Below are 230,686 nucleotides of genomic sequence, written 5' to 3'. Positions count from 1 at the left end.
TCAAGACTTTGTTTCTAAACAGACTTCAGTATCAGCCGATGAACCCATGAATGGAGCTATCGGCAAAATTTTGGAAGTACAAGACACAGGTGATTTTAGTTTGGCCGGATATCGTGCCACTGTTAATAATGGTGTAGCTACCATAGATTTACGGATTGCGCCTGAGTCTAAGCGACAAATAGCCTCTTTATCTAATTGTGAGCAGTTTGCATTATTTGGCAGTCTCCGCAAAACCCTCACCAGTAACGCTGGTTGGAACATTAAAGATGTCCGCTTTACAGAACAGGGTCAGGAAATTGTATTTTAAAGCAGGGGTGATGGGGAGGATGAGGGGGATAGAGGGAGAATAAATAACCCAATTACCAATTACCAATGCCCCTCAACAAGTAAAGATTTTCTGGTAATTCTGCCCAAATGCAAAATTAGACCATTACCATAAAAAGTGTTTAATTCAGGAGGGTAAACAGATGGATGTTAAGCTAATTTTGGTGGTATTGACCTTTATATTTACCTTTGCGTGCTTGTTTTTTGGTACGAAAAATGGCTTTTATGATTCAGACAACTATCACGGTAACGGTTCTGCACACTAGTCATAGTTAGAGAGGAGAGCATGAGGGATGATCTATCAGTATCCTCTCTTGCTGATGGTGGGCAAGTAGCTAGTGAATTAGAATGTTTGCCCTATAGTGTTCAGCATGAAGATGAAGGTGTTTGTATATTGGTGCGGATGGGTCCACACCGCATTTTGTTAGATTGCGGTTTGCGGGATATTTCACCGCTGATCAGGGATTCATTGCCACCAGCAGATTTAGTCTTGGTGAGTCATGCTCACCCTGATCATGCTGGGAGTTTACTGGTTCTAAATCAGCATTTTCCCCAGTTACCTATTTACGCTAGTGAGGTGACTAGCAAATTATTACCCTTAAATTGGCCAGAACAAGCACTAGAAGAAGTTCCTTCATTTTGTCAGGCTTTGCCGTTGCGATCGCCTATAGAAATAGAAGAAAATCTAGTTGTAGAATTATTTCCCGCCGGTCATCTGCCTGGTGCTGTGGCTATTCTCCTCATCTACCACAGTAAAGACCGTGATTATAAGTTACTTTACACTGGTGATTTTTTCCTTTCTAATTCCCGTTTGGTAGAAGGGTTACGTTTGGAAGAATTACGGGGTTTGAATTTAGATGTCCTCTTGATTGAAGGTAGTTATGGTACATCCCGCCATCCTCACCGTCGTCATCAGGAAAATCAACTAGCAGAAAGAATTAATCGGGCGATCGCCGATCACTCTTCTGTAATTTTACCCACACCAGCCTTAGGCTTGGGTCAGGAATTGTTGATGTTGTTACGTTCCCATCATCATTTCACCGGTCGAGACATAGATATTTGGGTTGATGGTGATGTCGCTATTGGTTGCGATGCCTATTTAGAACTTTTGCCCCATCTTCCCGCCTCTGTGCAAAATTTCGCCCGTCATCAGTCTCTATTTTGGGATGAAAAAGTACGCCCCCACGTCCGACGTTTAAAATTTGAAGATTTAGCCACTTTAGGTAGTTCACCCTGTATAGTTCTTACCGACTCCACAGCAGATTTAGGAAAATATTGCCAACCCCACACAGGATCTTGGCTAATTCTTTTCCCTGACAGAATTGATATTCCAGTTAATTCCGAATATTTAACACCAACCACTATTGACAGCTATCTTTTAGCCCAACATAGTGATGGCCCAGGAACAACCCAACTAATTCACAACCTCCGACCCCAGCACGTTGTTTTTGTACATGGCTCACCAGCTTATTTAGCTGATTTAACTAGCTTAGATGAGTTACAAAATCGTTATCACATCCATTCTCCAGCAGCGGGAATTATTGTAGATTTGCCCATTGGTGACACATTTGTACAACCTTCTGCCCCAGAAACTAATTATGAAGGGGAATTGACGGAACTAGAAACCGTGATTACAATTTCTTTACCCGATGCGATCGCAAATGACCCCCGCTGGCAAAATTTCGCCGACACAGGTTTAATAGAAGCCCGTTGGCAAGGTGAGGAACTGGTATTAAGAGGTTTATCTCAAAGAGAGCTTCTCAATCAAAATAGTCTAGATACAACCCGTCAAAGACATCCCCTCAACTGGTCTGATTTGGAATGCTGTGGTACGTGCAAATACCAAAGGGGGCAACGGTGTTGGAATTCCGCCGCCCCATTGTATAACTTTAAAGTTACTCTTGAAGGTTATTGTCCTGGTTTTGAACGCTTATCTGAGGATGAATCCTAAACCACTCGATTTTGGATTTTAGATTTTAAAATCCAGGTTATCGGTCATAATCTTGGATTTATCACTCAGAATTTATTAATCTGGGTTTAAGTCTGTAAACCGATTACGGATACGTTCTGACTCAGGACAATCTTCTGTCATCAGAGGTTCTACATTTCCTCTGGGTACAGAAGCTAGTTTTTGAGTTATAGATCCGATGCTTTCTAAGCGAATCATCTCTTCCCATGAAGAAACTTCGTCTTCTTCGTCGGTTTCATAGCGCAGGGTCACTAAGTCACCTTCTATATCAATAATGCGGGCTTGCTCTATCCAGCGTTGCTGATCCCGCAAAAAAACACATACCTCCCGCCCGTCGCAACACAGTTGATAAATTTTGCGGTGTAGCATGTACTGCTTCTGCCTTTTTAAACAACGTAGTTAAACCAGTGAAAATTTGGGTCTTACCCAATTGGAAATTGCCTCAACAGGTTAATTTCACGATTTGTAAACTAATTGTGTTTAATAACCCCATTTCACAATGACTTGGTGTTAGCAGTCGAATATCGGGAAATAGTTGCTATAAACCTATAGTTACTGAATGAATTGAAATTAACTTATTTTGGGCTGATGCTTAGATAATGTCTACTTCATAGAAGTTAAACATCTCTGGAGTTGCCCTAACCAGGTTAATATTTGGTGGTGATTCCTTACTACCATCTTGTAATAAATAATACTGCAAAACAGGCGATAATCGCGGTTGTTTTAGTTGCCTACTTGTAGTCATTGGCATTTCTAGGAGGTCTAGGGACTTGGCTATACTGTTAACCCTAATGTATTTGATCTTAACTCATTCTCAGGCTTACTTTAAATAGTTTTCACTCTTGATCAATAACATTAGGTTTAGGACTGGATTTTTGCTTGTCAGTTAAAAACTATGGCAATGATTTGATGGTTGAGAATTTTTTTTATTTTTGAGTTGTTGACAATGATATAGAACAATTGTTTAGTAGTAAAATTTACTAAGCACACCCATGAGTGTACTGCCTCCAGGCTGACATAAAATTCAGGCAGATAATCAGAACTGTTGAAAAACTTAACTAAACCACAGAGACTTAGACAAGGAGGAGAAAGAAAAGACAAGATCAATAGACATCTCCAGAAAAGTACATACCTTCCATAAATTAAATACAAAAGTAGTTTATTAATATATTTTTATCTTGTTATATTATTTTGATGCTGACTGAGTTCAATATAAAGTTTAGTTAAGGTCTAGTGTACATCTATAACTAATGGGTAGACGGAGTGTCTACCCAAAACAAGTTTGTTGAATTCCATTTATGGCAGTCAATTGCAAGCAAAACAGAGGTTTCATTATTTATTTCATTGATTAACTCTTAGTGAGATTTTTCAAGACAGGTAATTCCATCAGACTTTGTGTACAAGCTTCTCGTTTAATTCTACCTGTGCGTATTGCTTCGTATAGGTTATCAAGAGCTTTTATATCTTCTGATTTATAGCACTTGGTTGTTAGCACTTGATGGAGTAAACCCTCTGATTCAACACTAAGATATCCTGTTTGGAAGGCAGATGCTATGAGTGTACGAATCATAGTGATTAGGTTTTAGCTAAGGTTAGGATTTATAACTCTTAGTGTGCAATACCTCAACTGAAAATACATTGATATCAAACATTAAAAGTTAGTGATTGTCATTACAATAAATTTGTGATCTCTATCACGATTATCTAGCAAAAGTCATGTGGAGACAAAGATATACTTCTTGGTGCTAAAAATTTCATAGACAAAAAAAGCACCAAGAAGTTTAAATTGTGGGAATAAAATCCAGGCAATAAATAATACTATGATTATAAGTATCTAGCAAACGCCAAATTTTTAACCCGCCAGTAGTCAGCGGTTTTTATTCATAGTAAAAATTGGCGGAAATCTTCATCTTTTTGACTCAATTCCACCCAATTTAAGTTCAGTGATTTGAATTTTTGTACCAAGCGATCGCAAGCTGGACGTTCAGTAGCATAATGTCCAGCATCAATTAAAATTAATCCTTGATCTCGACTTTCCTGAAACTGATGAAATTTACAATCAGCGGTGAGATAGGCTTGGGCTTTGGTTTTCAGCGCTGCGGAAATAAAACCTGCTCCCGAACCACCTAAAACCGCAACCCGTGCAATTTGTTGTTCTAAGTTAGCAGCGGGAGAAAAAATTAACTTTGGGGGTTGAAGTTGAGATTGAATTTGAGTAAGTAATGCCTGTAATGTCAAAGATGGTTCTAAATTGCCTACCCTGCCATATCCTAAACCTGATTGAGTGGGAACTATGGGAGAAACTGCGTGTAAATTTAATATTTGTGCCAGAACATCGGCCGTACCATCATTTACCTGATCAAAATTAGTATGAGCGCTGTAAATACCGATATTTTGAGTAAAAGCCAATTTCACCATATCCCCCATTGCTTCCCCAGTGCAGAGAGATTTAGGGGGGTTAAAAATCAGGGGATGGTGGGCAAAAATTAGATTTGCCTTGACGGCGATCGCCTCTTTCATCACCGCTAAGGTGGGAGTTAAACAAACTAATACCCGTGCTTCTGCCTGCAAAACACCAGGTTCAACTTGCCAACCGCAATTATCCCAGCTTTCACACCAAGTAGGATTTGCCCATTCTTCAAACCAGGTGATTAAATCAGCAATTTTCATGAGATATTTTAGACGTTACTTTCAGTAATTATACAGTTATGGAAGTAGAAATTGATTGTAACTTAGATGATAACACCCTGTCTAATTAGTAATCATCACTAATTGGTAATTCCTATCTCACCTCTGGGACATATTTTTGATCAAAGCTTGCTTAAACTCTTCCGCCGTTTGAAAAGTAATTTTTGGTTTTTCCACCAAGGCTGAATCTATTACCGCTGCTAGTTTTTTAGGGATAGTTTGATTACGTTTGAGAATAGGTACAGGATCGTTTTGCAAGACTGCTAACCAAGGATCACCAGTAAAATCACGGGGGAAATACCCTGTCAGCATATTATATAAACAAGCGGCAGTTGCCCATACATCAACTTCTGGTAGTGAGTTTTGAAATTCTAGCACTTGCTGACGAGGGATAAAAGCAGGTATACCCATTTGATTACCGGTGAGAGTTTGTCCACTTAACCCTGCTAAATCAAAGGCCTTTGCCAAACCATAATCACCTATTTTCGCCACGATTTTATCATTAATATAGGTAATCAAAATATTATAAGGATTCAAATTTCTGTGAACAAAACCTTTACCTTTTCCTACCGTTCCATCAGGTAATTTAACACGGGGAATTTCTACTTCATGGGCATATATTAAGCCATCAAGAACTTGAATAATTATATCTACGGCAACATCAATTGGTAAACGCCATCCTGAACGTTGCATTAAATCCCAAACATTACCACCTTCACAATAGTCCATTACAAAAAAGAAAGTTTCTTCAGCAAACCCATAATCTAATAAATCAACTATATTATTATGTGCTAAAGATTTGGTATTTTCTGCTTCGTCCAAGAATTGATTTATTCTCTGTTCTTTACCAGTAACTGCGGGTGACATCAATTTTATTACTACAAATTTTCTGAGCTGATTATTTTCTGCTAAAAATACTTCACCTACATTGCCCTTACCCAGAGACTTAACCAAGTTATAACATGAAACTATCTTGAGATTTTCATCACCATTATTAGCTAATTCTAGCAAGCGATTAATAGTATTGGTGTAGTTTATTGTTTCTATTTCAATAACTTGTTTAGCTTGTGAAACCTGTGGTAATTCTTCTGCCTCTATGCCAATTTTAAATAAAATATCCCCTAATTTAATTTCATCACCATCTTGTAAATCGTATTCTGGGAAATTTAACTTTAAACCTTCCTGTGCTGTTTGATTAGGTTTTCTTTGACCAATTTTTTTACCATTGACAAAAGTGCCATTAAGACTCCCTAAATCACGCACACGAATATCTGGAGGATTAATATCCAACAAGCAGTGATATCGAGAAATAGTCATATCTACTTCATTGGCCAATTGTAAATTACAATCATGATTTCTACCAATAATGCAAGTGCTACGGGAGTCAAAATTATATTGTTTTCCAGAGAGTTTACCTTGAGTAATTGTGAGAATAATTTTAGATGACATGGTACTTTCAGGAATTAAGTGGAACTATGAATATATCTTGATAGTTTTTATAAGTGAACACAATTTTAAAAACATTTTGACAATACGATTTAAGCAGTTCAACTGGAAATATGCACTACCAACTCCCGATTATGATTATGTTGGCGATGTTCCCAGATGTAAATACCTTGCCATGTTCCTAAAACTAAGTAACCGTTGTTAATGGGTATGCTTTCAGAAGTATGGGTTAAAACCGTGCGAATATGTCCTGGCATATCATCAGCGCCTTCAGCATCATGGATATAATAATTACCTTCTGGCACTAATTTAGCCATAAAATTAGCTAAGTCTTTGAGTACATCGGGGTCAGCATTTTCTTGAATGACTAAACTAGCCGATGTGTGACGCAAAAATAAGGTACAAAGTCCAGTTTTTACACCAGACTCTGCGACTATAGCCGCAACTTTAGAGGTGATATTCTGAAATGATTTACCAGTGGTAGAAATTCTCAAGAGTTTTTGATAATGTGCCATACTAATTTGAGATTTGAGATTGTGGAGGTGGGAGTTATTTACATTAACTGCAAATAATCTATCACCGCTTTAGCTATGGTTTCGTTACCATTTTTAGCCATTGGTTGTGCTTGCTTTGGTGCTTGGGGTAAGTCATCAATAAAGTCCCAATTGCCATCAAAAAAATCTTGAGGTTGAATAATTTGATGGTGGTTATAGTTTTGAATACCTGTTAACAGTAAAGCAGCTTCGGCAAAGTCATCACGGGGTATGGTAATAATAGGTAGTCCTAAAAGTGTGGCTTCTGCAAAGGTGCTATATCCCGGTTTGGACATGACTTTTCCACAAATGGGCATAAAATCAACGGGACGATATTGACGATTTTTAATTTTAATTAAGTTAGGTAAATCTGGTGCGGAAGCATCAAAAGTAATAAATTGCCAATCAGAAAATTTCCTAATATTTTCATAGGGAATTGCCTGTAGACCTAAACCTCCAAAAGTAAGTAAGATAGTTTTTTCTTGTGGTGCGGTTATTCCCCAAGTTGTGCGAATTTCCTCTGCGGAGAATTTGGGAGAACCGCCAGTTAAACCCACATCTATTATATTGGGAAAAGCTGACATGGGTGCATGAAAAGGCAAACGAAATAAGCGATCGCTCTTAGTGTACCAATCGCTGATCCAATCAGCAATTTCAATAAATTCTCCTCCCCAATCTCTATAAATAAAATCCCAACTGAAGTTACTTGTCATCCAACAGGGAACACTTGCGGCTTGTGCAAAACCTGTTGCCAGAAAAGGAACATCGGCTAAAATGAGGTTAACACGATTTTGGCGAATAAAATTAACTTCTGAAGCAATTAAAGAATTTTGATTTTTCTTAATTTCTTTTAATTTTTGTAAAGTGGCTACTTTATCCATTGTCAAACTATCAGTTTGCACGACTCCTAAATCAAAGGAACGTTGACGGAGGATAAAATCACCAGGAATGTAAGATTCTAATAGCCATCGGGGTGCAGTGGTGACAATGATTAATAGCACTTGTGGATACAATTTTTGAATTTCAGCTGCTATTGATGCGGTGCGGGTAGTGTGACCAAAGCCATGATTTGTAATGGCTAGATATAAGATAGGACGGTTCATATAGGAATTTGGTTTGATTAATAAAATTGTTGGTGTGGTCAGTTATCAAGTCAAGAAGAATTTTATAGTTGTTGGTATTGATGATGTTTGCTCACAAATAAATGCAGATAAATACAGATAAATCTAGATTAATTATTCCTGCATATCCGCCTTTATCTGTGGTGATATTAGAGTCCTAAAAAGCTTTTAATTGTGGCTATTAATTGGTCAATTTCTGATTCTAAAGTTAGGTAATGAACACTCACCCGAATACAATTAGGATTAGCAATTGTCCGAGTTAAAATTTTGTGTGATTCCAAAAATTTGACTAATTCTGCATTAGGTTGATTATTAGTTAATTGAAAAGATACTAAACCACTTTCTGGTGGAGAGTTTTTTAAACATTTAACATGGGGTAATTCTGTTAATTTTTGCCAAAGATATGCACTGTTGTGACAGATTTGTTGATATCTTTCCACTGCTGTTCCCCATTGGTCATGAGTGGCGATCGCTTCCTGCAAACCCATATACAATGATGTAGATAGGGTAGAAACTTCATATCTTCGTCCATCTGGTTGCCAACTGATTGGTTGTCCTTGACTGTTAACAATCAAGCCATTTAAACCAATAAATGTTGGATTTAATAAATCCCTGACTTGGGGGCGCACATACAAACCACCAACACCAGCCGGACCACATAACCATTTATGACCGGTAAAAGCATAGAAATCTACCCCCAATTCTGTTAAATTAAGAGGCAGAACTCCCACTGATTGAGCAGCATCTACCAACAGTAGAGAATTATTCTTTCTGCAAGTATCAGCAATTTCACTAATGGGTAAAACTTGACCTGTATTCCATAAAATATGACTTAAAACTACAAGCCTGGTATGAGGACGTAGATTTTTAGCAATAACAGATACAGGATCACCTGCATTGATAGTTGCCATCATCGGACAGGTAGAAACTTCTACAGAGAATCTACGGCTGATCTCTTGAGCGGTGGCAATGATTCCGGGATGTTCACAATCAGAAAGGAGTAAATGATCACCTGGTTGCCAATTAATCCCCCACATTCCAATGTTACAACCAATGGTGACATTACCTGTCAGCGTAATCGTGTCACTCGGTACATTTAGTGTAGATGCGATCGCTTCCTTGGTTGTCTTCATTTGGGGGGAGATCCAGCCATAGGCTTCAGTACCAAAAGGCCCCAACTCCTGAATATGTGCTTGTGTTTGGATAATAGCATCCATTGCCCCTTGAGGCATTGGGCCCTGTCCCCCATAATTAAAATAAATCTTGTTTGTTAAAGCTGGAAACTGGCTACGATGTTGATGCAACATATTAATTTTAGATTTGAGATTTTGGATTGGGGATTTAAGGTTTAGAATCTTAAATTTGCTCACTAAATAGCAAATCCATGTCAGTTCTATCGCTTCTGTCCTCTGGGTTCTACTCTTTTCCTGCTACAACTTCTATTTTTGATTTGAGTAAGTAAAGCAGATGCAGCACAGGAACATTTTTAATTTTAGATTGCTCAATCCCAAATCCAAAATAAAAACCGAAAATTTTCTGGGTATAACCCCAAAATGTCCTAATTATTGTTAGCTTAAAGGCATGATCATTAATGCTGAACTCCTACTCCAATATCAACGCTGTAAGCGGCGACCTTTTTTAGATACTCATGGTGATTATAACCAGCGAGATGCTCCCCATGAGTTGCTGGTCAAAGTGCAACAGGATAAAATTGCCTACCAAAAAAGTATAATATATAACTTATCGTATACACAACCAGATTTTACTTACGGAAACTGGCAAGAAGGGGGGAAAGCAACTTTAGAACTGATGCAGCAAGGGGTAGAATATATTCATCGTGGAGTATTATTAGCTACTTATGATGAGGAATATACCTTATTGAGTCGCCCAGATTTACTGATCAAACAGCCGGGAAAATCCTGTTTTGGAGATTGGTTTTACATTCCTGTAGATATTCAATTAGGTAAACGCCCTAAACAAGAGTACCAGGTTGTAGCTGCTTTTCATGCGGAAATTTTAGGAGCAGTACAAGAATCACAACTAGAAGCAGCGGGATTAATATTACGCAATAAAGACACGACCTATGTGGTGGATCTAAATAAATGGACACCAGAAATGTTAAGTATTTTAGCGGAGTATATTCAAGTAATTGAGTCCCCAGAACCACCAGAAATATTTATTGCTCGGCAGAAATGTAATCTTTGTCACTGGCATAATCACTGTTATGCGATCGCTCAATCCCAGCAACATCTATCATTGTTACCAGGTGTAACGCCAATTCGCTATACACAACTGCAAGCACTTTCTAAAACCAGTTTAGAAACACTGGCAAATACTCACCCCAGCACTTTAGAAAACTTAATTGGGTTTGATTCTGAAGTAGCATCTAAACTCATAGTACAAGCTCAATCAAAATTAACAAAAACTCCCTTAATACTACCCTACGCTGTAACCGAAGGAATTGTCACATTCACAGATGCCATCGAGTTGTACTTTGATATTGAGGCACAACCAGATTTAAACTTAAATTACCTGTTGGGAGTTTTGGTAGTTAATAGACCAGAAAATACCGAAAAATTTTATTCATTATTAGCAGAAACACCAGAACAAGAAGAATTAATTTGGCAGCAATTTTTAGAATTAGTTAATCAATATCCCCAAGCCCCAATTTATCATTTTTGTAATTACGAAGTTGAGACGATTAAAAAACTAGGAAAACTTTACCGTACACCCTACACATTAATTGATCCCATACTCAATCGCTTTGTAGATGTTTATGAAAAACTCACACAAAATGTAGCTTTACCAATTGAAAGTTATGCACTCAAAGCGATCGCTAAATGGTTAGGATTTGAATGGCGCGATCAAGAAGCCAGTGGTGCTAAATGTATTTACTGGTATGATCAATGGTTAGAAACAGGCGATCGTCACCTCCTAGACACCATTCAACGTTATAACGAAGATGACTGTCGTGCCACGCTCAAAGTTAAAGACTGGCTAGTTAATTTTTTAGATAAAAGATAAAAGATAAAAGATTATAAAAATACATGAAAATCACTAAAATAATTACCAAAAAATATCTAATAATTTACTTAACAATAACCATAATTATCAGCAGTTTATTTATCAATAACTTAGCATCTGCCACAGTAAAAGTAACTGATATAGAATTCATTGGTGCAGCTAGTTTACCCACAGGATTTGATTTTAAAAATACCGAATTGGGAGGATTATCAGGAATTACCTATGATGCCAAAAACGATGTTTATTATGCTATCTCCGACGACAGAGGATACAAAGCACCTGCAAGATTTTATACCCTAAAAATTGACATCAGCCAAGGTAAATTAACTAAAAATAGCATCACACCCTTAGCAGTAACTACCCTATTAAACGAAAATAATCAAAAATTCATGCCTGGTAAAAGTGACACAGAAGGCATAGCTTTAACAAAAAACTCAACATTATTTATTTCCTCCGAAGGAGATATACAGAAATCAATTAACCCTTTCATTACAGAATTTGCCCTGGCTTCTGGAAAAGCTATTAACACCTTACCCATACCCAACAAATTTTTACCAGATTCCCAAAAACCGCAAGGTATTCGTAATAATTTAGGTTTTGAAAGTCTTACCATCTCCCCCAACAATCAATTATTGTTTACCGCAACTGAAAATGCACTGATTCAAGATGGTGCAAAAGCAAAACCAGGTTCAGGGAGTCCATGCCGGATATTACAGTATAATTTAGCTAAAAATCAGCCAGAAAAAGAGTTTCTTTATCAAACAGAACCAGTTACACCTCTTTTCAATTTTACAGGTAGATTTGATAGTGGATTACCTGAATTAATTGCACTAGATAACTATGGCAACCTCCTGAGTTTAGAAAGAAGTTTTACAGGTTTAGGATTTGCGATTTCTTTATTTCAGGTTTCCTTAGAAAATGCCGATGAAATTCAAAACATTAATAGTTTAGCAACTGCCGATATTCAAAACATCCAACCAGTCACCAAAAACAGATTATTAGATTTGCAAACGTTAGATGTGGCCTTAGACAACATTGAAGGTTTTACCCTGGGTTCTAAACTACCTAATGGCAAAACCTCATTAATTTTAGTTAGTGATAATAATTTTAACAGGTTGCAAAGCACACAAATCTTAGCCTTTGCCATCAAAGTGGAATCACCCCTGACACCTCTGATGAGATTATTACGTCTATTACGACTTTCTGCCCCTCAGTAGCAGTCTTTAAGTATATATACGTAAATAAATATTATCAAATAAAATAATTTAAGTATTATTACAGCTACACGAAAAATCAGAAAATATGTTACACAAGATTATGTAGCTTTTACGTGGACAAGTGATGTAATTCAAAAATCATTTGACAGGATAACATCAGCTATAAGTTCCGAAAATCAAAAATTATATACATCAAAATCAATAATATTTATTATAATTTTGCTAAAATATACTGTAATAAGTATCCATATTTATTTAATTTTTAACCCACTATAACCACCAGGATATGAATGAGTATAAATCAGAATTAGACATTTACATTGGACAGTTATTAAATCATCGCTATTTAGTCAGAGATATTCTAGGTTCAGGAGGCATGGGTAGAGTTTACCTCGCAGAAGATGTAGCTAGAGACTGTATGTTAGTAGCTGTAAAAATGCTCTCTTTAAATATCAGAAATAAACAGCTAGCTGAACGTTTCGGGAGAGAAATTTTCATCGGCGCTCAATTAGGTAAAAAAAGCCCACACATTACTCGTGTTTTAACCTATGGCATCACTAATGATAAAACCCCATTTTATGTAATGGAATATTTGCGAGGGAGAAACATTAAACAAGTTTTAAAAAGAGAGAGTTTAAGTATATCTAGATTTTTAAAAGTCTGCCAGCAAATTTGTTTAGGTTTAGATTGCGCTCATCAAGGAGTAGTCTTAAAAGGAAAAATATATCCAATTTTACATAGAGATATAAAACCAGAGAATATATTTCTTGCCAACGATAGTAAACCGACAGAAACAGTCAAAATTCTTGATTTTGGCATTGCTAAATTCCTGACCGAAACTAGTGGGATGACAATGACAGAATCTTTTATAGGTAGTTTACCTTATTCATCGCCAGAGCATATGCAAGGCCAGAAAATATTGGATGTTAGGTCTGATATTTATAGTTTGGGTTTATTGATGTTTGAAATGCTGACAGGTAGACATCCATTCTACACAAATAGCCATTCTTTTAGCACGTGGTGTAAACTACATTGTATTGAAGCTCCACCAACCTTTGAAGAAGTTAATCCCCATATACAAGTTCCCCAGGAATTACAACAATTAGTCATGCGTTGTTTAGCCAAGGACATCCATGATAGACCCAAAAATGTCAAAGAAATTTTAGACGATTTAGTTAAAATCGAAAAACATATTGAAAATAATCATACCTCTAATAGTAAAAAATCTGAGCCTGATACAAGTTTAAAATTAGTACCTTTAACATCTATTTCTGAACAATTATGTTGGCAAAAATACTGGCCTAAAAACAAGCCTATTGCACTAATTTGTTTCCCCCATCTTTTACATACACCTAAAGGCAATATACCAACTTTTTGGGCAATGCTACCCGAAGCAGAGATTGAAAAATTCAAAGATAAAAAACATAGTAATAAATTTATTGGCAAATCAGAAGATTACCCAATAATGTTATGGTTAACAATGTTATATGAAGAGAATACAAATTTGATTAGATGGCTGGCTTATTATTTGGATCTCAAAGATAATCGAGAAGAAAAAATCTTACGTAACCTAGCAGGAATTGGCTACTATCATCTATTACTATTTGCCCATGAATATCCCCATAAATGTAACTATGTCACGACTTTTATGCTTTCAGCTAAACAACGTCAATATATTTCCGATATTATCAATTCCAGTCAAAGAATAGAGCGACTTACCTCTCCTACTCAAGCTAAAATTATGCTGAAACTAGAATATGAAAAATTCAAAGCAGAAGTAAATGAACAGATGAATCTACATACAGTTAACCCTTCATTTTCTTTTAGAAATTGGTTAATAAAATTAGTAACTTTCTGGAAACCCCCATCATAATAGAGTAACTAACCTTAATTAATATCAATTAATTCAATTTTCTCATAGAGGTTATTAGCTAGAGGTTATTATAGTGAACAACAGCCCTCATGCGTCTCCAGAAAATCAGGAGTTGCTGGCCAACCGTTATCAGCTTCAGAAATTAATAGGTAAAGGTGGTATGGGTGAAGTTTTTTTAGCATCTGATGTTTTGCTAGGAGGTACACCAGTTGCCATAAAATTTTTATCCCAAACAGTCAATTCCAAAATAGAAGCTAAATTTAATCGAGAAGCTTTACTCAGTGCTGCATTGAGCCAAAAAAGTATTCATATTGTCAGAGCTTATGACTATGGTGTTAGCCAAAGTGGAAAAGCATATTATGTAATGGAATATCTATCTGGTAGGGTTTTAAAAGACTTAATTCCTACTCCGTTGCCTATTTTTATGAATCTTGCACGTCAGATTTGTTTGGGCTTACAGTGCGCCCATCAAGGTGTAAATATGGAAGGTAAGGTTTATCAGTTAGTCCACAGAGATATTAAACCAGCCAATATTATTGTTATTCCCGATCCTATGTTGGGACAATTAGTAAAAATTCTGGATTTTGGTATTGCCAAATTTTTAAACTCCGCAGCACCAATTAAGACTAAAGGTTTTCATGGAACTTTACCATACTGTTCACCTGAACAATTAGAAGGGTCAGAAGTAGATAGTCGTTCCGATATTTACAGCTTGGGTGTGATGATGTTTGAAATGTTGGCAGGACAAAAACCTTGGCAAGCAGACAATAATTATTTTGGATCTTGGTATAAAATACATCAGTTTGAACAACCCAAGGCGATCACCGAAGTAAATCCTTACATTACAGTACCCCAGCCCCTAAACGAGCTAATTATGGCTTGTTTGGAGAAAAAGCCAGAAAATCGTCCCCAGGATATGGGTCATGTTATCCAAACATTGTCAAAAATAGATATTTCTGATTCAGCCATTCCCCATAACACTCATAACACTGTAGAGCCACAACATACAACTCATCATCCCCTGGTATCTGAAAATTCCGAAAAAATCAGCAATAGTTATGGAAAACTCGTTTGGCCTGAAGGTAAACCCATTCAGGAAATTGTTTTTCCCCAGTTAATAGACACTGGCAAAGCTTCCACAATTTCCCTGTGGCTAATGTTGCCCGCACAAGAAATCAAAAATAGAGCCGATAACAAAATATTCAATCAGTTTACATTTATTACTACTCCTCATCCAATGCTGTTATGGATTACATTGCTTTATCATCCCCAGCTTGGTCCGAGGTGGTTGCCCTGCTACCTAGATATGCAAAATCCTCAAAATCTTCATCTAGTATCGGCTTTAACTACTGATCAGTCTTACCCGTTCTTTTTTTTCACCCTAGAACCTCCCCACAATTGTGTTAAAATTCTTACTAACAGTATTTCTTCTGCACAAAAGCAAAAGCTGAAAACCTGGGTGACACAGAGTCAGCAGTTACCATCCTCATCCCAATCTCAAGCCAGTAAAAAGCTGTTAAAGGAGAAGTACAAACAGATACAAATGCAAATATTGGCACATCTGGAATCCCAGAACCAGTCTGCATAGGAATCAGGGCAGACAGGGGAGGAAAATTAATTTTTTTCTTTCCAATAGTTGACAAATCCAAAATAACAAGTAATAATAGTATAGTTGAGAAAACGCAAGGGACTGTAGTTCAATTGGTTAGAGCACCGCCCTGTCACGGCGGAAGTTGCGGGTTCGAGCCCCGTCAGTCCCGTTCTAAATATAGATAAAATAAGCTGATTACTGAGAAGGTGAATAGCAAACACCAATTTTACCAATCTGGGAGAAATACCTTGACTGGTTGTTTATAGCCCCTCAGCAATTGTTATAGTAATCTTGCTTTTTGAGAGAGAGAATTAACTGTGTCTGTTAGAGTTCGTATTGCTCCTAGTCCTACGGGAAATTTACACATTGGAACAGCTAGAACTGCTGTGTTCAATTATTTGTTCGCTCGTCACCACGATGGGAAATTTATTCTGAGAATTGAAGATACCGATTTAGAGCGATCGCGCCCTGAATACACCGATAATATTCTCAATGGGTTACGCTGGTTAGGCTTAAACTGGGATGAGGGTCCATTTTTTCAGTCTCAGCGTTTGGATCTTTACAGGGAAGCGGTAGAAAAACTGTTAGATCAAGGATTAGCTTACCGCTGCTACACCACATCCGCAGAATTAGACGCGCTCCGAGAATCACAAAAAGCGCGCAACGAAGCACCCAGATATGATAACCGTCACCGTCATCTTACCCCAGAACAAATAGCCGCTTTTGAAGCTGAGGGACGTACTTCTGTCATTCGCTTCAAAATTGACGATGGCCGGGAAATTGTTTGGCATGACTTAGTCCGGGGTACAATGTCCTGGCGTGGTAGTGACCTGGGTGGTGATATGGTCATTGCTCGCGCTTCATCTGACGGAGTTGGTCAACCACTATATAATTTTGTGGTGGTGGTGGATGACATTGATATGCAAATTTCTCATGTCATTCGTGGTGAAGATCATATTGCTAATACAGCTAAACAAATTTTGTTGTATGAAGCTATGGGTGCAAAAATCCCCGAATTTGCCCATACACCCCTAATTTTGAATCAAGAAGGACGCAAACTTTCCAAACGGGATGGTGTAACTTCTATTTCTGATTTCCAGAAAATGGGTTTTACTGCGGCAGGTTTAGTAAATTATATGACCTTGTTGGGATGGTCTGCCCCGGATTCTACTCAGGAAATATTTACCTTAGATGAAGCAGCAAAAGAATTTACCTTTGAACGGGTGAATAAAGCTGGTGCTAAATTTGACTGGGATAAACTGGATTGGATCAATAGTCAATATATCCATAATATGCCAGTGGATCAGCTCACAGATTTACTTATTCCCTTTTGGGAAGAAGCGGGATATAGCTTGACCGATGGTAGGGAGCGTCCTTGGTTAGAGCAGTTGGTAAGTTTAATTGCTGCGAGTTTGACTCGGTTAGTGGATGCTGTACCCATGACTAAAATGTTTTTTACTGAAGCCGTAGAACTCACGGAAGAAGGTAGTCAACAACTGCAACAGGAAGGGGTAAAAGCTGTACTAGAAGCAATTATCACAGCTTTGGAAAATGAACCACAACTTTCCCCAGAGAGCGCTCAGGAAATTATTAAACAGGTGGTAAAAGCGCAGAAGGTGAAGAAAGGTTTAGTTATGCGATCGCTCAGAGCCGCTTTGACTGGGGATGTACATGGACCAGATTTAATCCAATCGTGGTTATTGTTAAATCAGATCGGATTAGATAAACAACGCTTAAATCAAGCTGTTTAGGTAAATTAGGTGACAGGTGACAGGTGACAGGTGACACTTGTCTTCTGTTACTGTCCACCATAACCAATTTAATATGCAAGCTTATAACTCACGTAGCGGTTTAAGCTAACTTTTTCCTCTGCTGCTTCTATGGCTAACCTGCGATGAAGTTCTGGAGTGATCCGAACTTGAAATTTGCCACTGTAACTTTTTTCGGAAATAGGTATTGGTATTTCCTCTCCATTTTGTTCCATATCTACTAATATATCTTTTACCAAATTTGTAATCCCTTCTAGTGCAGTATTACGGTTTTCACTGAGGTAAGATAGACTAGGAAATTCTGCACATAATCCTATAAATTCTTGATCTTCACTTGACCAAGTAATTCTATAAGTATAGTGGTCGTGGTTAACCATCTTCCGTTTCCTCAATTTTCTCAATGGCAGCTAAAACTTGTTTGACTTGGTAAAACTTTGCTTTTCCATTCTTTTCTTGAATGTTAACTCGTGGATCTCCAACCCAAGGTGTTTTATAAACGCAATGACTTGTTCCTTGTTGTCTAGGTTCTCCAAAATAGTGATTACAAACTTTTACTAAATCAGTAAAGTTTACATCTTTAGGATTGTTCCTGATTTGAGCAAGGATTTTTTGGATTTGTCCCATAAGATAGAATTACCACTAATTGTAGTATCATTAATAATACTATGTCAAGCATAAAGCTTTGTTTTTGGAGTTAATGACCAACTACTAATTGCCAGCTTTTGACTTGTCTCCTGTCTGATTAAACATAGGTTTGGGAACTTGAGACATCAGATTTATGTCTTTTAAATTACTTATATAAAAATATAATTACAATGAAAAAAAAATCACTAAATATAACAACAGAATTATCGTTCATGATAGTCACAATGGTGATGACTACAGCAATTCATGGTTTAGTTAATGCTCAAGAAACACCACAGATTTTTGGAGATATTACCATTGATCGGCAATTTTCACCCGATCCATTGACAGTTAGGGGGATGAGTGGTGGTTCAGTTCCTGCAAGTAAAGTCAATGGGGGGAATAAAACCCAAACTGGGACTTGTTCTGGGTTTGTAGATAAAGAGGCGGATCATACTTTAAAACTTCTGAGTAAATTTGACTACCTGAAAGTACAAGTAGAAAGCCCAGCGGATACGACTATCATGATTAAAGGCCCTGGTGGGACTTGGTGTAACGATGATTTGCATGGGAAAAATCCCGGTATTGTGGGGGAATGGTTAAAGGGTAGTTACAAAATTTGGGTAGGTTCTTACGAAAAAGGTAAATATCTTCCCTATACTTTAAAAATTACAGAATCCAAGTAGAAAAAGGGTTTCGGGGTTTTGAGTTGCACCAAAAGCATGGTCAAATGTAGTGACCATGTGATGAAAACCCTGTATTTGTATTAAAATGAGAATTAAGTTAACTTTAGTTAAGATTTTTGATATTCTGGCTGAGTTTGCCCTACGGCCTTGTTCGCATATCGGCAATCTATGAACAGTTATCAGATGTCCAATTAAACAAAATGGATTTATAAACATCCGTTACATAGCAGTTCTATTAACATATAGAGGCAAATTAAAAGATGAAATTTTCATGGAGAATTGTAGCACTCTGGTCAGTGCTGGCCTTGGTAATCGGCTTTTTCTTTTGGCAAGGCACGTTTGCGGGTGGTGCTGGGGACATGAGTCAAAATACAGCCAATACCCGTATGACCTATGGGCGCTTTCTAGAATATTTAGACGCTGATCGTGTGATCAACGTAGATTTGTATGATGGTGGTAGAACTGCAATTATCGAAGCTAACGACCAAGATATTGAAAATCGGGTGCAACGTTGGCGCGTAGATTTACCTATTAATGCTCCTGAGTTGATCAACAAACTCAAAGCACATAATGTCAGTTTTGACGCTCACCCCATCCGCAATGATGGCGCGATTTGGGGTTTGTTGGGTAATCTTTTATTCCCAGTTTTATTGATTACTGGTTTATTCTTTTTGTTCCGGCGCTCTAATAATATGCCTGGTGGACCTGGCCAAGCCATGAACTTTGGTAAGTCTCGCGCTCGTTTCCAAATGGAAGCGAAAACTGGAGTAAAGTTTGATGATGTGGCGGGAATTGAAGAAGCTAAGGAAGAATTAGAAGAAGTTGTGACTTTCTTAAAACAGCCTGAGAAATTTACGGCTGTTGGTGCAAAAATTCCTAAAGGTGTACTATTAATTGGACCACCTGGAACTGGTAAGACCTTATTAGCTAAGGCGATCGCTGGTGAAGCTGGTGTACCTTTCTTTAGTATTTCCGGTTCTGAGTTTGTAGAAATGTTTGTGGGTGTGGGTGCTTCCCGTGTCCGTGATTTGTTCAAAAAAGCTAAGGATAATGCTCCTTGTATCATCTTTATTGATGAAATTGATGCGGTAGGTCGTCAACGGGGTGCTGGTATCGGTGGTGGTAATGATGAACGGGAGCAAACCTTAAACCAACTGTTAACAGAAATGGATGGTTTTGAAGGTAATACTGGCATCATTATTATTGCTGCTACTAACCGTCCAGATGTGCTTGACTCGGCGCTGTTGCGTCCTGGTCGTTTCGATAGACAGGTTTCTGTGGATGCTCCTGATATTAAAGGACGTTTGGAAATTCTCGAAGTCCACGCTCGGAATAAAAAATTAGATGACGGTGTCTCTTTAGAAGCGATCGCTCGTCGTACTCCTGGTTTTACAGGTGCAGATTTAGCTAACCTCCTGAATGAAGCAGCTATCCTTACCGCTAGAAGACGCAAGGACGCAATTACCCTGTTAGAAATTGATGATGCTGTAGACAGAGTAGTTGCAGGGATGGAAGGTACTCCTTTGGTAGACAGCAAGAGTAAGCGGTTAATTGCTTACCATGAAGTTGGCCATGCTTTGGTTGGTACTTTATTGAAAGACCATGATCCTGTTCAAAAAGTTACGCTTATTCCTAGAGGACAAGCACAGGGTTTAACTTGGTTTATGCCTAACGAAGAACAGGGTTTAATTTCCCGTTCTCAACTCAAAGCTAGAATTACTGGTGCTTTGGGTGGTCGTGCTGCTGAAGAGGTAATTTTCGGTGCTGCGGAAGTGACAACTGGTGCTGGTGGAGATCTACAACAGTTATCAGGTATGGCACGACAAATGGTAACACGGTTTGGGATGTCTGATTTAGGGCCTTTGTCTTTGGAAAGTCAACAAGGTGAAGTGTTCTTGGGTCGTGACTGGACTACTCGTTCTGAGTATTCTGATTCTATTGCTGCTCGGATTGATGGTCAAGTCAGAGCGATCGCCGAGGAATGCTACGATAATGCGAAGAGAATTATCCGTGAAAACCGCAGTGTTACAGATCGCTTGGTTGATTTGTTGATTGAGAAGGAAACTATTGACGGTGATGAGTTCCGGCAAATTGTGGCTGAATACACTGAAGTTCCTGAAAAGCAACAGTTTGTTCCTCAACTATAAAACTCATAATTAGATGTTAAATTGATGGGGATGGTGCAAGCTGTCCCTATTTTTTTGTCAGAATCAGGATAGGATTTGCTGCATATTCTCCTTCAAATTCTTTCCAAGGTATTAGGTATTATTTGAGCTAGTATTACCCATCGGTTATCTGCTGCCAGTTTCCCCCCAAAGGATAGTTTAAACTCTTTTGGTCGTTTGTCTTGTTGTTTTTCTTTTTGATACATGATGCAGGTTTATTTGTAGTTTGAGCATTAACTTGATTATGATTAGAATTTAATCTGGTACAGCCAATCCTTTGCGTAATAGCTAGTCCTGATATGATGATGAAGATAGGTTTGATGATTTTAGTTTTGAGTTGATCAATCTGCATGAGTTAATTATTTCCACAAATTCAAGGTATGGAAAATGTGCAGATGTAGATACAAGTTATGAAAAGTTAATTTCTGACTTTCTGCAAGTAAGATAAATTGAAAGTAACCCTGTCATTTTGACTTAGGAGTTAAATAAATGGATATACTCATTGAATCTACAAAAGATTTTGAAAAAGATTTAGAAAAATTCACAGATACAGAGAAGTTTAAAATTATTAAAGAAATGAATCGGAATTTTGAATTAATCTCTTCTGAGAATAATTCTTTTTATGAACATAGCGAACAACTAAGAAATATTAAACTCAACCATGATTATGATTCCACTATATATTGTTTGACAATAAATGATGACAAAAGAATAATTTTAACTATTGATGATGATCCAATTTTTGGGTGTATTTTAATTACCTTATTTAGAATGGTAGATAAAGAAAATGCTCACCAAGCTTATAATGCGGTTGCAGAAATGATTTATCAAGATTTCACGGTAGAAGAAAACCAAGATTTAAAAATTCAGTGTTGTTAATGGCACAAATTAAACCTCTTTTGGATGAATATGGTGTAATTCATGAAGCGATGAAAATTTTACCAGAATATTTGAAAATTGATTTTCTGGAAGCTTTAGCTGAGTTAGAAGATAATGAATGTCACAGAACTAGAACTTTTCCAAAAACAAGATTACATAAGGTAGCTGGTATTAAACAAGCTATCTATCGTGCAGATATTAATAAAATATCAGGGTGGCGGATTCATTTACAATATATTGATGGCAAAATTCATCTCAAAGATATTATTGGTGGACAACATCATGATAATGTGATGCAAGTAATTAAGTTAAAAAAGGATAGATATGATTAAAAAAGGAGTCAGGATTCAGAATATTTGAAATTTGAAATCATAAAATCTGAGTTGAAAAATCTCTATCCTAAAATGCTATCAACGGTAGTCTTAATTTCTGAAAATGCTAAAATATCTAAAATTTCACCACGGTGAAAAGTCTTGATTTCGCTATATCCATTTGCTGTTGGTTGACGATAAACAGTGATTGTTTGTTCTAAAATATCAACTAACCAAACTTCTAAAATACCACTATTTGCATAAAGTGGAATTTTGATATCTCGATCATATTCCAGACTACTATCTGCAACTTCTATTAATAAAAATGTATCCTGTGGTTGAGGATGTCCAGATTCATAAAAGTCTGCACGGGGTTTAAGTAATGCTATATCCGGTTGGGGTTCTGATAGGTTATTTAATAGAATGGGATTTTGAACTCTGATAATTACTTTTGTTCCTAGCAAAATAGCTAGTAAATAATTGAGTCTATCTACACAAGCTGCGTGTTTTCTACCAATTGGTGACATTTCAATAATTTCTCCGTTGATTAATTCAACTCTATCATCTTCTGTTAAAATACCTGCTTGATTCATTTGATGATATTGTGCAACGGTGAAACGTCTGGTTACTAATTGTATAGACATAATTCACTCTCTTGTTTAAGACTATTTCCTAATTATAGCAACTATCCTAATTTAATGAAATATATCCCCGACTTGTTTTATAAATCGGGAATTTGGTTTTACAAATAATCAAAAAATACTTCTGGTACTAATCTTAGTTCTCCTGATTTAAACTTGGCAATTTCTACCCATAAAGCGCGATGTTTTCTTTCTGGGGTTTCGGAAAAGGTTAAACTTTCAATTTGGTAAAATTTAGAATCTGCAAAGTCGCATTGATAAAGTTGGATGATTTCATGTCCTTGTTTACCATTGAAAATAAACAGGTTTTCGATACAACTTAAATAGCGAATGTTGGTTAAATCTGCTTGAATTTCTTCTTGAAATTCTCTTGCTAATGCTATGCGACTGGTTTCACCAAATTCTACACCACCACCTAAAGCACGATAAAATGTTGATTGTTTTGTGGGATCATATCCTTCAGAAACAAATATTCTGTCACCATCCTTAATTAAGGCTAAAACTATGACGCGAATTGTACCTGGGTTGTTCATATTTATTATTAATTGATTAGTTGACTAATTAGTTATCGTAAATTGAGTATGCGCGAGTTTCATCATCTTCAATTAGCCAATCTTCATTTTCACCACCTAAATATAAAGCTTCAATGGTGACGTATTCTTCACTTAATTGAGTGAGTGCATTGAGGAGAATATCTAGGGAGATCGCATCACTTGTTCCTAAGTCAAACCAGCATCTTCCCCATTCTCCTTCATATTCAAATTCTCCCATGTTGTGCATTAAAGCTAACATACTTTTATCATAACCTTTGTCATCATAATTCATGTAGCTAAGGTCTGAACCTGTCTCTTGAACTTGCAAATTTTCAGAATTAAATCCTCCTAATTTACCTAAATAAAACCAGGAGTTAAATACTTCTTCTACATATTGTTTTTCTTGTTGGGAAGGAACGTTACTAAATTTGATCCAGATCCAAACATCAAAGGGGTTAAATTCTCGAAATTGAATGTACATAATTGGTAATGGGTAATTGGATGAAATTATTAGTCTACTGATTAATGACTAATAACTAATGACTAATCATATATTATTTAAGTCTGTTTTTAGCTAAGTTGTGTTCATATTCAATTTGTTTGACTAAACTAGCCGGAAGTTGGGATTTTTTGGTTAATGCTTTCTCAAAATGTGCGATCGCTTCCTTAATTAAATTCTGACTTTTTTCTTTTTTACCCTTTTCATGTAATATCTGGGCTTTGAGATAATAAATTTCTGGGTTGTCAGCAGTTGTTTTTAAAGCCCGATTTACATAATCTAAAGCTTGGGAATATTTTTTTAAATCTCTATAAGCTAAAGCAATACCTCGTTCTACTAAATATTTCGGTGCTGCATTTTTTTCTAGTTTATCAATTGCTTGTTCGGGACTAATTACAGGTAAATTGACGGCTAACATTAAATTCATATAGCCTTTAATTAAGTTGAACTCTGGATCATTAGCATTAATAGCTTCTGCTTTGTCTAAATATTCATAGACTTTTGCTAATTTAGCAAATGCTTGAGATGCACTATTAATACTTCCTCCTCGTAACAAAATTACCGCACCTTCTAAAAAATGACCAACTCCAGTGTATAAATTCCCACGTAATGAATCCCGTGCAATTAATTTTTGTGCAGCTATTAAAGTTTTTTTACTATACTTATCTAAGCTATTTATATCTTGCTTCCCATAAGCTAAGGAAGCTTTCAACGCATAAGCTAAAGGTTCATCTGGTTCATCAGCAATTGATTTTTCCAGATACTCTGCTGCTGCTGGATAATTTCCCTGTTGAAAAATAGCGTTAAATGCTGCTTCAGTGCGATCTCCAATTTTATGGGGTTGACTGCGACGAAAAGGATCACCCGCTAATGATGGATTAATCCACAGGTTTAAAGCTATAGTAGTAACAAAAGTCACCTTAAAAACTACAGAAAATTGTGAAAACATCCTGAATGGGGACATTAAAAACTGTTTAGACATAATAAATACCGAGAATAATTATGGTTGAAATTGTTTTATGTTTTACTTAAAATTCAAAAAAATACCTGTTTGATAATATCTAAACTTATCAAAAATTCTGACTCCCAAATTCTTACCTAACAAATGCTATATCTCAGAAATTTAACTTATCATCCCACCGCTTGTCCCACAGCAATTCTTAAATCTATTAATTTGGAATTACCAACCCAGCAGTTAGGTTTGATTATAGGTCCGAGTGGTTCTGGTAAAAGCACATTATTAGAAATTTTATCAGGATTGGCTGAACCTACATCTGGTGCAGCTTTTTGGAGAGAACAACCGCTAATATCTGAACAATTACAACAATTAGCAGGTATCGTTTTTCAATTTCCAGAAAGGCACTTTTGCGGTGGTACAATCTTAGAAGAATTACGTTTAGGCCATCCCGAATTAGGTACAGAACGAGTTCATAAGGCATTACAGGAAGTAGGATTAGATCATTTATCACTTTCCGCATCACCTCATGCTTTAAGCGGTGGACAGCAGCGACGTTTAGCTTTAGCTGTTCAACTAATTAGACAACCAAATGTACTATTATTAGATGAACCTACGGCTGGTTTGGACTGGTCAATGCGTCGTCAATTAGTCAATTTATTAGGGAAGTTAAAAAAAGATTGGACTTTATTAGTTGTAACACACGATGCTGGAGATATGTTGCCAATAGCAGATAGTTGTTGGACATTAAATCATGGTGTTTTAGAATCTGTTGATCCGAAAAGTCTAGAAAAGAAGTTATCTGAAACTGTTGTGAATTAAAAGATCAGAATTTTTCACGCAGAGTCGCAGAGTCGCAAAGAAGAACGCAAAAAATTGATATGAGTTTAGAAGCTGCATCTACTTTACCCGAAATGATAGAAGTTTGGCAACAAACGCTAAATTGGCAACCTACAAATGAGGAACAAAATCAATTTCAGAAACTCTATGAATTGGTTATTGATGCTAATCGTTATTTGAATTTAACTAGGATTACTGAACCGTCGGAATTTTGGGAAAAACATCTTTGGGATTCTTTGGTGGGGGTTGCACAGAAACAGCAATTTATGGATGGTTTAAATCAAGGTCTATCTGTAATTGATATTGGTACTGGTGCTGGTTTTCCAGGATTACCAATTTCTCTAATTTTTCCCAATTCTCAAGTTACTTTATTAGATTCTACTCGCAAGAAAATAAATTTTATTGACTCTGTTATAGATGGTCTTGGTATTAAAAATGCTCAAACTGTTGTGGGGAGAGTGGAAGAAATTGGACAGGAAATCAAACACCGAGAAAGTTATGATTTAGCTGTTATTCGTGCTGTTGGTAGTGTTTCTGCTTGTGCGGAATATTGTTTACCTTTGGTGAAAAAAGGTGGTTTAGCAGTTATTTATCGGGGAAGTTTTACAGAAGAAGAAAAGCAAAGTTTAGAAAATTCAGTGAATATTTTAGGGGGAAAGGTGGAGTTAATCGAAGAATTTACAACTCCTTTAAGTCATAGTATTCGTCATTGTTTATTTTTACGGAAGGTTAAACACACACCTGTGAGTTTTCCGCGTCCGGTAGGGATACCTAAGCAAAAACCTTTGTAAATTAGGTAATTGGTAATTAGTCATGTTTATAAATCAATTACCAATTATGAATTACGAATTAACCTATTTTACTTGCATCTGCAAACCGTTGATTAATTTCATCCCAGTTAACCACATTCCACCAAGCTGCTAAATAATCAGGTCTACGATTTTGGTATTTCAAATAATAAGCGTGTTCCCAAACATCATTACCAAAAATAGGATATTTACCTTCCATTAAAGGACTATCTTGATTTGCTGTAGTTGTAATTTCTAATTTGCCATTTTGATTGCGAACTAACCAAACCCAACCGCTACCAAAACGACCTCCACCAGCTTGGTTAAACTGTTTTTGAAAATCTGCAAAACTGCCAAAATTATCTTTAATTGCAGTTGCAATTTCTCCAGTCGGTTCACCTCCACCATTAGGTTTCATAATTTTCCAAAACATCGAGTGGTTAACATGGCCACCACCATTATTTCTTATTGTAGTTCTAATATCTGCGGGGACATTATCAAGATTTTGCAGCAGTTCTTCAACAGTTTTGTTTTTTAGTTCTGGATATTTATCCAATGCTTTATTTAAATTATTCACATAGGCCGCATGATGTTTATCATGATGGAACTGCATGGTTTTAGCATCAATGTGGGGTTCTAGTGCATCATAAGCGTAGGGTAAAGGTGGTAGTTCAATAGTTGATGTTCTGGGGGTGGATGTTTCCGCAGCAGCACAACTATCTAAAATAAAAGCACCCGCACTAGCACCCAGTAAAACTAAGAAATGACGACGATTTAAACTCATAAGTCTTTTTGCAGTTGGTAGATTTGCACACTTTTTACTGTTTTAGATCATAACTGCAAAACTGTATTTAGGAATGGTGAGTTTTACCCCTTTACAGTAACACCCACCTCCGAATTAATTCAGAGTCTCATAGTAAAAGTCGTCTAAAGACGACTATTGACAGCTTTTATTCCAGTTGTTTGACTTGGGAAGTTGTTGCAGGTAAATTGATAGGAGAAGGTTCTATTTTTATAACTGAAAGAGGTATGGCAAAAGTTGCAACTAAAATTGCAATAGCTAAAATTATTGCTACGGGTTTACCACCAGATGAAACTAAAATTGTGAAAATATTCTCTGTTGTTTTTGCTGCAACTTCACTCAATTCAACAATTTCTGATTCTGTAATATTGTCAACTATCTTCTCCGCACTGTCTAAAATTTTGCCAGTATTATCTGTTGTTTGTTGAGACATTGTTTGCACTCCTCAGATGTGTGTCTTTTTCTGTGTCTCTATCATGACTTAGCGTATATGCTGAGTAGGTAGGTAGTCGTAGGTAATTATTTATGAAAATTTATGTAGGTAAATGTAGGCTGATGTAGGTTTGTAGGGTAGAATGTCAAATTATTAGCAAAGTGCTAAATCTAACCTACTAACTCAAAATATGCTCAATGGAATCTCAAGACGCTTTAAAATTTATCAATGATGTATTGCGAGAAAACGAAAAACCTGTCTTAGATAATGTGGAAGAATGTCTTTTTTTAGGTATTTGGGAAGGTCTGGAATATCAACAAATTGTCGCTAAACTTAATCTAAGTAATCAATATACAAGAGAATTAGGAAGCAAATTATTTAAGAAATTAAAAGAAGAATTAGGAATTTTAGTTAGTAAAAAAAATTTTCAAAATCCCATTAAACACTTTTATCAAGAATATTCATCTAATTCTCTTCCTATAAAAACTCCTACACCAAATCCAATTCCATCAAATAATCAAAATCCATTTATCCCCACAACTGGAAGAATAGAAAACCCAGAAAAATTATTCGGTAGAGAACAAGAACTAACACAAATATTTGAACTGCTCAATAATTCCAGTAGTGTTGCTATTATAGGTGAACCAGCAATTGGTAAATCATCTTTTTTATATGCAGTGTGTCAACAATCAGAAAAGTTTTTAAAAATACCACGTCAAAATGTTTTTCTAGACATGAATAATATTTATGACCAAGAAGATTTTTATTTTGCTATTTGTGAAAAACTTGATATACCAGAAAGCAAGGGTTACAGATTCACTAGAAACTTGGAAAACAAAAGAGTATTATTAATTTTAGATAATGTCGGTAAACTAAATGGAACAGGATTTACAAGAGATGTGAGAGATCATTTACGGGGTTTAGCTGAAGGTAGCAATGCTTGTTTAAAATTAGTTGTTGCTGCGAATGAACCTTTAAAAACATTATTTAAGGATAGTCAAAGTAATGGTAATACATCACCATTAGAAAATATTTTTCAACAAATAGATATTTTTCCTTGGGATGAAACTGTTATCCATGATTTTATTACCAAGCATTCTCTTCTCTATGGTGAAGAAATGTATATTCTTGCCGAAACTCTGGTAGCATTTAACGACGCTAAAGAATTAAAATCTATTGCTAATCTACAATTACCTATATTTCCCACATCAGGTTTATTACGTCCTCACACTTGGCAAACATTAAATAGATTTCTGCGAGTAATTGAAGACGTAAAAATTATCAATTGCAGTGTCTCCCATGTATCTCGTTCTTCGGCTTTAAATCGCGTATTAGGCGAACTGACAACTATTTTAAATACAGCCGATACTTTACCCACAGCAGAAAAAGGATTAATTATAGATATTGCCGAAAACTGGCGACAACAACTATTACGAATTGCTGGGGAAGTTGGGGAAGTTGTTATTAATAAATCCGTAAATAATCCTTATGTGATAGGTGACCCAGTAATAGGTAATTTATTTATTGGTAGAGAAGATATTATTAGACAATTAGAAGAACTTTGGCTAAGAGGTATTCAAATCCAGTCAGTAGTTATTTATGGTCATAGACGCATGGGTAAAACTTCGATTTTACGCAATGCTGCCAATTCTTTAGATAATCAAGTAAAAGTTGCTGATGTGAATTTATTAAAGTTAGGAGATGTAACCCAAGGTGTGGGAGAAGTATTAATGGCTATTAGTGATGAAATTTCCCAAGTTGTGAATATTCCCACTCCCAATGATGATGATTTATTAAAACTTCCTGAACGGACTTTTAACCGCTATTTTGAAAAAGTAATTAAAAATTTATCCGGTGGTTTAATTATTGCTATAGATGAATTTGAGAAAATTGAAGATTTAATAAAAGAAAAAAAAATTCCTAATAATTTTATGGATTTGTTGAGAGGTTTATTACAAACATCTCCTCAAGTTGCTTTTGCTTTTGCAGGGTTGCACACTTTAGATGAAATGACCGCAGATTACTTTCATCCCTTCTTTGGGAGTGTGATTAATATTCGTGTCGGTTTTCTCAGTCCTGGTGCAACTGGTCAAATTCTTGCTAACCCTGCTATTGAAGATTTTTTATTAGACTATACACCAGCAGCACTAGATAAAATTTATGATTTAACCCACGGTCAACCTTATTTAGTCCGGTTGGTAGGTTTTCATTTAGTGCGACTATATAATGATTTTGTGTTTGAACAAGGAAAAGACCGCGACCATGTTTTTACGGTGGAAGATGTAGAAACAGTTGTGAGTAAACCGGAATTTTTTACCAGATGTAGTAATTATTTTAATGGTGTTTGGGGTCAAGCTGGGGAAAATGATAATACTCAACAAATAATTTTACGTGAACTTGCCCAAAATATAGAAGGATTAACTGTAAATGAATTAGTTGAGTTGACGGGAATAGATGAAAGTCAGTTAAATGCAGCTTTAGAAATTTTAAACCGTCATGATGTGATTGTCGAAAATCAAAGTCGCTGGAGAATCATAGTAGAGTTATTTCGGCGTTGGGTTGAAAAATCACATCCTTAAAGGAGGTTGTCTGAATCAGGATTTCCAGGATGAAAGGATGAACAGGATAAGGATTGAAGTTAGTAAGTAGTAGAAACTAGAGATTTTAATAACAATCTAAACTCAAACTAAATCCTGGTAATATATCTTCCCCTAATAATTCTGTAGGTAAACTTCGTAATTCCACATCTTTTCCTAAACGATAAATTTCCACTTGTTGCTGTTGAGGATTTATCAACCATGCTAATTTTACTCCTGCATCCATATATTCTTGCATTTTAGAATGCAGAGTTTCTAAATTATCTGTTGCTGACCTTAATTCAATCACAAAATCTGGTACAATAGGAGGAAATTTACGTTTTTGTTCTGGTGTCAGTGCTTCCCATCTTTCTTTTTTTATCCAAGCTGCATCAGGTGAACGTTTAGCACCATTTGGTAATTTAAAGATAGTGGAAGAACTAAAGGTGTAACCTAGTTTTGTTTGGCGATTCCAGATGTTTACATCAGTAATTAAATCTGCTTCTCTGTTACCGCTTTCTCCTCCGACTGGTGGCATAATTATTAATTCTCCGGTAGATGTCAGTTCAAATTGTAAATCTTGGTTTTTTTGACATAGTTGATAAAATTGTTCATCGGACAAATCAACTGTGTTTAGGTTGAGTTGGAAAGGAGTAATCACCATAAAAATATCTATTCTTCTGATTAGGATATATTAATATTATGACTTAAACATGATTTTTATACCAGTTATCAATCCTGTTCATCCTTTAATCCTGGAAATCCTGATTCTGACAAATAGGACGGGAAAAACCCGCCCCTCTATTTAACAGTAATTAACCAAAATTAACCAAAATGTTTGATAATTGCCTCAGCAAATTCAGAACATTTCAAAGGTTTTACAGGTGGTTCAATCATCCGCGCTAAGTCATAGGTAACTTCACCATTAGCAATGGCAGTACCTAGGCCCTTCTTAATCAAATCTGCGGCTTCTTGCCATCCCATAAATTCCAACATCATCACAGCCGAAAGAATTACAGAACCGGGGTTAATTTTATCTAGTCCTGCGTGTTTTGGTGCTGTGCCATGAGTAGCTTCAAAAATCGCGCAGGAATCACCAATATTTGCTCCTGGCCCCATGCCTAAACCGCCAACTATCGCCGCAGCAGCATCAGATAAATAGTCACCGTTGAGGTTCATTGTGGCGAGGATAGAATACTCATCTGGACGGGTTTGAATTTGTTGGAAAATACTATCAGCAATGCGATCATTGACCATGATCTTTTCCTTCCATTTCCCATTCCCATGAGTTGTCCAAATGTCATTGAGAACTGTTTCCACTTCTTTGACAATTTGGGCTTTTTTCTCAGCAGTTAAACCATCAAAACCAGGATCGATCATTCTGGCGTTTTCTTCTACGGAAATATTGGGGTTTTTCTCCTTATTTCCTAAGATCCAAGATTCCCTTTCTGTGACTGTTTCATGACGAAATTCACTGGTTGCTAATTCATAACCCCAATCTCTGAAAGCACCTTCTGTGTATTTCATGATGTTACCCTTATGCACCAATGTCACTTGTTGCTTGGCTTTGGGCAATTGTAAAGCGTGCTTGATGGCACGTCTAACTAAACGTTGTGAACCGCTTTTGCTAATGGGCTTAATTCCTATACCTGCGTCGAGGGGAATTTGCTTTTTACCATGTTCTGGGGTAGCGGGAATAAGTTCATTGTTGAGAATAGAAATGAGGCGATCGCCTATTTCACTACCCTGTTTCCATTCAATCCCCAAATAAATATCTTCCGTATTTTCCCGGTAAACAATCACATCCAATTTTTCGGGATTCTTGTGTGGAGAAGGAGTTCCTGCATAATAACGACAAGGACGGACACAGGCATACAAGTCAAAAATTTGCCGTAAAGCCACATTCAAAGAGCGAATCCCACCACCCACAGGAGTAGTCAAAGGGCCTTTGATAGCAATCCCATATTCCTTAATTGCTGTCAGAGTATCCTGGGGTAAATACTGATAAGTACCGTATAAATCACAGGCTTCATCCCCAGCATAAACCTTAAACCAGCTAATCTTCTTTTTACCCTTGTATGCTTGATTGACCGCAGCATCAATTACCTTTTCCGTAGCTGGCCAAATATCTACACCCGTACCATCACCACGAATAAAGGGAATAATGGGATTTTCAGGAACAACAGGTTCACCATTCTTGAAGGTAATTTTTTCGCCAGTCGTTGGGGGGGTAATCTTTTCGTACATAATTCACACATTCCAAATAAAATATCAAGGAGTCAGAAGAGACAGGGAGCAGGAAGCAGGGGAATAAAGGACTAATTTCTCATTTTTCTCCCCCTCACCCCATCTCCCCCTCACCCACTCTCCCCTTTGAGGCGCAGACTATCCCCTGGTTTACCTGGTACATTATTGGTAGCTCAGGCTTGGATTTCAGTTACATCGCCGCTGTTTTCTACAGTCAAAAATAGTAAACTACATTTCGCTATTTGTGCTTCATTTTGTAGAATGCCCAATAGCTGATTCCTTTTCTTTATTCACTGAAACGCTAACAAGAGTAATGGCATGACAGACCCAATGATTGTATCAGGCACTGCTAATGACATAGACTCCCTGCGCCAAAAATTAATCGCTGGGTCACAAAAAGTCCAACAACAAATCATCCCACAGTTAGCTGACTTGGGTAATGAAGGATTAGAGGTGTTGCAGGAATTCCTACTGAAACGTCGTGACACTCCAGCAACTTGGATTGATGGCAAAGCTTACCAAGTAGTCTACAACTCTGATGCACCTACAGCTAAGGAATTTCTAGAAACTAACTTTCCTGAAGGAATTGTACCTCTAAAATCCGACTGCGGGATCAGTTACAATTCTTTGCAACAATCTCTAATCCAGCAAGAATTTCAAGCTGCTGATCTGTTGACTATCCAAAAAATGTGTGCAATGGCAGGATCACAAGCAGTCCAAAGAAAATGGTTGTATTTTACTGAGGTTGAAAATTTTCCTGTTCAAGATTTGCAAACAATTGATCATCTTTGGTTAGTTCACTCAGAAGGTAAATTTGGCTTTTCTGTACAGCGAGAAATTTGGATGGGACTGGGTAGGAACTGGGAAAGCTTATGGCCCAAAATCGGCTGGAAAGACGGTAATAAGTGGACTCGCTACCCTGGAGAGTTTACATGGGATTTAAGCGCCCCTAGAGGTCATTTACCCCTCTCTAATCAACTACGCGGAGTCAGAGTTATGGCTTCTTTATTAGCTCATCCTGCCTGGGGTTAGGTGATGGGGTGATGGGGTGATGGGGAGTTAAGGGAAGAATAATAACAATAACCCAATACCCAATGCAGAATGAATATCTAAAACATCAGAAATGGATGAACCATGCCCTAAAATTGGCTCAGGTAGCTGGTGATGCTGGTGAAGTTCCCGTTGGTGCAGTTGTTATTGATCCATCGGGTAACTTAATTGGTGAAGGGGAAAACAGAAAAGAACGAGACAAAGACCCCACAGCACACGCGGAAGTAATTGCCATTCGGTCAGCAGCACAAAGTTTACAAAGTTGGCGTTTAGACCAATGTAGCCTCTATGTCACCCTTGAACCATGCCCTATGTGTGCTGGGGCTATAGTTCATGCACGTTTAGCCACATTGGTCTATGGAGTGGACGATACCAAAACTGGTGCTATTCGCACTGTTATTAACATCCCCAGTAGCCCTGCCTCTAATCACCGTTTACAAGTGGTCGGAGGTATTCTAGAATCAGCCTGTCGTCAACAATTACAAGATTGGTTTACAACTAGGAGGCATCAGCATAAATAACAGACAGAGATAAAACTGTCCGAAGAGGAAAACACAAAATACTCAAGAAAATTTACGGTGGACATAATCAAGTTTGCGTTACATTTTATCCGTTAATTCTTAGCCACTGTCATGATGGAAACTTACACTGCTTCTACCAAATCTCAATCTCAATTCACCAATACTTGTGTAAATACTACCTATGTAAATACTTCTGTAAATACTAAGGTTGTTTCTAGTAGATCAAAAGTTTCCTCTTGGTTAAGTCCTTTAGTTTATTACTTGGGACGTAAGATAGTTTTACCTACATTTTTTGGGAAAATTAATATTACTGGTCAAGAAAATATTCCCAAAAGTGGACCTATTTTACTTGCACCGACCCATCGTTCTCGTTGGGATTCTTTGCTTTTACCTTATGCTGCTGGTCGCTGTGTTACTGGTCGAGATATGCGCTTTATGGTGACAAGTAGCGAGTGTAAAGGTCTACAAGGCTGGTTTGTCAAACGCATGGGTGGTTTTCCTGTAGATACTCAACGTCCGGCGATCGCCACTTTACGGCATACGGTAGAGTTAATGGTACAGGGAGAAATGTTAGTAATTTATCCCGAAGGTGGAATTTATCGAGATGGCAAAATTCACCCCTTAAAATCCGGTGTTACCCGTTTAGCTTTGACATCTGAATCTATTCATCCAGGGTTAGAAATAAAAATTATTCCTGTTGGTATTAACTACAGTCAACCCTATCCTAACTGGGGTACAGATGTAAATCTTCATATTGGTGAACCAATTAAAGTTAGAGATCATATTAATGGTTCTCTCAAAAAAGACGCTAAAAACCTCACTGCATATTTAACAAATAAATTACAAGAATTAAGCCATAAAAAATCAGAAATTAATGCTCATGATTTGAGGAAAATAACTAATAATTCTCAGATATCTTCTTGATTTACATCTGACTGAGTGATCATATTTTTATACCTACTCATCGCCAAGATTGTTTCTAATTGCCCATCTTTTATTTCCCCATCCTCTGTATTTTGCAATAATACTGTAAATGCACCAGCACCTAATCTATCTTGAGGAAACATCCGATAACAAGGAATATCAGTTAAATGTGATTGATAAGTTGATAAATGCTCAACTTTTACAGCTTTAAACTGAGGGAATTTTTCTAAAAACCATTCACAAACTTGTTCATTCTCTTCTGGTGAATAGGTGCAAGTCATATACAGCAAATAACCTTGAGGGGCGACAACTTGGGCTGAATTAGCAATAATTCTTTTTTGACGATTGGCACTTTTATTAATTGAGGTATGGTGAAAACATCCCGGTGCTTTTCCACCTTTAGCTAATAAAGATTGTCCAGTACAAGGTGCATCAACTATGACCAAATTACTGGATTGAGAAAAACTCTCTGCAAAAATACTAGGATCTCGATTCACTACACAACTAGGTTGAATTTGACAACGTTTCAAATTAGAAATTAACATCCCTAAACGTTTACCAATCACCTCATTACTAATTAATAAATCAGGTTGTAACGCCTTCCATGCAAAGATACTTTTACCTCCTGGTGCAGCGCACATATCAAAAATTAAAGATATTGGTTGATTAATTGTTAACAAGACAGAAGCAGCAAATACAGAAGAAAAATCCAAACAATAAAAATATCCTTGTTGATGCAGAAAATGTTGACCAGGCTTTTCTGAAATGTTTAATCTATCTATAAATTTAGGTTGCCAAAGTGTTGATATTTCTACTACAAAAGGTGAAATTTGGGGACGTTCTTGACACCAAAGAATACAAGGTGAAAAAGGTTGAGGATCAACTAAAGCTGCAATAAACCTTGCTTGTTCATCAGCATTATTAAATAAACGACGGGCAACTTTTAGTAATAAATTTGAAGGCTTTTCCATATTTCCAAATTGAGTAAATTTAGCTACTTAGCACAGTCTAATAACTGTTACAGATAAACAATGCAATTAGGGTATTTGGCTGCATACTGAAAACATAATGACCATCATAGAGATTGCATTTTTAATGCGTGTCCGGCGTTACTTTTGGCTGTTGGCTAGAGGCTGACCATTTTTGACAGTTGTTAAACTCACCCATTACACCGGAGAGGTCATGATCTTAGATAATTTTGCGCGAAAATTACGCCAAGAAGCACAACGTTGGCGGGATGAGGGACTTATTAGTTCTTCTCAATATCAAAACATAGCAGACCGTTATCAATTTAACAAAATAGAGGCTGCTGCCAAAGAAAGTTCTGGGTTAATAGCCATTGCTGGTGGTGGTTTACTGTTAATTTTAGGGATCATTATCTTTGTAGCAGCAAATTGGCAAACATGGTCAAGAGAAATTAAATTTATCTTGTTGATGAGTTGGTTTTTATCAACTGCTATTACTGGTTTTTTGACTTGGAGAGAACCTAGTCTTGCGGCTGCGAGTGGGAAAAAACCACAACAGGGTAAACGACTTTTAGGCGAGGCTTTATTAATTCTCAGTGCCTTAATTTTAGGGGCAACTTTGATGTTAATGGGGCAAATTTTCAACATTAGTGGTTCAGCACCACAGTTATTTTTAGCTTGGGGTTTTGGGGTTTTGGTGATGGCTTATAGCCTATCTCTGAGTTCTTTGGGGGTTTTGGCTATTGTTTTGTTACAAATTGGCTATTGGTTGGGTTTGAGGGAATTTTGGTCTGCTGGTAGTGAATTAAATTGGGCGCGGTTAGCTGTACGACATACACCATTAATTTCTTGGTTATTGTTTGTACCTTTGGCTTATATTTGTCGTTCACGGATTATTTTTGTCTTGGCAGCGATCGCCTTTACTCTATCTCTGCAATACAATCTCAACCCTTTACCGTTATTAACTTTTTCTAATGTCATTCCTTGGGTAGCTTCTTTTGCTTTAGCACTTCCTCCGGCATTATTCTGGAGTTATGATGATTTACTTTTTCCCAATATTAATTATCGGTTATTTCAACCCATAGCCCGTAATTTGTCCTTAGTCTGTTTTGGTGTGGTGTTTTATTTATTATCCTTCCGTTGGCAATGGCAATCTTTTAGTTCTGGTTTTGGTAATTCACCTACCAATTTCTCGAATGTTTTGCAAGCTGTGCCTATAATTGATTTAGGAATTATCAGTGGTTTAGTAGTTTTGCAATGGTTATTTCTCTTTCGTCATCAGAATAATCCTATCCGGAGAGAAGTATTTTTTACGATCACAGTAATTAGTATTTTTCTCGGTTTCATTGTCATTATCCCTTTTTGGCATCAAAGTATTGGTCAAATTACTGAATTGGGAATTTTTATTTTCAATATCCTGTTGATAACTTTAGCTTGGGGATTAATTCAAGAAGGATTGAAGTTAAGTCACAGAACTGCTTTTTGGTCTGGTATGTTATTATTCATCCTCCAAGTCATCAGTCGAGTGCTAGAATATGACACTGATATATTGTTTAGATCATTAGTGTTCGTGTTGTGTGGTTCTGGTTTGATTTCTGCTGGTTTATGGTTTGAACGTCGTTTACAGGAACGTTCTACAGCTAAAAAGTCGTAGATCATCTGTGCATTAGAATTAACAAATATATTAAGTCTCTGCGTTGAATATCCTATGAGTCATTGGTCATTAGTCATTAGAAAAAAACTGATAACTAATAACTGATAACTAACAGTTAACCTATTATTTATTGATCATGGCAAATAATTCACCTGACAAAAATAAAACCTTAACTCCAGAAAAAGAATTTTCTGAAAAGTTAACTTTTCGTGATTACTTAATTGCAACTGAACAAAAAGCAAATCAACCTTTACCGATTTGGCGGCTAATCGCTCCTTTGATGGTACAAATAGGGTTAATTTTAGCAGTTCCCAGTCAAGCAATGTATACAGAAATGACAGGTAAAACTGTAATTTTGCAAACTATACCTGAATATTCTAATAATGTTTTGCAAGGTTCTTCTGTATCCTTTGATTATAATATTTCTCGCACAGATACCTTGAGAAGATTACCAGGATGGAGAGATTGGGTAGACCAAAATTCAATTAGAAATGGCAGAATTAATCAGGGTAGTACCTTGTATTTGGTTTTGCAAGAACAACGAACTTTTAATCGTGCTGTTCCTCCTGCTTGGCGGCCTGTACGTGTAAGTAGCGATCGCCCCATTTATTTACCTAATAACCAGGTGGCGTTAAAGGGTAATTATCAAGATGGTGTAATTAATTATGGTCTGGAAAATTATTATGTCTCCGAAGAACAAAGACAGCAAATTAATAATGATTTGTCCCAAATACAGCAAAACCGCAACGGACGCACAACACCAATTACAGTTAAGGTAAAAGTAGATCCTCAAGGTAATGCTGTACCCACAAGTATGTGGATAGGCGATCGCAATTATCGCTTTTAAGTCAGGAGGGGCGAACGGCCGTTCGCCCGTACATAGGATAATAAAAATAAATTTCTTTCTTATTTCCTATTACTGTCACCTGTAACCTGTAACCTGTAACCTGTAACCTGTAACCTGTCACCTGGTTCAACTGAGGTTAACTCAAAACCCAATGAACCAAAGTTCTGACACCAAAACCAGTAGCACCAGCACCGTTGTAACCATTTTCCTTATCCGCCCAAACAGGCCCGGCAATGTCTAGGTGCGCCCAGGGAGTATCCTTAACAAACTGTTTCAAAAACAAAGATGCAGTAATAGAACCACCATAACGAGGTCCAGTATTTTTCATATCCGCAATACCAGATTTCATCCCCTCAAAATATTTCTCCTCCATCGGCATCCGCCAAAGTTTCTCACCTGCGTTTTCTGAAGCAGTTTGTAATTGGGCAGCTACATCATCATCTGGTGTAAATAAACCAGCAATATTATCACCCAAAGCCACAACACAAGCACCAGTCAGGGTAGCTAAATCAACCATGGCATCCAAACCCAACTTGTCCGCATAAACTAACGCATCAGCCAAGGTTAAACGCCCTTCAGCATCAGTGTTGTTAACTTCGATTGTTTTGCCATTGGATGCGGTTAAGATATCTCCAGGGTGCATAGCCTTACCGCTAATCATGTTTTCGGTAACGGCTGAGATAAAGTGAACTTCCACATCTGGTTTTAACTGCCCAATAGCTTTAGCTGCACCCAAAGTAGCCGCCGCGCCACCCATGTCAATTTTCATGGTTTCAATGCCGCTACCAGCCCCTTTAATATTCAAACCACCAGAGTCAAAGGTTAAACCCTTACCAATAATCGCTAATTTTCGTTTAGGTGTAGTGGTGGGTTTGTAGATAAGATGAATAAATTTAGGTGGTAAGTCAGAAGCTTGGGCAACTCCTAAATATGCCCCCATACCCAATTTTTCGCAATCTTCTTGTTCGAGAATTTGTAATTCTAAACCATGTTCTTTGGCTATAGCTTGGGCGGTTTCTGCCATTGTAATTGGTGTCACCGCATTAGCTGGGGCTGCTACTAACTGTCTAGCTAAAATTACCCCAGAGACAATTTGTTCTGCACGGGTAATAGCTGCTTCTTGTCCTGCTAACCCCAGTAAATCTATAGTTTCGATATCGGGATTTTTATCTTCTGGTTCAGATTTGAAGCGAGTATCTTGGTAAAGTGCTAATTCTGCCCCTTCTGTAATCGCTTGGGCTGTAGCTGCTGGTTCATGATTGTACACAGGTAAGCTAATAGCCAAAGTTTTAGTTTTTTGCTTTTTCGCACTTCGCGCCACTGTAGCCGCAGCACGGCGTAAGCTTTCTAAGCTTAGTGCCTCTGGTTTTCCTAAACCCACTAAAATCACTTTCCGCACAGGATAACTAGCACCGACCCGAATGACAACGGTACTATTCACTTTACCTGTAAATTCTTCTTCAGCAATGATTTCTTGGATAATTCCGCCACTTTTCTCATTCAAAGTCGCTAAATCGCCTGTTAACTCCACTGCATCTTCAAATAAACCAATTGCTAAGGTATCACCACTCCAATCTAATAAAGCTGTGTCGCTGGGTCGAATTGTCATGTTTGTAATGTTCTGTTAACTTTCCTTACTTGTACCAGTATTGCTCAAATTTTCTCCTGTGTGGGGTTTGGAGTGATTTTTATTTATTTTTATTCACCTGTAACCAAATTTCTAAACTTACTAATAGCCACAGTTTCACACCGTATCTTCCCCAGGTATCATTTTTAAAATTTAACCAATTTCGTAATACTTCCTGATTGATATAGGTAGAAATTTCATTATTTCTAGTTAATAATAATTTTCTGGCTTCTTTTTGCCAGTATTTTTTAAAACCTAATTGCACAGGAACCATCATCCCACTTTTAGGACGATTGATAATTGTATCGGGTAAAATATCGCTGACTGCTTTTTTTAAAACTGCTTTTTCTTCTACTCCTGAAAGTTTATATTCTGGAGGAATTTCCATACTTAAATCCACTACCCGCTGATCAAATAATGGTGACAAACCTTGCAAATTTGCAGCTTGGGTTAAGTTATTAACTTTAGTCAGGATATGATCTGCACCTTTAAATTTAATATTCAAAGACATTAATTTATTCAGGTAATTATCTTGAGAATTTAAATCATCAGCAAATATAGATAATTCAGTGTTTAAAGTTTTTAATACTTCTGGTTTTAACAGTTGTGGTAAATCCAGAAAACATTTTTTAAAAGATATTAAATATGCTTGTAGAGAATCTTGGTTATTAATATATCCATACAAACTATTAATTAACATAGCTTGGTTTTTAGGTCCACCAAAACAAGGATCTCCGCCTTCTCCATTCAGAATAGTTTGGACATTTTCTCTAGCTAATTTTCCTAATAAAAAATTTGGTACTGTTAAAGGATCTCCAATTGGATCATCCAGATGTAACATAGTTTGTGGCAGCTTTTCCCACATATCTGGAAAGGTAATTTCTAAAACGTGGTGTTGAGTTTGACAATGTTGGGCAACTAAACCAGAAAATTCTAATTCATTTGGTGTTTCTTCGCCAAAATGAATTGAGTAGGTGTGAACTGGTGCATCATGTAATTTTGCTGCTAATGCTGTGATACAACTAGAGTCTAAACCACCGGAAAGAAACACACCCACAGGTTGATTTTGAGGTAAATATTCTGTAACTACTTGCTCAAGTAAATTATATAATTTTTGACTATAAAATTCTAAAGGTTGATTGATATCTTTAACTTGTTCTTGCAGTTGCCAATAGTGATAAACTTTATCTGATGGCATTTCTATCATTGTCCCAGGACGAATTTCATGGACATTTTGCCACATTGTTCTTTCTCCTGGCACAAATGCACAACATAAATAATCCCGTAATGCTACTATATCTAAATCATTACTGCGATAAGGGTTAAGGGTGGTTAATTTAGGGGCAATCCAGCGAGTTGAACCAGTATTAGTGTAATATAAAGTCCGGCTACCTACGGCATCTCTAATTAAAGATAATATTTGTTTTTCTCGATCCCAAACGACTAACCCAAACATTCCTAATAATAGGGTTAAACATTGGGAGTTATATTTTTCCCACAGATGGGCAATTATTTGTTGATTACTAATATTTTCGTGATCATCAATGGCTAATTTTTGTATTAATTCATCACGATTACTTAACCATATATCCCCAACTACTACAAATCTTTTTTGAGGACTGAGGGCAAATTCTGAGGGTGTGGAAATTATTGCTAATTTTTCATCTTGCCAAATTGCATTTTCTATAGAATTATCTACATTATCTAATTTACCGTAAGCTATATACCAACTGGGATTTATGTCCAGATTAGCAGTTATAGATTCTGGTTTTTTAAAAATGTTCAAAAACATAGATAGCACCAATAATTAACACAATTTTAGTACCCAACGGTTCAGAATATCAAGCTGTTTGTCGTGGTTTAAGTCGTGTGCAGGATTTTCAAACCCAGGTGATAGGAATCCCGATGGGGATGAAATCACTACAGCAATTCTTAGAACAAAATTGTCAACATCTCAATCAACAAAATCAACAAGTTTTTTCGTGGTTCTTTACAGGGGTTGAAAAATCTAGAAACAGCCGCTTACCGTTGAGCAAGTTCTCAAACTCAGGTTTAGATCCCCCACCTTCTCAACAAGCTGGGGATCTAAGAATTACGTGAGCTTAAATTGTCGCTTCTTTGCTTTGAGAATCAAAGAAAATCTCAAAAGCATCTTGGGGTGCTTGTTGCCGTAAGTGCTGAATATAACCATCTGCATCTGATCTAGTACGGAATCTAGCAACAATTATCCGTTTTTGTTGTGCAACCAAACGAGCTATAGTCCAACTATTCAGCCGGTTTCTATAAGAAATTGCCTGATTTTCTGATTTTTTCTCTTGGAAATCTGAGTTTTGTGGCATGATTATATTAACCGTATAAACTTGAGTATTTGGCGTTGGTGTGTCTCTTAGGGGGGATAACACTAGCGCCTTTAATTGTTGATGCCACCTTGTTATTACATAATTTTGTGATTGTCAATACTTAGTGCAACAAAATTGTTTTAACTCAGCAATAAAACCGAGGAAAATTAATTTATTTAGTTAGTTCAGGTACTAACAGTAAATATACTAAAACTTATCTGGTTACTCTGTTAATAAAATCACAAAATTGCTTGTAAAATAGTTACATAACATCCTAGAATCTACTAGGTAACAAATAGGCTAATTCCCATAATTATATGAGATTAATAACATCAATTTTAACACAAGTAGCCACAGAAATGGGAGCTACTGTTTTAATAGAGCCAGAATATCAATTGATTGGACACATCACCTTTAAAAATGGAAAAACCTCAATATTTGATCACAATAAACTAGATATTAATGGTTATGGTGCGGCTAATTTAGCTAAAGATAAAGGGTTTTCTAATTATTTTCTCAACCAACTGGGTTACAAGGTAACAGCAGGACATACTTTTTTTAATGATAAAATCTGTGCAAATATTAGCAACCCTAGAAACATCCATGATGGTTGGAATTATGCCCAAGAATTAGGATTACCTGTAATTGTTAAACCATTAAATTTAAGTCAAGGATGTTTGGTAGCCAAGGTATATAAAAAAGATGAATACTATCAAGTAGCAGAGAAAATTTTAGCAATTCAATCAGGATTAATTGTAGAAAAATTTTATAGCGGTAGCGATTTTAGAATCTTAGCTTTAGATAATGAAATAATTGCCGCTTACCAGAGAATACCTTTATCTATAACTGGTGATGGTAATTCTACTATTAGAGAGTTATTGATCAAAAAACAACAAAAATTAAGGCAAATAAATAAAAAAGTATTAGTTGATTTACAAGATTTTCGGATGTTGCAAAAGTTAAAAACACAAAACCTCACTTTTGATAGTATAGTTGATCAAGATACTGTAGTTTATCTTTTAGATAATGCCAATCTCTCTACAGGTGGTGATGCAGTAGATTTCACTGATCATATTCATCCTGATTTTCAAGAATTGGCAATTAATATCACTAAAAACATGGGATTGAGACTAGCAGGTGTTGATATTCTTACCTCTGATATTACTCAACCTTTGCTAGATTATACCCTCTTAGAAATTAATAGCGCACCCGGTTTAACTTATTATGTTTCCTTGGGTGAAACGCAAATAGAAAGAGTAAAATATTTGTATGCTAAGATTCTGCAAATATTAGAAAATAGCTGATTAGATTGATGAAAATAGCGGGCAAGATGCCCGCACCACAATCTTTAACTGTTAGTTTCAACGACTAACTGCCAAGGTACTTTGTAAACTGTTCACAGTAGTAATAAAATGTTGTGCAACTTTATCTATTTCTTCCACAGTATTAAACCTACCAAGACCAAACCTGACAGAAGCATAAGCTAATTTTTCAGGATGTCCTAATGCTGTTAATACATAGGAAGGTGCAACATGATTAGAAGAACAAGCAGACCCAGAAGATACTGCTACTATCGGTTGTAAACCTAAAGAAAGTGCCGCACCATCCACACCTTCAACACTAATATTCAAATTTCCTGCTAATCTTTTTTGAGGATGTCCATTTAAATAAATTCCCTCAACTTTAGATAACTGTTGCCAAAGTCTTTCCCGCAGTTCTGTTAATCTTTGATTTTCTGTTTCTTGTTCTGCAATGGCAATTTCTACAGCTTTACCAAAGCCAACTATTTGGGGTGTGTATAAAGTTCCAGAACGCATTCCCCTTTCATGGCCTCCCCCATGTTGTTGTGCTGCTAGTTTAACTCTGGGGTTGCGGCGGCGAACATATAAAGCCCCAACACCTTTTGGCCCATAGACTTTATGGGCAGTTAAAGACATTAAATCAATGTTTAATGCTTCTACATCTAAGGGAATTTTACCAATAGCTTGGGCAGCATCTGTGTGGAAGAGAATTTCTTTTTCTCGGCAGATTTTACCGATTTCTGCTAATGGTTGTAAAACGCCTATTTCGTTATTGGCAGCCATCACAGACACTAAAATTGTATCATCACGCAGGGCTTTTTCTAATTGTTCTAAATCAATTAGACCATCTTTGTTAACTGGGAGAATTGTAATTTCAAAACCCAGACCTTTTAAATATTCACAAGGATCTAAAACTGCTTTATGTTCTGTTGCTATGGTGACAATGTGTTGACCTTTAGAAAAGTAAGCTTCAGCTACACCTTTGATGGCTAAATTATTAGCTTCTGTTGCTCCACTGGTAAAAACAATTTCTTCTGGGTTAGCATTAATAGCAGTCGCTAAAATTCCTCTAGTTTGTTTAACTGCTGCTTCTGATTCCCAACCATAAACATGACTAATACTAGCGGCATTGCCAAACTTTTCTGTAAAGTAAGGAATCATAGCATTTAGTACCCGTTCATCTACAGGTGTAGTTGCATGACAGTCAAGGTAGATAGGACGATTAGACATAGATTAATTTGGAGATTTCACCTATTTATTGATTTCTATTGCAGGTGCTTTATATAAGTAGTTTGATGTAAAAAAGTTTTCTGATGATTAAAAAACTAAGCTCAGTAAGTAAATTGAACTATAGATGTAATGATACTTCTATTATAAAGTGTGAATGCTAATGTTATTTTATGAACATTCAAAGTTCAGATAAAGTTTATATTTATTAACAATTTATTAACAATCTGTACATAAACGAGTTTGTATGACCATACAGAAATTCATCAAAACCAGAGTTGGAATTATTTACGGAGTACCATTTTCTGATAAGATTATAAACTCGACTCCTTTAACATAAATTGACGTATGAGCAAGGGAACTCTGTTTGACAAAGTTTGGGACTTACACACCGTTGGTACACTTCCATCAGGACTAACGCAACTCTTTATCGGCCTCCATCTTATTCATGAAGTTACCAGTCCCCAAGCCTTTGCTATGCTCAAAGAGAGGGGTTTAAAAGTCTTATTCCCCCAACGCACAGTAGCCACAGTTGATCATATTGTTCCTACTGAAAATCAAGCTCGTCCCTTTGTGGATAGCATGGCAGAGGCAATGATCCAGGCATTAGAAAAGAGTTGTCAAGAAAATGACATAACTTTTTACAATATTGGTTCGGGAAATCAAGGTATAGTTCATGTTATTGCTCCCGAACTGGGATTAACCCAACCGGGAATGACCATTGCTTGTGGAGATAGCCACACATCTAGTCATGGTGCATTTGGGGCGATCGCCTTTGGCATCGGTACAAGCCAAGTTAGAGACGTTCTCGCCTCCCAAACCCTAGCATTATCAAAACTCAAAGTTAGAAAAATCGAAGTAAACGGCCAACTCAAACCCGGAGTTTACGCCAAAGACGTAATTTTACATATCATCCGGACATTGGGAGTAAAAGGTGGCGTAGGTTACGCCTATGAATACGCAGGAACAACTTTTGCACAGATGAACATGGAAGAACGGATGACCGTTTGTAACATGGCCATTGAAGGTGGGGCAAGATGCGGATATGTCAACCCCGATCAAATTACTTACGACTACCTCAAAAATAGAGACTTCGCTCCCAAAGATACAAACTGGGACAAAGCCGTTGCCTGGTGGGAATCTCTGCGGAGTGATGCGGATGCCGAATATGATGATGTAGTAGTATTTAATGCCGAAGACATACCCCCCACCGTCACCTGGGGAATTACACCAGGTCAAGGTATCGGTATTGATCAAAAAGTTCCCGCTGCCGCAGAATTAGCAGAAGAAGACCGTTTTGTAGCCGAAGAAGCCTATCGCTACATGGACTTGTATCCTGGTCAACCCATCCAAGGCACAAAAATTGATGTGTGCTTTATTGGTAGCTGCACCAACGGACGCATCAGCGACCTGAGAGAAGCAGCCAAAATAGCCCAAGGACGCAAAGTTGCAGAGGGAGTCAAAGCCTTTGTCGTACCCGGTTCAGAACGAGTTAAACAAGAAGCCGAAGCCGAAGGACTAGATAGAATCTTCGTCGCAGCAGGTTTTGAATGGCGCGAACCAGGGTGTTCCATGTGTTTAGCCATGAACCCAGACAAATTACAAGGTAGACAAATTAGCGCCTCCTCCTCCAACCGTAACTTTAAAGGTAGACAAGGTTCAGCATCCGGCCGCACCCTGTTAATGAGTCCCGCAATGGTAGCCACCGCCGCCATTAAAGGTGAAGTCGCCGATGTGCGGGAAATGCTGTAATCCCATATAACCCCACCCCTAACCCCTCCCCGCAAGCGAGGAGGGGAGTGAAAAAAAGGCTAGACTAGAAACCTGCCCCATAGGAAAAAAGCAAAAAACAAAGACAACTAAATCAAATGGTACCACCAGAATATGATTTTGATATTGCAAAATTTTGTGGTTTGAAGGGAGGAGAAATGTTGTCTCATGCTTACCAAGCAGTATGCGAAGGAAAACAACTCATTGAATATAATTACAATGCATTAGATTGCCAAAATGTTTCCATTGAATTAGCATCTAAACGTCAAAATGAGTTTCAATTTTGCATACAAGCTGTAATTTTATTTCAAGTAAGTATGGAAGCCATTATTAATCAAGTAATTATTACAAAACCAGAAATCCAGAAATTTATAGAAGCTTCCTTCAAGAAGCATATAGAAACGATAAATAATATCCGATGTGAAACCTCTCTATAATCAATTTGATATATTTTTAGAGTTAAAATGTCCTTCGTGCCTTCATGGTTCATTAATTATGCAAAGTGAAGTAAAACAAATATCAGGTAACGCCGTTCCTCTAATTGGCAATGATATAGACACAGACCGAATTATCCCCGCCCGCTACCTGAAAGCCATCACCTTTGACGGCTTAGGAGTAGGGGTATTTATTGACGACAGAACCGCCTTAAATGGTCAACATCCCTTTGACTTACCCCAATACCAAGGGGCAAAAGTATTAATAGTTAACCGTAACTTCGGCTGTGGTTCATCCAGAGAACACGCACCCCAAGCACTCGCCAAATGGGGCATAAAAGCAGTCATTGGTGAAAGTTTCGCCGAAATCTTCTTTGGTAACTGTGTAGCAATGGGAATACCATGCGTAATAGCAGAAGAAACAACAGTTAAAAAACTACAAGAATTAGTTACCGCCCATCCCCAAGCAGCCATTACCATAGATTTGGAAAAATTGCAAGTACAAATCAATGATTTTACCGCCCCGGTGGTGATGAGTGAAGGGACAAGAACCGCTTTTGTGGCTGGAACTTGGGACGCTTGCGGACAACTGGTAGCCAATGCAGAACAGGTAAAAGCCACAGCAGGTAAATTACCTTACATTGGTTGGGGGAAATTAGTCGCTAGTTAATAGCAGAATTAGCTTTTTAATTATTAATTCCTGTCCGGGTTTAGCATTGCTAAACCCCTGCCAATATCGTATTAATTTATAAAAAAATAAATGCCAAATATTAATTACTGGTTAATGAAATCAGAACCAGCAGCATACAGTATTCATAATTTACAACAGCAAAAACAAACTATTTGGGATGGTGTGAGGAATTATCAAGCCCGTAACTTTTTAAAACAAATGCAAGTGGGAGATTTAGCCTTTTTTTATCATTCTAATACTCAACCTCCTGGTATTGTCGGGTTAATGAAAATTGTAGAAACAGGTATTGCTGACCCCACCCAATTTGATCCAGATAGTGAATATTATGATCCTAAATCTACCCCAGAATCACCACGTTGGCAGACAGTAAAAGTAGAATTTGTAGAAGAATTTTCCCAACCAATTTTATTATCTACACTCAAAGAAAAATTTAACGGTGATGAATTATTAGTAGTTAAAAAAGGGAATCGCTTATCAGTAATACCTGTGATAGAATCAGTAGCAAAAAGTATCCTGGTAACGAATAATTGATTTTCATCAAGAATAGTCTATAATTGGGTAGAAGATTTACTTGTCAGGAGTTAAAATTTGCAGCTTTGATCAAAAACTAAACAATTCAATTACCTGACAATAGATTACATTTTCATCCATACAACCGAGAATCTTAGGCAATATATATTTTATGCTTGATGGACCATTGCATGAACAACCCCGCAACCAACGAGCTACTGTAATTCGTACAAGTAATGAATTTGTACTTTTAGAATGGCTCAAGTCTACAGGAAGATTAATAGAACGTGAACCTGTAGAATCTACTAATCTCAATAATAACGTAGAAGAAATCTCAGAAATTATTGATCTTGACGATCTGACCTATGACGGTGATGATGATGATGCGGCAGTAGATGTAGAAGATTAAGACTTAGATGGTAGAAATCACGAGCTATGATGTATTTTTTGAATCTTTAGTGATTTCTACCCCAGAATAAAACCTTTTTCTTTGCGTCTTGTCCTGTGATTTTAATCCTTAATTAATCTCTCCAAAGCTACAAATAAATCCTGAGTTAAATCACTCACTCCCTGTCTAAAAGCCTGTTTATTACCCTGACAAACCTGCCATCTTTCCGTTACAGAAATTGGTTCACCCACAGTAATCATAGCCTGTTTTAAACCTAAACGCGGCCTACCCGGTAAAGTCGAATCTTTAATTCTAGATAACATATCAAACATTAATAACACCGTTTCTGCAAACCTATCAGCAGTTGGTTTTTCTTGAATATAATTAGCAGTAACCGCTACAAAACTTTCAGCTATTCTCATGTGCTGCATTCGTAAATCTGCTTCTTCTGCTACCCAGTCAGCTAAACCACGTTTCAAAGGTGGTAGACTATGAATATCTTTGATATCATCCCGATAAATATAATTCCAACCTGCTTCTTCCAACCGCCGACATCTATCAATAAAATTACCTTGTGGTTGGACATTAAAATATTTTTCTGTAATTGTTAATGCCGTATCCATTAAACGGTGTAATCTATTAATTAATAGCTCATTAGCTGAGATATCTTGAGATATAACCTCGGTAAACTCTTGATGATAAAAACGACGATAAAATTCCTCCATTTCCGTAATTAAATATTCCGCTAATCGCAAAATTCGCTGATATAAAATTTCTTCCTTATTTTTCCCACTTTGATTAATTTCTGCCCCTACTAAACCGCTATCAGCTTCTAATTTGGATAATAACCAATCTATTTTTTGCCAAGGTGGAATCACATAACTATATTTAATCGCAACTGGGATAATAAAAACAGTTTCTGTCCGGTTAGCTTTTTGTAAATCCTCCACACACCAAAAACCCATCTGTGCCACACCAGGTTCTAAAGGACTAACCATACCACTATGACCATTTGTACCACCTTCAGGGGCGATCGCAATGGGTATTTTTGCATTTACAAATAAATTTCTAGCCATTTGAATTGCATTTCTATCTACCTTTCTTCCCCTGCGAACAGGTACACCACCACATCGAGAAAATAACCATCCTAACCAATTTCCTGCCCATAAAGTCATTCCTCTTTCATACATAAAATGACTATGCACAGGATATTGTAAAGAAATCCCTTTTTCCCTTGCTACCTGGGGAACAATGCGAGAAAGTAGATATAACATTGACAAAGGATCTTCTACTTCTGGATGACGAAAAGCAATTAAAAACCGAATTTTTCCCCCTTGAAACTCATGATATAATTTAGCTAATACCTCAGCATTTTGAGCCTCAATTTTGACAATCCCCGCAGGTAGCCAAGGTCTAGTTCTTACCCTCAAAATAAAAGGTAGAAATAAAGACATAACCTTGAGTATTAAAGGATTAAAACGTGGAGGAATAAACTTTAATGGTGGTTGGGTTGAATTAATAGACTTAGGCAAATTTTTCTCCTGTAATATAGTAAAACAAGGTAAATAAAAAGCGATCGCACTAATCACAATTTTATGTGAACCTGCACAGAATCATAAAATTCATTAATTGATCTTTTACTTATCCTCAATCATCTGCGTTTATCTGCGTTTATCTGCGTTCAATAAAAACCAAAGAACTATGAACACAAACCCAGAACAAAAACAGTTTGCACCAGCAACCCAACGCAACCGCAACGCAATTTTAGATGTACTCTTACAAGTATTACCAAAAGCAGGAACAATCTTAGAAATAGCCAGTGGAACAGGAGAACACGCAGTATTTTTTACTCCCCATCTAGCACCGCGAAAATGGCTACCTTCTGACCCAAACCCCTTATTAAGAGACAGTATCACAGCTTGGGCAGCAGAATTTAAAAGTGATCATCTTTACCCACCGATAGATTTAGATGCTCAGTTACCATTGTGGCCAGTTGAAAAAGAACAAATCACAGACTCGCCTATTACCGCTATAATTAACATTAACATGATTCATATTTCCCCGTGGTCAGCCTGTTTGGGACTCATGTCCGGAGCTAGGCGTATTTTACCCGCTGATGGCATCCTTTATTTATATGGCCCATATAAACAAAACGGAAAACATACCGCACCTAGCAATGCTGATTTTGATGATTCTTTACGGTCACAAAATCCAGAATGGGGAGTGCGTAATTTAGAGGATGTGATAGAAGTTGCAAAAACTGAAAGTCTGACATTACACAAGATTTACCAAATGCCAGCGAACAATCTATCTGTTGTATTTAAACGTGATTGATGTGAAATTATGGAGATTAGCGGACTCGAACCGCTGACATCCTGCTTGCAAAGCAGGCGCTCTACCAACTGAGCTAAACCCCCGTTTTTAGGTCAAAATCAAAAGTCAAAATCAAATTAGGTTTCTTTCTAGTTAGAAAAGAGCTAATTTTAAACTTTGATAAAATAATATCCTGTTATGCTTTTTTTGTAAACAGATGAACCCAGAAAATATTGTAGTAGCTGCACTGTATAAATTTGTCAGTTTAACCGATTATCAAGAACTGCAAGCACCGTTGTTATCTTTTTGTCAGCAGCAAAACATTAAAGGCACAATTTTACTAGCAAAAGAAGGAGTTAATGGAACTATAGCTGGTTCTCGGACTGAAATTGATGCAGTTTTGGGTTTTCTCCGTAGTGATGCCAGGTTAGCAGACTTGGAGCATAAAGAATCCTACACCGAAACACCGCCATTTGAAAAAATGAAAGTCCGGTTAAAGAGAGAAATTGTGACATTGGGAATACCGGAAGTTGATCCTAATCAAAAGGTGGGAACTTACGTTAGTGCTGAGGAATGGAATGATTTGATTTCTGATCCAGAGGTGAAAGTAATTGATACCCGCAATGATTATGAAGTCAGTATTGGTACTTTCAAAAGAGCAGAAAATCCCCAAACGCAGATTTTCCGAGAATTTCCTGAATACATTAGTAAAAATCTAGACCCGAACAAACATAAAAAAGTAGCCCTATTTTGTACTGGTGGTATTAGATGCGAAAAAGCCTCATCCTATATGTTGGCTCAAGGTTTTGAGCAAGTTTATCATCTCAAAGGCGGTATTCTCAAATATTTAGAAGCAGTTCCCCAGGCAGAAAGTTTGTGGGAAGGAGAATGTTTTGTGTTTGATGAACGGGTGGCAGTGCGTCACGGTTTGGAGGAAGGAAGTTATGAGTTATGCTTTGGTTGTGGTCATCCCATTTCCGAAGCAGATAAATCTTCACCTGAGTATGAAGAAGGTATTTCTTGTCCTCACTGTATTGGTAGTTTGACAGCGGAAAAAAGAGCAAGACAACAGGAGAAGTGGAAACAGTACAAGTTAAATAATATTTCCATCACTCCTCAATCCTGAATTCTATGTCTCAAAATATTGTTACCTACAGCCCTGCTTATACTATTGTGCCTACTTATGAATGTTTCAATAGGTGTAGCTACTGCAATTTTCGGACAGATCCTGGTAAAAGTCCATGGTTAACGCTTCTAGAAGCTGAGAGTATTTTGCAAAGACTTCAAAATCAAGGTATCTGTGAAATTCTCATTCTTAGTGGTGAGGTTCATCCTTTATCACCCAGAAGAGAAGCTTGGTTTCAGCTGATTTATGACTTGTGTGTTTTAGCTTTAGCAATGGGATTTTTGCCCCACACCAATGCTGGGCCATTGAGTTTTCCGGAAATGCAAAGGTTAAAAAATGTCAATGTCTCGATGGGTTTGATGTTAGAACAGTTGACACCCAAATTGTTGAATACCGTACATTTTCATGCACCCAGTAAATTACCTGATGTGCGTTTACAACAGTTAGAATGGGCGGGAAAATTGCAGATTCCTTTCACCACCGGCTTACTTTTGGGAATTGGAGAAACTGAAGATGATTGCTGGCAAGCTTTAGCTGCTATTGCGGATTTGCACAAACAATATAAACATATACAAGAAGTGATATTACAACCCCACAGTCCTGGAAATTTACAAACCTTGAATGCAGAAGCTTTTGATCCTCGTCTACTGCCAAAACTCATCGAAAAAGCACGGAATATTTTACCCGCAGAGATTACCATTCAAATTCCGCCTAACTTGGTAACAGATGACAATTGGTTACTAGCTTGTTTAGATGCTGGTGCTAGGGATTTAGGGGGAATCGGTCCTAAAGATGAAGTTAACCCTGATTATCCTCATTTACAGAAACACAAACTGATGGAGATTTTAAAAACAGCAGGATGGGAATTAGTACCACGTTTACCTGTATATCCTCATTTTTATAGTTGGTTGAATGAAGAAATGGTTACAGCAGTTAAAAATTACGGCGTTGCTTAATTGAAGTATGAAATTGAAAAATCAAAAAAATGAAACTCTTACTCTCTGCGACTCTGCGTGAAATAAAATCATACTCTTAATCAGCAACGCCAAAATTACGTGGTAGACAGGGCTAATTCTTGCCAAAAATAGTGGATATATCTTCAGCTTCTGAAATAACCTCTAAGGTAATCTCAGGTTCAGGCTGATGAATTGGTTCAAAACGTGCAGGTATGCGAACTTCAATGTCAGCACCGTTGATAATCGCACCCAGTAGTCCTAGCTCATTTTCCACTAACTCATCAATGGCTTCTGTTAACATATTTTCTTGAGTGTAGTTGGGCCGAGTCACTAAAACAATACCATCACTGTAAGGCTGCATGAGTAGAGCATCATTGGAAATACTTAAAGGATTTGTGTCTATAATTACTAAATCGTAACGTTGACGTGCATCTTCGATCAACAACCTAATTTCCATAGATTCTATGACAGCAGCAGATTGATTTACAGGGCCTGCGCTGGGGATAATGTATAGGTTTTCTACATCAGGAACTATATGAATACAGTCACTTAACGTGGAATAATATATTAAGGGTTCGATGGCAGCATAGGAATCAGGGGTAACTTTTAAGGATGAGGCTTGAGATGCTGATCGCAAATCTGCTTCAATAATTAGGGTTCTTTTGCCAGCTAATGCTGAAGCTATACCTAAATTGTAAGCACTAACTGTTTTACCTTCTTTACTACCAACGCTAGTGATTAATACTACTTTAGCATCTGTACTACCCAACCTCCGCAAGTTACTACGGAACTTCTCATAAAACTCCAAGTAAGGAGAATTGGGAGAAAGTAACACTGGTAGGGTGTCTGGTTCTAAATCATCAACTGGTATTAAAGGCAATTCTCCCAGTAGCAATACATCCCGCTGTTTGAGGCTTTCGCGGATATCTTCTCTGGTCTTGAAAGTACCTTCTAATGAACCTAATAAGAATATGACACCACCGCCAATTGCAATACCCAAGACACCACCGATAGCCAAGGTAACAGGTAAACTCTTGGGTTTGTTGGGTACAGCGCTGGGAATTGCTTCTTTAGCTAAGTTTAGACTACCAACAGTTTCTGCTTCTGCTGCCTTTGCATCTATCAGTTTGGCTTGCATTTGATCATGGATGGCTTTTTTGAGTCCTAACTCTTGTTCTAAGCGCGATCGCTCCAATTGCTTGTTAGGGATGAGAGCGTATTCTTGCCGCAATTGAGTCTCTTGTTCAATTTGCTGTTTTAGTTGTTGCTCCAAGGTTTCTAGTTGGGTTTGCAAAGCCACCATTTGGTTTGCTAGTGCTTGTCGTGTGGGGTCTAAACTACTTTGGGTACGAATACCCGTGACATTACCTCGTAAAGGTGCAGCCATACCACCCCCACCCAATACTTCCGCAGCGCGTTCTTGTAGCAGTTCTTCTGATGCTTCTTTCTGACGCTGTAATTGAATCATGGTGGGATGTTCAGGACGTAAATCTTTACGAAGTGTAGCTATTTGCGTCTCTACTTGGTAAATCTGCGATCGCAAGTTACCGATAATAGGATCAGCACTCAAAGCTGAAGAAACATAGGCCTGTCCTACTGTTAAACCCAATTTATCTTCTAAAGAGCGGATCTGAGCATTAATGCCAGAAATAGTCAGTTTGATAGCTCTTTGTTGATTTTGACTACTACTAATTCCACTTAGCAAACTACCATTTTCTGCTGCTAAGATAACTGGCATTTCCCGACGATCATATTGTTCTAATCTATTTTCTGCTAATTGAAGTTCTTTCTTTGCATTTGGTAAGAGTTCATCTATTTTTTTAATAATAGCATTTAAGCGGCCAGTGTTAATTTCACGGCTTAATATCACCATTTGTTTCATCAATTCATCCAGAAATTGCTTGCCTCTCTTCGGATCACTATCTTGATAGTAAACCATCATTAAAGGATTAATTAATTGCCCACTTTTACTATCATACTTAGGCATGACAATTTTTATTTTGGACATATCTGGCTTGACTCGTACTGTATCTACTACTTTTCTGATCACTGGTTCTGATAGTAGAGTTTGTTCTGTTAGTTGTTGTCCTTGTTGCTGAATGTCACTTGCTGTTTTCGAGAAGGCAACAGGTGGAATGTTATAGCGTAAAGCACCTTCTATCATGAATACATCTTCTGGTTCTGGTTGTAAAGCTACTACAGTTGCGCCAGATAATACTAATACAAAACTAGCTATTCCAATCCATTTATACTTTTCAAAGGCAATCAGATATTTTTTAACAATTGGTGGTGCCATAGTATTTATTTTATTAGTTATTAGTAATCAGGAAAAAGTATTTACAAAATATGATTATGCCTAATGATATCGGTGATGTCTAACTGATTTTTTGACCAGAATTTACCGATTTGAATTACCCCCAAATAAGCCGTTACCAAAGTTTTCAAAAAAGCGGATAAACGACTGTACATTAAAGAAAGGTTGAGTAATGGTATTGAATAAAGTAGTCAATTTACCAACAAGATTTCTCCCAACAACAATGACATCATTATCTTGGAGTGTAACATTTTGGGAAGCATCGCCAGCTAGAGCCTTTTTAGCATCTAGTCTTTGAGTCACAGCTTTACCTTGTTCTGGATCAAAGCGAACTAAAGCAATATCTCGCAAGTTAGCCGTATTCAGAGGAACATTTCCCAGCACATCTAGGAATGTACTACCATTGGGGAGTGATTGAGTACCAATTCCTCCAGCTGCATAGTTTAAGACTCTCACTTTAATCTGGGGTACTGCTAAAGTTGACCGTGCAATTAAATTCCGGTCATAACCATCATCAGTACCAGGTTCACGACGTTGGACAATTACGGCATCACCATCTTGTAGGCGTAAGTTGGGAGGAGTGCCACCACTTTGTAAGGCAGCATATAAATCCACATTTTGTGAAACTATAGAACCATCACCTAACTGACGACGAATTTGTACTTTGCGGAGGTCTGCATTTAATGTGGAACCACCCGCAAGAGGTAATATGTCAGTTACTCTGGGCATAGCAGTACCCGCAGAATAAATTCCTGGACGAAACACTTCTCCGCTGATAGTAATCTGAACTGGTCGCATTTGTGCTAAAGAAACCACTACAGGATCACTTGTAATTGCACTTAAAGCCGAGCGAATTTTTATTTCCGCCTCTTCTACACTCAGACCTTTGACGTACAGTTGACCTATTTGGGGAATGATGATATTGCCATCTTGATTTATAGGAGCTTGAAAACTCAAGTTAGGTCTTCGCCCTGTTAAGGATAAATATATGATGGGATCGATAACATAACGATTTAAGCCAGCGCGAATTTTATCTTCTGCTTCTTTTAAGGTCAAGCCATTTAAAGATATCGCCCCTAGTAGTGGGACAATAATATTACCTTCTGGGTTGATTGATGCTTGGAAACTCAAATCTGGAAATCTTTGTACTGCAACACCAATAGAATCTCCAATTCCTAACCTATATAACCCAGGAAGAGGCTGAACAATAACACTGAGTCCATCTCCTATGTCTAAAAGATAACTGTTAAAATCTGGGGAAATGTTTTTATTTTTAATCTCTTCATTTTCAATCTCTTTGTTCCTATTAGGATTGATAAATTCAGAATTGTGAGGAGGTAAGATAATTTTCTGTGAGGATGGTTCTAAGGATGGTAAGGTTTGTGCAACCACAGGTCGAATGGATGTTATCGAAATAATACTTACCTGCCAGGTAATAAAAATTACGGTAACAAGTCCACATTTATGAGAATTGGATACTATAAACATTATTCTCTAGATATAAAATCAAACAATTTATAATACTGTAGACATCAGAGCAAATTGTACTTTTTTACCCAGGGACTCAAGTTTTGGCAAAGATGTTTCCGCTTGCCCGAAGGATTCCATTGGTATCATAATACTCACTGCCATCCAAGGAACACGTTTTTTTTGCCATTGTGCTAATTGATCCACTGCAAACCAGTGTAAAGATGATGAAGTGCCACCATTTGGCATTGCGTACCATTGTAAGACGGCGAAAGTTTTTTGTTTTGTTGTGGCGCGAAAAAATTTCGCCTTAACTTTCTGGGTCAAATTTGTATTCTTTTCAGAGACAGAGTCTAACGTAAATTCTACAGTCCGATCTTGAGCTATATCCCAGCCTCCCCAGCGAAATTTAGCCCAGCCGCTAATATCTGTCCATTCCACTTCTGGTTGATCTCTTGATCCATTTTGTGGCAATAACAATAGTATGGCTTCAACAGATGAGTCCTGTTCTTGCAGAATTTGTACTGACCATTTATGTTCTCCAATTTTTGATTCTGACTGTTGAATAGTTTGCCATCCAGGGATATTCAATCCTACTTTCAGGATGTTTCTCAATTCCTTCAGATTACTAATTGGCGGTGGTTGTTTCCATTGCCACTTTCCGGTCAAATATCCGGGTACCGCTCCTATGATGAGCAGTATCAGTAATAGTATTAGTAAAACTACTTGACTAATTGGCTTTGATTTAAAGTGTTTAGATAAAGAAAACATTAGTAAGATATCTCACATATTGTCATAATTTTGCTAAATAAGGTGAGTGAATATTTGCTTTTTTAACAGGTTGCAACTACAGGAGTTTAGTCGTTGCTGTTTACTTCTTCTTCTAATTGCATTGGTGATGTTTGTGTAAAACTACTATTGAGCCAATTAAGTAATGGTATGAGTAACAAAAGCATACACCCAGAATAAACATCGCCACCCCAACTGTCATGTAACCAAGTAAAAGCTCCTTCTTGGCCTGTACCGTGAAACAAGGTCAATAAGGTATTACGAATGATATTAGCAGTAACGCTGATCACTGCGGCAATAGTTAAAAAACTCCAAGTTACACGACGTGAAGATAAGGATTCTGTCCAATGTAGTAATATTAATCCGACGTAAAGGGTAGTAAATAACATTTTCAATCCTGCACAATAGGGTGCTACTTCTACTATCCGTCCCCCTACATATAAATTAATGCCATCTACGACAACTTTCATATCAAACTGGTTCAAGATGAAGGCTGCTGTACTGGCAATAAAGCTTTGTAGAGGAAAAGTATAGGGAGCTATCAAATAAGGTAGTGCTGTTGGCGTGGCTAAAAATACCAATAGCAGAGAAAATCCTTGCAATTTTAAGCCTGGTATACCTTTAAAGTACAAACATAGTCCTGATAGAATTATTGGTAAGGAAAGATTAACCCATTCAGCTACACCACTGAGATAGAAAATTGCACCTATGACAAATAAGCCAATGCTGACAGGATTGGTTACGTTGGGCAGACGTTGCCATTGTTTTCGATTTATCCAAGCTAAGTAACCAGCGAATGGTAAACCAATCATTCCGTGACTGAAATACTCATGTTCTATACTGATGGTTTTGTGTAGCCAACCATCTACCCAATGTAGCAAGATGGGAGCATAAAGTAAGGTTAAAATACTTAAGATGCCTATATTAAGGAGTAGGGCTGGGTTACGGTTTTGAATTGGTTGTTGAGTTGTCATAATTTAATTTTAAATTCTAGGTTGTGATCGAAAATTACTGATTTTATCGGAGTAATTGTGTGATCTGAAATTAATTTTTGCTATCCTTAATAATTGAACTCATAGCATTGATAACTTCTGTGATTTGGCTTGCGGTTAAACCGGGATACATAGGTAGGGATAATATTTGTTGAGATAGTTTTTCGGCTTGGGGAAAATCTCCTGGTTGATAACCTAAGTAAGTAAAAGCAGGTTGGAGATGACAAGGAATGGGATAATGTATGCCGGTTTGAATTCCCGCTACCATTAATTTTTCTTGTATTTGTTGACGTTCCAGATGGCAAGAATCATCAATTTTAATCACATAAAGATGATATATGTGTCCTGTACCACTTTGGTTTTCCATGGGCAAAATACCAGCAGAGGCTAAAGGTGCTAGTTCTCTATCATACATCTGAGCAATGGTTAGGCGATCGCTATTCCACTGAGATATGTAAGGTAATTTTTGGTTTAATACTGCTGCTTGTAAGGTATCGAGGCGGCTATTAGTTCCCGGTTCTATGTGTACATACTTTTGAGATGAACCATAGTTTCGTAAACTCCGCATTTTTTTAGCTACATTGGCATCTGAAGTGAGGACAATTCCCCCATCCCCAAAAGCTCCTAAATTCTTACTGGGGTAAAAACTAAAGGCAGCTGCTAAACCTATTGAACCGGCTGTATATCCTTCTTTTTCTGCTAAATGTGCTTGGGCCGCATCCTCAAAAATCAAGATTTTATAAGTATTTGCAAAGTCTAATAATTGACTGGGTGATACCATTTGCCCATAGAGATGTACGGGAATGATGGCTTTGGTTTGTGGTGTAATTGCTTTAGCAGCTGCTTCTAAATCAATTAGGGCTGTTTGCGGATGACAATCTACTAAGATTGGTTTAGCTCCGGCATTGACTACACCAATTAAAGTGGCAATGAAAGTATTAGATGGTAAGATGACCTCATCCCCAGCACCGATGCTACAAGCTTGTAAACCCAGGGCGATCGCATCTGTGCCAGAAGCTACACCAATTCCATATTTTGTCCCAGATGCTGCGGCAAAAGCCCCTTCAAATTCGGATACAGCTTGTCCTAAAATAAAGTCTCCTTTGGTGACTACATCTTGAATTGCTGCTTGTAGCTGAGATTGAATCGGTAGATGCTGTAAATTTAGGTCTACAAAAGGAACTTTAATAGTCATTTAAGTTCTCACTCGGTGTAATTGGGAATTTGGGAATACCTTATAAAATATAATACCTTCTCCATTTTATACACACCTTTAATTTGAAAAAAATTGTCAGAAAAGCAATATACTTAATGAAAAGTAACATAAATAATTTTTGATCAAAAGTGATAATATTTACCTATAACCCCTAAAAAACCAGAAATTCTGAACTCAGAACTTTTTTGAGTTCAAAACCACAGTAAAAATTCTGAAATTTTTATCAAAACCAATTACCAGTATTTTTATTATATCCCTTAATTTACGGATGTTATTAAAAAAAATGCTACTAAATTTCATCCTCTAGTTTATGTTTAGACAAAAATTGCTCAAGGCAAAAAAAAGTTCAAAATTGTTAATCAATGATGAAATTGGGGAATCCTAAAAAATAGGAAATAGTAATCCCATTCCAGTGATTACAAAACTTATACTATCTAAGAACTATTAAGGTATCAATGGTAATGATAGAACCTAAAAACCAATTATTTATCCCTGATGATGGTTGGAATTATTTAGAAACCAAAGAGCAGCAACGGATTCAAGTATTGTCAGAATTGGGTTTGCGACAATCAGAAACAATTCCTGTATTTGAAGAAGCTACTCAAACTGCGGCTCATTTTCTAACGGCAGAAATTTCTATTTTGGGATTTATAGATCAGGAAAATCACTGGTTTACATCATCAGTAGGTTTATCAAGATTAGGACTGATGAATGATTTAGCTCAGAAACGGCAATTATTACGTCGGGATTCTTTTTGCTCTCAAGTGGTAGAAAGTTCTCAAATATTAGTTATTAATGATACTAATACAACCACAGATCCTCTGATATGTAATAGTAAGTTAGTAAAAAAATATGGTATTCGTTCCTACTTAGGCGTACCACTGATAGATGTAAACGGGTGGTGTTTAGGTACGTTAGCAGTAATGGAACGTAATCCACGCCATTTTACAGAACAAGAAATGGCTTTTTTGCAAATTATTGCGCGTTGGAGCATGAGTGAATTTGAGCGCAACAGATTTTTGCAAAATCAATCTCTGAAAAGTCCAACGAGTAGTTTTTCCACTAATAGTATTCCCCATTTACCACTACAGGAAGAGAAAGAAATTCATTTGAAATTTGCGCCACCTGTGATTAATGCAGGAACTAATTCTAGTCAGCAATTAAAATTAGAACTCTTAGACAAATTAACCCAGGAGTTACGTACACCTTTAACATCTGTACTGGGAATGACAAGTGTTCTCGGACGGGAAATTTATGGGCCTTTAACCAGTAAACAGCGAGAATATCTAGAGATTATCCAACATAGTGGAAAATACTTACTTTCTCTAGTCAATGAAATCAACGAACTAGGGACATTAACAACCAATTCAAATTCAGTCAATCTTAGTTCTGTAGATATTGAAATGCTTTGTCAACAAGCTATCAAAACTCTATCAGAAGTAGCTACTCGTCGTGAGCAGGATATTCGTCTATCTGTAGAACCAGGACATAATCGTCTTTGGTCTTTGGATAAAGATAAGGTAAAACAAATTGTTTATCATCTATTATATAGCATGGTACAACTTTCTCCCACGGGCAGTATTGTTCATGTTCATATTTCTTATAAAGAAAACAACCTGTGCATGACTATTTGGGTGTCTCATCCCTGGTTAGGAGAAGTGATATCGGAAATGGATTCTTATTTACCCGTTGATTCTTTGTTAATTGGGAATATTTTTGAGAACTCAAAACAATTTAATCCCCAAGAAAATAATCATCGGGAAGGAAGTGTTGTGGAGATTTCCCCAAATTTCTCCAAAGAAGAATTTGCAGTTGATAATAATGGTTTAGATCATAATTTCAGTAGTAGTTGTGCTAATATGTCTCGTGAAAAACTAGGTTTATTACTTAGCTGTCAACTAGCTGAACTTCATGGGGGAGAAATTTCTCTGCAAGGTTCAGCACAGTCAGGATACCGCTATCTGGTTTCTTTACCATTACAAGCTGTAAATACTGGTGATAATATTCATTAAGAGACTGCCAATTAAAAAAATATCCCAAAATTTCTTGTGGTGCGGGCATCTTGCCCGCTAATAATACAAGGACGGGCAAGATGCCCATCCCACAAGATTGGATCATCTTTTTTGTGGAGTTCTCTAAGCATATCTACTAGAAATTGTAGAGACGTTATATTAAAAGTCTCTACATTGACCAATCTACCTAATTCTAGACATCGGACATGATTAACTGTTAATTTTGGATATCATTTTTGTATTAAGTTGATAACAACCAAGATGATCATCAAGTCCGAGTTAAGTAAATTAGGCATTAGTTGGTAACAGAATTTTTTATGAACTTAGTTTGGGAAAGATTAACTTTATCCTCTTTACCGCTGAAAGAATATCTAGAAGGTAGTTATCTACATAGATTAGTAGTAGGAATTTTAAAGCCTTGGCGACAAAGCAGTATTTTAATGCAGTGGGGAGATACAATAGCAGCCTTACTCCTGAGTCTTGTCTATGGTTTTGCTCCTTTTGCTTCCAGTAGTCTCATACTGGTTTTGTTGGTGGCTACTATAGGATTCTGGTTTTTACTGACTTTGTGTGATGATACAGCTGCTGTAAATGTACCCTTTGTTACTCCTATTCATTTTTTGGTATTACTCTACTGGTTGGTCGCTGCTGTCGCAACGGCTTTATCTCCTGTAAAATCGGCGGCTCTGAAGGATTTAGCGGTTTTATCACTATACATACTACTTTTTTTTGTATGTGCGAGGGTATTAAGGTTTTCTCGTTTTCGTTCTTGGTTAATTACTGTTTATTTACATATATCGCTAATTGTCAGCGTTTATGGCATTAGACAATGGTTTTTTGGCGCTGACGCTTTGGCAACTTGGGTTGATCCAGAATCTCCTTTATCCAAAACTACCAGGGTTTACAGCTATTTAGGTAATCCCAATTTACTAGCAGGTTATCTGATAGCCGCTGTGGCTTTAAGTTTGGTAGCCATTTTTGCTTGGCAGGGGTGGATCAGAAAAGCCTTATCACTAACAATGTTTTTTGTCAATACTGCTTGTTTGGTGCTGACTTATAGCCGAGGTGGGTGGATTGGTTTGGTAGTAGCACTTTTAGCGGCTGCAATGCTGTTAGTTTATTGGTGGAGTGTGGATTTTAACCCCTTTTGGCGTACTTGGTCGCTGGTAATTATGGCAGGTAGTTTAATTGGTGTATTACTACTGGCTATAATTTTTGTAGAACCTGTGCGTCTACGGGTAATGAGTATTTTTGCAGATCGTCAAGACAGTAGTAATAATTTTCGGCGTAATGTTTGGGATGCGGTATTTAAGATGATAGGCGATCGCCCAATTATCGGTATTGGCCCTGGACACAATTCTTTTAATAAAATTTACCCCCTTTACCAACAACCAAAATATACAGCTTTGAGTGCCTATTCTATTTTCTTAGAAGTAGCGGTAGAAATGGGTTTTGTGGGTTTAGGTTGTTTTTTGTGGTTAGTGTTTATCACCTTTAATACAGCATTTACACAAATGCAGCGGTTAAGGGAATTGAGAAATTTAGAGGGTTTGTGGATAATTGGGGCGATCGCAGCTTTATTAGGTATGCTTGCCCACGGTTTGGTGGATACTGTTTGGTATCGTCCAGAAATTAACACTATCTGGTGGTTGATGGTAGCTTTAGTGGCTAGTTACTGGAGACCAGTCAATAAGACAGGTGACAGGTGACAGGTGACAGGTGACAGTTTCAAGATTTGGATGGGAACAATTTTTCCTTGAAGCAGGAATTAAATGCAAGGTTTTCGAGTTCCCTCCTCATAAAAGCTGGCACTTTTTGAAAGTCACAATGGCTAAAACCGTTTACCTGTAATGTTTTGAGATTTATATGCCTGACGGCACGCTACGCGGACAGTCAGCCCTATTTAGTCATTGGTTATGGGTCATTAAGTTATTTTTCCCAATCACCAATCACCAATCACCAATCACCAATTACGGAACAACCAATACAGGACAAGGTGAAAGATTAATTACCCGGTTTGTCACACTATCGTTTGCACCATCATCAGTCAAACCTAAGCCACGACAACCCATAATAATTACATCTGCACCTACTTCATCAGCTACATCACAGATAGTAAAAGCAGGTTTACCCTGTTTTTCTATCACTTCAGCAGTGATACCTTGCTGGGAAAATAAAGCCTGAGCATTTTCCAGAAGTTTAGCTACTGCTTCTGGGGAAACCATAGGAGTACCATTATCCCCATCTGGCGTTGGTTCTTCGACGACAGAAAGCAAGACCAGACGACTATTGCACTGTTGCACTACCTTGGTAACTAGGTCAGCAGCTTCCCGTGCTTCACGACTTTGATCAATTGGAAATAAAACTGTTTTAAACATAATCTCACTGGGACACCCCGCACTCCGGTAAAATCTTGATGGAGATACTTTCAAAAAGATAACAAAAAGATAATCAGGAGGTTTTATCTGTGTCGAAAAAAAGTTTAGCAAATCTATCTGCGGCAGATGTATCTGGCAAACGTGCCTTGGTACGGGTAGACTTTAACGTGCCTATGGATGATCAAGGCAATATTACAGACGATACTCGGATTCGGGCGGCTCTGCCAACGATGAAAGATTTGACGCAGAAGGGAGCTAAGGTCATTCTAGCAAGTCATTTTGGCCGTCCCAAAGGGGAAGTTAAAGATAAGTTACGTTTAACTCCTGTTGCTAAACGCCTTTCTGAATTGTTGGGACAAGAAGTTGTCAAAACCGATGACTGTATCGGTGATGATGTCGCTGCTAAGGTTGCAGCTTTGCAAAATGGCCAGGTGCTGTTACTAGAAAATGTGCGCTTCTATGCTGAAGAAGAAAAGAACGATCCTGAGTTTGCCAAGAAATTAGCTGCAAATGCTGATTTTTATGTTAATGATGCTTTCGGTACTGCTCACCGCGCTCATGCTTCTACGGAAGGTGTGACTAAGTTCCTGAAACCTTCTGTAGCTGGTTATTTGGTTGAGAAGGAATTGCAATATTTACAAAGTGCAATTGAAGCACCAAAACGTCCTTTGGCGGCTATTATCGGTGGTTCTAAGGTTTCTAGTAAAATTGGTGTAATTGAAACCTTATTAGAAAAGTGTGACAAGTTAATCATCGGTGGTGGGATGATTTTCACATTTTACAAAGCCCGTGGTTTGAGTGTTGGTAAGTCTTTGGTAGAAGAAGATAAGTTAGAGTTGGCTAAGGCTTTGGAAGCTAAGGCGAAGGAACGTGGTGTGGCTTTGTTGTTACCTACAGATATCGTTTCCGCTGATAAGTTTGCTCCTGATGCCAATGCTACTACTGTCAGCATTGAAAATATCCCTGCTGATGGTATGGGTTTAGATATTGGGCCTGACTCTGTGAAGGTTTTCCAAGCGGCTTTGGCTGACTGTAAGACTGTGATTTGGAATGGTCCGATGGGTGTGTTCGAGTTTGATAAATTTGCTGCGGGTACTGAGGCGATCGCACATACTTTAGCAGAAATTGGTAAAACCGGCACAACTACTATTATCGGTGGTGGTGACTCTGTAGCGGCTGTGGAAAAGGTAGGTTTGGCTGATCAAATGAGCCACATTTCTACTGGTGGTGGTGCTAGTTTGGAGTTGTTAGAAGGTAAGGTTTTACCTGGTATTGCAGCTTTGGATGAAGCGTAAGCTGGTAATTTCTGATAACTGATTAACAATTAGTGTAGGGGAGGTAATTTTGCATTCCCTTACTCTTTTTGTTAGCATTCATCTACTAGAATGAGAATATTATACGAAAGTAAAATTATGGAAACTCAAGAATTAAAAGCCTTGATTAAGGAAATGATTAGAGAAGTATTGAGAGAAGAGAAACTAACACTTTATAAACCTCTGTTAGCAAATAGGAATAATACAGAAAATGAAGAATGGAATCAATTTTCTCTTGAACAGGCCATGAGGGGTTTAGAAAATGATCATCTCCCAGAATACACAGAAGCGGATCTTATAGAAAAATGGCAATAGCAGGTCAAATTGTATTATTCAAATTTCCCCAAACAGACCTAACAATTGGAAAATTACGCCCAGCACTTCTAATTAAGCCATTAAGTAACGGTTATGATGATTGGCTAGTTTGTATGATTTCTACTAAAACAGGGCAAGAATTGACTGGACTTGATGAAATTATTACACCCAATGATCAGGATTTTAAACAAACAGGCTTAAAGTCAGAAAGTGTTGTTAGAGTCTCACGGTTAGCAGTTGTATCTGAAAAGATATTACTGGGTAAAATAGGTGAAGTTTCCGTAGAAAGATTGGAGCGAATTAAAATAAATCTGGCAACCTGGATTTTAAGTAATTGAGTTGAGAGCAATGTTATGCTAGAAATAGCAAACTTCAAAGAGAGAGCGAGCAATGGAAGAATTAATAGAACTAAGAGAATTAGTCGTTTCTGGCAACCTAGAAGCGGCTCTTTCTTTAATTGATGAATTAGAAGAAATGAGTAAAGAAGATAAAATTAATAAGATTTATAGTTATTGTATAGTGCTTTTGGTGCATTTAATTAAACAACAAGCAGAAAAAAGAACTACTCATTCTTGGGATGTTTCCATTCGCAATGCTACGGATGCAATTACCCGCATCAATAAACGGCGAAAATCTGGAGGATATTACTTGAATGAAACGGAGATAGAGGAAATCTTATTAGAAGCGTTTGATCGAGCTTTGGATAATGCAGCTTTGGAAGCTTTTGGTGGTATTTATGATGGTTCAATTTTAAGAAGTATGATAGATCAAGAATTACTTGTTAAAGAAGCGTTAAATTATATCTTAAATTAATAGGAGTAAAGAATAAAGTTTTTAGGCTTTGTTCTTCATTTCTAATAATTAACTTAAATCCAATCTTTTATCAGTTGAATATTTGGTATTTTCCCATGAATATAATTGTACAATTTTTCATCAGCAGTAATAAATTTACAGTTTTCTCTAATGCTTAAAACTACATAAAGGCTATCATAGACAGTTCTTTGATAATTGACTGCAAACTGATAGGCATCTTTTAATAATTCATTAGCAGGAAATATTTCAAATTGCATTTGATATAATAAATCAAGGATTATCTCAGCATCTTGATTATTTAAACCTTGAAATCGTTGTATTTTCCAGAGAACATTACCAACTTCTGCATAAATTAAGTCTGGTGCAATTAAGTTAAGTTTTTGTGATTTATAGGCATCAAGAATTTTATTTGCTTCTAATGAATAATCTTGAGTAATAAACCATTTAATGACTACACTACTATCAATGACAATTTTGTCTAAAATCATCTTTCTCTATCTTCTCGCAATAATTCAGTTAAATCAGGAAATACTCCATATTTTTGCTTTAAGCTTTCCTGTAAATTATGTATTTTATTTACCAGTTCAGTTCGTTCTATTTGGTTATATTTAGACAGATTGATTTGATTGATTTTTTCATCTACAATTTTATCAATTAAGGATTCTAAATCCTGTAAGGTCATTTCGGTAATAGACTGATTATTTAGCATTTGTGATTTACCTCCAATGGTAATATCAATTTTCTAACTAAAATGCTAGGTCTTAATCAAATCAGTTTGTAGAATAAACTAAAATGAAATTTATTCTAGCATACATCCTTTCTAGAAAAGAATCTAAATCGTTTATCAACAATTAAGTTTCTGTTGATAGTAGCATTTTTGTACAGTATTTTCATTATGAAACATAATCAACAAGTAATTGTTCACAAACACTCTTTGATAAAATCAACAATTATTTGAAAATCATTGCTTCACCCAAGCTACAACTAATTACAACCAAAAGATAAGCTGAATATACATTTCTATTTAATTTATTTCCGTATATATTGCTATTGGTTCTATTACTAGGTCAATTTCTCCTGTCCAAGCTTCCCATACTTCTGTCATATCTATTGAACCAGAAACACCAGGAACAGTAATTTTTTCTATTCCTCTTCTTGGTATAAATCCAACTATTGTCATTTCTACATCTCCTGCCATAATATATGCTGATCTAAGTTGATCTCTTGTTATACAAAGGTGTTCTGGATTTATAGTTCCTATAATGTTTGAATTTCCTATGTTAGTGTTGACAGTAACAGAACCAATTGAAAACACTTTGATTACCTCTAATATAAATTTCAATTGATTTTCTTCGTTTCTCTTTTGTTGAGAATTAGGCTTGAAACCCTTATTAGTAATTTGATTAGAATTTCCCGACAAAAAATTGAGTACATTATCATTACGAAATAATTCTATAATAGAATCCCAATCCGTAAATCTACAAACTCCAGTTATTTTTATTAATGATGAATATTTTTCTAATTCATCTATATCATTGATTTCTTTTAAAATTCCTTTGGTTATTAATATTTCTTCAAACTTTAGATAGCCATAGTCATGTTCAACAATATCTTCAGTAGTAGAATATAAATATTCATCAGCTTGAGTTTTAACTCCTTTCTTATATCCATTTTTAGAAGTTGTTTTATCTATTGTTTTCCCACTCACACCAGCTAGATGAACTTTGGGTCCAAAACTTACTTCACCTTCTTTACCATCTTCTTGAATTTTTTCCTTATACTCTTCATCTGAGCTTTGTGTAGATTTAATACCTTCATTTTCTATTAATCTTTTAAGTTGTACTACACCTCCAAATAGTTGAGAAGAATAAGAATGTAATTTATTTTTATCCAAATAAATAAAATGTTTTAAACTGAAAATATCATCTTCTTCTATGTCTATTAAATTTTCGTTTAATTTGAGTTCTTCTCTCATGAAAATCCTCTTGATATTTCTGTTGCTCTATTAATGATTCATCTTTCATTACTTGAACAGCTTCATCAAAATCCAAACGATTTTCACCTTGTTTTTTCATCTCATCAACTATCTTTTGAGATGCCGTAGCTATATACTCAGCTATGTCTTCTATATCAAGATGTATATCAGGATCTGAATTGTTCATATTCCAGCAGTATTGACTGGACTTTTTAAGTATACACCATAGGATTAAACTTACTTCATTTTGGCGACAAATTTTCATCAAGTAAAACACGGATCTTCATACAAAATAAGCATGAGGCTTTCGAGCTTTGTCCCTCGTTTCCAATGATTAATCACGAACAATTCCACAATATTAAATTAAAAAGCCAGCAGCCGGATTTGAACCCGCGACCTTCCGATTACAAGTCGGATGCACTACCACTGTGCTATGCTGGCGTTTTTGTTCATGCTCTTTAAGCACTCAACGATAATCAATCATATCACAATCTAGAGATTTGTCTAGTGTTTTGGCAAATTTTTTTTATCGCCTTAGACAAAGCAGTTAGGACATTAACCAATACTAAAACTTAGACACTAAAACTTAGATACTGAAAGACTTCTAGCACTGTAACCTGTCAGCTGTTCAGAATTGCCTCAACAGCAAGCCCGTAGATTAAGGTAACGATTTTTGATAGAGTTTTAATTCTACATTCCTGTTAACGCAGCTGAGTGAACATACAGAATAGCATCCTTATAATATACAAATAATCAGCATGGCAGCATTGATCGGACGAGATTTATTAGGTTTAGCGGATCTAAGTTCCACAGAACTGCAAGAACTTCTAGAAATGGCAACTCAACTCAAATCACAAAAGCTAAAGTTGCATTGTAATAAAGTTCTGGGTTTGTTGTTTTCTAAGGCTTCTACTCGCACCAGAGTTAGTTTTACCGTGGCAATGTATCAACTAGGTGGACAGGTAATTGATCTTCATCCTAATGTCACACAAGTCAGTCGGGGTGAACCTATCCAAGATACAGCTAGGGTATTGGATCGTTATTTAGATATTCTCGCAATTCGGACTTTTGCCCAACAGGATTTGGAAACCTTTGCTAATTATGCCAAAATTCCAGTCATTAATGCCCTCACAGATTTAGAACATCCCTGTCAGATTTTGGCTGACTTGTTAACAATTCAAGAACGTTTTGGCAGTTTAGCTGGTTTGACTCTAACCTATGTGGGGGATGGTAATAATGTGGCTAATTCCCTCATGTTGGGTTGTGCTTTAGCTGGGATGAATGTCAGGGTGGCTTTTCCTTCTGGATATGCACCAGATGCGGAAATTGTGGAAAAAGCTAGAACCATAGCAGCTGGTAAAACTGAAGTTGTTCTCACCCAAGATGCAGAAGCAGCGGCTAAGGATGCACAGGTTCTTTATACTGATGTTTGGGCAAGTATGGGACAGGAAACGGAAGCTGATAACCGTCTACCAATTTTCCAACCTTATCAAATTTCTCAACAATTATTAGGTTTTGCTGATCCAGAAGCAATAGTTTTACACTGTTTACCTGCCCACCGTGGGGAAGAAATTACGGATGAAGTCATTGAAGGTTCTCAGTCTAAAGTTTGGGATCAGGCAGAAAATCGCCTACACGCCCAAAAAGCTTTATTAGCTAGTATTTTAGGGGCAAAGTGAAGGAATAGGTGACAGGTGACAGGTGACAGGTGACAGTTAAGAGGGAAGAGGGAATAGGTAAGATAAACAAATTACCAATTACCTAATCACCAATCACCAATCACCAATCACCAATCACCAGTTTAAGGAAAAATTTGACAATTAGAAGTTTATTTACTTAGAATAATTACCAATGGCTAGAAAATATGGCCAAAAGAATTTATTAGTTATTGAAAAATATTTAACTTAATCTTGTTAAGGGAAGATTTTTGTAGTACAAATGCTCTAGGGACATTTGTAATTTATTCCCGCACAAATCATGGAAAAACTAACAGAAGTTCAACAAGAATTATACGAGTGGTTGGTTGAATACATCAGAATTAACCAGCATTCTCCATCTATTCGGCAAATGATGCAAGCAATGAATTTGAAGTCACCAGCGCCAATTCAAAGCCGCTTGGAACATTTACGAAATAAGGGTTACATTGACTGGGATGAAGGTAAAGCTAGAACAATTAGGATTTTACGACAAACTAAGTATGGTGTACCCATTTTAGGCACTATTGCGGCGGGTGGTTTAATTGAACCTTTTACCGATGGGGTGGAACATTTAGATTTAGCTAATTTATCTCTACCTCCCCAAACTTATGCTTTGCGGGTGGCTGGTGATAGTATGATTGAGGATTTGATTGCTGATGGGGATGTGGTGTTTTTACGTCCTGTAGCTGAACCTAATCAGTTAAAAAATGGTACGATTGTGGCCGCTAGGGTGGAAGGACACGGTACAACTTTAAAACGTTTTTATCTTCAGGAAGATACTGTGACTCTCAAACCTGCTAACCCTAAATATCAACCTATCCAAGTACCCGCGATGCAAGTACAAGTACAAGGTTCTTTAGTGGGTGTGTGGCGCAATTATAACTAAATTATGGTAATGGGTAATTAAGAAAAACTCTTACCAATCACCAGTCACCAATCACCAACATAATGTATTTAACGCGATCGCCAATCACAAAACAAGCTAAACAAACTAAACCACCTGCTTTCTCTCTCAAGATACCTTTTGTGGGTGAAAAAAAGGGTGTTTATCAAGTTCAGCAGTCATTACCAGGATGTCCCAAAATGCCTTTATCTCTGCAATTGCGGGGATATCAGCGTCAAGCTATTACTAGCTGGTTTGCTAATCATGGTCGGGGGACTTTAAAAATGGCTACTGGTAGTGGTAAGACTATTACTGGACTGGCGATCGCTTACGAACTTCACAAACAGATAGGTTTACAGGTCTTGTTAGTGGTGTGTCCTTACCAGCACCTCGTCAGCCAATGGGGTAGAGAATGTGAGAAATTTAACTTACAACCAATTCTGGCTTTCGAGAATTTACGTACTTGGCAAAGTCAACTGTCAACGCAATTATATAATCTGCGTTCCCGTTCTCAAAATTTTGTCACGGTAATTACCACTAACTCGACTTTAATTAGTGAGGGTTTACAATCCCAACTTAAATATTTACCACCTAAAACTTTAATCATCGGTGATGAAGCGCATAATTTAGGCGCACCACGGTTAGAGGAAAGTTTACCCAGAAATGTAGGTTTACGTCTAGCTTTGTCTGCAACACCAGAGAGATATTTTGATGATGGAGGTACACAGTCTTTATTTGACTACTTTGGTGATGTACTCCAACCAGAGTTTAGTCTCCAGGATGCTATTAATCAAGGGGCTTTAGTTCATTATTTATATTATCCAGTTTTAGTGGAATTAACTGAGATAGAAAGTATTAATTATTTAAAATTAACTAAGAGGATAGGACGTTCTTTACAGTATCGAGAACGATCAGATGGAGATGTAGGCGATTTAGAAGATAATGAAGATATTAAATCCTTATTAATTAAACGCGCTCGGTTAATTGGTACAGCAGAGAATAAACTAACGGCTTTAAAAGAATTGATGCAAACTCGCAGAGATACCAGCCATACGTTATTTTATTGTAGCGATGGTTCTCAAGAAAGTGGGCATCGTTCATCTCTGCGTCAACTCAAAGAAGTAGCGAGAATTTTAGGAGTAGAATTAGGTTATAAAGTCAGCACCTACACCGCACATACGTCTTTACAAGAAAGGGAAATTTTAAGACAACAATTTGAAAACGGAGAATTACAAGGTTTAGTAGCTATTCGTTGTTTAGATGAAGGTGTAGATATTCCCGCTATTAAAACTGCGGTAATTTTATCAAGTTCCGGCAATCCTCGCCAATTTATCCAGCGTCGTGGTAGGGTTTTACGTCCCCATCCTGGGAAGGAGAGAGCAACTATTTTTGATATGATTGTATTACCTCCTGATTTAGATAGAGAAGCGATTGAAGTAGAGAGGAATTTGTTAAAAAAAGAGTTGAAAAGGTTTGTAGAATTTGCTGATTTGGCTGATAATGCCGGGGAAGCAAGAATGCAATTATTGAATTTGCAGAAACGTTATGGGTTATTAGATATATAGAGCGTATTGTCGGTTCATGAGGTACAAATCATAATAATGAAACTCTTGTGGGGTGGGCATCTTGCCCGCCAGCAGTGTACCTTATTATACCGAAAAGTGCTGTATAACCCAATAAATACCTTGTCCATTTTTTGTAGTTTGGGTTAAGCGACAGCGCAACCCGACGCATTTGTTAGTTTATAGCTAACTAAAAAAAGCAGGGATACGTACCAATTCCTCTGCAACACTAACGCGCACAACCTACTTCAAATATTGAATAACCATAGATAGATTCATTAAATTTATGGCTTTGGCATGGCAAAGACTGATAGTAAACGAATTGACTGGGTGCGGCGGGCGCGGTATTATTTAAATATAATGGAGTGGTTGTAAATATTTTTTAGACTCAATATCCCATTATTAGATGGTATTATCTTTAGATTAGCACCAACGCCCAAAAAAAGCAACCCTTTCTAGCCGCAAAATCATAATTGAAAATTTTTGATTTTCACCGCATATTTTACAGAACTTTAAGTTAAAAAGAATAGCAACAGAGATGGTTAAAATAGAATAAAAGCCTATTTTTTAAAAACCTCATGTCTACAGAACTAGATATTGAAGATGTCCAAGCACCAATTACCACTGCACCACCAGAAGTAAAACAGATAATTGAAAGAGTATGTAGATTAGAAAAATCGAGACTTGCACGCAAAAGTAAAAGTGCAATTAACGATGATATTTTAGGAATAATCAAAGAAGTGGTGCAATAATGAAATTAACTTCTATAAAACTTTGTAACTTTCGTTCTTTTTATGGACAAACACCAGAAATTACCATTGCAAGTGGAGACTATCGAAATACTACAATTATTCATGGTAATAATGGTGCAGGAAAAACCAGCTTATTAAATGCTTTTACCTGGGTTTTATATGAAAAATTTACCGCTGCTTTTGCTGCGACAGAACAGCTAGTTAATAAACGTGCAATTTCCGAAGCTGAAGAAAATCAAGCAGTAGAATGTTGGGTAGAAGTTGGTTGGGAACATGAGGGAACACGTTACCGTGCAAAACGTAATTGTAGAGTTTATAAAAATTCTACCTCTATAGAAGCAACTAAAACTTTATTAACTGTGCAATTTGCAGGAGATGATGGTAAATGGGGATTTTCCATCGAACCAGCAGAGGAAATTATCAATAATATTTTACCAGCAAGTTTACATCAATATTTCTTCTTTGATGGAGAAAGAATAGAAGAAATAGTCCGTTGTGATAAAAAAGCAGAAATAGCAGAAGCAACGGAAACATTTTTGGGGGTCAAAGTTATTGACTTAGCAATTAGACATTTAAAAGAAGCTAAAAAAAGTTTAGATAATGAACTTGCAGCTATTGGGGATGCAGAAACAAAGAAGTTATTAACTGCACAAACCAAATTAGAAACAGCAATTGAAAAAATTAACGAACGACAAACAGAAATTAAACAAGAATTAGAAAATCAACAGACATTTAAAAAAGATATCAGTAATCGTTTAATAGAATTAAGTGCAGTCACAGAGTTACAGGAAAGACGAGAAACATTAGAAACTCAAAAACGCACCAATCAGGAAGACTTAAAAAAAACGAAGGATGCGCTAAAAAAAATAATTTCTAAACAAGCATACACAGTTTTATTGAGTGACACCAATCAAAAATTTCGAGAAATTATCAATAATTTAAAACAAAAGGGAGAATTAAAATCAGGAATTTCCAAGGAATTTGTTAATGATTTAATTGAATCTGGACGTTGTATTTGTGGTGCTGATTTAAAAGAAGGTGGACATGGATATTTTCATATTAAATCTCTTCTCAAAAAAACTGGATCTTCTTCAGTAGAAGAAACAGCTATACGGATGGGAGCGCAAATTGATAATCTTGATCAACAAGCTAATTTATTTTGGGAAAATGTCAATAGAGAACAAGTAAGAATTAGTCAGTTAAGAGAATCTATTTCAGAAATAGAAACTGAATTAGATAAAATTCAAGAGATGTTACGAAAAGATCCCAATGAAGACATTAGGGGGTTACAAAAGCGGTTAGATGAAATTGAAATAAAAATTGATGAATTAAATAGAGAACAGGGTGCAAACCAGCAGGAAATTTCTCACCTACAATCAGAAATTGATGTTTTAGTTAAACAAATTTCTAAACAAAAACAGAACGAAGAAAGACAAGCATTAGCACAACGTCGGATTATCGCTACTCAAGATGCAATAGAAAGATTAATTGAGGTCAAAAATAGACAAGAAAAACAATTTAGATTACAGTTAGAAAAACGAGTTCAGGAAATATTTACAGAGATTTCTGTAACTCCTTATATTCCTAAAATTACAGAAAAATATGAATTAATTTTAGTAGAAAATACCACAGGAATAGAAGCAACTGTTGCAGCTTCCACAGGAGAAAATCAGATTTTGAGTTTATCTTTTATTGCTAGTATTATTGATAAAGTCAGAGAATGGAGTGAGAAGAAAAAAATCATGATGGTTCCTGATAGTAGTACGTTTCCAATTGTGATGGATTCACCTTTTGGAAGTTTGGATGCTAATTCTCGTCGTCACATTGCACAAACTATTCCAAAGTTAGCAAATCAGTTAGTTGTTTTGGTGACTAAAACTCAATGGAGGGTGGAAGTTGAGGAGGAAATTATTGATAGAATTGGGAAGGAATATGTATTGATTTATTATTCTTCTAAACCTAATTGTGAACAGGAATTTATTGAGGTGGGTAGGGAAAGATATCCTTTAATTCGTCAAAGTCCTAATGGTTTTGAATATACTGAAATTGTGGAAGTAGAGAGGGGTTAGTTTATTTCACGCAGAGACGCAGAGTCGCAGAGAGAGGAATAAAAATTATCCGCGTTCGGTTTTTGATTTTATATGGAGGGAAGAAGTTATGGTTATTTGTGATTTGGATTTGATGACGGATACCTGGATAAAGTCTAGTTGGGATGAGTTTCTGGAATTTGCTGAATGTGCTGATTTTCAGGAAGGAAGATTTTATTTTTATCAAAATTATATGAGGGTGGAAATGTTACCAGTTGGTTTTCGTCATGGCCGTTACAATGCTGTTATTTCTAAGGTGGTGAGTTTATTTGCTACTTTGAAAAATATTAAAATTCAAGAAGCAACTAATACCAGTTTTAGAAAAATTGGTGAAAGTGAATGTCAACCTGATTTAGCTTTTTATATTGGTAATGCGGTGAAATTTCTACCTTTGAATAATTCACCTGTGAATATTAATGAGTTAGCAGCACCTACTTTAGTTGTAGAAATTGCTGCTTCTTCTGTTAATGATGATTTGGGTTTTAAGCGGTTGCTTTATGAAAGATTGGGGGTAAAGGAATATTGGGTAATTGATGCAAATAATGATGATATTATTGCTTTTGAAATTATTGATGGGGGAAGTCGCAGAATTGAATTATCTCAGGTTTTACCAGGTTTGGAAATAGTAACTGTGAAAGCAGCACTTGAACGTAGTCAAAGTCAAGATGATGGAGAGGTTAATCGTTGGTTGTTGTCAATTTTTAGATGATTTATTTCACGCAAAGACGCAAAGACGCAAAGAAAAGAACGCAAAGGAGATAAGAAAATATGGTTGCTGTTGCTGATAAGTTTTATATGACTCCTCAAGCGGTTTTAGAGAGGATATTCATTTTTGATATGATACAATATTGTTCTATCAAATTTATTTTCTAGTTATGGCTGAATCTGGTAGAATCAGGGTTGCTAAGGATAAGGCTGATTTAGTTAAGGCTTTAATTTCTACTGATGGAGGGAATGGTCCTTTTCAGACTTTTGCTGATGTGATTGTTTTTGCTGCTGCTTTGGGTGTTAAGTATAAGAAGCGTGTTCCTTTTGAGGAGGTTTCTAAACGTGAACCAGCACCAATTAGGTTAGAGGTATTTGCAGTATCAGGATATGATGTTTTAATTAAATTAATAGGAATTACAGAAACTCAAGATATTAAAATATTATCACCTGATGAGGAAGAATATGAAAAACAACGCCATGAAATTTTTGAAGAATTCGCTAATGGTGGTTTAGAAATTTTACAGAATGAACTCAGAGGTTCAATTGATTATACAAATCAAATTCTATTATTTTTGCAGCATGAAATATTTAGCAATGATAAGGAAGACGAGGAATTTAATTTAACTAAATTCCTGTCTTAGATTTGGTTTTTAAAAACCAATTGGTATTTGATTATCTTCCCAAACCAATTTTAGTTTTACTATTTTTACTGCATCCTTTGCAGCATTAATACCTGTAGATAATTTGTATGGTTTATCTAGGTTTTTTGGATTTGGATCAACTCGAACTATTGTATCTTTCCAAAGTGGATCTTCTCTAGACCAATTTAAACTAGCTAACTGAGAAACTCTTTCTAGATCAAAAGAATTATTTTTTCGATCATAAGTTAAATTTAGTAACCTCCCTAAAACTTCTAATCCAACACTCACACCTAGTAAACAATCTTCTTTAAATGCTGCAATATCATTTTCAGTGAGTTCATTTAAACTACTTCCAGCTATATACTCTGTATTACTACACTGTGCAAAAAATTGATTTAGACAATTAACTAAAGCATCTGAGGTAGTTTCAACATCAAATTCTTTTAGTTGGTGATTTGGATCATTAGTAAATACACAACTTACAAATCTAGCGATGTAATTCATTGTGTAAATTAACTTCTGTTTAGTTGCAGGACTTGCTTTAATTTTTTCCGTTTTATCCTTAAAAATAAAGACTCTATTAATTAATTCTTTACTAATACCAACTTTTCCTGAGAATTCACCAAATGATAATAACAAAGATTTATCAAGCTGTCTAGTTTGTGCCATATCTCTAAAATCAGCTTGACATTGCTGAAAGTCTCCTTCTAAAACTAAAGTAATAGCAAAATCATCATCATCAATTAAATGATAATCAGAACTTTCAATTAATTCATGAATTGCACGTTTACGATGTTGTCCATCTGTAATATCTAATTTAACACCACGGGGAATAACAACTAAACAAATACCTCTAGCAAATTCCAAAACTTTAATATCTTGCGGTGCAACATTTGCAGTTAAAGTTCCTACAATCCAAGGTTTATCTTTATTTGCACGTTCAAGAATATACTGTTTAATTTCCTCAGCATGACCTTTTACTACTGGACGATTTTTACCAGAATCAGGATCATTATTTTCTGATGGTTTTGCTTGTAAAAGTCCCGAAAAATCCCTTGCAGGAACATTAATTTGTAGCATGGTACGTTTACCCTGTCTAAAAATTAGACCTGGATAACAGCTTTCACGGTGATACTTAGAAAAAAACGGTTCAATAAATGAACTAAATTGAGCTTGAAGGTCAGGGTTGATATTATAATTTTCGGGTTGAGTCATAACAAATTCTGATACACCCAGCTATGTTCATAATCATTGTAAAATTTACTGACGTGAGTAAACATCAGTAATAACCACAGTGTAATACAAACAACAAACTCTGTTAACTTACAATATTTTTGGTAAACCTACATCTTGTGGTTCAACCAACTTCCCATCAAAACCAATAGTATTATCTTCCATAGTTCTAGCATCAGCTAAAGCCTTACGTAAAGCAGCAACTTCCATCTGTTCAGACATTCCCCCCAAAATGTAAACTAATAACTTCACTGCTAAATCTTTTCCCGCAACCTGAACGCGCTTTTTATTAGGGTCATATAACACCCCATACCATAAAGAATGGGGATATTCCATCCCACTAAAACCACCTTGACGGTCAAATTTTCGTAACTTTTTAAAAATAGTTTCTAGACTCAAACCTTTTTTAAAAACCAAAATTCCCAAAGCTTGTGCTAAAGCAACTTGGGAAACTGGACGAAATAACATATTTCCTTCACCACCACCTTTTTCAGAACTAAATCTTCGCAAAACTGGTGTATCTTCGTGTTCTAAAATTTTATAACTAGGAAGAGTTGTTAAATAATCAAATAACTCGGTAAAATCTGCAATTCCTTCCTGTAATTCTTCATCCTCTGGACGCATGGGAATTAAACCCTTATCTAAAGGTTTCCAATTGGGGAATTTTTGACCTAAATAACGTTCAGCCATATCCTGTAATGCTTGCAAAGTCGTTAACACCGTCGAATTAGTTGCTACTGTCGCACTATTCCAATTTATGCGCGGTTTCCGGTTATCTTTATTTTCTAAAAGTGGATGTTTAACAGCAATTTTTCGCGCTACAATAGCAAAACCATCATCTTCATTTAATTGTGTTAACTGACCTTTTGTTAAGGGTGCAGCCATCAAATTTACATGAACAAAAATTGACCTAATCCGTCTTTTCGCTTCTGTGTAATTTTCTCCACTATTCACAGCACAAATAAATTCAATACCGATTTTTTCCTGGGGTAAATTATATAAATAATCAATATCAACTTGATAATTATCAATTAAATCTGATATAAGTAGCAGACTATCACTTGGTGTTTTATCTTTTTTATAACGTCTCAATTTACCAATTTTAATTAATTCTAATAAACCCTGCACCCCCATTAACCTATGCTGTCCATCTAAAGCATAAATATTAATATTTTCTTCAGCAACATTTAGTAAACCTAGATTACCATTTTGGTCTAGAGGTGTAAAATTAGTTGTACTTGTTTTAGCACGTCCTTCACTATCCCACTCATCCGCTTGTGGATTATCAACCCAAGGTTGATTAATTACAACCAATACTGGGGGAAACTTATGATTTTTTCTTGCTGCTAAATATTGAACTAATGCAGCTTGACGTGACCAGTCCAAAGAACGTTGTTGAACTTCATCAATACTATTTGCATCAATTTCAATGTTTTCTGTTTCGGGATTATATTGTTTTTGTAGCAAGGGTAAAGTAGAAGCGAAATTAACTCGATTTGCAAACCACTCTAAAGTAACAGAACCTACATAAGCTTCAATACCTCCCATTTTAGTCTGTTGTACGAGAATCTGGTCTTTATTGCTAAGAAATTTGTTTAGTAATGTAGATAATATCTGTTGATTTTGATCTTCTGCTTCTAGATGCTGTAAATAAATATTACTTTTAGATTGAGATTTACTGTCCATGATTAAAGTTTTTAAAAACAAAAGTTAAGAGCGAGTAGCTTATTTTTCCATAATATTGGATACTAAGAGTATAGTTTTTAAAAAACTTTTTTATAAAAAATGTAACCAAACTTAGTATAAAATTAGATTCTCGACTCCCATTAAATTTGTATCAAAATACAAAGCTTAAGTACATACATACTATTATAATTAGGGAATTATGACTACAGCACAACAAACAGATAGTAAAACTCAGCAAAATCGGACTGTAGCGGAATTAGTAGAATATATCCAAGTCCTCACCACAGAAATTCAAGAGTTATATTGTTTAGATGAGATACCTTGGGTTGTCGGTTATTCCGGTGGGAAAGACAGTACAGCAACTTTACAACTGATTTGGAATGCAATTTCTGAACTTCCAGCAGAAAAAAGAACTAAAACTATTCATGTTATTACCACTGATACTGGTGTAGAAAATCCTTATGTTTCTGCTTGGGTACGTAATTCTCATCAGCATATTAAAAAAGTTGCTCAAGAACAAAAAATTCCCATGCAACCACACCTTTTAGAACCAGAAACACAAGAGACATTTTGGGTTGGTTTAATTGGGAAAGGATATCCCGCTCCTCGTCAAAAGTTCAGATGGTGTACTAGACGTTTAAAAATTAATCCCTCTAACCGTTTCATTCGTGATGTTGTTAGAAAAGATGGGGAAACAATTCTTGTTTTAGGTATTCGCAAAACTGAAAGCAGAAATCGCGCTGCTACTATGAAGAGAATGGAAGAAAAAAGAGTGCGCGATCGCCTTAGTCCCAATGGTAGTTTACCTAATTCCTTAGTATATAGTCCTATTGAAGATTGGCGAACTGATGAAGTTTGGCTATATTTAATGCAGTGGGAAAATCCTTGGGGACATAGTAATAAAGACTTATTTAATATGTATAGAGAATCAACAGAAGATAATGAATGTCCCTTAGTTGTTGATACCTCTACACCTAGTTGTGGTAGTTCACGTTTTGGATGTTGGGTTTGTACTCTGGTTGAACGTGATACATCTTTAAATGCAATGATTCAAAATGATGAAGAAAAAGAATGGATGCAACCAATAGTTGATTTTCGTAGAGAATTAGACATAGAAAATGATAGAGAAAAAAGAGATTTTCGCCGATTACGTGGAGAAGTACAACTATTTGAACGTAATAGAGATGGTGAAACATCCGTTGAACCAATACCAGGACCTTATACAAAATATTGGCGTGAATATTGGTTAAGAAAACTATTAACCGCACAAACAGAAATGCGGCAAACCGCACCTGAAAATATGCGTGATATCACCTTAATTTCTATGGAAGAACTCAGCGAAATTCGCCGGATTTGGCTAGAAGAAAAACACGAATTTGATGATAGTGTACCTAAAATTTATCAAGAAGTGACAGGAGAAGAATTTAAAGACCCCCGTCCTGGTTCAGATTATAGTTTACTGGGTAGCGACGAATGGGAAGTATTAGAAGAAATTTGTGATGGTGATGGAATGCAATTAGAACTCATGGCCAAACTGTTAGATACAGAAAGACAATTTAGAAAAAAAACTCGCCGTATAGGGATTTTTGATAGTTTAGAAAAATGCTTTGATACAAGTTCCCGTTCTCAGGAAGAAGCTATTAAAAATGCCCATTTTAAAAGGGATTTACGACAAGCTGCAAGTGATGGTGATGTAGATAAAATTCGCAAAGCATTCAAACAATTAAATATAGGTGAAACACCAGAAAAGGAAGAAACTAAACCAGATACTTTTGCAAATAGGAAGTTTAAGAAAAAAGAAGATTAACCGATTTTGATTTAAAAAATACCACCCACAATCAAATATACTTGACTTTGCGTCTTTGCTTCTTTATAGCTTTGCGCGAAACTCATTTTTTATTCTAGACTTAGATTCATAAATTCCCATCAATCATCATGATATTCCTCGAACTCGTGCTGCAAAATTTCGGTCCTTATGCTGATAGACAAGTCATCAATCTTAATCCGAGAATTGATGATGATAATATTCGTCCTATCATTCTTTTAGGAGGTATGAATGGTGGGGGAAAAACAACCTTAATGGATGCAATTCGTTTAGCTTTATATGGACCACGCGCTCAATGTTCCACTAGGGGCAATCTTAGTTATAATGACTTTTTAAATCAATGTGTGAATAATAAAGCTGACCCCATTAATAAAACTAGAATTGAATTAGTTTTTGAACATATTGAAGATGATAAACCCATTAAATATCGGATTGTTAGAACTTGGGAAAAAAATCCTAAAGATGGTAAAGACTCATTAGGAATTTTGGGTGATGATGAAACATGGCCACAATCTTTAGCTAACATCTGGGATGAATATATAGAGAATATTTTACCTTTAGGTATTTCTAATTTATTTCTGTTTGACGGTGAACAAGTTAAGGAACTTGCAGAACAAGAAACACCACCATCTGTAGTTGTTGATGCTATTAATGCACTTTTGGGTTTAGAGTTAGCTGATAAATTAGCAGTTGATTTAGAAATATTAGTCAATCGTAAAAAGAAGGAAAGTGCTGATACTCAAGATTTGGCTAAACTAGAAGAATTAGAAAATCGTTTGCGTCAACAATTAGAAAATCAAGTAGCTAAAAATCAGGAATTAGAAAACCTCGAAGATAGTTTAAAAGATTTACAATTAAAAAATGAAGAAGCTGTAAATAAATATATTGCTGAAGGTGGTAAAATTGCCGCTGAACGAAGTAAGTTAGATACACAAAAAGAAAACCAAGTTAAGAATATAGAGAATGTCCGTCAAGAGTTATGTGAATTAGCTGAAGATATTTTACCGTTAGCTTTAATTCCTAATTTATTATCCCAAATTCAAACCCAAGGGGAAAAAGAGTTAAAATTTCAACAGGTACAATTAGCTAAGGATATCTTAATTTCTAGAGATGAACGATTAATTAAGTTATTAAATCAGTTGCATTTAGAATTAGAGAAAATCAATAATATTCAAACTTTTTTATCTGAAGATATAGATAATTTATATGCAGGTAATTCAGCTACGGAAACAACTTGGTTAAATGCGGATGAAGAAAGTTTAAGTTTACTTGACAATGTGATATATCGGTTGCAAGCTGCCCAAAATAATGCCTATAAGAAATTATTAGAATTAGAGAATTATCAAGAAGAAATTCTAACTGTAGAAAGACAAATTCAAACCGCAGCAGCACCGGAAGAATATTTAAAATTACAAAAAGCTAGAGAAAAAGCGCAAGCAGAATTTACCAAAGCAAATACTAAAGTTGAGTTGCTCAATCGTAGTTTAACAGAATTAGCAACTACAATTATACAAACAAAAAAAGAGTTAAATAATTATACTAGTGAAAATCTGAAATATCAAAGTAATGAGCATTTAATTAATGCAGCTACAAAAGTACAAAATACATTAAAATTATTTAGAGAAAAATTGACTTTAAGGAAGTTAAATAAATTAGAAGAAGAAGTCAAAAATTGTTTTTTGTATTTATTACATAAATCTGATTTGGTACATAGAATTGCCATTGATGCCAAAACATTTGGTTTATCATTATATGATCTAAATGGTAAACCAGTACCCAAACATCGGTTATCAGCGGGAGAAAAACAATTATTAGCGATCGCCTTCCTGTGGGGTTTAGCCAAAGTATCAGGAAAACGTCTACCAATTGCCATAGACACACCATTAGGTAGATTAGATTCATCACACAGAAACAACCTAGTAGAAAGATACTTTCCCGCCGCAAGTCATCAAGTAATCTTACTTTCCACCGATACAGAAATTAGTAAATCAGAATATCAAACCCTGAAAGAAACCGAAGCGATCGCCCGTGAATATCTCCTAGAATATAATTCTAGCACAAGAGAAACAACTATAAAAGATGGTTATTTTTGGTAAAATATTATCTGGTATTGCAGAGAATTAAATATGACAAATCCCTTACTCCCAACCTTGAACAACTTACCTGCAACCTTACCCCTAGAAGGTGCAATTAGCATTGAAATACACGCAGGAACACCAATTTTTCGTGCTTCTAGTGTTGTCCAAAATCGCATTGAATTATTATTATCTAAACAACAAAATTCACAACTCACCCAGGAAGAAGAACAAGAATTAGATAGTTATGAAGAAATAGATGATTATCTCAGTTTCATTAATCGCGTAGTTCGTAATATTGCCCAAAATCAGAATAATCAGACTATATAAAAGTGGCGAGTAGAAAAATTAGTGATGCAATTCAACAACAAGTCCGTCAACGGGCATTAGAATTATGTGAATATTGCCACGCCTCAGAAAAATGGCAGTATGTATTATTCACCGTAGATCATATAATTCCATTAAGCAAAAACGGTCAAGATACTATAGATAATCTAGCCTTAGCCTGTTTTCATTGTAACCGTAGAAAATCCAATCATACAACAGCGATAGATCCCGAAACAGGTAATCAAGTGCCATTATTGAATCCCAGAGAAAATCAATGGCAAAAACATTTTATCTGGTCAAAAGATGGACTACAAATCATAGGCTTGACACCCATAGGAAAAGCAACTATCGTCAAACTGAACTTAAACAGAGAAAGAATCATCAATATCCGTGCAGCGGATAAAACCATTAATCGCCATCCACCCCCAGAAGATCCTATTTCTCTATCAAGCTAGACCTAATTCTTAATCCCTTCCTTCGTGGTTCATTAATAAAAAACTATGGAATCTCCAATAGAACGTATACGCTTATCCCAAACAGCCAAAGACCAACTACTCAAACTCAAACGCAACACCAAAATAGAACAATGGAACATACTATGTCGTTGGGCATTTTGTCGTTCCCTCGCCGAACCAGCAACACCATCACCCGTACCCATCCCCCAAGATAGCAACGTCGAAATGACCTGGAAAGTATTTGGCGGCGAAATAGCCGATATCTTGCTATTAGCACTTAAACAACGCTGTTACAACGACGGACTAGAAACAGATAAAGAAACCCTCATTACCCAATTTCGCCTCCATTTACATCGGGGTATAGGTTATCTAGCCGGAGATCAAAATATTAAGAAAATTGAAGATTTGATCGAACTGGCAACAAATAAAGTAAAATCCTGATTCTAAAATGTCCAGCCGGATCCAAACATCAATTAAATCAAATTATAAAAGTTGCTGATCAAAAGTTATGAATATACTTCATACCAAGACGCAAATAATCAAAATTTAAGATTTAACATTTTTGGAATTCATATTCTAAATTCAGCACAGCCAAATAATAAATCACCTAAACAACTTATGAGCATCATTGATTGGTTCATTGTTGCAATTTACGCCATCATTGTTATAGGCATTGGAATTGCAGCAAGTCGCAAGCAAAACAATACAGAAGAATATTTTCGCGGTTCACGACAACTACCTTGGTGGGCCATTGGTTTCTCAATTATTGCCACCTCATTCTCCGCTGCTTCACTCCTTGGTGGTCCAGGAGAAGGCTATGAGCATGGTTTTCTCTATCTACAACTTCAATTCGGTGACTTAATTGGTTATGGATTAGTCATCTTCATATTTCTACCATTGTTTGTCGGGCTGAATCTAACCACTGCCTATGAGTATTTAGAAAAACGATTTGATGCCAAAACTCGCTCTCTTGGTTCACTCTGTTTTTTACTATTTGTGATTGCCCGTTTGGGAGGACTTTTATATGCCGCGTCCTTAGTTGTCTCAACTATTACGGGTATGCCTGTGTATATAGCCATACTAATCGTTGGGGTAATTTCCATAGTCTATACCGTAGCAGGTGGGATTACCGCAGTAGTTTGGACTGATGTACTTCAGTTTGCTATGATTTTCGTAGGTTTAGCCGCTGGTATTTGGGCTGCAACTTCAGGAGTTCCTGGTGGGTTTGGAGAACTTTGGCGTGCAGCCAGCGAAGGGGGAAAACTAGCAGTGGTGAACCTATCCTGGGAACCTGAATCAATTCGCTCACTACCAACAGCATTAATTGCCTATGGAATACTGGCCTTTGCTATAGCAGGAACAAACCAGCAATCTGTGCAGCGATACGTCTCCTGTGCCGATGTCCCCTCAGCCCGTAAGGCAATTTTTCTGGGTTGGTTTTCTGGCTTTGTCGGTGTGGCCGCTACACTACTACTTGGTGTTTTATTATTTGGTTTTTATTCCCTGAATGCAGGCCTTCCAGATGATGTCAAACCAGATGGAATTCTGTCTTATTTTATCGTTAATCAAGTTCCCCCAGGGGCTTCAGGATTGTTAGTAGCTGCCATTTTTGCTGCTGCTATGTCATCTATTGACTCGGCGCTTCATTCCCTTGCTACCTGCATGACAGTTGATTTTTATGACCGTTATGCCAAATCAGAATATAGTGAATCTCGATCCTTAAAAGTTGCCCAAGGTTTGATTGTCGTTTGGGGTATTGTTGGGATAATTTCAGCCTTTTTTGTAGCCTCAACCGGAAAATCCTTACTTCCGTTTCTAGTAACATATACCACCATGTTTTTAGGTCCATTGCTGGGAATTTTCCTCATGGGAGTTCTTGTTCCCCGCATTAATGCTAATGGGGCATTTTACGGCACTGTTGCAGCAGTTATCCTCATTGTGGTTGGCTCAGAAAATGGCTGGTTCAACTTTCCGGGAATTTGGCGCTCGGCCATCACCGCCCCAATAGCAATTATATTAGGCTTGGCTATTTCTCTAATTAGTAGCGAACCACCAGAACGCTCTGTGCAAGGATTGACATTGTGGCATAGCAGTCAGTTACAGGGGAAACCCATGAATCGTCCTGGACTAGAGGATAATGATTGAACAAAAGTCAATTTCTAGTTTTATGACTGTAAGTCATGATATCCTAGTTTCGCCAGCAGATTCATTAGCAAAAAGTACAGGTTGGCCTCTATTTTTTCTGATTAGCATTGTTGCTGCTGTAGCAGGATTACTATTATTACCATTGTTTGCACCCTGGAATCCTAAACCAGTCACAGCAAACAGAAAAGGACTTGAAGAAGAAGAGGATATATGGGGAACCAAGTAGTTATTCTTGTCGGTACATTCGTCCTCATCGTCACAGGTTTATTACTAGGTTATGTACTTTCACAATTAGTTCTCGGATATCTTGCCTTTAACCTCCTCACCCTCCTGGGAACTATTAGTCTAGTTCTAATTTTTGGCACACTTTACTACGTTCTATTTTGGCAATTACGGCGCGAAAAGTTACAGCCTAATAACCCCATTCTTCCGAACGAAGTAGATGAGGAAATCACAGGTAACTACTTGAAAAACCGACTCATTGCCAGATTATCCGGTGACGTAGCCGCAGCAGAAAGGTTAATCGAACAAGCTAAACAAAATTATCCCGGAATGCCAGAAAATTGGTATTGTGAAAGAGTCCTAGATGATTTAGACCGGGACGAGCGTTAACTGTTAGAAATCACAATTGACAGTAAGGGTTTAGCAGTGCTAAACCCCTACAACTAACAACTTATAACTGACTAAATAAATATGTCTATTTTTCGTCAATACATTGCTCCCCTACTAGTAGTTTTAGTATTTTTAATCGCTCTAGTAGCCGTCAGTGCCAGAATATTTTTACCCTCAGATATGGCAGCACCCGCACCCGTGGGTGTTTTAATTCGTAGTTTGTAAACACAGGGAACAGGAGGTGAGGGGGAGATGAAGAAAGATTAATAACCCAATGCCCAATGCCCAATTTTGACTTTCCACTGGACAGCTATTCTATTTGTCGAGGCTCTACCCTTGACAAAGCACTCTTGGTAAAGTTCATCCAACACACTTACCAAGAACTGTTTCCTGATCAAGATTTTTCCCACCTGGCCCATACAGTCGAGCAATACCTCTCCACTGATACCCCTTTATGGTGGGTATATGAAACAGAAGAAACAGCTAATAGTCAAGAAAAAACCCAGTCACCAGTCACCAGTCACCAGTCCCTAGTCCCCGTCGCCTGTCTTTGGGCAGGTAACGCCATAGATCAAGTTACAGGTAGTCGTCATGCTCATATATTTCTACTGTATGTATTACCTTCCCATCGTCGTCGGGGTATTGGTAAAGCATTAATGCAGCATATAGAAAATTGGGCAAAACAAAGGGGCGATGCCTGCGGCGAGCAAAGCTATCGCCAAATCGGTCTCCAAGTCTTTACTGCCAACACACCCGCATTAAATCTTTATCAACAGCTTGGTTATCAAACACAATCCCTCTGGATGATAAAATCACTTTATTAGAAATAGGTGATTGGTGACTGGTGATTGGTGATTGGGTTATTAATCCTCCCCTACCTCTTTGTCCTGAGCGAATTCGAAGGGCTGCCTCCTGTTATATAATTTCTATTTATTCAAAAAAATATTATGTACGACGAAGACGATATAAAACTACTTGATAACGAAGCGGATCTGGAAAGCCCTCTAGATAAAATAGAAGCTATTCAGCCTGAATCAGAAATAGCCAAACCTGATCCAGAAGCAATGCTGGTGCTTTTAACAGATCCTCAATCTCAGCAACGAATGTTAGCCGCCCGTGCATTTTGTGATATTCAAGATGAACGAGCAATACCCCATCTAATTCGTTTATTAACTGATACCTGTCCTTTAGTAAGAGTTAGTGCTGCTTATGCTCTAGGACGCAACCCCAGTCCTGATGCAGTTGAACCATTAATCAATCAACTAAACCGCGATTTAAATGGTTATGTCCGAAAAGGCGTAGTTTGGGCTTTAGGCAACTGCCGCGACCGTCGTTCCCTAAAACCTCTCACCGATGCCCTCAGAACTGACATTTCTGCTGTCCGTCTCTGGTCTGCCAGCGCCCTAGCACAAATGGCAACAGTGGGTTATGAAGTAGTGGTCGGTGCAATACCCTCTCTGATTGAAGCACTCGTTCAAGACCCTATACCCGCAGTCCGTAGTAACTCCGCTTGGGCAATTGGTCAATTGTGTAAAGAACTACCTTCCAATGTAGTTTATGCTACAGCCATTGATGCACTGATCCAAGCCTTTGCAGAAGATAAAGACCTGGGAGTTAGAGAAGATGCCAAAGCTTCACTTTTAGGAGTTGGTGATCCCCGTGGTTTACAACTCATTGAAACCCTAGAACAAGAAGGATGGTTTTAAAGGGAGAGTGGGAGAGGGGGAGAGGGGGAGGTTAATAACCAAGTTACCAGTCACCAGTCACCCAATTCCCAATCAATTTCCGGTTTACCCCAACCCTTTAAAGCAGAATTAATCGCCGAAAAAGGCTTACTACCAAAAAAACCATGACGCGCAGAAAGGGGTGAAGGATGAGACGATTGGATTACTAAATGTCTAGTTGTATCAATCAACTTTAGTTTCTTTTGTGCATAACCACCCCATAATACAAATATTACTGGATCAGGTTTTTGATTGACCTGATTAATTACCGCATCTGTGAAAATTTCCCAACCTTGATTTTTATGAGAATTTGCTGTACCTGCTCTGACAGTTAACACTGCATTTAACATTAAAACACCTTGTTTAGCCCAGTTGACTAAATAACCATGACTGGGAATATCAAAACCTGTATCCGTTCTTAATTCCTTAAAAATATTCATTAATGATGGTGGTGATTTGATCCCTGGTTTCACAGAAAAGCATAATCCATGTGCCTGGTTTTCTCCGTGGTAAGGATCTTGTCCTAATAACAAAACATTTACCTGTTCATAAGCTGTTAATTCAAAAGCAGAAAAAACATCTTTTTCAGGGGGATAAATACAATAAGATTGTCTTTCTTCAATTAAGAATTCTTGAAGTTTACTAAAATAAGGTTTTTCTAATTCCTCAGCTAGTACAGCTTGCCAAGAAATAGGTAATTGAATAGTTTGAATAGTTTGAATAGTTTGAATATTTTCCTTAGTCAATTATCCCCACTCCTAATCTAAATAATTGATAATCAAAAACTACTAATGCCACACTTTGTTACTTCTCAAAGAGTGCTTCTACATCCTTTTATTATTCACAAGGACGCTCTATATCATCTTCTCCTAAATACTCACCATTTTGAATTTCCAGAATTATCAAAGGAATAGAACCAGGATTTTCTACCTTGTGTAAACTAGCTGCTGGTACATAGGTTGATTGATTACGATTTAAAAATATTTCCTCATCATTACAAGTAACCTTTGCTACCCCAGAAACTACAACCCAATGTTCATGACGATGATAATGTATTTGTGCTTTGATTCCATGTCTGGGCTTAATTTCTAAACGGCTAATTCTATAATTTTCACCTTCTTCTATCACTTCCACATTACCCCAGTAACGTTCTCCTGAATGGGAGGAAGATAGACTGATATCGTTATTAAAATCTTGTTTTTGCTGAGTCATAACTATTTTTTACATTGTATTTACTATTGTTTAGAGGTTTCTATTATCATCTACACTGAAAAATTTTGCTGGGACAATAAAAAATCTTCAAGTTCTAAATTTGACAATCCCATGCTAAATATATGGCCTTGAATAGCATCACATTTATTGTCCCGAAGGAATGATAGTTCTGCCTGTGTTTCTACGCCTTCAGCAATTATATGAAGTTTTAATTCTTGAGCCATTTTAATCATGGTCTTAGTAATAATTGCTTTAGTACAATCCTGATCAACATCTTGCACAAAAGCACGGTCAATTTTAATGGTGTTAGCAGGGAGAAGTCGTAAATAGTTAAGAGAAGACTGTCCTGTTCCAAAATCATCAATAGCAATTTTAAATCCCAGTGAACGTAATTTATTCATCATGTTGATCGCAAACGTTACATCTTTCATAATCATACTTTCAGTGATTTCAATTTCTAAATAATGGGGATCTAAGTTATTAATTTCTAGTAAATTAACAACTTTAGAAATTAAGTCTTCTTGATTAAATTCTGCTGCTGAAAAATTAACAGAAATTGTTAAAGGCTTAATTCCCATATCATGCCAGCTTCTGATTTGTTGACAGACATTTTTGAATACCCAGTTGTCAATGTTGAGAATTAAACCGATTGATTCAGCTAGAGGAATAAATTCACTAGGAGAAACTTGACCTAATTCGTCATTATACCAACGTAATAGACTTTCAGCACCAATGATTTGACCAGTATTTATATTAATAATTGGTTGATAGTGAATCTTAAAACCTTGAAAATCATGAGTGATTATATCTTGATGCAATTGTTTATTTAATATCTGCATTCTTGGTGATAATTTATGACTTTCACTTTGATTGGATAAATGCTTTTTAAAGGTTGCATATTTTTCTAACTTATTGACGATAGCACTTAATAATTCAGAGCGAGTAAAAGGTTTAGTTAAATAATCATCTGCTCCCATATCCATACCTTGACGGACATCAGATTTTGCAGATTTTGCAGTCAAGAAAATAAAAGGAATTGTGGCAGTTAATGGTTGTTGGCGTAATGCTTTTAATACTCCATAACCATCAAGTTCGGGCATCATCATATCGCATAAAATTAAGTCGGGTATTTCGGCGATCGCCAGACTTAAACCAACTTTTCCATTGTCAGCAGCTACAGTTTCAAATTCTTCGGCTGTTAATAAATCTAAAAGATTTTCCCGTACAGACTCTTCATCTTCTATTACTAAAATTTTTGGCATAACTAACCTCATAATTCATTTTTTTTTAATGGTATTTTAACGGTAAATTTTGTACCTAGTCCGAGATTACTTGTTACATAAATTTCTCCTTGATAAATATCTACACATTTTTTAACAATTGCCAGACCTAATCCAGTACCTAAGATATTACCAACATTTCTAGCACGATAAAAAGATTCAAATAAATGTGGTAAATCTTCTTCAGGAATACCGATTCCTTGATCTTCAATTTCAAATATTGCTTGTTTATCATGACAAACTAACGTAAATTTGACTAGAGTATTATCCGCAGAATATTTAATGGCATTAGAAAGTAAGTTAGTAAAAATATGTCCTAACAATTTATCATCCATATAACAGCAGATAGACTTATCTTCACTACTAAAAGATATGAAGTGCTGATTTTTCACATTTAACTTCACTTCTTCTACTAATTGATGGCAATATTGCACCAAATCTAATGATATGGGTCTATATTCAAGTTTTCCTGCTTCTGCTTTACCACTAACTAAAATATCATCTAGCATTTCGGTCATTCTGTGAACAGCAGTTTCAATTCTGTGTAAATGGGTTAATTGTTTATCTTCGCTCCATTTATAACGATAGTGTTCTAACAACTCCGCCGATGAAAGAATGGTACTTAAAGGTGTACGAAACTCGTGGGAAGTCATGGAGATAAAGCGGGATTTTAACTCGTTGAGTTCTTTCTCTTTCTCCAATGCGATGATTAGCTCTTGTTCTAACTGTTTACGATTTGTAATATCTGCCCAGTAACCAACCAGTTCTAAAGGGTTGCCAAACTCATCCCAGACGACTTTTCCCTGATCATATACCCAGCGATATCTACCATCTTGGTGTAAAAAGCGATATTCCAAGCTATACTCATTTTTTTCTAAAACTTGCGATAGCTCTCTCATTACGGATGGTGCATCATCAGGATGAATATGACTGTGCCAAAATTCAGAATATGTTAAAAATTCCTGGGCTTCATAACCTACCATAGATTCAATATTATTACTGATAAAAATAGCGCCAAAATCGTCCTTGGTTTTTCTGGTATAAATAACTGCTGGACTAGCAGTTAATAAATATTGCAATCTTTGTTGACTAATTAATAATTCTATTTCTGTTTGTTTATGTTCTGTAATATCAGTTTGAATGCCAATGTAGTGTGTAAGAGAACCATAGACATCATATACTGGTGAAATATTTAATTCATGCCACAACAAGTTACTATGTTGACTATAATTATGCAGGATAACCGTACAGTCTTTTCCAGTTTCCATTGCGGTTTTTAATCTCAGCAAAGCTTGCTGATTAATTTCAATATCTTGAAATAAAGGAAAATCTTGACCCAGAGCTTCAGCCGCTGTGTAACCTGTGATATTTTCAAAGCCAGAATTGACATATATAATTGGGTTTCCTGGTGTGGTGACATCAGCAATAACGACTCCATTCCTAGTTGCTGCCATTGCTCTATCTCTGAGTCTTAGTCCTTCTTCAATTATTTTCCGCTGCGTTATATCTGTATAAATACTTACGAATGAAACTATATTTCCCCTGCTATCTGTAATAGCATCTGTACGCAAATCAATCTGTACATCTTCTCCGTTCCGAGTCTTCATAGCCACTTCACCACGCCAAGATTGACCTTTTTGAACCGTATTAAATATGATTTTAAATAACTGTTTGTTGCGAAAATTTGCTTCCATTCCACCACAGTTATTTAATTGACTTTCTGTATAATCAAATATTTCTATAAAGGCAGGATTAACATAAATAGCTTGACCTGTAATATCTGTAATACTAATAGCATCACTGGTACTTTCTATAGCTTTTTGTAGCCTGAGTAAAGATTTTTCTACTGATTTACGTTCTGTAATATCTCTGGCGATACCCCGATATCCCCAAAATTCACCTTCTGAATTCAATCTGGGTACACCGCTAGTTTCTAAAACTACTAAATGACCATCTTTGTGCAGATTAATCTTTTCTAGATATTTAAAGGGTTTTCTATCTGTAAAAATCGCTTTTAATATCTTATTGAACCGTTCTGCTTCTGCTGGTGGCATCAGATCAAAAGCGGTTTTTCCTAGTAGTTCTTGTTGTTGATAACCTAAAATTTCTTTAATGTTAGGGCTAACGTAGGTATAAGTTCCATTTACATCTATCTCCCAGATGCAATCACTACTGGTTTCTACTAAGTTACGAAAACGTTCTTCACTCTCTCTGAGTGCAGATTCTGTTTGTTTACGTTTAATGCCAATTGCTATTTCGTTGGCAACTATTCCCAAGGCGGTAAAAGCTTCTGCTGTCATTGTTTTTTGGGAAAACATAGCTATGACTCCAATTATTTCCCCTTCTACAATTAATGGATAGCCAGCAAAGGATTTCATTCCTTCTCTTTTTGCCCATTCTTTATTATTAATATAAGGATCGTTTTCTAAAGAGTTGGTACAGTGAGGTTGACCTTGGGCGGCAATTAAGCCTATTTTTAACCTACCAACTGCTATATGACTATGACAACCATTGATGTGGATATAAATACCAGAGCTAACTTGAAGTTCTAGAATTTGTGTTTCTGGGTTTAGTGTCCAGAGTCGAGCAAAGGAAACCTCTAGATGTTCAACTAAAATATCGGTACAGCCACGCATCATGGCGATTAAGTTTTCTGACTGGGTGAGAATAGCATCAATTTTTGTGCGTAGGTCTGCTAATTTTACTTTTTCTGCCAGTGCTAATTCTACTTGTTTATAATCAGTAATATCTGTGAATGTACCAAGGTAAGTAATAACTTTTTCCTCTGTCATCAATTCTGCAACAGCTTGACCTAATACCCAAGTCGCTGTACCGTCAACACATAACAACCGATATTCTGAGCGAAAAGGACGATTTTCCAGGACAGATGCTAAAAATTCCTGAATAATGCCCTCTCGGTCTTCGGGATACACTGCTTCTAACCAACCTAAACCCATTGCAGATGAGGGTGTTAATCCTGTAATTTCGTGCCAGCGATTATTGACGTAGAGATAGTTACCTTGAGAATCACAACGAAAGATACCGACTGGGGAAAGTTGAGTAATTTGCTGATATTTCTGGTCACTTTTTTCTAAAGCTGTTTGCGATCGCACTCTTTCTGTAATATCTTCCATTGTTCCCAACATACCTATGACTTGTCCTTGGGTATTTAGCAGGGGGACTTTGTTAGTTTCTAACCACATCTGACTACCATCAGCTTGTATTTGATGAGTAATCCGATTACATTCTGGCTGATTATTTTGCATTACCGCATCATCATAAGCACGATAAAATTCTGCGATTTCTGGATTGGCAATTAAATCATCATCAGTTTTACCAACTATGTCTGCTGAATTTTCATAACCTACCATTTGGGCAAATTTACGATTACAACTCAGAAAGCGAGAATTGATATCTTTCCAAAAAATATAATGGGGAACAGTATCCATGATTAATTGCAACATCTGTTGAGATTGCCGCAGTTGATTTTCTTTGACCTGACAATCAGTTATTGTTTGTGCTAATGGTGCGATCGCCAAACAAAGACTCTCCGGGGTGATTGTTCCTTGCAGTTTTCCTTGTTCATCAACTACAGCAAATAACTTGAACTGAGATTCATGCAATAAAGATGTAACTTTGACTAAAAAATTCTCTGCCTGAAGTTGTATTTGCATCACAGGAGTCCGCATTACTTCAGTTGTGGTGGTGTTGTTTAAATTCCTGGCAGAAGCAACCAAATCTACTATATCTTGTTGTGTTAAGTATCCTAATAGCTGGGAGTCTGATGTGATTAATATACCTTTGGCATACTTAGCCATCATGGCGATCGCATCTAACACAGGTGTTTCAGGTGCAATTGTAAGTGGTGAATCATCAATAATTGACTCTAAATTTTTTATGCTGAAATAGTCTGATGAAGCTTGCATATTAAGTTCAAGATATCTCCCAAATATCAATTACAGCAGATTGCATATCAATACAAAAGAAGGGAACAGGGAACAGATAAGAAATTTTAGTGCTGAGTTTAAAGATCATTTAAAAAAACAGTGTCATTATTTCAATTTCATGTTTTTAAACATGAGTTTTTCCTGTTCCCTCTGAAAATCAAGGGGCTTGATAACCAACTGCTGATAGCTGTTAGCTGCTGTATCTAAAACTTGAGTTTTTTAACCTTTTACTTTTAATACTTTCCTTTCACCATAACGTAATAATCTTTCTATAGTTGAAATCTTATTTTCCCAAACTCTAATTCGATAGGGATCTTCCTCAGCTACTGAACTCATTAAGGTTTTAAACTTAACCTGAAAACGCGCCAGTTCTCCTCTTGCACTGATAAAATGACTCGCAGAAGGTAAAGCTGCCAATTTATTCAGGGCATTTTGTACCTTTTGAGATTCATTCTTCAAGTCAGCATTTGCTATGACAGACTTGAGAAATTGTTGATCATTTGCTTGTAAAAACTGCCATTCCTGTCGTAAAGCCGCAAAGCGAAAAGCCGCAGTTCTAAATGGCTGACGCTGGGGAATAGGTTCAACATAAGAACGTTGCACCTTTCCTTGAGTGCTACTCAATAACTGATCTAACTCATCATTAAAATTATCAACAGCAAACAAAGCATAACCACTCACAGGTAAATCTCTGAGTAGTTGCAATTGATCAAAAGCACCCAAAGTAGGTAAAGATAATAAACGAATCCCTGGAACTAATAAAGTAGAACCTAATTTACGAGAATTAATCCAAGGTTGGGCTAATTTTTGAAAGCGGGGAGTATCCAACGCATAGGTCATTGGCACAATTAAATCTATATCCCCCCTTCTAGCCCAAACTTCCCAATGCTGTTGGATTTTTTGGACTCGTTCATATTCTCCCAACGGAAACACCGCCACGGACAAAATTAAACTCGATTTTTTGGCTCGCAACATTTGGGCAACTTCAGCCACAAAACTATTAACTTGTTCCGTCCGAAAAGCCGTCCATTTATGCCACAACTGTCGCTGACGAGGATTAATATTAACTGGATCTATTCCAGTTTGTTGTTTAAATTTCTCCCTTGCTGCTTGACCATAACCATAGGTTCTACCGACAAAGGGATCTTGAAAAGGATAACGAATATAGTCTAGTTGTATACCATCAACTTGATAACGAGTGACTATTTCTGTGTACAAATTTAATAAATATTCCCTGACTTCAGAATTAGCGGGATCTAAAAAAGGCTTAGTTTGACCAATGGGAATCATCCGCCCCTTTTGATCATAATTTGCCCAATCAGGATTAGCTGCTAATACAGGCCCAGGATAATTAGCATCAGCACCAATAATTTGATTATGACGAGTATTACCAGCAGCAAAAACCCACACCCAAGCGTGTAATTCCATGCCTCTAGCATGAGCTAATTTCACCGCTGATGCTAGGGGATCCCAATCTTTAATTAAAGGGTTTTGTGCCGGCGCAACTTTGCTAGGATAAATAGTATAACTAGCGTTCACAGTTTCAAAAAATACTGTATTAATTCCTGCCTGTGCCAAACGATCAAAAACTTTTTTTAAACCCTCTTCATTTTTGGCACTAACAATTGTTCCTCTATCTAACCAAACTGAGCGAGTTTCTGGTTGAGCTATTCTCTGATTAATAGGAAACTGTTTCCATAACTCTAATTTTGTTCTGAACCACTGCTGACGGACTAAGGCATAATTTTTTTTAGCAATTAAAACGGGGATATTCTTTACAACTTCCCTAGCTTGAGCTAGAGTTTCTTCTAAACTAGAATCTGTGCTTGAATGAGATGATTTCACATTTCTACTACTGCTAGTCTGGCTGTTTTTTCCCCTACTAACTAAAGCTGCTAAATGAGAGCTTTCAACTCTACCAATCAAGTTTATTAATTCTTGTTGTAAAGCAATTGCATCTTTACTACTAATAGGTAAATTAGAATTTGGGACAACATCTAATTTGAATTTTGTTTGTAATAAATCAATATCTTCTTGAAAATTCTGCGCTGTAATTTCAGGGATGCTGTTTGTTAAAGGATTTACAGTATTTTCCTGAAGACTAACCTGACTTTTTGTGATGTTCAGTTTTCCTGTTTTTGTGGCTGCATTAGTGGGAAAAATTACCAACCCATTGAAAATCAATAAATTCAAATGTAAACACAATAAGCTCAACATTTTTGATGTAAGTTGAGTTGGTAATTTAATGTTGTTAATCATTGATGTTTAGTAATGTACGACTGACAACTAACTTTCAGGTTTTAGAAGTGCTAAACCTTTACTGACAACAAGTATTCATCAAATCTTCAACGTCCGCAACCGGCAATATTACGGTATTTAGTTGTTTAGATACATCTGCAACGCTCATATCATCTAAGAATATTAATTCCCCATGTTTAAGCATTACTTGAGGTAATAAAATTCCCGCTCCTAAATCTTGTCCTTTTAAGTGAAATAATAAATCATGTCCAGTTAATAATCCTGTCACACTAATATTTTGTCCCCAATAATCACTATATAAAGCTCTTATATTTACTTCTAATCCCTCTACTTTATTTAACTGTTCTACCAAGGGTTGAAATGCTGTTTCTACTGCGTTACCTACCACCCAAGTTAATTTTTTGGGAGTGGCTATTTTCGCTGGCAATAATTCCTGGGCTGCATGGGTAAACTGTTTAATAAATAGACGAATTGAACCTACACCATTGGCGATTTGCGGATATTCTTCATATTCGGCTTCACTCGGTAATTCTTCCCCGGCTATTAAAAACCATTCATCGGCTAACCAAGCCACACTAGAATCAAATTTTTGCTTAAATTCTTGACAGAGTAATTTTACTTGATTAATTACTTCTTTGGCTTTTTCTCTGGTTACAGGAATCAGTTCATCTTCTTGGGGACGAAATCTTGTTAAACCAACAGGAACAACTGCTATTGATGCAACTGCGGGGATGTCTCCTGTGTGAAAAGATGTTAAGTCTCTGAGGGTTTTTTCTAGATGTTCACCATCATTAATACCAGGACAAACAACGACTTGGGCATGAATCTGTAAACGTCTGGCTTGAAACCATTTTATCTGTTCTAATATCTGCCCTGCACGTTGATTTTTTAAGAGTCTAATTCTGATTTCTGGTTCTGTAGCATGAACGGAAACATAAAGGGGTGATAGTCGCATTTGTTCGATGCGTTGCCATTCTTTTTCGGGTAAGTTAGTTAAGGTTAAATAAGAACCATATAAAAAACTCAAACGATAATCATCATCTTTGAAATATAAACTCGATCTTTTCCCTGGTGGTTGTTGATCTATAAAGCAAAAGGGACAATGATTATTACATTGAATTAAACCATCAAATAAGGCAGTTTCAAATTCTAAACCCAAGTCGTCATCATAGTCTTTTTCGATTTCAATATGATGGGTTTTACCACGAGTATCTAATACTTCTAGTTCTAAAATTTCATCTGCACATAAAAATTGATAGTCTATTAAATCTCTTGGTTTTGTGCCGTTAATAGCGACAATTGCATCACCAGCTTCAAAGCCAATTTCTTCAGCAATTGATGCGGGGATAACTTTAGTAATTTTAGCAGGGTTAATAATCATAGTTGGTAGTTGATAGTTGATAGGTGATAGTGGGTAGTTGATAGTTAGATAAATTTCTTCACCCCGTCACCCACTCTCCCCTTCTCCCCCTCTTTTTCTGACTCCTTGAACTCCTCAAAAATTATTCTTGCCAACCGTTGGCGATCGCTAATAAAATAGCTATACCAAAAGCTAGTCTGTACCAAACAAATACAAAGGTATTTTTGGTCTGTAAATAGCGAATTAAAAATGCGATTGATAGGTAAGAAAAAATAAAGGTGGAAACAATCCCAATTACTAATAGTAAAACTATATTATCTGGTAATTGTCCTGCTTGAAACAGCTTAAAAATCTTCAGACTTTTATAGAGAGTAGCTACAGTTAAGGTGGGAAACCCTAACAAAAATGAAAACTTGGCGGCTGTATCTCTTTCTAAACCTAAAAATAAGGCTGTGGTTAAGGTTGAACCAGAACGGGAAGCTCCAGGAATTAAAGCTAGAGTTTGTCCTAATCCTACTAATATACCATCCTTAATCTGCAAGGCATCGAAACCACGTTTACGAGTGCCAATTTTCTCTGCTAATCCCAATAAAATCGCCATGACGACTGACATTATAGCAATAATTAAGGGAGCATCAGGTAGAACATCTTTCAATAAAAAACCAAAAATTAAGGCTGGCATTGTACCCACGGCAATACCTACCATAATTTTCCATTCTTCGCTTTCCCAGTCTTTGGTTTTGAAGGCTTTGATTGCACCTTTGACAATACTGGAAATTAAAGCCCAAAAATACCAGAGTATGGCGATGACACTACCGAATTGAATCGCATCTACAAAATCTTTTGCACCTAGTTCTTTCCAACCTAATACTTTGGTGACAATTAACAGATGTGCTGTACTACTGATGGGCAAAAATTCTGTAATCCCTTGGACAATACCTAATATAAATGCTTGCAGCCATTCCGGGGTCAGTTTGTCTGTGTTTTCTGCCACGGTTAGTAGTTGAGATGATAGTAAATTTATACTATTTACTTCTAATATTATCGCCATTAACCATACTCCCAAAATGGATTCGTAATTCTAGCAAATTATCTAACTTAATCCGCTGTTTAGATATGTTTTTCTGGACAACACCTCAGATCCTCATCTCCTAATTCCAAAAATGATGTATAATCAATATGCCCCTGGGGGGGATTTAATGGTGTGATATTGTAGATAAGTAAAGTTTAGTAACAAATATTAAAAACTTTGATTAATAATACGTTGACATCCTACACTACTGCTACATCTTCTATTGAAACTGATTTAGATACTATTGCTAATCAGCCAATAGGTATTAATGAGTTAGAATCTAGTCTTTCGTTATCGCCTTCTTTACCAACTACCAAAATTGCTAAACAAAGTTGGTTAGTGTTTGCAGCGGCGGTGTTTTTGGTATCTGTGCCGGTTTTTATAGAAGCGCCATTGGTGCGATCGCTACCTACAATAAGTGTAGTGATTACAGGGTTTTGGATTTGGCTGAGTTTAAGATTAATGTCACGCCCTCAAACCTATCTGTGGGGGGATTTACTGTTAGGCTTTAGCTGGAGTTGGCTAACAGGGGCGATTTATTGGGGTTGGTTACGTTGGGAACCGCTGTTTCACTTACCGATAGAAGCTATTGGCCTACCCTTTGCAATTTGGTGTCTGTCTAGAAACTGGGGTAAAGTCGGTAACTGGTTTTATCTAGGTTCTTTGTTTGGTACTGCTTTAACGGATTTATATTTTTACCTAGTAGACTTAATGCCATACTGGCGGCAGATTATGAGAAGCGATGCCGATGGAGCTTCACAAATCTTAAAAAATGCCTTATTTCAAGTACAAACACCTTGGGGTGAAAGCTGGGCGATGGTGTTGGCTTTAGCATTATTAACGGTGGGATTAGCTACTTTAGGTAAACAAGAACGTCATTGGTACGCCTTCAGTGGCGCAGTTTTGAGTACAATTTTAGTAGATAGTCTGTTTTTAGTAGCGGCGATTCTTGCTTAAAATTCCTATCTACGAATAGGCAAAAATTAGTAATAAATGTTTACAAATTAAAGTTTAAAAAAAATCCCTAACATGGTAATGGCAGATTATTACCCAAGTATCAACTTCTAGTACAGCTAAGTTGGAAAGTTCACTAAGTTGTATATTAGTTTGTGATGACTGCTGTGTGTTGATTCAGCTATCAGCTATTAACCAGAGTATCAAGTCAGAAGCAACCAGTAATACATGAAACCTTGAGATATTCAGTGGTATGAAATGATTACTTTATACTTCTTAGTTATACCGATAGCTGACAGCCTGTAGTTGAAAAATTTTATTTCTGTATTGATGGAAAGAGGTAGAAAATCGTGAAAGGATTAGTACGTTTATTAACTGTTTTTAGTTTGTTAATTGGCTGTTGGGGATGGTTAGGAACAAGCCAAACTGCCCAAGCTGCGAGTTTTAGTAGCTTGAATTGGCAGCAAGTTCCTGTAATGGCTGTTGCACGTCAAAATAAAGCAGATGCGAAACTAGGAACAGAATTCGGTAAAAAGATTGATTTGAATAATACCAATATTGCTGCTTTTAGAGAGTATCCAGGGATGTATCCTAACTTAGCTAGTAAAATTATCCAAAATGCTCCCTACAAAGAGGTAGAAGATGTATTCAATATCCCTGGTTTGAGCGAGCGCCAGAAAAAGACTTTAGAAGCCAATAGAGATAACTTAACTGTGACAGAACAATCATCCGAATTTAACGAAGGAGATGATCGTTATAACAACGGTATCTATAGATAACCCATTTTGTTAATTGGGCATGGGGCATAGGGCATGGGGCATAGGTAAAAAAGTTCTTAATTTTGACTTTTGAATTTTGAATTGACACCTCCCCATCTCCCCATTACCCATCTCCCACTCTCCCCATCACCCCCTGACTTTTGAACTCCTTGAACTTATTAGATATTCCTAACCAATTTGATGTTGTAGTAGTCGGTGCTGGTGCGGCTGGACTATACACAGCACTGTGTCTACCAGAATCTTTGCACGTAGGCTTAATTACTAAAGAAACTGTTACTTTATCAGCTAGTGACTGGGCGCAAGGGGGTATTGCTGCTGCTGTCGCTCCCGAAGATTCACCTAAACTACATATTGAAGATACTTTAAAAGCTGGGGCTGGTTTGTGTGATGTGCAAGCCGTAGAATTTTTAGCCCAACAAGCCCCTAATTGTATTCAATCTCTAGTTAACTTGGGTGTAGCTTTTGATCGTCATGGTAATTCCCTGGCGTTAACTTTAGAAGCTGCCCATTCCCGCCATCGGGTTCTCCATGCAGCTGATACCACTGGTAGAGAGGTAACTACAACTCTCACAGCCCAAGTATTACGTCGTCAAAATATCCAAGTAATCCAGCAAGCTTTAGCATTATCTCTATGGATAGAACCTCAAACAGGTAAATGTGAAGGAATTAGCCTGTTTTATCAAGGTCAAGTGACATGGATAAAAGCTGGTGCGGTGGTACTAGCAACTGGTGGCGGTGGTCAAGTATTTGCCCAAACTACTAACCCGGCAGTGAGTACGGGGGATGGAGTAGCTATTGCTTGGCGGGCTGGAGCGATTTTACGTGATTTAGAATTTGTGCAATTTCACCCGACAGCTTTAGTTAAACCAGGGCGATTTTTAATTAGTGAAGCGGTGAGGGGTGAAGGAGCGCATTTAGTTGATGACAAAGGGCGCCGTTTTGCGTTTGACTATGACCCAGCGGGTGAACTTGCACCGCGAGATGTGGTGAGTAGAGCAATTTTTAGTCATTTACAAAATACTGCCGAGGATTTGGCTACCGCCCATGTCTGGTTAGATATGCGTCCTATTCCTGCTGATAAAATTCGTCAACGTTTTCCTAATATTATTCAAGTCTGTCAACATTGGGGTGTTGATGTTTTTCATCAACCTGTACCTGTAGCTCCTGCGGCTCATTATTGGATGGGTGGTGTGCTGGCAGATTTACAAAATCGGACGAATATTCCTGGTTTGTATGCGGTGGGAGAAACTGCTAGTACGGGAGTGCATGGAGCGAACCGTTTAGCGAGTAATTCTCTGTTGGAATGTATTGTATTTGGAGCGCAAACTGCTGATTTACAAGAGCAGGTTTTGCATACATCGCAAACAGAATTACCATTTTCATCTGAGTCTGTTGCCTGTGTTTTATCAGATGATGAATGGCAACATCAACGGGTATATCTGGAAGATTTGCGGGAAAATGTACCCCGTGTAGTTTGGCAAAGTGCGGGTATTTGTAGAGAAAAATCTAGTTTAGAGGAAGCGATCGCCAATATAACATCTTGGCAACAGGATTTTGCAAATTTACCTTTAAGTCAATTTTTGCAAAGTTTACGTCCTGGAGAGGTTGCTAGTTTCAATTTAGCTGATATTGATAAACTATTACGTCTTTGGGCAGAAACACAAAATTTATTAGATGTAGCTTATTTAATTCTCAAAAGTGCAGCTTTTAGAACTGAAAGCAGAGGTGGACATTATCGCTCAGATTATCCCCAATCTGCTCCCGATTGGCAAGTACACACCATGATTCAAAATCATCATTGGTGGAAATCTACTTAACGTGTACCACTACCATGCTTACTATCTGGTGCGCTGTAGTTTAGCGGTGTGTAACCTTCTGGAGTTTAGACTTAAACTTAATTTTCTACACAGGTAATGACAGATTTTTGCAATCAAAAACTATAAAATTTTTAGAAAAATCATAAGTTTTAATTTAAGTTTTTAAGTACCTGGGCAAAATTAATTGCACATTTGGGAAAACAATAGAAATCTCTGTATCTCTTGTCTGTCACCTGTCACCTGTCACCTTCCCTAAATATGAAATTTATTTTGCACGACTACTTATTAGGTAATTTTTCACTTAGTCAATATTAACAATAATTAACATATAGCAACTTTTGGTTTTTAGCGGTTATCATCTAGCTTTTAAATGCTTTCCAGTCAAGACTTGTAGGTTTAGTTGTGTACCTCACTGCACCCAAATCTGTTATCAGTTGTTTTTTCATGCCAATTTAACTTTTTTTGGTATAAAATAAGTCGTTGAACTTGAATACAAACCAATTGCTTTCTGTTGACAATCACCATACTTATGAAAACTTTGTCTTTTTATCAGCGCTTAACTAATCACACCGCAATAGCGTTAGCAACAGTAACTCTGAGTTTATCTCTCGGTAGCATTAGTGCATTTGCACAAGAAAAACTCACCATTTCCGTACCAGACTTTAAAAATGAGACTACCTGGTGGTGGTGGCAGAATGGTACATCTAAGCAGTTAGCGGATGCTTTAAGTAACGAATTAACATCAACAGGTAAATTTACCGTTGTTGAGCGACAGAAATTAGGAGAGGTAATTTCCGAACAAGAACTTGCTGAATTAGGTTTAGTTCGCAAAGAAACCGCAGCGAAAAAAGGAGAACTCACAGGTGCGAAATATATTATTTTAGGTAAGGTGACATCCTATGAAGATGGTGTTGAGGAAGAATCTAGTGGTGCAAGCATTGGTGGTTTGCGTTTAGGCCCTTTAAGTTTTGGTGGTGGTAATCGTCAAAACAAGCAAAAAGCCTATGTAGCTATTGACTTACGTGTTGTAGATTCTACTACCGCTGAAGTAGTATATGCACGCACAATTGAAGGACGCGCTACTAGTGAATCAGAAAGTAGTGCTGGTTCTGTAGGTCTTTTCGGTGTTTATGTTGGTGGTGATAAACAAACCAGTAATAAAGCACCTGTAGCGAAAGCACTGAGAGCGGGTTTAATAGAAATTACCAATTATCTCAGTTGTGTAATGGTAGAAAAAGGTAGCTGTGTAGCTGAGTATGAACAGAAAGAACAGCGTCGTCGTGAAAATACTCAAAAAGTTTTAGAACTGGAATAAATAGGTTTTAGCCAACAAATTGTGACTGAATAAATAGCAAATTAACAGGACGTTCCGATGGAACGTCTTTTGTTTTAAATATTCATCTGTTGTCGTTGATAAAGTGACCAGTATAAACCCTTTTGTTGTAATAACTCTGCGTGTGTACCCCTTTCTGCAACGATACCTTTTTCCATCACCAAAATTAAATCTGCACGTTTTAAAGGTGCAAAACGATGAGCAATTAAAAACACGGTGCGGTTAGCAGAAACTGTCTGCAAATTTTTTAATACTTGCTGTTCTGTTTCACTATCTAAAGCACTGGTAGCTTCATCTAAAATCAAAATTGGTGCGGTGGAAAGAAACAGTCTTGCTAAAGCTATCCGTTGTCTTTGTCCACCAGATAAAGCTGTACCTCTTTCACCAACATTGTTTTCGTAACCTAATGGTAATTGACTAATAAAATCGTGTGCTACTGCTAATCTTGCAGCTTCTACAACTTGTTCAGCAGTGATATCAGGATTTCCTAAACTGATGTTTTCCAAAATTGAACCATTAAATAAAAAGTCTTCTTGGAGAACTACAGAAATTTGCTGTCTTAAAGATGCTAAATCACAACTTTTGAGGTCAAAACCATCAATTAAAATTCTGCCTGATTCAATTTGATAAAGTCTTTGCAACAATTTAGAAAGGGTGCTTTTTCCAGAACCACTGCGTCCCACAATTCCTACAAATTGCCCTGGTTGAACATCAAAGGAAATTCCTTTTAGTACAGGTTCAGTGTTAGGACTATAACGAAAGAAAACCTGTTCAAAATTAACTTCACCTTTGAGGGGTGGTAATACTAAACCTGTTCCTGCTTCTGCTTCTGGTGCAGCATTGAGAATATCACCAATTCTATCAACTGAAAGGAGGACTTGTTGCAGATTTTGCCATAACTGTACTAACCTTAGTAATGGCCCAGTAACTCGCCCTGACAACATTTGAAAGGCGATTAATTGCCCAACTGTAATTTGATTATCTATTACCAATCTTGCACCAAACCAAAGGATTAATAAAGTAGAAAAATTAGTGAGAAAATCACCAATGTTACTACTAATATTTGATGTTGTCGAGGCTTTAAAACCAGTTCTAATAAACCGAGCAAATAAACCTTCCCAGCGTTCTCTAGCAACAGGTTCAGCAGCATGAGCTTTAACAGAATGAATCCCTGTAATAGTCTCTACTAAAAATGATTGACTGTCAGCACTGCGGTTAAAGGTTTGGTTTAACCAATTTCTTAAAATCGGAGTAGCAACAATTGTTAAAATCGCAAATAATGGGAGAACAGCTAAAGCTACAAAGGTTAAAGGAATGTTGTAATAAAACATCAATCCCAGGTAGACAATAGCAAAGATACTATCAAGAATTACTGTTAAAGCTGTACCTGTTAAAAATTGACGAATTTGTTCTAATTCTTGAACTCTAGCGACTGTATCTCCAACTCTGCGAGATTCAAAATAAGCTAGGGGTAAACGCATTAAATGACGGAAAAGTTGAGCGGATAAACTCAAATCTAAACGTCGTGCAGTGTGGGTAAAAATGAAAAGTCTGAGGATACCCAGAAGAGATTCAAAAACAGCAACTAATAATAAAGCTATGGCCATGACATCAAGAGTTGCTAAACTCTCTTGCACCATAACTTTATCAATGATAACTTGGGTAATTAATGGTGAAGTTAAACCCAGCAATTGTAAAGTGAAAGAAGCGAGTAATACCTCACTTAATAATTTACGGTATTTCCAAACTGCGGGAGTGAACCAAGAAAGATTAAATTTCTCCTGTTTAGAAATTAATTCACATTGCCATAGTTGACCATCCCAACAGGATTCTACTACGGATTGGGTTAAATATTCACATTCAGTATTGAGAGGATTGGCAATAATTAAACAATTACCTTTCATCCCATAGCTAACAACCCAATTATTAATTCCTTCAGAATTCCATTGTAATAAAGCTGGAAAAGATAACTGTCTTAATTCTTGCCAACTTACCTGTAATTTACGCAGGGATAAACCTAATTTTTCTGCGGTTTCTATGACATTTTTGGGTCTTTGTCCCCGTAGTTGACGTTGTACCCATTCCAGTTGGACACCATTGTTTAAATATTGCGCCATCATTGTTAAACAAGCAGCAGCAGTATTTGCACTAATGATAAAAGGATAGTCAGAAATTACAGGTTTAGGAGGAGATGGTGAAAGTGAAGAAGATGTAGTTTGTAAGGAAAAATTTTCTTCCTCTGGTTCTATATTTTCTCTCTCACTTATTACCTGTTTTCTGTCACCTTTATCATGCCAAAATTCATCAATTTGAGGATTTTGAAAATTATTCCAAAGTGATGAATTCCAATACACAACTACAACTTCTTTACTCGCAGCTACTGCTTTACAATTAGTAAATAAAGGTTGTAAGTTTCCAAACCAGTCTCCATCCTCTAACGTAGCGATAGGTTGACTATTTTGATTTCGTAACCGGACTTTACCAGTAATAATAAAAAACTGATATTCTCCCGTTTCTTGTGTCCAAATTTTTTCCCCAAGTTGATATTTACAAACTTCTAATTGGTTTTTTAATTCTGATTGTTCTTCAGTATTCAACCAGGATAATGGCGGTTGTTCCCAAGGTAAAGCATCTAACACATTTATTGGTAAATTTTGATAATTTGATTGATGATTCAATTGACAATTTGGAATAGTTAATTTACTTGTAATTTTACTGTCAGGTTTTGAATTTTCTCCCCTATCCATTTTTCAAATAGTTCTGTTTGTAGTGATTGTTTGAGTTGATTGTTTTCTAAAGATGCTGGTATGATACCTTCTAATCTAAATAAACTAAAACGTCCTTCTAGTTCTATTGGTCCTATCAATTGTCCAGGGTTGACAGCATCTATGGGCGCTCGTAAAATATCAGGTAAACTACCCCGACTAATAGGACCCATCATACCGTTAAAGGTTTTTTCATCAGCTAAGGAATATTCTTTTGCTAACTGTTCAAAACTACTTCCTTCTTCAATTTGAGTGTGTAATTCTTCAGCTAATTCACGGTTATCAACCATGATTCGAGAAAGTATCACTCTATCTAAATAAATTTTTCTTTCAATGAAATATTCTGGTAGTTTTGGTTCGGTAATTACCGCTTTGAGTTTTTCTAATTTGAAACTAAAGGTAACAGATTCGTAAAATGTTGCATAGTCACTCCCGTTATTTTGTAACCATGCTTGGAACTTTTCAGCATCTGTGAGTTGATTTTTTAACCGAAAATCAATTATTGATTGTTCAATCAGTGCTGTACTGACATCTATATCATTTCTAGTTGCTATTTCTTGTTCTAAAATGTATTGACGCAAAACATCGCTAATAAACTGATTGAGTTTACCGGATACTTGTAAATACTTAACTACTTGAGAAAGTTCTATTTGTTCGTCGTTAATTGTCAAAAATGATGAAGATTCCATAAAATAAGTATGAGGAAAACACTAAATTTATATACAGCTTTTCTATTAGATAATAGATAAAACAGTAGAAAAATAAGGTTCATGATGATAAAGATTTAGTGAATTAGTTTCCTGGAAAATAAATAATTCTCAAATTAGTATCAATTCTGTATATTTATGGTGTTAAAATTGAACATTTTTTCAGTAGCTTAAAGAACAATGAATATAAAAAAAAGCAGCAATTTTACTGTAAAAATACTGCTCTAAAATTTTTAAAAAGTTTAATGTTTGGTAAGGTTTTAAACAAATATTACTTGCCAAGTTAGTGCCAAGATAATTGCTACAACTGCACCAATTAGTGTATTGAAGATATTAACAACTTCGTTAGTCAACCAAGTATATTTAGATTGTAATGTTGCACCAATGACACTTTCTAAATTTGTGGCGATAAATGCCGCAATTATACAAAAAATGATGCCTAAGACATCAATTAAATTCACACTCCAACCAATGAGGGCGATCGCCACAGATCCGACAATACCTGCTAAAGTACCTTCTAAACTCACCGCACCTTCTGTACCTCTAGCGACAGGTTGCAGCGTCGTAATTAAAAAAGTGCTTTTTCCATAAGCTTTACCCACTTCACTAGCGGTTGTATCTGATAATTTGGTACTAAAACTGGCTACATAGCCCAAACAAAGCAAAAACTTCAAATCAGGCACAACCAGCACTCCCACCGCACATAAAGCCGCAATTAACGCCGAACCCCAGACATTTTCAGGACCCCTTGCACCGGATCTTTTTTCTGCAATTCCCGCCGCTTCTTTTTGTGCCATCCCAATACGGGTAACACCTGAACCGACAATAAAATAAAATCCTACTACCAAATAACCAGGCCAACCCAATATTCCCCAAATAATTACACCCAATAACCAAGCATGAAAAATTCCCGCAGGAGTGAGTAATTTTTTAGGAATTATGGCGACTATCGCTAATAAAATGGTGTTTAAACCAGCACCTATGATCCAAGGGTTGATGTCATTAAACAGAGATAGCATGATTAAAGAATGATAGTATTTTCAGTTTTTTATGATACTCGAATTTCCGAAATTTCCGACTGGAGTTTTAGCACTGCTAAACCTCTACAGAAATCAACATTACCCATTTTACGTATATTTTCAACATCAAACCAAAAGATTAATCAAAAAATTAATCAACAATAATCTCTGAGTTATTATTATTTGTCAAATTACTTAAATTACAGTAAATTAGAGATAATATTTAATTATCATTAATTCTTTAAAACCATGACTCAAGCATTAGCCAAACTTGTTACCTTTGAAGAATTTGTCAACTGGCTACCTGAAAATTCTGGAGTACGTTATGAATTACATAATGGAGAAATCATAGAAATGGCACAACCCGTAGGAGAACATGAAGAAATTAAAGGGTTTACAACAATTAAACTTAGTGCATTAATTGATAGATTAGAACTTGCTTATGTTATCCCCAATCAAGTCATAGTTAAACCTGAAGGTAAAGATTCTGGTTATTTTCCAGATGTGTTAGTGTTAAACCGGGCAAATTTAAAAAATGAACCATTATGGAAAAAACAATCAACTATTAGTTTAGGTGCATCAATTCCTTTAGTAATTGAAATTGTCTCAACTAACTGGCGCGATGATTATTATTTAAAATATGCTGATTATGAAGAAATGGGAATTGCTGAATATTGGATTATAGATTATGCAGCCTTGGGAGGACGTAATTTTTTAGGAAATCCTAAACAACCAACAATTTGTATTTGTAATTTAGTTGATGGAGAATATCAGATTAGTAAGTTTAGAGAAAATGATCGTGTAATTTCTCAAACTTTCCCAGACTTAAAATTAACTGCAAATCAGATTTTTCAAGTTGGAATAGTTTAGATTTGCAGTTAATATAAGGTTATTCTGATTCTTTTTTACTTTGCTGTTTTATTGCTTGTTGCACTACTTCAATGTTTAATTCTAGTGCTTCCGCCATTTGTTCTACAGTCAATCCCATTTTCAAAAGACGAGGTATAGTTTTTAATTTTGTTGCTAGTTCTGTTTCTTGCTCAACTTCTTCCTTAACTTCTTGATAAAATCGAGTTTGTCGCCATTCTGTTAATCCAAACATTGCTTCTAACTCCTGACGGGTATAGGTGGAAAACTTGTAATTTAAGATTCTTTTCTACCTTGTGTTTTTATGAATTGTTGCACTTTTTCGATATCTAATTGAAGTACACGAGCAATTTGTTCTACAGTTATTCCCTCTGCCAACATTAGTGGAATCGTTTCTAACTTAGTTTGTAGCTTAGTTTCTTCCTGAACTTCTTCCTTTACTTCTTGATAAAATCGAGTTTGTCGCCATTCTGTTAATCCAAACATTGCTTCTAACTCCTGACGGGTATAGGTGGAAAACTTGTAAATTAGCATCCTTTCTACTAATTCTAAAAGATAACGACTCTTGTCCGCATCTGCTTGTTGTACTAAACTAATTAAACTTCTCGCTGTTTCTACTGCTTCATCTTCTGGGGAAACTACTAATTTAATAATTCCTAAACCAATGGAAGATGATGTGTCTGTTAATTCATCTAAATAAATTACATGAATTTGTCCATTTTGCAGTGAAGTTTGATAAGCAAAAGGAATACCAGGATCAAGACTACGTTTAGCCCACAATACTACAGCTTGCCATTTTTTATTAGGTTTGTACTGGTTTAAATAAAGAAATACTTCAGTAATTAATCGCCAGTATAAATCATCATCATTTTGAAATTGAACTTCGACAAAATAAATGGGATCTTCTGGGTATTCGATTTTGGGTAGAAATACACCATCTATGCGACGTGCTAGTTCTTTTATTTCAACTGATGAAAATTCATAGTGTGTAGCTAGTTGGGGTGGTTTTTCCAGTAGTTCAAATAAGACGCTGGGGAGGTTTTGCAGGAGGGTGTAAAATATGGTGTCTGTCTTCATTTTTGGTGAGAATTATAGATACTTTTTCACCAACCTTTCATTTAATAAAGCTTTCACCTCTTCCTCTGTAGGTGGTGGTGTGTCTGTTTTGGCAATACCAATTAAACTTGCAGCTAAACCTTTTGATTTTATGGCTGAATGTTTTTTTGGTAGAAGAGAGCGAGTTAAGATATTTATTAATTTTAAACGTTCTTCAACAGATAATTTTAGTGCTTGATTTTGAATTTCATGTAAGGTCATAATAATCATCTCTAAATATATAGCACTATTTGATCTTAATATATTACCAAGGCGTTATAGCCAAAAACTTCAAAAACTTTTTTCATAATTAAAAATTATCAACTCTTTCAATAACAAAGACTCCTGAAGGAGTCCTCGCCAAAAAACAAATTTTTGGTATTCAGAACGTCTTTACCGGAATTCCTCGACCTTTAAGGTAACGGGATGTCATGTTTAAACCATGTCTGCTACATCCTATGTATTTATTATAGGTAATAAAGTGAGTTTTTTGTGAAAATGCGATCGCTTGACAATTTACCAAGTCCTCATAAAAATGGCGATATCACTAACACTGATATCTATCTCTTATATGGTTATGGTAATACGTTCCCTTAGAATCAGCTAATAACAAACCTTCATATATATCTTTTGGAACATTACAGAAGTCGTATGTTCCTCTTTTAGTGAATTGAATTTTCATACGCCTAGTTGTTTCATCATATCCAACAGCACTGATGGCTCTTGATCTTACTGGCTGCATATTCATTTTGTTATCTCCATCGGGATGAATAAAAACTATTCTTTAGTATACACATATTTTCTCTATCAGATACCAAATATGGATCAGAATTTACGCAGATCAATTAAACATGATGTATCACTAACGAGAATTTGCATCTGATAACTGTGGTCCCTTCAAACCAATTTCGACATTTTCTACCCTTGTACGTAACAGTTCTGAAGCCTTAATTAATGAAATCAAATCTTCAGCTAAAGCGCGATAACACAACCTCTCAAAACGTCTCGGTTGTTCATACTCTCCTCTTTTATTTTCAGGTTCTAATTCCTCTGGTTCTTGAGTACGCCAATTTCTCGCCACAGATTGAAACATATAGGTAAGAACAGAAGATTCAATAATACCAATGTCCCGTAAACGTACAAGTAAAGCTGCACCACTCACTCGATACATTCTTTTCAGGTAAATCAATTCTTGATAACCTAAAGAATGGCGATGTTTACCTACTTCCTTTTCCAAATGAAAACGAGGCATTAAAAAAGCTCCCGCAAATCTAGTTGCTGCTTTTTCTTCATCTTTTGCAGATAAATATTGAGGATCAATCAACCGATGACATAATTCATGAGCAAGCGTTAGTCTTCTGCGCTCCAAGGAACATTTTTTGTTAACAACAATCACAGGTAAATCACATAAACCTGCTGGTCTTTTTACCAGACAAGTAAAACCAGAAACCGCATTTGGTAAATCAACAATCAGAACTTTTAAGCCTTTCTCTTCTAAAAGTTCCGTCATATTAGGAATCGGGTCAAAACCTAGTTTCCAATGATTGCGTAAACTATTAGCTAAATCTTCTGATTCCTCAATAGAATGAATTACTTTTAGTTGCTCAAAAGGTTGTTTCCAATTATTACCTTCCAGTTCCAAAATCTGCTCAATTTGCAAGTATCTTTCTACCCATTCAATCACTTCCGTTTCCACACGGGCGCGATCTTTTGCAGTGGTACTTGCTTTGGTACGAAAATCAACAGCAGTTAGTTCAATTCCTTGACTATCCATTAAGTAAGCCAATGTTACCCCCAATGCTTTGCTTAAAGCAATCAAAACATCAGAACTAGGAGTCATTTCACCGCGTTCATATTTACCTATAGCTTGTGCGGAAACTTTGCCACCCATAGCTTCGGCTAAACCACGCAGTGAGTAACCCGCTTTTTTTCGAGCTAGTTTAATACGAGTGCCAATCATGACAGTGGTCAGTTTACAAATTTATGTTAGTATATTTATTGTAAACTAAATTCAAAAATAAGTAAATAAATCTATTCCCTCACCCACTCCCACCATGAAAACCATATTTCACCTCGCCTTCCCCGTCACCAACATCCCCCAAACTAAAGCCTTTTACGTTGATGGTTTAGGCTGCATCCCCGGAAGAGAAAACCCCCACGCCTTAATTCTCAACCTTTATGGACATCAATTAGTTGCCCACATCACCAAAGAACCTTTAACACCTCAAAAAACTATTTATCCCCGACATTTCGGTTTAATTTTCACTCAAGAAACAGACTGGAAAGAATTACTAGAAACCGCAAAAACCAAACAATTAAATTTTAGAGAAGAACCTAAAAGCCGTTTCTTAGATTCTCCTCTAGAACATCACACATTTTTTCTAGAAGATCCTTTTTACAACTTAATGGAATTCAAATATTATCGTTATTCAGAATCAATTTTTGGCAGTTATGAACATACAGAAATTGGGGATATATAAATAACAAGTATCGAAAGAATGATTTTTATTAATCTAAAAATAGATATCTTAATTTTAATCAGTGTAATTAGAATTAAATGTCTTTAGCATAAGGATTGTAATTTGTGAATAAAATTTTGTTAAAGATTCGGAAAAGAATTTTAAGAGCAATTGATAAACACCAGTTAACAAAATATCAAGCTAATTATTTTTATCAGAAATCCCTTAAAAAACATCTTTTAAGTCTTCCCACTCTTCCACCATATCACTCTAATTTACTCAGAATAATTAACAAAGAAGGAGTTGCAATTACTACATTAGACAAATTGGGAATTACATCTAGTTCAGATATTTTTACATCAGCCCAAAGCTTAATGTTTAAAATTTCACAAAATACTTCCTATGACCCAAATCAATTTGTTATTCATGCTACTCCCCAACAAATAATAGAGTATCAAGAAATTTTTTTATGGGGGCTTGACCAAGATTTACTAAATTTAATTGAAAATTTTCTTGGTTTACCAGTAGCTTATCAAGGTATATATTTTCGCCGCGATATTGCTAATCAATTAGAAATAGGTTCAAGGTTATGGCATATAGATCAAGAAGACCGAAAAGTTCTTAAGATTATCATTTATTTAAATGATGTTAACGAAGATAACGGACCTTTTCAATATATCCCTAAATATTTAACATCAGAAATAGAGCAGTCTTTACAATACAGAACTGGCTATGTTCGAGATAATGTCATGCAAGGTGTTACATCTTCAGAAGTTTATAAATCATGTACAGGAATTGCCAAAACTGTTATTATTGCTGATACTTCCAGTATTTTTCATAGAGGTAAACCACCTATAAATACGGACAGATTTACAATATTTTATGATTACACTTCTCGGCGACATAAACAAGCTTTTCATGGTACATCTATTTTGGCATACAGTGATTTACATATACTGAGTAAAAATCTTTCAGAAAAACAAAAAAGGTGTATTTTTTGGTAAATTGAAATTTCTCAACTAATTGGTTCATCTAATGCTGCTGCTACTGCTTCAAAAGTTCTCTTATCTGTTAACATCCAGGGATGAAGTGCAAGGGGTAAAATAACTTCCTTACCAAAAGGTAATTGTGAACTTTTTGCAGGGACAATCATCAAATCATAGGGTGTCCAAATAGATGTAAAATTCAACTTTTTCAACATCTCAATATCAGAATTTAAGTCATTTAAAAAATCACTATTAGGTTGCATTTGTATAGCACCCTTTAACCAAGTTAAATATGCAATGTTTGTTCCAAAATGTGGTGAAGAAATAGTAATAAACCGCTTTACCCTCTCTATTCCTTCCAACCTTTGAATATAATAACGGCTAACAATTCCACCCATACTAAAACCTACTATATCTAATGGTTGTTCTGGTGCAAAGGTAGCGGAAATATAATTTGATACTTGCTTTGCTAATTTATCTAAAACCTCAGAACCGTTATTAGGAATTAAATCAAGTGCAGAAACTATCCTACCCTGCTTTCTCAGGTAACGCGCCATTTTGTTAAAGACTGCCCCAGTATCGTTAATTCCGTGTACTAATAAAACAGGATTACGCTTTTTTGTTGTGTTATCCATAGTAATACTTTTGAAATAAATCTGTGGAAATTTGTCAGTATTCATAAGAACCGATTTTAGGGGATTCTGTAGAAAATATAACCCAGTACCCAAGCTATCGGCATCAAGGCTATGACAGTTTTGACAGTCACTTAGTTATTATTAATTTTTGTGAAGAAAAGTCTCATAATCTTGCTTATAGATACGGTAAGATTTGATAATGATTTCGCGGTTTATATAGGTTGTTAATGCTTGTAATGAAGCCATAACAATTGACCTATAGAATGACTACAAGGTGATTAAGTAAAAATCCCTAAAATTATTACCGTCAGCAATTATAGCGACAAAATGTAAAATTATGTTGAAATAATTAACAATTACGGTGATATTACCAACAAAAAAATATTAACAACAGGAGAAATTGTCATGTTTGGATTTATCAAAAAGTTAATCAGTGGTATTTTCGGTTTCCTTAGTGGTTTATTTGGTCAGAAAGACGCTTACTACTTAGAACTAAAAGAAGAAGGTGGAGAAACCACACCAGTAGCTGCACCAACCCCCAAAGCAGAACCTGTGAAAGCAGAGAAAGCAGAACCCGCTAAAGCAGAGAAAGCTAAACCCGCTAAAGCAGAGAAAGCTAAACCTGCTAAAGCAGAGAAAGCTAAACCCGCCAAAGCAGAGAAAGCTAAACCCGCAGAACCAGCAGCGGAAACTACCTTTGCACCCAAATATTTAATGCCTTCAGCTTCCAATAGTCGTCGTCGTCCTGGTGCGAATATGAACAATTTTCTAGATATGGCGCGTCAAGTAAAAGTGCCTGGATAAATCTTGTATTTGCTTAATATTTACATTATTGGTCAATCAGTTCTGAACTTTTAATTAATTAGATTAATTAGAGGATGTTTTAATTGATTGACCATTTACCATTATTTTGATTTGGCATTTTTCACAAAAATGATTCCACTATACAGATGAAAAGCTGAATCCCAATTACTATTTTCTCTCCTGTAAAGTTGAATATTGGCAGGAATTTGATTAAGGGTTTCTGTTTGATCTAAAACTGTTTCTCCAAAGGGCTGAAATTCTGACCAAACTTGAGAATGAGGTGTATTTTGATTAATCCAGCCGATTAAATTATTCCAATTAATTCTGATAGTGTTTTGTGTAGCATTGGGTGAGATTTCTAAACCTTGCTGAAATTCGTAACCACTATCATAAATTCTTAAAATGCTGTTTCTTTCAGGTAAGTGTAAATCGCAAAAGTGGGCATAATCTTGAGTTTGGGTTTTTCGTTCCAACTTACCACGGACATTTATATCTACAACCTCTTCAAAAATAGGTAATAGTCCCATAACTCTTGCTGTCACTTCTGACCATGAAAAACACAAAGAACCCAGTTGATGATCTGCACTCATACAGACAGCATTGGGATTTTTTGAAGATTGGGAAAAATATTTAACTTGATATACTTTAATATTTTGAATGTGGGGTATTTTCAACCAGAAACAAGGGATATCAGCTTGTTGTAATTGTTGTCCATAAAACTGCATTTCCCCAATTTTACCAATGCGGTAAACTCGCCAACACCGACTAGGTAAAATTAACCTAGCAGAGTATGGATCAATTTGCATAATTTTGGCAAATTCTTTTGCTGCTGAGGTTCTTTGTTCATTATTTATTGGTTCTAAAACTAAAATTCCCTGTTCGGCGTTAGTTGGTTCTGCTGTTGCTTCTGCAATAGCTTTTTTTCTTTCTGCTTGTTCAGCATCTTCTAGACGTTGTAAACCTTGTCGTGCTTGGGACAAAATTTTATTATTAATTGTTGCTTTTAACAGTTGACGATAGATTTTTTCTGCTTCCTGACGCTTTCCTGAGACTTCGTGTAACCGCGCTACGTAAAAATGTACCCAAGGATCGTTGGGTGATTCTGTGATTAATGGTTTAAGTAATTTAGCTGCGGTTTGGTAGTCTTGATGTTCAAAGGCTGCGATAACTTCTTCCAACATAACTTTTATAATCCTGAATATGTTTCTTGCACGCAGATTGCAACAGAGTTTGATCTTGGAGCGCGAAATATAGTATATATCCTATTTATACTTCACAAATAGCGGCAATTAAGGATAATGCAACCACTGGTGCGGTGACAGCGCGGAGAATACGACGACCCAGGGAAACAGGCTGAAATTCTGATTTTATGGCTATTTCTAATTCTGAATCTGACCATCCTCCTTCGGGCCCAATGGCAATAATTATTTCGCTGGAGGAATGATTAATTACTTTAGTTAAATGAGGATATTCACCACGGGCTTCACAAATGTAGCGGTGATTTATTTGACATTCATTTATTGCAGTTTTAAAAGTTACAGGTTCTAGGATAGTGGGGACAAAAGCCCGTTCGGACTGTTCAGCAGCTTCTGTAGCTATCCGTTGCCAGCGTTCTAGTTTTTGGGGACTGGGTTTTAAGAGGGTGCGATCGCTGATAACTGGAGCAATACAAGTTACACCCAACTCAGTACAATAACGTACTATATCATCAAACCCATTTCCTTTAGGTAAAGCCATCATTAAAGTAATAGATATGGGTAATTCTGTTTTTACCTCTAGTAGTTCTAAAACCTGTGCTATTTCTGCCGTTAACTGTGCTAACCACCATTTACCCATACCATCCATAGCAATAAATTTATCCCCATCTCCTAACCGCAAAACTCGCAGTAAATAATGTTTTTGCTTTGGAGTTAAGATAATAAAAGTTTCTTGCAGTTGCGAAGGATGAATTGTGATCCGTTGAAGTTGGGACATAATTTAGTTATATGTTTGATAATCATCAATAAAAAATAAAATTAAAATATTTATCAAAATCATGAAATTAAACTTAATAATCAAAAAGACTTCTTATCTTAATCTGCTTGTAATCGTAGCATTATTCACAATTCCAATAACTGTATTTCCTACTCAAGCTTTAGCTCAAATAAATATACCAAATTGGAGCTATAGCGGTGATACAAATCCCAACCAATGGGGAAAAATAAGTTCTGAATTTTCTTTGTGTGAAGTTGGTAAAAATCAATCTCCTATTAATATTGAAAATGTGCAAGAAAGAAAGTCTATTGATTTAGATTTCAATTATCGGCCAACACCTTTATCAATTACTGATACTGGTTACAATGTCCAAGTAAATTATCAACCAGGGAACAAAATTAAAATTAATAATCATGAATATGAATTGCTACAATTTCATTTTCACACACCCAGTGAACATACTATTAATAGTCAACCATCTGTAATGGAAATACACTTGTTACATCGTAACAGTCAGGGAGAATTAGCAGTGCTAGGAGTGATGATAGAACCAGGTAAATCTAATTCCTTAATTGATGATATTATACTATATCAAGTAGGTAAAAATGAATATGCAACTATTAACGCTGCTGATTTATTACCTAATAATAAAAACTACTTTAGTTATAATGGTTCATTAACTACACCTCCATGTAGTGAAAATGTCAAATGGATTATATTTGTAGAACCAATTCAAGCATCAAAAAATCAGATTCTTGCAGTCCAAGCTTTATATGAAACAAATGCTCGACCAGTACAACCTAGAAATGATAGAATAATCCAGTTACACAGGTAATAGAGTAGATTTTTCACATAAATTAAGTAGTCGGTTGTTAAAAATCATCTCAAGGTAAACGGTTTTAAGTTGTAGATAATTTATATTTATTTAGGAATTAATTGCAAGGTTAACTGAAAATGCCAAAATGGAAATTATCCACGGAATTTACCTTTGATAGCGCCCACTTTATCAAAGACTACAAAGGGCCTTGTGGGAGAATGCACGGTCACACTTATAAGGTAAAAATAGAGGCAAAATCATCACAGTTACATTCCTCCGAATATTGCCCTCATCCTGTGATGGTAGCTGATTTTAGAAGTTTACGCTGGGCTAAAAAAGATGTTACTAAAGGAGGGTTAGATCACTGTGTTCTCAATGAGGTTTTACCACCAGAATATGAAACCACTGCGGAGATGATCGCTAAGTATATCTATGATGAAACTAAAAAGCGATTACCCGCAGAGGTCAAACTCAAGGTAGCAGTGTCAGAAACACCTAATTCTTGGGCTGAATATGAGGATGATTAACAAAAATAAACATTTTCTTTGGAAGAATTAAAAGGAAGTCTGGAGTCCAATGGTTAATAACCAATCACTTTCTAGTTGAGGTCCATTCAAAGAACGATATAAAGGTAGTTCAAACTCCAAAGCTAATCTACTACCTTTTAGATCACCTTCAGGAACATATAAATTGAGACCAATTCCTAAATCTAACTGTGTACCTCCCCTGAGATTGGGATCAGCTGTAGGAATCATAGCTGGGTTCAAACGCGAATCAGCACCATTAATATTTCCCCAAGTACGTCCTTTTAATCTAATGGAATTAGCTAACCAATTATTCCAATTTCTTGCTACCCAAGCACTCAGTTGTAATTGATCTCCTAATTTATAACTATTATCATTTTCTCCTAATCGTACTGTTGCTAGTAGTTGTGAACCCCAAGAATTTTCTCCAGATTGTCCCAGGTAAGTAATTCCCGGTAGTAAATCAAAAGTTCCAGAACCAATTTGCATAGGGTAAGGCAAAATCTGGTTTGCACCTGCGGGGGTATTATCTCTTTCGTTAATTGAACCTATGGGAAAACTGACTCCTAAATTTAGATGTATACTTTGTTGATTTTGGTCTAAAATTTTGTACAATGCAGTCGTACTTATGTCTCCAAAACCTTCTGATGTAGTGGTAAAACTCGCTCCCGAACGGGTAATATGATCCATTTCCTTAACTACATAGGGAACCATGGCCATGAGTGTCAGATTATCATCCACGGCATACATACCTCCAAACATATGCATTTGCATAGTCATTTTGGCAGGTGTCACCATAAAATCCTGTAAAACTTCAGCATCACTAATACTATTTGTACCGCTACGATTGCCGTTCATTTCCATTAACATATAGCGATAGGAAAACATGAATTCCCCTTTTTTGTGGCTATGATCTCCCATTACTCCAATAGGTGCGTGGCCATCTGGACGGCCTGCTGACCATTTGCCAGGGATATTTTGATGATCTCCATCAGCAATAATCAAATTAGTTGTGTTAGAGCTAATATCATTGTCTGATAAACTAGGGAAAGTAGCGATAAATTTCTGATCTTCAAAGTCTGGGAATTGAGTAATATATTCGGTGGGAATATTATTATTGATGGGTTGTAAATGCTTGCTAGAATAACTATTAACTATTAATCTATTAGCACTTATTGAATGAGATGGTTGTATTTGTTGATTACTTAAATTACTTAATTTAGATTTAAGTTGATGCTGGTTCTGATTATTCCTCTTTTGTTGCTGAACTGTGGACATTGTTTGATGTTCATTTGCAGAGTTAGTTTCTGCATAAACAACATCAGATAAATTGAAAATAAAAACTGTAATTCCCCCGAACAATAAACTGTAATAATTGTTCATTATTAACCTCCATAATTTATACCCAGGAGAATTTATAATATTTAGTAAATTTTTGTCAAAAGACAGGTTGTCATATCATATCTGTTGAGGTTGGTAATCAATGTAAGTAATTAGTCATTGGGAAAAGGTAATTATTAACTAACAATTTATATCGTAAGTGATTACCTGGACTTGATATCATCGGTTATTTGTTAGGTGGACATTTAATCTATGTAGGACTTACGCAAGAAGTCTATCAAATTCCTATTCCTTCCTCTGTGTTCTCTGCGTCCTCTGCGGTTTGATATTCCGTAACTCGTGCGTAAGTCCTACTATGGTTGAGAAGCACTAAGAGAATTTGAATCGGGTTGAAGCGATTCTTCTGATGTCTTAGGTGTATTGATTTCCTCGGCAGCAGCATCTTCTGGATGATTACGGATAATTGGCGGACGGATGGCAATAATTACTGTTTTAATTACCACTGCACAGGGAACGGCAACTATTACTCCCAAAAGTCCCGCTACTCGCGCCCCAGTTAACACAGAAATTAAAATCCATACAGGATTTAAGCCTGTAAAACTACCTAAAATTCGAGGGGCAATGATGTTTTCGAGAATTTGTTGCACAATCACCGCTGCGGCTAAAACTCTCGCCCCCATCCACACATCTTGTAAGGAAACTAATAAAGTTGTGGCGGCAATACCCACAGAACCGCCAAAGGGAATCAGTGCCATAATGCCGATAGTTAAGCCAAATAATAGTCCATAAGGTACTTTTAACCACAAAAATGCCGGAATTAACGCCGATGCCATGCAGGTAGATAAAATTAGCTGCGTGATAAAAAAGTTTTGAAAACTCAAGCGTACTGTTCTAGAAAAAGGCTCTCGAAATCTTGTAGGAAGCCATTCTACTAAGCTTTCCCACAGTTCTCCACCATGCTGTAACAAGTAGAAAGTTAACACCATTGTCAGGAGGAAATCGAGAATGCTAGTAAATGTAACTACGGCTAAGTTTAAAACTTGACCAGCGATCGCTTGAAGTTGCCCCTTGACGCGATCGTTAATTTGCACCACAATAGCATCGAGATTGATGGGTAAACCGATATTTTCGGCTTTCTCATTTAACATCATTAACTGCGATCGCCCTGAGTCTATTAACTCCGGTAAACGGTTTACCAGCTGTTGAGCTTGGGTCAGTGCCAAGGGAAACAGGGTGACACCCAATGCCAGTAAAATCGCCAAAGCGATTAAAAATACTAAAATAGCCACTTGCTCTCTTTTAGCACCGTGCTTTTCCATCCAACTGACTGGGTAGTTAAGCAGAAAGGCTAAAACCGAAGCACCGACTAAAATTACGATCAAAGAGTGGAAATAATTGAAAATTGCCGATATAGCCCAACCATTGAGAACTAATAGAGGAGCTAGTAACGCGATCGCAGCGATCCGCGCTACTGGTGTAAATTGTTGCCACCAGTCGAGTAGCTTTCGTGTCTGCATTTTCCGCTGATTGGAGGTAGAACTAAATAGAACTTGATTAAAATTAAATTCTTGTTTACAGACTATTATCTCTAATTTATGATTAGGCCAACCAAAATGCAAAACATCCCACCCATGCAAGATTCCCCAGATCCTGACGATTCCACGAATTCCAGAAGATTACTACTTTTTTACCTAATTCCTGTAATTGGTTTTTTCCCTTCTCTTTGGACTCTCTATCGTCATCAAGGTAGCCGGGAACAATTGGCTGTGAGTCGTCTGTCCATTACCTTGGTCTTGACTTGGTTGTTAGGATACTTGTTATTAGCTTCTGGTTCAACTACTTCAGATTTTTTAACCCTACGTTTATTAATTCTTAATAGTTTCTTTACCTCTGGTTATTTTTTAGTAAGTGTATGGTTAATATTCCGGATTATTCAAGGTAAATCCCATCGGTTGCCAGGATTCAGCAATCTTGCAGAGAGAATTTTAGGCAAATACTAGATTTACATAGTTTTCACATTATAAATGTTGAGGATAAGTAGGTAAGTAAGACAAATTATCATCTATCATCAATAGCAAAGCAGAAGGAATAATATAAGGGAGTTTGAGTAATTTAACTTTGATTGACACACTTTATTCTGGTTTCGTCTTTCCACATATACCTAAGTTTGGCAGTTACCTAAACATAGTTTAGAATCAGCACCTACAATAAATTTGAGAAAATAGCTATTTAGGTGATAACTTAAAGCAAGTAATTGAAGAAATTAAAAATGGTTAATATTATCACTAAAAATACTCTGCCCTTAGCTCTCAAATGTGAAATTATTAGGTAACATTTGGCAAGATAGGGATTTATAGACAGTCTACCCAAAAATATAGTTAAATCTGGTTTACTATCGCCATAGGTCAATCAACCTCTCCGGATGATCAAAAAAATCAGAGAAATCCAGGTAAAGGTCTTGTAGTATCAACAGTAGGAAAGAGTCAGCACTATTAATTCTGATTTATCTAGATCATATTATTCAGGCAACCAATTAACAGTATTTTATCAGTCAGTGTGAGGAAATCTGTGACTAGTCAAAGAACATCAGCAGAAAATAATAAATCGGCGAAAGCCAAAACTACAGGAAAAGCCAAAGCCAACCGGAAATCTAAATCGGGACGTTGGCTATGGTTTGCGCTAGGTATGGGTGGAATTGCCATGGTTTCAGGTATGGCTGGGGCATTGTTGGCAGTTTCTTGGGATAGTACACCATTGCAACAAGCGGCTCTAAGTGCTAAAGAAGCGGCTGTTTTTGATGGCGATCGCATTTCTGGGAATGGTTTCAAGTTTTCCCAGTTAACCCGTCCTGTGAATATTTTGGTCATGGGGATGAGTGTACTACCCCCCGATGTCCAAAACCCACCGAGTGAAACAAATGAACTTGGTTATCTCCCCCAAATCAATTCCTTTGGTGGTCTTGCTGATGTGATGCTCTTGATCAAATTTGATCCAGAGAGTAAAAAAATCGTCATGCTTTCTATCCCTAGAGACACTCGCACAGAAGTAGAAGGGTTTGGAGTCAAAAAAATCAATGCTGCTAACGTTGATGGTGGCCCTGCTTTAACTGCCCAAACTGTTAGTAATCTTTTGGATGGTGTGGGTATTGATCGTTATGTGCGTATCAATGTTTTAGGGGTTAGCAAACTAATTGATGCTTTGGGCGGAGTCACAGTCTATGTACCCAAGGACATGAAGTACATAGATGAATCTCAACACTTGTATATTAATTTAAAAGCTGGCAAGCAACATCTAGAAGGAGATCAAGCACTGCAACTACTACGCTTTCGCCATGATGAACTAGGAGATATTGGCCGCATTCAACGTCAGCAGATGGTAATACGTGCTTTAATTGAACAAACACTAAATCCATCTACATTAACACGATTACCTGATATTCTCAATACAGTTAAAGATAATATTGATACAAACTTAACAGTTGAAGAACTTGTTGCCTTGGTTGGTTTTGGGGCGAGAACTAATCGCTCTAATATGCAAATGTTAATGTTACCTGGGCGTTTCAGCGAAAAAAATGAATATGAATATAGTTACTGGATACCATTCAAACGAGAGATTAAGAAATTGATGGTGCAAAACTTTGGCTTAGAATCAGAATCATTTGACTCAGAAATCATTGATCCTGCCAGAATACGTGTAGCAATTCAGGATAGCACAGGAGGCGATCGCTCACAAATTCGTCCCCTAGTAACAGCCTTAGAAAAAGCCGGATATAGTAACATCTTCATCTCTAAACCTTGGAGCGAACCTTTAGAAGTTACTAATATTGTTGCTCAAAAAGGTGATAGCACGAGTGCTGAGTCTATTCGGAATACCTTAGGTTTTGGAGAAGTCAAAGTAGAAAGCACAGGTAATATCGGTTCTGATATTAGTATTCAGGTAGGTAAAGATTGGTTGCAAAACAAAACATTTTTTGAAACCGAATCTAGATAGGAGACAGGAAGCAGGAGGCAGGAGATAAAACGTAAATATTAAAATATTACTCCGCACTCTGCACCCCTGATCACAAACCCATCACCTGACGATAATGAGGCTCAATTTGTCCTAAACCCGGTGATTTTTCCCTGGTTTCCCACTGACTACGGTTAAATAATTCTGTTCTTAATTCATCAATATTAACAGTGGTAAACTGACCATTAGCAATAATTTGTTTACCATTTATCCAAGCATAATCAACAACATTAACTGGACGACCTAAAACTAATAAACCAATCGGATCTGTACGTGGCAGCAAAGATAAATTAGTTAAATCATATAAAACTAAATCTGCTTTTTTACCGACAGTTAAAGAACCCAATTGATCATCTAAACCTAAACCCTTAGCACCACCCAAGGCAGCCATTTCCACTGCTTGACGAGTTGTAATCCAGTGTTGATAATCAATATCAGTCACATTATGTAAAATTGAACCAATTTTAATAGCTTCTAACAAATCCTGAGAATCATTACTAGAAGCACCATCACAACCAAAAGTGACATTTACCCCGGCTTGAATATATTTTAAAATCGGAGCAATACCACTTCCTAACCGCAGATTACTCAATGGATTATGAACAACTGTAGATTGAGTTTCTGCTAAAATTTTAGTATCAGTATCAGTCAACCAAACACAATGGGCTAAACTGGTTTTATTATTTAAAAAACCGATTTTATTTAAGTGTTCAACCGCAGTACAACCATATTTTTCTGCTGCTAATTTTTCTTGAGCCTTAGTTTCTAATAAATGGGTATGACGACAAAGATTATAACGATCACTTAACTCAATACAACCAGTAAATAAAGCATCAGTACACAATTGAGTTCCTGTCGGTGCAACTAAAATATTTATTCCTGACTCTGGATGATGAAACTTAATTACAGCTTCCTCGATAATTGCTAAAGTTTCCGCAGTCGGACGAAAATAAGATTCATGTTCTGGTAATGATTTTCCTCCAGGCATTCCAGCAGTTAAAGACTCATCTTGAATTAAAGGAGCAATAAAAGCCCTAATTCCTACTTCTTGATAAGCGCGAACGGCGGTAGTAATAGTTTCTAACTCTTTTCCAGGAATTAACACCAAATGATCTACAACACTTGTTCCCCCAGAAAGTAACGTTTCTACAGCAGTTCCCAAAGCACTGAGATAAACTTGTTCAGTATCCAGAGGAGCAAAATCATACAAATGAGCTAACCACAATTCTAAAGGTAAAGGTGGAATAATTCCCCGTTGCCACTTTTCAGAAGAATGAGTGTGTGCATTAAAAAAACCAGGTAGCAACAGTTTATTGTTACCGTTAATTTCTGTACCGATGACAGCTAAATTTTCGCCAATAGCAGTAATAATGCCATTAGTCACTTGTACATCTAAACTTGTATAACCATTTGTAACGGCAATTAAAGCTTTCTTGATCGTAAAGTTCATGATTTTTACCTTTAACCTTAATTAAGTAATTGAACAATTGAGATAATTTCAAGCTACAAAGTAAGTAATGATCTTGGGTGTTAGCATTTATGAATCTACCATTAAAAAAATTAGGAGTTTACCCCAATGCTTGGGAAGTAAATGAAACCTTTGCAGATATCACTCGGCCTCAAAAAACCCCACAACCTGTTATTTTATCAACAGAAACCAAAACTCTGCGTTTAGACTTAGCAAAAACAGCCATTATCATCATTGATATGCAGAATGATTTTTGCCATCCTGATGGTTGGTTAGCACATATTGGTGTGGATGTTACCCCTGCACGTCAACCTATTGCACCTTTACAGAACTTATTACCAAAACTGCGAAATGCCGAAGTACCAGTAATTTGGTTAAATTGGGGAAATCGTCCCGACTTATTGAATATTAGTGCTGGTTTGCTTCATGTGTATAATCCTACAGGGGAAGGGGTAGGATTAGGCGATTCTCTACCTAATAATGGCGCAAAAGTTCTTATCAAAGATAGTTGGGCCGCTGGGGTAGTAGAAGAACTTCCTCAACTACCAACAGATATTTGTATTGATAAATATCGGATGAGTGGCTTTTGGGATACACCTTTAGATAGTATTTTGAAAAATTTAGGAATAACAACAATATTTTTCACTGGTGTCAACGCTGATCAATGTGTTTTCACAACTTTATGTGATGGGAATTTTTTAGGCTATGACTGTATTTTAGTTCAAGATTGTACAGCGACAACTTCCCCCGAATATTGTTGGTTAGCAACTTTATATAACGTTCAACAATGCTTTGGTTTTGTCACAGATTCTGAAGCAATTATAACATCGCTAAATAATTTGTAATCAATAAATTTTCATTACTAATCACGAGTTACTAAAACCATGCTGACTACTAGCTGCATAATTCCAATTATCAAATCTCCCAAGGATTATCAAGTATATCGTATTAGTGCTAAAGACTCCAATCGTTTAGCAATTATCTTTGATTCTACAACTGCAAATACTTCCTTAACTTGTTGTGTAGAAATATTTGATGTAGGCGGACAAACTCCACCAAATCGCCATCAATGGGCGGTAGAAATGTTTTTTATTCTTAAAGGAGAAGGGGTGGCTATTTGTGATGGGAAAAAAGTACCAATTAAAGCTGGAGATAGTTTGTTAGTTCCAGCTACAGGAACACATTTAATTAGAAATACAGGTAATTCTCGCCTTTATACTCTGACAATTATGATTCCTAATGAAGATTTTTCCGAATTAATCAGGAGTGGAATCCCTGTAGAATTAGATGCTGAAGATATCGAGGTTTTGGGTAGATTGGATTCCTTGAAAATTGTTTAAAGTTTTAGGTATTGTAGGGGTTTAGCAATGCTAAACCCCAAGCAAATAAATATATGTTTTTTATAGACTGATGTTATGTATGAATCTCCGAACAATTAACTATGAATTACTAATCTGTGAGAATAAATGTTGCCAATCAATTTTATCTGGTCTTGTACCTTGATTAACTAATTCAAAAATTTGATTTTCTATCTGAGGATAAAACAAACTTTCTACACAAGCTGCGGCTACATCTATCCGACTAGCATCACCATTTATTTTATCACCTTTTCCTAATACTACTGCTAATTTACCTCCTGTTGTTGTTTTCAGGAGAGTAGCTAAATCATAAGAGGTAAAGGGCCCATCAATTAAACGTCCAGGACGAATAATTGTATAGGGAATGCCTGAATTAATAATTGCGGCTTCTCCTTTTTCTTTAGCATCCAAAACACCAAAACTATTGAGAATATTAAATGGAAATTGATTTTTTCTTCCTACACCACAGGAGGAAACAAACACGAACCTTTGTAAATTCTTAGGTGCTGATTCTACTAAGTTTTTAATTGCTTGATAGTCAACTATTAAGGGTGTATTTTTAGCTTTGCTTTCAATTAATTGGGGATTAAATAAAGCTTGTCCCCATTCAAATATATTAGGTTGTGGATCAAATTCCCAACGTTCAGAAGGAAAAGCAGTAGTTCCTGTACAACAAATAATAGAAGTAGTATTTGACATTGCTGGGGGTAAAGTTTTTGGTTGACGGATATCACCAACAGCAATTTCTACTTTTTGATCAAACATTTTTTCTGCTTTTGCTGCATCTCGTGTGAGGATGCGAACGGATAAACCTTTTTCTAGAAGTTTGCTCACTACTAATTGTCCGACACCACCAGTTGCACCAGGAACTAATATTAAATCCGACATAAAAAATGATTAGTTATATTGTGGAAATAATCTGATTATATCATTAATTAAATAAGAGGTGGTTTCGCGCAAAGAGGCAAAGGAGCAAAGACGCAAAGAAAAGATGGGTTTTAGTGTGATATAAGTAGATGATAACTGATATGAAAATATCTATTTTTAAGTATCAATAATAATTTCTGTTTTTCCATTGTGTCCATGAATTAATTCTATTTGTTCTAAACCACCGATGTACCAAGCTGTAGAAGCAAATTCAGTTAACCATTGCATGACAGCTAAACCGCCGAAACTTTGAAAATAACATCCTACTGCGACTGTACCAGTTCCGCTAATACCTGTAACATCTTTGTTTCTGACTAACTGAAAAGTGTTGATTTCATATCCATTGAATGAATGATTAGCAAAGATGATTTCTCGACTTCTTTTTGCTTGTAATTGTTGAAAAGAGGGGAAAGAAGGGAAAGTAGCGTGACTAGCATTTGGTAAACATCGGGCGATCGCCACCTGTCCATCTGGTAAAATTACACCTCCAGCGATAACTTGTAAGAATGGTGGTTTTTCGGGTTGAATTAACCAAAATGTTGTAGGTTTAGGTTGCATAGATGACACCATTTTATTGTCAATTTGGCTTTTCTGCTGAGTTATATATGACTAATATAGTTGGATGATGATCTCAAAGCTATGGTTACAGCATAGGTGATCCTGGTAATGAGACATCAATGATGATAATTGAAATAAATGATCAAATTTTGTTGAATATTATACGGAAGAAATGGTTTACCCAGTGAAAGATGTAATTAGGGGTATATATTCAACATTACTAAGATGATTATTATGATCATCTTATTTGTAAGGCAGTAATTACAATTTAGAAATTAATTTATCAGGAATGTACTTCCATGAGAAGAAAAACTAACAAAATCTGTAAACAGTCTGGAGTGATTCCATATCGAGTGCGAGATGGAAAAATAGAGGTTTTATTAATTACAAATCGTAAAAGTCAACGTTGGGTAATTCCCAAGGGAGGGGTTTGCAAAGGGATGACTCCACCTGATTCAGCAGCTAAAGAAGCATGGGAAGAAGCCGGTGTAATTGGTAGAGTAAACACTAAAAAAATTGGCGCTTATAAATATCGAAAACGGGGTAATTTGTATAGAGTTAATTTATTTTGGTTACCAGTAGAAAAAGTTTTAGAAGACTGGCCAGAAGCAGCAGAAAGGGAAAGAATTTGGCTAGATATTAATCATGCAGCCATGATTGTCCAAGAAAATGCGCTCAAAAAAATTTTACAATCTTCAAAAGATCAAGTAAAAAATGAAGTTAATAATTCAGCTATAAAGTCATAGAAAACAAAATTTATTTGATGACAGTTGGGTTTTCTTACGTTAACCCAACCTACATGACTAAGGTACTTCAATGGGAATTAAAGAATTTTCTGGTAAATAACTATGAAAACATCCATCATCAGCTAAAACCAACATCAACCGCACAGGATAATCAGGTGGAACTTGTAAATCTGCCCAAGGTACTGCCACTTCTAAACAAGTATTTAAAGCGGCTTGGGCGCGACTAGCACGGGGATGCCATTGATAGTTATTTCCTGCTTCTCGAAACTGAATTGTTTGCGTAAGTAAGTTAATTTCTAAATGATGGTGATATAGATAATTGGCTGGTGCTATGTCAGGAACTTCTGCTAAAGGTACAGGACTATTCACCATAGTTCTATCTGGATAATACCAAAGTAAATTTAATTCTTTTGGTAATTCTTTTCCTGGTGCTGCACCACTTTTAAAGTCTACCCGTAAATAAAAATTCAGGTGATCTACTCCATAGAAAATCCGTTGCACTAAACTACTTTGGTGCATTGTTCCCCGTGAACCACCTACTTCTATTCTGCCGCCTTTATCCCAGTCTTGTTCATCACCTTTACCATCAATAACTGGATGAATAAAGCTTTCTGGGCGATGATTTGCGCGGGCTTCATGGACTTCTAACGGTTTGCTTAAATAGGCTGGGATGGGTTCATTTAATGCCTTATAAATGCCATAGAGATGTTCTCTAAATAACTGATCAAAAATGGCATCTTGATTTGATGAATGTCCTTCTCCAAACCACCAAAACCAATCAGAACCTTCAGCAGCATATAATGATTCCCAAGCAGCGGGGTTATTTTCTTCTGTGGCTTCGGGATGTTTTGCTAAAGTCTCTCTGGCGTGGGTGAGGTAGTCCCAAGCACGATTTTTGACGGGATCGCCGATCCAAGTTGTAAAACTGCCATCTACCCAAGAACCACTATGTAATTTTTCACCGGGTATAGTTGCTGTGGCGGGGTATTTTTCGAGAAATTCGGAGACGGTAACGAGTTTAATATTTTCCTCATTACTTAAAGTTTGATAGAGGGTTTCTAGGAAGGGTTTACCGTCTTGGGGATAAAATTCCCAACAGTTTTCTCCATCTAAAGCAATTGTAACTAACCAAGGTTGTTCACTAGGGTGTTCTCTTTGCTTTCTAGCGATCGCCTGTAAATGTCCCACTAAATCCGCAGTTGCCTGTTTTGGCTGCATGGAACTATAGGTAAAACCAATTAAATCTGATAATCTATGATCCCGAAAAACTATGGATACATCACCTGTGGGAGTTTGCAAACGATAAGGACGATAAAGTAATTCTGGTTCATTAACATTTCCCGCACCATCCCGGTGGAAAAAGTGTTTCAGCGTCCAACCTAACACAGCTTCATCTGAGCAAATCCAGTTAAAACCTTGTTTAATGATATAAGGTAAAATTTCTGGACTAACTGACTGTTCAGAAGGCCACAAACCCCGTGGTGCTTGTCCAAAACGGTCTTTATATAAATCCCAAGCCTTTTGTAAATGACGAGGAATATCTTCGTCCCACTGAAAACTTTGGTTAGGTAGGGTCATCTGGGGTACTGCAACCCGCCCAGAATTGGTATCAGCTAACAGGGGTAAAATGGGGTGAGTGTAGGGAGTCGTCGTAACTTCTAGCTGTCCATTTTCCTGCATTTGCCGATGTTGAGGAATAATGCGACTGAGGATTTGCTTTTGTTTAGAATATATGCGTTGGCGATCGCTTAAAGTAAAATTCCGTCCCTGTTTTAACCAAGCTGCAATTTCTGGATCATCCCAAAACAGCGGATCAATCCAAGCCAAATTATGCCAAGCTAATAAATCACTATAATCTACAGCTTGCCAATTTGCTAAACACCAAGCCTGACCCTTTTCCTGTTTTTGATAGTACAACTCGGCATAACGAGGATGAGGATCAATTAAAGTATGATGATTAGCATCAAAAAAATGTTGAACAATAAATTCTTTCTGTTCTGTGGTTAATTGTTCCACAGGTGTCAAACTAGCTGTTAGGTAAGGATCAAAAGCCGTTCCCGCAATATAATCTTCCAATTGCAAAATTAAAGACGGTACTAAATTCACCGTTTGGTGTAATTGCGGATACCGTTCTAAAAGTAATATTAAATCTAAATAATCCTTAGTACCATGCAACCTCACCCAAGGTAAGCGGTACTTCTGACTAACAGGAGACTTGTACAGCGGTTGATGTTGATGCCAAATAAAAGCGACATAGAGGGGATGAGACATAGAAAATATATAATCTTACGGATTTAAAGAATAATTGGTGATTGGTAATGGGTAATGGGTAATGGGTAATGGGTAATTGGTAATTCTTCTCCCCAACTCCCCATCACCCCCAGTTTCTAAACCACTTGTTCCACTTCAGCGATTTCAGGGATCATTTCCCGTAGACGGCGTTCAATACCCATTCTCAAAGTCATTTGTGAACTGGGACAAGAACCACAAGCACCTTGTAAACGCAGTTTTACCACCGGTCCATCCAGTTCTACAAGTTCCACGTTACCCCCATCAGACATCAAATAAGGGCGCATTTCATCTAGCACAGTTTCAACGTTTTGTGTTGTCAGTTCCATGGTTTTGACCTACTCTGTTAAGGACGGCTGTGAAAATTAGATTTTAGGTGATTTACCCATTAACCAAAATAGCCAAAATTTTTTTCTTTTGCTCGGTTAACTTGATCCTAGATCCAATCGCCGCTATTTTTTCAAAAAAAACCATCGCTTCCAAGATGTCTGACACTTTCTCATTAATCAGCTTGAGCCTCAGAACGACGACGACGGCAACGTTCTGAACAGTATTTAACTTCATCCCAGCAATCTTGCCATTTTTTACGCCAAGAAAAGGGACGTTGACATACTGGACAAATTTTTTCAGGTAGATCAGATTTAGAACGATTACGCCCCATAGAGATTTTATGTTTTGGATATTATTATCGGATATATAAAAAGTTTCCATGTTAACTTTCACAAATCCACTTATGAATTATTTCACCAATCACCAATCACCAGTCATCAGTCACCTAATTTTCTACTGACTCAATGGTGATGTACTACCAAAAGTATTACCAAAATTACTGTTTTCCGAATTAGTAAAACTATGATGGGCTAAAGGTAATGTTAAACGGCTAACAGTTCGATGATCTGGTAGTTTATAAATCTGCAATTCTCCTCCCAACTGTTTAATAAATTTTTGACAAATCAACAAATGTAGTCCTGGGGGCTGATTGAGATGTTGAGAAGTGAGTACATCGGCAGATATATTTTGTTCAAGCTCTACCAATAGCTGTGGATCAATATTGCCGTGATCTGTAATGGATATTTCCAGTAAGCGACTATCTAAAGGACGACACCAAATATCAACCCTATCACCAATAGGAGAGCGTTGACAGGCAGTAACTAATAGTTCATGGAGGACCAATTCAATTTTTATAATATCCCCAGATGTAGCTAATGAAGATGAAGTAGCTGCGGTTATCAGTTCTCCCGCAGAGGCACGTTGAGGTACTTCTAATTCTGCCATTGGTTCAGTCAAACCATGAACGCCTATCCACAATTGTTGCTGCTTGGCTAAACTATCCACTCTTTCAATAGATCGCTTTAAGAGACTGGCAATAGTCATAGTTTCCCAACTCAGGCTTAATTGCCATTGCTCCTGTTTAATCACTCCTTTCATCGAGTTAGTAATATAATTTAACTGCCGCAATAGCAATTTATAGCGCATTTGTGTTAGTTCATTACTGGGAATACCCAAGTCTCGAATTTGAGTCAGGACAGTTGCTGACATCCGGTGTATTTCCTGTAAGCGACGATGTTTATACCAATTGAGTTCTTGTAATGTTTCTGCTTTATTTGTGAGTCTTTGAATAACCTGGTGTTGACTTTGCCACCAAGCTAATTGAGTGATGAGACTGGTTACAACACTGAGCTTTAGTTCTGACCAATCTTGTCCCATATAATCTGCCAGCAATACTACACCTGTAGGTTGGGAATCCTCTGTAGCGCGCAAAGCCATCACCAGAACTCTACCGTTGACGGGAATAGTTAACCATTCTTTTGTTTCTATGGGTAATTCATAGTGACTTAATATTAAGTAACTATTGTGTGCCAATGCTAACTCAATCAGAACATCTTGCTGAATCAGAATTGGTACATTTTCAACAATGCCAAAGTGATGATGATCAGCAGCTACAGCACCAGTTACACCACTAATAATTTCTGCTCGCTCGTCTCCAGGATGCCAGGTGAGGATAGCTGCTAAGGGACATTCTAAAACTTCTGAGATTTGCTTAATAGCTGTTGATTCTGTGGTGTGACGTTCAGATGTCATCAGTGAAGTTGGATACTGCTTAAATATTTGAGCGATTTTTTGTTGTTGTTGACTGATAATATTTAATTGGTGATTACGAATAATCACACCCATACACTGACTAACAGCCCAACATAAATCTTTTTGTAGAGTTGTCCAAGAGCGACTGCTGTCATGGGTAATTAGTAGTAAAACTTCTGGCTGATGACCTTGAATACAGTTACAAATGAGCAGCGATCGCACGCCATGTTCTAATAATTGAGGATGCCAACTATATAAGCGTAAATCATGTTCTAATGTAACTATTTCTATAGCTTCTTTGGCATCCTGCAACAAATAAGCATCCATTTCTGAAAGTGTTGTAGTCGTAAATTTCCAAAGTCTACGGTTATTTAATACGCTTTGAAAAATAGCTCTGTAAATATCTTTTCCATGGTCGTACTCTAACAATAATAAGCGTGTACCAGAAAGTTTTTCTAATAGTTCTGTGGCACAAGTTTGTAAAATTTGCTCTACATCTTGTTCTTGATGTACAGCTTGGGCAAATTTATTATTCAGTTGGTGGTTTTGCTGTATTTGTCTGAGAGTTATTTCTACATTGTCAATGGGAACAACAAGAGAAATTAACCCTGCTGCACCTTGAACAAAATTTTTATCTACTTGATCCCAAACTCTTGGTTCATTACTTTCTACTGCCAAAAACCCTAATAAATCTTTTTGCCAGATAATTGGAGCCGCTAGGAGCGATCGCACCTCTAAACGATTTAATAGTTTTTCTTGGATATGACTTTTTAAGGAACTTCCAGATTCACTCAGCCAGACAAGCTGATTCACTGCTAAAGCATAATAAACATCACTTAATTCTTGTGCCGTAATACCTGCTGAAACCTTTTTACTTTCCCAGTTACGACCTATATTTACAAGCTGGCTACTCATCCGACACCAGAAATAATTTCCTTCCCGTTCAAACCAATAAATGCTGGTGCGTGAGGGAGAGATAAATTGATCGGTTGCCTTTACTGCGGCTTCTAGTTTTTTGTCAATGCTGTCAAGAGAGCGCAAATTTTCTAAAAGTTGCAATAATGATTCAGTTGCGGAATTATTGGCATTTTCTAGGGATTTATGTTGTTTTTGGTGTTGATAAAGCACTAAGCCCAATTCCCCAACCACAATTAGCATTTTGGCTCTGGCTTCTCCTGCTAATAAATACCCCCAACGTAGTGAACCCAATAAGATGACACCCAAACAATTATCTTTGTAGCGAATTGGCAAAAAGATTGTTCCCTGGATGTTATATTTAACTGCTATTTCCTGCCATTCCGGTGCGCGTAATTCTCTCCGTAAATTAGCTACACCGACAGGACATAGTTCTGTGATGACTTGGCAAATTAAACTGCCTTGCTTGACTATTACCGATCTTCGTAAAAAACTCATATCCCCATCAGGGGTGATACCACCTTTTCCATGTATTTTCTTACTTACATGATCATAAATACCTATCCAGATAAACTGATAGTCAAACTGTTCTCTCAAGTAAGTAACTGTAGTTTCTATGAGCGCGTCTAAATCTTCTTCATCTCTGAGACTTTGAAGAATTTTCCCCAAGGATAGGATTTGTTGTTCGGAGGCTCTGGGCCTGATTGGTTGCCCCATCTGATTATCCGTGGACATAGGTTGTAGTAATATTATTAAGGATGCCCTGAAAACAATTCAGACCAGTCCTGAATTTGGTATCTGATATTTATTGTAATAATTGGTAGATGTTAACCTACATTGGATATTTATAAAGCAGTAGTTCGTCCTCTTTTATTTACTCTGGTGAAAACCGATCCAGAGTGGTTACACAATCAGACCATCAATACTTTAAGTTCACTGTCAAATGTTAGTTCTCATCAGGTTGCTAGATGGCTAGATTCCCAACTGCAAAAGTCTTTGTGCCTCTATGATACACGCCTGGAACAAAATTTGTCTGGTGTAAATTTTCCTAACCCTGTAGGTTTAGCCGCTGGATTTGATAAAGACGGAGTAGGATCTTCTATTTGGTCAAATTTTGGATTTGGTTTTGCGGAATTGGGTACTATTACTTATTATAGCCAATCAGGTAATCCATCCCCAAGGTTATTTCGCTTACCTTTAGATCAAGCTGTTCTCAATCGGATGGGATTTAACAATTCTGGTGCAGCTGCCATGGCAACAAAATTAACATCCCTCAGTCAAGAAAAACCTAGTTCTATACCCATAGGCATAAATTTGGGTAAGTCTAAAATTACACCCCTGGAAGCGGCAGCAGAGGATTATTTACAGAGCTTTCGCCTACTGAAAGATTTAGGTGATTATTTTGTTGTGAATGTTTCTTCTCCGAATACACCAGGATTGCGATCGCTCCAAGATGCAACCATGCTTAGTCAAATTCTGGAAGTATTACAAAGGGAAAACACATCAAAAAAACCCTTATTTGTGAAAATTGCCCCAGATTTAGAATGGCAAGCAATTAGCGACATTATCAATTTAGCCAAAACCTACAAACTAGCTGGTTTAATCGCTACCAATACCACCATTAGCCGCGAAGGACTAAAAACTCAAATCATAGAAAAAACCGGAAAAACACCCCAAGAAGAAGCCGGAGGAATTAGTGGAGCGCCACTAAGACAGCGTTCTACAGAAGTGATCCGGTTTATTTATCAACAAACCCAAGGAGAAATACCCATCATTGGCGTTGGTGGAATTTTCACCGCTGAGGATGCTTGGGAAAAAATTACAGCAGGTGCTAGTCTCATTCAAACCTATACAGGTTGGATTTATGAAGGTCCAATGATGGTACGCCGCATTCTTACTGGTTTGTTAGCCAAACTAGAAGAAAACGGCTTAAATTCCATCAGTGAAGCAGTGGGAATGGGTAATAAATAGGTAACAGGTAAATATTCTTTCCAGTCACCCAGTCACCTATTCTTCCACAGGGAAAAACTCCCTATTCTTACGGGAGAAAGTCCAAGCAATTCCATCTGGATCACGGCTACGAGTCCATTCAGGAAAATCTGGATCATTACGCCGTTTGTAAATTGTGCTGGAATAAACACCCAAGCGCTTGGCTAACTCAGATTGGATCAAAGAACCAAAAACTAATTGTTCTTCCAGAGGTTTTTGTGGTTTTTCTTCAGTAGTTTCCGGTAATGATTCTGGTTGTTTTTCCTCCTCTTTTTGTTCTGCAACTTGTGGAGGCGGTGCTAAGAGCGATCGCGCCTCCTTTGTTACAGGACGAACCGGAAGTTTTTCAGTTGCTTCACTACTATCAAGGATGTCGCCAAGAATACTGGCAGTTATAAAGTAATAGGAAGGGCTTTCATTGTCAGCATCTAGGACACTAGCGCCAAACTCCTTTGCCTTGCCTTCTAAATAGCGTTTTGCCTCTTTCCCAGAAAAATTGCCTTTGATAGCTAAATCAACAGGTGTAATCTTTCCTTGGTTTTCCCGAATTAACTGATAAAAAAGTGGGTTAACACCTTCACACCACTTTTCCCACCTGTATTGCTGCCAAAGGTTAATCACCATTAGCACCAACAACCCTATCAGTAAATACCTCCAGGTATTAACCACGACAACAATCAAAAACGATATCGGTAAAATGAGAACGAGAAAACTTTTCCCGTAATTTTCTATGGTTTTTTCACTCATGCTGATTTTTGCCAAGTGAATTTTTGCAAAATAATATTATTATCTTGGCAAAAATTTGGACATTTTTTTGTATATCTTGGCAAAATGATGGCAAACCATCAAGTCAAGACCACTGGAAAAGCTTATACATTAAGGGAAAATAGCAATATTTATCTATTTTATCAATCAAACCCAAATTTTCTCTCTGGGGACTTGACATAGGAAAATACATATACTACAGTAATACTACAAGCGACATTCCCAAAGGAGTTAGCGATAAACAGTAGCGGATAGCTCAAATGCTAGAGCGCCCATCTTGCCTTTTGAGGCCGAAATATTAAGGGTTATCGTAAAATTTGAACCTTTATTGATTTAAACCCCCTTAATAACCAATCCTGGAGATGCAGACTAAATTTCTGCTCCGCTACACCCAAAACAATTTTAGATTTTGGCTTTTTACGTGCGGGAATAGCTCAGTTGGTAGAGCAGTGAAAGGGGTAAAACCCATATTCCTTGGTTGACAAACTTGCCTGAAAAGGCCGACTAATTGAGGATTATCGTTAATTCATCTGTCGCAGGTTCAAGTCCTGCTTCCCGCGCCAAACTTAAATCTAAAATCCAAAATTCATCATGTGGCAGGTAGTTCAAATGGTAGAACACCTAAAACATCCTTATTCATACCTTGTCTGCAAAGGCCGACGAATGAGGGTTATCGCCTTCCACGCGGGAAGTTGCGGGTTCAAATCCCGCTCTGCCACCCAATTAATTTGATATTTTAGACTTTGGTTCTAATTTCTCAACTCTAAACTTCTAACTTTTTTATGTGGTGGGTAGCCAAGTGGTAAGGCATTTCATTTTATATCCTTAGTCACAACCTTGCCTGCAAAGGCCGACGAATTGAGGGTTATCGAGATATTCGCAGGTTCAAATCCTGCTCCACCACCTTCCACTTTGTGGAATCTCAAAATTGCCTGAAAAGGCCGGGAGAAGAAGCCATGAATTATAATTTCTTTACTAAAAACAAAACAGCCACACCTCAAAATCAACCTATTCCGGGACGGGAAAAGGAAATGATTAAAGGTCGTAGTGGCGGCTATATGTTTGATGCTGGTATTTGGAAAATGCTGCGCCGTTGTTTATTAATTGGTACAGCACAAAGTACATACTATGCTGGCAAACAAGAATTAACAGAAGATTTTGTTGATGTTATTAAACAAGCAGTTGCAGAAAATCCTGAAAAGGTAGCCGAAGAAATTCTTTATGCTAGTAATGGCCGCGCCATTAATAACAGTGCGCCGATTCTGGCTTTAGTATTACTTTCAATGGGGGAAACTCCAGAGGCAAAAAAAGCATTTCTGGAAATTTTTCCCCAAGTTGTCAGAACAGGTAGCCATTTTTATGAATGGTTGAATTACACTAAATCTTTGCGGGGTTTTGGTAAAGTCATTCGTGAAGCTGGTAAAACTTGGCTATCAAGGGAAGATGTCAAAGGTTTAGCTTATCAACTTTTGAAATATCAACAACGTCAAGGTTTTACTAATCGTGATGCTTTGCGGTTGTTTCACGTTAACCCACCTACAGAAAATCACCGTCAACTATTTAATTGGGTGGTAAAAGGTTGGGATGAGTTACCCGTAGAAATACCATCAGATGCCTTAGCGCAGATATGGTGGTATGAGTGGTTAAAGCGCAACCCTAGCGAAACCCATACTGCTATTTCTCAAGGAAGGTTAACCCATGAAATGGCTGCACCTGTGGGCAAAATGGACACACAAGCTTGGAATTTGTTATTTCAAGAAATGCCTATCGGTGCAATGTTGCGGAATTTAGGTTCTTTGACTCAATTGGATGTATTACGTGCTGATGAAACTGCAAATTTAGAACGTGTACAAGCAGTTTTGAATAACCAAGAACATCTGCGAAAAGGTCGTATTCATCCTATTGATGTTTTGAAAGCATTAAAAACCTATCAATCTGGAGGTAGTTTAGGACGCAGTAAGAAGACTTGGCAACCTGTTTCTCGCATTGTGGACATTTTAGAAAAAGCCGTGGAACTTTCTTTTGAGGTGGTAGAACCGACTAATAAAGTATTTATGCACGCGGTAGATATTTCTGGTTCGATGGGTAGCTTGGTTGCAGATATGGGTTTGAGTTGCTGTGAAATTGCTACAACAATGGCGTTAGTGACAGCTAAGGCTGAAAAAAATTATGCCATTCGTGGTTTTTCTACTCAGTTTAAAGATTTAGGAATTACTGCCAAGGATAGTTTTAGTTCTGCGGTTCGTAAAGCTAGTAATCAGAATTTTGGCGGAACTGATGCCAGTGTGGCTTATGACTGGATGATTCAGAATAAGTTTAAAGCTGATGTGGTTTGTTTTTGGACAGACTCAGAAAGTTGGGCAGGTAATAAACACCCTAGTCAAGCTTTAAAGGAGTACCGGCAAAAAGTCAACCCTGACGTGAAGGCGGTTTATGTTACCTTAACACCTTACCGGATTTCTTTAGTTGATCCAAAAGATCCTTTATCTTGGGATTTTGCAGGTTTTGATCCTAGTATTCCTCGCATTATTCAGATGTTAGCTACTGGTGAATTATAAGTTTTGCTGTAAGTTGTCAGATGAAGGATAAATACAATTTTATTCTTGATCTTTCTTGGCGGGTTTCCCTGATTCGTAACTTGTCTTTTTAGGCCGATGAATTTAGGGTTATCGGATGGTATCTCGAAAGAGGTTAGTGGGTTCGAATCCCACACCCGCCTTTTTTGTATCTCACGCAAAGGCGCAAAGAGGAAGAGGAGAATATTTAGTTTTTAAATGGGTGTTTTTCTATTTTTGGGTGAAACTGTCGTTACTCAACCTATTTTTTATGAGATTGCTAAATCCTTCACTAATCTCTCAGCCAAGGTGAGGTAGGAGCATCAGGATCGATGGAAGATGGATCTTCTAATGGATAGTTTCTTTCTGAACTTAAAGTTATGTCATCGGGAGTGGGTAATTTATTTAATTCTTCTAAAACTTCTAATGCAGAATTATATCTTTGTTTATGATCTTCCAAAACCATTTTGTTAATAATTGCTGCTAGTTCTTCACTGACTGTTGTTTGATCCATCCATTTGACTTCTTCATCATAACTATCTCTTTTGAGTTCATGGGGGGAAATACCTGTTAAGGCTTTAATTCCAATCATGCCTACGGCGTAAATATCACTGTTGTATCTAGGACGACCAAAACATTGTTCATTCGGTGCATAACCTTTTGTGCCTATACCAATTGTAAAAGCTGTTGATTCCAGGCTATCCATAATTTGGGTACTGACTTCTTTGACAGCACCAAAGTCAATTAATACTAATTTCCAGTCAGAATGACGACGAATAATATTTCCTGGTTTAATATCTCGATGAATTACACCGTTGTCATGGACAAATCTTAAAATTTGTAATAGGTCTTTTAACAGTGAGATAACTGAATTTTCTGCTACACATTTACCTGATACTATTTCTTTACCCAAGTCATGACCAACTATATATTCTTGAACTAAATAAAATTCTTCATCTTCTTCAAAGTAAGCTAATAGTTGGGGAATTTGGGAATGTGTTCCCAGTCTTTCTAAGGTTTTTGCTTCGGAACTAAATAATCGTCGTGCCAGGGATAAATTTTCTGGTTTACTCGTTGCTGGTTTTAACTGTTTAACTACACATTCTGGATGTTCAGGAAGTTGTATATCTTCGGCAACGTAAGTTTCACTAAATCCACCTGCACCAAGAACTTTGGTGATTTTATAACGTCCGCTTAATATTTTTCCATTCAATTCTAAATCTCTTTTTTGAATAAACTCTTGTAAATCGTCTTGTTGACTGATAATGTCCTGAACTACAGGAGATGATTTATGTTTTTGAAATAGAAGTAATAATTTTTGTTTGTTGATTTTTTCTTTTGCTATTTCAGTTCCTAGATAGGATAATCCTATCATAAATATTGCTATTATTGGTACTGTAGTCGGAAACATTAAGTAACCATATATATAGCTAATGTAACTTATTCCTCCCCACAAACTGGCTATAGCTATACTTAATAGTAGTCTTTGAACACCTTGTTTTTTGATGGTAACTATTACAGATGTGATACTCACTAGGAAAAGTACAAACAGACCACGAAAAATTGGATTTTTAATTGCTGTAGCTATAGTTTTATCTGCTATTAAAGTGGCGATCGCATGAGCATGAATTTCTACTCCGGCCATGGGTTCATGGGGAGAAACTGCTACGGCATGAAAATCATTACTTAATTTTGCTGTAGCTCCGATCAGTACAATTTTATTTTCAAAAAATTTACCTTTTTGTAGATAGTTATGCCAATTTTCTGGATCGAAAACAAACCAAAAAGGGACAGTTTGAAATGCTTGTTTATTTCCCCAAAAATAAATGCGATCGCCCCGTGGTCGAGGGTAATTAATTTGTGATGCTGCTAATACTGCTTGCCCAAAGGATAATGCTGTTGTATTAATTAAATCTGCTGTAGCTTTTTCGGGTGAAAATGCACTGCTTAAACGGTGTATCTTACCATCTACTTCTATAGGGAAATTGACTGAACCGATAAATGTAGAAGTTTGACGGAATTGCTCTAGAGGTTGGGTGAGTTGTTCAAATTCGCCCTGATGTGTCCTAAAGTCTTCATAAACTGCTGCTAAGGCAACCTTGCTACCATATTTTTGTAATACTTTTTGTAACTGAATATCATCAGCTTCCCCATAACTACTGGGTTTATCTAAAACTAAGTCTAAAGCTACTGAACGCGCCCCAACTGCCATTAATTTCTCAATTACTTGAGCATAGGCAATACGTTCATAGGGAAATGATCTCAGCGGTTTCAAATGTTTATATTTCTGGCTATTAGTCCTGTAATACTGTTCAGGTATTGTTATGGATTGATCATCAATTGCTAAAATAACAATGTCTTGGGGGGTTGCTTTTGCTCCGCGAATTTGGAAAAAAGCAGTTGCAGCTTGGTTTTCTATCAGTTGTACCCAACTCCCCCCTGTCGCACTCAGTAATCCTGCTACTATGGCCGAGACTCCCGCCAGCAGATGGCCGAAACTTACCATTGTTTTCGACTGCTGTAATGTTCCAGTTATATTGATTTTTGTAAATCTACTGGGCTGATTTTTGGCAGTGGAGAGATTTTTTTTAGTTAAGCTATATTTAGGTTCTTCTACCATATTATTTTACTGGTTATTTATAAGTACAATACTGTTACCTATTTATACACATTTGCAACGGTAATATAGATTTTGACATTAAACTTTAATGAAACTTTTGTACGTAAAGCAAAAGCTTAACAGCTATGGCATCAATAAATACTATCTATTTTTAAGTATAAACACGGGTTGAATCTATGCTTTAATCAATTTACTGGTTGTAGATAAATAATGTACAAAAACGGGATATTTTTTCTTTCCCCCTGATAGAAAGTTTTTGACCCTCTATATCCCTATTGAAAGGCTGGATTTTAGGAAAATATCCTGTTAATACCTCTTTGAGAGTAAACTTAACTATTATGGGTTATTTATATGGTTTTGGGAATATAATAAGTATTGTTTTATTTTATACAAGCATATTGTTAATGATCATGCTTACCATAAACGACTTAACATTTTTCAGACTTTATTGCATATCCCTAATATCGAATCAGAATACTGTAAACTAATCAATTTTCTTGGTAAATTTTAATCACAGAGGATTTAGGGTAAGAGAGGAGGTGAGATAGGCTGAAAAATCAGGGATCAATTTGAATGTGTTAGTTAATTTTATGCTTTAACAAAGGTAAAATCAACCATATACATGAAAACTACCTTAGAGATATTAGCATCCTTACCAATGAAGAATTGCTATAATCTATTGTTCAATCTTACATTCTTATCTATTATTTAGGTGTAAATTTCTATGGTTTTGCCCATGAATCGTCTGTCTATTTTTGTAGACGGAAACAATATGTTCTATGCTCAACAAAAAAATGGCTGGTTTTTTGACCCGCGACGAGTATTAGAATATTTTAAGAACGAGCAATCAGACACAACCTTAATTAATGCTTTTTGGTACACCGGCTTAAAAGATCCACAAGATCAACGTGGTTTTCGAGATGCTCTGATTAGTTTGGGATATACAGTACGGACTAAAATTCTCAAAGAATACTATGATGATGTCTCTGGTCGTTATTCACAAAAAGCAAATTTAGATATTGAAATTGTTGTCGATATGTTCAATACCGTTGACCAATATGACCGAGTAGTTTTATTTAGCGGAGATGGAGATTTTGAAAGAGCGATTGAGCTATTACGTTCTAAGAATACACATATTACAGTAGTGTCAACAGAAGGAATGATAGCGAGGGAATTACGTAATGCTACGGATAGATATATAGACTTGAACGATATTAGAGACCAAATAGAGAAAACGGAAGCTTAGTAAAATTAATATTTATTTACAAAGCACAAGTTAAAAAATAAAGTTCAAGGTATTTTTTTTAAGCCCACCACAAAACTAAACTTAACAATGGTAAACCAATGAGCAATCAAGCTGACAGAATTATCATCTTTGATACCACACTGCGAGATGGAGAACAGTGTCCGGGAGCGACTCTCAATATAGAGGAAAAGTTAGTTATTGCTAAACAATTAGCTCGTCTAGGTGTAGATGTCATTGAAGCGGGTTTTGCTTTTGCCAGTCCGGGTGATTTTGAAGCGGTAAGTAAAATCGCTCAGACTGTGGGTTTAGAAGATGGTCCGGTGATTTGTAGTTTAGCTAGAGCTAGACATGATGATATCAAAGCCGCAGCAGAAGCGATTAAACCAGCAGCGAAGGGGAGAATTCATACATTTATTGCTACTTCTGATATTCACTTGCAATATAAGCTGAAAAAAACTAGGACGGAAGTAGTGGCGATCGCTGAAGAAATGGTGGCTTATGCCAAAAGCTTCACCGATGATGTAGAATTTTCTCCTGAAGATGCTGGTCGCTCTGATCCAGAATTTTTGTATCAAGTTTTAGAAAGGGCGATCGCTGCTGGTGCAACTACAGTTAATATTCCTGATACTGTAGGTTACACAACTCCTAGCGAATTTGGGGCTATTATTAAGGGGATTACAGAAAATGTCCCCAATATTGACCAAGCGATCATTTCCGTCCACGGTCATAATGATTTGGGTTTAGCTGTTGCTAACTTTTTAGAAGCTGTGAAAAACGGCGCCCGACAGCTAGAATGTACCATCAATGGGATTGGGGAAAGAGCCGGAAATGCTGCTTTAGAAGAATTGGTGATGGCCTTGCACGTGAGAAGGCAGTATTTTAACCCCTTCTTTGGTCGTCCGGCTGATTCTGAGGAATCATTAACTAATATTGATACCAAGCAAATTTATAAATCTTCCCGTTTGGTTTCTAGCTTAACAGGGATGTTGGTACAACCAAATAAAGCTATTGTAGGTGCAAATGCTTTTGCCCATGAGTCGGGTATTCACCAAGATGGGGTGTTAAAAAACAAACTCACCTATGAGATTATGGATGCCCAATTGATTGGTTTAACCGATAATCAGATTGTATTGGGTAAACACTCTGGTAGAAATGCCTTCCGGACTCGGTTAAAAGAATTGGGCCTTGATTTGTCAGAAAATGACTTAAATAAAGCCTTTGTGCGGTTTAAAGAAGTTGCAGATAAAAAGAAAGAAATTTCTGATTGGGATTTAGAGGCGATCGTTAACGACGAAATTCAACAAGCACCGGATTTATTTAAAGTCGAGTTGGTGCAGGTTTCCTGTGGTAGCAACGCCAAACCCACTGCAACAGTGACACTCCGCACTCCCAACGGGGAAGAATTAACTGATGCGGCGATCGGTACTGGGCCAGTAGATGCAGTTTATAAAGCCATCAATCGGGTGATGAATGTACCGAATGAATTGATTGAATTTTCTGTGCAATCTGTAACCGGGGGAATTGATGCTTTAGGAGAAGTGACGATTCGTTTACGTTATGAATCCCGTGTATTTTCAGGTCATGCAGCCAACACAGATATTATTGTGGCATCGGCTCAGGCTTATGTGAATGCACTGAATAGGTTGTATGCTGCATTACAGCAATCAGCTAAGGAAGAAGTGACAGCTTAGTTTTGGATCCCCGATTTCTTGAAGAAGTCGGGGATCTTTGATGATTTAAAATAATTGAAGTTGTTTAATTTTACTGATTTTATCTTGCCGATTTAATTGATATTTTTCTACGATATGTTCTGGTATGGAAAGTTTATCAAGGTTACGAGGCTCAACTTTAATCGCACCTGAACCATAACTTTTACCTACAAGTTTTAGATTTTCAATTGTTTCTGGTTCATTTAATGCTTGCCACAAATTATTAATATATATTTCATCAGTGTAAATAGGATAAACACATAAGAAACTGGTTAATGGTAAAACACCAGCTTCATTTTTGATAAACCGAGAATTTCTCCTTCCCAGATAAGCAAATAATATTGGTGGTACTTCTCTAGATTCCATTTTATACCACAATTTACGTTGTTTGATTAATGGACGTTCAGGTAAACCTAATTTTTCACCTTTTTGGAGATAATTAATTAATGATTCAGGAATATTTTGATCACTGTTGATAGAAAGTAAAATTGTGGGACGATTATTTTCTTGTAACTTAATTATATCTGCAAGAGTTATTATATCTCCTGTAACATCTCTGGTTCTTCCTATTGCTAATTTAGTAAATTCTGGGGGAATATGTAATGTTTCTACTTGCTGTTTAGTGAGAAAGAAAAATTCATTCGCTCCTGTAGCAATACCACGAATTACTTTAGCAAAATCATGTAAATGATATTTAAAATCACTATAATTTTTTTGAGGTCTTGATAAACCTGTTTTTAAAGATTCTTTTAAATCCCGATGATTGATTTCTAGAGTTTTATAATTATTATCTTGAAAGTTTGATTGCACAAAATTACACAATTCATCTGTGTTAGCTATATTTGCCTTTACCCATTTAATTTTCTCAATAGGGGCAGAATTTTTAATAAAAAAAATGACTGCGTTAGTATCAACATTAGGAAAAGGAGTTGCATTTTCATTGAATGTCACAACGCATTCAAGACAATAATTTGTACTAATCCATTGCCAAAGTTTTTGGGCAAAAATTCCTTCACAGGTATCTGCCGGCATAATGAAAGTTAGTTTACCATTTTCAGCAAGTAAATTTAATGCTTGTACCAAGAAATAAATGTGATAACCTGCTCGACCATCAATTGTAAAACCTGTAATTTTTAAGCAAAGCTCTTTTAAAAATTGCTTCAATTGTTGATTTAGGCGATGATGTCTAATGTAAGGTGGATTACCTATAATTGCTTTAAACTTTTGTTGGGGAGGATCTTTGATAAAATCACGTAATTCTACCAAGCAAGAATTTGTTTGATAAATTTCATCTTTTAAAATATGTTGATCTATATCAATTCCATAGTATTTAATGTTAGGATTTATTTGTAGTAAGGCATTGAAAAAAGCTCCTTTTCCTGCTGCTGGATCAAATATTAAATCTGTAGATTTTGTGAGGTAAGAAACCATTGCTTTGGTAATCCATTCTGGTGTCCAAAATTGACCTTTATCGCGTAGTTTTTCTCTTTCTTGCCAGTTTGTAGGTAGTTTTTGATGAATCATGATTTATTATCTAATTTATTATTTATTACATTTGGCTGAGGATTTGTAGAGCATCTTGGTCAATATGAAGCGATCCACCTGTAAATTTTACATAGGGTAAGATATGTCCATTTTTATCTTCTATATAATCAGGAACTAAAGTAGGTTTTTCTGTGGAAATTCCTAGAAGATAAGCATAATGGTAATAGAATTTGTAAATAGCTTTTTGAGTTGTTGCTCCTCCGGGAGCTTGAAAAGTTTGAATTGTGGGTTCAATTAATCCTTCTTTTACAAGGTTTTCAGCTTGATTAAGAGATAATCCATAAGCTTTATCAAAGAAAACGTGCCAAATGTGAATAGGAACATTATTTTCAATTTGCCATTTATTTAAAGGAATCCTGTCTTCTTCTTTGATAATTACGGTTGGTAAAACTGCATTTTTAGCTAGTCCTATTTTACCTCCAAGTCTTTTTTGTGGTTTCATTTGTTTATTATAATCTGGCATTTTTTCGGCAATCCAAAGGGAATTTTCACATTCAACTGCTATCAATGCTTTTTGAATCAGTGGTTGTAATTCACTTTCAATGATAAAAGGTAATTCTTTACTACCACCAATATTTTCTAAAAAACTATCAACATAAGGTTTATGTTCAATCTTAAAAATTAATAAATCAGGACGTTTTACTGTTCCCAGTCCAGCAGCTTCTAGTCTTTCAAAATAAAGTTCAAATGCTCTGACATCATCAGTAGGTGCTGTTCCACTGGGTCCATAAGGAATTGCATAAAACTGATTAGTTTGGTTAATAGCATCAGTTAAACGTTGTTCACTCCAAACACCTTGAGACCAACGCATTAAAAAATCACTACCCCTTAAACGTCGTGGGTTTAACCAAAATTCAGACCAGCCAATTTCGGCAATAAATTTTAATTCTAGTTCAATTTCTGCTTCTGATACTGATAATATATTCTCAAATGGGTGCATGAATTTTGCTGTTGTAAAAAATATACTGATTTAATTATACACTAAATCTTGTTACACAAAAATTAGCATCTTGTAATTATTAATGCTGATAACTATTTTTTTATAATTGCTTTATATCAATAGCTTGTTCCCATCTGTCACCAAAATCCTCTATAAATAAAGTAGCAGCACTAAGAGAAAAAATCATCATGTTAAAAATATTCGCTGACAGAGGTGGCACATTTACAGATATAGTTGCTGTCACCAATAACCAAAAAATCATAGATAGACTTACCAACGAAAATCAACGATTTTTAATTGTACCTCTCCCTAACCAAGAATGGATTATAGTCTATAAATTACTATCAGAAAATCCTGAACAGTATGAAGATGCAGTAATTCAAGGAATCAGAGACATTCTGGGAATTGCTGTTAACGAACCTATTCCCTATCAAAATATAGAAGTTGTGAAAATGGGAACAACAGTAGCTACCAATGCGCTGTTAGAAAGACATGGAGACAGAGTAGTTTTATTAATTACTAAAGGTTTTAAAGATGCGTTGCGAATTGGATATCAAAACCGCCCCAATATCTTCGCACGACAAATAATTCTACCGACAATGCTTTATGAACAAGTTATTGAAATAGATGAAAGATATGATGCAAATGGTAATGAATTAAAGCCCGTAAATCTTGAACAAGTAAAACAAGATTTACAAACAGCTTATCATACAGGAATTAGAAGTTGTGCAATTGTTTTCATGCACAGCGATCGCTATCCAAAACACGAACAACAAATAGCCAAAATTGCCCAAGAAATCGGCTTTACACAAATCTCAATTTCCCATCAAGTCAGTCCCTTAATGAAACTGGTTAGCAGAGGAGATACAACCGTCGTTGATGCTTATTTAACCCCCATTTTACGGCGTTATGTTAACCAAGTTTCCAGTCATTTACCCAACGTTAAATTAATGTTTATGAAATCCGATGGAGGGTTAACAGATGCAGATAAATTTCAAGGAAAAGATAGTATTTTAAGTGGTCCTGCTGGGGGAATTGTCGGTGCAGTGCAAACCAGTAAAAGAGCAGGTTTTGATTCAATTATCACCTTTGATATGGGAGGAACAAGTACAGATGTTGCTCATTTTAAAGGAGAATATGAAAGACAATTAGACTCAGAAATTGCCGGTGCAAGAATGCGAGTTCCCGTATTAGCAATTAATACCATTGCTGCGGGTGGGGGTTCAATTTTATATTTTGATGGTTCTAGTTATCGTGTTGGGCCTGAGTCTGCTGGATCAAATCCTGGTCCCGCTTCCTATCGTCGTGGTGGAGCATTAACAGTCACAGATGCTAACGTGATGTTAGGGAAAATTCAACCTCAATATTTTCCCGCAGTTTTTGGAAATGATGGTAATTTACCCTTAGATAAAGAAATAGTAATTCAGAAGTTTCAAGAATTAGCTGAAAATATCAAATCTGTCACCGGAAATAATAGAAACCCTGAACAAGTAGCATCTGGTTTTATAGCTATTGCTGTAGAAAATATGGCTAATGCTATTAAAAAAATTAGTCTTCAACGGGGTTATGATGTCAGTCAATATGCACTATGTTGTTTTGGTGGTGCTGGTGGACAAGTTGCTTGTTTAATTGCTGATACTTTAGGAATGAAAAAGATATTTTTACACCCTTTTGCTGGTGTGCTTTCTGCTTATGGTATGGGTTTAGCTGATGTGAGAGCAAATAAAATTAGAGGAGTTGAAAAACATTTAACTCAAACATTAATTCCTGAATTAGAGCAGTTAATGAAAACTTTGGAAATTGCAGCACGTCAAGAATTAAATCAGGAAGATAGTAATTTAGAGTTAGAGGTAATTAATAAAGTGAATTTGCAATATACTGGAACTAATTCAGTTTTAACGGTTGACTTTTTTACAGATGTTCTCAAAATGAAAACCGATTTTGAAAAGGAACATCAATCAAGATATGGTTTCATTCAAGCAGAAAAACCTTTAATTGTGGAATCTATTTCTGTGGAAGTTGTGCAGAAAATGGATACTCCAGAAGAACCTATAATTATGCGTCAAAGAAGTTTAGAGGAGAAACCCGAACCTGTGGAAATAGTCCAGATGTTTACTCATGAAAAATGGTGTGATACTCCAGTTTATAAAAGGGAAGATTTACAACCGGGAGATGTTATTAAAGGTGCTGCAATTATTGTGGAGAAAATCAGTACAATTGTTGTAGAATCTAATTGGGAAGCACGGTTAACTGAACGGAATCATTTAATTTTGCAAAGTTTGATTTAGTGCTATTTATCACATATCAAATTAATGCTAAAATCAATAAATAACTACTTGGTATCATATCATGATGATTACTCAAGAATTAGTATCTGAAGAAAACTTCTTTCCTGAAGATTTAATTTTTCCTCCCAGCGACTTATATAGTGATGAACCACCTGTGGAAACTGAATTACATCTAGAGCAAATTATGCTCTTAATTAAATGTCTCAAATGGTTATGGAAAGATAGAACAGATTTCTATGCTGCGGGAAATTTGAGTATTTATTATAGCCCTAACCAGAAGAAAACTGAAAAATTTCGGGGTCCTGATTTTTTTGTGGTTTTAGGAACAGAGAAAAAAACCCGTAAAAGTTGGGTAGTATGGGAAGAAGACGGTAAATATCCTCATGTAATTGTGGAAATTCTTTCACCAACTACAGCAAAAACTGATCGAGAATCTAAAAAAGAACTTTATCAAGAAACTTTCCGCACACCGGAATATTTTTGGTTTGATCCTTATACTTTAGAATTTGCTGGTTTTCATTTATCAGATGGTAAATATCAACCTATTGAACCTAATGAAAAAGGACATTTATGGAGTCAACAATTATGTTTATATTTGGGAATTTATGAGGGTTTATTAAGGTATTTTACACCTTCAGGAAATCTAGTTCCTACACCGGAAGAAACCGCAGAATTAGAAGTTAAAAGAGCAGAACGAGAAGCGCAACGTGCAAAGCGTGAAATTGAGCGTGCAGAACGTGAAACTAAACGTGCGGAGGAGGAAGCAAAAAGAGCAGAAGAAGAAAAGCAAAGAGCAGAACGTTTAGCTGCAAAGTTGCGTGAGTTAAATATTAATCCAGATACGATTTAATCAAGTTCCTGACTTCTTTTTTGTCTCTGATAATTGAGAAGTTGGGGATATTATGATTTTTTATCGAACCGCTCCAGACGCAGAGAGCGTAGAGAGAAGAGAATAAAAGAAATATTATTTATTAAGGAGGAAAATTAGTTATGTTTTCTATTTCTCAACCTGATCCTGTTCGTTTAGAAATATTCAAAAATCTCTATCAATTTATCGCTGAACAAATGGGAATTGTACTGCAAAATACAGCCGCATCAGTGAATATTAAAGAAAGGTTAGATTTTTCCTGTGCAATTTTTGATAGTTGCGGTTTATTGGTTGCTAATGCTCCTCATATTCCTGTTCATTTAGGTTCTATGAGTGAAAGTGTCCGCAGTCTAATTAATGATGTGGGGGAAACTATTAAACCGGGAAATGTTTATCTTTCTAATAATCCCTATAATGGGGGAACTCATTTACCTGATGTTACTGCTATTACTCCCATTTTTGATACAGAAAATACACAAATTATTTTTTATGTTGCTTCCCGTGGACACCAAGCTGATATTGGTGGTATTACTCCCGGTTCTATGCCTCCCCATAGTACCACTATCTTAGAAGAAGGAATTATTTTTGATAATTTTCTCTTAGTTAAAGAGGGAGAATTTCAAGAAGTATCAGTTAGAGAACATTTATTAAATCATCCCTATCCTAGTCGTAACCCTGATCAAAATATAGCAGATTTTAAAGCTCAAATTGCTGCTAATAATCGTGGTATGCAAGAACTGTTAAAAATGGTTAATCAATATAGACTAGAAACAGTTCAACTTTATATGCAGTTTGTCCAAGATAATGCGGAAGAATCTGTGAGAAGAGCAATTGATGTTTTAAAAGATGGTGCTTTTAGTTATGAGATGGATAATGGGGCAAAAATTCAAGTTTCTGTAAAAATAAATAAAGAAAATCGCAGTGCTAAAATAAATTTTACAGGTACATCTACACAATTAAATAGTAATTTCAATGCTCCCAAAGCTGTAACTCAAGCAGCAGTTTTATATGTGTTTAGAACTTTGGTTAATGATAATATTCCCCTCAATGCTGGTTGTCTCAAACCTTTAGAAATTGTCATACCTGAAGGTAGTATGTTAAATCCAATTTATCCGGCCGCAGTGGTAGCAGGAAATGTGGAAACTTCCCAAACTATTGTTGATGCTTTATATGGTGCTTTGGGTGTTATGTCTGCTTCCCAAGGAACGATGAATAATTTCACTTTTGGTAATCAAAAATATCAATATTATGAAACTATTTGTGGTGGTTCTGGTGCAGGAATTGATTTTGATGGTACGGATACGGTACATACTCACATGACTAATTCCTTATTAACAGATCCTGAAGTTTTAGAAACGCGCTATCCGGTAATGGTGGAAAGTTTTAGTTTGCGTGAAAACAGTGGTGGAAAAGGTAAATATTCCGGGGGTGATGGGGTAGTTCGTCGGATTAAGTTTTTAGAACCGATGACTGCAAATATCCTTTCTGGCCATCGTGTTGTTCCTCCTTTTGGGTTAAATGGTGGAAAACCAGGAAAGGTAGGAAAGAACTGGATACAGCGGGAAAATTGTACTCAGGAAATTGTAGGTAGTACCGCGACGGTGGAGATGCAGTCGGGGGATATTTTTGTAATTGAAACCCCAGGAGGAGGAGGTTTTGGTTAAATTCAATTATTAGTTAACAGTAATCAGTTATCAGTTTTTATAGACTTTTATTTTTTATACAATTAGTAGAAAAATTTTACTGTCTGCTGTTGTCTTGTTAGCTACTATCTCAGTTGCATCGTTTTTAACTGGTGTCAGTTGAGAAAGTGTCACTCTCCACACTACCTATCCAGTGTTAAAAGAGATATTCTTATTCAATGCAAGGAGTGATACCACTTCACTTATGTTTGTTACAGGTAATCCTGGCAATGCTTCCCCTATAGCAATGTCAAAGATTTTAAATGTTGCATTACTGAGTGTATGGTATAGAGTTATACGGGGGAGTGCCTGAGTAGGTCAAAAAACTCAGGCACCTTTTCGTGTATAAAGAGATTTTAAGTTATTTTTCTGGTATCAATTTATTTGTTGTTAATGGTACTAGAAGACATAGGAAAATACAGGATTAAGGGCAAGAGTTTGATAACTGTATAACTGTTTTTCTATTTGATTTGTGGTTAAATCAGAGATATGGATCACTGTTTTGCTGTTCATAGTTGCGAGAGGCAGTGAAATACAAATGAATGCGGAAGAAATTAAACGGCGCTATGCCGCAGGAGAGAGATATTTTTTATCTGCTCATTTAGTAGGAATAAAACTGATTGATGCTTACTTACCTGGTATCAACTTATGGGGAGCAGATTTAAGTAGAGCTAATCTTGCTAAAGCTAAACTTTGGGGTGCAGATTTAAGTAGAGCTAATTTAGCAAGAGCTAATTTGACCAGAGCTAATTTATGTGGTTCTAATCTTTCTGAAGCTAATCTTCGTGGTGCTAGGCTGCACTACACTAAGTTCTATGGTGCAAACTTAGCTGGTGCTTTTTATGACGACAGTACAAAGTTTTCTCAAGGTTTTGATCCTGTCAGTCATAATATGCGGAAGTTATAAAATTAACTTGGTTTATTCAATACTTTGTCCATTTTTTGTAGCGACAGTTCAAACCAAAGCATTTGTTGGGTTTCATGATTCAACCCAATCTACAAATCAATACTTTTTCCAATTTGGACAAGGTATTGTTGATTAACTTTGTAACGTAATGATAGTTACTTCTGGTGGACAACCTAAGCGTCCTGGGAAATAAGTTCCTAAACCACGATTTACATAGAGTTGATTTTTGCCTATTTGATGTAACCCTTGTAACCATTCCCAATGATAGAAAATAGGTTTACCTTCTACTAAGAAAGGTAAAGAATATCGTATTTTCTCCGGAATTATTTTGGTGATGTTTTCATAAATTTTTAATGCTGGTCCAAGGATAGGAAAAATGATTTGTCCACCATGAGTATGACCAGATAATTGTAAATCTACTCGCCATTTTTTTAAGATTTCGGCTGAGTCTGGGTTATGGGATAAGACTAGACAAGGTTTTGTAGAATCTAGCTGGTTCATGACTGGTGTGGGGTTAAATTCTTTTGCATAAAAGTCTGCTAGTCCTACTATTGGTAAATCTTTTCCAAATGGAAAAGCTATTTGATTCCATAATACTTGAATATCAATATCTTGCAGTGCTTTGGTAACTTCAGAACGAGAGTTTTGATAATACGAATCATGGTTTCCTAAAACTGCATAAATACCGTGATTACTTTGTAGATTTTTGAGGTGTTTAGTGAATTTTTTCAGTGGTTCTGTGCTGGTGGTGATGTAGTCACCTGTTAATAAGATTAAATCTGGTTTTGCTTGGTTGCTGATGGCGATCGCCTGTGCTAATATTTGATCTGATAACCGCAAATTATCATAGTGAAAATCTGACAATTGTACCAATTTAAGACCTTGTAATGATGCGGGTAAATCCGCAATTTTTACTGTGATTTTTTCTGTAGTTAATGGTTCAGACAAGAGGACTTGCATAGTAATTTTGATGATTTTGAATAGTTTGAATAGTATTATTTATAGGTTAACCGAAAAATTTGGAGTTTTTCGTAGAAATAGGATAACTATTAAACATTTTTTACCAAAAATTTAGAATTATCTGCGTATTTATATTTAATTAGTTTCAATATAACTTTACTTTTGCCTAAATTACCACTTTAAAACCTGATTTCTCATCTCCTCCATATCCAAGTAATCATTCACAAAAGCTGTCCTTAATAACTCATCAGGAATAAATTGATCATACTTTTGTAATTCTGGTGCTTCTGCATGACTAACTAAGTGTTCTGCGCTAATTCTCTGCTCACATAAAGAAACAATTTCATTATAAATATCAGAAAACTTATCCTTACCTACTTTTAAAGTCAAATAATAGGGATTTACACCCCCAATACTACTAATTTCTAACGACTCTCGACAAAAACAATTAATCAACCTTTCTAAAGTCCGATAACCTACCGTACCCATCCAAGGGAAAATACAACATTTATTTTTTTCCAACTGAATGATATTTTGTTTATCTAATCCTATTTTTTTAGTTAATTTCCTCACTTCCTGCAAACGCAATTTAGCATTTTTTTGTAAATAACTATATTCTGTATCTTCTAACAAAACCTGACGCATTCTTTGTAAAATTCGACCATGAATATTACCACTTCCACCACGCCAATTCATATTATCTTTACCATTAGCTTTACCTTCAACTTGTGTAACCAAAATCACCCTTTTCTTTAAGTCAACTTCCAAAACTTCCCAACTCTTACCAGCTAACCCAAATTGATTACCTACAGATGGAGGAATAACAATACTACCAATTTCTGTATTTCCTTGTTTTACAGTATATTCTTGATTATCTGCAAACACAGCATAAAACTGAAATTTATTAACTATTTTTTCTCCACCTAAACCAATCATTAATTTACCAGTTTCTGTTTTTTGAATATGATTAATATCAATTAAATATCTGAGTAATAACTTATAATCATCCTGGGAAATATTAGCAAATGGGGCTAATTTAAAAATTTCTTGAGCTAAAACCGCAGGTGAAATTGCTCCCCTTGCAGATAAAATACTCATGGTTTGATGATAAAGTAAACTCAAAGGATATTTAATTGGGTGAATTGGTTCTATCCACCGTGATTCTAAATAAAGTTGAATAATTGCAATAGATTGTAAAAGTTGCCAGGGTATTTGTTTGGGTAAATCATCTTCTGACAAAGGTTTTTCTTCAGCACAAATAAACCGCATATCCGCAGCTTCACCCCTTCTTCCACTGCGTCCTAATCTTTGTAAAAAACTAGCCACAGATAAGGGTGATTCTAATTGAATTACTCTCTCTAAATAACCAACATCTATGCCTAATTCTAAGGTTAAAGTTGCAGCTGTCACCGCAGGTTGATTAGGTTCACGCATAGCATTTTCCGCAGCTTGTCGTAAACTAACAGCAATACTACCATGATGAACATGATATATGTCTGGGAATCCTGAATTTGTGGCTATATTCCGTAAATCAGAAATAATAGATTCTGTTTGAGTGCGGTTGTTAGCAAATATTAAACATTTACGGGATTTAGTGATGTTAAAAATATATTTTTCGTAATCTGATTCATCAATATCTTTATTAATAAAAAAATGTTCTAATGCTAATTTAATTTGTCGTTTTCCTGCTTCTATTTCTGGAGTAATTACTGGCTTTTCTGTTCCTAAACTTAACCATTTTTCTGCCATAGAATAATCACCAAGTGTTGCTGATAATCCAATCCTTCTGGGTTGAACTTTAGTTATATTACCTAATCTTTGTAATTGACAAATAATTTGATAACCTCTTTCTGAACCCATAAAAGCGTGAATTTCATCAATGATGATAAATCGTAAATCAGCAAATAATCTAGGTAGTTCTTGATGTTTATTAATTAGTAAGCTTTCTAAAGATTCTGGCGTAATTTGTAAAACACCTTGGGGATTTTTTAAGAGTTTGTTTTTACGATTTTGAGATACATCACCATGCCAAGAATATACCGGAATATCTGCGGTTTTCAATAAGTCATTGAGGCGTTGGAATTGGTCATTAATTAAAGCTTTAATCGGACTAATATACAATACACCAATAGTCTGAATGGGATTTTCATGTAACAAAGTTAAAACAGGTAAAAATGCAGCTTCAGTTTTTCCCGCAGCAGTAGCAGCAGCAATCAATAAATGTGCATCTGTGTTAAATATAACTTCACAAGATGCTGTTTGTATGGGTCTTAATTCTGTCCAATTATTGAGGTAGATATATTCCTGGATAAACGGTGCAAGTTGAGAAAATGTATTGTTGTTCATGATGGAGTTTTGCACTACAGCACAATTACGGGCAGAGTATAATTAGCAAGGTATAATCAATTGATAACTTAACAAAGTTGTGAGGTTAAGAAAATGACAAAACAAGATTTAGGTGATTTTACTAAAGAAATTTTATTAGAACGCTACGAAGTACAACAGCAATTAGGGAAAAAAGCTGGACGCAGGACATTACTAACTCGTGATTTACAAACACAGGAATTAGTTGTAGTTAAACTCTTGACATTTGATGATGAATTTCAATGGGAAGACTTAAAGTTATTTGAACGGGAAGCAGAAACCCTAAAATCAATTTCTCATCCGGCAATTCCCCGCTATTTAGACTATTTTGAATTAGATGCTCCCAACTACAAAGGATTTGCACTTGTGCAAAGCTATATTCCTGCTCAATCTTTAGAAACTCAAATAAAAGCAGGACGTAGTTTTAACGAACAAGAAGTTAAACAATTAGCAACAGCTTTACTAGAAATTCTCAAATATTTACACAGTCAGCAACCTCCTGTAATTCATCGTGATATCAAACCTAGTAATATCTTATTAACCAATCGTTCTGGTAACAATGTTGGTGATGTTTATTTAGTTGATTTTGGTTCAGTACAGACTATTGTCAGAACTAATAGTACCATGACTGTTGTTGGTAGTTATGGATATATGCCACCGGAACAATTTAGTGGAAAAGCTACTCCAGCTTCTGACCTTTATGGTTTGGGTGCAACTTTAATTTATTTAGTCACAGGTCAACATCCAGCAGATTTACCACAACAAGATTTAGTTATTCAATTTAAAGAATTTGCTAATATTACTCCTCATTTTAGTAGTTGGTTGCAAAAAATGACTCAACCAATTTTAAGTCAACGTATGGCTTCTGCGGATAAAGCATTAGCAGCTTTACAAAGACAACAACCAAGACAAAATAATCAAATTCATCTTCCTATTAATAATTTTGATTTCACTTTAGAAAAACCTTTTGCTAGCCAGATTTTTTTTAATCAAACTACTGAGTTTCTTGAAATTATTATTCCCCCCCAAGGAGGAATATCTAAATTGGGTGTAATGTTGATTTGGTATTTTATCTCAGTGATTCCAATTTATATAACACTAATATTTTTTGGTCCTCTGCTGGGTATTTTATCAACCTTATTACTTCCACTTCATATATTTATGTTATTTTTTGTGGTCTTGATGGGTAAATTTGGGAGAAAAAGACTTTTGATTAATAGGAAATACATTTCTTTATCTCATGAATTATTTGGGATGAGAAGATATACGACAATTCCTAGTGCGAGGAAAAACATTATTCGTTTACAACGTAGTATCACATATTATAATATGACTCCTCAACCTTATTTAATTATTTGGGCAGGATTAATAAAGTATGAAATTCATACTAGTAAGGATAAGATGTTTTCTATTAGTACCTTAGAACTTGATTGGTTAGCTCAAGAACTTAGTGACTGGTTAGGTTTACCAATTGTTCAGGAGTAAATAGGTGAAAAGCAACTGTAAATCAAAGGCTAAATTCTGCGATATTATCATCTAAATTTCTATCTTCACCAGCAACGGTGGGTTTAAAATTAGTACCGTGAATTAATTCATTAAATTGAATTTCTGAACTTTGATAAAGAACATTCAAAATACTAATAAAATCACGGACAATTTCCCCTGGTGTAAGTAATGCTTCTGCACCTAAACGAGTAGTTATTTCTTGAATAAATGCTTGTAAATTACTGTCATTTAATGTTGGTTTATAACCAAAGTTAAGACTATGAATTTCTATGAGGCGTTGTAAAAGAGTAAGTATTTCTGTAGTAGATAATGGGTTAAGTCGAATCACTGGCCCCAAATATTCTTGTGTGTTGGCTTGGGTGACAAATCGGCTTTCTTTGGTACGTCTACGCCAAGCTGGGTCAGCAAAAAGTCCTCTATTTGGGTCTTCTAAAAATTGGCTTGTTCCACCTATGAAAATACCCAAATGTTCGGCTTTACATTGCATGGTATCATTAAACATTCCTAGCAATCTATTGTAGTTTTTCTCACGGGTAACGGTGGTAGAAATTTGATATAAATTAACGGCTTCATCTACTAAAATTAATAATCCCTTATATCCTATTTCAGCGACAAATTTAGCTAATAATTTAATGTAGTCATACCAAGTTTCATCATCAATAATTACCCGCACTCCTAAAGCTGTTCTGGCTTCTGTTTTAGTATTAAATTCTCCTCTTAACCAGCGCAAAGAGGCATTTTTTAATTCATCATCATCTAAGCGATAACTACGCCAATAAGCAATAATGACATTACCAAAATCAAAGCCGTGTACTAAGTCTTCAATATAGTGAACTACTTCCCTAATTCTTGTTTCTACTTGTTCATCAAAACCTTCGTCGTTAGGACGCATTCCTGTTTCTTTGACTACTTCTTGTTGAATTTTGTTAATCCATCCTTCTAAAATTGCCACTAAAGCACCACCATCAGGTCGAGTTTTTGTAGCTAAATGACTCATTAATTCTCGATAGGTTGCTAACCCTTCGTTGTGACTTCCTGCTAGTCTGCGTCCAGTGGATAGGTCAGCATCTGCAACTACAAATCCTTGTTCCATGGCTCGGTTACGTAGCATTTGTAAGATGAAGCTTTTACCTGAACCATAGTTACCAATTATAAATCTAAATGCGGCTACACCTTCTGATATGTCATTCAGATTTTGGAGGAGACTATTTAGTTCTTTTTCTCTACCTACTGCTATGTGTTCTAGTCCTACTCTGGGGACTACTCCTGCACCAAGGGAATTGATTAAAGCGGTGGATACTTTTTTTGATATTTTTTGTTTTGTCATGTATCTGATATTAGTTGATTGTCAAGATATCTTGTTGATGAATAGTATATCAGATGTGTCGAATTTTCAATATTATAGTGATAGTAAATCTGACTAATTTGGATGCGGACTTACCTTACTGATTGGTCATAAATTTTGATGATTTCTCGCACTTTTAGCAAATGTTCTGGATAAATTTCTGGTGTTTCTTCACTGGTTTCTAGGATGAGTTCTCCGATGGTATTGTCAGCTATTTCATTAATAGAATCTATCAGCAGGTTTGGCATGGTTATTTGTGTTTCTGCAATTTGTTTAAGCACTGCTTTGGTATCATCTTGCTGAACTATGGCTTTTAATATTTTGATTTGATGAGATTCTACGTTATCTAAAAATTTATTCCATTCTGGGGGTAAGTTTTCATTACTGTTTTGATGAGGTTCTGTTACTTCTAAAAGTTCATCAAAGGGAAATAGTTCAATTTCATTTTCTGGTAAATATTCGTTGGATTGTTCTTGACTTAGATTTTCTAAGTTTTGTAGTAGCTCCCATACTTCGTTTTGTAATGAATCTCGCTCATCTTGTAGTAAGGAAATTTGATTTTGTAATTGGTTTATTTCTTCTGTTTGTAATTGTCTATTTTCTTGTAATTTTTTGATGTTATTTGCTATGACTTCCTGATTTTTTATAGTATCTTGTAGCGAGTTGGTTTGAGTAAATATTTTAGTCTCTAATGTTTCAACTTCTACACGTAATTCATGAAGTTTTTCTTCTAGTTGGGGTTTGAGTCTATTAGATAAAATTAGATTGTTTTCAATTTCTTGTTTTTCTTGTTTAAGGGCTTCAATTTGAGCTTGCGTTTGATTTACTTCGGCACGGGAGACGTTACAATTAACTTCTAGACGGCGTTTTTCTGCCGCTAGATCAGAACAGTATTGTTTAAGTTCTGCGGTATTATTATTTATTTGTTCTAGTTCGGTTTTTAGATGAAGTATCTCTACTTCTAATTGCTTTTTTTGTGCGGCAAAACTACCTAAGTCTCTATGAATACTATCTCTTTGATTCCGAGAGTCTATAATTTGATTTTGTAGATTTTGTGATTCTGTGTAGAGAATGATTTTATGCTGTTCTACTTGCTGAATTTCTCTAACAATTCGATATTTTAAACCTTCTAGCTCTCGGATTTTTCTATGGAGGGAATTTAAAACAAGTAGCTCATAGTTTCTGCGTCTCTTATCAACAAATAGGGCGGCTGAATAGGTTGCTAATACGGTAATTATACCTGTGATTAAGGCTTGTGTAATATCCCAATTAGGGACAAGACTTAAACCAAAACTTACGCTGAAGGCAGCTATACCTAAAATTACTCTATTGCTGACTGCTCCTGATTGCATTTTGCTGGTTTTGATCGTAGTACCCTGATGGGAATTAGTAGTAATTAAAGTCATCAGTTTTCACGTCTTTTTGAATGTCAGTAATTATGATTGATTTTTATGATTATGGGCAGATAAATCCGCTTTTAAAAAGTCAATAAATTGTTTTGCTGTCCGGCCAGAACGGCCATTGTGGCGAGTGGCCCATTGTAAAGCTTTGTATTCTAAATCTTCCTGGTTAATATTAATGCCCGCTTGTGTTGCTAAGTGCTGGACTATTTGTAAATATGTTGTTTGATCTGCGGCTTCAAAGGTTAAGGTCAGTCCAAAGCGATCACTAAAGGAAAGCTTTTCCTGCATTGTATCCCAACCATGAACTTCTTCCTTATCTTTAGGGGTAGGTCTATCACTAAAATACTCTTTAATTAAGTGGCGACGGTTAGATGTAGCATACACTACTACATTTTCCGGTCTAGCGGTTATACCTCCTTCTAAAACTACCTTCAAGGCTTTAAAAGCATTATCATCCTCTTCAAAGGAAAGGTCATCTACAAAGATAATAAATTTCTGTGGTACTCCTCGCAACTGTTCGACAATTTTCGGTAGGTGATGCAATTCAGATTTTGCGACCTCAATTAAGCGTAAATTTTGTTTGCTATATTCATTTAGTAAGGATTTTACTAAAGAGGATTTACCTGAACCCCGACTACCATAGAGTAATACGTGTAGGGCTGGTTGTCCCGACAGTAGAAACTTGGTATTTTTTAGCAAGGTTTCTTTTTGCCAGTCATAAGCTACCAGGGTATTAAGTTTAACCGGATCTGGATAGGAAATACCGATCAATTGTTCATTTTGCCATCTAAAAGCCCGATATTGAGCAAATAAACCTGTTCCGTGCTGATGATAATAACTGGCTAAATCTGAAACTGCATCCCCCCAAGTTTCTAACTGTTGCCAAAATTCAACCAAGTTGCTATCAATTGCCGGATGTTCAGGTTCTTGATACCAGACAACGGGAGAAACTGGCAAATGAGATATAATTTGTACCCACTCACTCAAAACTGCACTGTTACACTCATATAAATCTTGTAATACTTGTAGATCATGTTTTGCCGCTGCAACTAACGCCATTGGTAAATCAGTAAATTCTCGCTGTTGAGCTAGTCTAGTAAAGGGGTTATCGGCAATGAGAATTTGATTTATTAGGTATTCTTCCCAAGTTTGTTGACTGGCTGCCAAAGCTTGAAAATAATTACCGTATGCTTGGAGACAGTCGCGGCCGTCTGCGTCAGTGTAACGTATAGCTTGTAGCAAATCTAGAAAGGCGATCGCTACTTTGCCTTGCAACACTGACTGGTAAAGTAACAGAGATGCTGCTTGACGCTGAAAAAATTGAACTTTGGTGTGAACGGTAGACATTCCCTGATCATCCATTAACTGTAATTGTCTGCTAACTCTAAAAGTAAAATCTCAATCAACATAGGCTGTAACAATGAATTTAGGTATAATTGCCGCTTTTAGCTACGGCATTTTAGTCTTATTTGGTGGCATCATTGGCTACATTCAAGTTAAAAGTAAAGTTTCCCTCATTAGTGGTACTATTAGTGGTTTATCCATAATCATTGCTGCTTACTGCCAACTACAAGGACTCACCTGGGGTTTAACTTTAGCAGGTTTTATCACTGGATTTTTAGTAATTTTCTTTGCCTTTAGATTTGCTAAAACACGTAAATTTATGCCCGCAGGATTGATGGTTATTTTTGGTGTCTTGGCTTTAGTAATCATGGTTAATCAAATTTTCTCTCCTCAGTAGTATAATGGTGTAAATTGCAATATTTACCTGCCGATCATTTCTTTGATAGTACAAATATATCAAAAAATAGAGCGTAATTTTTATGACATATCCAAGGGGACAGCAAAAAAACTCTTGGAGAGTGGAAAATATCTATGGAGATTGATTAACTAATTAGTAAAAATTACTATCAAGAAGATGGAGATATAAAACTCTATATATACTAGAGTTAGTATTATCAGTAGTGTAAAGATTTTATGCTATTGTCAGTATACTTTAAAGGAAAAATAAAGGTAATTTTGCCATTTTGGCAGGTTTTCAGCACATAAATAAGATATTACTAGAGAGTAACAATCAAGATTTAAGATTTGCTACCTTGTAGCTATCTACCCAATCTTTATCAGCATAAATCAGCCCTTACCTAAGTAATTCTCTCAGCAATTTAAGCGACTAGGAAAATAATACATGAGATTATCACTGTCTTCTGAAAATGTTATCCAGTATCTGCAAAATGCAGGTCTGTATAGCGTAGAAGATGGGGCATTATATGAACATGAATGGTTAGGAAGTGGCAGGAACAATCGGAATTTACTGGTAAAACTAGCAGATGATCATCAACTACTGGTTAAACAAGAAAATCACACCCATGCTGATAGCAGCACCCATGAATTTTTTAATGAGTGGCTATTTCATGAATTACTCCAGAAATTCCCAGTTCTTGGTAACATCTCCGCAATATCGTCATCATTGCTCCATTTTGATCTAGAAAATTCTCTCCTCATCCGTAACTACTTCAGTGAGTACATGGAATTGGAGAAATTTTATGAAAATAACGGTATTTTCCCTCTGGAAATTGCTAACGCCATCGGTGCTACATTAGCAGGATTACATCGTTCCACCTGCCAAAAAAGAGAGTACCGTGATTTCATGGATACTGCTCCCCAGGGAGAATTTCGTTATCGTTATTACAACCCTGCTCAGGGAATAAGTTCCATTAATCAAGACATTTTTGGTAAGATTCCCACCGAAGCACTTAAATTTCATGCTATTTATCAGCAATATGAAAGTTTAGAATCAGCGATCGCTGACTTAGCTTATGAATGGAAACCTTGTTGTTTAACTCACAACGATTTACAGTTAAACAATATTTTACTTCATTCCCGTTGGCAACAACTAGATAATTGTTTAGTGAAGTTTATAGATTGGGAAGCTTGCGCTTGGGGAGATCCAGCTTTTGACTTGGGTACTTTATTAGCCAGTTATATCAAAGTTTGGCTATCTAGTTTAGTTACAGATCCCAGTTTAGAATTAGAAGAATCTCTACATTTAGCAATCATCCCTTTAGAGGTGATTCAACCTTCAATTTTGGCAGTAATCCGCACTTATATTCATAATTTTCCTATGATTTTGGATTACCATCAGGACTTTATTTTGCGTGTAATTCAGTTCACAGGTTTAGCACTAACACATCACATTCAAAATGCGATGGAGTATCACAAATACTTTGATAATCGCCACTTATGTATGTTAGAAGTTGCTAAAAGCCTGTTAACAATGCCAGAACAAGCAGTATTAACTATTTTTGGTAGTTCTCTCTCCGAAATTCTGCAACCTATTACCGGGTTTAAAACCACCACTCAACCTACACAAGAAAAGCAACTACTCAGGATTTATTACGAAAAAACACGTCTGCGCGGTTGTTAAATTTATAGATAGTATTTTAGAGAATACTCTAACTTTGGAGGTGCAAATTTATTAATGTTAGATAGCTCTACCAAGCAAATTCTTAACTCTTTATTTGATATTGCCACCAATATTCAGATTTCGCCTAACTTTTCGATTCAACACCCTAATTATCAACCTTTTTCACTCCCTGTCACAGTAGCTAATAGATTTCAACAAAATTCACAAGATATACAGCATAAATATCTAGCTCTACTGTTAAGAAATTTTGTCCATGGTATCTATTACAATGGCTCACTACAACAAATTTTATCAGTAAATACTCAAGTCCAAAATTACTCACCCCAAAAGAGTTTAGAAGCAAATTATCATCTAGGCATTGATTGGGATTTTTATGAGCAATTACATCAACATAATCATGGTAATGGCCATTATGATTCCCACTGGCAAGTGTTAAGAATAGAACCAGATCATAGTATCGCCGTTACTAAAAATAACCTGACATTATATGTTGAACCGGAATGTTATCTCAAAAAGCAGAAAAAGTCTCTGAAAGTTGGGAATTTAATTGATATTTGGATGCCTAGAAATCGCCTTCAAAATGGTTATTATGTAGCAGTTAGTAATTTAGGACAGGAACAGCAAATTACAACAGAAACGAACTCAGGAGTGGGGAGAATTTATTTTAATATCACTCCGTTAGGTGCAATCGCTCTCATGGATACCCTCACAAAACAACTTAATCAAGCTAACATTCCTTTTAGTTTCCAAGTTATTTATAACCCTGGTAACTATGGACGTTATGACGCTGGTGTACTTCACTTTGAAAGAGAAAATTATCCAGTAATTCATCAAATTCTTCAGAAAGTTTATCAACAATATCAAGGTTATTTTTCTCCAGAAATTCCCCTATTTACCAAATTTTTAGCCCCAGGACTGAGTTTAGCAGAAGAACCAAATCAGACGTTTACAGCACAAGAAAGTTTTGGGATGAACCGTTGTCAAATTGTTGCTAATGCTTTATTGGAAGCTTGGGAAAAAGGTAAAAATGCCATTGAACAAAGGATGCGAATTATAGATGAGCATTTTGCCCAGCATTTAATTGATATTCAGCATCCCTATCTTAATCCCAATTCTGAAGATATATACATCCCTTTAAATTGTTAATGGTTGTTATTAGAGTAAAATAAACTTGTCTAGCAGGTATTTTCAACCTGCTTTTTATTTTAATTGAGGTTTTTGAGAAGATGATTTTTACCTATCAAAGAACTGTGAGATTTCCAGATACTGACGCTGCTGGAGTGGTTTATTTTGCTAATAGTTTAAGTATCTGTCATGAGGCTTACGAAGAATCACTACGGCAATCTGGTATAAATATCAAAACTTTTTTTACACACCCTTCTGTTGCTTTTCCTATCGTTCACGCAAATGTAGATTTTTTACGTCCCATGTATTGCGGTGATGATTTAATGATTAGTTTAATACCACAGAAAATAAGTGTTGATAAATTTAACATTGCCTATGAAATTACCGTAAATGAGGTAATGGTTGCTAAGGCTATGACTAGGCACGTTTGTATAGATGTGAATAGTCGTAGTAAGCAGGAATTACCAGATGAGATTATTTTTTGGTTAGAAACGAACCGCAGAGACGCAGAGGGTGCAGAGAGAAGAAAGTCTAGGGAGGAGATTATGTAATTAGGAATTGTGAGAGGAGTTATCAATAAAATTCCTGGCGATTTTTTGCAGTTGTTGACGGTTGATTTTACCTTGACTATTGCGGGGTAAGTTCGGTAGGGAAATCCAATGTTTGGGAATTTTAAATTTACTTAGTTGGGTTTTGAGTTGGTTTTTAATTTCTAAACTGGAAATATTTTGGTTTTTAGGAATATAAATAGCTGTTAATGCTTGTCCCCAAATTTGATCAACTATCCCAATTACACAAACATCTATAACTAGGTTTGTTTGTCTAATTACTGCTTCAATTTCTTCTGGGTAAATGTTTTCACCACCAGAAATAATTTTATTACTACTACGTCCAATTATATGTAAATATCCTTCTGCATCTAAAAAACCAACATCATCAACTAATAAATTCTGGGAATTTTCCCAAAGTTGGGGATAGTAACCTAAAGCTAAAGATTTAGCTTGAATATTAATATCTCCTGTTAAATCATTAATTGTTATCTTTGCATGGGGAAGAATTTTACCACTGTTAATTTTACCTTTTAAAAAATCGTCAGGTTTCAAAGTTGCAATTTGAGAAGCTGTTTCTGTCATCCCATAGGTAGGTGCTAATCTAATCTGATGAAATCTGGCTTTTTCTAATAATTCTTCCCATGGTGGCGCACCTCCTAAAAGTACGGTTTTAAAATGAATTAACCAAGTTGTTAATTCTGGATTCTTTAATAAACGTTGTAGTTGTGTGGGAACTAAAGATATAAAAAAATCACTAAGATTGATATTAGTTATTGATGGAGATTCAAGTTCTTTGAATGAAGTAATTACTAATTTTCCCCCAGTGGTAAAACTCCGCATAAATTGCATTAAACCACTGACATGATACATTGGTAAAATACAAAATGAGTTAACAGAATTAATTTGAAAATATTCTCTAAATCCTTGTACAGATGCTGTTAATGTTTCCCAAGTATGAATAGCAAATTTAATCTTTCCCGATGAACCACCAGTGGGAATCATGATAGTATTGCTAATGGGTAATGGGTAATGGGTAATTGCTGATGGTAATTCATGATCAAATCCCCAAATAATATCCGGTTGGACTAAATTTAAAACCTGTTCCCATTCATTTTTTCCCCAGTCGGGATTACACAAAAAAATGGGACATTTAGCGGCACAAGCAGCAATAAAACTAGCTAAAAATCTAACTGGTTCACGTTCAGCTAAAATAATTTTTGGAGGTGTTCTATTTTGAGATATTTCAATTAATTCTAAATATAAATTTGTAGCAATTTGATAAAATTCATGACTATTTTCAACAATTAACCAATGATAATTTTTTAGCTGTTTGAGAAAATCCCCAGGTTCATTCATAAATTTTCTAACCAGTTTGATTTTTGTTCTTTAAAATAGTGACTAACACCAAAACCTAAAGCACGGTTATTATTAGATAATTCTACTGCTAATTTTAGTGCAGCTTTTCTACCTACTTCAGTTTCAAAAACAGATGAAAATACCATATCAATTTGATATTGTTGACAAAATTTCTTTAACTTTGATGGTGAACCAACTATACCAGGTTTAATCACAAAAATACCACGCCATCCCCTTTGATAACATTCTTTTAGTTGTTGTAATGTAGCGACAGATTCATCTAAGGCAATTTTTGTATGATAAATATTACTCAACTCTAGCATTTCCGCAAACTTATCAACAGATAATGGTTGTTCAAGAAATTCAATTTTTTTAGGGAACTGATCACATATTTTCAACCACAATTTAGAATCATTATAACTAAGTCCAGCGTTAGCATCTAAACGCAACTTTGCTGATGATGGTAACTGAGAAATTAACAACTTTAAAATTTCTATTTCTGTATTTACTTCCGCAACACCAATTTTCCATTTAAAAGTTTTATATCCCTGTTCCCACAAAATAAAACATTGATCAATAGCATCTTTACCCGCTGGTAACAAACCACTATAATTCAAATTTTCATAACTCTTAAATTCTTGATCTTCCTGTAAATTATCTAATGCTGATTCAAATCCAAACTGGCAGGAAGGTAAATTATCGGGAACATTAAAAATAATATCTGAAGTAATTTCCGTGGGTAATTGACGACAAAAATCTAAAGCTTGTTCTATAGTTTCTGAACCAAACCCAGGAATAGGGGAAACCTCACCAAAAGCAACATTATTATTCATATCAATTAGCCGAATAATAATACTTTCCCTTGTTTCCCAAATACCATGATTAGTAATAACAGGACGAACAAACTTTTGCTGAATATATTTAAAAAAGAACTGATAAACCATCTTCTCTGTGTACTCTGTGTCTCTGTGGTTCGTTAAAAATAAATAAGGTGGGAAAACCCACCCCAAAAAATAATCTGATGTTGCTGATTTTAGGGATGAAAATAATTTCCCATACGTTTAACACCTTTGTAGAGACGTTCTTTGTGGAGACGTTCCATGGAACGTCTCTACATCCAAAAATCATAGGCCAATTCAGCAACGCCAATCATCTTACCCCAATATAAAACCCAAACCGAATAACAAACAACTCCAAAACTGGACAGCAACAGCAATAAACTTACAATTGCTAACTTGATCAGGTAAATGATGATTTGCTAAAACATGACGACATAATTTAAACGCAAAAATCAAACTGAAAAAACTTAACAACGTCCAAACTGGGAAAAATTCTAAGACCACAAACAACAAAATAAAAGGATAGATAATAGCTGTAAACCAGACTAAAACCTTTGCACCTTTTGCAGTTCCCAAACGGACAATTGGCGATCGCTTTCCTGCTGCTATATCATCCTCAACTTGGTGAAAATGGGAACAAAACAAAATTAAACTGGTAACAATTCCCACAATTACAGAAGCTGCTAAATTAGTAATTGACCAAGTTTGAGTTTGACTGTAATATACTGCACTCATGCCCACAGGCCCAAAAGCAAAAAAACAGAGAAATTCCCCTAAACCCTGATATCCTAACCGAAAAGGAGGACCTTGGTACATATAACCTAAAAAGCAGCATAGTAAAATCAATCCAATTACCATGGGGTCTGTTTGCAAAAAGGCGATCGCCAATATTCCCAACAAACCCAAAACCAAAAACAAATTACCCAACCAAAACATTAACTGTTTACTACCAGTTAAATTCACCAAAGAATGATGTTTATTTTTATCAATACCAGTTTCCGAATCAAACACATCATTACTGATATTTTCCCAAGCTAAAATGAAAATCGCCGCAGTCATAAAAACCGCAAAAATCACACCATTAAAATTATTCGTATCTGCAAACGCTACAGCCGAACCTACCCAGATCGGCATAATTGCAACACTATACATGGGCGGTTTAATGGCCGCCATCCACAATTTACTCTTAGGTATTAATAGCTGATTTGTAGTCATCAATTTTTGAAAATTTCAATTACTAAAAACTGGATTTTACTAATTTTATAGTAGACCAAATGGAATTATAAAATCAATAAATTCATCTATCATCATCTGCGTTTATCTGCGTTTATCTGCGGTTGATTATTATTAAAATATTATTTTCCACAACTTCATTTTAATTTTGTATTCTCATTAATATTTTAGAATTTACCCCCACACTTAACGCTAGTCAATTACCAAAAAATGCTAATTTTGTAATTGTTGGTTTACTGCTAGTTAACAAAACTTGACTTGACATTTTCAGCCATAAACATTAGCTAATCTGGGAAAACCCATAACTAAGTAAACTTGAGGCTGGTTAAAGGTAACAGGATATGCTACCTATAGAAATACGACCACAACTCATCACATTTTAGGAAGATAACTTAAAAAAAATTAACTTATACATCCATGACAATCTCACCATGTCGCAGCAGTGTCTTTTTAGACTATAAAGATTTGCATCAATTATTGTTAGCCGTTCAAGAAAAGTGCTATGAAAACCACAGTCGGCAAATGGTTAGTATTTCCATACCGATTGATTTTATAGATCCTTTAGTTGTATTGGATAAATATTCCCAAACCAATACATTAAATTTTTACTTTGAGAACAAAAGTAAAGGTGAAGCTATAGCAGCTATTGACGCTGTTAGCAAACTAGAAATTACTAGCAAGCATAGATTTAGTCAAACAGAAGAATTTATCAAAGACTGTCTGCAAAATGTGATTAACTTTGGTAATACTAATCAACCTTTTGCTGGTTCTCACTTTTTTTGTAGCTTTGGTTTTTTTGATCAGCATTATCAATTAGACTATCCCTTTCCATCTGCGACTATTTTCTTACCTAAATTACAAGTAGCAGTTAAAAATTCAGCTTGCTGCTTAGTTGTCAATTATCTAATTCATTCTAGGGTGAATATTCACACTATATTGAGAGAATTACAAACCAAAATTAAAAATTTACAATCCTTAGCAAACAACTCCCCTAACATTGAAATTTCTGCTGCTAAATTTACCAAAAACCAGATTAATAACTCAGCTACTTTTAAACATTCAGTATTATCAGCTTTAGAAAAAATAGAATCAAATCATTTAACAAAAATTGTTTTAGCAGATGCCTTAGATGTCAGATCATGTAAATCATTTAACCTATTCAAATCCTTAAATAACTTACGACAATTACATCCCAATTGTTATATCTTTTCTAGCAGCAATGGCCAAGGTAAAAACTTTATTGGTGCTAGTCCAGAAAGACTGATTAGTATTCAAAACCAGCAATTAATTACTGATGCTTTGGCAGGTTCTGCACCCAGAGGTAAAACTCCTACAGAAGATGCAACTAATGCTAACAATTTAGTTAACAGTAGTAAAGAAAAACACGAACATAACCTAGTTATTGATTTTATCACCCAACGCCTCTCACAACTAGGATTATTTCCACAAGTTCTCGCGCCACGTCTGCGACAATTATCTAATATTCAACATTTATGGACTCCTATTACTGCGGTAGTTCCCCCTAATATTCACCCTTTAAAAATAGTTGCCCAATTACATCCTACCCCGGCTGTTGCTGGTGCTGCTAGAGATATCGCCTGTGCGGAAATTCGCCGTTATGAAAGCTTTGAAAGGGGTTTGTATGCTGCACCTTTGGGATGGGTGGATGCAAAGGGAAACTGTGAGTTTATTGTCGGGATTCGGTCAGCATTAATTGATGGCGATCGCGCTAGACTTTATGCAGGTGCTGGTATCGTAGCTGGTTCTGATCCTGATAAAGAATTTGCAGAGGTACAACTTAAATTACAAGCATTACTCAAAGCTTTAGTTTAGGAAAATTTAGAAATCAGTTAAATGCTGTTTTTCTCTAAACTTTAGCTTTCTGAAAACTTGTCAATTTATTGACTAGAGTAGCACTGGCTTCATTTAACCCAATAACTTCTACTTCTATGCCATTACGGCGAAATTTCAGCACGGCTTTATCAAGAACCTCGGCAGCACCTTGATCCCACAAATGGGCATGAGTTAAATCAATGGTGATACGTTCAACTTGTTCTGTAAAATCAAAAGACTCTAAAAATTCATCTCTGGATACAAAGAAAATTTGTCCACTGACATTATAGATTCGATGAGTGTCATTACTATCCTTTAATACCTTATCCACAAATACCAATTGGGCAATTTTGCGGGAGAAAAACACTGCACTCATCAGAATACCTATCAACACACCAAGGGCAAAGTTACGAGTGAAAATAATCACTAACATTGTCGTTAACATCACGGCTGTGTCAGTACGGGGAATCCGATAAATATTTTGGAAAGATGTCCAACGAAATGTACCGATTGACACCATAATCATTACAGCTACTAATGCTGCCATCGGCATTTTTTCTAGCAAACCTTGCCCAAGTAAAATCACAGTTAATAGGAAAATTCCCGCCACTAAAGTTGAGAGTCTCCCTCTACCACCAGACTTGATATTAATGACTGATTGACCAATCATGCCACATCCAGCCATCCCACCAAAAAAGGCAGTAACAATATTAGCAATACCTTGTCCTTTGGCTTCTTGGTTTTTATCGCTGGGGGTGTCTGTCATTTCATCTACTAGGGAAGCAGTTAAAAATGAAGCCAGCAAACCCACAATTGCCAAGGTGAGAGAATAGGGGAAAATAATATTTAAGGTTTCCACTGTCCAAGGTACTTGGGGTAAGGAAAAACTCGGTAAAGCACTGGGTAACTGTCCCATATCCCCCACCGTGGGAACATCCAATTTTAGGAATATAGCCGCTACTGTGATTACCGCTAAAGCTACCAAAGGAGAAGGAACAGCTGTAGTGAAGCGAGGTAAAATGTAAATAATCGCCAAAGATAGGGCTGTTAATACATAGACAGTAAAGGGAACATTAGTAAGTTGGGGCAACTGTGCCAGAAAAATTAACACCGCCAAAGCGTTGATATAACCAATCATGACCGCCCTGGGAACAAATCTCATGTAACGCCCTAGTTCCAGAAACCCGAACATTAGCTGAAACAAGCCTGTAAGTAAGGTGGCAGCGAATAAATACTGTAAATCATGATTTTTGACCAAATCAATCATCAACAGTGCCATCGCTCCCGTAGCGGCGGAAATAGAACCTGGTCTACCTCCTAAAAATGCTGTCATCACCGCAATGATGAATGAAGCATAAAGGCCGACTTTGGGATCTACTCCAGCTATAAGCGAAAAAGCGATCGCCTCTGGAATTAAAGCCAGTCCCACCAAAGCACCAGATAGAATATCTCGCTGAGTGTTAAAAAACCACTCTCGTTTCATCATTGTTCCGTTCAATTTTCCTCCTAATTTTGATGCCGTGAATACAAATCTATTGAATATTTAACTGGCAATATACTCAGGTTCAAAACCCTTGTTTATTCAGTATTTTGCCTGTTATCATGATGCAAATTAAAAGTTTATCAGCTTCATAGCCCACTTTAAACACAACTTCTAGATGTGATTAAGGTTATTAATGGTATGCAGAATATGCAGAAATATAAAAATTAATAGCAATTGCTGACACTTTCACAATATCTATTCGAGCATGAATTACTCAACATCGGTCAAATGCAGAATTCTTAACTCAATAATTACAAAATCATTTATTTATGTAAAGTAACAATATCACAATATTGAAACAATTTGCGATAAAACTTCGATAAAACGTAACTTACACTACAATTTTTCGAGGAATTCCCCTCAAAACTCTACCAAACTGCTAACCTGATCAATTATGAATTGCCCCTACAAAGACAAAACCCACCTGAGTGGGTTAAAACATATCTCTAAGATCATATTAAAATTAATCTAAATTGCCATCAGGTTGATAATAACGTTGACAACTACTGAATTTAGATACCCCTGATCTTTGATAATTACCATTGAACCTAGATTGAATTCCCCTCTTCACTGGATGGTGATTTTGATATCTTTGAGATCGGTTATGCCTATTACTATAACCAGGATAAAACCTCATCCTTCGTGAATCTAATCTTCTAGATGAATCTAATATTGATAAATTACTACGATTTCCCAACCAATAGGTATTTAATTGCCTTGATTTTGTATCCTCTTTATCAACCAACCTTACCCTATATCCGCCGCACCTAGTGGGTTGAATTCTAAATTTTTTCTCACCACTTGCAGAATCATCTATAATTTCTACATCATCATAATATATCTGTCTGTTGCTTCTAGGGAAACTATTATCTATTCCTAAACATTCCTTTTTTCCTGTAGTCGGATGAATCCAATAATTTAAACAATTTGCCTTAGCTGTATTTGGCAATAAAAACAATGGTGATGTAGTTGCAGCTATCAAAAACACCAGTAATTTAGACAGGTACTTGTACATATATTTAACCAACTCTATTAACTAAATTAACACAAATAAATAATACTTGTCGGGTGAGCAATGCCCACCACAAAACTAGCGTTGCTGAACTTGAGTATAAAATGAGAAATCGAGAATTTTCAACTCTTACTCTCTGCGACTCTGCGTGAAAGAAAATCATATTCTTAATCAGCAACACCACAAAACCCATACTATTCCAAATCCCGATGGGTAAAGGATTTAGCATTTGCACCAGTGTAGTTACTAACAATATGACCATCACCACACATTTGATATTTATATGTCACCAAACCCTCTAAACCCACAGGGCCACGGGGTGGCATTTGCTGGGTACTAATTCCCACTTCTGCACCAAAACCATAACGGAAACCATCAGCAAAACGGGTAGAACAGTTATGATAAACTCCCGCTGCATTGACTAAAGCTTGAAAAGTTTTTGCTGTGGTTATATCTTCGGTGATAATTCCCTCAGTGTGACGTGAACCATATTCACTAATATGATTTATAGCCTCTTCAAAAGAATCAACTATTTTAATTGCTAAAATCAAATCACTATATTCTGTTTCCCAGTCTTCTGCTGTTGCTAATTCAATCTTAGGTAAAATTTCTAAAGTTCTTTTATCACCTCTTAATTCTACATCTTTTGCTTGCAAAGCCTCAGCTACTTTTGGTAAAAACTCAGAGGCAATACTATGATGAACCAATAAAGTTTCAATGGCATTACAAGCTGCTGGATATTGAATTTTAGAATCTACAGTGATATTAATTGCTTTTTCCAGATCAGCGGCTTGATCTAGATAAAGATGACAAATTCCATCGGCATGACCTAAAACGGGAATGCGCGTATTTGCTTGAACAAACTGCACAAAAGAATTAGAACCTCTGGGAATAATTAAATCTACATATTTATCTAATTTTAAAAGTTCAGAAATTTCTGATCTGGTTGTTAATAATTGCACTGCATCCGGATTAACAGCAGTATTAGATAATCCTTTTTTAATGGCTTTAACTATGGCTGTACAAGAAAGTAAAGCCTCTTTTCCACCTTTGAGAATTACCCCATTACCTGATTTAATTGCTAAGGAAACAATTTGAATAGCTGCTTCGGGACGAGCTTCAAAAATAATTCCTAACACACCCAAAGGACAAGTAATGCGTTTGAGAACTAAACCAGTGTCAATTTCCCGATGAATTTGTACCTTACCTACAGGATCATCTAACTTTCCTACATCACGTACCCCGGCGATCGCATCTCTTAATTTATGTTCATCTAACTGTAAACGTTTATAAAGGGGTTTAGCAATACCGTCCGCTACAGCAGCTTCACAATCAGCTATATTTGCTTGTAAAATTTCATCCTGAGCAGATTCTAACGCCAAAGCGATCGCATCAATAGCCTGATTTTTTTCCTCACTCGCAAGCACCCCCAACTTACTAGCAGCTAAACGGGTTTTTTGGGCAATTTCAGTCAACGCAGAAACAACTTGTATAGTAGTCATCACAAAAATAAATTCACAACATAACAATCTTAATATTAGTCATTAGTCATTGGTAAAATAGGACTTACGCAAAAAAACACTTAAACTCTTATTCCTCTGTGTCCTCTGCGGTATGTCTATTCCTTCGGAACGCTATGCGAACGACACGCTACGCGTTAGCGGAGCTTTTGCTTTAGCGATACGTAATTCTGTAACTCATGGGTAAGTCCTATAAAAGTATTTTTCTCTTTTAGGTTGCCTAGAGTCATGAAAGAGGGTTATTTTATTCCACATCCTGAATATGAGTTTTTCTTTCCAAAATTTCCTTCAAAACCAAAGTCACTACCGCCAAAAGTGCTAATAATACCGCAGCAGAAAAAGCTGCTTCTGTTTCATATTGTTTATAGGCATCTTCTACAAACAAAGGTAAGGTTTGGGTTTTACCAATAATATTCCCAGACACCACAGAAATAGCCCCAAATTCACCCATAGTCCGAGCATTTGTTAAAATTAAACCATAGAGTAAACCCCAACGCACACTAGGTAAAGTCACACGCCAGAAAATTTGCCATTCATTCGCACCTAAAGTTCTGGCAGCTTCTTCCTGATCTTTGCCAAACTCTTCTAAAACCGGAATAACTTCCCGCGCTACAAATGGCATACTCACAAAACTTGTAGCTAACAACATTCCCGGAAAACCAAAGATAATTTGTAAATCTGTAGCTTCTAAAAAACCACCAAACCATCCCCGTTTACCATAAACTAACACCAGCATTAAACCAGCGACTACAGGTGAAATAGAAAAAGGTAAATCAATAATACTAATTACTATAGCCCGTCCAGGAAATTTATGCCGAGTAATTGCCCAAGCTGCACATAAACCAAAGACAGTATTTATTGGTAAGGTAATTGCAGCTAACAACAAAGTTAACCAAGCTGCATGGAGAAACTGCGGTGTAGAAAGGTTAGCAAAAAAAGGAATTATACCTTTTCTGAATGCCTGAAAAAATACATTAATAGCCGGAATATATTGCACCAAAGCTAAATAAGAAACGGCAATTGCAATTAGAACACCAGGAACCCAATTAGCTTTTTGAGGATGATTTTTCTTCAATTTATTATCTGTTGTCATATCTTCTTGACCAAGCTTGTAAAAAATTAATTCCTAATAGTAAAACCAAAGATATAAGCAATAAAACCACACCTATAACTGTCGCGCCAGCATAGTCATATTGTTCTAATCTCTGGAAAATTAAAACAGGCGCAATTAAATCTTGAAAAGGTGTATTAGAGGAAATAATTACGATTGAACCATACTCACCCACCGCACGAGAAAAACCCAAAGCTACCCCTGTTAAAATTGTCGGAAATAAAGGTGGTAGAATCACTTTCCAAAAAGTTTCCCATTGCGAAGCACCCAAACTCCAAGCAGCTTCCTCTACATCATGTTCCATTTCTTGGAGTACAGGTTCAACAGTTCTAATTACAAAAGGTAGAGAAATAAATATCATCGCTACCCATACTCCTGCACGAGTAAAAGATAATTTAATTCCCAAAGGTGCAAGAAAAGAACCTATCCAACCATTTTCACTATAAACCGTTGCTAAAGTTAAACCAGCTACCGCCGTTGGTAAAGCAAAAGGCAAGTCTACTGTCGCATCAAATATCTTCTTTAAAGGAAAATCATAACGCACTAAAACCCAAGCAATTAAAGTACCAAACACACCATTTAACAAAGCTGCTAATATCGCCGTGATAAAGGTAACGTTATAGGTTGCTAATGCTAAAGGACTAGTGGCAATTTCCCAAAATTCAGCCGTTGGTAATGTGGAAGCTTTTAAGAATAAAGCTGTTATGGGCATTAATAGCATAAAAGTTAAATATGCTATGGTAATTCTCCAAGTCCAAGGTAGATGAATTACATTATCTATAAATACCTTCCAAAAAGGAACTTTGCGGTTAGTTTCTAATGTCATAGATGCTTTCATAATTCAAAAACTATTACCAATTACCTATTTCTAGATTGAATTTGATCAAAAATACCCCCATCAGCAAAGAATTTTTTTTGCACAACATCCCATCCCCCCAAGTCTTGAATTTTTGCTAATGTTTTGACTTGTGGATATTTTTTGATAAATTCTTGAGTTTGATAAACTTCCTTATTTACAGGTCTAAATCCCACTTTTGCAAACTCTACTTGAGCTTCAGAACTAAATAAATATTGCACAAAACCTGCTACTACTTCCCTATTCCTATGTTTATCAACATTCTGATCAACTATAGCGATAGGATTATCAATAGAAATATTCACATCAGGAATAGTATAATTTACTTTTAACCCTTTCTGTTGTGCCAGAATTATTTCATTTTCGTAATTAATTAAAGCATCTCCTTGACCTTGTTTCAAAAACGCATCTGTCGCTTCTCGAGCATCTTTAGTTAATGCAGGGACATTTTTATAAATCTTCCTCACAAATTCAGTTGCTTCTCCTTCATCTTGATTATTAATCATTGCTGAATTCCACAAAGCTACAAAATTCCACCTGGCAACCCCCGATGTTTTCGGATCGGCTGTCACCATTCTGATACCATCTTTCTGTAAATCTGCCCATGTATTAATATTTTTAGGATTACCTGCACGGGTAACTAATGCTGCTACTGATTGAGAAACAATACCATTATTAGGAAATTCTCGTTGCCATCCTGGTTTAATTAAACCTGCTTTTTCTATTCTTTCTGTATCTAATCCTAATGCTAAGTGAACAACATCTGCTGGTAAACCATCTATAACTGCGCGAGTTTGTGAACCGGAAGCACCGTAACTTTGACTAATAGTTACATTTTGGTTGTGTTCTTGTTGCCATTTTTCGATAAATTTAGGAATAATTGCTTTATAAGCATCTCTAGTAACAATAAAAGAGACTAAAGTAAATTCGACGTTTTTGGGTTTGCCATTCTCTAAAGTTTGATTTCCACCAGAACAAGCGGCTACTGCTACACTCAAGAACATCCCCACCAAAAACAAGGATACAAAATTTCTCAGTGAATTCAGCCTCAAGATAAGTTGTAATTGTTGCAGTGAACGTTGCCACAAACTCATTCTTTTTCCTTTGAATCTACAGTTAACCGATGGGAATACAGTACATAGTTGTTGTATTCATAGATAATTGCAGATACAGGTGATAAATGCAATAGGGAAAGTGGACTTTGTGATGGGGTGATGTAGGCATCTTGCCCGCTAGACTTATACAAATTAAATGCACAGCAGCTTACAACGCCACCATAAGCACTTATATAACCACCATAAATCTACAAAAAAATCCCCCCAAGATACCCAACAATTTGATACCCTAGCTTAAACAGATTTGAGAAAAGAGAAAGAGTGGAAATTCAACTTGGGCGGGGAAAAAAAGCTCGCCGAGCCTACGGCATTGATGAAATTGCTTTAGTTCCTGGTAACAGAACACTAGACCCTAGTTTAGCGGACACTAAGTGGACAATAGGTAATATTGAGCGAGAAATACCCATTATTGCCAGTGCAATGGATGGTGTAGTAGATGTAGGTATGGCAGTGAGTTTATCCCAATTAGGGGCTTTAGGAGTCCTGAATTTAGAGGGTATCCAAACTCGCTATGAAGATCCAAACCCGATTCTAGATCGGATTACCTCAGTCGGCAAAGATGAATTTGTAGGACTGATGCAAGAACTTTATGCCGAACCAGTAAAGCCGGAACTAATTGAAAAACGTATTCAGGAAATTAAACAACAAGGTGGCATTGCGGCAGTTAGTGCGACACCAGTAGGAGCAAGCAAATACGGTGAAGTCGTAGCCAAAGCCGGAGCAGATTTAATTTTTATCCAAGCTACGGTAGTTTCTACAGCCCATCTATCACCAGAAACAGTTATTCCACTGGACTTAGCGGAATTTTGCCGTTCGATGCCCATACCTGTAATATTGGGTAACTGTGTAACTTATGAAGTCACCTTAGATTTAATGAAAGCAGGTGCAGCCGCAGTATTAGTAGGAATTGGTCCTGGTGCTGCTTGTACATCTCGTGGTGTATTGGGTGTAGGTATACCCCAAGCAACAGCAGTCGCCGACTGTGCCGCAGCCAGAGATGATTTTTATCAAGAAACAGGTAAATACGTTCCTGTCATTGCTGATGGTGGTTTAATCACTGGTGGTGACATTTGTAAATGTATTGCTTGTGGTGCAGATGGAGTAATGATTGGTTCACCCTTTGCCAGAGCCGCAGAAGCACCAGGCAGAGGTTATCATTGGGGTATGGCCACTCCTAGCCCCGTTCTACCCCGTGGTACTCGGATTCGAGTTGGTAGTACAGGAACTTTAGAACAAATACTCAGGGGACCCGCTGGCCTAGATGATGGAACTCATAACCTGCTAGGAGCATTAAAAACCAGTATGGGTACACTGGGAGCTAAAAACCTGAAAGAAATGCAGCAAGTGGAAGTTATCATTGCTCCTTCTCTGTTAACTGAGGGTAAAGTTTACCAAAAAGCCCAACAATTGGGTATGGGTAAGTAAACCAAGTCAAAAGTTCAAAAGTCAAAAAAATAACTTTTGCCTCTTGACTCTTACCTTATTCCCCTAACAACTAACCAAAAACTTTTTCCAGCAATCTGTTAAGAATGACTGGAAAAATCACATCTGTCGCCTACAATAGAGATAGCGGAGACGTATGTTTCCGTTCACTCCTCACACCACACTCCGCCCGGACTACAGTTCGGGCGGTTCCTTTTTTATAGTAAGTGACTGGTGACAGTAAAATACAAAAAATCTGTTCGGGGCTGGAAGTTAACCAGTTCTAATCTAAACTTCTTTGCAAATGTACATTTTTCCTTTCTAAGCTGACCTTTTTGCTATGGTAGAATTTTCACAAAAGTCAGAAATATAGTAGTTAAAGGTTTTTAGCAATGTCAGCAGCTGAAAGTGTTACGGATGATAAATTTGAGCAAGAAGTTATCCAAAGCGAAATACCCGTTTTAGTTGACTTTTGGGCTCCCTGGTGCGGTCCTTGCCGTATGGTTGCTCCCGTTGTTGAGGAAATTGCTACTCAGTATGAAGGAAAACTCAAAGTAGTAAAAGTCAACACTGATGACAATCCCGGTGTTGCTGGTAGGTTCGGTATCCGCAGTATTCCCACATTAATGATTTTTAAAGACGGGCAGAAAGTGGATACGGTAGTAGGTGCTGTTCCTAAAACTACCCTAGCTAGCACTTTGGAAAAACATCTTTAAACCCCCTGGGGGACAAATTTAATTTAGTTCTCCATTGGCTTTAATGTTAGGTGAACATCATTAAGCAAGTTTCAGAGATGCTCTGCGTCTCTGGAAAATCTATCTATAAAAAACTAGATATTCCACACCTACTAATTTATCAAGGTTTGAGGTTTGTTCAGCAGAACCTAAATCATGAAAGGTAAAATTCCTCAAACCCTCCTCAAGATTGCTTTTTGCTTTTTGGGTTTTCATAGCGATAATTTTGAACACCAACCTATTTAATTGGTGTTTATGCCCAAAGTTGGCAACACATAAACAAAATTTAGATAAAATATAGTGCCATTGTTATGGCAGTTCTCATGACATCTAAAGTGCCGTTTGAAACATTAGAATCTCTGCAAGCTGATATCGCTGAATTAATAGATCGCTTACCAACTTTAAAGCATCGGCAATTTATTCAGCAAGCTTTAACCACTATACTGCGTCTAGCAGATAGTGAAATAGAGCGTCTTGATTGGAAAATATTATCTGCGTCCCTTGTTGATATGGAGCAAGGCTTTCAACTTTTTTATGGTTATCGTCACATCCGTAAAGTAACTATCTTTGGTTCTGCTCGTTTAGCACCAGAAACCCCTGAATATAAAATGGCAGTTCAATTTGCCCGTGCTATATCTCAACTGGGCTTTATGGTGATGACAGGCGGTGGTGGTGGTATTATGCAAGCCGGTCAAGAAGGTGCAGGACGAGATAATTCTTTCGGTTTAAATATTCAGCTGCCTTTTGAGCAAGAAGCTAACCCTTTTATTGACGGTGATCCTAAGCTCATTCATTTTAAATATTTCTTTACCCGTAAGCTCTTTCTCCTCAAAGAAAGCGATGCTGTGGCTTTATTTCCTGGGGGCTTTGGTACTCAAGATGAAGCTTTTGAATGTATGACATTAAGCCAAACTGGTAAATTTGGCCCAGTTCCTTTGGTGTTAATTGATCATCCTGGTGGTGATTATTGGCACTCTTGGAGTAAATATATTAACCGGCAGTTGGTCGAAAAAGGTCTTGTCAGTCCAGAAGATCCCAGCCTTTACACGGTTACAGATAATTTAGAAGTGGCTTGTCACGCCATTACCCATTTTTACCAGGTTTATCACTCTAGCAGATATGTCGGTGATCAATTTGTGGTTCGTCTCAGGCATGAGTTATCAGATGCTTTGGTAGCACAACTAAACGATCAATTTAGTGACATTCTCGTACAAGGAAAAATTGAAAAAAGTCAGATCTTACCAGCAGAAGGGCAAGATGAAACATCTGATTTACCTCGTCTTGTTTTTTACTTTAATCAACGAGATTTAGGTCGCTTGTATCAGATGATTGCCACAATTAATGAGTTAGGTTTCCCTACACCAGAGGAAACAGCCCATCCAGAAAGAAAGTGATTGGTTGTAGGGAACAGGTCATAGAGAAGAATAAAATAACCAATAACCAATGACCAATGACTAATGACTGTTAATGATTGAGTTTTCCTGCTCACTAACTTTTGAGATCGTAAAAACTGAAAATCAAAAATTAGATAATGGTAAACCATTCGTCTAGATGTTTGAACAAAGATAGAGGAATTAAAGATGCTGGAATTATTAGGTTCAGGTTTGGTTTCACTTTGGCTAGATATGGCTGGGGTCAAAATTCAACCTGTAAATGCTCTCGACGCATTGGCTTGGCAAAGTAGCCCTGGCTTTGTCATTGCCCCTGATCCGAACCCAGCCGGAGCTATGACAGTACAGGAATATCTCAAAAACTTGATGAGTTCTAAGTTGGTAAATCAAGATTTACTCAAGTCTCAGGGTATTTGGTTACAGTCTGGGCCAATGTTAATAGCTAATCACCAAGGGACTATTCCTTTACCTGCGGCTTCTTTAACTAAGGTGGCCACTTCTTTGGCTGCTTTTAAAATCTTGGGTCCGAATCATCAATTTGAGACTTTGGTTAGTGCTACAGGCCCAATAGTTAACGGTGTAGTCAATGGTGATTTGGTGATTACTGGTGGTGGTGATCCTATGTTTGTAGGAGAGGAGGCGATCGCTGTTGGTAATGCTCTCAATAAAATCGGTATTAAGCAGGTAAAAGGGAATTTAGTTATAACTGGTAATTTTGCGATGAATTTCTATGGCAATCCTGCTGTAGCTGGTCAATTACTTAAACAGGCTTTAAATCACAAAAGTTGGAATCGTTCTGTCATTTACCAATACTCCAGAATGGCTAAGGGAACTCCTAAACCCCAAGTTGTCATTAATGGTACGGTTAAAGTTGTAACACAGCCCAACCCAAAACAAACTACACTAATCCGTCATCTATCTTTACCTTTAAAGCAGTTAATTAAGGAGATGAATGTTTACAGTAACAACGATATAGCTGAGATGTTAGCCCAGTCTGTGGGAGGGGCAGATGTGGTTAAATCTACTGCTGCTAAACTGGCCATGGTTCCACAACCAGAAATCCAGTTAATTAATGGTTCTGGTTTGGGCAGAGAAAACCGTATTTCTCCTAGAGCCGTCTGTGCTATGTTTATGGCTTTACAACGAGAAGCATCTGCACATAATTTGAATTTGGCTGATTTGTTCCCTACTTCGGGTTTGGATCAACGAGGTACAATGCAGTACAGAGATATGCCCTCTGCTACTGTGATGAAAACTGGAACTCTCAGTGATGTCAGTGCTTTAGCTGGTGTTTTACCTACACGCGATCGCGGTTTGGTTTGGTTTGCGATTATCAATCGTGGTTATCAAGTTTCCAGTTTTAGAAATGAACAGGATAAGCTCTTGCAACATCTGGTTAAACAATTACAAGTTGCTACTGGTGTTCCTAGCTCCCTCACATCCCACTCACCTAAAAATTCCTTACCAAAATTAGGTGTACCTAGTCGTAATCAAATTTTGTATGGTGGTTAGTCATTAGTCATTTCCCCCTGCTCTCCTTCTCCCCCTCTCCCCTAATCTTGGGGAATAATTTCTGTGACCACTCTTTTACCTGAACCGCCACCTTTCACAACTATATTTTCTGTTTCTAAGTTACCGACTGCGGTTGTACCTTGAAATTTTAATGGTGGTTCAACTTGAGTGTAAAACACATTGCCTTTTGCTTCTAGTAATTTTTGGTCTAAATTCCAGGTGAGTTGATTGGATTTGAGAGACTGATTGTTTTTCCCCAACGCATTCACGTTACCTGTTAAATAAACGATTTTTTGTGGAATTTTCATTTCTGCTTGATTACCTGTTACGGTGACATTTTCCGCTTTGTGAAATACACGTACAGAGGCATTGGTTTTGACTATTTCTTGCTTTATATCCCAGGTCATAGAGTTACTGGTGATCTGCATAGGTGGATTGATTAACTCTAGCTGGGCTTTTGGTTGCAGGGTAGCAATTTTAGTTTTTAAATTAATTTCGGCACTGTTGCCACGACCACGATCTGTGATTTTATTATCTTGATAACGGTTGATTTCAATAGGGCGATCGCCAATTAATTTTTCTTCTTTAACTTGCCAAGTTAAACTCTCTGTTCGTATTTGCAATGGTGGATCAGCAGATATAGCAACTACTTTTCCAGAGAAATCCACCCGCTGTTCACGGGTTTTTACTCTGGCTTCTTGGGCAACTGCCTTTAATTGTTTGTGACTACCATTAAGCTGATTACGAACAATTAATAAATCTTCTTCAGGTCGCCATTCTAATTCATTCCCTCTTAAAGTTACGCCAGTGCGAGGGTCTTGAGCTAAAATTTTACCCTTTAGTAATAGTTGCTTACCATCTTGTTTAATATCGGCTGTTTCTGCTTTTATTGTATAAACTATTTTACCATCTTGATAAAGTTCACCTTCAGGGTTTTTAGCTTCTCCAATTTCTTGCTCTCTAGTATATTTTGCTTGTTGAGCTTTTACCTTCCAAATTGGTCGGCCTTGTTCATCAAACTGTTCTAAAGCCACACCAAAAAAGGTTAATTTACTATCTGTATCTTTTGTGGCTGAATTATCTTGATTTGGTTTTTGGGAAGGTGGATTACCGCAGGAAAATAATCCAACTAATAATAACAAAGTCAAAGGCAGAAAATATAAATTTAGTGACAATCGAAAATTATCAACTGAATAATGTTGGGGGGAATGAGATTTACTTCCCCTCTGAAGTTTTGGATTTTCTCCCCAATTTTTCCTACCTTGTTGATTTTGCATTATTCTGGTATTTCTAAATGTCCTTGACTATCTCTATGATCGTCTAGGAAACCCATACTAGATAATGATCTGTAGGGATAACTTTGACGGGGTGTTTTTTGAATGTCTTCTTTTATGGCTTCTAAATCAATGTAGCGATCGCTAACGTTAATTAAGCTATCACTGGTCATGGATCGTAAACTCACTACTTCCACTCTTACACCACGATAACTGACGGAATTAACAGCGTAAGCCAAATCGCCATCACCGCTCACCAAAACTGCTGTATCATAGGAATCTACTAAAGCCATCATATCTACAGCTATTTCTACATCTAGGTTGGCTTTTTTTGAGCCGTCTGGTAGTTGCACTAAGTCTTTAGCTATGACTCGATAACCATTACGACGCATCCACAACAGAAAACCCTGCTGTTTTTCATTGGTTCGATCTACACCAGTGTAGAAGAAAGCCCGCAATAATCTAGAACCACCTGTGAGTCGGCATAGAAGCTTAGTGTAATCTATTTCTATTCCTAGTTGCAGTGCAGCATAGAATAAGTTTGACCCATCAATGAAAATAGCGACACGACCCCGATTTTCTAAAACCTGTTCTGGCGAAAAAATAGAGTCATTTTCCAAATTACTCAATATCATTGTCATACCTCGGTTGTTATCCATGTTATTGCCGATAGAAATCATTAACTTTTACATACTTGTGTGAGAAGTAGCTTATGATAATTGACCGGGACTAATTAAATTAAAAATTCAGCCCCGATGCAGTTTTTAAAGTCAATCAAAAAAGAAAATTGCTAATCGTTGTTTGGTAATTCTATACGTTTAAAAATTGGTTGGGGTTGACCTAACTCTTGTTTATCTGATAGCAAGCCCCACACTGCATGGGCAGCAAAAGGCGCGAGATTTGAACTTTCTGTTTGATTGTTAAAATTGATTCCCCAGCCCAGTTGTTGATAGATGTCACTGCTGATATTGGGAATGATAGGAGATAAAAGATAAGCGGCTAGTCTTACCGATTCCAGAACCGTGTATAGAACGATTTCTAATTCTTCCTGTTTTCCCTGTTTATATAATGTCCAAGGTGCTTGGTCATCTATAAACTTATTACTAGCTTGTACCAGTGACAAAACTGTATGACAGGCTTCATTAAAAGCTAAATTTGTATAAGCTTGTTTGACCTTATCCCCCAATTTTGAGCCGATCGCTTTTAAAGGATTCTCTGCGGGAATCTGTTGTGGATCAACTGAAGGTACTTGACTAGCGCAGTATTTTTTCACCATGTTCAGGGTGCGATTTAACAAATTACCTAAATCATTTGCTAAATCTGCATTGAGAACATTAATGAACCTAGTTTCATTAAAATCGCCATCCTTGCCAAATTCGATTTCCTTAAGGAAGTAATAACGAACTGCATCACTACCATAACTTTGGACTAAGGCTACGGGATCAAGGGTATTACCTAGAGTTTTACCCATTTTTTGCCCATCTTTAGTTAAAAATCCGTGTCCAAATACTCGTTCTGGTAAGGGTAGACCAGCTGACATCAACATGGCAGGCCAGTAAACAGCATGAAACCGCAATATATCTTTACCGATCAGGTGTAGATTAATTGGCCACCATTTTTCTAAAGCATTGGCTAAAGTTGGTTCTGCATCTGTTTCTAGTAATGCTGTGACGTAAGCTAATAAGGCATCAAACCAAACGTATAGGGTATGTTTAGGATCTACAGGTACTGGAAAACCCCAATCAACATTTACCCGCGAAATAGAAAAGTCTTGTAAACCTTGATTAACAAAGTTATAAACTTCATTACGGCGAGCAACTGGCTGAATAAAATCTGGGTGAGATTGGTAAAATTCTTCTAACTGGGTTTGATATTTCGATAAACGGAAAAAGTAGTTTTGCTCATCCCGCCACTCTACTTCTTTGGTAGTATGTACAGGACAGCGTTTACCATCTAGCAGTTCTCGTTCTTCTTTAAATTCTTCACAGGAGACGCAGTACCAACCTTTTTGTTGTCCTTGGTAGATGTCACCATTTTCCCAAACTCGCTGGAAGAATTCTTTAACAATTGTGTGATGCTTTAAAGCTGTGGTGCGACTAAAACGATCATATTGAATGTTAAGAACTTCCCATAAATTAATAAAACTAGGTACAATTTGATCACAAAATTCTTGTGGTGGTTTTCCTAAATTAGCGGCTGAACGCTCAATTTTTTGACCATGTTCGTCTGTACCCGTAATTAGTAGGACTTGATTTCCTAACAAGCGTTGAAATCTGGCTACTGCATCCGCTGCCATTGTGGTATAGGCACTACCAATGTGGGGAACGTCATTTACATAGTATAGAGGTGTGGTCAGGGCAAAGGTTTTTGATGTTTTATTCGTTAGATTCATACAAAATAAAAAGCAAATTATTAAACAGTTTTCTTGGTTAGTTAATCCGGCAAAACCACGCAATTATATAATATTGCAACTATTTTTTCAAACAATGACTTAATAGTAGCAAATTTCTCACCTCAATAAATATTTTGTCAGATTTAGAAATAGAGATAATTTATCCCCAAACTAGACATAATTGTTGTGAGTGATGATCTTGAAAGATATTTTTACTGTAATTGCAACACTGAAAATACACTGGGTACAACTCAGTAAATAAAGCTAAATCTCTGATTTATACATTTCTACCTAAAAATGTAGGGAATTCTAGTAAAGAAATGTAAAATTTACGTCAAGAAAAGCTGCGATTTTTTGCACAAAATTATATATTAGGAGTCAGAATTTAGGAATAAAACTCTATGGTGGACTGAGTTTGATGATGAATTGATTTCCTAATTTTTTTGTCCGTTGTTATACTCATTTAACTAGACACTCTCATAGTCCTCCAAATAGTGATCATTTTGGTCTAATTCTATTTATTGAACATTCAATAGCTTGATGGATACCTTGATTTTGATGGTAGTTTCTGGCAATGACAACAGGTAATAGGTTAAAGGAAATCACCTTGACTAATTACTAATGGGCAATCTTGACTTAGTATGTGAAGGTTCTGTTAAGCGATTGCACTTATTTATATATAATTCATTCAAACTTTACTAAAATCTGTAATCATGGTTTCAGAGTGAATATTTTTTTATCTGGAAAAGCTGATTTTAGTCAGCAGTTATTAGTTATTAGTCATTAGTTATTGGGTTATTTAATTTCCCATCTCCCCATAATTGCTAGTAAAAAGGTACAGTTAAACAAGGTCTTGTAGATATGTTGGTAATATGACGGCATTTGAACTAAAACCTTGTTTTTTAACTCCCAATCACGTAAAACCAGAATATCCATTGTTTATATATTTACCAGGAATGGATGGAACTGGGGAACTACTGCGATCGCAAACTGCTAAGTTGGAACTGGGTTTTGATATCCGTTGTTTGACTATTCCCAAACAAGACCTAAGTAGCTGGGATGTCTTAACCAGAAATGTTTTAGACTTAATTCACGCAGAGTTAGAAAAAAGTTCTCATCGTCCAGTTTACCTGTGTGGAGAGTCTTTTGGGGGTTGTTTGGCTATGAAAATTGTCACTCAATCATCATATTTATTTAAACGTGTTATTTTAGTTAATCCTGCTTCTTCCTTTCATTTACAGTCTTGGTTAACTTCAATATCACAAGTAACTAATGTAGTTCCGTCATGGCTTTATAGTGTTGGTGCATTAGGTCTATTGCCATTTTTAGCGTCTTTATCCAGAATATCTAATAGCGATCGCCAGAAATTGCTTGCAGCTATGCGTTCTGTACCCGCAGAAACGATAAATTGGCGCTTGTCTTTGTTAAGAGAGTTTAAGATTGAAGAAGAAAAACTACAAAAACTCAAGCAAGAAGTATTATTAATTGCTGGAGGAAATGATCGGTTATTACCTTCTGTGAGTGAGATACAAAGATTAAATGATATTTTACCTAATGCTCACAATGTAATTTTACCAAGTAGTGGCCATGCTTGTTTATTAGAAAAAGATGTCAATCTGTACACAATTTTGCAAGAAAATGAGTTTGTAGAAGCTATGAAAAACAGTTATTCTCGCAGAATTTAGAAGTCATAATAGTTAACAGATTTGAAAGTCTTTTTTTATCTATAAACTGAGTGCTTATCCAAAACTTTCCACAATATAAATATCATTTCCTGAATCATCAACTAACATCAAATCACTGTCATGACTTGCTAGATTCAAACTTCCAGAAATACCACTTTGTAGAACTTTAATTAACATTTGCGGTGTAAAAGATTCCAATTCCACAAAATTACCAGCATCTAACCAAGCTAATTCTTCAGCAGATAAACTTTGACGAACTGTGGTAGGTAATTCTTGTGATTTTCGAGCGAAAGGTACTGCATTTTGAACAAACATTCCCCGTTTACTCGCAAGAATTTGACGTGGTAACAAACCTAAATCAATAATTCTTAGATTGCTATTTAAAAACCAATTCTCACTTGTCAGCAGGTGATTTAATAAGCTTACACCTTTAGGACTACAATCATGAAAAGCAAAAACTTGTAAATTCGGGTTTCTGCGTAACATTTCCATGGTCGTTGCAAAAATAGTTTGAGGATAACCAGTCACACTGAGAATTGCACAGTTATTTTCAAAGTGGAAATTATTAGCAATTAATATTTGAGCAATTGTCGCACTATCACAGACAATTAATCTATCAAAACTATAAGCAGTAACATCAGGGTTAACAGATGCGGGTGCAATTCTTTCTTGTGGAGAATGTAAAAGTTGTTCTATTTTACCATTAAGTTGTTGCCATCTTTCTAGCCAACCCTCTAAATTTGATTGGGGAACTAAAAATTCCTGTGGTAAATTTCCGACTTTTCCTAACTGTCTAGTTCCTAAAAATGTTGATAACATTCCTAAAATCACAACTGTACAAAAAATCGGGAAGGAATTTAATGATAAACTTATAAATATTCCCACTACTATAATTACAATTCCTATAAATATTAAAGTTTTAGCACTAGATTTCCGACTAGAATTATTTAATTTACTAGACTTAGTATTATTAAATAAATAGAAAATTGTCGCTGCTTGGTAAATTAAATTAACAATAATAAATGAATTAGGTAAAAAAGCACTCGTCATTCCTCCGAAAAAGAGAGTTACCCAAATATTGAAGAAAAGATATAAAAATACAAAACTCACAGGTTGAAATGCTTTTTTTCTAAGACGGTTATCCAAAAAATACAACAGCTGCTTGGGAGTAAAATATAAAGTATTATTAACAGAAATATCAGCTAAGATTTTTGCAAACATTGGGTCTGTAATTTTTACAGTTCCCATACTTGTGGGTTCAAAAGCAAAAGGATGATTACATTGTTTACATCTTCCTTGATTTGCTGTTCTATCTTGGAGATTATTGTCAGTTCCGCAGTTAATACATTTCATAGTTTTGGGTAAATTTAGAGAATTTGATTATTAAGTAAAACACTGTAATCTTCCCGGTTTCTAATTAAACGATGAGTACCATTTTCCAACAAAACCTCCGCAGGTTTAGGACGATGTAAAAAATGAGAAGACATTGCATAACCATAAGCACCCACATCTAAAATAGCGATAATATCCCCAATTTCCAAAGCGGGAAGTTGGCAATTTTTACCTAAATAATCCCGTGAATAAGTTGTATTTCCACAAACATCAGTCAGATAATTTTCACAACTTTTATTTTTCCAACTTATTATTTCTCGATAACCTCCATGTACAGCAGGAACAGAAATATTAGCGATTGTAGAATCTACACCAATAATTTGTTTTTTATCTTGCCATTTTACCGAAACAACCTTAACTAATAAAGTTGCACAACCAGCTACAGCAGAACGTCCTGGTTCAATAACCAAATTAATTTTTTTCTGTAAATTCCTAATTCTTCTACTTAACTCATCTCCAAAAATTTGCCAATCAAAAGCAGCACCTTGATGATGATAGGGATAACCAAAACCACCACCAAAATCTAAATATTGCCAATCTGGTAAGTTTTTTCCTATCTCTAAAACCCAATCAATTACATCAGTAAAAGCAGAAGTTGCATTAGTACCCGTACCCCGATAAAAATGTAACCCCGAAATTTTTAAACCCGCATTTTTAGCAATTTCAACAGCTTCTGCAAAATCTATTAAACTCACACCAATCCGACTATCTTCCGAAACATTCAACCTTAAACCAACATTTAACTCTTCCTTATCTTTGCTCCTTTGCGTCTTTGCGCGAAACAAAAAAATATCACACAACAAACACAACTGAGAAATACTATCCAAATTTAAACTATTCACCCCCCATTCCAAAACCTGTTCCATTTCTTCCCGACTTAAATTACTCCCACTATAAACAATTTCCGCAGGTTTAAAACCAGCACTTAAACCTAAATAAATATCCCCTGGAGTATTAGCATGAAGTCCCCAACCAGCATTTTTAAAAATCTTCAATAAAGAGATATTTCCATTGGTGACACTAGCAAAATGAAACCGAGTATGAGGATAACTAAAAGCTTGAGTAATATCAGAAATTGTTTGATTTAAAAAATCTCCATCATAAACATATAAAGGAGAACCATAAATATTTAATAATTCCTCAGCAATTGCTAAAGAAAACGGAGTTGTTAAGCTTGTAATTTCTTGGTGAATTTCTGGTAATAGTTCCATAACCAATTAGGTAATAAAAATGGATGATTCCAAGATTTTGATCCTCGTTGTACACCGAAAATCTGAGAGTACCAAATTTCCCAGATAATAAGTAACCAAAGCATCTCACCTATCCGTCGTCCTTGAATGTTCCCTCCTAAATCTCCAGTAATAATTTTAACTGCTATATCAGGTGAAAATATATTTTCCGCCTCTAGTATACCCGGATTCAGCCAATTACCGATATCATGCCAAAAATTATTTACACACCAAGAAGTTAAGGGAACACCCATACCCCGCTTTTGTCTCCAAACGATTTGCGATGGTAGTAAATTTTCTACAGCGCGTTTGAGAATATATTTTTCACAAGCACCGTGTAAACAGAGTTTACCCGATAGTTGAAAAGTCCATTCTGCTAAATTTAAATCACAAAAAGGCGATCGCACATTCAACCCATGAACAAAACTTAATGCAGTTGCACGGGGATGGATATTTTGCGCTCCTTTTAACATCAAACTAGCACGACGTAAACGATGTAACAACGAAGGACAAAAACGAGTATCTAACGCATCTAAAAGCCATTCCTGGGCATTTAAACCCTGAATCAGAGTATAAATTTCCGGCTGATAAACCTGTTTTTCATAACCCCAAAAACGGTGAAAAGTCCGCAGATATTGTTGAATAAAACTTTCATTTTTATTTGGATGTTCAGCTTGATAAATACCAGCAGCAATTAAAGGTTTATTAGTCCAACCTGCAAATAATTGATCTCCACCTTCACCATTGAAAACAACTTTAGTTTCTTGACTAGCAGCTTTATTTAAAAGATATAAAGGAACAGTAACACTATCACCAAAAGGTAAATCTAAAGCTTTAACAGTAGGAATAATTGCATTTTTAATATTCTTGGGACTAGCATCAACCTTAATAATAGGAATATTCAAAAATTGTGCTACCTGTTCCGCATAGGGATATTCAGAAATACCAAACTCACCAAAATCTAAAGCATAAGCGCGAACTTTTACCCCAGCATTTACCAACAAAGCAGCAACAATAGAAGAATCTAAACCCCCAGACAGAAAAACCCCCACAGGTTCATCTTTTAAATCTGCAACTTGTTTTTCAATCCCATCTTTTAGTAAAACTTGCAATTGTTCAATAGCGGTATTTTCATCTGTAATCTTTTCTGGAGATTCACACCATTGATAAATTTTTTTAACTTCGTAATTATCAACATTAGGAGAATTAAAAATAACCTCAGTTCCCGCAGTGAGACTAAAAACCCCATCAACAGGAGTTAAAGAATTAGGAACATAAGAAAAACAAGAATAACCATACAAACCAGAAATACTAATTTCCCGATTTTCAAATATTTCTAATAATAAATCTAAGCGAGAAGCAAACCAAACAGTATGATTTTTACAACACCAAAATAAAGGAACTCTACCAAAAACTTCCCTACCCAAAATCAAATTATTATCTTCTAGCTTCACCCAAACATCAGCATCAGCAAACCCAGAAGCAGAAATAGCAGCAATAGAATTTCCCCCTATCTCCGGTACATCATCACACCCAATATAAAAAACATTCCAAACAAATCCGTCTCCTTCCCCTCCTCTCTCTGCGACTCTGCGACTCTGCGTGAAAAAATCTTCCTTTTTCTCACCCCAATAACCGATAAAATGATATCCAGACATAACTATTTAACCACAAAAGATTCCTCACTAATCTTCCTCCCACCCAACAACATTTCCACCTGCCAATTACCCACAGGTGCAGAAGAATTAATAGTATAACGACAACGAGTATTCCAAATTGTAGTTGTTACATCTTTAGTTTGATAACTATTTTGTTTAACAATTTCACCACTAGGATTAATCCAATTACAACCCAAAGAAAGCTTTTTACCTATCGGTGCATCTTTCAAAGTTACACGATAAAAAAGTTCAGGATTAGATTGACGAGAAACACTATTTATTTGATTCTCATTAGCTAAAGTAATTTTATCTTGTTGGGCAGAAACATTAGCTAATAAAGAAGCATTTTTTTGATTAAAAAATACCAAACCACCAATAGTAATAATAATTGTCCCAACCACACCAAACGCAATCATTTTATTCCGGCGTTGTTGTACTTCCAAAGCTTGACGACGCTTTAACTGCACTAAAGCCTCATCCAACAATTCTGGTGGTAAATTCAACTCTTGTAAAATTTGCTGAATTTGTTCTTGATTAAATTCACCTTCTTGTTTTAACTGTAATGCTTGAACTTCGGCGATAATTTGATTTAACTGTTCCTGATTTAGTCTCTGTTCCATAGTAAATAATTAATAATTAAAAAAATTCTATTTTCCTCTCACCAATCACCAACAACTAAGGGTCTAGTTTTCACCTAACATCATAACTAGCTCACAGAAAAACCGCCAACCCGTTATCATACTAATGTAAAAACCAGACCCGAAAATTCAGGTAATCAAATTACCAATCTTAGCGTTTACCACGATAAGGAACTGCATTCAAATAATCAATGTCAAAAGCAGAGATTTTTTGTGCATAGTTACCTTTACCAGACAAGGATGCAGCCATATCTGCATATTTGCTAGGATCACCTTCTTGGAGACGTTTTGTTTTGGCTTTGGCAGTATAGAAGTTTTCCAACACAAATCGCCAGTCGGTTCTGACTGTACCTGCTGTTTCTTGGAAGTCCACACCATAGCGAGGTGTCACCAAATTGTAAGGACGACCTTCCATCCGTTTACGTTGGTAAGGAACGGTGTTATCACCGAAGCTTTGGTCATACTCTTCGCTATCTACTAAAGCATCAACGAAGCCACTAAAACCCTTAGTACCAATAACGATAGACCAAGCAATTTCTTCTTCTTTGTTGTAAGCAGAACGACCCAAAAGGCGCTTGAGAACAATATCTACCAAACGATAGTTGTTGTTAACAGAAACAACTAAACGATAGAAAGCTTCAGACTTAGCTAAACCACGGATAAAGTCTTTAACAGACAAAGAACCATTTTTTAGTTGAGATTCTAGAGTACCTTGACGGTTAAACTTGAGAATCTCATGTTCGCTGAAAACTTGACGATAGGATGCCCAAATAATACCTTGAATATCAGTGTAGGAACTAACATCTTCTACACGGTAGACATAAGGGGTATCTTCATTTTGGTCAGCAACACCGAAGCTGCTCACACGGTTATTTTGAGTAGTTGGTTTATATTGAAGTAATGGCAGTGCCATGCTGCGTCTTTCCTCTTGTAAATAAATTTGACTTTGAAAACAGAATTAGGTTTGATTACTCAAATTCCCAATTCACACTTTAACTATTTTCTCCCATTAGGTTACATACCCAAAGAGATTTAACGAACGGGAAAACTAGCACTAGGACTAATAGAAACAGGAACACCCGCGGGAATAGTTTCTCTGGTGGTGTTGGGAATGTTAATGTTAGCGGTGCTAACAGGTGTGTAAGTAACGGTTCTGATACTAGCAGCAGCAGCCATTTTCATGAAATCACTGATACTACCAGGTTTGTACCGTGCATCTTCTAGCTTGTCGCGCCAGTAGTCAGCATAACGAGGTGTTACCAAGTTAAAAGGTCTGTCTTTATAACGACGACGTTGGTAAGGAACTATATTTTCACCAAAACTGCTTTGATACTCTTCAGAATCAATCAAAACATCAACAAAACCATCCCAACCGCTGGTAGCAATTTTAATTGACCAAGCGATTTCTTCATCCTTGTTGTAAGGCGCACGACCTAACAACCGCTTGAGTCCAATTTCTACTAAGCGGTAATTGGAGTTAGTTTGAATTACCAAACTCTTAAAAGCTTCCGATTTAGCTAAACCCCGGATAAAGTCACGAACAGTAATAGTTTTGTTTTTGACCTGAGATTCTAAATTACCTTGACGGTAGAATTTCAAAATCACGTGTTCGCTAAACAGTTGACGATAAGCTGCCCAAATTAACTCTTCAGCGTCACCGCTAAAACTGTAATCTTCACTGCGGTAAATTCTGGGGGTGTCCTCGTTGGGTACTTCGTAACCAGGTACTCGTTGATTTTGAGAACTGGGTTTGTATTCTAGTAAAGGTAGTGCCATATTTTAGAATGTTTGTAAGTTGGTAATGGGTAATTGCTCAAATTCCTTCTGTCACCTATTCCCTGCTACTAATTTTTAGCAATACTAGGGATATAGTTATAAGGTAGAGAAACAGCTACGGGTTTTATTGTTACTTCCTCTGTGGTAAGTTCCCTGCTAGTGTCAGGAATTTCCATGGTTTTCACCTGAGAAGTCACAGAAGCAATAGTTCTTTGGTAGTTGCGTTCTGGAGTGATGATATTTCCTGCCATAGCAAAGAAACCAGCTGGAATAGCTTTGCGAATATCTTCAGTGGTGAGAGATCCTGAAGTGCGGATGTTGTAGAACGAACGAGTACCAATAGAGCGCATACTTTGAGCATTGCGCCAGTAGTCACTGTAACGAGGATTAACTAGGTTAAATGGTCTACCTTGATAACGACGGCGTTGGTAAGGTACGATATCGTCGCCAAAGTTTTCTAGGTACTCCTCAGAGTCTAATAAGGCATCAATAAAACCATGTACGCCTTTGGTGGCAATGACAATAGACCAAGCGATCTCTTCTTTTTTGTTGTAGGATTTCCTACCTAAAAATCTCTGAAGAATTAAATCAACTAAGCGATAGTTAGAATTAACATCTGCTACTTGACTACGGAAAACTTCTGACTTACCCAAGCCCCGGATAAAATCACGGATGTTAATTGCCTGATTTCGTAGTTGAGATTCTAAAAATTTTTGCCGATAGCTGCTGAGAATCAGATGTTCACTAAAAATCTGCCGATATCCTGCCCAAATGATCTCATCAACATCAGTGGCTAGGGTAGCGGAGGTGAGTTTATAAATAGTTGGAGTATCTTCGTTAGGTACTTCGTAACCTTCTACACGCTGATTTTGTGAAGAAGGAGAATATTCTAAAAGTGGTATTGACATCTTTACTTTTACCTTGTTTTGTGGTATTACGGGTAAAATTAACTAGCTGTTAATTCCAAGCTGTGAGTAGCCAATTGGACACGAGCGCGAATAGCTTTTTCAGTGTCATCAGTGAGCATTTTTTGGAACTGCTGCACAATCACTTCCCTCACTGGGGTAATTTTTGCCAAGGACTGTAACCCGACAATAGCCGCATAACGAATTGACCAGTCGGTATCCTGGCAAATAAACAGTAATGTTTCTAAAGCGCGATTAATGGCACTTTGACTTTCAGCCAAGGCTAATTTAGTCCAGTTTAAGTTTCCTAGACCTTTAGCAGCAGCACGGCGCACACTAGGCGCGAAGTCTGTAGCTGCGGTAGTGGCTAACACATCTAAAGCACGGGGATCTGCGATCGCTGCTAAAGTGCGAATCGAATAAGCCCGTGCGCCATAGTTATAATCATCAATTTGTTCTAGTAATTGGGGTACTGCAATTTCACCCAATTCTGTAAGTCCGGCTACAGCTAACACTGCTGCTGCTGGGTTGTTATAACCAAAAACAGCAATCAATGTGGGAATAGCCGCTGGATCTTTAGCTGCTGCCAAATTTGTTACTGCTGTCACCATTTGCGTTGGTGTTTCTGCTAAGGCAACAGCATTAATTAGTTCCTCAGTCATTGGTCAAAAATCAATAATTAATAGTCAACAATCATTGGTTATTAATCATTTGACTAATGACTAACAGCTAATGACCACTGACTACAATAGTGAATCCATCAAGTTCATGACTCGGACTGCCTGATCAGAAATAGATTCTGACTTATCAGTTAGTTGATGTTCTAGCAAGCCCTTCAATGCCATGAGTTTAAAACTATTTTCTGCCTGAGCATGGGCGATCGCCTCAGCAGCTGCCATATACCCAATTGCTCCCAAATCCCCCAAAATTGCACGCCGCAATTTCAGATCACTTTTTTGCATCATTGTCACCAGGAATTCTCCATACTGAGAATCTTGGGTAAGTTGATACATAGCCCTAGCTGCCGAGCATTGTACCCGTGGGACTGGATGCTCTAGAAAAGGCTGAATTAGGGAAATAGCCTCAGTTGCAACAATAGCTCCCAAGGCTTCTAACACTGCCTGATATGGTTGGGTTAGATGGGGGCGGCCTATTACTTGCACGGCCTTGGCCACACCCCCATCTAGCATTGTGATTAGTGTAGGTACTGCTGCTTTAGCACCAAGCATTCCTAAAGACTGGGCTGCTGCTTCACGTACATAAAAATCGGAGCATTCCAAACACTTAATCAATCCAGATATTGCTTTAGGGTTGCCCAATTTCCCCAAGGCTCTGGCTGCATTTCTGCGGAGTGGATAACCTCCTAGTTCTGTTTTATCAGCTTCATCTGCTAACGCTGTAATGAGTGCGTTAACAACTTCTGGCTGACTGACTCGAAACTTACCCAACCACCAAGCGGCATAATAGCGGAGACTTAAATCTGATGATTGCAGGTTAGCTATGGCTTGCTCTGGTGTCAACTGCGCCCCATTTTCGGCAGAATATTCTGACGTAGTGGGTTCTATCATTACCAGGGCTTTAGTTTTACTCTACTGCTAATGACTCAATCTTAACGATTTTGCCACCTAGACGGTTAATACGCTGCATCTCTTCGTTCATCCGGCTGTAGGGTACGGTAATAAATACGCTACCACTACGGCGAATGTTGAATTTATTCTTGTCAGTTTCTTGGTTTTGCTTTAAGCCTACAACTTCGTAACGAAATACACGACTTGCAGATGAAGAAACGCTACTAGCACCAAGTGTTGTTTGACCAAACATTACTTGTAAATCTCCTGTTGATGGATGATGCCGGAAAACAGCACTCTACCTTACGTAGATGTAATGCTGACAATTTTTCCGCCTTGTCTGTGAATTTGCTGAATCTTGTCAGAAAGACGCTCGTAAGGTACTATAAATGCTGTGCTGCTCCGCCGCACGCTGGGGTATCCTGGATTGCGAATGCCTGCTACTTCAATTCGGTAAACGCGATCCGATTGCCCTACAGCATTACCTAAGTTTTGTTTGGGGGCATTATCCGCAGTTGCACGGAAACCCCAGTTGTCGTTTGATCCAGATGGACCAACAATTGAGGATACTTTGTTACTTGCTAATTCTCTCGCTAACCGAGACCTATTTCCTTCCACCTGGGATGTGTCACTGTTAGCGTAACCCCGGTATAAACGGAACATCCGATTAAAACCAGCCATAGTTTGACCTGGTTGAGTATCAAAACCACGGTAGTAAGGTACTACATTTTCGCCGAAGCTATTTTGATACTCAATAGAATCAATGTAAGAGTCAATCTCCGCATCGTAGCCCTCGTTAATATATAAGTCTAAGTGGTATGTAACCTCAGACTCACTGTATGGAGCGCGACCCAACAAATGTTTATAGTTGAGTTCTATTAACCGAGTTTGGAAACTGTTATAGAAAAATTTAGATTTGTAGAGTTCAGACTTAGCCACAGTCCGTACAAACTCGCGTACTGTCAGACTCCCGTCGCGCAAAAGTGATTCTGCACTGATAAGGCGGTCTGATGCCAATATATAGTCGTTTCCTAAAACTTGCCGATAAACGGTACGGATTACCAATTCCACTTCTTCGCGGCTGGCGTTAGGACGCAGTTCAATTCGACTTGCGTCGCTAAAAGGCTCTGTTCCTAGCCTGGATGCTGCTGTAGTAATTGCCATTTTTCTTTACCTTTTGACTAGCAATGTAGTTTTTTTAGCAATTGCTGTTTGTATCAAGTTGATTTTTTGTCACTTATAGTAACGGATCAGGGAGTTTAGACATAAAGTCAAGAGAAATTCACTAGTCAGAGTTAATCACTCCCGTCTTCTTTACTATCACCTGTCATCTGTGACCTAACAGACATAAAACTATGCCCGGAGCGAGATCCAACTGCTAGGTGATTCAGTCCAGCATCGGGAGTTTTAATTCCCCACGAACAACTGATTAACCCCGAAGGGATAATTTCATCCAGCATTTGTACCCCTCTCCGGGCAAGAAGCTATCTAGCTAAGAGCGTTGATTGCGTAGTCAAGATAGGTGTTAGCTTCATTAGCAGCTTGACCGCCCAAACCATGGTTAGCTTTGATATATTTCAAAGCTTCTACATACCAGCTAGGAGACAAATCAAATGCGCTGTTGATTTCTGCCAAACCAGCAATCAAGAACTCATCCAAAGGACCTGTACCACCAGCAACTAAGCTGTAAGTAACGATGCGTAGGTAGTGACCAACGTCACGAGCGCACTTGGACTTACCACGAGCATCAGCAGCAAACTGATTACCAGGGGTAGAGGTGGTGTAAGGGAATTTGGTGTATACAGCTTGGGTAGCACCATCAATTAGTTTTTGAGCGTTAGCTGTCAAACCACGAGCAGCTTCCATGCTGGCAACTGCACGATCAAAACGACCGTTAACAGCTTGTAATTCGGTGTTGCTCAAAAAACGTCCTTGGGTATCAGCAGCTGCGATAGCTTCGGTAATTGGGGTTTTCATGGTTTAAATTCTCCTAGATTGGTTTCTTATGTTGTTGGAAGAGCTAGATGTTTAGCTCTGGACTGTTTGTACGTTTGTACTTATTGATTAAGCAACAGCTGCTGCTGCACGATCAAAGTAGCCAGCCAATTCAGCAACTAAAGAACTGCAATCACCTTTAGTGATACCGTTAGGATCGTTAACGATATTGATAGCAGCTTCTTTCATTTTGCCAACACCAACAGCTACGGAAGCACCAGGAGTACCCAAAGCTTGGTAGGTTTCACGTAAGCCATTTAAGCAACGGTCATCGAGAACACTAGCGTCACCAGCTATTGCAGCATAGGTAACATAGCGTAAGATGATTTCCATGTCGCGTAGACAAGCAGCCATACGACGGTTGGTGTAAGCGTTACCACCAGGAGCAATCAATTGGGGCTGTTCTTCAAACAAAGCACGAGCAGCGTTAGTAACAATCGCAGAAGCGTTGCTTGTGATGCGGTTAACTGTGTCTAAACGCTTGTTACCTTCTTTAACAACTGCGGTTAAAGCATCTAGTTGTTCGGTGCTTAAGAATTCGCCTCTAGCGTCAGCTTGGGAAACAACTTTGGAAAATACATCTAATGTCATGGACTCTAATCTCCTAATTACTTAGTTGAGAGATGTGCTGATTAAAACTTTCGTTTTATCAATTTGGACTGGACAACAAACTAAAAGCTCAATAGTTCTTGATTTAGTCTGTCATCTTTCTGGAGGTGGAAATTATGAGAAGCGAAGTTAACTTTATGAGAGACTCACTAAGCTTTTCTGATTAGCTATCTCATTTAACTTTGCTCTATTTTTTAACCCCTTCCGATTATGTTTATACACCGCTATAGATACTTTGTTTGTTACAAATTATGAAGAAATAAGTTACAGCAATAAGAAAAGCCTCAAATCCCTTACATATAAGAACTATGCGCCCTAAATATTCCTAATTTTTGTTACATAACTTTATATAAGGCTCGAAAAAACAAATATTTTCCAGGTTTTATATTCATTTAATAATCTGGCAAAAATATACCAACACTAAGTTACAGTTATTTTGCGGACATAGTTAGATGACTGGGTTTTCATTAAGTAATGTAAATTTTACATTTATAAATATTTGCGGAAATTCTTCAATTAACCTCCCAGGGGGGATTTTTTAGGTCTAAATTCGAAATTTAGAAGTCAAAAGTTTGACGAGAAACTACGCCGTTTTTTCTTAGCAACACCATATTGACTATCTACGCCTAAGGACTTCTAATAACTTTGTCAACGCCTGGGGTGGGGGTGCGGTTACTTCCACCCAATTACCGGAAATGGGATGTTGCAGCTTGAGTTGCCATGCGTGTAATGCTTGACCGGGCAAATTCACCCCGACAGAACGACCAGAACCATAAACGGGATCACCAACAATGGGGTGACCAATTTTGGCACTATGGACACGAATTTGATGGGTGCGTCCTGTTTCTAGTTGAAAATGAATCAAAGTGTAATTCCCAAGTCTTTCTTTCACTTGCCAATGGGTTACAGCTATTCTCCCTCCTGCTTCTACAGGAACTATGGCCATTTTTTTGCGGTCTTGGGGATGACGACCAATAGGTAAATTTACTGTTCCACTTTCAGTTTTTGGCGCGCCATAAACTACCCCTAAATATTCTCTGCGGGCTGTCTTTGCTTGTAGTTGTGCTTGCAAATGCTGATATGCAATATCTGTTTTCGCAATGGCGATCGCACCAGTGGTATCTTTATCTAGTCTGTGAACAATACCAGGGCGTTGTACACCACCAATTCCCGGTAAATTAGGGCAATGTGCCAACAAAGCATTAACTAAAGTTCCATCTGCGTGACCAGGTGCTGGGTGAACTACCAAACCAGCAGGTTTATTGAGAATAAGTAATTGCTCATCCTCGTAGAGAATATCTAGAGGAATATCTTGTGCTACCAACTCCAACGGTTGGACAGCAGGAATTTCCAGACTAATGCGATCGCCAACTTTCAGATTTATTTTTTTTGATGTGCAAATTTGATCATTCAGTAAAACATGACCTTGTTCAATTAACTGTTGAACACGAGAACGAGATAAATCAGGTATTTCCGCAGACAGATAGCGATCCAGACGTTCAGTTTTTTCTTGAACTAAAAGATTAATGGCAGTCACAGTTTGGTAAGTAAGTATAAAAAATCGTCATGTTCACCAGGTAATAGACAAAAAGTGAGAGTAAAATCCTTGCTATCAATAGTGTTGAGCTTACAAAAATATCACATTCACTTTGTTCACTAAGATACTCCTATAAATTTTAACAATTTCAGTATTTATAGAAAATACCCATATCATTGTTAATTAATTATGTTCTCTTACTTTTCCCAAAAATTAAATTATCCCGATCATTCATCAGTAAAGGTGAAAAAAATTGAATTAAGCATTATCAAACAGCTTATACTTAGTGGCAGGTTACACCAATAGCTATCAGCGAATGCTCACAGACCTGGTATTTCGGCAGTAAAACCCTTTTGGTGTAAAAATTCATAATTAAAATAATTTGCACCTCATTTACCTGCAATATGCTGCATTAATCACTATAGTAATACTCAAATGATAACTAAAAACATCTAAATATTTTAGAGCTTTAGGTATTTAGGGATTTTAGACTGAGTATTGCTTAACCTAAATATATATTTAGGAATTAAACATCTATCATATTATAGATTTACGCAAAGTAAACTTAATTAGTAAAAATGTCTTGCTAGTAACTATATTTACAGTATAAAAAATTAAAGATAAAATATTATTTATAGCATTTATAAGAATTGCTTTGGTACTTATTTAAAGCCAGAGATAATGGCAGTTATTTTCACTACTATTACTAAAATTAACTTGAAGTTTTTAAAATATATTTAAAATAGTTTTTTATTTCCCTGGTAAATATATAGTAACGTGAAAGAAGTAAGTAATTATTTAGCATCTACCAGTTGTCAATCATTAAGTATTCAGTAGTAATAAATACTGGATATTTTAGTTAAAATTGTCAGCTTCCAACTCTAGTTTTTAGCTGTCGTGTTGTAGGAATGAAAGCCATAAAGCCGTGAGGCAATAGATAACCTGATGGCACAAACTGCTGTGAGACATTGAACTGAAAGCAGATAGCTAAACACTTAACAACTGCTTTTATCAATCTTTGTGAAAGTCAAGAGTTGAAAGTTTGTCACTTGCCAAATTGGCAGAAAATATTAACTACAAATTTCAAGTTTAAACTGCTACTTTCTACCATGTTAGGGGTGAGAACAACTAAGAGTTCAACTCATGACAAACCCAAGAGACAAAAGACTTTCAACTGTTTTACCTATCACTGATAACCTATTACTCACTGCATAATCTCCACCGTTTTGGGTGGGTGAGGGGTGAGTGGGGTGTGGGGTGTTGGGTATTGTGTGTTGAGAGAAGAGACTTGCTATACTCTCAGCAATATAAACCGTTATCTTGATCTGGCATTATGCCCAAAAAGACCGGTGTGAATTGCTTACGGGTAGTTCACAAATTGCAGTGTCAAATTTTAATTTGTATTTAGAGCCGTGCTAATGAAAACGCTTCCTATTAGTAGATACAGATTTTTCCAAAAGCTACAACCTCTGTCCCTCTTGAAAAAAATCACCAGTAAATCTGTAACTGGTTGTCTACAAGTATTTAGCACTTCAGGGGCTTGGTCAATTTATGTACAGGAAGGAAAGCTAATTTATGCTTGCTACTCAGAGAAGATGTTTGAGCCGCTATATAGGAACTTACAGCGGTTAGGCCAACATAATTCTGCTCTTCCTAGAGAAATTAATCAGCAGTTGCAAAGCATTTTTGAAAGAGGTGTGGAAAATCAAACTATCCCCAATCCAGATTATCTGGCTATTTGCTGGTTAGTTAATGAAAAATACCTCAGTGCTTTACAAGCGGCAATGTTGATTGAGCAGTTATCTTTAGAGTTTCTCGACTCATTTCTGAAAATAGAAGAAGGGAGTTATGAATTTATTCCTGAAAGTTTCTTAGATGATCTACCTAAGTTTTGTCATTTGAACTTGCGCTTATTAGTGGAAAAGTGTGAAGCGGGTGTACGAATTTCCCCTGAGCAGTTTTGGCAATACAATCATTCCAGATATAATGAGCCAAGCTTTGAAGAACCAAAATTTGATGAGACAAAGAAACGCCCCAAAATTGAAGTGCAATTACCCCCTATTGGCAATAAACTACCCAACACGGGCAGATATCAACGTTTTTACTCAAAACCTAAAGATAAAAAAAATTACACTATTTTCTGTGTAGATGATAGTCATCTAGTTTTAAATACGATTAGAGGCTTTTTAGATGAACAAATATTCTCTGTATTTGGGGCAACAGATTCCTTAAAAGCTCTGATGGAAATCTTACATATTAAACCAGATATGATTTTTCTGGATGTAACGATGCCCAATTTAGATGGATATGAAGTTTGTTCATTATTACGTAAACAGGCACAGTTTAAAAATACACCTGTGATTATGGTGACAGAAAAAGCCAGCTTAATTGATAGAGCTAAAGCCAAGCTAGTTGGTGCTTCCTGTTGCTTGACTAAGCCTTTAAATCAAGGTGATTTACTGAAAGTAATTTTTCAGAACATGGTTTAAACAGTTACTAACTTTTTAAATTTAGACTATAACGGACGATAACTAGAAAGGATACTGTGCATCTTAACTACTGCTCCAATGACTGCGATCGCTGGCGCACTAAATTCCGTCTCTTCAACTTGCTGCACAATTGTTCCTAACTCTCCAATTAATTCTTCTTGTTCTGGTCGAGTTCCCCATCGTACCAAACCTATGGGAGTCTCCAAACTCAATCCAGCTAAAATTAACTGTTCCACGATGTAAGGTAGATTGTGGATACCCATATAAATCACTATAGTTTCTGAACCTTGGGCGATCGCTTGCCAGTTAACAGAAGGCCGATACTTTCCCGCCGCTTCGTGACCCGTTACAAACGTCACCGATGAACTATACAGACGGTGAGTTAAAGGAATTCCAGCATAAGCCGCCGCCGCAATCCCGGCTGTGATCCCAGGCACAACTTCTACAAAAATTCCCGCTGTCAGTAATTCCGCCATTTCTTCACCACCACGGCCAAAAATAAAAGGATCACCTCCTTTTAAACGCACTACCACAGGATAATCTTGAGCTTTTTCAATTAGCAATTGGGTAGTTTCTTCCTGTAAAAGTGAATGTCTCCCCATCCGCTTACCAGCGTTGATTTTCTCCGCTTGGGGATTGATCATTGCCAAAATGGGTGGACTGACTAAGGCATCATAAATCACGACATCTGCACATTCTAATAAACCCTTACCTTTAAGAGTCATCAGTCCGGGATCACCAGGCCCAGCACCGATTAAATAAACCTTACCCAACAATTTGTTCCCCTTCTGTTGCTAAATCCCAAATTACATCCGCAAGTTCTGCGCTGACTCCCAGAGGTGAGGCTAATTGTAACTTTACTTCTGGAAATTGTAATTGTAACTTTTCTACAGATTCGGCGATCGCATCGGTTATCCCTCCAGGGAATAAAAAATATGGCAAAATTGTAATCTGCCGAGAACCAGCCACTAACAATTCTTTCACCCTGACTTCTAAGCTGGGAGAAACAAACCAATAAGCTGCCATAACACCCAAATTCTCAGCTATAGTTTCAATAGGTTTTTGTGAACCAGAACGGCCACTACCGTGAGCTAACAAAATTACCCTTTCTGCTTTGATAGTAGCCATAATTTTAGTCAGCAGCTTTTCTATCTTCCCATGACTACCTAAGTATGGTTTTAGATCCAGCTTGATGCTTCCAACCAATGCTTTTTGTGCTATTTCTACCTCTGCGGGAATATCCGACATGACATGAACGCCTGGCAGTAGAAACAAAGGTATAATTTTTAGAAATTGACAGCCAAAAGTTAAAGCTGTTTGTGCAAAATCTTGAATTTGCTGGTGTAAAGGTTGGGTATTTAACTCCAGAGTAGCTATACCAACTAAATTTTTACCCCTTGGTAACTTCTCACTGATCAATTTTGCTAATTGCTGCATAGCAACATCTGGACGTGGATCACGACTTCCGTGAGATACTAAAAGATAGGCAGATGACATGGGCAAAAAATGTAATTAACTAAAAAATAAAAGTGATGGTATTTTTATGAAAGAATTCATGAATGCTTTAGAAGAGTTAGTAGATAAACTAACACTAGGAGCAATTTTAGAATTGTTAGAAAGAATTTGCCACAAAAAAGCAGAAAATCTCAGAACTCATTGGCATGACGAAGAAAATGCTAAATTGTGGGATAAAGCTGCTAAACAGATCGAAAATATCAACGTTGATATATAAGATATAAGTTGTAAGCATTCAGCTAACAGCAGTCAGCAGTCAGATTTTTCAGGTTTAAGCCAAAAATTACTGGTTGATTATTTACTGATTTATCCAACATTCTGACTCCTGACTTCTGAATTAATTTAATGTTTATTAGGGTGGAAACCTCTAACCACCCTCATGTACCTCATGTATTGGTAAATTTCTCCCATTTTATAGACAGGCATTGCCAAACGTAGACAAATGTCTTAAAATAATTGTGAAGGTCGAGAAAGACTCTCCATGAAACTATCAGATTACGCTAAGTCACTAGGAGTTAGTTATAAAACAGCCTGGAGAATGTGGAAACGTGGTGAACTCAACGCTACACAATTAACAACAGGTACAGTCATAGTCAACTTCGATAAACCAATCAACAAAGGAGTAGTTATCTATGCCAGAGTCAGTAGTAGTGAAAATAAATCTAACCTGGACACTCAGGTTCAGAGACTAGAATCTTATTGTTGCGCCAAAGGATATACGGTTGTCAGAATAGTAAAAGAAGTTGGTAGTGGTGTTAATGATAACAGACGTAAGTTAATTCATCTATTAAACCAAGATGATTACTCACTGATTATATGTGAACACAAAGACCGACTATCAAGAGTAGGATTTAATTACCTTAAAGTTTTACTTAATCAACTTGGTAGAGATATTGAAGTTGTTAACTTAGCAACAGAAAGAACAGATGATTTAATGCACGATTTTGTTTCCATTATTACTTCTTTTTGTGCAAGACTTTACTCAATTAGAAGACGGACTCGGAAAACTGAGTGCATTGTAAAATGTCTTCAGGAGGATGAATGCGACTAGTTGAAAAACACATCATCAAAAACACTCATAAACATTACCAAGAAATTGATAGGCTTTGCTTTCTTTCTAAAAATCTCTATAATGCTGCCAACTACTTAATTAGGCAATCTTTCTTTAAAACTGGTAAAATTCTCAATTATAATCAGAGCCAAAAACTATTACAAAGTCAGTTTGATTATAAAAATCTGCCAGCGAAAGTAAGTCAGCAAATATTAATGATTTTAGATAAGAACTGGAAAGCATTTTTTCAAGCACAAAAGGCTTATTAAGAAAACCCATCTAAGTTTTTGGGTAGACCAAAATTACCTAAATACAAACATAAGGAAAATGGGAGAAACCTTTTAGTTTATACCATACAGACTTTGTCTAAACCATTTCTATCAAAAGGATTTATTAAACTTAGCCAAACTGAAATAGTTTTTCCTACTCAGACTAAATAAATAGCACAAGTTAGGGTTATTCCCAAACTTAATCATTATGTAATTGAGGTGATTTATCATCAAGAAGAAAAACCAAAACAGGTAGACAATAAGAGAATTGCCAGTATTGATTTAGGATTAAATAATTTGGCTACTGTAACTTTCAATCAAGCAGGTTTAATACCTTTCTTGATAAATGGCAGACCGTTAAAATCCATTAATCATTTCTTTAACAAAAAGAAAGCTGAACTACAGGCTATTATCAAAAATAAGACATCAAAAAGATTACAAAATCTCTGCACAAAACGCAATTTTAAGGTTGATGACTACTTGCATAAAGCCAGCAGATATTTAATCAATAAGTTGGTTAAATTAAATATAGGTACTTTGGTAATTGGCAAAAATGAAGGTTGGAAACAAGAACTGAATATAGGTTCTCAAAATAACCAAAATTTTACTCAAATACCACATACCAGATTTATTGGACAGTTGACTTATAAAGCAGAATTAGCAGGAATATCTGTAATTATCACCGAAGAAAGTTATACATCTAAATCTAGTTTTTTAGATCAAGATGTACTCCCCAAATATAAAAAAGGGGAAAAATATTCTTTTAGCGGTAATAGAATTAAACGTGGTCTATATAAATCTGCTGAAGGTATTTTAATTAATGCAGATGTAAATGGATCATTAAATATTCTAAAGAATTGCAATCCCTAATGCTTTTGCAGATGGGATACAGGGGATTGTAGTTTCCTAAAGTATTGGTAAAACTTTCAAAGTAAAATATATTTGTCTATATTTTTTACAACTATAAAGTTAGTGCATCTAATATCACTGTATTTTTAAAAAAGCAACAATTAAAGAGCTTAGATGTTCCCAAGGTTTAGTACCACCGACCCAAGCATGGGAAGGTAAATTCCCCTTGGGATATGATTGGTTCATTGTCCAGTTAAAAAAGATATTTTGCCCAGAAGAACTAGACTTTGTGATATCCCAGCCCACAATATCGCAAAATTTACCATAATCTCTGCCACAACTTTCGTAAATTTGTATTTGTACACTAAACCCAAAATGCCCTTCGCTATGTTTTGTCCACAAATAATCAATAATTTGTAAGTCTTCACTGGGAAATTTTTCTAAATCGCTATTAAATAGATATTTACTGCTAGGTTTAGATAAAGCTTGACGCATTACCAGCCAAGTTTCCGCATCGGCTTTTTGCCATTGTTTATGGCGCAGAAACTTTTCTAACTTAGTGTAATCAACTCCTGTAGCTGAATATAGAGTATTTTGATCATTAACATGAATATTAATATTTTGTTTAACTGGTTGGACTTTTGTGTGAATGGCAGCTAACACTTCTGTTGCCGATTGATAACGTTGAGAAAGGGAATTTTGCAGCAGTTTATCAAGAATTGTAGACAACTGCTCAGAAACAGAATTTTCAGTAGTTAAATAATCTTGCCAGATCCAGCGATCGCTGGTAATATCAAATAACTCAAAGGGAGAAATTCCAGTTAATAAATAAATACAAGTTACACCCAAACTATAAAGATCACTAGCTGGTAAAGCCTTACCCCGCATTTGTTCGGGAGCTATATATTCTGCGCTTCCTACCGTTGTCCCTGTATGAGCTAAAGCTGTAGCTGTGATTTGTTTAGCAACACCAAAATCAATTAATACTAATTCACCCTTTCTAGATTCAGCTATAAAATTTATTGGTTTAATCTTACTAATTGAGAGGCTGGATTTAGTTTTTCCTGAAGAATTTAAAGATTCTAATTCACTCACAGTCATAGTAGAACCTTGATGTGACAATTCTCCATTACTAATTGGTAGTTGTGCTTCAGATTTATTACCTGTTATTGGTGGATATCTTCGCATAATATTGGCTGGCTTGATATCCCGATGAACTACTTGTTGAGAATGGATAAATTGCAGCACTGGTAATAAATTTTGGAGAAGTTGCCAAATATGCACTTCCCTAAACAAACCTTCCGCTTGTAACTCCTGTGCTAAGGTTTTACCAACAATTAATTCTTGCACTAAATACAGTTGATTTTCCTGTTCAAAATGTGCCATTAATTGGGGAATTTGAGGATGCTGTAACTCATTCAAACGCACTGCTTCTTGATTAAATAATTCAATAGCTTTTGCTAATGTGGCTGTATTTGCATTTAGAAAGTAAAGTTGTTTAATAACACACCTTGGCTGAGAAGGTATGTGTTCATCTACAGCTAAAAAAGTTCTACCAAACCCCCCACTACCAAGAGGATGGATAGGACGATATCGTTCTTTGAGCAGCAGTGACTTACCACATTTAATACAGAAGCGGGAATCATCTAAATTGTGAGAGTATAAGCAAAAAGTACAACAAGTCATCAGTCATGACAATTTTGGATTTTAGATTTTGAATTGATTCAACAGATCAATCTAGGAGCTTGTACCATTAAATAATTATTGGTAAAAATTAAACCACTTCTATCTATTGAATTTTCCCATTGACAAATGAAAACTAACTCAAGCTATTGCTTTTCTGCTTTATAAGTATAAAACTGATCAAATGCTCCTACCGTTTCAAATGTATAACCTGGTATTAAATTATCAATCTTTAAATCAGTGGTATAAACACTAAAAACTAGATAATCTTGTCTTTTGGTAGTTGCAGTAATAATTTCTCTGATTTGTGGGTTGACAGAATCAATCAACTTATTACAATTTAATTGTATCAGATTTTGCAGGAAGTTAGGTGTTTTTTGACAAAAGTCACTTTTTAAGTAAGTAGTTAATTTTTCTACTGCATATTCTTCGTATTCAGCCTTTTCAGGGTTAGTGTTTGCCATCGCTAGTCCTAAAACAGCAAATCCAGCTACTCCCACAGAGGCAATTATAGTCCAGGCTTTCATAATAGTTTAGATTATGTTCAAGTTTCTACATTTTCAAGACTACACAAGACTACAAAGAAAATATGTCAAATTCTGGCAAAAAAATCTTGATCTTTTTTCCAGTGTCATGCTATATTAGTGCAAGCAATGGATGGCGAGCGTAGCCAAGAGGTTAAGGCAGTGGTTTGTGGTACCACCATTCGTGGGTTCGAGTCCCATCGTTCGCCCTGAGTTATTATATATATTCAAATCATCAACAAGACAAGGTATTAGTTACCTGTTTATTAATGACTTTGTGTGCAACTTACAAAAAATATTTAAGCAGGTAATTTTTATGTTTTGTTACCTAAAGGTGGTTGTTGGTATTTGAAACGACTACTTTCTGCATGATAAGAATCACCTAAAAATAATTAATTAAAAGTAAAAGTGAAAGTTCATAACTTTTGGATTTGCTTAGAAAAACTGAGAAGGATAATGTAAACTGAATCCAACAACGGTGTTAAGCAACAAATTCTGGAAATATGCTTCTTTACCGATGAATTGAACTACAGTACAAAGAACTTAAATTGACCGAAATTACCACCAGTAAACACGATTATAAAAAATATATACCCTAACTATCCTCTATGTTCAATACCACAGAAATCATCATTGACGCTTTTGTAAACCAACTACGAACAGGTTATCAGCGTACTTATGGCGGGTTAAAAACAGATTATCAAGACATCATAGCCTGGGCTGGTAACATGGCCTTAGAAAACATTGCCAACAGTGATGCTTTATATCACAACGTTGAACACTCCGTACTTGTTACCCTAGTGGGACAAGAAATTTTACGAGGTAGACATATCCGAGAAGGGGGAGTTTCCAGCGAAGACTGGTTACACGTAATTATCTCCTTATTGTGTCACGATATTGGCTATGTCAAAGGAGTCTGTCGAGACGACAAAGAAGCCGAAAGCCTATATTCTACAGGTCAAAATGGTAATATGGTTTCTCTACCTTCTGGTGCTTCTGATGCTAGTCTCACACCCTATCATGTGGATAGGGCAAAACTATTTATTGATGAAAGATTTGGTGGACATCCGTTAATAAATGCGGAAGCAATTAAAAATAATATTGAACTAACACGCTTTCCAGTTCCCAGTGCTGATGATCATCAAGATACTACTCACTTTGCAGGTTTAGTTCGTGCTGCTGATTTAATTGGGCAATTGAGTGATCCCCGTTATTTGAAGAAAATAACCAGCTTATTTTACGAATTTGAAGAAACAGGAGTTAATAAAGTTTTAGGCTATCAAAATCCAGGCGATTTGCGGAAGAACTACGCCAAATTTTACTGGAATGGTGTCTATCCATATATCAAAGAAGGATTACGTTATTTAGCTTTAACCCAGCAAGGAAAACAGGTTCTAGCTAATCTTTACTCTAATGTTTTCGTAATTGAGCATGAAAAAGAAAATGAGGAATTACATTATTTAGCAGAACAGTTAAACAGTTAAACAACTGCATTGATGACTTTGCTAGTTAGGGCTTGTGATAAGGTGGCATTAGCCATATAAAACCCAAACCTAGTTAGTAATAGATGATAGATGATTACTAACTTTAGGATCTTTAATTTATCATCTATCATCTAACTAGCAGATTATATAAAATCATGTGATTTTCATGACAAGAGAAGTATATTTTAATCATTTTTAGAGAGCAAAGTAAAAATTATGAATTGGTGGCAAAGACTCAAAAAAAATTCCTTAGCCAAATTTGGGGCAATTATTTTATTAGTTTTTTATTTAGCAGTAATTGGGGCTGATTTTATTGCACCTTATAACCCTTATGATTCACAACCTAACGGTTCTTTGCTACCACCAACTCGTATTCATTGGATTTCCCAAGAGGGTAAGTTTATAGGCCCTCATATTTATCCTACTATTCAAGGAGATACAGACATAGAAACAGGGGAAAGAAAATTAATTATAGATTATCAAAAACCTTCTCCTCTAGGCTTATTTGTTTTTGATTCTGAATATCAGTTATTTAAACTGAGTTTACCCTTACCTCCAAAATGGGAAGAAATTACTATCATTTCCGGTATTCCTCTCAATTTACATTTATTTGGAGCTAAAGGAGAAGCTAAATTTAACATTTTAGGTACTGACGAACAAGGAAGAGATCAATTTAGTCGCCTGCTTTATGGTGGAAGGATTAGTTTATTTATTGGTATCTTTGGGATTATTATTACCTATCCTCTGGCGTTATTAATAGGCGGTATTTCTGGTTATTTTGGCGGTGTCATTGATAGTGTAATCATGCGTCTTGCCGAAGTTTTGATGACCTTTCCAGGTATTTATTTATTAGCAGCATTGTCAGGAATTTTAAGCCCCCAATTAACAAGTACACAGAGGTTTTTGTTTATTGTTTTAATTACTTCTGTAATTAGTTGGGCGGGTTTAGCTAGGGTAATTCGTGGACAAGTTTTATCAATTAAAGAAAGAGAATTTGTCCAAGCATCATTAGCAATGGGTGGGAAACCAATTTATATTATTATCCGTCATGTTTTACCCCAAACTGCTACCTATGTGGTGATTTCAGCAACCTTAACAATTCCCAGTTTTATTGGTGCAGAAGCAGTATTAAGTTTGATTGGTTTAGGGATTCAACAACCCGATCCTTCTTGGGGAAATATGCTTTCTTTAGCTAGTAATGCTTCGATTTTAGTATTACAACCTTGGTTAATTTTGCCCCCTGCAATTTTGATTATTTTGACAGTTTTATCCTTTAATGTCCTTGGTGATGGGTTGAGGGATGCACTTGATCCTCGGAGTTTGCAGAGGTAGTCAACTCAGATACTATTTAAGTATTGTAAATTAGTATTTAAGTACCTGGGCAAAATTAATTGCACATTTGGGAAAACAATAGAAATCTCTGTATCTCTTGTCTGTCAACTGTCACCTGTCACCTTCCCTAAATATGAAATTTATTTTGCACGACTACTTATTTAAGTGTTTTCAATACCTAATTCGCGGATCTACATAAGCATTGAGAATATCAATCAAAATACTCGCAGTCACAACAATTGCACCAAAAAACACCAACACTCCCTGTACAGTCGGATAATCTCGATCAGAAATAGCTTGATATAAACGATTTGCTAAACCAGGCCAAGAAAATGTTACTTCTGTTAAAATTGCTCCTCCCAATAAAGAAGCAAATGTTAAACCTAAGACCGTAATTACAGGTATCAAGGCATTCTTTAAAGCATGAGATATCAAAATCTTATTTTCAGATATTCCTCGCGCTCTAGCCGCTTCTACATAATCAGCTTTTAAAGTTTGTTTTAAATTTACCCTAACAATACGTTCAAAAATGCCACTGAGTAAAATTCCTAAAGTTAAACTAGGTAAAGCTAAATGATGTAAAGCTGTAAAAAATTGACTCAAATTACCACCTAACAAACTATCTAATGTATATAAACCAGTAATAGTTTCAGGTGCAGGAAGATTAGGGGGAAAACGATTAGAATTAGGAAACCAACGCAGTTGGACAGAGAAGATTAATTGTAATAACATTCCCACCCAAAACATAGGTAGTGCGTAGGTAATAATTCCAAATAAACGTCCACCAACATCAAAGGAAGTTCCCGGACGAGATGCGGAAATTGTACCAACGAAAATCCCTACGATTAACGCAATTAGCATACTAGAAACTGCTAATTCTGCGGTAGCGGGGAAATGTTGACTAATAATTTCCCAGACATTTTGACCACGACTGGTTAAGGAAGTTCCCAAATCAAAACGGAGAATATTTCCTAAATAATTGAGGTATTGTAACCAGATTGGTAAATCTAAACCCAGTTGTTTTCTTAATTCTTCTTTAGCACTTTCTGGCGCTCGTCCACCCAGAATTGCATCTGCTGGATCTCCTGGGGTAGCTCTTAATAACAGAAAAACAATGGTGATAATTGTTAATAGTTGCAATGGTGCAAATAGCAACCGAGAAACTATGTAATATTGTAAGGCTTTGGAACGAGACATATTTTAGAAAGAGTTCAAGGAGTGGGGAATCAGAAGTCAGAAGTCAGGATCAATATAACTAATGACCAATGACCAATGACTAATAACTAATAACTACTTTTTAATGTTTTTGTAAATCAGATTTTGAGTGGGATCTAATTTGACATCACTTACATTTTTTTGAGCAAATACATAATCTTTGTTTTGCCAGAGGGGAATGTAAGGAACATCGGTTAAAACTTGATTTTGAATGTCAGAAAATATTTTCTTCCTCGCTTCTGGGTTTTGTTCTTTGCGTTGCTGATCAATGAGTTGATTCATTGTTTCACTGTAATAAAAAGAGCCTTGGGTTTGACTTCCTCCAGTTTCACAACCTTTTGCTTCTGAACCTTTTTCACAGGCTAAAAATGGCTGTACATAATTATCTGGATCTAAAAAGTCTGGATACCAATCTAGTAAAGCTATGGGGTATAGTCCTTTAGAAATTTCTTTAAAGAAAGTTGCCCCTTCGACGGTTTTTACTTCTAGTTGTAAGATGCCATCCATTTGAGTATCAGCTAAGGATTTTAAAGTCTGTGCTGCTAAACTGCGGGTGGGTGAACTTGCGGGATACCAAACTTGAATTTTGGCAGGATTTACTTGAGAAAAACCTGCGGTTGTTAATAATTTTTTCGCTTCTTCAAATTTACCATCACCATATTTATCTTTAAATAATGGTTGGGAAACATTAAATGTGGTAGGAATCATGCTGTAAAGTGGATCAGCTTGATTAAATAAAACTCTTTCATTTAAGAGTGGACGGTCTATTAATGATGCGATCGCCTGTCTTACTTCTGGTTTATCTAAAGGTTGTTGATTACGATTTAAAACCATATAGCTAACTACACTACCTTGAGCAGTGATAGCTTGCCAGTCTCCTTTTTTTGCACCTGCTTCTAAGCTTTTAATTTGATCTGGTTGTAAAGACAAATAAGCCACATCTACCGCACCAGTTTGAAAAGCATTAAATAAATTAACTGGGCTAGTTTGAATTTGGATATTAACACCTTTATTTGCTGGTTTTTCTCCCCAATATTGATCAAACACATCCAATCTTAAAGAATCTGTTCCATACTGGGCTAATTTATATGGACCAGTGCCTATAAAAGTATTAGGTTGAAATTTCCCAGCCCCAATTTCATAAGCTTGAGGAGAAACAGGACAGACTCCAGAAAATGCTAACAGTGAGGGGAAAGCCGCAAAGGGTTTTTTTAGTTTAATTGTTAATTCGTAATCCCCAGTAGCTTGCACAGAATCTACAGTATCAGACAATAAAAAAGATGGTTTACCTTTATTTTCGATAAAACGCTGAATACTAAATTCCATTGCTTTAGCGTTAAAAGGTGTACCATCATGGAAAACAACTCCTTCCCGCAAGGGAATAGTATATGTTAAACCATCTTCGCTAACTTTGGGCAATGCTGTGGCTAGTTGGGGTTTAATTTCTGTGCTACCTGGTTCATAGGTGTACAAGCGATCGCTCATGTTAAATACTAAACCCAAAGATCCTAATTCATAGGCATCAGCCGGATCAAGGGTTCTTGGTTTTGCTGTCGTCCCCAAAGTAATTCTGCCATCACCAGCAATTGGAGTAGTCGTTTGTTGACTAGGGGTACAGCTGACAGCCAGCAATAAACATAAACAGAACAAAGATAGAAATTTTGTTACTTTATTCCACCGTCTTATAGAAACAGAAAACCAGTTTATTACCATTAATTTTTTAAAAATCAGCAGTTAATTATTTTAGGATATGTAATCGGTTAATTATATATAATAGGACTATCTTTACAAAACATAGCACTTCACTTTTGTAATACTTGAGCCGCAGTTAACTGTAAAATACCTAAGATTAGCAGCGATATTTAAGCCACAAGCCAGGTAAATACATTTCAGGAGATGCTTGCAAAGCGTTCCAGGAATAGTTACACTTTTTAAAATATTCTCATTTTTGTTCAGCAATCCCATAGCCGCCTCAATAGCTACCTTCCAAAAGTGACAAACTCTAGGAAATTAAGCGATGACAGCGGCAAAGCATTGCTAAAACACAGGCTAATCTGTGGTAAAACTCAAGACTAGCAATAACAAAAACTCGGAGAGTTTTCTGAGTGGCGGCTTATCCCCCTCAGATCCTCAGTAAGAAAATTGCTTAGTAAACAAAACTAACTCATCTAGGAGGATTGTAGTCAATGGGACTACCCTGGTATCGAGTACATACAGTTGTCCTGAACGATCCAGGCCGACTGATTTCTGTACACTTAATGCACACAGCCCTAGTTGCTGGCTGGGCTGGTTCAATGGCACTCTATGAACTGGCTACTTACGATTCAAGTGATCCAATTCTCAACCCCATGTGGAGACAAGGGATGTTTGTACTTCCCTTTATGTCACGTTTAGGCGTAACTGAATCCTGGGGTGGTTGGAGCGTAACCGGTGGCACAGCAGTAGACCCCGGCTTCTGGTCATTTGAAGGTGTTGCTGCTGCTCACATCGTTCTTTCTGGTTTATTATTCCTAGCTGCCGTTTGGCACTGGGTATTCTGGGATTTAGAACTCTTCAGAGATCCCCGTACAGGCGAACCTGCCTTAGATTTGCCAAAAATGTTTGGCATCCACCTGTTCTTATCTGGTTTACTTTGTTTCGGTTTCGGAGCCTTCCACTTAACCGGTCTGTTTGGACCTGGGATGTGGGTTTCCGATGCCTATGGTGTTACCGGTAGCATCCAAGCAGTAGCACCAGAATGGGGACCAGCCGGGTTTAACCCCTTTAACCCCGGTGGCGTTGTAGCTCACCACATTGCTGCTGGTGTAGTTGGTATTATTGCTGGTTTATTCCACTTAACAGTTCGTCCTCCCGAAAGGCTCTACAAAGCCCTACGGATGGGTAACATCGAAACCGTACTTTCCAGCAGTATTGCGGCTGTATTCTTTGCAGCATTCGTAGTTGCTGGTACTATGTGGTACGGTAACGCTACTACCCCCATTGAATTGTTTGGACCTACCCGCTATCAGTGGGATCAAGGCTACTTCCATCAAGAAATTGAGCGCCGTGTACAAACTAGCGTTGCTCAAGGTGCAAGCCTATCTGAAGCTTGGTCACAAATACCTGAAAAATTGGCCTTCTATGACTACGTAGGTAATAGCCCCGCTAAAGGTGGTTTATTCCGTACAGGTCCAATGGTTAAAGGTGATGGTATTGCCCAATCTTGGCAAGGTCATGCAGTATTTACCGATGCAGAAGGACGTGAGTTAACAGTACGTCGTCTGCCTAACTTCTTTGAAACCTTCCCTGTCGTCTTGACCGATGCAGATGGAGTAGTCCGCGCTGACATTCCATTCCGTCGGGCAGAATCAAAATTCAGCATTGAGCAAACAGGTGTAACTGTTAGCTTCTACGGTGGTGATTTGGATGGTCAAACCTTTACAGATCCCGCTGATGTGAAGAAATATGCTCGTAAGGCTCAAGGTGGCGAAATCTTTGACTTTGATAGAGAAACCTTAAACTCTGATGGTGTATTCCGTACATCTCCCAGAGGTTGGTTTACCTTCGGTCACGCTGTATTTGCGTTACTATTCTTCTTCGGTCACATCTGGCACGGTTCACGGACAATCTACCGTGACGTATTTGCCGGCGTAGAAGCTGACCTAGAAGAGCAAGTAGAGTGGGGGCTGTTCCAAAAAGTTGGTGACAAGTCCACTCGTGTTCGGAAGGAAGCCTAATCCAGAATGAAGTATAAGGTATGAAGTTTTATTACTTCATACTTTCTTTCTTACTTGTTTGATCAACTAAAATTACTAGCTGTATAAGCAGGGAATCCTGATATGGAAAGCGTTGCATACATCTTGATCTTGACCTTAGCAATAGGTGTTCTCTTTTTTGCGATCGCCTTTCGCGAACCCCCTCGTTTTGAGAGAAAAGATAAAGACTAATTAGGGTGTCATTACCCGTATTTTCAGATAATTTAGCCTTTCATCCGTTGCCGCTAAATATAGTAGCAACGGATACCATTGGTGAGGTTTTTGCCAGAAATACTGCTGAACTACAGAAGATATACCATTTTAAATTTAAAGGCGAAATATGTTAGATTTATAATTTGGGATTCTAAGATAGTTATTGCATCAGCTTTTATTCATGCAATTTCTCCCTAGCTGGGTTAAATATAATTTGGTGTAACAACCCAAAAAATAGTGAATAACTTTTTGATATGTGATATAATATCCTATCTGGAAGTTGATATATGTGAACCTAGCACTTCTGAGCTAGGATAGACAAGGATGTAAGTGTAGACTTCTATAAAAAGCCCTCGCCTATACATCATTAACTGTGATAAAAACTTGACGGAGAATCGAACCAGGAAAAATCAGCATGGTCAATCAGAATTTAACCGCTACAGAAATTGGATTTACTCACGAAGATTTCGCTGCTCTACTTGATAAGTACGATTATCACTTCAGCCCTGGTGATATTGTACCAGGTACAGTGTTTAGTATAGAGCCGCGCGGCGCTCTGATTGACATTGGTGCGAAAACAGCAGCATACATACCTATACAGGAAATGTCTATTAACCGGGTGGATGCCCCGGAAGAAGTCTTACAATCAAACGAAACACGGGAATTTTTCATCCTCACTGATGAAAACGAAGATGGTCAGTTAACTCTGTCCATTCGTCGTATAGAATACATGAGGGCTTGGGAAAGGGTACGGCAATTACAGGCAGAAGATGCTACCGTACGTTCTGGTGTGTTTGCTACTAATCGTGGCGGTGCATTGGTAAGAATTGAAGGACTCAGAGGTTTTATCCCTGGTTCTCACATTAGTACCCGCAAACCCAAAGAAGAATTAGTAGGGGAAGAATTACCTTTAAAATTCCTAGAAGTAGATGAAGAGCGCAACCGCTTAGTTCTATCCCATCGTCGGGCTTTGGTTGAGCGGAAGATGAACCGCTTAGAAGTAGGGGAAGTCGTCATAGGGACTGTTCGCGGTATCAAACCATACGGTGCATTTATTGATATTGGCGGTGTAAGTGGACTACTTCATATTTCTGAAATTTCCCACGAGCATATTGATACACCACATAGCGTATTTAATGTCAATGATGAAGTGAAAGTAATGATCATTGACTTGGATGCAGAAAGAGGAAGAATATCTCTGTCTACCAAGCAGCTAGAACCCGAACCCGGTGACATGATTAAGAACCGTGATTTAGTCTATGATAAGGCTGAAGAAATGGCGGCTAAGTATAGGGAACAAATGTTAGCTAAACAGCAAGGTCTAACTGTTGCTCCAGCAGAAGAAACTGAAGTTGTTGAGGGAACTGAAACTGTGGAAACAGCAGAAACAGCAGAAACAGAAGTTCCAGTAGCAGCAGAAGCTCCAGCAGTGGCTGAAATTGTAGAAGCAACAGAAGCAGAAGCTCCAGTAGTGGCTGAAACTGTAGAAGCAACAGAAACAACAGAAACAGAAGTTCCTGTAACTGTTGAAGAGTAATACATAATTACCTGTATTTACTTGCAAATTAAGGTATAAAGTTGAAGAGGGTTTATCCCTCTTTTTTTGTACTAATTAAACTACTTATAAGAACTAATGAAGATGGTAACTATCAAATGTAAAGATATCAGCTTTTCAGATATTCAGGCAATTTTATTTGACAAAAATGGTACGTTAGAAGACTCAGAAACTTACTTGCGATCGCTAGGACAAAAAGCAGCTAGAATCATAGATGCACAAATACCCGGTATTGGCGAACCTTTATTAATGGCCTATGGTATTAACGGTGACAAATTAGATCCAGCCGGATTGATGTCTGTAGCTAGTCGTAAAGAAACAGAAGTCGCTGCTGCTGCATACATCGCCGAAACAGGTAGAAACTGGTTTGAATCATTAACAATTGCTCGTCAAGCCTTAGCAGAAGCGGATCAATATCTAAGCAGTAGTCTTTCACCTCTTTTTCCTGGAGTCTTAGATGTTTTCAGAACACTATCATCAGCAGGATTAAAACTAGGTATCCTCTCAGCCGCAACAACTAGAGATGTACAGCAATTTGTGATGACTCATCATTTAAGAGACTACCTACAATTAGAAATGGGAGTTGATGAAGGTCCAAGTAAACCAGATGCTATTTTGTTCTTTCAAGCTTGTCAAGCATTAGGAGTACAAGCAGGAGCTACTTTGATGGTAGGTGATTCTATTGGTGATATGCAAATGGCGCGTAATGCTAAAGCGGCTGGTACAATAGGAATTACCTGGAATGATAATTTAGATCATGTTCAAGGTGCAGATGTGGTCATTAATCAACTTAGTGAAATTCAAATTGTAGACGCATCTTTATATAGGGCTTTCTGAATTAATCTCAAAACATTATTGGCAAAGTAATCATAAAATTTAGATCCCCGACTTCTTTGATTAACCTTAGCATTGATGAGATTAATTATATTAGAAATCGGGGATGTGGATTGAATTACAAATTACTTATGCTGTAACTTTAACCATCACTTTTTCTACTACTTGTAATGCTTGATTTATATCTGTATCTGTGACAATTAAAGGGGGTACAAATCGGACGACTTTAAGACCAGCTGGTACTAATAATAAACCTTCATCCATGGCAGCTTTAACAACATCAGCAGCAGTTAACTGAGAGTCAGCCTTAATTTCCATCCCATTAATTAAACCCCAACCCCGGACTTCTGAAATATGGTCAGGATATTTACGAGCGATCATTTTTAAACCTTCCCGTAAATGTGCGCCTTGTTCTTGGACATTCTCCAAAATATTCTCTTTTTCCAAAGTTTGGCACACACTCAGCGCCACACCACAAACAAAAGGATTTCCCCCGAATGTACTGGCGTGTTCCCCTGGTTGGAAAACATCACAGAACTTTTTAGCCATCATTGCACCAATGGGAATACCGCCACCTAATCCCTTAGCACTGGTGAAAACATCCGGTTCTACTCCCAGGTGTTCATAACCCCATAACTTGCCACTGCGTCCCATGCCTACTTGTACTTCATCGAACATCAACAAAATGCCGATTTCATCACAAAGCTGGCGCAGTTTTTGGAAGTAAGCAACATCTCCAGGACGTACACCACCTTCTCCCTGTAGTGGTTCAATTAAGATTGCTCCGACACGATAATTGCCTTCATCTAATTCTGTTACAGCAGCCTCTACTGCGGCAATATCGTTATAGGGGACATAATGGAAACCAGGAACTAGAGGATCAAAATGCTTTTGATATTTTGGTTGTCCAGTAGCGGTAATAGTGGCTAGGGTTCTACCGTGGAAACTGGCGTTAGCAGTTAAAATTATTGGGTTAGCAATATCTAGGACAGTGTGAGCGTATTTTCTGGCCAGTTTAATTGCTGCTTCATTAGCTTCTGCACCAGAATTACAGAAAAATACCCGGTCTGCACAGGAATGATCAACAATCCATTTAGCTAATTCCCCTTGTTCGGGAATATAGTACAAATTAGAGACATGATGCAGTTTTTGGATTTGCCGATTTACAGCTGCCACCATTGCTGGGTGAGCGTGTCCCAAGGTGCAAGTAGCTATGCCGGCGACAAAATCCAAATATTCCTTACCTTGGGTATCCCAAACGCGACAGCCAGACCCTCTTTCTAAAGCCAGGGGAAAACGTCCATAGGTAGACATCACTACTTCATTAAAGCTATCTGCATCAAAGGGAGTAGATGAAGCAGAGTTGCCTTCTGGGTGGATCTCGGTTTGTTCAACTAGAGTTTGAAAACTCACTACCGCACCTCCTGAAAATCTTTTATATTAATAGTTACTAAAAATATAGTCAAATAAGTCAAATATTTCTAGTTTTATAAGACTCATACTTGAATGGACTAACTACAAGCTTTAATTATAGATTTCCATCCAATACAGAATTCCTAACTACTTTTAGTTGATCTGAAATCCATTACCTGAAATATATCATTAACCGTGAAATTTGACCGATAATTTTTTGATGCTACAGGAGCTTTTAGCGGTCAACTTTTAGCAGTCAGTGGTAAAAATCTTTTGTTGTCAGGCTTTTTGATTGAAGTTTGTACCTAATTTATCTGCTATATGCTGTATGTTTTGTGTTAAAACTCAATATTCCATTTATTTGTTTCATGGCAATATTTACAAATTTCTTCTTCTTTAAAAATCTGTGTATTCTACTTTAGAGCAAAAATACAAGCGCATTCAACAGGAATTGATGGCTGGGGCTGGGGCTTTAGTCTTGGTTCTACTCATTGGGACCTTGTGGTATTGGCTGGTAGAGGGTTGGTCATGGCAAGATGCAGCTTATATGACTGTTATTACTCTGGCGACTGTGGGATATGGTGAAACTCATCCTTTAGGTAGTCGAGGTCGGTTATTTACAATTGGCTTAATTTTAATGGGTGTCATTAATATTGGTTACATTGTCAATAGATTTACTGAAGCTATAATTGAAGGCTACTTTCAGGAAGGAATTAGACTCAGACAACAAAGGCGTTTAATGGAATCTCTTTTAGGACATTATATTATTTGTGGGTTTAGTCGGACTGGGCGACAAATTGCGAAGGAGTTTCGCTCAGAGAGTGTGGCTTTTGTGGTGATTGATGCGGATATGGAATCTATACAAAGGGCGCAGACGGAAGGTTATATTGCTTTTCAGGGTGATGCTACTTTGGATGATACTTTATTGAAGGTGGGGGTAGAAAGAGCTATTTGTATTGTGGCGGCTTTACCTTCAGATGCGGAAAATTTATACACAGTTCTATCTGCAAAAACACTTAATCCACAAATTCGGGCGATCGCTCGCGCCAGCACGGAGGAGGCTGTACAAAAACTACAGCGGGGTGGTGCAGATGCGGTAGTATCCCCCTACATTACTGGTGGTAAACGAATGGCGGCGGCGGCCTTAAGACCGCAGATTTTGGATTTTGTGGATGGGATGCTTTCGGGGACAGACCGACAATTATATATGGAAGAATTTTTATTAGAAGAGATGGCTTGTCCTTTTGTGGGTCAAAGTTTACAAATGGCTAAATTGCGATCGCAAACCGGGGCTTTAGTTCTAGCTATTCGTCGTAGTGATGGGAGTTTAATAGGTGGTCCGACTGGTGACACTGTTTTAATGTCAGGAGATACCCTGATATGTATGGGTACAGCGGAACAGCTGCGGAGTTTAAATAAAATTCTCGGCCCAATTAATTCTCAGCAACTAAGACGACCGAAAAACAGTTAGACATTGTGTTTTTGCGATTCTGTCCACCCGTGTAGAGGTGCGATCGCATTTGTTACCTGTGCAATGATTTCTGGTGGTGCTGCTGAGAGTAACACACTGGGATAAACCGCAGTACCCCACTCAGGATGAACTAAGACACAGCATTTATTTTTGATCACAGGATAATTTAGTAAAGCTTTAGCCACTGCTGTATCATCATGGGGGACATGGCCTGGATGAGAAAGTAAAGGATAACCAGTACGAGGATCAATTAAATCAGTTACGTAGCCGCGATCGCGCAAATTGAAAGCTACATCACAACCGAACCGCATAAATTTTTCTCTCAACCTTTCCTTTTCCCTTTCTACTTCTCCTGTTACTTCTGTCAGTGGGTATTTAGCTTTTTGTAAGACAACTACCACCCACAAGAATTCTTGTTGTTTCCAATCTGGTAATATCTGTTCGCAGTTAGCACAGATATACTGACTGGGGTTGTGAATAGAAATTTGGATAGCTTGTCCCATGTTGCCAACTAAATTAATGGGATAGCTGGGCTTGGATGTACAAACACTAGAATAGCTCACCACATTTTTTCTGTTTTTGCAAGTTAGTTATTTTCTTCCTTAGAGATGATGATAACTCGGAAAAGTTCTCAAAAATTATTAAAGTTTGATATGGAAATTTAGAGATGGACAGACTTGAGATTTTCGCAAAATTATGATCTGTGACAGTAGGACTGTTGATAATTTTACGTGGGGTTAGTGGTATTGGGTTAATTGAGTTTTAAAGAATTAACAGGTACTTCTTCCCAAGAAGTTACTATGCGTAACCTTGCCACCCAACCATCTGCTTTTTGTCTTTCTGTGAGTCCGTCCTGAAATGACTTGTGACAATCTTGTGCTTGATTCTGGTCACAACAAGCAATACAAGCGTAAATCATTCCCGATGGATCAATTTGTTCATTTACCCAAATATTCATATTTAATCCTCTGGAAAATTTGATCGTGAAATGTTGGTCAAATTATTATTGATGCTTTTAGCATACTATTTAACGGTGCTTTCGTTATTTTTATGGTAGAAACTAAAGGGATTTTATTGACAGTTTTGAACACGAGCAAAAAACAGGTGCATCTGCCAAACTAACCAAGATTTTACCCGCCAAGCTGCCATTGATCGGTTTTCTGTAGACAATTCTGGGGTGAATTTCACTCTACTTTGATCATAATTTAACCATTTGGCTGGTAGATGTCCCATCGGTGTTATTGGGGATAAATTAAAGGTTAATGCTTCATATTCTAGCCATTTTCCCTCTTTTCGCCAACCCAGGCGATCGCCTAATCTTTTTTCAGTTTCATAGTCTACTTGTCCACCCATTTCACTCCAGATAGTTTGTTGAATATTAAAACCAAAATAACCATAACTGTATTGTTCCCAAAGTTGATCCATAAGTTGAATATCTTGACAAGGAAAGTTATCAATATCTTCCTGATAAACTTCGTTCCAATAATTCTTACCCATGACTTTTAACATTAATTTAGCTGTTTCAATATCAGCTTCTTGCCACTTTTGCTGATGAAGAAGCTCCCTTAATGGTGTATAGTCAATATTTTGATTACTGATTAATTCTTGGGTTAAATCAATATTATTATTAACTAATTCCATTAATCCTGTTTCTTTTGCTGTTGATAAAGAAGTAGAGGGTAAGTTGGCTGCTGTTATACCAGGGTATTTTCTCTGATCAGTAATTTGTGTTGATATATAATTTGATATTAAATCAATCCCCTGTTCCAAAAAAACACTATTTTCTAGTAAATCAAAATTATGGTTGTTCCCATCCAATAATTGTGATTCTATAAAAGCATCTTCTAATCTAGATTTTTTGTCATAAATTTTTACCATGAAATCAATGAATTTTTGAGAAAACCCTTGATTCTTTTCTAAATCTAATAAATCAGATTGATAATTTAAAATGTTATCTCCTAAATTTTTAATATCTCCAACAATGGCATAAAAATATTCATCAACTTTGATTAATTCGTCTATTAATACTTGAAAAGGACTAAAATATTCTTGTAAAGATGTTTCAAAATTAATAGCGGTTTGGGCAATCTTCGCTATTTCTTGACGAACTTTCTGGGCTTTTCTTTGATATTCGTAAATCTCTTGATAAACTTCTAAGTCTTTAACTACTTTTTCAACTATTTGTTTCTGATTTTGGGTATCTTCTCCCAGTTTTCTAATTCCTTCACTAATCAAGCTAATTTTTTCTAAGGTTAAAAAATAAGCATTGCTTAATAGTAAAACAGCTTTGAAATTTTCTCTTTTCTCTGTTTTTAATTGCTCTAATATCTGGGGATTTTGATGGTTTTTTAATTCTAATTTACTTCTATCATCTTCTATTTTCTTGACTTCTAAATATTTTTGTTTAAATAATTTTTTTAAGTCTACTGTCAAAGTTAATAAAAAATCATGATAATTATTTTTATAACTCTCTAAAAAATCAATAATATGAAAATAGTCCTGAATAAATAATTTAACTTCATCCAAAACTTCTCCCTGTGTAATTTCTTTTTTTCGCTTAATTATGCCACCAAACCGATAATGATATCTGACACCTTCTTTAATTAATTGTTGGCGTTCTTTGATTTTTTGCTGAACTTTTTTGACACTATTATTTTTGAGGACTGGTAATTGATAGGTTTGTTCATAAATACTAATACTTTTATGAGTGATTAGTTTTTTCTGCTGTTTAATTAACATGATTCTGATTTTTAACAGTGTAAGGACACACCATTACTCTACCTTACTTAGCTGCTTTAGATAGCTTCCAGACTAAAACTTTCTCTTTTGCTGCTATCAGGTTCATGCCAATTTTTTCTAAAATTCGCTTTAAAGCTATATTATCTGGATCGCATCCAGCGGTAATTGTTTGCATAATTGGGTGAAAATGTAGCATTGTGAGTAATTTTGATGATCAATTCCTACCAGTGAGTAAGATTTCCGCGATCGCACTAGAAATTGGGAAATTTGGTGGATATACTTCCATCCAGAAAAACTCACCCACAGGATTAATTTCTAAGAAAACATAACGTCCATCGGGAGTGACAATAATATCAATTGCCCCATAATTTAAGCCAAAATGGGCCATTAGTTGCAGGAGTTTTTTCTCAATATCTTCTGGCAATTCATAAGGTTGCCAATTCTTGGCTAAGTTTCTTCCTTCTTTACGCCAATCATAGGTAGATCCTGATAAACTTTGAGAATCTACGGCAGCAGTAAATACATGATGTCCAACAATTGTTGTTCTTAATTCTACAGACTTGGGGATGTTTTCTTGGAAGGTCATAGGACAATAACACAATCCTTCCATATTATTCAAATCATCCTCTGTTACAGGACTGGTAAAAACTACCATTTCTTCGTTTTTATCACCATAAATAGCAAAGGAAGATAGCATTTTTGTGACTATGCCATGTTCTGGAAATTCAGATGCAAATTGTCTGACTGCTTCTGAATTATTAGATGTTAATGTCCGGGGAATATCTAATCCTAATTGCCTTGCTACTTGCAGTTGTAATTGTTTATGATTGGTGATATCAACATTGGACATTTTATCAAAATGAAAGGCTTTTAAACTGGCTATCATTCCCCTCACAGTCCGGCGACATTCTTCTACAGAAGCATCTCTAAATTGCTTTTCCATTGTTTGGGGAATTTTTGCCCCATAACGCATCCGCCGATACCAAACTGAGGAAACTTCACTCAAATCTAACTTGTTTTCACCATCAGTAATAATTACTTTTTCTGTATCACCACAATAAATATCTAGTTTTACTTCTGTGGGGTATCTATCGGTATCAAAACGAAAGGCTTTTTCTCCTCTAGCTTCTATTTCTTTGATGACTAAAGGAATGCTTTCATTATCTTGGCTAAAGGTGACTATTAGGACTGTCATAATAATTTTTCCCTAAAATTCGTTAATTTTTAGATCAAAGTTGAACGCAGATAAACGCAGATTGACGCAGATGGAGTGATCATAATTTGATCATAATTTCAGATGTTTTAGGAAAGAAGGGTATTGGCGATCGCATCGGCAATTGGTAAGTCTAAATCTCTCTCGATCATCCCCCATTCTCCTCCTGGGTTGACTTCTAAAAATACATATTCATCTGATGGAGTAACGATAAAATCTAATGCTCCATAGGACAAACCAAATTTACCCATGAATATTTGCAAACGACGTAAAATTTCGTCAGGTAGTTGATGGTGTCTCCATGCACCTATTTCTACTCCTGGTTTACGCCAGTCTGCTTTAGCATTTGCATAAACATCAGCTTCTAATGCGCCTACAAATACTTGACCATTCACATAAATTACCCGCAATTCCGATTTTTTAGGAATTTGTTCCTGAAAAACCATGGGACAATAACGCAATGATTCCGCATCTTGTAAGTCTTCTTCTTTGACTGTGCTGGTGTAAAAAAAGAAAGATGTTGCTTCCATGGTGCGGGAAAGAGCAGTTAATAATTTGCTCACCATTTTGCCGTTGACTTGTTGAAAAAATTCCCTTGCTGCTTCAGCTTTGTTGGTAATGAGAGTTTGAGGAATTTGAAAACCTACTTCTGATGCAACTCTGAGTTGTCGGAGTTTATCACTTGCTGCATCCATTCGTTCTAAATAATCTACCCAACGCGCTTCTCTGAGGCTATCCCAAAAACCATTTAAGGTGGCTTTTGATTCTCTAATACAAGCTTCTCGAAATTTAGGTGCTAATTCTTGACCAAATTGAGGTTCCCATACCCGACGCATCCATACAGCTTTAACTTGTTCGGTGCTGATTAATTGGTTGTTATATTCTAGGGTATGATAAGTTTTCGACTGATCAAAATGTGCTGTTAATTGCACTTCTAAGGGAAATTTATCTGTATCGAGACGAAATGGTTGCACTCCTTTTTTGGTTAAGGCTTCTGCAACTCTATCTATTGTGAAGAAATCACCACTATGGGTAATTAATAAAACAATGTCTTTGGATATGTGCATAAAAATCTTATCTACTCACTACTTTGTTCAACTCCTAAACCATCATCCACACCTTTGAACTTTTGTTGTAGCGGTAGGTAGAATCATCATCAGTCGTAATAGTCTTACCCATACTACCCTTACTTCTAATAGTATTAATTTTTAAGCCTGATAATGCTTGCATTTCTCGATGAGAAAGACCTCCAATTGTTGTGGTATCTGTAGATATTTCTAGAGTGTTCGTCGGTTCATTATTTACAGATTCATTTTCTATTACATCTATTTGTGATTCTGCATTTTCCGAAGACTCTGTGGTATCTGTGGATATTTCTAAGTTCGCCGGTTCATTATTTACAGATTCATTTTCTATTACATCTATTTGTGATTCTGCATTTTCCGAAGACTCTATAGATATTTCTGATGGAGTAAGAGATTCAGTGCTTGGTAAAACATCTATGGTAATTTCTGGAGTTTCCGCAGCATTATTGATAATTCCTTGAGCTTTTTGTTGATGATATTCTTTGACTGTTAAAAGTTGCCAACTAGAATCTTGGCATAATTCCAAAACCCATTCATGATAGTTGAATAAACTTTCTCTGT

General features: G+C 36.6%; 210 protein-coding genes, 7 tRNA genes and 2 pseudogenes (2 of these 219 running past the window's edge). 103 read left to right on the top strand and 116 right to left on the bottom strand.

Features of this window, described 5'->3' with window-relative positions:
- Both WJM97_RS15340 and WJM97_RS15335 read left to right on the top strand, forming a co-directional pair.
- Positions 1-307 carry the 3' portion of a sporulation/spore germination protein gene (locus tag WJM97_RS15340; RefSeq protein WP_353929661.1) on the top strand. 269 nt of this gene lie to the left of the window's left edge, so 307 of the gene's 576 nt are visible here — the last part of the coding sequence; the start codon falls outside the window, past its left edge; its stop codon occupies positions 305-307.
- Positions 308-610: 303 nt separating this feature from the next.
- On the top strand, positions 611-2,275 hold the full coding sequence (locus WJM97_RS15335) for an MBL fold metallo-hydrolase (RefSeq protein ID WP_353929660.1): 1,665 nt from the start codon (positions 611-613) through the stop codon (positions 2,273-2,275).
- A 75-nt stretch (positions 2,276-2,350) separates the two neighbouring features.
- On the opposite strand, the gene WJM97_RS15330 is transcribed toward WJM97_RS15335, so the two are convergent.
- The 8 genes from WJM97_RS15330 to WJM97_RS15295 all read right to left on the bottom strand — a co-directional run bounded on the left by WJM97_RS15330 (position 2,351) and on the right by WJM97_RS15295 (position 9,388).
- Positions 2,351-2,662 (bottom strand): DUF6679 family protein, encoded by a 312-nt coding sequence (locus WJM97_RS15330; RefSeq protein WP_353929659.1) that lies wholly within the window; start codon positions 2,660-2,662, stop codon positions 2,351-2,353.
- A gap of 223 nt (positions 2,663-2,885) precedes the next feature.
- Entirely contained in the window at positions 2,886-3,038 is a 153-nt protein-coding gene (locus WJM97_RS15325) for a hypothetical protein (protein WP_353929658.1), read from the bottom strand.
- 603 nt (positions 3,039-3,641) lie between these two features.
- Positions 3,642-3,863: a hypothetical protein gene (locus WJM97_RS15320; protein WP_353929657.1), complete on the bottom strand. Its 222-nt coding sequence runs from the start codon at positions 3,861-3,863 to the stop codon at positions 3,642-3,644.
- A 311-nt stretch (positions 3,864-4,174) separates the two neighbouring features.
- Positions 4,175-4,963: a Nif3-like dinuclear metal center hexameric protein gene (locus WJM97_RS15315; protein ID WP_353929656.1), complete on the bottom strand. Its 789-nt coding sequence runs from the start codon at positions 4,961-4,963 to the stop codon at positions 4,175-4,177.
- Positions 4,964-5,080: 117 nt separating this feature from the next.
- Positions 5,081-6,430: a protein kinase gene (locus WJM97_RS15310; protein WP_353929655.1), complete on the bottom strand. Its 1,350-nt coding sequence runs from the start codon at positions 6,428-6,430 to the stop codon at positions 5,081-5,083.
- Between the two features lie 98 nt (positions 6,431-6,528).
- Positions 6,529-6,942, bottom strand: coding sequence for a secondary thiamine-phosphate synthase enzyme YjbQ (locus WJM97_RS15305; protein ID WP_353929654.1), 414 nt, complete (start codon positions 6,940-6,942; stop codon positions 6,529-6,531).
- A 38-nt stretch (positions 6,943-6,980) separates the two neighbouring features.
- The gene (locus tag WJM97_RS15300; protein ID WP_353929653.1) at positions 6,981-8,063 is read right to left on the bottom strand and encodes a glycosyl transferase; all 1,083 of its coding nucleotides are present in this window, start codon (positions 8,061-8,063) and stop codon (positions 6,981-6,983) included.
- A gap of 167 nt (positions 8,064-8,230) precedes the next feature.
- Positions 8,231-9,388 carry an aminotransferase class V-fold PLP-dependent enzyme gene (locus tag WJM97_RS15295; RefSeq protein WP_353929652.1) on the bottom strand — a complete coding sequence of 386 codons (1,158 nt, stop codon included), beginning with the start codon at positions 9,386-9,388 and terminating at the stop codon, positions 8,231-8,233.
- Between the two features lie 274 nt (positions 9,389-9,662).
- On the opposite strand from WJM97_RS15295, the gene WJM97_RS15290 reads away from it, so the two are divergent.
- The 6 genes from WJM97_RS15290 to gltX all read left to right on the top strand — a co-directional run bounded on the left by WJM97_RS15290 (position 9,663) and on the right by gltX (position 17,537).
- Complete coding sequence (locus WJM97_RS15290; protein WP_353929651.1) at positions 9,663-11,105, top strand: TM0106 family RecB-like putative nuclease; 1,443 nt, start codon at positions 9,663-9,665, stop codon at positions 11,103-11,105.
- Positions 11,106-11,128: 23 nt separating this feature from the next.
- Entirely contained in the window at positions 11,129-12,322 is a 1,194-nt protein-coding gene (locus WJM97_RS15285) for an esterase-like activity of phytase family protein (RefSeq protein ID WP_353929650.1), read from the top strand.
- 286 nt (positions 12,323-12,608) lie between these two features.
- Complete coding sequence (locus tag WJM97_RS15280) at positions 12,609-14,195, top strand: serine/threonine-protein kinase (RefSeq protein ID WP_353929649.1); 1,587 nt, start codon at positions 12,609-12,611, stop codon at positions 14,193-14,195.
- 73 nt (positions 14,196-14,268) lie between these two features.
- A complete protein-coding gene (locus tag WJM97_RS15275) occupies positions 14,269-15,783 on the top strand; it encodes a serine/threonine-protein kinase (protein ID WP_353929648.1) in 1,515 nt (504 codons plus the stop codon).
- Between the two features lie 98 nt (positions 15,784-15,881).
- Positions 15,882-15,955 (top strand) — tRNA-Asp (locus tag WJM97_RS15270).
- A gap of 148 nt (positions 15,956-16,103) precedes the next feature.
- Positions 16,104-17,537, top strand: coding sequence for a glutamate--tRNA ligase (gene gltX, locus WJM97_RS15265; RefSeq protein WP_353929647.1), 1,434 nt, complete (start codon positions 16,104-16,106; stop codon positions 17,535-17,537).
- Positions 17,538-17,605: 68 nt separating this feature from the next.
- On the opposite strand, the gene WJM97_RS15260 is transcribed toward gltX, so the two are convergent.
- Both WJM97_RS15260 and WJM97_RS15255 read right to left on the bottom strand, forming a co-directional pair.
- Complete coding sequence (locus WJM97_RS15260) at positions 17,606-17,932, bottom strand: type II toxin-antitoxin system HicB family antitoxin (protein WP_353929646.1); 327 nt, start codon at positions 17,930-17,932, stop codon at positions 17,606-17,608.
- Positions 17,925-18,179 carry a toxin HicA gene (locus WJM97_RS15255; protein ID WP_353929645.1) on the bottom strand — a complete coding sequence of 85 codons (255 nt, stop codon included), beginning with the start codon at positions 18,177-18,179 and terminating at the stop codon, positions 17,925-17,927. The genes WJM97_RS15260 and WJM97_RS15255 overlap by 8 nt, the downstream gene beginning before the upstream one ends.
- Positions 18,180-18,370: 191 nt before the next feature.
- Between WJM97_RS15255 and WJM97_RS15250 the strand changes: the two genes are divergently transcribed.
- Together WJM97_RS15250 and ftsH2 are read left to right on the top strand one after the other, a co-directional pair.
- A complete protein-coding gene (locus WJM97_RS15250; protein WP_353929644.1) occupies positions 18,371-18,865 on the top strand; it encodes a hypothetical protein in 495 nt (164 codons plus the stop codon).
- Between the two features lie 260 nt (positions 18,866-19,125).
- Positions 19,126-21,012 (top strand): ATP-dependent zinc metalloprotease FtsH2, encoded by a 1,887-nt coding sequence (gene ftsH2 / locus WJM97_RS15245; RefSeq protein WP_353929643.1) that lies wholly within the window; start codon positions 19,126-19,128, stop codon positions 21,010-21,012.
- A 133-nt stretch (positions 21,013-21,145) separates the two neighbouring features.
- On the opposite strand, the gene WJM97_RS15240 is transcribed toward ftsH2, so the two are convergent.
- On the bottom strand, positions 21,146-21,382 hold the full coding sequence (locus WJM97_RS15240) for a hypothetical protein (RefSeq protein ID WP_353929642.1): 237 nt from the start codon (positions 21,380-21,382) through the stop codon (positions 21,146-21,148).
- 137 nt (positions 21,383-21,519) lie between these two features.
- Between WJM97_RS15240 and WJM97_RS15235 the strand changes: the two genes are divergently transcribed.
- Together WJM97_RS15235 and WJM97_RS15230 are read left to right on the top strand one after the other, a co-directional pair.
- Positions 21,520-21,909: a hypothetical protein gene (locus WJM97_RS15235; protein WP_353929641.1), complete on the top strand. Its 390-nt coding sequence runs from the start codon at positions 21,520-21,522 to the stop codon at positions 21,907-21,909.
- Positions 21,909-22,241, top strand: a complete 333-nt coding sequence (locus WJM97_RS15230) for a hypothetical protein (RefSeq protein ID WP_353929640.1) — start codon at positions 21,909-21,911, stop codon at positions 22,239-22,241. The genes WJM97_RS15235 and WJM97_RS15230 overlap by 1 nt, the downstream gene beginning before the upstream one ends.
- Before the next feature lie 62 nt (positions 22,242-22,303).
- Here the strand turns inward: WJM97_RS15230 and WJM97_RS15225 are convergent, their stop codons facing one another.
- The 4 genes from WJM97_RS15225 to WJM97_RS15210 form a co-directional block, all read right to left on the bottom strand.
- On the bottom strand, positions 22,304-22,864 hold the full coding sequence (locus WJM97_RS15225; protein WP_353929639.1) for a Uma2 family endonuclease: 561 nt from the start codon (positions 22,862-22,864) through the stop codon (positions 22,304-22,306).
- Between the two features lie 98 nt (positions 22,865-22,962).
- On the bottom strand, positions 22,963-23,394 hold the full coding sequence (locus WJM97_RS15220; RefSeq protein ID WP_353929638.1) for an NUDIX domain-containing protein: 432 nt from the start codon (positions 23,392-23,394) through the stop codon (positions 22,963-22,965).
- A 28-nt stretch (positions 23,395-23,422) separates the two neighbouring features.
- Positions 23,423-23,875 (bottom strand): DUF3531 family protein, encoded by a 453-nt coding sequence (locus WJM97_RS15215; protein WP_353929637.1) that lies wholly within the window; start codon positions 23,873-23,875, stop codon positions 23,423-23,425.
- A 73-nt stretch (positions 23,876-23,948) separates the two neighbouring features.
- Complete coding sequence (locus WJM97_RS15210; RefSeq protein ID WP_353929636.1) at positions 23,949-24,875, bottom strand: Sll0314/Alr1548 family TPR repeat-containing protein; 927 nt, start codon at positions 24,873-24,875, stop codon at positions 23,949-23,951.
- 123 nt (positions 24,876-24,998) lie between these two features.
- On the opposite strand from WJM97_RS15210, the gene WJM97_RS15205 reads away from it, so the two are divergent.
- On the top strand, positions 24,999-25,670 hold the full coding sequence (locus tag WJM97_RS15205; RefSeq protein ID WP_353929635.1) for an energy-coupling factor ABC transporter ATP-binding protein: 672 nt from the start codon (positions 24,999-25,001) through the stop codon (positions 25,668-25,670).
- Between the two features lie 59 nt (positions 25,671-25,729).
- Positions 25,730-26,479 (top strand): 16S rRNA (guanine(527)-N(7))-methyltransferase RsmG, encoded by a 750-nt coding sequence (rsmG, locus tag WJM97_RS15200; RefSeq protein ID WP_353929634.1) that lies wholly within the window; start codon positions 25,730-25,732, stop codon positions 26,477-26,479.
- 58 nt (positions 26,480-26,537) lie between these two features.
- On the opposite strand, the gene WJM97_RS15195 is transcribed toward rsmG, so the two are convergent.
- Both WJM97_RS15195 and WJM97_RS15190 read right to left on the bottom strand, forming a co-directional pair.
- A complete protein-coding gene (locus WJM97_RS15195) occupies positions 26,538-27,260 on the bottom strand; it encodes a superoxide dismutase (protein WP_353929633.1) in 723 nt (240 codons plus the stop codon).
- 166 nt (positions 27,261-27,426) lie between these two features.
- Positions 27,427-27,711, bottom strand: coding sequence for a hypothetical protein (locus WJM97_RS15190; protein ID WP_353929632.1), 285 nt, complete (start codon positions 27,709-27,711; stop codon positions 27,427-27,429).
- 197 nt (positions 27,712-27,908) lie between these two features.
- On the opposite strand from WJM97_RS15190, the gene WJM97_RS15185 reads away from it, so the two are divergent.
- The gene (locus WJM97_RS15185; RefSeq protein WP_353929631.1) at positions 27,909-30,290 is read left to right on the top strand and encodes an ATP-binding protein; all 2,382 of its coding nucleotides are present in this window, start codon (positions 27,909-27,911) and stop codon (positions 30,288-30,290) included.
- An 85-nt stretch (positions 30,291-30,375) separates the two neighbouring features.
- On the opposite strand, the gene WJM97_RS15180 is transcribed toward WJM97_RS15185, so the two are convergent.
- Positions 30,376-30,951 carry a Uma2 family endonuclease gene (locus tag WJM97_RS15180; protein WP_353929630.1) on the bottom strand — a complete coding sequence of 192 codons (576 nt, stop codon included), beginning with the start codon at positions 30,949-30,951 and terminating at the stop codon, positions 30,376-30,378.
- Between the two features lie 161 nt (positions 30,952-31,112).
- Positions 31,113-32,534 carry an NADP-dependent isocitrate dehydrogenase gene (locus tag WJM97_RS15175; RefSeq protein ID WP_353929629.1) on the bottom strand — a complete coding sequence of 474 codons (1,422 nt, stop codon included), beginning with the start codon at positions 32,532-32,534 and terminating at the stop codon, positions 31,113-31,115.
- Positions 32,535-32,852: 318 nt separating this feature from the next.
- Between WJM97_RS15175 and WJM97_RS15170 the strand changes: the two genes are divergently transcribed.
- The 3 genes from WJM97_RS15170 to WJM97_RS15160 all read left to right on the top strand — a co-directional run bounded on the left by WJM97_RS15170 (position 32,853) and on the right by WJM97_RS15160 (position 35,029).
- Positions 32,853-33,566, top strand: coding sequence for a GUN4 domain-containing protein (locus WJM97_RS15170; RefSeq protein WP_353929628.1), 714 nt, complete (start codon positions 32,853-32,855; stop codon positions 33,564-33,566).
- Positions 33,567-33,628: 62 nt separating this feature from the next.
- Entirely contained in the window at positions 33,629-34,105 is a 477-nt protein-coding gene (gene tadA / locus WJM97_RS15165) for a tRNA adenosine(34) deaminase TadA (RefSeq protein ID WP_353929627.1), read from the top strand.
- A gap of 111 nt (positions 34,106-34,216) precedes the next feature.
- Positions 34,217-35,029 carry a 1-acyl-sn-glycerol-3-phosphate acyltransferase gene (locus tag WJM97_RS15160; protein WP_353929626.1) on the top strand — a complete coding sequence of 271 codons (813 nt, stop codon included), beginning with the start codon at positions 34,217-34,219 and terminating at the stop codon, positions 35,027-35,029.
- Here WJM97_RS15160 and WJM97_RS15155 read toward each other — a convergent pair.
- Complete coding sequence (locus WJM97_RS15155; protein WP_353929625.1) at positions 35,014-36,000, bottom strand: RsmB/NOP family class I SAM-dependent RNA methyltransferase; 987 nt, start codon at positions 35,998-36,000, stop codon at positions 35,014-35,016. The genes WJM97_RS15160 and WJM97_RS15155 overlap by 16 nt on opposite strands.
- 211 nt (positions 36,001-36,211) lie before the next feature.
- On the opposite strand from WJM97_RS15155, the gene WJM97_RS15150 reads away from it, so the two are divergent.
- A complete protein-coding gene (locus tag WJM97_RS15150; protein WP_353933180.1) occupies positions 36,212-37,648 on the top strand; it encodes a DUF2157 domain-containing protein in 1,437 nt (478 codons plus the stop codon).
- Between the two features lie 136 nt (positions 37,649-37,784).
- Positions 37,785-38,495 carry a GDYXXLXY domain-containing protein gene (locus WJM97_RS15145; RefSeq protein ID WP_353929624.1) on the top strand — a complete coding sequence of 237 codons (711 nt, stop codon included), beginning with the start codon at positions 37,785-37,787 and terminating at the stop codon, positions 38,493-38,495.
- A 136-nt stretch (positions 38,496-38,631) separates the two neighbouring features.
- Here WJM97_RS15145 and WJM97_RS15140 read toward each other — a convergent pair whose 3' ends face one another.
- The 3 genes from WJM97_RS15140 to WJM97_RS15130 form a co-directional block, all read right to left on the bottom strand.
- Complete coding sequence (locus WJM97_RS15140) at positions 38,632-40,104, bottom strand: leucyl aminopeptidase (RefSeq protein WP_353929623.1); 1,473 nt, start codon at positions 40,102-40,104, stop codon at positions 38,632-38,634.
- A gap of 79 nt (positions 40,105-40,183) precedes the next feature.
- Positions 40,184-41,914 (bottom strand): asparagine synthase-related protein, encoded by a 1,731-nt coding sequence (locus WJM97_RS15135; RefSeq protein ID WP_353929622.1) that lies wholly within the window; start codon positions 41,912-41,914, stop codon positions 40,184-40,186.
- 310 nt (positions 41,915-42,224) lie between these two features.
- Positions 42,225-42,461 carry a hypothetical protein gene (locus WJM97_RS15130; RefSeq protein WP_353929621.1) on the bottom strand — a complete coding sequence of 79 codons (237 nt, stop codon included), beginning with the start codon at positions 42,459-42,461 and terminating at the stop codon, positions 42,225-42,227.
- A 317-nt stretch (positions 42,462-42,778) separates the two neighbouring features.
- On the opposite strand from WJM97_RS15130, the gene WJM97_RS15125 reads away from it, so the two are divergent.
- The gene (locus tag WJM97_RS15125; protein WP_353929620.1) at positions 42,779-43,765 is read left to right on the top strand and encodes a cyanophycin synthetase; all 987 of its coding nucleotides are present in this window, start codon (positions 42,779-42,781) and stop codon (positions 43,763-43,765) included.
- Positions 43,766-43,822: 57 nt separating this feature from the next.
- Here the strand turns inward: WJM97_RS15125 and WJM97_RS15120 are convergent, their stop codons facing one another.
- On the bottom strand, positions 43,823-44,992 hold the full coding sequence (locus tag WJM97_RS15120; RefSeq protein WP_353929619.1) for an IscS subfamily cysteine desulfurase: 1,170 nt from the start codon (positions 44,990-44,992) through the stop codon (positions 43,823-43,825).
- A 345-nt stretch (positions 44,993-45,337) separates the two neighbouring features.
- Here WJM97_RS15120 and leuC point away from each other — a divergent pair, with 345 nt between their 5' ends.
- The 5 genes from leuC to WJM97_RS15095 all read left to right on the top strand — a co-directional run bounded on the left by leuC (position 45,338) and on the right by WJM97_RS15095 (position 48,803).
- Positions 45,338-46,741 (top strand): 3-isopropylmalate dehydratase large subunit, encoded by a 1,404-nt coding sequence (gene leuC, locus WJM97_RS15115; protein WP_353929618.1) that lies wholly within the window; start codon positions 45,338-45,340, stop codon positions 46,739-46,741.
- 116 nt (positions 46,742-46,857) lie between these two features.
- Positions 46,858-47,196, top strand: coding sequence for a hypothetical protein (locus tag WJM97_RS15110; RefSeq protein WP_353929617.1), 339 nt, complete (start codon positions 46,858-46,860; stop codon positions 47,194-47,196).
- Positions 47,197-47,254: 58 nt separating this feature from the next.
- Entirely contained in the window at positions 47,255-47,863 is a 609-nt protein-coding gene (gene leuD / locus WJM97_RS15105) for a 3-isopropylmalate dehydratase small subunit (protein WP_353929616.1), read from the top strand.
- A 90-nt stretch (positions 47,864-47,953) separates the two neighbouring features.
- On the top strand, positions 47,954-48,415 hold the full coding sequence (locus WJM97_RS15100) for an EVE domain-containing protein (RefSeq protein ID WP_353929615.1): 462 nt from the start codon (positions 47,954-47,956) through the stop codon (positions 48,413-48,415).
- Between the two features lie 151 nt (positions 48,416-48,566).
- Positions 48,567-48,803 (top strand): DUF3134 domain-containing protein, encoded by a 237-nt coding sequence (locus WJM97_RS15095; RefSeq protein ID WP_353929614.1) that lies wholly within the window; start codon positions 48,567-48,569, stop codon positions 48,801-48,803.
- 101 nt (positions 48,804-48,904) lie between these two features.
- Here WJM97_RS15095 and WJM97_RS15090 read toward each other — a convergent pair whose 3' ends face one another.
- Positions 48,905-50,314 carry a 1-acyl-sn-glycerol-3-phosphate acyltransferase gene (locus WJM97_RS15090; RefSeq protein WP_353929613.1) on the bottom strand — a complete coding sequence of 470 codons (1,410 nt, stop codon included), beginning with the start codon at positions 50,312-50,314 and terminating at the stop codon, positions 48,905-48,907.
- Between the two features lie 169 nt (positions 50,315-50,483).
- Here WJM97_RS15090 and WJM97_RS15085 point away from each other — a divergent pair, with 169 nt between their 5' ends.
- Positions 50,484-51,116, top strand: coding sequence for a DUF938 domain-containing protein (locus tag WJM97_RS15085; RefSeq protein ID WP_353929612.1), 633 nt, complete (start codon positions 50,484-50,486; stop codon positions 51,114-51,116).
- Between the two features lie 10 nt (positions 51,117-51,126).
- On the opposite strand, the gene WJM97_RS15080 is transcribed toward WJM97_RS15085, so the two are convergent.
- A tRNA-Ala gene (locus WJM97_RS15080) sits at positions 51,127-51,199 on the bottom strand.
- Between the two features lie 113 nt (positions 51,200-51,312).
- Between WJM97_RS15080 and WJM97_RS15075 the strand changes: the two genes are divergently transcribed.
- Positions 51,313-52,221, top strand: a complete 909-nt coding sequence (locus WJM97_RS15075) for a rhodanese-related sulfurtransferase (RefSeq protein WP_353929611.1) — start codon at positions 51,313-51,315, stop codon at positions 52,219-52,221.
- A 5-nt stretch (positions 52,222-52,226) separates the two neighbouring features.
- Positions 52,227-53,177: a 7,8-didemethyl-8-hydroxy-5-deazariboflavin synthase subunit CofG gene (gene cofG / locus WJM97_RS15070; RefSeq protein ID WP_353929610.1), complete on the top strand. Its 951-nt coding sequence runs from the start codon at positions 52,227-52,229 to the stop codon at positions 53,175-53,177.
- A gap of 112 nt (positions 53,178-53,289) precedes the next feature.
- Here the strand turns inward: cofG and WJM97_RS15065 are convergent, their stop codons facing one another.
- The 5 genes from WJM97_RS15065 to WJM97_RS15045 form a co-directional block, all read right to left on the bottom strand.
- A complete protein-coding gene (locus tag WJM97_RS15065; RefSeq protein WP_353929609.1) occupies positions 53,290-55,473 on the bottom strand; it encodes a polysaccharide biosynthesis tyrosine autokinase in 2,184 nt (727 codons plus the stop codon).
- 102 nt (positions 55,474-55,575) lie between these two features.
- Complete coding sequence (locus WJM97_RS15060; RefSeq protein ID WP_353929608.1) at positions 55,576-56,979, bottom strand: polysaccharide biosynthesis/export family protein; 1,404 nt, start codon at positions 56,977-56,979, stop codon at positions 55,576-55,578.
- A 27-nt stretch (positions 56,980-57,006) separates the two neighbouring features.
- Positions 57,007-57,729 (bottom strand): cyanoexosortase B system-associated protein, encoded by a 723-nt coding sequence (locus WJM97_RS15055; RefSeq protein ID WP_353929607.1) that lies wholly within the window; start codon positions 57,727-57,729, stop codon positions 57,007-57,009.
- Positions 57,730-57,815: 86 nt separating this feature from the next.
- Positions 57,816-58,721 (bottom strand): cyanoexosortase B, encoded by a 906-nt coding sequence (gene crtB / locus WJM97_RS15050; RefSeq protein WP_353929606.1) that lies wholly within the window; start codon positions 58,719-58,721, stop codon positions 57,816-57,818.
- A gap of 70 nt (positions 58,722-58,791) precedes the next feature.
- The gene (locus tag WJM97_RS15045; protein ID WP_353929605.1) at positions 58,792-59,934 is read right to left on the bottom strand and encodes a DegT/DnrJ/EryC1/StrS family aminotransferase; all 1,143 of its coding nucleotides are present in this window, start codon (positions 59,932-59,934) and stop codon (positions 58,792-58,794) included.
- 482 nt (positions 59,935-60,416) lie between these two features.
- On the opposite strand from WJM97_RS15045, the gene WJM97_RS15040 reads away from it, so the two are divergent.
- Both WJM97_RS15040 and WJM97_RS15035 read left to right on the top strand, forming a co-directional pair.
- Entirely contained in the window at positions 60,417-61,967 is a 1,551-nt protein-coding gene (locus WJM97_RS15040) for a GAF domain-containing sensor histidine kinase (protein WP_353929604.1), read from the top strand.
- 317 nt (positions 61,968-62,284) lie between these two features.
- A complete protein-coding gene (locus WJM97_RS15035) occupies positions 62,285-63,676 on the top strand; it encodes an IctB family putative bicarbonate transporter (protein WP_353929603.1) in 1,392 nt (463 codons plus the stop codon).
- Between the two features lie 261 nt (positions 63,677-63,937).
- Here the strand turns inward: WJM97_RS15035 and WJM97_RS15030 are convergent, their stop codons facing one another.
- Entirely contained in the window at positions 63,938-64,345 is a 408-nt protein-coding gene (locus WJM97_RS15030; RefSeq protein WP_353929602.1) for a universal stress protein, read from the bottom strand.
- An 89-nt stretch (positions 64,346-64,434) separates the two neighbouring features.
- On the opposite strand from WJM97_RS15030, the gene WJM97_RS15025 reads away from it, so the two are divergent.
- The 4 genes from WJM97_RS15025 to WJM97_RS15010 all read left to right on the top strand — a co-directional run bounded on the left by WJM97_RS15025 (position 64,435) and on the right by WJM97_RS15010 (position 66,786).
- Positions 64,435-65,640 (top strand): phosphoglycerate kinase, encoded by a 1,206-nt coding sequence (locus WJM97_RS15025; RefSeq protein WP_353929601.1) that lies wholly within the window; start codon positions 64,435-64,437, stop codon positions 65,638-65,640.
- Positions 65,641-65,757: 117 nt separating this feature from the next.
- The gene (locus tag WJM97_RS15020) at positions 65,758-65,973 is read left to right on the top strand and encodes a hypothetical protein (protein WP_353929600.1); all 216 of its coding nucleotides are present in this window, start codon (positions 65,758-65,760) and stop codon (positions 65,971-65,973) included.
- On the top strand, positions 65,964-66,311 hold the full coding sequence (locus WJM97_RS15015; protein WP_353929599.1) for a type II toxin-antitoxin system PemK/MazF family toxin: 348 nt from the start codon (positions 65,964-65,966) through the stop codon (positions 66,309-66,311). The genes WJM97_RS15020 and WJM97_RS15015 overlap by 10 nt, the downstream gene beginning before the upstream one ends.
- Before the next feature lie 52 nt (positions 66,312-66,363).
- Positions 66,364-66,786, top strand: coding sequence for a DUF29 family protein (locus WJM97_RS15010; protein ID WP_353929598.1), 423 nt, complete (start codon positions 66,364-66,366; stop codon positions 66,784-66,786).
- 53 nt (positions 66,787-66,839) lie between these two features.
- Here WJM97_RS15010 and WJM97_RS15005 read toward each other — a convergent pair whose 3' ends face one another.
- The 5 genes from WJM97_RS15005 to WJM97_RS14985 form a co-directional block, all read right to left on the bottom strand.
- Positions 66,840-67,274, bottom strand: coding sequence for a type II toxin-antitoxin system VapC family toxin (locus WJM97_RS15005; protein WP_353929597.1), 435 nt, complete (start codon positions 67,272-67,274; stop codon positions 66,840-66,842).
- On the bottom strand, positions 67,271-67,495 hold the full coding sequence (locus WJM97_RS15000; protein ID WP_353929596.1) for a hypothetical protein: 225 nt from the start codon (positions 67,493-67,495) through the stop codon (positions 67,271-67,273). The genes WJM97_RS15005 and WJM97_RS15000 overlap by 4 nt, the downstream gene beginning before the upstream one ends.
- A gap of 315 nt (positions 67,496-67,810) precedes the next feature.
- Positions 67,811-68,761: a hypothetical protein gene (locus tag WJM97_RS14995; RefSeq protein ID WP_353929595.1), complete on the bottom strand. Its 951-nt coding sequence runs from the start codon at positions 68,759-68,761 to the stop codon at positions 67,811-67,813.
- Positions 68,709-68,948, bottom strand: a complete 240-nt coding sequence (locus WJM97_RS14990; RefSeq protein ID WP_353929594.1) for a hypothetical protein — start codon at positions 68,946-68,948, stop codon at positions 68,709-68,711. Before WJM97_RS14990 ends, WJM97_RS14995 begins: the two co-directional genes overlap by 53 nt.
- Before the next feature lie 182 nt (positions 68,949-69,130).
- Positions 69,131-69,202 (bottom strand) — tRNA-Thr (locus WJM97_RS14985).
- Between the two features lie 317 nt (positions 69,203-69,519).
- On the opposite strand from WJM97_RS14985, the gene argF reads away from it, so the two are divergent.
- The 7 genes from argF (at position 69,520) to WJM97_RS14950 (ending at position 77,091) form a co-directional block, all read left to right on the top strand.
- On the top strand, positions 69,520-70,440 hold the full coding sequence (gene argF, locus WJM97_RS14980; protein WP_353929593.1) for an ornithine carbamoyltransferase: 921 nt from the start codon (positions 69,520-69,522) through the stop codon (positions 70,438-70,440).
- A gap of 298 nt (positions 70,441-70,738) precedes the next feature.
- Entirely contained in the window at positions 70,739-71,344 is a 606-nt protein-coding gene (gene lexA, locus WJM97_RS14975) for a transcriptional repressor LexA (RefSeq protein ID WP_353929592.1), read from the top strand.
- A gap of 140 nt (positions 71,345-71,484) precedes the next feature.
- Positions 71,485-72,906, top strand: coding sequence for a DNA phosphorothioation system restriction enzyme (locus WJM97_RS14970; protein ID WP_353929591.1), 1,422 nt, complete (start codon positions 71,485-71,487; stop codon positions 72,904-72,906).
- A gap of 575 nt (positions 72,907-73,481) precedes the next feature.
- Entirely contained in the window at positions 73,482-73,655 is a 174-nt protein-coding gene (locus WJM97_RS14965; protein WP_353929590.1) for a hypothetical protein, read from the top strand.
- Positions 73,655-75,724 carry an AAA family ATPase gene (locus WJM97_RS14960; RefSeq protein WP_353929589.1) on the top strand — a complete coding sequence of 690 codons (2,070 nt, stop codon included), beginning with the start codon at positions 73,655-73,657 and terminating at the stop codon, positions 75,722-75,724. Before WJM97_RS14965 ends, WJM97_RS14960 begins: the two co-directional genes overlap by 1 nt.
- Positions 75,725-75,812: 88 nt before the next feature.
- Positions 75,813-76,451 carry a Uma2 family endonuclease gene (locus WJM97_RS14955; protein WP_353929588.1) on the top strand — a complete coding sequence of 213 codons (639 nt, stop codon included), beginning with the start codon at positions 75,813-75,815 and terminating at the stop codon, positions 76,449-76,451.
- Between the two features lie 166 nt (positions 76,452-76,617).
- Entirely contained in the window at positions 76,618-77,091 is a 474-nt protein-coding gene (locus WJM97_RS14950; RefSeq protein WP_353929587.1) for a DNA phosphorothioation-associated protein 4, read from the top strand.
- Positions 77,092-77,100: 9 nt separating this feature from the next.
- On the opposite strand, the gene WJM97_RS14945 is transcribed toward WJM97_RS14950, so the two are convergent.
- Complete coding sequence (locus WJM97_RS14945) at positions 77,101-78,306, bottom strand: DNA sulfur modification protein DndB (RefSeq protein WP_353929586.1); 1,206 nt, start codon at positions 78,304-78,306, stop codon at positions 77,101-77,103.
- Positions 78,307-78,414: 108 nt separating this feature from the next.
- Positions 78,415-80,010, bottom strand: coding sequence for a DGQHR domain-containing protein (locus WJM97_RS14940; protein ID WP_353929585.1), 1,596 nt, complete (start codon positions 80,008-80,010; stop codon positions 78,415-78,417).
- Between the two features lie 199 nt (positions 80,011-80,209).
- On the opposite strand from WJM97_RS14940, the gene dndC reads away from it, so the two are divergent.
- From dndC to WJM97_RS14885, 11 genes and pseudogenes are all read left to right on the top strand, one after another.
- Complete coding sequence (gene dndC, locus WJM97_RS14935; protein WP_353929584.1) at positions 80,210-81,817, top strand: DNA phosphorothioation system sulfurtransferase DndC; 1,608 nt, start codon at positions 80,210-80,212, stop codon at positions 81,815-81,817.
- 128 nt (positions 81,818-81,945) lie between these two features.
- Entirely contained in the window at positions 81,946-83,931 is a 1,986-nt protein-coding gene (gene dndD, locus WJM97_RS14930) for a DNA sulfur modification protein DndD (protein ID WP_353929583.1), read from the top strand.
- A gap of 30 nt (positions 83,932-83,961) precedes the next feature.
- Positions 83,962-84,240, top strand: a complete 279-nt coding sequence (locus WJM97_RS14925) for a hypothetical protein (RefSeq protein WP_353929582.1) — start codon at positions 83,962-83,964, stop codon at positions 84,238-84,240.
- A 2-nt stretch (positions 84,241-84,242) separates the two neighbouring features.
- Positions 84,243-84,692, top strand: a complete 450-nt coding sequence (locus tag WJM97_RS14920) for an HNH endonuclease (protein ID WP_353929581.1) — start codon at positions 84,243-84,245, stop codon at positions 84,690-84,692.
- A gap of 45 nt (positions 84,693-84,737) precedes the next feature.
- Positions 84,738-85,133 (top strand): DNA sulfur modification protein DndE, encoded by a 396-nt coding sequence (gene dndE, locus WJM97_RS14915; RefSeq protein WP_353929580.1) that lies wholly within the window; start codon positions 84,738-84,740, stop codon positions 85,131-85,133.
- 177 nt (positions 85,134-85,310) lie between these two features.
- Positions 85,311-86,837: a sodium:solute symporter gene (locus WJM97_RS14910; protein ID WP_353929579.1), complete on the top strand. Its 1,527-nt coding sequence runs from the start codon at positions 85,311-85,313 to the stop codon at positions 86,835-86,837.
- 10 nt (positions 86,838-86,847) lie between these two features.
- Positions 86,848-87,063, top strand: a pseudogene (locus tag WJM97_RS14905) (AmpG family muropeptide MFS transporter); the annotation flags it as partial.
- Positions 87,048-87,449, top strand: coding sequence for an ABC transporter permease (locus WJM97_RS14900; protein ID WP_353929578.1), 402 nt, complete (start codon positions 87,048-87,050; stop codon positions 87,447-87,449). The pseudogene WJM97_RS14905 and the gene WJM97_RS14900, both read left to right, overlap by 16 nt.
- 81 nt (positions 87,450-87,530) lie before the next feature.
- The gene (locus WJM97_RS14895) at positions 87,531-87,674 is read left to right on the top strand and encodes a hypothetical protein (protein ID WP_353929577.1); all 144 of its coding nucleotides are present in this window, start codon (positions 87,531-87,533) and stop codon (positions 87,672-87,674) included.
- Positions 87,675-87,730: 56 nt separating this feature from the next.
- Complete coding sequence (locus tag WJM97_RS14890) at positions 87,731-88,273, top strand: GNAT family N-acetyltransferase (RefSeq protein ID WP_353929576.1); 543 nt, start codon at positions 87,731-87,733, stop codon at positions 88,271-88,273.
- A 123-nt stretch (positions 88,274-88,396) separates the two neighbouring features.
- The gene (locus WJM97_RS14885; RefSeq protein WP_353929575.1) at positions 88,397-89,155 is read left to right on the top strand and encodes a HEAT repeat domain-containing protein; all 759 of its coding nucleotides are present in this window, start codon (positions 88,397-88,399) and stop codon (positions 89,153-89,155) included.
- Between the two features lie 50 nt (positions 89,156-89,205).
- Here WJM97_RS14885 and ung read toward each other — a convergent pair whose 3' ends face one another.
- From ung to WJM97_RS14850, 7 genes and pseudogenes are all read right to left on the bottom strand, one after another.
- On the bottom strand, positions 89,206-89,886 hold the full coding sequence (gene ung / locus WJM97_RS14880; RefSeq protein ID WP_353933179.1) for a uracil-DNA glycosylase: 681 nt from the start codon (positions 89,884-89,886) through the stop codon (positions 89,206-89,208).
- Between the two features lie 124 nt (positions 89,887-90,010).
- A complete protein-coding gene (locus tag WJM97_RS14875; RefSeq protein WP_353929574.1) occupies positions 90,011-90,385 on the bottom strand; it encodes a phosphomannose isomerase type II C-terminal cupin domain in 375 nt (124 codons plus the stop codon).
- Between the two features lie 50 nt (positions 90,386-90,435).
- Complete coding sequence (locus WJM97_RS14870; RefSeq protein WP_353929573.1) at positions 90,436-91,647, bottom strand: EAL domain-containing response regulator; 1,212 nt, start codon at positions 91,645-91,647, stop codon at positions 90,436-90,438.
- 8 nt (positions 91,648-91,655) lie between these two features.
- On the bottom strand, positions 91,656-95,591 hold the full coding sequence (locus WJM97_RS14865) for a PAS domain S-box protein (protein ID WP_353929572.1): 3,936 nt from the start codon (positions 95,589-95,591) through the stop codon (positions 91,656-91,658).
- Between the two features lie 240 nt (positions 95,592-95,831).
- Positions 95,832-97,658: pseudogene (locus tag WJM97_RS14860) on the bottom strand (family 10 glycosylhydrolase); the annotation flags it as partial.
- A 271-nt stretch (positions 97,659-97,929) separates the two neighbouring features.
- Positions 97,930-99,252, bottom strand: a complete 1,323-nt coding sequence (locus tag WJM97_RS14855) for a TIGR03279 family radical SAM protein (protein WP_353929571.1) — start codon at positions 99,250-99,252, stop codon at positions 97,930-97,932.
- Positions 99,253-99,373: 121 nt separating this feature from the next.
- Positions 99,374-100,282 carry an undecaprenyl-diphosphate phosphatase gene (locus WJM97_RS14850; RefSeq protein ID WP_353929570.1) on the bottom strand — a complete coding sequence of 303 codons (909 nt, stop codon included), beginning with the start codon at positions 100,280-100,282 and terminating at the stop codon, positions 99,374-99,376.
- A gap of 198 nt (positions 100,283-100,480) precedes the next feature.
- Here WJM97_RS14850 and WJM97_RS14845 point away from each other — a divergent pair, with 198 nt between their 5' ends.
- From WJM97_RS14845 to WJM97_RS14830, 4 genes are all read left to right on the top strand, one after another.
- Entirely contained in the window at positions 100,481-101,260 is a 780-nt protein-coding gene (locus tag WJM97_RS14845) for a DUF3120 domain-containing protein (RefSeq protein WP_353929569.1), read from the top strand.
- Positions 101,261-101,607: 347 nt separating this feature from the next.
- On the top strand, positions 101,608-102,036 hold the full coding sequence (gene psbU, locus WJM97_RS14840; RefSeq protein WP_353929568.1) for a photosystem II complex extrinsic protein PsbU: 429 nt from the start codon (positions 101,608-101,610) through the stop codon (positions 102,034-102,036).
- A 149-nt stretch (positions 102,037-102,185) separates the two neighbouring features.
- Complete coding sequence (nadB, locus tag WJM97_RS14835; RefSeq protein ID WP_353933178.1) at positions 102,186-103,853, top strand: L-aspartate oxidase; 1,668 nt, start codon at positions 102,186-102,188, stop codon at positions 103,851-103,853.
- Positions 103,854-104,382: 529 nt separating this feature from the next.
- Positions 104,383-105,168, top strand: coding sequence for a CsgG/HfaB family protein (locus tag WJM97_RS14830; RefSeq protein WP_353929567.1), 786 nt, complete (start codon positions 104,383-104,385; stop codon positions 105,166-105,168).
- A 74-nt stretch (positions 105,169-105,242) separates the two neighbouring features.
- On the opposite strand, the gene WJM97_RS14825 is transcribed toward WJM97_RS14830, so the two are convergent.
- From WJM97_RS14825 to WJM97_RS14815, 3 genes are all read right to left on the bottom strand, one after another.
- Entirely contained in the window at positions 105,243-107,933 is a 2,691-nt protein-coding gene (locus WJM97_RS14825; protein WP_353929566.1) for a peptidase domain-containing ABC transporter, read from the bottom strand.
- Positions 107,882-108,640 (bottom strand): peptidylprolyl isomerase, encoded by a 759-nt coding sequence (locus WJM97_RS14820; protein ID WP_353929565.1) that lies wholly within the window; start codon positions 108,638-108,640, stop codon positions 107,882-107,884. Before WJM97_RS14820 ends, WJM97_RS14825 begins: the two co-directional genes overlap by 52 nt.
- A gap of 278 nt (positions 108,641-108,918) precedes the next feature.
- Positions 108,919-109,677, bottom strand: a complete 759-nt coding sequence (locus WJM97_RS14815; RefSeq protein ID WP_353929564.1) for a TIGR00297 family protein — start codon at positions 109,675-109,677, stop codon at positions 108,919-108,921.
- 249 nt (positions 109,678-109,926) lie between these two features.
- On the opposite strand from WJM97_RS14815, the gene WJM97_RS14810 reads away from it, so the two are divergent.
- Positions 109,927-110,547 (top strand): Uma2 family endonuclease, encoded by a 621-nt coding sequence (locus WJM97_RS14810; RefSeq protein WP_353929563.1) that lies wholly within the window; start codon positions 109,927-109,929, stop codon positions 110,545-110,547.
- Between the two features lie 19 nt (positions 110,548-110,566).
- Here the strand turns inward: WJM97_RS14810 and WJM97_RS14805 are convergent, their stop codons facing one another.
- The 5 genes from WJM97_RS14805 to WJM97_RS14785 all read right to left on the bottom strand — a co-directional run bounded on the left by WJM97_RS14805 (position 110,567) and on the right by WJM97_RS14785 (position 113,599).
- The gene (locus tag WJM97_RS14805; protein WP_353929562.1) at positions 110,567-110,779 is read right to left on the bottom strand and encodes a hypothetical protein; all 213 of its coding nucleotides are present in this window, start codon (positions 110,777-110,779) and stop codon (positions 110,567-110,569) included.
- Between the two features lie 41 nt (positions 110,780-110,820).
- Complete coding sequence (locus tag WJM97_RS14800; RefSeq protein ID WP_353929561.1) at positions 110,821-111,621, bottom strand: Rpn family recombination-promoting nuclease/putative transposase; 801 nt, start codon at positions 111,619-111,621, stop codon at positions 110,821-110,823.
- Positions 111,622-111,633: 12 nt separating this feature from the next.
- On the bottom strand, positions 111,634-111,861 hold the full coding sequence (locus WJM97_RS14795) for a hypothetical protein (RefSeq protein ID WP_353929560.1): 228 nt from the start codon (positions 111,859-111,861) through the stop codon (positions 111,634-111,636).
- Between the two features lie 325 nt (positions 111,862-112,186).
- Positions 112,187-112,321, bottom strand: coding sequence for a KTSC domain-containing protein (locus tag WJM97_RS14790; protein ID WP_353933177.1), 135 nt, complete (start codon positions 112,319-112,321; stop codon positions 112,187-112,189).
- 180 nt (positions 112,322-112,501) lie between these two features.
- Positions 112,502-113,599, bottom strand: a complete 1,098-nt coding sequence (locus WJM97_RS14785; RefSeq protein WP_353929559.1) for a helix-turn-helix domain-containing protein — start codon at positions 113,597-113,599, stop codon at positions 112,502-112,504.
- Between the two features lie 94 nt (positions 113,600-113,693).
- On the opposite strand from WJM97_RS14785, the gene WJM97_RS14780 reads away from it, so the two are divergent.
- Positions 113,694-114,119 (top strand): VOC family protein, encoded by a 426-nt coding sequence (locus tag WJM97_RS14780; RefSeq protein ID WP_353929558.1) that lies wholly within the window; start codon positions 113,694-113,696, stop codon positions 114,117-114,119.
- A 104-nt stretch (positions 114,120-114,223) separates the two neighbouring features.
- Complete coding sequence (locus WJM97_RS14775) at positions 114,224-115,102, top strand: 2OG-Fe(II) oxygenase (protein WP_353929557.1); 879 nt, start codon at positions 114,224-114,226, stop codon at positions 115,100-115,102.
- A gap of 11 nt (positions 115,103-115,113) precedes the next feature.
- Here WJM97_RS14775 and WJM97_RS14770 read toward each other — a convergent pair whose 3' ends face one another.
- A complete protein-coding gene (locus WJM97_RS14770; RefSeq protein ID WP_353929556.1) occupies positions 115,114-115,719 on the bottom strand; it encodes an alpha/beta fold hydrolase in 606 nt (201 codons plus the stop codon).
- A 405-nt stretch (positions 115,720-116,124) separates the two neighbouring features.
- Here WJM97_RS14770 and WJM97_RS14765 point away from each other — a divergent pair, with 405 nt between their 5' ends.
- Entirely contained in the window at positions 116,125-116,523 is a 399-nt protein-coding gene (locus WJM97_RS14765) for a hypothetical protein (protein ID WP_353929555.1), read from the top strand.
- A gap of 101 nt (positions 116,524-116,624) precedes the next feature.
- On the opposite strand, the gene WJM97_RS14760 is transcribed toward WJM97_RS14765, so the two are convergent.
- Together WJM97_RS14760 and WJM97_RS14755 are read right to left on the bottom strand one after the other, a co-directional pair.
- Entirely contained in the window at positions 116,625-117,704 is a 1,080-nt protein-coding gene (locus tag WJM97_RS14760; protein WP_353929554.1) for a tetratricopeptide repeat protein, read from the bottom strand.
- Positions 117,705-117,789: 85 nt separating this feature from the next.
- Positions 117,790-118,497: a 16S rRNA (uracil(1498)-N(3))-methyltransferase gene (locus WJM97_RS14755; protein ID WP_353929553.1), complete on the bottom strand. Its 708-nt coding sequence runs from the start codon at positions 118,495-118,497 to the stop codon at positions 117,790-117,792.
- A 61-nt stretch (positions 118,498-118,558) separates the two neighbouring features.
- Between WJM97_RS14755 and WJM97_RS14750 the strand changes: the two genes are divergently transcribed.
- Both WJM97_RS14750 and WJM97_RS14745 read left to right on the top strand, forming a co-directional pair.
- Positions 118,559-119,332 (top strand): carbonic anhydrase family protein, encoded by a 774-nt coding sequence (locus WJM97_RS14750; protein WP_353929552.1) that lies wholly within the window; start codon positions 118,559-118,561, stop codon positions 119,330-119,332.
- Positions 119,333-119,451: 119 nt separating this feature from the next.
- Positions 119,452-119,841: a 6-carboxytetrahydropterin synthase gene (locus WJM97_RS14745; protein WP_353929551.1), complete on the top strand. Its 390-nt coding sequence runs from the start codon at positions 119,452-119,454 to the stop codon at positions 119,839-119,841.
- A 27-nt stretch (positions 119,842-119,868) separates the two neighbouring features.
- On the opposite strand, the gene WJM97_RS14740 is transcribed toward WJM97_RS14745, so the two are convergent.
- Positions 119,869-121,221, bottom strand: coding sequence for a transporter (locus tag WJM97_RS14740; protein ID WP_353929550.1), 1,353 nt, complete (start codon positions 121,219-121,221; stop codon positions 119,869-119,871).
- Positions 121,222-121,532: 311 nt separating this feature from the next.
- A complete protein-coding gene (locus WJM97_RS14735) occupies positions 121,533-122,696 on the bottom strand; it encodes an AI-2E family transporter (protein WP_353929549.1) in 1,164 nt (387 codons plus the stop codon).
- Positions 122,697-122,792: 96 nt separating this feature from the next.
- Here WJM97_RS14735 and WJM97_RS14730 point away from each other — a divergent pair, with 96 nt between their 5' ends.
- Together WJM97_RS14730 and WJM97_RS14725 are read left to right on the top strand one after the other, a co-directional pair.
- Positions 122,793-123,179, top strand: coding sequence for a hypothetical protein (locus WJM97_RS14730; protein WP_353929548.1), 387 nt, complete (start codon positions 122,793-122,795; stop codon positions 123,177-123,179).
- Between the two features lie 568 nt (positions 123,180-123,747).
- Positions 123,748-125,169: an LCP family protein gene (locus tag WJM97_RS14725; RefSeq protein WP_353929547.1), complete on the top strand. Its 1,422-nt coding sequence runs from the start codon at positions 123,748-123,750 to the stop codon at positions 125,167-125,169.
- A gap of 70 nt (positions 125,170-125,239) precedes the next feature.
- Here WJM97_RS14725 and WJM97_RS14720 read toward each other — a convergent pair whose 3' ends face one another.
- Positions 125,240-126,637 (bottom strand): amidohydrolase, encoded by a 1,398-nt coding sequence (locus WJM97_RS14720; RefSeq protein ID WP_353929546.1) that lies wholly within the window; start codon positions 126,635-126,637, stop codon positions 125,240-125,242.
- 89 nt (positions 126,638-126,726) lie between these two features.
- On the opposite strand from WJM97_RS14720, the gene WJM97_RS14715 reads away from it, so the two are divergent.
- Positions 126,727-127,500 (top strand): cysteine hydrolase, encoded by a 774-nt coding sequence (locus WJM97_RS14715; RefSeq protein WP_353929545.1) that lies wholly within the window; start codon positions 126,727-126,729, stop codon positions 127,498-127,500.
- Positions 127,501-127,539: 39 nt separating this feature from the next.
- Positions 127,540-127,995, top strand: coding sequence for a cupin domain-containing protein (locus tag WJM97_RS14710; RefSeq protein ID WP_353929544.1), 456 nt, complete (start codon positions 127,540-127,542; stop codon positions 127,993-127,995).
- A 99-nt stretch (positions 127,996-128,094) separates the two neighbouring features.
- Here WJM97_RS14710 and WJM97_RS14705 read toward each other — a convergent pair whose 3' ends face one another.
- Together WJM97_RS14705 and WJM97_RS14700 are read right to left on the bottom strand one after the other, a co-directional pair.
- Positions 128,095-128,901, bottom strand: a complete 807-nt coding sequence (locus WJM97_RS14705) for an SDR family oxidoreductase (protein ID WP_353929543.1) — start codon at positions 128,899-128,901, stop codon at positions 128,095-128,097.
- Positions 128,902-129,057: 156 nt separating this feature from the next.
- On the bottom strand, positions 129,058-129,498 hold the full coding sequence (locus WJM97_RS14700) for a hypothetical protein (RefSeq protein WP_353929542.1): 441 nt from the start codon (positions 129,496-129,498) through the stop codon (positions 129,058-129,060).
- A 299-nt stretch (positions 129,499-129,797) separates the two neighbouring features.
- Here WJM97_RS14700 and WJM97_RS14695 point away from each other — a divergent pair, with 299 nt between their 5' ends.
- Entirely contained in the window at positions 129,798-130,244 is a 447-nt protein-coding gene (locus WJM97_RS14695) for an NUDIX hydrolase (RefSeq protein ID WP_353929541.1), read from the top strand.
- A 57-nt stretch (positions 130,245-130,301) separates the two neighbouring features.
- Here WJM97_RS14695 and WJM97_RS14690 read toward each other — a convergent pair whose 3' ends face one another.
- From WJM97_RS14690 to WJM97_RS14675, 4 genes are all read right to left on the bottom strand, one after another.
- On the bottom strand, positions 130,302-132,515 hold the full coding sequence (locus WJM97_RS14690) for a glycoside hydrolase (RefSeq protein ID WP_353929540.1): 2,214 nt from the start codon (positions 132,513-132,515) through the stop codon (positions 130,302-130,304).
- Between the two features lie 116 nt (positions 132,516-132,631).
- On the bottom strand, positions 132,632-132,862 hold the full coding sequence (locus WJM97_RS14685; protein WP_353929539.1) for a NifU family protein: 231 nt from the start codon (positions 132,860-132,862) through the stop codon (positions 132,632-132,634).
- 173 nt (positions 132,863-133,035) lie between these two features.
- Positions 133,036-133,194 carry a DUF2256 domain-containing protein gene (locus tag WJM97_RS14680; RefSeq protein WP_353929538.1) on the bottom strand — a complete coding sequence of 53 codons (159 nt, stop codon included), beginning with the start codon at positions 133,192-133,194 and terminating at the stop codon, positions 133,036-133,038.
- A 122-nt stretch (positions 133,195-133,316) separates the two neighbouring features.
- Positions 133,317-136,199 carry a GAF domain-containing protein gene (locus WJM97_RS14675; RefSeq protein ID WP_353929537.1) on the bottom strand — a complete coding sequence of 961 codons (2,883 nt, stop codon included), beginning with the start codon at positions 136,197-136,199 and terminating at the stop codon, positions 133,317-133,319.
- A gap of 168 nt (positions 136,200-136,367) precedes the next feature.
- Between WJM97_RS14675 and WJM97_RS14670 the strand changes: the two genes are divergently transcribed.
- Positions 136,368-137,501 carry a quinone-dependent dihydroorotate dehydrogenase gene (locus WJM97_RS14670; RefSeq protein WP_353929536.1) on the top strand — a complete coding sequence of 378 codons (1,134 nt, stop codon included), beginning with the start codon at positions 136,368-136,370 and terminating at the stop codon, positions 137,499-137,501.
- A gap of 36 nt (positions 137,502-137,537) precedes the next feature.
- Here WJM97_RS14670 and WJM97_RS14665 read toward each other — a convergent pair whose 3' ends face one another.
- A complete protein-coding gene (locus WJM97_RS14665; protein ID WP_353929535.1) occupies positions 137,538-138,266 on the bottom strand; it encodes a hypothetical protein in 729 nt (242 codons plus the stop codon).
- A gap of 441 nt (positions 138,267-138,707) precedes the next feature.
- Here WJM97_RS14665 and WJM97_RS14660 point away from each other — a divergent pair.
- The 4 genes from WJM97_RS14660 (at position 138,708) to WJM97_RS14645 (ending at position 140,842) form a co-directional block, all read left to right on the top strand.
- Positions 138,708-138,847, top strand: a tRNA-OTHER gene (locus tag WJM97_RS14660).
- Between the two features lie 31 nt (positions 138,848-138,878).
- Positions 138,879-139,006: transfer RNA gene (locus tag WJM97_RS14655), tRNA-OTHER, on the top strand.
- Positions 139,007-139,069: 63 nt separating this feature from the next.
- Positions 139,070-139,188, top strand: a tRNA-OTHER gene (locus WJM97_RS14650).
- Positions 139,189-139,240: 52 nt separating this feature from the next.
- Positions 139,241-140,842, top strand: coding sequence for a TROVE domain-containing protein (locus tag WJM97_RS14645; protein ID WP_353929534.1), 1,602 nt, complete (start codon positions 139,241-139,243; stop codon positions 140,840-140,842).
- 289 nt (positions 140,843-141,131) lie between these two features.
- On the opposite strand, the gene WJM97_RS14640 is transcribed toward WJM97_RS14645, so the two are convergent.
- On the bottom strand, positions 141,132-143,459 hold the full coding sequence (locus WJM97_RS14640) for a CHASE2 domain-containing protein (protein WP_353929533.1): 2,328 nt from the start codon (positions 143,457-143,459) through the stop codon (positions 141,132-141,134).
- 724 nt (positions 143,460-144,183) lie between these two features.
- Here WJM97_RS14640 and WJM97_RS14635 point away from each other — a divergent pair.
- On the top strand, positions 144,184-144,705 hold the full coding sequence (locus tag WJM97_RS14635; RefSeq protein ID WP_353929532.1) for an NYN domain-containing protein: 522 nt from the start codon (positions 144,184-144,186) through the stop codon (positions 144,703-144,705).
- 98 nt (positions 144,706-144,803) lie between these two features.
- Complete coding sequence (locus WJM97_RS14630) at positions 144,804-146,396, top strand: 2-isopropylmalate synthase (protein ID WP_353929531.1); 1,593 nt, start codon at positions 144,804-144,806, stop codon at positions 146,394-146,396.
- 45 nt (positions 146,397-146,441) lie between these two features.
- Here WJM97_RS14630 and WJM97_RS14625 read toward each other — a convergent pair whose 3' ends face one another.
- Together WJM97_RS14625 and WJM97_RS14620 are read right to left on the bottom strand one after the other, a co-directional pair.
- Positions 146,442-147,938 (bottom strand): N-6 DNA methylase, encoded by a 1,497-nt coding sequence (locus WJM97_RS14625; protein WP_353929530.1) that lies wholly within the window; start codon positions 147,936-147,938, stop codon positions 146,442-146,444.
- A gap of 25 nt (positions 147,939-147,963) precedes the next feature.
- Positions 147,964-148,899 (bottom strand): AccI family restriction endonuclease, encoded by a 936-nt coding sequence (locus WJM97_RS14620; protein WP_353929529.1) that lies wholly within the window; start codon positions 148,897-148,899, stop codon positions 147,964-147,966.
- A gap of 188 nt (positions 148,900-149,087) precedes the next feature.
- On the opposite strand from WJM97_RS14620, the gene WJM97_RS14615 reads away from it, so the two are divergent.
- From WJM97_RS14615 to WJM97_RS14600, 4 genes are all read left to right on the top strand, one after another.
- On the top strand, positions 149,088-151,187 hold the full coding sequence (locus tag WJM97_RS14615; RefSeq protein ID WP_353929528.1) for a hydantoinase/oxoprolinase family protein: 2,100 nt from the start codon (positions 149,088-149,090) through the stop codon (positions 151,185-151,187).
- Between the two features lie 61 nt (positions 151,188-151,248).
- Entirely contained in the window at positions 151,249-152,037 is a 789-nt protein-coding gene (locus WJM97_RS14610) for a Uma2 family endonuclease (protein WP_353929527.1), read from the top strand.
- A gap of 140 nt (positions 152,038-152,177) precedes the next feature.
- Positions 152,178-153,719 carry a hydantoinase B/oxoprolinase family protein gene (locus tag WJM97_RS14605; protein WP_353929526.1) on the top strand — a complete coding sequence of 514 codons (1,542 nt, stop codon included), beginning with the start codon at positions 152,178-152,180 and terminating at the stop codon, positions 153,717-153,719.
- 556 nt (positions 153,720-154,275) lie between these two features.
- Positions 154,276-154,644, top strand: coding sequence for a pentapeptide repeat-containing protein (locus tag WJM97_RS14600; protein ID WP_353929525.1), 369 nt, complete (start codon positions 154,276-154,278; stop codon positions 154,642-154,644).
- 132 nt (positions 154,645-154,776) lie between these two features.
- On the opposite strand, the gene WJM97_RS14595 is transcribed toward WJM97_RS14600, so the two are convergent.
- Positions 154,777-155,604: a metallophosphoesterase gene (locus WJM97_RS14595; RefSeq protein ID WP_353929524.1), complete on the bottom strand. Its 828-nt coding sequence runs from the start codon at positions 155,602-155,604 to the stop codon at positions 154,777-154,779.
- A gap of 171 nt (positions 155,605-155,775) precedes the next feature.
- Positions 155,776-157,950: a DEAD/DEAH box helicase gene (locus tag WJM97_RS14590; RefSeq protein WP_353929523.1), complete on the bottom strand. Its 2,175-nt coding sequence runs from the start codon at positions 157,948-157,950 to the stop codon at positions 155,776-155,778.
- Between the two features lie 93 nt (positions 157,951-158,043).
- Between WJM97_RS14590 and WJM97_RS14585 the strand changes: the two genes are divergently transcribed.
- Positions 158,044-159,453: a serine/threonine-protein kinase gene (locus WJM97_RS14585; RefSeq protein ID WP_353929522.1), complete on the top strand. Its 1,410-nt coding sequence runs from the start codon at positions 158,044-158,046 to the stop codon at positions 159,451-159,453.
- A 22-nt stretch (positions 159,454-159,475) separates the two neighbouring features.
- Here the strand turns inward: WJM97_RS14585 and WJM97_RS14580 are convergent, their stop codons facing one another.
- The 3 genes from WJM97_RS14580 to WJM97_RS14570 form a co-directional block, all read right to left on the bottom strand.
- Positions 159,476-160,801, bottom strand: a complete 1,326-nt coding sequence (locus WJM97_RS14580) for an ATP-binding protein (RefSeq protein WP_353929521.1) — start codon at positions 160,799-160,801, stop codon at positions 159,476-159,478.
- A gap of 110 nt (positions 160,802-160,911) precedes the next feature.
- Entirely contained in the window at positions 160,912-162,225 is a 1,314-nt protein-coding gene (locus WJM97_RS14575) for a tellurite resistance TerB C-terminal domain-containing protein (RefSeq protein WP_353929520.1), read from the bottom strand.
- A gap of 30 nt (positions 162,226-162,255) precedes the next feature.
- On the bottom strand, positions 162,256-163,569 hold the full coding sequence (locus WJM97_RS14570; protein ID WP_353929519.1) for an ATP-binding protein: 1,314 nt from the start codon (positions 163,567-163,569) through the stop codon (positions 162,256-162,258).
- A 73-nt stretch (positions 163,570-163,642) separates the two neighbouring features.
- Between WJM97_RS14570 and WJM97_RS14565 the strand changes: the two genes are divergently transcribed.
- The 4 genes from WJM97_RS14565 to WJM97_RS14550 all read left to right on the top strand — a co-directional run bounded on the left by WJM97_RS14565 (position 163,643) and on the right by WJM97_RS14550 (position 167,322).
- Positions 163,643-163,963: a TMEM14 family protein gene (locus WJM97_RS14565; RefSeq protein ID WP_353929518.1), complete on the top strand. Its 321-nt coding sequence runs from the start codon at positions 163,643-163,645 to the stop codon at positions 163,961-163,963.
- A 444-nt stretch (positions 163,964-164,407) separates the two neighbouring features.
- Entirely contained in the window at positions 164,408-165,646 is a 1,239-nt protein-coding gene (locus WJM97_RS14560; RefSeq protein WP_353929517.1) for an aminoglycoside phosphotransferase family protein, read from the top strand.
- A gap of 54 nt (positions 165,647-165,700) precedes the next feature.
- Entirely contained in the window at positions 165,701-166,792 is a 1,092-nt protein-coding gene (locus tag WJM97_RS14555) for a T3SS effector HopA1 family protein (RefSeq protein ID WP_353929516.1), read from the top strand.
- A gap of 80 nt (positions 166,793-166,872) precedes the next feature.
- The gene (locus tag WJM97_RS14550; protein ID WP_353929515.1) at positions 166,873-167,322 is read left to right on the top strand and encodes a thioesterase family protein; all 450 of its coding nucleotides are present in this window, start codon (positions 166,873-166,875) and stop codon (positions 167,320-167,322) included.
- On the opposite strand, the gene WJM97_RS14545 is transcribed toward WJM97_RS14550, so the two are convergent.
- The 3 genes from WJM97_RS14545 to menA all read right to left on the bottom strand — a co-directional run bounded on the left by WJM97_RS14545 (position 167,323) and on the right by menA (position 170,732).
- Positions 167,323-168,678, bottom strand: coding sequence for a 2-succinylbenzoate--CoA ligase (locus WJM97_RS14545; RefSeq protein ID WP_353929514.1), 1,356 nt, complete (start codon positions 168,676-168,678; stop codon positions 167,323-167,325). It lies immediately after the preceding gene.
- Positions 168,675-169,622: an o-succinylbenzoate synthase gene (locus WJM97_RS14540; protein WP_353929513.1), complete on the bottom strand. Its 948-nt coding sequence runs from the start codon at positions 169,620-169,622 to the stop codon at positions 168,675-168,677. Before WJM97_RS14540 ends, WJM97_RS14545 begins: the two co-directional genes overlap by 4 nt.
- Before the next feature lie 210 nt (positions 169,623-169,832).
- Complete coding sequence (gene menA / locus WJM97_RS14535) at positions 169,833-170,732, bottom strand: 2-carboxy-1,4-naphthoquinone phytyltransferase (protein ID WP_353929512.1); 900 nt, start codon at positions 170,730-170,732, stop codon at positions 169,833-169,835.
- 435 nt (positions 170,733-171,167) lie between these two features.
- Here menA and WJM97_RS14530 point away from each other — a divergent pair, with 435 nt between their 5' ends.
- Complete coding sequence (locus WJM97_RS14530; RefSeq protein WP_353929511.1) at positions 171,168-172,583, top strand: isochorismate synthase; 1,416 nt, start codon at positions 171,168-171,170, stop codon at positions 172,581-172,583.
- A 34-nt stretch (positions 172,584-172,617) separates the two neighbouring features.
- Here WJM97_RS14530 and WJM97_RS14525 read toward each other — a convergent pair whose 3' ends face one another.
- The 6 genes from WJM97_RS14525 to WJM97_RS14500 all read right to left on the bottom strand — a co-directional run bounded on the left by WJM97_RS14525 (position 172,618) and on the right by WJM97_RS14500 (position 179,719).
- Positions 172,618-174,069 carry a SulP family inorganic anion transporter gene (locus WJM97_RS14525; RefSeq protein WP_353933176.1) on the bottom strand — a complete coding sequence of 484 codons (1,452 nt, stop codon included), beginning with the start codon at positions 174,067-174,069 and terminating at the stop codon, positions 172,618-172,620.
- A gap of 520 nt (positions 174,070-174,589) precedes the next feature.
- On the bottom strand, positions 174,590-175,141 hold the full coding sequence (locus WJM97_RS14520; RefSeq protein WP_353929510.1) for a hypothetical protein: 552 nt from the start codon (positions 175,139-175,141) through the stop codon (positions 174,590-174,592).
- Positions 175,142-175,332: 191 nt separating this feature from the next.
- A complete protein-coding gene (locus tag WJM97_RS14515; RefSeq protein WP_353929509.1) occupies positions 175,333-176,640 on the bottom strand; it encodes a glutamate-5-semialdehyde dehydrogenase in 1,308 nt (435 codons plus the stop codon).
- Positions 176,641-176,902: 262 nt separating this feature from the next.
- Complete coding sequence (gene cysW, locus WJM97_RS14510; RefSeq protein WP_353929508.1) at positions 176,903-177,751, bottom strand: sulfate ABC transporter permease subunit CysW; 849 nt, start codon at positions 177,749-177,751, stop codon at positions 176,903-176,905.
- Entirely contained in the window at positions 177,738-178,607 is an 870-nt protein-coding gene (gene cysT, locus WJM97_RS14505) for a sulfate ABC transporter permease subunit CysT (protein WP_353929507.1), read from the bottom strand. Before cysT ends, cysW begins: the two co-directional genes overlap by 14 nt.
- A 20-nt stretch (positions 178,608-178,627) precedes the next feature.
- The gene (locus tag WJM97_RS14500; protein ID WP_353929506.1) at positions 178,628-179,719 is read right to left on the bottom strand and encodes a sulfate ABC transporter substrate-binding protein; all 1,092 of its coding nucleotides are present in this window, start codon (positions 179,717-179,719) and stop codon (positions 178,628-178,630) included.
- A 282-nt stretch (positions 179,720-180,001) separates the two neighbouring features.
- On the opposite strand from WJM97_RS14500, the gene WJM97_RS14495 reads away from it, so the two are divergent.
- From WJM97_RS14495 to WJM97_RS14480, 4 genes are all read left to right on the top strand, one after another.
- Positions 180,002-181,165, top strand: a complete 1,164-nt coding sequence (locus WJM97_RS14495) for a GuaB3 family IMP dehydrogenase-related protein (RefSeq protein WP_353929505.1) — start codon at positions 180,002-180,004, stop codon at positions 181,163-181,165.
- A gap of 389 nt (positions 181,166-181,554) precedes the next feature.
- Positions 181,555-181,878 carry a thioredoxin gene (gene trxA, locus WJM97_RS14490; RefSeq protein ID WP_353929504.1) on the top strand — a complete coding sequence of 108 codons (324 nt, stop codon included), beginning with the start codon at positions 181,555-181,557 and terminating at the stop codon, positions 181,876-181,878.
- A gap of 341 nt (positions 181,879-182,219) precedes the next feature.
- Positions 182,220-183,290: an LOG family protein gene (locus tag WJM97_RS14485; protein WP_353929503.1), complete on the top strand. Its 1,071-nt coding sequence runs from the start codon at positions 182,220-182,222 to the stop codon at positions 183,288-183,290.
- A 186-nt stretch (positions 183,291-183,476) separates the two neighbouring features.
- Positions 183,477-184,799 (top strand): D-alanyl-D-alanine carboxypeptidase, encoded by a 1,323-nt coding sequence (locus WJM97_RS14480; RefSeq protein WP_353929502.1) that lies wholly within the window; start codon positions 183,477-183,479, stop codon positions 184,797-184,799.
- A gap of 41 nt (positions 184,800-184,840) precedes the next feature.
- Here the strand turns inward: WJM97_RS14480 and lptC are convergent, their stop codons facing one another.
- The 3 genes from lptC to metG form a co-directional block, all read right to left on the bottom strand.
- On the bottom strand, positions 184,841-186,076 hold the full coding sequence (gene lptC / locus WJM97_RS14475) for an LPS export ABC transporter periplasmic protein LptC (RefSeq protein ID WP_353929501.1): 1,236 nt from the start codon (positions 186,074-186,076) through the stop codon (positions 184,841-184,843).
- Positions 186,076-186,705: an NYN domain-containing protein gene (locus tag WJM97_RS14470; protein WP_353933175.1), complete on the bottom strand. Its 630-nt coding sequence runs from the start codon at positions 186,703-186,705 to the stop codon at positions 186,076-186,078. The genes lptC and WJM97_RS14470 overlap by 1 nt, the downstream gene beginning before the upstream one ends.
- 158 nt (positions 186,706-186,863) lie before the next feature.
- Positions 186,864-188,465 (bottom strand): methionine--tRNA ligase, encoded by a 1,602-nt coding sequence (gene metG, locus WJM97_RS14465; RefSeq protein WP_353929500.1) that lies wholly within the window; start codon positions 188,463-188,465, stop codon positions 186,864-186,866.
- Between the two features lie 872 nt (positions 188,466-189,337).
- Here metG and WJM97_RS14460 point away from each other — a divergent pair.
- Positions 189,338-190,150 (top strand): alpha/beta hydrolase, encoded by an 813-nt coding sequence (locus WJM97_RS14460; protein ID WP_353929499.1) that lies wholly within the window; start codon positions 189,338-189,340, stop codon positions 190,148-190,150.
- A gap of 54 nt (positions 190,151-190,204) precedes the next feature.
- On the opposite strand, the gene WJM97_RS14455 is transcribed toward WJM97_RS14460, so the two are convergent.
- The 15 genes from WJM97_RS14455 to WJM97_RS14385 form a co-directional block, all read right to left on the bottom strand.
- A complete protein-coding gene (locus WJM97_RS14455; RefSeq protein WP_353929498.1) occupies positions 190,205-191,503 on the bottom strand; it encodes a hypothetical protein in 1,299 nt (432 codons plus the stop codon).
- 14 nt (positions 191,504-191,517) lie between these two features.
- A complete protein-coding gene (locus tag WJM97_RS14450; protein ID WP_353929497.1) occupies positions 191,518-192,753 on the bottom strand; it encodes a decarboxylase in 1,236 nt (411 codons plus the stop codon).
- Positions 192,711-194,429, bottom strand: coding sequence for an asparagine synthetase B family protein (locus WJM97_RS14445; protein WP_353929496.1), 1,719 nt, complete (start codon positions 194,427-194,429; stop codon positions 192,711-192,713). The genes WJM97_RS14450 and WJM97_RS14445 overlap by 43 nt, the downstream gene beginning before the upstream one ends.
- Before the next feature lie 2 nt (positions 194,430-194,431).
- On the bottom strand, positions 194,432-195,049 hold the full coding sequence (locus tag WJM97_RS14440) for a DUF3859 domain-containing protein (protein WP_353929495.1): 618 nt from the start codon (positions 195,047-195,049) through the stop codon (positions 194,432-194,434).
- 169 nt (positions 195,050-195,218) lie between these two features.
- Positions 195,219-195,980: a phycobilisome rod-core linker polypeptide gene (locus WJM97_RS14435; protein WP_353929494.1), complete on the bottom strand. Its 762-nt coding sequence runs from the start codon at positions 195,978-195,980 to the stop codon at positions 195,219-195,221.
- A gap of 119 nt (positions 195,981-196,099) precedes the next feature.
- Positions 196,100-196,843, bottom strand: coding sequence for a phycobilisome rod-core linker polypeptide (locus WJM97_RS14430; RefSeq protein WP_353929493.1), 744 nt, complete (start codon positions 196,841-196,843; stop codon positions 196,100-196,102).
- A gap of 68 nt (positions 196,844-196,911) precedes the next feature.
- Positions 196,912-197,751, bottom strand: a complete 840-nt coding sequence (locus tag WJM97_RS14425) for a phycobilisome rod-core linker polypeptide (protein WP_353929492.1) — start codon at positions 197,749-197,751, stop codon at positions 196,912-196,914.
- A gap of 38 nt (positions 197,752-197,789) precedes the next feature.
- Complete coding sequence (locus WJM97_RS14420; RefSeq protein WP_353929491.1) at positions 197,790-198,410, bottom strand: HEAT repeat domain-containing protein; 621 nt, start codon at positions 198,408-198,410, stop codon at positions 197,790-197,792.
- Positions 198,411-198,491: 81 nt separating this feature from the next.
- The gene (locus tag WJM97_RS14415; RefSeq protein ID WP_353929490.1) at positions 198,492-199,316 is read right to left on the bottom strand and encodes a HEAT repeat domain-containing protein; all 825 of its coding nucleotides are present in this window, start codon (positions 199,314-199,316) and stop codon (positions 198,492-198,494) included.
- 16 nt (positions 199,317-199,332) lie between these two features.
- Positions 199,333-199,569, bottom strand: a complete 237-nt coding sequence (locus WJM97_RS14410; RefSeq protein WP_353929489.1) for a phycobilisome linker polypeptide — start codon at positions 199,567-199,569, stop codon at positions 199,333-199,335.
- Between the two features lie 50 nt (positions 199,570-199,619).
- Positions 199,620-200,480, bottom strand: a complete 861-nt coding sequence (locus tag WJM97_RS14405; protein WP_353929488.1) for a phycobilisome linker polypeptide — start codon at positions 200,478-200,480, stop codon at positions 199,620-199,622.
- Positions 200,481-200,611: 131 nt separating this feature from the next.
- A complete protein-coding gene (locus WJM97_RS14400; protein WP_353929487.1) occupies positions 200,612-200,776 on the bottom strand; it encodes a hypothetical protein in 165 nt (54 codons plus the stop codon).
- 28 nt (positions 200,777-200,804) lie between these two features.
- Positions 200,805-201,293, bottom strand: a complete 489-nt coding sequence (gene cpcA / locus WJM97_RS14395; RefSeq protein ID WP_353929486.1) for a phycocyanin subunit alpha — start codon at positions 201,291-201,293, stop codon at positions 200,805-200,807.
- Between the two features lie 87 nt (positions 201,294-201,380).
- On the bottom strand, positions 201,381-201,902 hold the full coding sequence (locus WJM97_RS14390; RefSeq protein ID WP_353929485.1) for a phycocyanin subunit beta: 522 nt from the start codon (positions 201,900-201,902) through the stop codon (positions 201,381-201,383).
- Positions 201,903-202,536: 634 nt separating this feature from the next.
- A complete protein-coding gene (locus tag WJM97_RS14385; protein WP_353929484.1) occupies positions 202,537-203,457 on the bottom strand; it encodes an RluA family pseudouridine synthase in 921 nt (306 codons plus the stop codon).
- Between the two features lie 1,418 nt (positions 203,458-204,875).
- Here WJM97_RS14385 and WJM97_RS14380 point away from each other — a divergent pair.
- Complete coding sequence (locus tag WJM97_RS14380) at positions 204,876-205,946, top strand: response regulator (RefSeq protein ID WP_353929483.1); 1,071 nt, start codon at positions 204,876-204,878, stop codon at positions 205,944-205,946.
- Between the two features lie 26 nt (positions 205,947-205,972).
- On the opposite strand, the gene cobA is transcribed toward WJM97_RS14380, so the two are convergent.
- The gene (gene cobA / locus WJM97_RS14375) at positions 205,973-206,719 is read right to left on the bottom strand and encodes a uroporphyrinogen-III C-methyltransferase (RefSeq protein ID WP_353929482.1); all 747 of its coding nucleotides are present in this window, start codon (positions 206,717-206,719) and stop codon (positions 205,973-205,975) included.
- Entirely contained in the window at positions 206,712-207,443 is a 732-nt protein-coding gene (locus WJM97_RS14370; RefSeq protein WP_353929481.1) for a sirohydrochlorin chelatase, read from the bottom strand. Before WJM97_RS14370 ends, cobA begins: the two co-directional genes overlap by 8 nt.
- 46 nt (positions 207,444-207,489) lie before the next feature.
- Here WJM97_RS14370 and WJM97_RS14365 point away from each other — a divergent pair, with 46 nt between their 5' ends.
- The 4 genes from WJM97_RS14365 (at position 207,490) to WJM97_RS14350 (ending at position 209,651) form a co-directional block, all read left to right on the top strand.
- Positions 207,490-207,678 carry a hypothetical protein gene (locus WJM97_RS14365; RefSeq protein ID WP_353929480.1) on the top strand — a complete coding sequence of 63 codons (189 nt, stop codon included), beginning with the start codon at positions 207,490-207,492 and terminating at the stop codon, positions 207,676-207,678.
- A gap of 264 nt (positions 207,679-207,942) precedes the next feature.
- On the top strand, positions 207,943-208,512 hold the full coding sequence (locus WJM97_RS14360) for an IS607 family transposase (RefSeq protein ID WP_353929479.1): 570 nt from the start codon (positions 207,943-207,945) through the stop codon (positions 208,510-208,512).
- A complete protein-coding gene (locus WJM97_RS14355; protein ID WP_353929478.1) occupies positions 208,503-208,781 on the top strand; it encodes a hypothetical protein in 279 nt (92 codons plus the stop codon). The genes WJM97_RS14360 and WJM97_RS14355 overlap by 10 nt, the downstream gene beginning before the upstream one ends.
- 219 nt (positions 208,782-209,000) lie before the next feature.
- Entirely contained in the window at positions 209,001-209,651 is a 651-nt protein-coding gene (locus WJM97_RS14350; protein ID WP_353929477.1) for a transposase, read from the top strand.
- Positions 209,652-209,765: 114 nt separating this feature from the next.
- Here the strand turns inward: WJM97_RS14350 and WJM97_RS14345 are convergent, their stop codons facing one another.
- Positions 209,766-211,316 (bottom strand): serine/threonine-protein kinase, encoded by a 1,551-nt coding sequence (locus tag WJM97_RS14345; protein ID WP_353929476.1) that lies wholly within the window; start codon positions 211,314-211,316, stop codon positions 209,766-209,768.
- A 143-nt stretch (positions 211,317-211,459) separates the two neighbouring features.
- Complete coding sequence (locus WJM97_RS14340) at positions 211,460-211,840, bottom strand: DUF4359 domain-containing protein (protein WP_353929475.1); 381 nt, start codon at positions 211,838-211,840, stop codon at positions 211,460-211,462.
- A gap of 133 nt (positions 211,841-211,973) precedes the next feature.
- Here WJM97_RS14340 and WJM97_RS14335 point away from each other — a divergent pair.
- The 3 genes from WJM97_RS14335 to WJM97_RS14325 all read left to right on the top strand — a co-directional run bounded on the left by WJM97_RS14335 (position 211,974) and on the right by WJM97_RS14325 (position 214,653).
- A tRNA-His gene (locus tag WJM97_RS14335) sits at positions 211,974-212,046 on the top strand.
- 399 nt (positions 212,047-212,445) lie between these two features.
- On the top strand, positions 212,446-213,321 hold the full coding sequence (locus tag WJM97_RS14330; RefSeq protein ID WP_353929474.1) for an Npun_R2479 family HD domain-containing metalloprotein: 876 nt from the start codon (positions 212,446-212,448) through the stop codon (positions 213,319-213,321).
- A gap of 216 nt (positions 213,322-213,537) precedes the next feature.
- Entirely contained in the window at positions 213,538-214,653 is a 1,116-nt protein-coding gene (locus WJM97_RS14325) for an ABC transporter permease (RefSeq protein WP_353929473.1), read from the top strand.
- Between the two features lie 171 nt (positions 214,654-214,824).
- On the opposite strand, the gene WJM97_RS14320 is transcribed toward WJM97_RS14325, so the two are convergent.
- Together WJM97_RS14320 and WJM97_RS14315 are read right to left on the bottom strand one after the other, a co-directional pair.
- Complete coding sequence (locus tag WJM97_RS14320) at positions 214,825-215,850, bottom strand: ABC transporter permease (protein WP_353929472.1); 1,026 nt, start codon at positions 215,848-215,850, stop codon at positions 214,825-214,827.
- Positions 215,851-215,943: 93 nt separating this feature from the next.
- Positions 215,944-217,581, bottom strand: coding sequence for an ABC transporter substrate-binding protein (locus tag WJM97_RS14315; RefSeq protein WP_353929471.1), 1,638 nt, complete (start codon positions 217,579-217,581; stop codon positions 215,944-215,946).
- A gap of 473 nt (positions 217,582-218,054) precedes the next feature.
- Here WJM97_RS14315 and psbB point away from each other — a divergent pair, with 473 nt between their 5' ends.
- The 4 genes from psbB (at position 218,055) to WJM97_RS14295 (ending at position 222,207) form a co-directional block, all read left to right on the top strand.
- On the top strand, positions 218,055-219,584 hold the full coding sequence (gene psbB / locus WJM97_RS14310; protein WP_353929470.1) for a photosystem II chlorophyll-binding protein CP47: 1,530 nt from the start codon (positions 218,055-218,057) through the stop codon (positions 219,582-219,584).
- A gap of 102 nt (positions 219,585-219,686) precedes the next feature.
- Positions 219,687-219,794 (top strand): photosystem II reaction center protein T, encoded by a 108-nt coding sequence (locus tag WJM97_RS14305; protein WP_353929469.1) that lies wholly within the window; start codon positions 219,687-219,689, stop codon positions 219,792-219,794.
- A 436-nt stretch (positions 219,795-220,230) separates the two neighbouring features.
- Positions 220,231-221,352: a 30S ribosomal protein S1 gene (locus WJM97_RS14300; RefSeq protein ID WP_353929468.1), complete on the top strand. Its 1,122-nt coding sequence runs from the start codon at positions 220,231-220,233 to the stop codon at positions 221,350-221,352.
- A 102-nt stretch (positions 221,353-221,454) separates the two neighbouring features.
- A complete protein-coding gene (locus WJM97_RS14295; protein ID WP_353929467.1) occupies positions 221,455-222,207 on the top strand; it encodes an HAD family hydrolase in 753 nt (250 codons plus the stop codon).
- A gap of 126 nt (positions 222,208-222,333) precedes the next feature.
- On the opposite strand, the gene WJM97_RS14290 is transcribed toward WJM97_RS14295, so the two are convergent.
- Entirely contained in the window at positions 222,334-223,617 is a 1,284-nt protein-coding gene (locus WJM97_RS14290; protein WP_353929466.1) for an aspartate aminotransferase family protein, read from the bottom strand.
- Positions 223,618-224,023: 406 nt separating this feature from the next.
- Here WJM97_RS14290 and WJM97_RS14285 point away from each other — a divergent pair, with 406 nt between their 5' ends.
- Positions 224,024-225,088, top strand: coding sequence for a potassium channel protein (locus tag WJM97_RS14285; RefSeq protein WP_353929465.1), 1,065 nt, complete (start codon positions 224,024-224,026; stop codon positions 225,086-225,088).
- Here the strand turns inward: WJM97_RS14285 and WJM97_RS14280 are convergent.
- The 7 genes from WJM97_RS14280 to WJM97_RS14250 all read right to left on the bottom strand — a co-directional run.
- Complete coding sequence (locus WJM97_RS14280; protein ID WP_353929464.1) at positions 225,085-225,654, bottom strand: methylmalonic aciduria and homocystinuria type D protein; 570 nt, start codon at positions 225,652-225,654, stop codon at positions 225,085-225,087. The genes WJM97_RS14285 and WJM97_RS14280 overlap by 4 nt on opposite strands.
- Positions 225,655-225,839: 185 nt before the next feature.
- Positions 225,840-226,046, bottom strand: coding sequence for a glycogen debranching protein (locus WJM97_RS14275; RefSeq protein ID WP_353929463.1), 207 nt, complete (start codon positions 226,044-226,046; stop codon positions 225,840-225,842).
- A gap of 113 nt (positions 226,047-226,159) precedes the next feature.
- Positions 226,160-227,827 (bottom strand): GUN4 domain-containing protein, encoded by a 1,668-nt coding sequence (locus WJM97_RS14270; RefSeq protein ID WP_353929462.1) that lies wholly within the window; start codon positions 227,825-227,827, stop codon positions 226,160-226,162.
- A gap of 43 nt (positions 227,828-227,870) precedes the next feature.
- Positions 227,871-228,002, bottom strand: coding sequence for a hypothetical protein (locus WJM97_RS14265; RefSeq protein WP_353929461.1), 132 nt, complete (start codon positions 228,000-228,002; stop codon positions 227,871-227,873).
- Between the two features lie 39 nt (positions 228,003-228,041).
- Positions 228,042-229,022, bottom strand: a complete 981-nt coding sequence (locus WJM97_RS14260) for an MvdD family ATP-grasp ribosomal peptide maturase (RefSeq protein WP_353929460.1) — start codon at positions 229,020-229,022, stop codon at positions 228,042-228,044.
- Positions 229,023-229,129: 107 nt separating this feature from the next.
- Positions 229,130-230,107, bottom strand: a complete 978-nt coding sequence (locus tag WJM97_RS14255; protein WP_353929459.1) for an MvdC family ATP-grasp ribosomal peptide maturase — start codon at positions 230,105-230,107, stop codon at positions 229,130-229,132.
- Between the two features lie 34 nt (positions 230,108-230,141).
- Positions 230,142-230,686: the final stretch of an ATP-binding cassette domain-containing protein gene (locus WJM97_RS14250; RefSeq protein ID WP_353929458.1), read on the bottom strand. It continues 1,666 nt past the right edge of the window; 545 of the gene's 2,211 nt are visible here — the last part of the coding sequence; the start codon falls outside the window, past its right edge; it ends in the stop codon at positions 230,142-230,144.

Source organism: Okeanomitos corallinicola TIOX110 (assembly GCF_038050375.1).
Lineage (GTDB): Bacteria > Cyanobacteriota > Cyanobacteriia > Cyanobacteriales > Nostocaceae > Okeanomitos > Okeanomitos corallinicola.
This window is presented reverse-complemented; position numbering and strand designations above follow the sequence as displayed.

Bases quoted from the DNA above. Each gene is read 5' to 3' on its own strand.
- WJM97_RS15335 (WP_353929660.1), top strand. From the start codon at position 611: ATGAGGGATGATCTATCAGTATCCTCTCTTGCTGATGGTGGGCAAGTA.
- WJM97_RS15330 (WP_353929659.1), bottom strand. From the start codon at position 2,662: ATGCTACACCGCAAAATTTATCAACTGTGTTGCGACGGGCGGGAGGTA.
- WJM97_RS15325 (WP_353929658.1), bottom strand. From the start codon at position 3,038: ATGACTACAAGTAGGCAACTAAAACAACCGCGATTATCGCCTGTTTTG.
- WJM97_RS15320 (WP_353929657.1), bottom strand. From the start codon at position 3,863: ATGATTCGTACACTCATAGCATCTGCCTTCCAAACAGGATATCTTAGT.
- WJM97_RS15315 (WP_353929656.1), bottom strand. From the start codon at position 4,963: ATGAAAATTGCTGATTTAATCACCTGGTTTGAAGAATGGGCAAATCCT.
- WJM97_RS15310 (WP_353929655.1), bottom strand. From the start codon at position 6,430: ATGTCATCTAAAATTATTCTCACAATTACTCAAGGTAAACTCTCTGGA.
- WJM97_RS15305 (WP_353929654.1), bottom strand. From the start codon at position 6,942: ATGGCACATTATCAAAAACTCTTGAGAATTTCTACCACTGGTAAATCA.
- WJM97_RS15300 (WP_353929653.1), bottom strand. From the start codon at position 8,063: ATGAACCGTCCTATCTTATATCTAGCCATTACAAATCATGGCTTTGGT.
- WJM97_RS15295 (WP_353929652.1), bottom strand. From the start codon at position 9,388: ATGTTGCATCAACATCGTAGCCAGTTTCCAGCTTTAACAAACAAGATT.
- WJM97_RS15290 (WP_353929651.1), top strand. From the start codon at position 9,663: ATGATCATTAATGCTGAACTCCTACTCCAATATCAACGCTGTAAGCGG.
- WJM97_RS15285 (WP_353929650.1), top strand. From the start codon at position 11,129: ATGAAAATCACTAAAATAATTACCAAAAAATATCTAATAATTTACTTA.
- WJM97_RS15280 (WP_353929649.1), top strand. From the start codon at position 12,609: ATGAATGAGTATAAATCAGAATTAGACATTTACATTGGACAGTTATTA.
- WJM97_RS15260 (WP_353929646.1), bottom strand. From the start codon at position 17,932: ATGGTTAACCACGACCACTATACTTATAGAATTACTTGGTCAAGTGAA.
- WJM97_RS15255 (WP_353929645.1), bottom strand. From the start codon at position 18,179: ATGGGACAAATCCAAAAAATCCTTGCTCAAATCAGGAACAATCCTAAA.
- WJM97_RS15250 (WP_353929644.1), top strand. From the start codon at position 18,371: ATGAAAAAAAAATCACTAAATATAACAACAGAATTATCGTTCATGATA.
- ftsH2 (WP_353929643.1), top strand. From the start codon at position 19,126: ATGAAATTTTCATGGAGAATTGTAGCACTCTGGTCAGTGCTGGCCTTG.
- WJM97_RS15240 (WP_353929642.1), bottom strand. From the start codon at position 21,382: ATGCAGATTGATCAACTCAAAACTAAAATCATCAAACCTATCTTCATC.
- WJM97_RS15235 (WP_353929641.1), top strand. From the start codon at position 21,520: ATGGATATACTCATTGAATCTACAAAAGATTTTGAAAAAGATTTAGAA.
- WJM97_RS15230 (WP_353929640.1), top strand. From the start codon at position 21,909: ATGGCACAAATTAAACCTCTTTTGGATGAATATGGTGTAATTCATGAA.
- WJM97_RS15225 (WP_353929639.1), bottom strand. From the start codon at position 22,864: ATGTCTATACAATTAGTAACCAGACGTTTCACCGTTGCACAATATCAT.
- WJM97_RS15220 (WP_353929638.1), bottom strand. From the start codon at position 23,394: ATGAACAACCCAGGTACAATTCGCGTCATAGTTTTAGCCTTAATTAAG.
- WJM97_RS15215 (WP_353929637.1), bottom strand. From the start codon at position 23,875: ATGTACATTCAATTTCGAGAATTTAACCCCTTTGATGTTTGGATCTGG.
- WJM97_RS15210 (WP_353929636.1), bottom strand. From the start codon at position 24,875: ATGTCTAAACAGTTTTTAATGTCCCCATTCAGGATGTTTTCACAATTT.
- WJM97_RS15205 (WP_353929635.1), top strand. From the start codon at position 24,999: ATGCTATATCTCAGAAATTTAACTTATCATCCCACCGCTTGTCCCACA.
- rsmG (WP_353929634.1), top strand. From the start codon at position 25,730: ATGAGTTTAGAAGCTGCATCTACTTTACCCGAAATGATAGAAGTTTGG.
- WJM97_RS15195 (WP_353929633.1), bottom strand. From the start codon at position 27,260: ATGAGTTTAAATCGTCGTCATTTCTTAGTTTTACTGGGTGCTAGTGCG.
- WJM97_RS15190 (WP_353929632.1), bottom strand. From the start codon at position 27,711: ATGTCTCAACAAACAACAGATAATACTGGCAAAATTTTAGACAGTGCG.
- WJM97_RS15185 (WP_353929631.1), top strand. From the start codon at position 27,909: ATGGAATCTCAAGACGCTTTAAAATTTATCAATGATGTATTGCGAGAA.
- WJM97_RS15180 (WP_353929630.1), bottom strand. From the start codon at position 30,951: ATGGTGATTACTCCTTTCCAACTCAACCTAAACACAGTTGATTTGTCC.
- WJM97_RS15175 (WP_353929629.1), bottom strand. From the start codon at position 32,534: ATGTACGAAAAGATTACCCCCCCAACGACTGGCGAAAAAATTACCTTC.
- WJM97_RS15170 (WP_353929628.1), top strand. From the start codon at position 32,853: ATGACAGACCCAATGATTGTATCAGGCACTGCTAATGACATAGACTCC.
- tadA (WP_353929627.1), top strand. From the start codon at position 33,629: ATGCAGAATGAATATCTAAAACATCAGAAATGGATGAACCATGCCCTA.
- WJM97_RS15160 (WP_353929626.1), top strand. From the start codon at position 34,217: ATGATGGAAACTTACACTGCTTCTACCAAATCTCAATCTCAATTCACC.
- WJM97_RS15155 (WP_353929625.1), bottom strand. From the start codon at position 36,000: ATGGAAAAGCCTTCAAATTTATTACTAAAAGTTGCCCGTCGTTTATTT.
- WJM97_RS15150 (WP_353933180.1), top strand. From the start codon at position 36,212: ATGATCTTAGATAATTTTGCGCGAAAATTACGCCAAGAAGCACAACGT.
- WJM97_RS15145 (WP_353929624.1), top strand. From the start codon at position 37,785: ATGGCAAATAATTCACCTGACAAAAATAAAACCTTAACTCCAGAAAAA.
- WJM97_RS15140 (WP_353929623.1), bottom strand. From the start codon at position 40,104: ATGACAATTCGACCCAGCGACACAGCTTTATTAGATTGGAGTGGTGAT.
- WJM97_RS15135 (WP_353929622.1), bottom strand. From the start codon at position 41,914: ATGTTTTTGAACATTTTTAAAAAACCAGAATCTATAACTGCTAATCTG.
- WJM97_RS15130 (WP_353929621.1), bottom strand. From the start codon at position 42,461: ATGCCACAAAACTCAGATTTCCAAGAGAAAAAATCAGAAAATCAGGCA.
- WJM97_RS15125 (WP_353929620.1), top strand. From the start codon at position 42,779: ATGAGATTAATAACATCAATTTTAACACAAGTAGCCACAGAAATGGGA.
- WJM97_RS15120 (WP_353929619.1), bottom strand. From the start codon at position 44,992: ATGTCTAATCGTCCTATCTACCTTGACTGTCATGCAACTACACCTGTA.
- leuC (WP_353929618.1), top strand. From the start codon at position 45,338: ATGAGCAAGGGAACTCTGTTTGACAAAGTTTGGGACTTACACACCGTT.
- WJM97_RS15110 (WP_353929617.1), top strand. From the start codon at position 46,858: ATGGTACCACCAGAATATGATTTTGATATTGCAAAATTTTGTGGTTTG.
- leuD (WP_353929616.1), top strand. From the start codon at position 47,255: ATGCAAAGTGAAGTAAAACAAATATCAGGTAACGCCGTTCCTCTAATT.
- WJM97_RS15100 (WP_353929615.1), top strand. From the start codon at position 47,954: ATGCCAAATATTAATTACTGGTTAATGAAATCAGAACCAGCAGCATAC.
- WJM97_RS15095 (WP_353929614.1), top strand. From the start codon at position 48,567: ATGCTTGATGGACCATTGCATGAACAACCCCGCAACCAACGAGCTACT.
- WJM97_RS15085 (WP_353929612.1), top strand. From the start codon at position 50,484: ATGAACACAAACCCAGAACAAAAACAGTTTGCACCAGCAACCCAACGC.
- WJM97_RS15075 (WP_353929611.1), top strand. From the start codon at position 51,313: ATGAACCCAGAAAATATTGTAGTAGCTGCACTGTATAAATTTGTCAGT.
- cofG (WP_353929610.1), top strand. From the start codon at position 52,227: ATGTCTCAAAATATTGTTACCTACAGCCCTGCTTATACTATTGTGCCT.
- WJM97_RS15065 (WP_353929609.1), bottom strand. From the start codon at position 55,473: ATGGCACCACCAATTGTTAAAAAATATCTGATTGCCTTTGAAAAGTAT.
- WJM97_RS15060 (WP_353929608.1), bottom strand. From the start codon at position 56,979: ATGTTTATAGTATCCAATTCTCATAAATGTGGACTTGTTACCGTAATT.
- WJM97_RS15055 (WP_353929607.1), bottom strand. From the start codon at position 57,729: ATGTTTTCTTTATCTAAACACTTTAAATCAAAGCCAATTAGTCAAGTA.
- crtB (WP_353929606.1), bottom strand. From the start codon at position 58,721: ATGACAACTCAACAACCAATTCAAAACCGTAACCCAGCCCTACTCCTT.
- WJM97_RS15045 (WP_353929605.1), bottom strand. From the start codon at position 59,934: ATGACTATTAAAGTTCCTTTTGTAGACCTAAATTTACAGCATCTACCG.
- WJM97_RS15040 (WP_353929604.1), top strand. From the start codon at position 60,417: ATGATAGAACCTAAAAACCAATTATTTATCCCTGATGATGGTTGGAAT.
- WJM97_RS15035 (WP_353929603.1), top strand. From the start codon at position 62,285: ATGAACTTAGTTTGGGAAAGATTAACTTTATCCTCTTTACCGCTGAAA.
- WJM97_RS15030 (WP_353929602.1), bottom strand. From the start codon at position 64,345: ATGTTTAAAACAGTTTTATTTCCAATTGATCAAAGTCGTGAAGCACGG.
- WJM97_RS15020 (WP_353929600.1), top strand. From the start codon at position 65,758: ATGGAAACTCAAGAATTAAAAGCCTTGATTAAGGAAATGATTAGAGAA.
- WJM97_RS15015 (WP_353929599.1), top strand. From the start codon at position 65,964: ATGGCAATAGCAGGTCAAATTGTATTATTCAAATTTCCCCAAACAGAC.
- WJM97_RS15010 (WP_353929598.1), top strand. From the start codon at position 66,364: ATGGAAGAATTAATAGAACTAAGAGAATTAGTCGTTTCTGGCAACCTA.
- WJM97_RS15005 (WP_353929597.1), bottom strand. From the start codon at position 67,274: ATGATTTTAGACAAAATTGTCATTGATAGTAGTGTAGTCATTAAATGG.
- WJM97_RS15000 (WP_353929596.1), bottom strand. From the start codon at position 67,495: ATGCTAAATAATCAGTCTATTACCGAAATGACCTTACAGGATTTAGAA.
- WJM97_RS14995 (WP_353929595.1), bottom strand. From the start codon at position 68,761: ATGAGAGAAGAACTCAAATTAAACGAAAATTTAATAGACATAGAAGAA.
- WJM97_RS14990 (WP_353929594.1), bottom strand. From the start codon at position 68,948: ATGAACAATTCAGATCCTGATATACATCTTGATATAGAAGACATAGCT.
- argF (WP_353929593.1), top strand. From the start codon at position 69,520: ATGGCAGCATTGATCGGACGAGATTTATTAGGTTTAGCGGATCTAAGT.
- lexA (WP_353929592.1), top strand. From the start codon at position 70,739: ATGGAAAAACTAACAGAAGTTCAACAAGAATTATACGAGTGGTTGGTT.
- WJM97_RS14965 (WP_353929590.1), top strand. From the start codon at position 73,482: ATGTCTACAGAACTAGATATTGAAGATGTCCAAGCACCAATTACCACT.
- WJM97_RS14960 (WP_353929589.1), top strand. From the start codon at position 73,655: ATGAAATTAACTTCTATAAAACTTTGTAACTTTCGTTCTTTTTATGGA.
- WJM97_RS14955 (WP_353929588.1), top strand. From the start codon at position 75,813: ATGGTTATTTGTGATTTGGATTTGATGACGGATACCTGGATAAAGTCT.
- WJM97_RS14950 (WP_353929587.1), top strand. From the start codon at position 76,618: ATGGCTGAATCTGGTAGAATCAGGGTTGCTAAGGATAAGGCTGATTTA.
- WJM97_RS14945 (WP_353929586.1), bottom strand. From the start codon at position 78,306: ATGACTCAACCCGAAAATTATAATATCAACCCTGACCTTCAAGCTCAA.
- WJM97_RS14940 (WP_353929585.1), bottom strand. From the start codon at position 80,010: ATGGACAGTAAATCTCAATCTAAAAGTAATATTTATTTACAGCATCTA.
- dndC (WP_353929584.1), top strand. From the start codon at position 80,210: ATGACTACAGCACAACAAACAGATAGTAAAACTCAGCAAAATCGGACT.
- dndD (WP_353929583.1), top strand. From the start codon at position 81,946: ATGATATTCCTCGAACTCGTGCTGCAAAATTTCGGTCCTTATGCTGAT.
- WJM97_RS14925 (WP_353929582.1), top strand. From the start codon at position 83,962: ATGACAAATCCCTTACTCCCAACCTTGAACAACTTACCTGCAACCTTA.
- dndE (WP_353929580.1), top strand. From the start codon at position 84,738: ATGGAATCTCCAATAGAACGTATACGCTTATCCCAAACAGCCAAAGAC.
- WJM97_RS14910 (WP_353929579.1), top strand. From the start codon at position 85,311: ATGAGCATCATTGATTGGTTCATTGTTGCAATTTACGCCATCATTGTT.
- WJM97_RS14900 (WP_353929578.1), top strand. From the start codon at position 87,048: ATGGGGAACCAAGTAGTTATTCTTGTCGGTACATTCGTCCTCATCGTC.
- WJM97_RS14895 (WP_353929577.1), top strand. From the start codon at position 87,531: ATGTCTATTTTTCGTCAATACATTGCTCCCCTACTAGTAGTTTTAGTA.
- WJM97_RS14890 (WP_353929576.1), top strand. From the start codon at position 87,731: ATGCCCAATTTTGACTTTCCACTGGACAGCTATTCTATTTGTCGAGGC.
- WJM97_RS14885 (WP_353929575.1), top strand. From the start codon at position 88,397: ATGTACGACGAAGACGATATAAAACTACTTGATAACGAAGCGGATCTG.
- WJM97_RS14875 (WP_353929574.1), bottom strand. From the start codon at position 90,385: ATGACTCAGCAAAAACAAGATTTTAATAACGATATCAGTCTATCTTCC.
- WJM97_RS14870 (WP_353929573.1), bottom strand. From the start codon at position 91,647: ATGCCAAAAATTTTAGTAATAGAAGATGAAGAGTCTGTACGGGAAAAT.
- WJM97_RS14865 (WP_353929572.1), bottom strand. From the start codon at position 95,591: ATGCAAGCTTCATCAGACTATTTCAGCATAAAAAATTTAGAGTCAATT.
- WJM97_RS14855 (WP_353929571.1), bottom strand. From the start codon at position 99,252: ATGATTATTAACCCTGCTAAAATTACTAAAGTTATCCCCGCATCAATT.
- WJM97_RS14850 (WP_353929570.1), bottom strand. From the start codon at position 100,282: ATGGCGATAATATTAGAAGTAAATAGTATAAATTTACTATCATCTCAA.
- WJM97_RS14830 (WP_353929567.1), top strand. From the start codon at position 104,383: ATGAAAACTTTGTCTTTTTATCAGCGCTTAACTAATCACACCGCAATA.
- WJM97_RS14825 (WP_353929566.1), bottom strand. From the start codon at position 107,933: ATGGATAGGGGAGAAAATTCAAAACCTGACAGTAAAATTACAAGTAAA.
- WJM97_RS14820 (WP_353929565.1), bottom strand. From the start codon at position 108,640: ATGGAATCTTCATCATTTTTGACAATTAACGACGAACAAATAGAACTT.
- WJM97_RS14815 (WP_353929564.1), bottom strand. From the start codon at position 109,677: ATGCTATCTCTGTTTAATGACATCAACCCTTGGATCATAGGTGCTGGT.
- WJM97_RS14810 (WP_353929563.1), top strand. From the start codon at position 109,927: ATGACTCAAGCATTAGCCAAACTTGTTACCTTTGAAGAATTTGTCAAC.
- WJM97_RS14805 (WP_353929562.1), bottom strand. From the start codon at position 110,779: ATGTTTGGATTAACAGAATGGCGACAAACTCGATTTTATCAAGAAGTT.
- WJM97_RS14800 (WP_353929561.1), bottom strand. From the start codon at position 111,621: ATGAAGACAGACACCATATTTTACACCCTCCTGCAAAACCTCCCCAGC.
- WJM97_RS14795 (WP_353929560.1), bottom strand. From the start codon at position 111,861: ATGACCTTACATGAAATTCAAAATCAAGCACTAAAATTATCTGTTGAA.
- WJM97_RS14790 (WP_353933177.1), bottom strand. From the start codon at position 112,321: ATGAAAATTCAATTCACTAAAAGAGGAACATACGACTTCTGTAATGTT.
- WJM97_RS14785 (WP_353929559.1), bottom strand. From the start codon at position 113,599: ATGATTGGCACTCGTATTAAACTAGCTCGAAAAAAAGCGGGTTACTCA.
- WJM97_RS14780 (WP_353929558.1), top strand. From the start codon at position 113,694: ATGAAAACCATATTTCACCTCGCCTTCCCCGTCACCAACATCCCCCAA.
- WJM97_RS14770 (WP_353929556.1), bottom strand. From the start codon at position 115,719: ATGGATAACACAACAAAAAAGCGTAATCCTGTTTTATTAGTACACGGA.
- WJM97_RS14765 (WP_353929555.1), top strand. From the start codon at position 116,125: ATGTTTGGATTTATCAAAAAGTTAATCAGTGGTATTTTCGGTTTCCTT.
- WJM97_RS14760 (WP_353929554.1), bottom strand. From the start codon at position 117,704: ATGTTGGAAGAAGTTATCGCAGCCTTTGAACATCAAGACTACCAAACC.
- WJM97_RS14755 (WP_353929553.1), bottom strand. From the start codon at position 118,497: ATGTCCCAACTTCAACGGATCACAATTCATCCTTCGCAACTGCAAGAA.
- WJM97_RS14750 (WP_353929552.1), top strand. From the start codon at position 118,559: ATGAAATTAAACTTAATAATCAAAAAGACTTCTTATCTTAATCTGCTT.
- WJM97_RS14745 (WP_353929551.1), top strand. From the start codon at position 119,452: ATGCCAAAATGGAAATTATCCACGGAATTTACCTTTGATAGCGCCCAC.
- WJM97_RS14740 (WP_353929550.1), bottom strand. From the start codon at position 121,221: ATGAACAATTATTACAGTTTATTGTTCGGGGGAATTACAGTTTTTATT.
- WJM97_RS14735 (WP_353929549.1), bottom strand. From the start codon at position 122,696: ATGCAGACACGAAAGCTACTCGACTGGTGGCAACAATTTACACCAGTA.
- WJM97_RS14730 (WP_353929548.1), top strand. From the start codon at position 122,793: ATGCAAAACATCCCACCCATGCAAGATTCCCCAGATCCTGACGATTCC.
- WJM97_RS14720 (WP_353929546.1), bottom strand. From the start codon at position 126,637: ATGAACTTTACGATCAAGAAAGCTTTAATTGCCGTTACAAATGGTTAT.
- WJM97_RS14715 (WP_353929545.1), top strand. From the start codon at position 126,727: ATGAATCTACCATTAAAAAAATTAGGAGTTTACCCCAATGCTTGGGAA.
- WJM97_RS14710 (WP_353929544.1), top strand. From the start codon at position 127,540: ATGCTGACTACTAGCTGCATAATTCCAATTATCAAATCTCCCAAGGAT.
- WJM97_RS14705 (WP_353929543.1), bottom strand. From the start codon at position 128,901: ATGTCGGATTTAATATTAGTTCCTGGTGCAACTGGTGGTGTCGGACAA.
- WJM97_RS14700 (WP_353929542.1), bottom strand. From the start codon at position 129,498: ATGCAACCTAAACCTACAACATTTTGGTTAATTCAACCCGAAAAACCA.
- WJM97_RS14695 (WP_353929541.1), top strand. From the start codon at position 129,798: ATGAGAAGAAAAACTAACAAAATCTGTAAACAGTCTGGAGTGATTCCA.
- WJM97_RS14690 (WP_353929540.1), bottom strand. From the start codon at position 132,515: ATGTCTCATCCCCTCTATGTCGCTTTTATTTGGCATCAACATCAACCG.
- WJM97_RS14685 (WP_353929539.1), bottom strand. From the start codon at position 132,862: ATGGAACTGACAACACAAAACGTTGAAACTGTGCTAGATGAAATGCGC.
- WJM97_RS14680 (WP_353929538.1), bottom strand. From the start codon at position 133,194: ATGGGGCGTAATCGTTCTAAATCTGATCTACCTGAAAAAATTTGTCCA.
- WJM97_RS14665 (WP_353929535.1), bottom strand. From the start codon at position 138,266: ATGAGTGAAAAAACCATAGAAAATTACGGGAAAAGTTTTCTCGTTCTC.
- WJM97_RS14645 (WP_353929534.1), top strand. From the start codon at position 139,241: ATGAATTATAATTTCTTTACTAAAAACAAAACAGCCACACCTCAAAAT.
- WJM97_RS14640 (WP_353929533.1), bottom strand. From the start codon at position 143,459: ATGGTAGAAGAACCTAAATATAGCTTAACTAAAAAAAATCTCTCCACT.
- WJM97_RS14635 (WP_353929532.1), top strand. From the start codon at position 144,184: ATGGTTTTGCCCATGAATCGTCTGTCTATTTTTGTAGACGGAAACAAT.
- WJM97_RS14630 (WP_353929531.1), top strand. From the start codon at position 144,804: ATGAGCAATCAAGCTGACAGAATTATCATCTTTGATACCACACTGCGA.
- WJM97_RS14625 (WP_353929530.1), bottom strand. From the start codon at position 147,938: ATGATTCATCAAAAACTACCTACAAACTGGCAAGAAAGAGAAAAACTA.
- WJM97_RS14620 (WP_353929529.1), bottom strand. From the start codon at position 148,899: ATGCACCCATTTGAGAATATATTATCAGTATCAGAAGCAGAAATTGAA.
- WJM97_RS14615 (WP_353929528.1), top strand. From the start codon at position 149,088: ATGTTAAAAATATTCGCTGACAGAGGTGGCACATTTACAGATATAGTT.
- WJM97_RS14610 (WP_353929527.1), top strand. From the start codon at position 151,249: ATGATGATTACTCAAGAATTAGTATCTGAAGAAAACTTCTTTCCTGAA.
- WJM97_RS14605 (WP_353929526.1), top strand. From the start codon at position 152,178: ATGTTTTCTATTTCTCAACCTGATCCTGTTCGTTTAGAAATATTCAAA.
- WJM97_RS14600 (WP_353929525.1), top strand. From the start codon at position 154,276: ATGAATGCGGAAGAAATTAAACGGCGCTATGCCGCAGGAGAGAGATAT.
- WJM97_RS14595 (WP_353929524.1), bottom strand. From the start codon at position 155,604: ATGCAAGTCCTCTTGTCTGAACCATTAACTACAGAAAAAATCACAGTA.
- WJM97_RS14590 (WP_353929523.1), bottom strand. From the start codon at position 157,950: ATGAACAACAATACATTTTCTCAACTTGCACCGTTTATCCAGGAATAT.
- WJM97_RS14585 (WP_353929522.1), top strand. From the start codon at position 158,044: ATGACAAAACAAGATTTAGGTGATTTTACTAAAGAAATTTTATTAGAA.
- WJM97_RS14580 (WP_353929521.1), bottom strand. From the start codon at position 160,801: ATGACAAAACAAAAAATATCAAAAAAAGTATCCACCGCTTTAATCAAT.
- WJM97_RS14575 (WP_353929520.1), bottom strand. From the start codon at position 162,225: ATGACTTTAATTACTACTAATTCCCATCAGGGTACTACGATCAAAACC.
- WJM97_RS14570 (WP_353929519.1), bottom strand. From the start codon at position 163,569: ATGTCTACCGTTCACACCAAAGTTCAATTTTTTCAGCGTCAAGCAGCA.
- WJM97_RS14565 (WP_353929518.1), top strand. From the start codon at position 163,643: ATGAATTTAGGTATAATTGCCGCTTTTAGCTACGGCATTTTAGTCTTA.
- WJM97_RS14560 (WP_353929517.1), top strand. From the start codon at position 164,408: ATGAGATTATCACTGTCTTCTGAAAATGTTATCCAGTATCTGCAAAAT.
- WJM97_RS14555 (WP_353929516.1), top strand. From the start codon at position 165,701: ATGTTAGATAGCTCTACCAAGCAAATTCTTAACTCTTTATTTGATATT.
- WJM97_RS14550 (WP_353929515.1), top strand. From the start codon at position 166,873: ATGATTTTTACCTATCAAAGAACTGTGAGATTTCCAGATACTGACGCT.
- WJM97_RS14545 (WP_353929514.1), bottom strand. From the start codon at position 168,678: ATGAATGAACCTGGGGATTTTCTCAAACAGCTAAAAAATTATCATTGG.
- WJM97_RS14540 (WP_353929513.1), bottom strand. From the start codon at position 169,622: ATGGTTTATCAGTTCTTTTTTAAATATATTCAGCAAAAGTTTGTTCGT.
- menA (WP_353929512.1), bottom strand. From the start codon at position 170,732: ATGACTACAAATCAGCTATTAATACCTAAGAGTAAATTGTGGATGGCG.
- WJM97_RS14530 (WP_353929511.1), top strand. From the start codon at position 171,168: ATGACAATCTCACCATGTCGCAGCAGTGTCTTTTTAGACTATAAAGAT.
- WJM97_RS14525 (WP_353933176.1), bottom strand. From the start codon at position 174,069: ATGATGAAACGAGAGTGGTTTTTTAACACTCAGCGAGATATTCTATCT.
- WJM97_RS14520 (WP_353929510.1), bottom strand. From the start codon at position 175,141: ATGTACAAGTACCTGTCTAAATTACTGGTGTTTTTGATAGCTGCAACT.
- WJM97_RS14515 (WP_353929509.1), bottom strand. From the start codon at position 176,640: ATGACTACTATACAAGTTGTTTCTGCGTTGACTGAAATTGCCCAAAAA.
- cysW (WP_353929508.1), bottom strand. From the start codon at position 177,751: ATGACAACAGATAATAAATTGAAGAAAAATCATCCTCAAAAAGCTAAT.
- cysT (WP_353929507.1), bottom strand. From the start codon at position 178,607: ATGAAAGCATCTATGACATTAGAAACTAACCGCAAAGTTCCTTTTTGG.
- WJM97_RS14500 (WP_353929506.1), bottom strand. From the start codon at position 179,719: ATGAGTTTGTGGCAACGTTCACTGCAACAATTACAACTTATCTTGAGG.
- trxA (WP_353929504.1), top strand. From the start codon at position 181,555: ATGTCAGCAGCTGAAAGTGTTACGGATGATAAATTTGAGCAAGAAGTT.
- WJM97_RS14485 (WP_353929503.1), top strand. From the start codon at position 182,220: ATGACATCTAAAGTGCCGTTTGAAACATTAGAATCTCTGCAAGCTGAT.
- WJM97_RS14480 (WP_353929502.1), top strand. From the start codon at position 183,477: ATGCTGGAATTATTAGGTTCAGGTTTGGTTTCACTTTGGCTAGATATG.
- lptC (WP_353929501.1), bottom strand. From the start codon at position 186,076: ATGCAAAATCAACAAGGTAGGAAAAATTGGGGAGAAAATCCAAAACTT.
- metG (WP_353929500.1), bottom strand. From the start codon at position 188,465: ATGAATCTAACGAATAAAACATCAAAAACCTTTGCCCTGACCACACCT.
- WJM97_RS14460 (WP_353929499.1), top strand. From the start codon at position 189,338: ATGACGGCATTTGAACTAAAACCTTGTTTTTTAACTCCCAATCACGTA.
- WJM97_RS14455 (WP_353929498.1), bottom strand. From the start codon at position 191,503: ATGAAATGTATTAACTGCGGAACTGACAATAATCTCCAAGATAGAACA.
- WJM97_RS14450 (WP_353929497.1), bottom strand. From the start codon at position 192,753: ATGGAACTATTACCAGAAATTCACCAAGAAATTACAAGCTTAACAACT.
- WJM97_RS14445 (WP_353929496.1), bottom strand. From the start codon at position 194,429: ATGTCTGGATATCATTTTATCGGTTATTGGGGTGAGAAAAAGGAAGAT.
- WJM97_RS14440 (WP_353929495.1), bottom strand. From the start codon at position 195,049: ATGGAACAGAGACTAAATCAGGAACAGTTAAATCAAATTATCGCCGAA.
- WJM97_RS14435 (WP_353929494.1), bottom strand. From the start codon at position 195,980: ATGGCACTGCCATTACTTCAATATAAACCAACTACTCAAAATAACCGT.
- WJM97_RS14430 (WP_353929493.1), bottom strand. From the start codon at position 196,843: ATGGCACTACCTTTACTAGAATACAAACCCAGTTCTCAAAATCAACGA.
- WJM97_RS14425 (WP_353929492.1), bottom strand. From the start codon at position 197,751: ATGTCAATACCACTTTTAGAATATTCTCCTTCTTCACAAAATCAGCGT.
- WJM97_RS14420 (WP_353929491.1), bottom strand. From the start codon at position 198,410: ATGACTGAGGAACTAATTAATGCTGTTGCCTTAGCAGAAACACCAACG.
- WJM97_RS14415 (WP_353929490.1), bottom strand. From the start codon at position 199,316: ATGATAGAACCCACTACGTCAGAATATTCTGCCGAAAATGGGGCGCAG.
- WJM97_RS14410 (WP_353929489.1), bottom strand. From the start codon at position 199,569: ATGTTTGGTCAAACAACACTTGGTGCTAGTAGCGTTTCTTCATCTGCA.
- WJM97_RS14405 (WP_353929488.1), bottom strand. From the start codon at position 200,480: ATGGCAATTACTACAGCAGCATCCAGGCTAGGAACAGAGCCTTTTAGC.
- WJM97_RS14400 (WP_353929487.1), bottom strand. From the start codon at position 200,776: ATGCTGGATGAAATTATCCCTTCGGGGTTAATCAGTTGTTCGTGGGGA.
- cpcA (WP_353929486.1), bottom strand. From the start codon at position 201,293: ATGAAAACCCCAATTACCGAAGCTATCGCAGCTGCTGATACCCAAGGA.
- WJM97_RS14390 (WP_353929485.1), bottom strand. From the start codon at position 201,902: ATGACATTAGATGTATTTTCCAAAGTTGTTTCCCAAGCTGACGCTAGA.
- WJM97_RS14380 (WP_353929483.1), top strand. From the start codon at position 204,876: ATGAAAACGCTTCCTATTAGTAGATACAGATTTTTCCAAAAGCTACAA.
- WJM97_RS14370 (WP_353929481.1), bottom strand. From the start codon at position 207,443: ATGTCATCTGCCTATCTTTTAGTATCTCACGGAAGTCGTGATCCACGT.
- WJM97_RS14365 (WP_353929480.1), top strand. From the start codon at position 207,490: ATGAAAGAATTCATGAATGCTTTAGAAGAGTTAGTAGATAAACTAACA.
- WJM97_RS14360 (WP_353929479.1), top strand. From the start codon at position 207,943: ATGAAACTATCAGATTACGCTAAGTCACTAGGAGTTAGTTATAAAACA.
- WJM97_RS14355 (WP_353929478.1), top strand. From the start codon at position 208,503: ATGCGACTAGTTGAAAAACACATCATCAAAAACACTCATAAACATTAC.
- WJM97_RS14345 (WP_353929476.1), bottom strand. From the start codon at position 211,316: ATGACTTGTTGTACTTTTTGCTTATACTCTCACAATTTAGATGATTCC.
- WJM97_RS14340 (WP_353929475.1), bottom strand. From the start codon at position 211,840: ATGAAAGCCTGGACTATAATTGCCTCTGTGGGAGTAGCTGGATTTGCT.
- WJM97_RS14330 (WP_353929474.1), top strand. From the start codon at position 212,446: ATGTTCAATACCACAGAAATCATCATTGACGCTTTTGTAAACCAACTA.
- WJM97_RS14325 (WP_353929473.1), top strand. From the start codon at position 213,538: ATGAATTGGTGGCAAAGACTCAAAAAAAATTCCTTAGCCAAATTTGGG.
- WJM97_RS14320 (WP_353929472.1), bottom strand. From the start codon at position 215,850: ATGTCTCGTTCCAAAGCCTTACAATATTACATAGTTTCTCGGTTGCTA.
- WJM97_RS14315 (WP_353929471.1), bottom strand. From the start codon at position 217,581: ATGGTAATAAACTGGTTTTCTGTTTCTATAAGACGGTGGAATAAAGTA.
- psbB (WP_353929470.1), top strand. From the start codon at position 218,055: ATGGGACTACCCTGGTATCGAGTACATACAGTTGTCCTGAACGATCCA.
- WJM97_RS14305 (WP_353929469.1), top strand. From the start codon at position 219,687: ATGGAAAGCGTTGCATACATCTTGATCTTGACCTTAGCAATAGGTGTT.
- WJM97_RS14300 (WP_353929468.1), top strand. From the start codon at position 220,231: ATGGTCAATCAGAATTTAACCGCTACAGAAATTGGATTTACTCACGAA.
- WJM97_RS14295 (WP_353929467.1), top strand. From the start codon at position 221,455: ATGGTAACTATCAAATGTAAAGATATCAGCTTTTCAGATATTCAGGCA.
- WJM97_RS14275 (WP_353929463.1), bottom strand. From the start codon at position 226,046: ATGAATATTTGGGTAAATGAACAAATTGATCCATCGGGAATGATTTAC.
- WJM97_RS14270 (WP_353929462.1), bottom strand. From the start codon at position 227,827: ATGTTAATTAAACAGCAGAAAAAACTAATCACTCATAAAAGTATTAGT.
- WJM97_RS14265 (WP_353929461.1), bottom strand. From the start codon at position 228,002: ATGCAAACAATTACCGCTGGATGCGATCCAGATAATATAGCTTTAAAG.
- WJM97_RS14260 (WP_353929460.1), bottom strand. From the start codon at position 229,022: ATGACAGTCCTAATAGTCACCTTTAGCCAAGATAATGAAAGCATTCCT.
- WJM97_RS14255 (WP_353929459.1), bottom strand. From the start codon at position 230,107: ATGCACATATCCAAAGACATTGTTTTATTAATTACCCATAGTGGTGAT.